This window comes from Pseudomonas sp. MF7453 (assembly GCF_016405455.1).
Lineage (GTDB): Bacteria > Pseudomonadota > Gammaproteobacteria > Pseudomonadales > Pseudomonadaceae > Aquipseudomonas > Aquipseudomonas paralactis.
Genome location: NZ_JAEKCN010000014.1, coordinates 1 through 230,686, shown reverse-complemented (window position 1 = coordinate 230,686; position 230,686 = coordinate 1). Strand labels below are relative to the sequence as shown.

At 60.4% G+C, this 230,686-nt stretch carries 190 protein-coding genes and 1 pseudogene (1 of these 191 cut by a window edge); 89 read left to right on the top strand and 102 right to left on the bottom strand.

The features are described from left to right. The 3 genes in view from JFT63_RS22135 to JFT63_RS22125 are tightly spaced (at most 38 nt apart) and all read left to right on the top strand, a layout consistent with a single transcriptional unit that may run on beyond the window. Window positions 1-933 carry the 3' portion of a thiamine pyrophosphate-dependent dehydrogenase E1 component subunit alpha gene (locus JFT63_RS22135; RefSeq protein WP_198844767.1) on the top strand. Its footprint begins 45 nt before the window's first position, so 933 of the gene's 978 nt are visible here — the last part of the coding sequence; its start codon lies beyond the left edge, outside the window; its stop codon occupies window positions 931-933. Between the two features lie 38 nt (window positions 934-971). Next, window positions 972-1,991 (top strand): alpha-ketoacid dehydrogenase subunit beta, encoded by a 1,020-nt coding sequence (locus tag JFT63_RS22130; protein WP_186563222.1) that lies wholly within the window; start codon window positions 972-974, stop codon window positions 1,989-1,991. After that, on the top strand, window positions 1,988-3,091 hold the full coding sequence (locus tag JFT63_RS22125; protein ID WP_198844766.1) for an acetoin dehydrogenase dihydrolipoyllysine-residue acetyltransferase subunit: 1,104 nt from the start codon (window positions 1,988-1,990) through the stop codon (window positions 3,089-3,091). The genes JFT63_RS22130 and JFT63_RS22125 overlap by 4 nt, the downstream gene beginning before the upstream one ends. An 84-nt stretch (window positions 3,092-3,175) precedes the next feature. Here JFT63_RS22125 and JFT63_RS22120 read toward each other — a convergent pair whose 3' ends face one another. Then, complete coding sequence (locus JFT63_RS22120; protein ID WP_198844765.1) at window positions 3,176-4,051, bottom strand: helix-turn-helix domain-containing protein; 876 nt, start codon at window positions 4,049-4,051, stop codon at window positions 3,176-3,178. 138 nt (window positions 4,052-4,189) lie between these two features. Here JFT63_RS22120 and JFT63_RS22115 point away from each other — a divergent pair, with 138 nt between their 5' ends. The 3 genes from JFT63_RS22115 to JFT63_RS22105 are packed head-to-tail and all read left to right on the top strand — an operon-like array spanning window position 4,190 to window position 7,950. After that, window positions 4,190-5,548 (top strand): glutamine synthetase family protein, encoded by a 1,359-nt coding sequence (locus tag JFT63_RS22115; RefSeq protein ID WP_198844764.1) that lies wholly within the window; start codon window positions 4,190-4,192, stop codon window positions 5,546-5,548. 24 nt (window positions 5,549-5,572) lie between these two features. Then, entirely contained in the window at window positions 5,573-6,661 is a 1,089-nt protein-coding gene (locus JFT63_RS22110) for a polyamine ABC transporter substrate-binding protein (RefSeq protein ID WP_057704702.1), read from the top strand. Then, a complete protein-coding gene (locus JFT63_RS22105) occupies window positions 6,658-7,950 on the top strand; it encodes an NAD(P)/FAD-dependent oxidoreductase (protein WP_198844763.1) in 1,293 nt (430 codons plus the stop codon). Before JFT63_RS22110 ends, JFT63_RS22105 begins: the two co-directional genes overlap by 4 nt. A 428-nt stretch (window positions 7,951-8,378) precedes the next feature. Here the strand turns inward: JFT63_RS22105 and JFT63_RS22100 are convergent, their stop codons facing one another. Continuing rightward, complete coding sequence (locus tag JFT63_RS22100) at window positions 8,379-9,275, bottom strand: LysR substrate-binding domain-containing protein (protein WP_057703620.1); 897 nt, start codon at window positions 9,273-9,275, stop codon at window positions 8,379-8,381. A gap of 113 nt (window positions 9,276-9,388) precedes the next feature. Here JFT63_RS22100 and JFT63_RS22095 point away from each other — a divergent pair, with 113 nt between their 5' ends. From JFT63_RS22095 to JFT63_RS22085, 3 genes are read left to right on the top strand one after another with little or no spacing between them, the layout of a single operon-like run. Continuing rightward, window positions 9,389-10,393, top strand: coding sequence for an aldo/keto reductase (locus tag JFT63_RS22095; protein WP_198844762.1), 1,005 nt, complete (start codon window positions 9,389-9,391; stop codon window positions 10,391-10,393). Between the two features lie 17 nt (window positions 10,394-10,410). Next, window positions 10,411-11,208: an SDR family NAD(P)-dependent oxidoreductase gene (locus JFT63_RS22090; protein WP_057703618.1), complete on the top strand. Its 798-nt coding sequence runs from the start codon at window positions 10,411-10,413 to the stop codon at window positions 11,206-11,208. Between the two features lie 25 nt (window positions 11,209-11,233). Next, entirely contained in the window at window positions 11,234-11,650 is a 417-nt protein-coding gene (locus JFT63_RS22085) for an SRPBCC family protein (protein ID WP_057703617.1), read from the top strand. 2 nt (window positions 11,651-11,652) lie between these two features. On the opposite strand, the gene JFT63_RS22080 is transcribed toward JFT63_RS22085, so the two are convergent. Next, a complete protein-coding gene (locus JFT63_RS22080; RefSeq protein ID WP_198844761.1) occupies window positions 11,653-12,159 on the bottom strand; it encodes an AAA family ATPase in 507 nt (168 codons plus the stop codon). Window positions 12,160-12,317: 158 nt separating this feature from the next. Between JFT63_RS22080 and dapF the strand changes: the two genes are divergently transcribed. Continuing rightward, on the top strand, window positions 12,318-13,121 hold the full coding sequence (dapF, locus tag JFT63_RS22075; RefSeq protein ID WP_198844760.1) for a diaminopimelate epimerase: 804 nt from the start codon (window positions 12,318-12,320) through the stop codon (window positions 13,119-13,121). Here dapF and JFT63_RS22070 read toward each other — a convergent pair. Then, on the bottom strand, window positions 13,118-14,254 hold the full coding sequence (locus tag JFT63_RS22070) for a PAS domain-containing sensor histidine kinase (protein ID WP_186560117.1): 1,137 nt from the start codon (window positions 14,252-14,254) through the stop codon (window positions 13,118-13,120). The two genes, dapF and JFT63_RS22070, sit on opposite strands and share 4 nt — an antisense overlap. Continuing rightward, entirely contained in the window at window positions 14,244-15,059 is an 816-nt protein-coding gene (locus tag JFT63_RS22065; protein ID WP_057703613.1) for an alpha/beta fold hydrolase, read from the bottom strand. Before JFT63_RS22065 ends, JFT63_RS22070 begins: the two co-directional genes overlap by 11 nt. Before the next feature lie 131 nt (window positions 15,060-15,190). On the opposite strand from JFT63_RS22065, the gene JFT63_RS22060 reads away from it, so the two are divergent. Next, window positions 15,191-16,384, top strand: a complete 1,194-nt coding sequence (locus JFT63_RS22060) for a TPM domain-containing protein (RefSeq protein ID WP_198844759.1) — start codon at window positions 15,191-15,193, stop codon at window positions 16,382-16,384. 20 nt (window positions 16,385-16,404) lie between these two features. Here JFT63_RS22060 and JFT63_RS22055 read toward each other — a convergent pair whose 3' ends face one another. After that, window positions 16,405-16,914, bottom strand: coding sequence for a GNAT family N-acetyltransferase (locus tag JFT63_RS22055; protein ID WP_198844758.1), 510 nt, complete (start codon window positions 16,912-16,914; stop codon window positions 16,405-16,407). Between the two features lie 250 nt (window positions 16,915-17,164). Continuing rightward, on the bottom strand, window positions 17,165-18,580 hold the full coding sequence (locus JFT63_RS22050) for a purine-cytosine permease family protein (protein WP_057703610.1): 1,416 nt from the start codon (window positions 18,578-18,580) through the stop codon (window positions 17,165-17,167). A gap of 250 nt (window positions 18,581-18,830) precedes the next feature. On the opposite strand from JFT63_RS22050, the gene JFT63_RS22045 reads away from it, so the two are divergent. Then, window positions 18,831-19,742 (top strand): LysR substrate-binding domain-containing protein, encoded by a 912-nt coding sequence (locus JFT63_RS22045; RefSeq protein WP_003190675.1) that lies wholly within the window; start codon window positions 18,831-18,833, stop codon window positions 19,740-19,742. Between the two features lie 131 nt (window positions 19,743-19,873). Here JFT63_RS22045 and argE read toward each other — a convergent pair whose 3' ends face one another. The 5 genes from argE to JFT63_RS22020 form a co-directional block, all read right to left on the bottom strand. Beyond that, complete coding sequence (argE, locus tag JFT63_RS22040; RefSeq protein WP_198844757.1) at window positions 19,874-21,019, bottom strand: acetylornithine deacetylase; 1,146 nt, start codon at window positions 21,017-21,019, stop codon at window positions 19,874-19,876. After that, window positions 21,016-21,693: a DUF1028 domain-containing protein gene (locus tag JFT63_RS22035; RefSeq protein ID WP_057703608.1), complete on the bottom strand. Its 678-nt coding sequence runs from the start codon at window positions 21,691-21,693 to the stop codon at window positions 21,016-21,018. The genes argE and JFT63_RS22035 overlap by 4 nt, the downstream gene beginning before the upstream one ends. A gap of 11 nt (window positions 21,694-21,704) precedes the next feature. Then, entirely contained in the window at window positions 21,705-22,115 is a 411-nt protein-coding gene (locus JFT63_RS22030) for a RidA family protein (RefSeq protein WP_057703607.1), read from the bottom strand. Window positions 22,116-22,139: 24 nt separating this feature from the next. Continuing rightward, entirely contained in the window at window positions 22,140-23,471 is a 1,332-nt protein-coding gene (locus JFT63_RS22025) for a flavin-containing monooxygenase (RefSeq protein WP_420875851.1), read from the bottom strand. 594 nt (window positions 23,472-24,065) lie between these two features. Further along, window positions 24,066-24,668 carry a LuxR C-terminal-related transcriptional regulator gene (locus JFT63_RS22020; protein ID WP_186560111.1) on the bottom strand — a complete coding sequence of 201 codons (603 nt, stop codon included), beginning with the start codon at window positions 24,666-24,668 and terminating at the stop codon, window positions 24,066-24,068. 97 nt (window positions 24,669-24,765) lie between these two features. Here JFT63_RS22020 and JFT63_RS22015 point away from each other — a divergent pair, with 97 nt between their 5' ends. Next, on the top strand, window positions 24,766-26,379 hold the full coding sequence (locus tag JFT63_RS22015) for an ATP-binding response regulator (protein WP_198844756.1): 1,614 nt from the start codon (window positions 24,766-24,768) through the stop codon (window positions 26,377-26,379). On the opposite strand, the gene JFT63_RS22010 is transcribed toward JFT63_RS22015, so the two are convergent. Further along, the gene (locus JFT63_RS22010; protein WP_032880773.1) at window positions 26,369-26,704 is read right to left on the bottom strand and encodes a hypothetical protein; all 336 of its coding nucleotides are present in this window, start codon (window positions 26,702-26,704) and stop codon (window positions 26,369-26,371) included. The two genes, JFT63_RS22015 and JFT63_RS22010, sit on opposite strands and share 11 nt — an antisense overlap. Window positions 26,705-26,879: 175 nt before the next feature. Between JFT63_RS22010 and JFT63_RS22005 the strand changes: the two genes are divergently transcribed. Beyond that, window positions 26,880-27,359: a GNAT family N-acetyltransferase gene (locus JFT63_RS22005; RefSeq protein ID WP_198844755.1), complete on the top strand. Its 480-nt coding sequence runs from the start codon at window positions 26,880-26,882 to the stop codon at window positions 27,357-27,359. 584 nt (window positions 27,360-27,943) lie between these two features. Here the strand turns inward: JFT63_RS22005 and JFT63_RS22000 are convergent. Both JFT63_RS22000 and JFT63_RS21995 read right to left on the bottom strand, forming a co-directional pair. Next, window positions 27,944-28,426: a copper chaperone PCu(A)C gene (locus tag JFT63_RS22000; RefSeq protein ID WP_198844754.1), complete on the bottom strand. Its 483-nt coding sequence runs from the start codon at window positions 28,424-28,426 to the stop codon at window positions 27,944-27,946. Beyond that, on the bottom strand, window positions 28,426-29,034 hold the full coding sequence (locus tag JFT63_RS21995; RefSeq protein ID WP_057703600.1) for an SCO family protein: 609 nt from the start codon (window positions 29,032-29,034) through the stop codon (window positions 28,426-28,428). Before JFT63_RS21995 ends, JFT63_RS22000 begins: the two co-directional genes overlap by 1 nt. A gap of 180 nt (window positions 29,035-29,214) precedes the next feature. Here JFT63_RS21995 and JFT63_RS21990 point away from each other — a divergent pair, with 180 nt between their 5' ends. The 4 genes from JFT63_RS21990 to JFT63_RS21975 all read left to right on the top strand — a co-directional run bounded on the left by JFT63_RS21990 (window position 29,215) and on the right by JFT63_RS21975 (window position 33,922). Further along, window positions 29,215-29,598 (top strand): DUF2946 domain-containing protein, encoded by a 384-nt coding sequence (locus JFT63_RS21990; protein ID WP_198844753.1) that lies wholly within the window; start codon window positions 29,215-29,217, stop codon window positions 29,596-29,598. Between the two features lie 62 nt (window positions 29,599-29,660). Then, complete coding sequence (locus JFT63_RS21985; RefSeq protein WP_057703598.1) at window positions 29,661-30,206, top strand: putative natural product biosynthesis protein; 546 nt, start codon at window positions 29,661-29,663, stop codon at window positions 30,204-30,206. A 151-nt stretch (window positions 30,207-30,357) separates the two neighbouring features. Continuing rightward, window positions 30,358-30,909: a cytochrome b gene (locus JFT63_RS21980; RefSeq protein WP_198844752.1), complete on the top strand. Its 552-nt coding sequence runs from the start codon at window positions 30,358-30,360 to the stop codon at window positions 30,907-30,909. A gap of 115 nt (window positions 30,910-31,024) precedes the next feature. Further along, window positions 31,025-33,922: an RHS repeat-associated core domain-containing protein gene (locus tag JFT63_RS21975; RefSeq protein WP_198844751.1), complete on the top strand. Its 2,898-nt coding sequence runs from the start codon at window positions 31,025-31,027 to the stop codon at window positions 33,920-33,922. 62 nt (window positions 33,923-33,984) lie between these two features. Here JFT63_RS21975 and JFT63_RS21970 read toward each other — a convergent pair whose 3' ends face one another. The 4 genes from JFT63_RS21970 to JFT63_RS21955 form a co-directional block, all read right to left on the bottom strand. Then, window positions 33,985-38,385 (bottom strand): SpvB/TcaC N-terminal domain-containing protein, encoded by a 4,401-nt coding sequence (locus JFT63_RS21970; protein ID WP_198844750.1) that lies wholly within the window; start codon window positions 38,383-38,385, stop codon window positions 33,985-33,987. After that, entirely contained in the window at window positions 38,382-43,097 is a 4,716-nt protein-coding gene (locus tag JFT63_RS21965) for a neuraminidase-like domain-containing protein (RefSeq protein ID WP_198844749.1), read from the bottom strand. The genes JFT63_RS21970 and JFT63_RS21965 overlap by 4 nt, the downstream gene beginning before the upstream one ends. 34 nt (window positions 43,098-43,131) lie before the next feature. After that, window positions 43,132-45,741 (bottom strand): Tc toxin subunit A, encoded by a 2,610-nt coding sequence (locus tag JFT63_RS21960; RefSeq protein WP_198844748.1) that lies wholly within the window; start codon window positions 45,739-45,741, stop codon window positions 43,132-43,134. Between the two features lie 177 nt (window positions 45,742-45,918). Next, window positions 45,919-46,395: a hemerythrin domain-containing protein gene (locus tag JFT63_RS21955; protein WP_198844747.1), complete on the bottom strand. Its 477-nt coding sequence runs from the start codon at window positions 46,393-46,395 to the stop codon at window positions 45,919-45,921. Window positions 46,396-46,672: 277 nt separating this feature from the next. Between JFT63_RS21955 and JFT63_RS21950 the strand changes: the two genes are divergently transcribed. Next, on the top strand, window positions 46,673-46,879 hold the full coding sequence (locus JFT63_RS21950) for a hypothetical protein (protein WP_005788888.1): 207 nt from the start codon (window positions 46,673-46,675) through the stop codon (window positions 46,877-46,879). Between the two features lie 61 nt (window positions 46,880-46,940). Here the strand turns inward: JFT63_RS21950 and JFT63_RS21945 are convergent, their stop codons facing one another. Continuing rightward, a complete protein-coding gene (locus tag JFT63_RS21945; RefSeq protein ID WP_057703591.1) occupies window positions 46,941-47,501 on the bottom strand; it encodes a type 1 glutamine amidotransferase domain-containing protein in 561 nt (186 codons plus the stop codon). Window positions 47,502-47,528: 27 nt separating this feature from the next. Continuing rightward, on the bottom strand, window positions 47,529-48,032 hold the full coding sequence (locus JFT63_RS21940) for a DUF4142 domain-containing protein (protein ID WP_057703590.1): 504 nt from the start codon (window positions 48,030-48,032) through the stop codon (window positions 47,529-47,531). Between the two features lie 636 nt (window positions 48,033-48,668). Here JFT63_RS21940 and acpP point away from each other — a divergent pair. Then, window positions 48,669-48,908, top strand: a complete 240-nt coding sequence (acpP, locus tag JFT63_RS21935; RefSeq protein WP_198844746.1) for an acyl carrier protein — start codon at window positions 48,669-48,671, stop codon at window positions 48,906-48,908. An 8-nt stretch (window positions 48,909-48,916) separates the two neighbouring features. Here acpP and JFT63_RS21930 read toward each other — a convergent pair whose 3' ends face one another. Then, the gene (locus tag JFT63_RS21930) at window positions 48,917-49,699 is read right to left on the bottom strand and encodes a DeoR/GlpR family DNA-binding transcription regulator (RefSeq protein ID WP_198844745.1); all 783 of its coding nucleotides are present in this window, start codon (window positions 49,697-49,699) and stop codon (window positions 48,917-48,919) included. A 120-nt stretch (window positions 49,700-49,819) separates the two neighbouring features. Between JFT63_RS21930 and JFT63_RS21925 the strand changes: the two genes are divergently transcribed. After that, window positions 49,820-50,980: an alpha-hydroxy acid oxidase gene (locus JFT63_RS21925; RefSeq protein ID WP_057703586.1), complete on the top strand. Its 1,161-nt coding sequence runs from the start codon at window positions 49,820-49,822 to the stop codon at window positions 50,978-50,980. 191 nt (window positions 50,981-51,171) lie between these two features. On the opposite strand, the gene JFT63_RS21920 is transcribed toward JFT63_RS21925, so the two are convergent. Next, on the bottom strand, window positions 51,172-52,098 hold the full coding sequence (locus JFT63_RS21920) for an alpha/beta hydrolase (RefSeq protein WP_057703585.1): 927 nt from the start codon (window positions 52,096-52,098) through the stop codon (window positions 51,172-51,174). A gap of 205 nt (window positions 52,099-52,303) precedes the next feature. On the opposite strand from JFT63_RS21920, the gene JFT63_RS21915 reads away from it, so the two are divergent. Then, complete coding sequence (locus JFT63_RS21915) at window positions 52,304-52,891, top strand: NUDIX domain-containing protein (RefSeq protein WP_198844744.1); 588 nt, start codon at window positions 52,304-52,306, stop codon at window positions 52,889-52,891. A gap of 70 nt (window positions 52,892-52,961) precedes the next feature. Here JFT63_RS21915 and JFT63_RS21910 read toward each other — a convergent pair whose 3' ends face one another. Both JFT63_RS21910 and JFT63_RS21905 read right to left on the bottom strand, forming a co-directional pair. Continuing rightward, complete coding sequence (locus tag JFT63_RS21910) at window positions 52,962-53,276, bottom strand: SCP2 sterol-binding domain-containing protein (RefSeq protein WP_057703583.1); 315 nt, start codon at window positions 53,274-53,276, stop codon at window positions 52,962-52,964. 55 nt (window positions 53,277-53,331) lie between these two features. Beyond that, the gene (locus JFT63_RS21905) at window positions 53,332-54,042 is read right to left on the bottom strand and encodes a histidine phosphatase family protein (RefSeq protein WP_198844743.1); all 711 of its coding nucleotides are present in this window, start codon (window positions 54,040-54,042) and stop codon (window positions 53,332-53,334) included. A 193-nt stretch (window positions 54,043-54,235) separates the two neighbouring features. Here JFT63_RS21905 and sohB point away from each other — a divergent pair, with 193 nt between their 5' ends. After that, window positions 54,236-55,261, top strand: coding sequence for a protease SohB (gene sohB / locus JFT63_RS21900; protein WP_057703581.1), 1,026 nt, complete (start codon window positions 54,236-54,238; stop codon window positions 55,259-55,261). A gap of 158 nt (window positions 55,262-55,419) precedes the next feature. Here the strand turns inward: sohB and dhaL are convergent, their stop codons facing one another. From dhaL to JFT63_RS21865, 7 genes are all read right to left on the bottom strand, one after another. After that, entirely contained in the window at window positions 55,420-56,064 is a 645-nt protein-coding gene (dhaL, locus tag JFT63_RS21895) for a dihydroxyacetone kinase subunit DhaL (protein WP_057703580.1), read from the bottom strand. 3 nt (window positions 56,065-56,067) lie between these two features. Then, window positions 56,068-57,069 carry a dihydroxyacetone kinase subunit DhaK gene (locus JFT63_RS21890; RefSeq protein WP_198844742.1) on the bottom strand — a complete coding sequence of 334 codons (1,002 nt, stop codon included), beginning with the start codon at window positions 57,067-57,069 and terminating at the stop codon, window positions 56,068-56,070. 157 nt (window positions 57,070-57,226) lie between these two features. Further along, window positions 57,227-58,342, bottom strand: coding sequence for an MDR/zinc-dependent alcohol dehydrogenase-like family protein (locus tag JFT63_RS21885; RefSeq protein ID WP_032876099.1), 1,116 nt, complete (start codon window positions 58,340-58,342; stop codon window positions 57,227-57,229). 27 nt (window positions 58,343-58,369) lie between these two features. Further along, on the bottom strand, window positions 58,370-59,125 hold the full coding sequence (locus JFT63_RS21880; RefSeq protein WP_198844741.1) for a GolD/DthD family dehydrogenase: 756 nt from the start codon (window positions 59,123-59,125) through the stop codon (window positions 58,370-58,372). A 153-nt stretch (window positions 59,126-59,278) separates the two neighbouring features. Further along, window positions 59,279-60,286, bottom strand: a complete 1,008-nt coding sequence (locus JFT63_RS21875; RefSeq protein ID WP_057703577.1) for a substrate-binding domain-containing protein — start codon at window positions 60,284-60,286, stop codon at window positions 59,279-59,281. Window positions 60,287-60,320: 34 nt separating this feature from the next. Further along, on the bottom strand, window positions 60,321-61,298 hold the full coding sequence (locus tag JFT63_RS21870; RefSeq protein WP_057703576.1) for an ABC transporter permease: 978 nt from the start codon (window positions 61,296-61,298) through the stop codon (window positions 60,321-60,323). Continuing rightward, on the bottom strand, window positions 61,295-62,782 hold the full coding sequence (locus JFT63_RS21865) for a sugar ABC transporter ATP-binding protein (protein WP_186560090.1): 1,488 nt from the start codon (window positions 62,780-62,782) through the stop codon (window positions 61,295-61,297). Before JFT63_RS21865 ends, JFT63_RS21870 begins: the two co-directional genes overlap by 4 nt. A gap of 283 nt (window positions 62,783-63,065) precedes the next feature. On the opposite strand from JFT63_RS21865, the gene rpiB reads away from it, so the two are divergent. The 3 genes from rpiB to JFT63_RS21850 all read left to right on the top strand — a co-directional run bounded on the left by rpiB (window position 63,066) and on the right by JFT63_RS21850 (window position 66,534). Further along, complete coding sequence (gene rpiB, locus JFT63_RS21860) at window positions 63,066-63,527, top strand: ribose 5-phosphate isomerase B (RefSeq protein WP_186560088.1); 462 nt, start codon at window positions 63,066-63,068, stop codon at window positions 63,525-63,527. 63 nt (window positions 63,528-63,590) lie between these two features. Continuing rightward, the gene (locus JFT63_RS21855) at window positions 63,591-64,571 is read left to right on the top strand and encodes a sugar-binding transcriptional regulator (RefSeq protein WP_057703573.1); all 981 of its coding nucleotides are present in this window, start codon (window positions 63,591-63,593) and stop codon (window positions 64,569-64,571) included. A gap of 394 nt (window positions 64,572-64,965) precedes the next feature. Then, entirely contained in the window at window positions 64,966-66,534 is a 1,569-nt protein-coding gene (locus JFT63_RS21850; protein WP_198844740.1) for a TerC family protein, read from the top strand. Window positions 66,535-66,559: 25 nt separating this feature from the next. On the opposite strand, the pseudogene JFT63_RS21845 reads toward JFT63_RS21850, so the two are convergent. Then, window positions 66,560-66,844 (bottom strand): annotated as a pseudogene (locus JFT63_RS21845) (thioredoxin family protein); the annotation flags it as partial. A gap of 348 nt (window positions 66,845-67,192) precedes the next feature. On the opposite strand from JFT63_RS21845, the gene JFT63_RS21840 reads away from it, so the two are divergent. The 4 genes from JFT63_RS21840 (at window position 67,193) to JFT63_RS21825 (ending at window position 70,722) form a co-directional block, all read left to right on the top strand. Continuing rightward, complete coding sequence (locus JFT63_RS21840; RefSeq protein ID WP_057703571.1) at window positions 67,193-67,582, top strand: RidA family protein; 390 nt, start codon at window positions 67,193-67,195, stop codon at window positions 67,580-67,582. A gap of 107 nt (window positions 67,583-67,689) precedes the next feature. Beyond that, entirely contained in the window at window positions 67,690-68,454 is a 765-nt protein-coding gene (locus tag JFT63_RS21835) for an IclR family transcriptional regulator (protein ID WP_198844739.1), read from the top strand. A gap of 9 nt (window positions 68,455-68,463) precedes the next feature. Further along, entirely contained in the window at window positions 68,464-69,672 is a 1,209-nt protein-coding gene (locus tag JFT63_RS21830; protein ID WP_198844738.1) for an amino acid deaminase, read from the top strand. 144 nt (window positions 69,673-69,816) lie between these two features. Continuing rightward, the gene (locus JFT63_RS21825) at window positions 69,817-70,722 is read left to right on the top strand and encodes a sugar kinase (RefSeq protein ID WP_198844737.1); all 906 of its coding nucleotides are present in this window, start codon (window positions 69,817-69,819) and stop codon (window positions 70,720-70,722) included. Between the two features lie 110 nt (window positions 70,723-70,832). On the opposite strand, the gene JFT63_RS21820 is transcribed toward JFT63_RS21825, so the two are convergent. The 12 genes from JFT63_RS21820 to JFT63_RS21765 form a co-directional block, all read right to left on the bottom strand. Then, window positions 70,833-71,108: a peptidylprolyl isomerase gene (locus JFT63_RS21820; protein ID WP_003174397.1), complete on the bottom strand. Its 276-nt coding sequence runs from the start codon at window positions 71,106-71,108 to the stop codon at window positions 70,833-70,835. A gap of 43 nt (window positions 71,109-71,151) precedes the next feature. Continuing rightward, window positions 71,152-73,689, bottom strand: a complete 2,538-nt coding sequence (locus JFT63_RS21815) for a PAS domain-containing hybrid sensor histidine kinase/response regulator (RefSeq protein WP_198844736.1) — start codon at window positions 73,687-73,689, stop codon at window positions 71,152-71,154. 156 nt (window positions 73,690-73,845) lie between these two features. Then, entirely contained in the window at window positions 73,846-75,801 is a 1,956-nt protein-coding gene (locus JFT63_RS21810) for an acetoacetate--CoA ligase (protein ID WP_198844735.1), read from the bottom strand. Between the two features lie 161 nt (window positions 75,802-75,962). Beyond that, the gene (locus JFT63_RS21805) at window positions 75,963-76,736 is read right to left on the bottom strand and encodes a 3-hydroxybutyrate dehydrogenase (protein WP_198844734.1); all 774 of its coding nucleotides are present in this window, start codon (window positions 76,734-76,736) and stop codon (window positions 75,963-75,965) included. Window positions 76,737-76,743: 7 nt separating this feature from the next. Continuing rightward, window positions 76,744-78,135, bottom strand: a complete 1,392-nt coding sequence (locus tag JFT63_RS21800; RefSeq protein ID WP_198707743.1) for a GntP family permease — start codon at window positions 78,133-78,135, stop codon at window positions 76,744-76,746. A gap of 294 nt (window positions 78,136-78,429) precedes the next feature. Beyond that, on the bottom strand, window positions 78,430-79,821 hold the full coding sequence (locus JFT63_RS21795) for a sigma-54 interaction domain-containing protein (protein WP_198844733.1): 1,392 nt from the start codon (window positions 79,819-79,821) through the stop codon (window positions 78,430-78,432). Between the two features lie 107 nt (window positions 79,822-79,928). Continuing rightward, on the bottom strand, window positions 79,929-81,500 hold the full coding sequence (locus JFT63_RS21790; protein ID WP_198844732.1) for an ABC transporter ATP-binding protein: 1,572 nt from the start codon (window positions 81,498-81,500) through the stop codon (window positions 79,929-79,931). A 10-nt stretch (window positions 81,501-81,510) separates the two neighbouring features. Further along, complete coding sequence (locus tag JFT63_RS21785; protein ID WP_198844731.1) at window positions 81,511-82,533, bottom strand: ABC transporter permease; 1,023 nt, start codon at window positions 82,531-82,533, stop codon at window positions 81,511-81,513. Next, entirely contained in the window at window positions 82,533-83,591 is a 1,059-nt protein-coding gene (locus JFT63_RS21780; protein WP_198844730.1) for a microcin C ABC transporter permease YejB, read from the bottom strand. Before JFT63_RS21780 ends, JFT63_RS21785 begins: the two co-directional genes overlap by 1 nt. Next, complete coding sequence (locus tag JFT63_RS21775; RefSeq protein WP_057703561.1) at window positions 83,591-85,450, bottom strand: extracellular solute-binding protein; 1,860 nt, start codon at window positions 85,448-85,450, stop codon at window positions 83,591-83,593. The genes JFT63_RS21780 and JFT63_RS21775 overlap by 1 nt, the downstream gene beginning before the upstream one ends. A 130-nt stretch (window positions 85,451-85,580) precedes the next feature. After that, window positions 85,581-85,862, bottom strand: coding sequence for a peptidylprolyl isomerase (locus JFT63_RS21770; protein ID WP_003174386.1), 282 nt, complete (start codon window positions 85,860-85,862; stop codon window positions 85,581-85,583). Window positions 85,863-85,969: 107 nt separating this feature from the next. Further along, a complete protein-coding gene (locus JFT63_RS21765; protein ID WP_057703560.1) occupies window positions 85,970-86,464 on the bottom strand; it encodes a DUF1543 domain-containing protein in 495 nt (164 codons plus the stop codon). A gap of 106 nt (window positions 86,465-86,570) precedes the next feature. Here JFT63_RS21765 and JFT63_RS21760 point away from each other — a divergent pair, with 106 nt between their 5' ends. Beyond that, the gene (locus JFT63_RS21760) at window positions 86,571-87,392 is read left to right on the top strand and encodes an aldo/keto reductase (RefSeq protein WP_198844729.1); all 822 of its coding nucleotides are present in this window, start codon (window positions 86,571-86,573) and stop codon (window positions 87,390-87,392) included. 53 nt (window positions 87,393-87,445) lie between these two features. On the opposite strand, the gene JFT63_RS21755 is transcribed toward JFT63_RS21760, so the two are convergent. Continuing rightward, window positions 87,446-87,961 (bottom strand): Hcp family type VI secretion system effector, encoded by a 516-nt coding sequence (locus tag JFT63_RS21755; RefSeq protein ID WP_057703558.1) that lies wholly within the window; start codon window positions 87,959-87,961, stop codon window positions 87,446-87,448. Between the two features lie 483 nt (window positions 87,962-88,444). Between JFT63_RS21755 and tssA the strand changes: the two genes are divergently transcribed. From tssA to JFT63_RS21680, 15 genes are read left to right on the top strand one after another with little or no spacing between them, the layout of a single operon-like run. Then, the gene (gene tssA / locus JFT63_RS21750) at window positions 88,445-89,998 is read left to right on the top strand and encodes a type VI secretion system protein TssA (protein WP_198844728.1); all 1,554 of its coding nucleotides are present in this window, start codon (window positions 88,445-88,447) and stop codon (window positions 89,996-89,998) included. 28 nt (window positions 89,999-90,026) lie between these two features. After that, window positions 90,027-90,524 (top strand): type VI secretion system contractile sheath small subunit, encoded by a 498-nt coding sequence (gene tssB, locus JFT63_RS21745; protein ID WP_057703556.1) that lies wholly within the window; start codon window positions 90,027-90,029, stop codon window positions 90,522-90,524. Between the two features lie 28 nt (window positions 90,525-90,552). Beyond that, window positions 90,553-92,031, top strand: a complete 1,479-nt coding sequence (gene tssC, locus JFT63_RS21740; RefSeq protein ID WP_198844727.1) for a type VI secretion system contractile sheath large subunit — start codon at window positions 90,553-90,555, stop codon at window positions 92,029-92,031. A 14-nt stretch (window positions 92,032-92,045) separates the two neighbouring features. Continuing rightward, entirely contained in the window at window positions 92,046-92,447 is a 402-nt protein-coding gene (gene tssE, locus JFT63_RS21735) for a type VI secretion system baseplate subunit TssE (protein ID WP_198844726.1), read from the top strand. Further along, entirely contained in the window at window positions 92,437-94,224 is a 1,788-nt protein-coding gene (tssF, locus tag JFT63_RS21730) for a type VI secretion system baseplate subunit TssF (RefSeq protein WP_198844725.1), read from the top strand. Before tssE ends, tssF begins: the two co-directional genes overlap by 11 nt. Then, entirely contained in the window at window positions 94,188-95,201 is a 1,014-nt protein-coding gene (gene tssG, locus JFT63_RS21725; RefSeq protein WP_198844724.1) for a type VI secretion system baseplate subunit TssG, read from the top strand. The genes tssF and tssG overlap by 37 nt, the downstream gene beginning before the upstream one ends. Window positions 95,202-95,206: 5 nt before the next feature. Further along, complete coding sequence (locus tag JFT63_RS21720) at window positions 95,207-96,736, top strand: sigma-54 interaction domain-containing protein (RefSeq protein WP_198844723.1); 1,530 nt, start codon at window positions 95,207-95,209, stop codon at window positions 96,734-96,736. A 35-nt stretch (window positions 96,737-96,771) separates the two neighbouring features. Further along, window positions 96,772-96,903, top strand: a complete 132-nt coding sequence (locus JFT63_RS21715) for a hypothetical protein (protein WP_057703551.1) — start codon at window positions 96,772-96,774, stop codon at window positions 96,901-96,903. A gap of 11 nt (window positions 96,904-96,914) precedes the next feature. After that, window positions 96,915-98,111 carry a type VI secretion system-associated FHA domain protein TagH gene (tagH, locus tag JFT63_RS21710; RefSeq protein WP_198844722.1) on the top strand — a complete coding sequence of 399 codons (1,197 nt, stop codon included), beginning with the start codon at window positions 96,915-96,917 and terminating at the stop codon, window positions 98,109-98,111. A 5-nt stretch (window positions 98,112-98,116) separates the two neighbouring features. Next, window positions 98,117-98,602, top strand: coding sequence for a type VI secretion system lipoprotein TssJ (tssJ, locus tag JFT63_RS21705; protein WP_198844721.1), 486 nt, complete (start codon window positions 98,117-98,119; stop codon window positions 98,600-98,602). Between the two features lies 1 nt (window position 98,603). Then, a complete protein-coding gene (tssK, locus tag JFT63_RS21700; protein ID WP_198844720.1) occupies window positions 98,604-99,932 on the top strand; it encodes a type VI secretion system baseplate subunit TssK in 1,329 nt (442 codons plus the stop codon). Window positions 99,933-99,937: 5 nt separating this feature from the next. After that, window positions 99,938-100,798 carry a type IVB secretion system protein IcmH/DotU gene (gene icmH, locus JFT63_RS21695; protein ID WP_198844719.1) on the top strand — a complete coding sequence of 287 codons (861 nt, stop codon included), beginning with the start codon at window positions 99,938-99,940 and terminating at the stop codon, window positions 100,796-100,798. Window positions 100,799-100,814: 16 nt separating this feature from the next. After that, window positions 100,815-104,183, top strand: coding sequence for a type VI secretion system membrane subunit TssM (tssM, locus tag JFT63_RS21690; RefSeq protein WP_198844718.1), 3,369 nt, complete (start codon window positions 100,815-100,817; stop codon window positions 104,181-104,183). Next, window positions 104,180-104,911: a PP2C family protein-serine/threonine phosphatase gene (locus JFT63_RS21685; protein WP_082629657.1), complete on the top strand. Its 732-nt coding sequence runs from the start codon at window positions 104,180-104,182 to the stop codon at window positions 104,909-104,911. The genes tssM and JFT63_RS21685 overlap by 4 nt, the downstream gene beginning before the upstream one ends. Next, window positions 104,908-105,750, top strand: coding sequence for a serine/threonine-protein kinase (locus JFT63_RS21680; protein WP_198844717.1), 843 nt, complete (start codon window positions 104,908-104,910; stop codon window positions 105,748-105,750). The genes JFT63_RS21685 and JFT63_RS21680 overlap by 4 nt, the downstream gene beginning before the upstream one ends. 8 nt (window positions 105,751-105,758) lie before the next feature. Here the strand turns inward: JFT63_RS21680 and JFT63_RS21675 are convergent, their stop codons facing one another. Further along, on the bottom strand, window positions 105,759-106,088 hold the full coding sequence (locus tag JFT63_RS21675; protein WP_057703636.1) for a DUF6388 family protein: 330 nt from the start codon (window positions 106,086-106,088) through the stop codon (window positions 105,759-105,761). Between the two features lie 10 nt (window positions 106,089-106,098). Next, window positions 106,099-106,353 carry a hypothetical protein gene (locus tag JFT63_RS21670; RefSeq protein WP_232910529.1) on the bottom strand — a complete coding sequence of 85 codons (255 nt, stop codon included), beginning with the start codon at window positions 106,351-106,353 and terminating at the stop codon, window positions 106,099-106,101. 343 nt (window positions 106,354-106,696) lie between these two features. On the opposite strand from JFT63_RS21670, the gene JFT63_RS21665 reads away from it, so the two are divergent. Next, the gene (locus JFT63_RS21665; protein WP_057703542.1) at window positions 106,697-108,766 is read left to right on the top strand and encodes a PTS sugar transporter subunit IIC/EAL domain-containing protein; all 2,070 of its coding nucleotides are present in this window, start codon (window positions 106,697-106,699) and stop codon (window positions 108,764-108,766) included. Window positions 108,767-108,953: 187 nt separating this feature from the next. Here the strand turns inward: JFT63_RS21665 and JFT63_RS21660 are convergent, their stop codons facing one another. Genes JFT63_RS21660 through JFT63_RS21650 form a run of 3 tightly spaced genes read right to left on the bottom strand, consistent with a single transcriptional unit; the run spans window position 108,954 to window position 112,237 of the window. Beyond that, window positions 108,954-109,796 (bottom strand): metal-dependent hydrolase, encoded by an 843-nt coding sequence (locus JFT63_RS21660; protein ID WP_057703541.1) that lies wholly within the window; start codon window positions 109,794-109,796, stop codon window positions 108,954-108,956. Window positions 109,797-109,811: 15 nt separating this feature from the next. Further along, window positions 109,812-110,702, bottom strand: a complete 891-nt coding sequence (locus JFT63_RS21655; protein ID WP_198844716.1) for an SDR family NAD(P)-dependent oxidoreductase — start codon at window positions 110,700-110,702, stop codon at window positions 109,812-109,814. After that, entirely contained in the window at window positions 110,699-112,237 is a 1,539-nt protein-coding gene (locus tag JFT63_RS21650; protein ID WP_198844715.1) for a flavin-containing monooxygenase, read from the bottom strand. Before JFT63_RS21650 ends, JFT63_RS21655 begins: the two co-directional genes overlap by 4 nt. 290 nt (window positions 112,238-112,527) lie before the next feature. Here JFT63_RS21650 and JFT63_RS21645 point away from each other — a divergent pair, with 290 nt between their 5' ends. The 10 genes from JFT63_RS21645 to JFT63_RS21600 all read left to right on the top strand — a co-directional run bounded on the left by JFT63_RS21645 (window position 112,528) and on the right by JFT63_RS21600 (window position 126,158). Beyond that, window positions 112,528-113,526: an alpha/beta fold hydrolase gene (locus JFT63_RS21645; RefSeq protein ID WP_198844714.1), complete on the top strand. Its 999-nt coding sequence runs from the start codon at window positions 112,528-112,530 to the stop codon at window positions 113,524-113,526. Between the two features lie 307 nt (window positions 113,527-113,833). After that, on the top strand, window positions 113,834-115,114 hold the full coding sequence (locus JFT63_RS21640) for an alkane 1-monooxygenase (protein ID WP_057703538.1): 1,281 nt from the start codon (window positions 113,834-113,836) through the stop codon (window positions 115,112-115,114). Between the two features lie 125 nt (window positions 115,115-115,239). Further along, on the top strand, window positions 115,240-115,734 hold the full coding sequence (gene praA, locus JFT63_RS21635; protein ID WP_198844713.1) for an alkane oxidation protein activator PraA: 495 nt from the start codon (window positions 115,240-115,242) through the stop codon (window positions 115,732-115,734). A gap of 134 nt (window positions 115,735-115,868) precedes the next feature. Next, window positions 115,869-116,363 carry an alkane oxidation protein activator PraB gene (praB, locus tag JFT63_RS21630; RefSeq protein ID WP_057703536.1) on the top strand — a complete coding sequence of 165 codons (495 nt, stop codon included), beginning with the start codon at window positions 115,869-115,871 and terminating at the stop codon, window positions 116,361-116,363. Between the two features lie 132 nt (window positions 116,364-116,495). Further along, the gene (locus JFT63_RS21625) at window positions 116,496-117,944 is read left to right on the top strand and encodes an outer membrane protein transport protein (RefSeq protein WP_057703535.1); all 1,449 of its coding nucleotides are present in this window, start codon (window positions 116,496-116,498) and stop codon (window positions 117,942-117,944) included. 263 nt (window positions 117,945-118,207) lie between these two features. Next, the gene (locus tag JFT63_RS21620) at window positions 118,208-120,733 is read left to right on the top strand and encodes an acyl-CoA dehydrogenase (protein WP_198844712.1); all 2,526 of its coding nucleotides are present in this window, start codon (window positions 118,208-118,210) and stop codon (window positions 120,731-120,733) included. Window positions 120,734-120,890: 157 nt separating this feature from the next. Next, the gene (locus JFT63_RS21615; RefSeq protein ID WP_198844711.1) at window positions 120,891-122,234 is read left to right on the top strand and encodes a 3-oxoacyl-ACP reductase; all 1,344 of its coding nucleotides are present in this window, start codon (window positions 120,891-120,893) and stop codon (window positions 122,232-122,234) included. 4 nt (window positions 122,235-122,238) lie between these two features. Further along, complete coding sequence (locus JFT63_RS21610) at window positions 122,239-123,126, top strand: MaoC/PaaZ C-terminal domain-containing protein (RefSeq protein ID WP_198844710.1); 888 nt, start codon at window positions 122,239-122,241, stop codon at window positions 123,124-123,126. Then, complete coding sequence (locus tag JFT63_RS21605; RefSeq protein ID WP_198844709.1) at window positions 123,126-124,424, top strand: acetyl-CoA C-acetyltransferase; 1,299 nt, start codon at window positions 123,126-123,128, stop codon at window positions 124,422-124,424. The genes JFT63_RS21610 and JFT63_RS21605 overlap by 1 nt, the downstream gene beginning before the upstream one ends. A 30-nt stretch (window positions 124,425-124,454) precedes the next feature. Continuing rightward, the gene (locus JFT63_RS21600) at window positions 124,455-126,158 is read left to right on the top strand and encodes an AMP-binding protein (protein ID WP_198844708.1); all 1,704 of its coding nucleotides are present in this window, start codon (window positions 124,455-124,457) and stop codon (window positions 126,156-126,158) included. 26 nt (window positions 126,159-126,184) lie between these two features. On the opposite strand, the gene JFT63_RS29905 is transcribed toward JFT63_RS21600, so the two are convergent. Further along, on the bottom strand, window positions 126,185-128,119 hold the full coding sequence (locus tag JFT63_RS29905) for a M10 family metallopeptidase C-terminal domain-containing protein (protein WP_198844707.1): 1,935 nt from the start codon (window positions 128,117-128,119) through the stop codon (window positions 126,185-126,187). Window positions 128,120-128,486: 367 nt separating this feature from the next. Further along, the gene (locus tag JFT63_RS21590; RefSeq protein ID WP_057703528.1) at window positions 128,487-129,602 is read right to left on the bottom strand and encodes a Gfo/Idh/MocA family protein; all 1,116 of its coding nucleotides are present in this window, start codon (window positions 129,600-129,602) and stop codon (window positions 128,487-128,489) included. A 298-nt stretch (window positions 129,603-129,900) separates the two neighbouring features. Between JFT63_RS21590 and JFT63_RS21585 the strand changes: the two genes are divergently transcribed. Continuing rightward, window positions 129,901-130,941: a WD40/YVTN/BNR-like repeat-containing protein gene (locus tag JFT63_RS21585; RefSeq protein ID WP_198844776.1), complete on the top strand. Its 1,041-nt coding sequence runs from the start codon at window positions 129,901-129,903 to the stop codon at window positions 130,939-130,941. A 16-nt stretch (window positions 130,942-130,957) separates the two neighbouring features. Beyond that, entirely contained in the window at window positions 130,958-133,333 is a 2,376-nt protein-coding gene (locus JFT63_RS21580) for an efflux RND transporter permease subunit (protein ID WP_057703526.1), read from the top strand. Window positions 133,334-133,392: 59 nt separating this feature from the next. Here the strand turns inward: JFT63_RS21580 and JFT63_RS21575 are convergent, their stop codons facing one another. Further along, a complete protein-coding gene (locus JFT63_RS21575) occupies window positions 133,393-138,327 on the bottom strand; it encodes a dermonecrotic toxin domain-containing protein (RefSeq protein ID WP_233102371.1) in 4,935 nt (1,644 codons plus the stop codon). Window positions 138,328-138,569: 242 nt separating this feature from the next. Here JFT63_RS21575 and JFT63_RS21570 point away from each other — a divergent pair, with 242 nt between their 5' ends. The 3 genes from JFT63_RS21570 to JFT63_RS21560 all read left to right on the top strand — a co-directional run bounded on the left by JFT63_RS21570 (window position 138,570) and on the right by JFT63_RS21560 (window position 140,358). Next, window positions 138,570-138,860, top strand: a complete 291-nt coding sequence (locus tag JFT63_RS21570; RefSeq protein WP_057703525.1) for a DUF5629 family protein — start codon at window positions 138,570-138,572, stop codon at window positions 138,858-138,860. Then, entirely contained in the window at window positions 138,847-140,022 is a 1,176-nt protein-coding gene (locus JFT63_RS21565) for a lactonase family protein (RefSeq protein ID WP_198844706.1), read from the top strand. Before JFT63_RS21570 ends, JFT63_RS21565 begins: the two co-directional genes overlap by 14 nt. 156 nt (window positions 140,023-140,178) lie before the next feature. Beyond that, window positions 140,179-140,358, top strand: coding sequence for a hypothetical protein (locus JFT63_RS21560; protein ID WP_186560020.1), 180 nt, complete (start codon window positions 140,179-140,181; stop codon window positions 140,356-140,358). A 591-nt stretch (window positions 140,359-140,949) separates the two neighbouring features. Here JFT63_RS21560 and JFT63_RS21555 read toward each other — a convergent pair. The 4 genes from JFT63_RS21555 to JFT63_RS21540 all read right to left on the bottom strand — a co-directional run bounded on the left by JFT63_RS21555 (window position 140,950) and on the right by JFT63_RS21540 (window position 146,882). Then, a complete protein-coding gene (locus JFT63_RS21555; RefSeq protein WP_198844705.1) occupies window positions 140,950-141,543 on the bottom strand; it encodes a glutathione S-transferase in 594 nt (197 codons plus the stop codon). Then, a complete protein-coding gene (locus JFT63_RS21550) occupies window positions 141,540-145,178 on the bottom strand; it encodes an AAA family ATPase (protein WP_198844704.1) in 3,639 nt (1,212 codons plus the stop codon). The genes JFT63_RS21555 and JFT63_RS21550 overlap by 4 nt, the downstream gene beginning before the upstream one ends. Next, window positions 145,175-146,416, bottom strand: coding sequence for an exonuclease SbcCD subunit D C-terminal domain-containing protein (locus JFT63_RS21545; protein ID WP_057703520.1), 1,242 nt, complete (start codon window positions 146,414-146,416; stop codon window positions 145,175-145,177). Before JFT63_RS21545 ends, JFT63_RS21550 begins: the two co-directional genes overlap by 4 nt. 214 nt (window positions 146,417-146,630) lie before the next feature. Beyond that, entirely contained in the window at window positions 146,631-146,882 is a 252-nt protein-coding gene (locus JFT63_RS21540) for a DUF6124 family protein (protein WP_057703519.1), read from the bottom strand. Between the two features lie 408 nt (window positions 146,883-147,290). Here JFT63_RS21540 and JFT63_RS21535 point away from each other — a divergent pair, with 408 nt between their 5' ends. Then, window positions 147,291-147,761, top strand: a complete 471-nt coding sequence (locus JFT63_RS21535) for a hypothetical protein (RefSeq protein WP_198844703.1) — start codon at window positions 147,291-147,293, stop codon at window positions 147,759-147,761. Between the two features lie 711 nt (window positions 147,762-148,472). Here the strand turns inward: JFT63_RS21535 and JFT63_RS21530 are convergent. The 8 genes from JFT63_RS21530 to JFT63_RS21495 form a co-directional block, all read right to left on the bottom strand. Continuing rightward, window positions 148,473-150,113, bottom strand: a complete 1,641-nt coding sequence (locus JFT63_RS21530; protein WP_186560491.1) for a BatD family protein — start codon at window positions 150,111-150,113, stop codon at window positions 148,473-148,475. Beyond that, entirely contained in the window at window positions 150,110-151,849 is a 1,740-nt protein-coding gene (locus tag JFT63_RS21525) for a tetratricopeptide repeat protein (protein WP_198844702.1), read from the bottom strand. The genes JFT63_RS21530 and JFT63_RS21525 overlap by 4 nt, the downstream gene beginning before the upstream one ends. After that, window positions 151,846-152,934: a vWA domain-containing protein gene (locus JFT63_RS21520; RefSeq protein ID WP_057703516.1), complete on the bottom strand. Its 1,089-nt coding sequence runs from the start codon at window positions 152,932-152,934 to the stop codon at window positions 151,846-151,848. Before JFT63_RS21520 ends, JFT63_RS21525 begins: the two co-directional genes overlap by 4 nt. Beyond that, window positions 152,927-153,421 (bottom strand): DUF4381 domain-containing protein, encoded by a 495-nt coding sequence (locus JFT63_RS21515; RefSeq protein ID WP_057703515.1) that lies wholly within the window; start codon window positions 153,419-153,421, stop codon window positions 152,927-152,929. The genes JFT63_RS21520 and JFT63_RS21515 overlap by 8 nt, the downstream gene beginning before the upstream one ends. Next, on the bottom strand, window positions 153,418-154,350 hold the full coding sequence (locus JFT63_RS21510; protein WP_005787858.1) for a DUF58 domain-containing protein: 933 nt from the start codon (window positions 154,348-154,350) through the stop codon (window positions 153,418-153,420). Before JFT63_RS21510 ends, JFT63_RS21515 begins: the two co-directional genes overlap by 4 nt. Before the next feature lie 5 nt (window positions 154,351-154,355). Next, window positions 154,356-155,315 (bottom strand): AAA family ATPase, encoded by a 960-nt coding sequence (locus JFT63_RS21505; RefSeq protein ID WP_005787860.1) that lies wholly within the window; start codon window positions 155,313-155,315, stop codon window positions 154,356-154,358. Window positions 155,316-155,677: 362 nt separating this feature from the next. Beyond that, the gene (locus JFT63_RS21500) at window positions 155,678-156,028 is read right to left on the bottom strand and encodes a hypothetical protein (protein ID WP_198844701.1); all 351 of its coding nucleotides are present in this window, start codon (window positions 156,026-156,028) and stop codon (window positions 155,678-155,680) included. Between the two features lie 122 nt (window positions 156,029-156,150). Continuing rightward, window positions 156,151-157,938 carry a dermonecrotic toxin domain-containing protein gene (locus tag JFT63_RS21495; protein WP_198844700.1) on the bottom strand — a complete coding sequence of 596 codons (1,788 nt, stop codon included), beginning with the start codon at window positions 157,936-157,938 and terminating at the stop codon, window positions 156,151-156,153. Window positions 157,939-158,416: 478 nt separating this feature from the next. Between JFT63_RS21495 and JFT63_RS21490 the strand changes: the two genes are divergently transcribed. Then, window positions 158,417-163,285 carry an NAD-glutamate dehydrogenase gene (locus tag JFT63_RS21490; protein ID WP_057703511.1) on the top strand — a complete coding sequence of 1,623 codons (4,869 nt, stop codon included), beginning with the start codon at window positions 158,417-158,419 and terminating at the stop codon, window positions 163,283-163,285. A gap of 63 nt (window positions 163,286-163,348) precedes the next feature. Here JFT63_RS21490 and JFT63_RS21485 read toward each other — a convergent pair whose 3' ends face one another. From JFT63_RS21485 to JFT63_RS21470, 4 genes are all read right to left on the bottom strand, one after another. Further along, window positions 163,349-164,338, bottom strand: coding sequence for a tetratricopeptide repeat protein (locus tag JFT63_RS21485; RefSeq protein WP_198844699.1), 990 nt, complete (start codon window positions 164,336-164,338; stop codon window positions 163,349-163,351). 131 nt (window positions 164,339-164,469) lie between these two features. After that, a complete protein-coding gene (locus JFT63_RS21480) occupies window positions 164,470-165,153 on the bottom strand; it encodes a GntR family transcriptional regulator (protein WP_198708372.1) in 684 nt (227 codons plus the stop codon). 17 nt (window positions 165,154-165,170) lie between these two features. Then, window positions 165,171-165,872, bottom strand: a complete 702-nt coding sequence (locus JFT63_RS21475; RefSeq protein WP_057703508.1) for a FadR/GntR family transcriptional regulator — start codon at window positions 165,870-165,872, stop codon at window positions 165,171-165,173. A 158-nt stretch (window positions 165,873-166,030) separates the two neighbouring features. After that, window positions 166,031-167,356, bottom strand: a complete 1,326-nt coding sequence (locus tag JFT63_RS21470; RefSeq protein ID WP_177327440.1) for a C4-dicarboxylate transporter DctA — start codon at window positions 167,354-167,356, stop codon at window positions 166,031-166,033. Window positions 167,357-167,572: 216 nt separating this feature from the next. On the opposite strand from JFT63_RS21470, the gene JFT63_RS21465 reads away from it, so the two are divergent. After that, window positions 167,573-168,202, top strand: coding sequence for a DNA-3-methyladenine glycosylase I (locus tag JFT63_RS21465; RefSeq protein ID WP_186560505.1), 630 nt, complete (start codon window positions 167,573-167,575; stop codon window positions 168,200-168,202). Between the two features lie 66 nt (window positions 168,203-168,268). Here JFT63_RS21465 and JFT63_RS21460 read toward each other — a convergent pair whose 3' ends face one another. From JFT63_RS21460 to JFT63_RS21430, 7 genes are all read right to left on the bottom strand, one after another. Further along, window positions 168,269-168,670 (bottom strand): cupin domain-containing protein, encoded by a 402-nt coding sequence (locus JFT63_RS21460; protein ID WP_186560507.1) that lies wholly within the window; start codon window positions 168,668-168,670, stop codon window positions 168,269-168,271. Between the two features lie 84 nt (window positions 168,671-168,754). Beyond that, complete coding sequence (pdxR, locus tag JFT63_RS21455) at window positions 168,755-170,188, bottom strand: MocR-like pyridoxine biosynthesis transcription factor PdxR (protein WP_198844698.1); 1,434 nt, start codon at window positions 170,186-170,188, stop codon at window positions 168,755-168,757. A 70-nt stretch (window positions 170,189-170,258) separates the two neighbouring features. Next, window positions 170,259-171,026, bottom strand: a complete 768-nt coding sequence (locus JFT63_RS21450; RefSeq protein WP_198844697.1) for an SDR family oxidoreductase — start codon at window positions 171,024-171,026, stop codon at window positions 170,259-170,261. Between the two features lie 21 nt (window positions 171,027-171,047). Next, complete coding sequence (locus JFT63_RS21445; protein WP_186560515.1) at window positions 171,048-172,115, bottom strand: phosphotransferase family protein; 1,068 nt, start codon at window positions 172,113-172,115, stop codon at window positions 171,048-171,050. Between the two features lie 129 nt (window positions 172,116-172,244). After that, window positions 172,245-173,198, bottom strand: coding sequence for a 2-hydroxyacid dehydrogenase (locus JFT63_RS21440; RefSeq protein WP_057975747.1), 954 nt, complete (start codon window positions 173,196-173,198; stop codon window positions 172,245-172,247). Between the two features lie 144 nt (window positions 173,199-173,342). After that, complete coding sequence (locus JFT63_RS21435) at window positions 173,343-173,777, bottom strand: hypothetical protein (RefSeq protein WP_054921314.1); 435 nt, start codon at window positions 173,775-173,777, stop codon at window positions 173,343-173,345. 53 nt (window positions 173,778-173,830) lie between these two features. After that, window positions 173,831-174,331: a DUF4822 domain-containing protein gene (locus JFT63_RS21430; RefSeq protein WP_198844696.1), complete on the bottom strand. Its 501-nt coding sequence runs from the start codon at window positions 174,329-174,331 to the stop codon at window positions 173,831-173,833. Between the two features lie 551 nt (window positions 174,332-174,882). Here JFT63_RS21430 and JFT63_RS21425 point away from each other — a divergent pair. Further along, window positions 174,883-176,160, top strand: a complete 1,278-nt coding sequence (locus JFT63_RS21425; protein ID WP_057703501.1) for a serine/threonine transporter — start codon at window positions 174,883-174,885, stop codon at window positions 176,158-176,160. A 218-nt stretch (window positions 176,161-176,378) separates the two neighbouring features. Here the strand turns inward: JFT63_RS21425 and acnB are convergent, their stop codons facing one another. Further along, window positions 176,379-178,988: a bifunctional aconitate hydratase 2/2-methylisocitrate dehydratase gene (gene acnB, locus JFT63_RS21420; protein ID WP_005787883.1), complete on the bottom strand. Its 2,610-nt coding sequence runs from the start codon at window positions 178,986-178,988 to the stop codon at window positions 176,379-176,381. Window positions 178,989-179,384: 396 nt separating this feature from the next. Between acnB and JFT63_RS21415 the strand changes: the two genes are divergently transcribed. Beyond that, the gene (locus JFT63_RS21415) at window positions 179,385-179,855 is read left to right on the top strand and encodes a DUF1289 domain-containing protein (RefSeq protein WP_186560519.1); all 471 of its coding nucleotides are present in this window, start codon (window positions 179,385-179,387) and stop codon (window positions 179,853-179,855) included. Between the two features lie 129 nt (window positions 179,856-179,984). Here the strand turns inward: JFT63_RS21415 and JFT63_RS21410 are convergent, their stop codons facing one another. Further along, window positions 179,985-180,848: a universal stress protein gene (locus JFT63_RS21410; protein ID WP_057703499.1), complete on the bottom strand. Its 864-nt coding sequence runs from the start codon at window positions 180,846-180,848 to the stop codon at window positions 179,985-179,987. Window positions 180,849-180,995: 147 nt separating this feature from the next. On the opposite strand from JFT63_RS21410, the gene JFT63_RS21405 reads away from it, so the two are divergent. Next, entirely contained in the window at window positions 180,996-181,598 is a 603-nt protein-coding gene (locus JFT63_RS21405) for a tRNA-(ms[2]io[6]A)-hydroxylase (RefSeq protein ID WP_005787889.1), read from the top strand. On the opposite strand, the gene JFT63_RS21400 is transcribed toward JFT63_RS21405, so the two are convergent. Further along, window positions 181,554-182,753, bottom strand: a complete 1,200-nt coding sequence (locus JFT63_RS21400; protein ID WP_198844695.1) for an MFS transporter — start codon at window positions 182,751-182,753, stop codon at window positions 181,554-181,556. The genes JFT63_RS21405 and JFT63_RS21400 overlap by 45 nt on opposite strands. A gap of 157 nt (window positions 182,754-182,910) precedes the next feature. On the opposite strand from JFT63_RS21400, the gene JFT63_RS21395 reads away from it, so the two are divergent. Beyond that, complete coding sequence (locus JFT63_RS21395; RefSeq protein WP_198708363.1) at window positions 182,911-183,618, top strand: response regulator; 708 nt, start codon at window positions 182,911-182,913, stop codon at window positions 183,616-183,618. Further along, window positions 183,619-184,896: an ATP-binding protein gene (locus JFT63_RS21390; protein WP_198844694.1), complete on the top strand. Its 1,278-nt coding sequence runs from the start codon at window positions 183,619-183,621 to the stop codon at window positions 184,894-184,896. 204 nt (window positions 184,897-185,100) lie between these two features. Here the strand turns inward: JFT63_RS21390 and JFT63_RS21385 are convergent, their stop codons facing one another. From JFT63_RS21385 to JFT63_RS21375, 3 genes are all read right to left on the bottom strand, one after another. Further along, complete coding sequence (locus tag JFT63_RS21385; protein ID WP_198844693.1) at window positions 185,101-185,892, bottom strand: MipA/OmpV family protein; 792 nt, start codon at window positions 185,890-185,892, stop codon at window positions 185,101-185,103. Between the two features lie 16 nt (window positions 185,893-185,908). Further along, entirely contained in the window at window positions 185,909-187,732 is a 1,824-nt protein-coding gene (locus JFT63_RS21380; RefSeq protein ID WP_198844692.1) for a serine hydrolase domain-containing protein, read from the bottom strand. A gap of 209 nt (window positions 187,733-187,941) precedes the next feature. After that, complete coding sequence (locus tag JFT63_RS21375) at window positions 187,942-188,823, bottom strand: LysR family transcriptional regulator (protein WP_186560533.1); 882 nt, start codon at window positions 188,821-188,823, stop codon at window positions 187,942-187,944. Between the two features lie 245 nt (window positions 188,824-189,068). Between JFT63_RS21375 and JFT63_RS21370 the strand changes: the two genes are divergently transcribed. The 8 genes from JFT63_RS21370 (at window position 189,069) to dctM (ending at window position 197,651) form a co-directional block, all read left to right on the top strand. Then, on the top strand, window positions 189,069-189,887 hold the full coding sequence (locus JFT63_RS21370; RefSeq protein WP_198844691.1) for an FAS1-like dehydratase domain-containing protein: 819 nt from the start codon (window positions 189,069-189,071) through the stop codon (window positions 189,885-189,887). Window positions 189,888-189,915: 28 nt separating this feature from the next. Next, window positions 189,916-191,079: an acyl-CoA dehydrogenase family protein gene (locus JFT63_RS21365; RefSeq protein ID WP_198844690.1), complete on the top strand. Its 1,164-nt coding sequence runs from the start codon at window positions 189,916-189,918 to the stop codon at window positions 191,077-191,079. 10 nt (window positions 191,080-191,089) lie between these two features. Further along, entirely contained in the window at window positions 191,090-192,439 is a 1,350-nt protein-coding gene (locus JFT63_RS21360) for an MmgE/PrpD family protein (protein ID WP_198844689.1), read from the top strand. Window positions 192,440-192,449: 10 nt separating this feature from the next. Then, window positions 192,450-193,643 carry a CaiB/BaiF CoA transferase family protein gene (locus JFT63_RS21355; RefSeq protein ID WP_198844688.1) on the top strand — a complete coding sequence of 398 codons (1,194 nt, stop codon included), beginning with the start codon at window positions 192,450-192,452 and terminating at the stop codon, window positions 193,641-193,643. 15 nt (window positions 193,644-193,658) lie between these two features. After that, the gene (locus tag JFT63_RS21350) at window positions 193,659-194,474 is read left to right on the top strand and encodes an HpcH/HpaI aldolase/citrate lyase family protein (RefSeq protein WP_198844687.1); all 816 of its coding nucleotides are present in this window, start codon (window positions 193,659-193,661) and stop codon (window positions 194,472-194,474) included. A 146-nt stretch (window positions 194,475-194,620) separates the two neighbouring features. Then, window positions 194,621-195,604, top strand: coding sequence for a TRAP transporter substrate-binding protein (locus JFT63_RS21345; protein ID WP_198844686.1), 984 nt, complete (start codon window positions 194,621-194,623; stop codon window positions 195,602-195,604). A gap of 134 nt (window positions 195,605-195,738) precedes the next feature. Continuing rightward, the gene (locus JFT63_RS21340) at window positions 195,739-196,371 is read left to right on the top strand and encodes a TRAP transporter small permease (RefSeq protein WP_198844685.1); all 633 of its coding nucleotides are present in this window, start codon (window positions 195,739-195,741) and stop codon (window positions 196,369-196,371) included. After that, window positions 196,371-197,651 carry a C4-dicarboxylate TRAP transporter large permease protein DctM gene (gene dctM / locus JFT63_RS21335; protein ID WP_057703485.1) on the top strand — a complete coding sequence of 427 codons (1,281 nt, stop codon included), beginning with the start codon at window positions 196,371-196,373 and terminating at the stop codon, window positions 197,649-197,651. The genes JFT63_RS21340 and dctM overlap by 1 nt, the downstream gene beginning before the upstream one ends. A 62-nt stretch (window positions 197,652-197,713) precedes the next feature. Here dctM and ampC read toward each other — a convergent pair whose 3' ends face one another. After that, window positions 197,714-198,853, bottom strand: a complete 1,140-nt coding sequence (gene ampC / locus JFT63_RS21330; protein ID WP_198844684.1) for a class C beta-lactamase — start codon at window positions 198,851-198,853, stop codon at window positions 197,714-197,716. A gap of 131 nt (window positions 198,854-198,984) precedes the next feature. Here ampC and JFT63_RS21325 point away from each other — a divergent pair, with 131 nt between their 5' ends. Next, the gene (locus JFT63_RS21325; RefSeq protein ID WP_198844683.1) at window positions 198,985-199,857 is read left to right on the top strand and encodes a LysR family transcriptional regulator; all 873 of its coding nucleotides are present in this window, start codon (window positions 198,985-198,987) and stop codon (window positions 199,855-199,857) included. Window positions 199,858-199,996: 139 nt separating this feature from the next. Here the strand turns inward: JFT63_RS21325 and yghX are convergent, their stop codons facing one another. From yghX to JFT63_RS21310, 3 genes are read right to left on the bottom strand one after another with little or no spacing between them, the layout of a single operon-like run. After that, window positions 199,997-200,884, bottom strand: a complete 888-nt coding sequence (gene yghX, locus JFT63_RS21320; RefSeq protein WP_057703483.1) for a YghX family hydrolase — start codon at window positions 200,882-200,884, stop codon at window positions 199,997-199,999. A gap of 44 nt (window positions 200,885-200,928) precedes the next feature. After that, window positions 200,929-201,423, bottom strand: a complete 495-nt coding sequence (locus JFT63_RS21315; RefSeq protein ID WP_057703482.1) for a PaaI family thioesterase — start codon at window positions 201,421-201,423, stop codon at window positions 200,929-200,931. Window positions 201,424-201,474: 51 nt separating this feature from the next. Continuing rightward, the gene (locus tag JFT63_RS21310) at window positions 201,475-202,365 is read right to left on the bottom strand and encodes a DMT family transporter (protein ID WP_198844682.1); all 891 of its coding nucleotides are present in this window, start codon (window positions 202,363-202,365) and stop codon (window positions 201,475-201,477) included. A gap of 87 nt (window positions 202,366-202,452) precedes the next feature. Here JFT63_RS21310 and JFT63_RS21305 point away from each other — a divergent pair, with 87 nt between their 5' ends. Continuing rightward, window positions 202,453-203,778 carry an aminotransferase-like domain-containing protein gene (locus JFT63_RS21305; RefSeq protein WP_198844681.1) on the top strand — a complete coding sequence of 442 codons (1,326 nt, stop codon included), beginning with the start codon at window positions 202,453-202,455 and terminating at the stop codon, window positions 203,776-203,778. Between the two features lie 7 nt (window positions 203,779-203,785). Here the strand turns inward: JFT63_RS21305 and JFT63_RS21300 are convergent, their stop codons facing one another. Together JFT63_RS21300 and JFT63_RS21295 are read right to left on the bottom strand one after the other, a co-directional pair. Continuing rightward, on the bottom strand, window positions 203,786-204,211 hold the full coding sequence (locus JFT63_RS21300) for a nuclear transport factor 2 family protein (RefSeq protein ID WP_057703479.1): 426 nt from the start codon (window positions 204,209-204,211) through the stop codon (window positions 203,786-203,788). Between the two features lie 260 nt (window positions 204,212-204,471). Next, window positions 204,472-206,181, bottom strand: a complete 1,710-nt coding sequence (locus tag JFT63_RS21295; RefSeq protein ID WP_057703478.1) for an amidase — start codon at window positions 206,179-206,181, stop codon at window positions 204,472-204,474. 111 nt (window positions 206,182-206,292) lie between these two features. Here JFT63_RS21295 and JFT63_RS21290 point away from each other — a divergent pair, with 111 nt between their 5' ends. Further along, complete coding sequence (locus tag JFT63_RS21290) at window positions 206,293-206,601, top strand: DUF2834 domain-containing protein (RefSeq protein ID WP_057703477.1); 309 nt, start codon at window positions 206,293-206,295, stop codon at window positions 206,599-206,601. Window positions 206,602-206,662: 61 nt separating this feature from the next. Here JFT63_RS21290 and JFT63_RS21285 read toward each other — a convergent pair whose 3' ends face one another. Continuing rightward, window positions 206,663-207,874, bottom strand: a complete 1,212-nt coding sequence (locus tag JFT63_RS21285; RefSeq protein ID WP_005787935.1) for an MFS transporter — start codon at window positions 207,872-207,874, stop codon at window positions 206,663-206,665. Window positions 207,875-207,970: 96 nt separating this feature from the next. Between JFT63_RS21285 and JFT63_RS21280 the strand changes: the two genes are divergently transcribed. Further along, window positions 207,971-208,792 (top strand): AraC family transcriptional regulator, encoded by an 822-nt coding sequence (locus tag JFT63_RS21280; RefSeq protein ID WP_198844774.1) that lies wholly within the window; start codon window positions 207,971-207,973, stop codon window positions 208,790-208,792. On the opposite strand, the gene JFT63_RS21275 is transcribed toward JFT63_RS21280, so the two are convergent. Continuing rightward, the gene (locus JFT63_RS21275; RefSeq protein ID WP_198844680.1) at window positions 208,785-209,972 is read right to left on the bottom strand and encodes an MFS transporter; all 1,188 of its coding nucleotides are present in this window, start codon (window positions 209,970-209,972) and stop codon (window positions 208,785-208,787) included. The genes JFT63_RS21280 and JFT63_RS21275 overlap by 8 nt on opposite strands. A gap of 169 nt (window positions 209,973-210,141) precedes the next feature. Here JFT63_RS21275 and JFT63_RS21270 point away from each other — a divergent pair, with 169 nt between their 5' ends. Continuing rightward, complete coding sequence (locus JFT63_RS21270; RefSeq protein ID WP_057703474.1) at window positions 210,142-211,062, top strand: AraC family transcriptional regulator; 921 nt, start codon at window positions 210,142-210,144, stop codon at window positions 211,060-211,062. Here JFT63_RS21270 and JFT63_RS21265 read toward each other — a convergent pair. Continuing rightward, window positions 211,040-211,543 carry a GAF domain-containing protein gene (locus JFT63_RS21265; protein WP_057703473.1) on the bottom strand — a complete coding sequence of 168 codons (504 nt, stop codon included), beginning with the start codon at window positions 211,541-211,543 and terminating at the stop codon, window positions 211,040-211,042. The two genes, JFT63_RS21270 and JFT63_RS21265, sit on opposite strands and share 23 nt — an antisense overlap. Window positions 211,544-211,594: 51 nt before the next feature. Continuing rightward, window positions 211,595-213,097 (bottom strand): glycine betaine/L-proline transporter ProP, encoded by a 1,503-nt coding sequence (gene proP / locus JFT63_RS21260; RefSeq protein WP_057703472.1) that lies wholly within the window; start codon window positions 213,095-213,097, stop codon window positions 211,595-211,597. A gap of 449 nt (window positions 213,098-213,546) precedes the next feature. Here proP and JFT63_RS21255 point away from each other — a divergent pair, with 449 nt between their 5' ends. After that, a complete protein-coding gene (locus tag JFT63_RS21255) occupies window positions 213,547-214,077 on the top strand; it encodes a GNAT family N-acetyltransferase (RefSeq protein ID WP_198844773.1) in 531 nt (176 codons plus the stop codon). A gap of 144 nt (window positions 214,078-214,221) precedes the next feature. Beyond that, entirely contained in the window at window positions 214,222-215,625 is a 1,404-nt protein-coding gene (locus JFT63_RS21250) for an MFS transporter (protein WP_198844679.1), read from the top strand. 79 nt (window positions 215,626-215,704) lie between these two features. Here the strand turns inward: JFT63_RS21250 and JFT63_RS21245 are convergent, their stop codons facing one another. Continuing rightward, entirely contained in the window at window positions 215,705-216,700 is a 996-nt protein-coding gene (locus JFT63_RS21245; protein ID WP_198844678.1) for a DMT family transporter, read from the bottom strand. Between the two features lie 92 nt (window positions 216,701-216,792). On the opposite strand from JFT63_RS21245, the gene JFT63_RS21240 reads away from it, so the two are divergent. After that, entirely contained in the window at window positions 216,793-217,701 is a 909-nt protein-coding gene (locus JFT63_RS21240) for a LysR substrate-binding domain-containing protein (RefSeq protein WP_057703468.1), read from the top strand. 30 nt (window positions 217,702-217,731) lie between these two features. On the opposite strand, the gene JFT63_RS21235 is transcribed toward JFT63_RS21240, so the two are convergent. Together JFT63_RS21235 and JFT63_RS21230 are read right to left on the bottom strand one after the other, a co-directional pair. Continuing rightward, complete coding sequence (locus tag JFT63_RS21235; RefSeq protein ID WP_198844677.1) at window positions 217,732-219,024, bottom strand: PQQ-dependent sugar dehydrogenase; 1,293 nt, start codon at window positions 219,022-219,024, stop codon at window positions 217,732-217,734. After that, complete coding sequence (locus JFT63_RS21230; RefSeq protein WP_186560572.1) at window positions 219,021-219,446, bottom strand: DUF2231 domain-containing protein; 426 nt, start codon at window positions 219,444-219,446, stop codon at window positions 219,021-219,023. Before JFT63_RS21230 ends, JFT63_RS21235 begins: the two co-directional genes overlap by 4 nt. 195 nt (window positions 219,447-219,641) lie before the next feature. Between JFT63_RS21230 and JFT63_RS21225 the strand changes: the two genes are divergently transcribed. After that, on the top strand, window positions 219,642-220,415 hold the full coding sequence (locus tag JFT63_RS21225; protein WP_198844676.1) for a nucleotidyltransferase domain-containing protein: 774 nt from the start codon (window positions 219,642-219,644) through the stop codon (window positions 220,413-220,415). A 36-nt stretch (window positions 220,416-220,451) separates the two neighbouring features. Here the strand turns inward: JFT63_RS21225 and JFT63_RS21220 are convergent, their stop codons facing one another. Both JFT63_RS21220 and JFT63_RS21215 read right to left on the bottom strand, forming a co-directional pair. Beyond that, complete coding sequence (locus JFT63_RS21220) at window positions 220,452-221,888, bottom strand: hypothetical protein (RefSeq protein ID WP_198844675.1); 1,437 nt, start codon at window positions 221,886-221,888, stop codon at window positions 220,452-220,454. 295 nt (window positions 221,889-222,183) lie between these two features. Next, complete coding sequence (locus tag JFT63_RS21215) at window positions 222,184-222,744, bottom strand: cysteine hydrolase family protein (protein ID WP_186560578.1); 561 nt, start codon at window positions 222,742-222,744, stop codon at window positions 222,184-222,186. Window positions 222,745-222,908: 164 nt separating this feature from the next. Between JFT63_RS21215 and JFT63_RS21210 the strand changes: the two genes are divergently transcribed. After that, the gene (locus JFT63_RS21210) at window positions 222,909-225,107 is read left to right on the top strand and encodes an OsmC domain/YcaO domain-containing protein (RefSeq protein WP_198844674.1); all 2,199 of its coding nucleotides are present in this window, start codon (window positions 222,909-222,911) and stop codon (window positions 225,105-225,107) included. A gap of 137 nt (window positions 225,108-225,244) precedes the next feature. Here the strand turns inward: JFT63_RS21210 and JFT63_RS21205 are convergent, their stop codons facing one another. The 4 genes from JFT63_RS21205 to JFT63_RS21190 all read right to left on the bottom strand — a co-directional run bounded on the left by JFT63_RS21205 (window position 225,245) and on the right by JFT63_RS21190 (window position 229,848). After that, window positions 225,245-226,411, bottom strand: a complete 1,167-nt coding sequence (locus JFT63_RS21205) for a cystathionine gamma-synthase (RefSeq protein ID WP_057703461.1) — start codon at window positions 226,409-226,411, stop codon at window positions 225,245-225,247. Then, window positions 226,408-227,784: a pyridoxal-phosphate dependent enzyme gene (locus tag JFT63_RS21200; protein ID WP_186560584.1), complete on the bottom strand. Its 1,377-nt coding sequence runs from the start codon at window positions 227,782-227,784 to the stop codon at window positions 226,408-226,410. Before JFT63_RS21200 ends, JFT63_RS21205 begins: the two co-directional genes overlap by 4 nt. Window positions 227,785-228,110: 326 nt before the next feature. Next, on the bottom strand, window positions 228,111-228,593 hold the full coding sequence (locus JFT63_RS21195; protein ID WP_057703459.1) for a VOC family protein: 483 nt from the start codon (window positions 228,591-228,593) through the stop codon (window positions 228,111-228,113). 70 nt (window positions 228,594-228,663) lie between these two features. Next, a complete protein-coding gene (locus JFT63_RS21190; protein WP_198844673.1) occupies window positions 228,664-229,848 on the bottom strand; it encodes an MFS transporter in 1,185 nt (394 codons plus the stop codon). Window positions 229,849-229,942: 94 nt separating this feature from the next. Here JFT63_RS21190 and JFT63_RS21185 point away from each other — a divergent pair. Continuing rightward, the coding region (locus JFT63_RS21185) for a LysR substrate-binding domain-containing protein (protein ID WP_198844672.1) at window positions 229,943-230,686 on the top strand (744 nt) is incomplete at its 3' end.

Genomic DNA, 230,686 nt, shown 5'->3' with positions numbered 1-230,686 from the left:
GTGATGCGCACCATCCGCGATTTCGAAGAACGCCTGCATGTGGAGTTCGCTACCGGCGAGATCCCCGGTTTCGTTCACCTGTATGCCGGTCAGGAAGCCTGCGCCGCCGGCGTCATGGCGCACCTCAATGACGATGATTGCATCGCGTCCAACCACCGTGGTCACGGCCACTGCATCGCCAAGGGCGTCGACGTGTTCGGCATGATGGCCGAAATCTATGGCAAGAAAACCGGCGTGTGCGGCGGCAAGGGCGGCTCCATGCACATCGCCGACCAGGAGAAAGGGATGCTCGGCGCCAATGGCATTGTCGGGGCCGGCGCACCATTGGCTGCGGGTGCGGCGCTGGCTGCCAAGCTCAAGGGGAGCCAGGGCGTGGCAGTGGCGTTTTTTGGCGACGGTGGCTCCAATGAAGGTGCCGTGTTTGAAGCGATGAACCTGGCGTCGATCATGCAGCTGCCATGTTTGTTTGTCGCCGAAAACAACGGTTATGCCGAGGCCACTGGCGCCGGTTGGTCGGTGGCATGCAAAGACATCGTCGAGCGCGCCGCCGGGTTTGGTATGCCGGGGGTGATCGTCGACGGCAATGATTTTTTCGCTGTGCATGAAGCGCTCGGCGTTGCTGTGGAGCGGGCGCGCCAAGGCGACGGGCCGACACTGGTCGAGGTCAAGCTGAGCCGTTTCTACGGGCACTTCGAGGGCGATGCGCAAACCTATCGCGGCGCTGACGAAGTGAAAAACCTGCGTGAAAACGCCGATTGCCTGGCCTTGTTCCGTCAGCGCTGCCATGCCGAAGGCTGGCTGGATGCAGCGCAGTTCGAGCGCATCGACGGTGAAGTGGCGCAATTGATCGAAGACGCCGTACGCCTGGCCAAAACCGACCCCAAGCCCCAGGCCGCCGACCTGCTAAGCGACGTTTACGTGGCTTATCGCTGATCACCAACTTTATAAAAACAAGATGTGGAGAGAATCTAATGGCTCGTAAAATCAGCTACCAGCAGGCGATCAATGAAGCCTTGGCCCAGGAGATGGGCCGTGACCAGAGCGTATTTATCATCGGTCAGGATGTGGCCGGTGGCACCGGTTCCCCCGGTGAGCAGGACGCATGGGGCGGTGTGCTCGGCGTGACCAAGGGCTTGCACCCGCAATTTCCCGGACGCGTGCTGGACGCGCCGTTGTCTGAGGTCGGCTACGTGGGCATGGCGGTGGGCGCCGCTACCCGTGGCATGCGCCCAGTGTGCGAATTGATGTTCGTCGACTTCATCGGCTGCTGCCTGGACCAACTGCTCAACCAGGCTGCCAAGTTCCGCTATATGTTCGGTGGCAAAACCACTACACCGCTGGTGATCCGTGCCATGTACGGCGCCGGTTTGCGGGCGGCTGCCCAGCATTCGCAAATGCTCACCTCCATGTGGACGCATATCCCCGGCCTCAAGGTGGTATGCCCGGCCACGCCCTACGATGCCAAGGGCATGTTGATCCAGGCGATCCGCGACAATGACCCGGTAATTTTCCTTGAGCACAAAATGCTCTACGGCTTGCAGGGCGACGTGCCGCAAGAGCTGTACACGGTCCCGTTTGGCGAAGCCAACTTTGTGCGGGAGGGCACGGATGTGACGCTGGTGACCTACGGGCGCATGCTGCATATCGCGCTGGAAGCCGCGGCCAACCTGGCGCGTCAAGGCATTGATTGTGAAGTGCTGGACCTGCGCACTACCAGCCCGCTGGATGAAGACAGCATCCTTGAGAGTGTCGAAAAAACCGGGCGCCTGGTGGTGATCGACGAATCCAACCCGCGCTGCTCGGTCGCCACCGACATCAGTGCCCTGGTGGCCCAGCGGGGGTTCGCTTTCCTGCGCGCCCCCATCGAGATGGTCACCGCGCCGCACACCCCGGTGCCGTTTTCCGATGCGCTGGAAGACCTGTACATCCCCAACGCCGCGAAGATCGAGGCGGCCGTGATGAAGATCGCCGACAAGAGGACCGCCGCATGATTCATACCCTGACCATGCCCAAATGGGGCCTGTCGATGACCGAGGGCCGCATCGATGTCTGGCTCAAACAACCCGGCGACCGAGTGGAGAAGGGCGAAGAAGTACTGGACGTGGAGACCGACAAGATCTCCAGCAGTGTCGAGGCACCTTTTAGCGGCGTGCTGCGTCGGGTGCTGGCGCTCAGCGATGAAACCCTGCCGGTGGGCGCTCTACTGGGGATAGTGGTGGAGGGCGAGGCGACAGAGGCTGAAATCGATAGCGTGATCGAACGCTTCAACGCCGGGTTTGTTTCCAGCGCCGCCGAGGCCGAAGAGGCGGGCCCCAGCGCACACAAAGTCGAGGTGGGCGGGCGCTTGCTGCGTTATCTGGACATGGGCGAGGGCGGCATGCCGCTGGTGTTGGTGCACGGCTTCGGGGGCGATCTGAACAACTGGCTGTTCAATCAACCGGCCCTGGCCGCCGAACGCCGGGTGATTGCCCTGGACCTGCCGGGGCACGGGGAGTCGGGCAAGTCTCTGCAAACGGGGGACGCCGCGGAGCTCAGTCGCGCCGTACTGGCATTGCTCGACCACCTGGCGCTCGACCGTGTGCATTTGGCCGGCCACTCCATGGGTGGGCTGGTGACCCTCACCGTCGCCAGCCTGGCGCCTGCACGTATCGCCTCCATCACCTTGATCGCCAGCGCGGGTCTGGGTGCGGATATCAACGGCGATTACCTGCGAGGTTTTGTCGAAGCCAACAACCGTAACGCGCTCAAGCCGCCATTGACTCAACTGTTCAGTAACCCTGCGCTGGTGACGCGGCAGATGCTGGAGGACATGCTCAAATTCAAGCGCCTGGAAGGGGTGGATCAAACGTTGCGCCAGCTCAATCAGAAGCTGTTCGATGGCGGGCGACAAATGCTGGATCTTCGCAATGAGGTGGGCCGCCAGCCGAGCCTGGTGATCTGGGGCAGCGACGATGCGATCATCCCGGCAAGTCACGCCCAAGGGCTACAGGCTCAGGTGCATGTACTGCCGGGGCAGGGGCATATGGTGCAACTGGAGGCTGCGGAGCAGGTCAATCAATTGATCTCGACCTTTCTGAAAGCGCAGCCCTGATTGACCTACAAGGGTGGGGGGGACGGTTTTGCCTGTTCCTCCCACAAGGTCAAGCGCTTTTTTTCAGCTGCAGCGTCTCAGGGTTTAGCTGGGCAGCTCTTGAAAAAGCGCCCGATAGCTGTTTGAAAACCGCCCCAAATGCCAGAACGACCAATTCATCGCGACCTCGGCTACTGTAGCCCCCATTGAGTTGAGCAACTCTCGTCGCGCCCCATTCAAGCGGCGCAACCGCAACCACTGCGCCGGGCTTATTCCGGTGTAGGTCTTGAAGCCCTGCTGCAATTGGCGCAACGGCACACCCGCAATCTGCGCCAGTTCCAACAGGTTGGCAGTTTCATCCGGAGCATCCGCCGCCCATTCGCCGATGCGCGCCATCAACCGGCGTTCTTCTGCGCGCTTTTGCAACGAGCTGCCGTCCAGGCACACGCAGGCGTTGTCGAGAATGAACAGGCAATCGTAGAGCAACTGCTGGGTGAGCGCATCGCGGCTGATGGGGTCGGTCAGTGCCGACAGGCGCGTTAGGGTGCCGCTCAGCCAGCGGGTGAACAGCGCATTTTGCCGACAGGTCAGCGGTGCCATGAACAAGCCTTCGAGTTTGGCTATATCCAGGCCCTGACGCTGGACGAACTGCGGGCCGAACACCACGGCTACTTCGCGGTAGTTTACCGGGGTGATCCAGGTGTTGCGGCTTTCGCCATTGAGCAGGTACAGCGCGTTGTCACTGGCGTCGAAACAGAACGCCAGGGCGCCGGCAGGTGCGTTGAAATGCTGCTCCACGCGGGTGTTCATGCACTCTTCATACACCTGCACGCCTTGCAGATCGAGGTAGCGCACGCGCCCGGCGAAATGCCCGGGGGACATCTGCTGGTAATGCTGCACCCAACCGGGTGTGGCACTGCATTGGGCGGTCACATCGCCGGTGGCGAAGGCCTGTACGCGCAAAGCGTTTGCCTGTGTCATGGGGGATCCGTGCGCACTCTATTGGTGCGTTGTACTGCGTGCAAAGTGGATAGATGCCGTTTCAAGGCTGGCCCAAGATAGACCTCAATGCGCTGGGAGTACAACCCGGCGTCGCATCCCACCCAAGACGAGGTCCTTATGAACGCCCCCTTCGATCAGCTCTCCACCTGGCTGAAAGAACACAAGATTACCGAAGTCGAATGCGTGATCAGTGACTTGACTGGCATCGCACGCGGCAAGATTGCACCCACCAACAAGTTCCTGCATGAGCGAGGCATGCGCCTGCCGGAAAGTGTGTTGCTGCAAACGGTAACCGGGGACTTTGTCGACGACGATATCTATTACGACCTGCTGGACCCGGCCGATATCGACATGATCTGCCGCCCGGTCGCCAACGCCACCTACGTGGTGCCCTGGGCCATCGAACCCACCGCCATCGTGATCCACGACACCTTCGACAAACAGGGCAACCCGATTGAACTGTCACCGCGCAATGTGTTGAAGAAAGTCCTGCAGCTCTACACCGACCAAGGCTGGCAGCCAATTGTCGCGCCGGAAATGGAGTTCTACCTGACCCAGCGCTGCGAAGACCCGGACCTGCCGTTGAAAACTCCCATCGGCCGCTCGGGCCGTGCCGAAACCGGGCGCCAGTCGTTTTCCATCGATGCCGCCAACGAATTCGACCCGCTGTTCGAAGACGTCTACGACTGGTGCGAAGCCCAGGGTCTGGACCTCGATACGCTGATCCACGAAGACGGCCCCGCGCAGATGGAAATCAACTTCCGTCATGGTGACGCCCTGGACCTGGCCGACCAGATCACCGTGTTCAAGCGCACCCTGCGTGAGGCCGCGCTCAAGCACAACGTGGCCGCCACCTTCATGGCCAAGCCGGTGGCCGACGAGCCCGGCAGCGCCATGCACCTGCACCAGAGCGTGGTCGAAATCGCCACCGGCAAACCGGTGTTCGTCGATGCCGACGGCAACATGAGCGCGTTATTCCTGCATCACATCGGCGGTCTGCAGAAGTACATCCCCAAGCTGCTGCCGATGTTTGCCCCCAACGTGAACTCGTTTCGGCGTTTTTTGCCGGACACCTCGGCGCCGGTCAACGTCGAATGGGGCGAAGAAAACCGCACTGTCGGCCTGCGCGTACCCACGTCCAGCCCCGAGGCGATGCGCGTGGAAAACCGCTTGCCGGGTGCCGATGCCAATCCGTACCTGGCGATTGCTGCCAGCTTGTTGTGTGGCTACCTGGGCATGATCGAGTACATCGAACCCAGTGCGCCGGTGGAAGGCCGTGCCTATGAGCGCCGCAATCTGCGCCTGCCGTTCACCCTCGAGGATGCCCTGGCACGCATGGAAGACTGCGACACGGTCAAGCAGTACCTGGGCGAAAAATTCGTGCGCGGCTACGTGGCGGTCAAGCGCGCCGAGCACGAGAATTTCAAGCGGGTGATCAGTTCCTGGGAGCGTGAGTTCCTGCTGTTGAGCGTCTAAAACAACGATAAAAGGGGTGACGATATGCGTCTTGTGAACAAGCTTTTCCCGTTGGCGCTGGCGGCGGCGTTCAGTGCCAGCGGCCAGGCGGCGTCGACGGTGAGCGTCTACAACTGGACCGACTACATCGGTGAAACCACCTTGGCGGACTTCCAGGCCAGGACCGGGATCAAAGTGGTGTACGACGTGTTCGACTCCAACGAAACCCTGGAGGGCAAGTTGCTGGCCGGGCGCACCGGCTATGACGTGGTGGTGCCGTCCAACCATTTCCTGGCGCGGCAAGTGAAGGCCGGTGCGTTCCTCACGCTGGACCGCGCGCAACTGCCCAACTTCAAGAACCTTGATCCCCGGCTGCTCAAGCTGCTGGAGCAGAACGACCCGGATAACGCGCACTCGGTGCCGTACCTGTGGGGCACTAACGGCATCGGCTACAACGTCGACAAGGTCAAGCAGGTGCTGGGTATTGAGCGCATCGATTCATGGGCGGTGCTGTTCGAGCCGGACAACCTCAAAAAGCTCCACGAATGCGGCGTGGCCTTCCTCGATTCGCCGGATGAGTTGTTCCCGGCGATGCTCAACTACATGGGCAAGGACCCGCGCAGCGAGAACGCCGAGGACTACAAACAGGCCGAAGCCAAGCTGCTGACGCTGCGGCCGTACATCACCTATTTCCATTCCTCCAAGTACATTTCGGACCTGGCCAACGGCAATATTTGCGTGGCCTTCGGTTATTCCGGCGACGTGTTCCAGGCCGCCAATCGCGCCGAGGAAGCCAAGAATGGAGTGAACATTGCTTATTCGATTCCCAAGGAAGGTTCCAACCTGTGGTTCGACCTGCTGGCGATTCCTGCCGACGCCAGCAACCCCAAAGAGGCCCACGCGTTTATCAACTACCTGCTCGAACCCGAAGTGATCGCCAAGGTCAGCGCCTCGGTGGGCTACGCCAACGCCAACCCGGCGGCCAAACCGTTCATGGCCCCGGAGCTGGTGAACAACCCTGAGGTTTACCCGCCCCAGGAAGTCCTCGACAAGCTCTATATTTCCACCACGCCCACACCGGCGACCATGCGTGTAATGACCCGCGCCTGGAGCAAAGTGAAGTCCAACCGATGATTCAGTCCAATCAACATGCGCAGTCTTATTACCGCGCGACAGCCAATGCCATGCCGCAACGGCCGGCACTCAATGCGGACCTGAGCGCCGATGTGTGTGTGATCGGCGGCGGGTTTACCGGGGTCAACACGGCCATTGAACTGGCCCAGCGCGGTCTCTCGGTGATTCTGCTGGAGGCTCGTCGCATTGGTTGGGGCGCCAGTGGGCGTAACGGTGGGCAATTGATTCGGGGTATCGGTCATGATGTTTCCGGGTTTGCCAAATACGTGGGCGAGGAGGGCGTGCGCTATCTGGCGCGCGCCGGTATCGACTCGGTGGCGTTGGTGGGCGAGCGCATCGGCGAACATGGGATTGATTGCGACCTGCGCTGGGGTTTCTGTGAACTGGCCAACACGGCGGCGCAATTCGCGGCGTTCAAGGATGAGCAGGCGCAACTGGCAGCCATGGGCTATACCCCTGAAACCCGCCTGGTGGGCGCGCAGGACATGGCCCAGGTCGTGGGTTCGACGGTGTACGCCGGTGGGCTGGTCGATATGGGCTCCGGGCATCTGCACCCCCTCAACCTGGTGCTCGGTGAGGCACAGGTGGCCGAAGCGCTCGGCGTGCGGATCTTTGAGCAGACCGAGGTGCTGGAACTGATCCATGGCGAAACCGTGCAAGTGCGCTGCGCCGGCGGCACGGTACGCGCCGCCCAGTTGGTGCTGGCGTGCAATGCGCACCTGGAAGACCTGGAGCCGCGCCTGGGCGGCAAGGTGCTGCCGGCGGGCAGCTACATCATCGCCACCGAGCCACTGCCTGAACCAGTAGCCCAGCAGTTGATCCCACAGAACCTGGCGCTGTGCGACCAGAAAGTCGGGCTGGATTACTACCGGCTGACTGCCGACCGGCGCCTGTTGTTCGGCGGTGCCTGCCACTACTCGGGGCGCGACCCCCAGGACATCGCCGCGTACATGCGCCCGAAAATGCTCAAGGTGTTCCCGCAACTGGCCGACACCGCCATCGAGTTCCAGTGGGGCGGCAAGATTGGCATCACCGCCAACCGCTTTCCCCAGGTCGGGCGGCTCAAGCAGTACCCCAATGTGTTCTATGCCCAGGGCTATTCCGGTCACGGCTTGAACGTGACGCATTGGTGCGCACGGCTGCTGGCCGAAGGGTTACATGCGGGTGCAAGCCAGGGCCTGGATATTTTCAGCCAGGTGCCGCACATGACCTTTCCCGGTGGCAAGGCGCTGCGTTCGCCACTGCTGGCGTTGGGAATGTTGTGGTATCGCTTGCGCGAAGCACTCTGAGAACCAATGTGTGCGGGCTTGCCCGCGAAGACGTCGGTTCACCAACATTGATGGCGACTGAACCACCGCTATCGCAGGCAAGCCAGCTCCCACACTGGTTCTGCGTTGTCCACAAAATCATCACCCGGCATAGGTCCCCTGTGGGAGCGGGCTTGCCCGCGAAGACGTCGGTTCACCAACATTGATGGTGACTGAACCACCGCTATCGCAGGCAAGCCAGCTCCTACACTGGTTCTGCGTTGCCCACAAAGTCATCACCCGGCATAGGTCCCCTGTGTGCGGGCTTGCCCGCGAAGACGTCGGTTCACCAACATTGATGGTGACTGAACCACCGCTATCGCAGGCAAGCCAGCCACACTGGTTCTGCGTTGTCCACAAAATCATCACCCGGCATAGGTCCCCTGTGGGAGCGGGTTGCAGGGCGTCAGTCAGATAGCCTCAGGTTCGGTCAGCACTTTGCGAAAGGTTTCCACCAACGGCCGCAAATTAACGCGGTGCCAGGCCGCCCACAACGGTGTGGTGTAGGTCAGCCACGGCAACTCTCGCAACACCACCCCAGGCGGGGCATTGCGGCTCAGGCCTTTCTGCACCATCGCAACCCCAAGCCCCGACGCCACCAGGCCCAGTGCGGTAAAGGGTTCGCCGGCTTCCATTGGAATCTGCGGGGTGAAACCGGCACGGATGCAGGCTGCAATAAAGTCATCGGCCGGGTGGGCGCCAGGTTTGCGTTGCACGCCGATCCATTGCTGGTCGGCCAAGTGTTCGGGCAGCACTTCGCGTTGCCGGACCAGCGGATGCTGTTCGGGCAGGGCCAGCAGCATCGGGTCGTCGAGCACCTGCAAGGCGGTCAGGTCCGGGTCGTCGGCAGCGGGAGGTTCGCTCACCAGAGCGATATCCAGACTGCGTTGGCGCAGGCCCTCCAACTGTTCGAGGGAAGGCTGGTTATACAACTTGATATGCACCGTGGGCCGGTCGTCGCGCAGTATGCGCAAGGCATTGGGCAGCACACCGGCGTGCATGGCGTTTTCGATATAGCCAATGCACAAGCCGCCTTCTTCCCCGCGGCCCAGGCGCTTGCCCAGGGATTCCAGGCGGTTGGCGTGGGTCAGCAGCGCCTTGGTTTCGGCCAGAAAGGTCTGGCCGTCCCGGGTCAGGCGGATGCGCTGCTGGCTACGTTCGAACAAGGTCAGGCCCAGGCGCTCCTCAAGCTGGGCGATCTGCCGGCTCAGGGGCGACTGGGAAATGTGCAGGCGCTCGGCGGCGCGGCCGACGTGTTCTTCTTCGGCCACCACTTCAAAGTAGCGCAGTTGGCGTAGATCAATCATATAAGACCTGCGAGGACTCAAGTTGGTCGCAGTATGTCTTGGACGGTCTGATCGGCGCAATCTAGGATCTGCTCAACGGTCACAGCGACCTTGAACCGATTGAGGCTCCCACCATGAGTTTGAAAGACACATTGCCCGGCGTACTGGGCTTTGGCACCGCGCCCTTGGGCAATATGTTCCGCGCCATAGCCGAAGACGAAGCCCAGGCCACCGTCGAAGCCGCCTGGAACCAGGGCGTGCGTTACTTCGACACCGTGCCGTTCTACGGCTCGGGCCTGTCGGAAATCCGCCTGGGCCAGGCCCTGTCCCACCACAACCGTGATGACTACGTGCTCAGCACCAAGGTTGGCCGGGTGATTCTGGATGAAGTCGAAGCCAGCCCCCGCGACCTCGGCGAAAAAAGCGGCGTGTTCGAACACGGCCGCCCCAACAAGTTGCTCAATGACTACAGCGCCGACGCTACCCTGCGCTCCATTGAAGACAGCCTCAAGCGCCTGCAAACCGATCGCCTCGACATTGTGTGGATTCACGATATCGCCCAGGATTTTTACGGCGACCAATGGTTGGACTACTTCAACCAGGCCCGCACCGGCGCCTTCAAAGTGTTGACCCGCTTGAGCGAAGAGGGCGTGATCAAAGCCTGGGGGCTGGGCGTCAATCGCGTCGAGCCGTGCGAGCTGACCCTGGACCTGGCCGAAGCCCGGCCTGACGGTTTCCTCCTGGCCGGTCGCTACACCTTGCTGGACCACGAGCGCGCCCTGCAACGCCTGATGGACGCCGCCGCAGCCCAGCACGTCGAGATCGTTGTCGGCGGCCCGTATAGCTCCGGCATCCTTGCGGGCGGTGCACATTTTGAATACCAGCCAGCCAGCCCGGCGATCCTGCGCAAGGTCGAGCAGATCAAGACGATTGCCCAGGCATTTGGCGTCAGCGTGAAAGCCGCGGCGTTGCAGTTTTCCCTGGCGCACCCGGCAGTGGCGGCGGTGATTCCCGGTGCCAGTCGTCCGGGGCGGATTGCCGAAGACGTTGCGGCGTTGTCAGAACAGATTCCAGCAGCCTTCTGGCAAGCGTTGCGCGAGGCCCGATTGATTTCGGACCGCGCGCCGTTGCCTCTCTAACCCCAAGGAGCTTGAGCATGAAAATCGATGTGAGCGGCAAAGTAGCCATCGTCAGCGGCAGCACCGCCGGTATCGGCCTGGGCATCAGCCAGGCCCTGGCGCAATCGGGTGCCACAGTGGTGGTGATCGGGCGCGACGCGGGCAAGGTTGACCACGCCCTGGCCAGCATTCGCCAAGCGGTTCCGGCCGCCGAGTTGCGTGGGGTGGTGGCCGACCTTGGCACCCTGGAGGGCGCCGAGGCACTGTTCGCCGCTGAACCGCGCGCCGACATCCTGGTCAACAACCTGGGCATCTTCAATGATGTGGATTTCTTCGACGCGCCAGACAGTGAGTGGACACGCTTCTATGAAGTCAATGTGATCAGCGGCGTGCGCCTGGCACGGCACTATGTACCGGATATGGTCGAGCAGGGCTGGGGACGGGTGATCTTTGTATCCTCGGAGTCCGGGGTGGCGACGCCGGCCGACATGATCAATTATGGCGTGACCAAAAGCGCCAATCTGGCGGTCTCCCACGGCCTGGCCAAGCGCCTGGCAGGCACCGGGGTGACGGTGAATGCGATCCTGCCGGGGCCGACGTTTACCGACGGCCTGGAACACATGCTCAAGGACGCCACGGCCCAGTCCGGGCGCAGTGCGCGGGACGAAGCCGATGTGTTTGTGCGCAACGCGCGGCCCACCTCGATTATCCAGCGCGCCGCAAATGTGGATGAAGTGGCGAATCTGGTGGCGTACATTGCTTCACCGTTGTCGTCTGCCACTACCGGCGCCGCCTTGCGCGTAGACGGCGGCGTTGTCGACAGCATGGCGATCTGATTTTTCCCTGATTGGAGTATTTATCGTGGCAACAGCGTCTTCAGTAATTGAAATCCCGGCCTCGGCCGACCAGGTCTGGCAACTGATCGGCGGCTTCAACAGCCTGCCCGACTGGCTGCCGTTTATCGCCAAGAGCGAGCCGAGCGAAGGTGGCCGCGTGCGTCACCTGACAAGCGCTGACGGCGGCCAGATAGTCGAGCGTTTGCAGAGCTTCGACAACGTGGCGCGTACCTACAGCTACACCATTGAAACATCACCGTTTCCGGTGAGTGCTTATCTGGCGACCTTGCAGGTTGAAGCGTTGACTGAATCGTCGGCCAAAGTCACCTGGTCCGGCGTGTTCACTCCGGCAGCGGGCACCACGGATGCGGCGGCGGAGGCGTTATTTGCCGGCGTCTACGGCGGTGGCCTGGAGGCGTTGCGCGGCAACTTCCCCCACTAAACCTATGGCGTTGGGGGGAATTGGGCCAGGATCGCTGCAACTGACTCAGCAGGCGTCATCTGCGCCGTATCCAGCCTGAACGGCGGCTCATCCCAGCGTTCATACTCGTGCACCAGCACCGACTGCCAGGTCGGCGGCGCCAGCCCGGGAATATCGCCCACGCGGCTTTCCACACGGCGCCGATGCTCGTGCTGATCAGCACACACCACCTGGATATTGATCAGTTCAACCTTCGCTGACGTCGCCACGGCTTGCCAGGCCTGGCGGCTCTCGCTGACCGGGTTCACGCAATCGGCGATAACCCGTTGCCCCAGACGCAGATTGCTCAGCGCCAGTGCATTAGCCACGCTGTAGCCGCTGGCGCCCACATCGTCGGCCAATACCGCGGCATCGCGCAGCGCCTGTTCGATCACATCAATACGCAGGTAAACCGCGCCGGTCTGTCGCGCCAGTTCCCTGGCAACCGTGGTCTTGCCGCTGCCGGGCAAACCACTGAATACAAAAAGCATGAACATCAATCCCTTGTAGGAGCGAGCGTGCTCGCGAAAAACGTCAACGCTAACGCGAACTTCCAGATAAAACTTGTCGTCTTCACTATTTTCGCGAGCAAGCTCGCTCCTACAGTGTTATTAGAACGGCTTCACTTCGACAACAGGACCAGCGGCCCATGACCTTGCCATTCGTGAAGATGCACGCCCATGGCGATGACTTCATCATCATTGACCGCCGTGGCCAGGACAACCCCATTACTGCACAGGTTGTCGCCCGCCTGGGTAAACGCCGCTCGGGCATCGGGTTCAATCAGTTGGCGGTGGTGCTCGACTGTGAAGACGCTGCCGCGCGTATCGAGTTCTGGAATTGCGACGGCACGCCCCTGGCAACCTGCGGCAGCGCGACTCGCGGGGTGGCCGACCGCCTGATGCACGAGGCCGGCATCGACACCGTCGTGTTGCGCACCGATCGCGGTTTGCTGACGTGCGCACGTGTCGACGGGCAGCGGGTGTCGGTGGACATGGGCGCGCCGTCGCTGGGCTGGGCGGCGGTGCCGCTGGCCGAGGCGGTGGATACCCTCGTGCTTCCCATGGACGGTAACCCGGCGGCCTGCAGCATGGGCAACCCGCACTGCACGTTTTTTGTGGACGACATCGCGGCTATCGATGTTGCAGCGATGGGCCCGGCGCTTGAAACCCATCCGCTGTTCCCGGCCAGAACCAATGTGCACTTTGTGCAGGTGTTGAGCCGTGGCCGTATCCGCCTGCGCATCTGGGAGCGTGGCGGCGCCGTGCCGTTGGGTTCCGGTTCGTGTTGCTGCGGCGCGGTGGTCAATGGGATTCGGCGCGGGTTGCTTGATGACAGCGTGGAGGTCGAATGCGACGGCGGCGCGGTTACGGTGCAGTGGGACGGGCAGGGCGCAGTGATCCTCACCGGCCGTGTCGAGCCGATTATGCAGGGCACCGCGTACCTGTCCTAGAAGGTTACGGTAAACGTAGTACCGGCGATTGCACAGGACGTCACTGCCACATCGCCGCCATGCACCTTGGCCAGCTCGCGCACGATATACAGGCCCAGGCCGACGCTGCGTACGTCGCTGCCCTGGTCGGTGCCACGGGTCATGGGTTCGAACAATCCGGCCAGCAGCGTTTCGGGAATCGCCACGCCATGGTTATGCACCGCGACCGCGCAGGCGTTTTCGCCCAGGCGCGAGGTGATGGTGATTGGTTGCAGCAGGTCGCCATAAGCCACGCTGTTGGCAACCAGGTTACCGATCATCTGCTGCACTCGGTCGCCATCCAGGCACGCCCCGCCGCTGCCTTCGGCCTGGTGCACCAGCGTGGCTCTGGGGAAGGCCACCCGCAGTTCATCCACCGCATGTTGAATAACGCTGTGCAAATCCAGCGGCACCGCTTTGATGGTGATGCCCTGGCCGACCCGCGCCTGGGTGAAGTCCAGCAGGTCGGCGATCATGCGATGAGCGCGTTCGGATGACTGGCCGATATGCCCCAGCAGTTGGCGCTCCTTGGCCGTGCGCTCGCCGCGCTGAAGAAAGTCTGAAGCCATGCGGATGGCGGTAAGAGGGTTTTTCAAGTCATGACTGACAATCGCCACCATCTGTTCGGCGAACAACGCCCGGCGCTGGGCAACCGCATAGGCTGCGCTGAGTTCGGCCTGGGCCTGTTGCAATGCGACCTCGGTGGCGGTTTTTTCCTGGAGCAGCGCCTCGGCCAACTTGCGTGAATTGAGCAGCTCGCGCTCGTATTTGTCGCGGTCGGTGGTGCCGAACAGCGCCAGGTCATACACCACGCCGCCTTGCTGCTGGCGCCGGTTGGCATTGAGCAATACGGTGACTTTGTGCCCGGCGCTGTGGCGAATGTCGAGCTTCACCTCCGTCACACTGCCGTGCATGCGTAGCATCGGCGCCAGGTGGGTCTGGTAGAAAATCCGCCCGCCCATGGTCAGCAGGTCCTGAAAGCGCCGCCCTTGCAACTCGGCGGCGCTGAACCCGAGCCAGTCGCTCAAGCGCGGGTTGACGTGCAGGATCGTGCCGTCTTCCTGGGTGACGGCCAGGGCGCAGGCGGCGCTGTCGAACAGCGAGTCAGCGGGCATCGGCAGGCGCCCATGGGGCGAGGAACCGGTCCATCGCCGCAGCGCACGCCTGGGGTGCGCTCATATGCGGGCAATGGCCGACATTGTCCACCAGGCAATAGGTGCTGTTTTGCAGCACGCGGTGCAGGTATTCCCCCACGGCTACGGGGGCGATCAGGTCGTCGGTTGATTGCAGAATCAATACCGGTGTGGTCAGGCCCAGTACATCCTGGCGGTTATCCGAGAGGAAGGTCACGCGGGCAAATTGCTTGGCGATGTCTGGCTCGGTGCGGCAGAAACTCTCGGTCAGTTCGGTACTCAGTGCCGGTTGGTCCGGCGCGCCCATGATCACCGGGGCCATGGCGCTCGACCAGCCCAGGTAGTTGCTGTCGAGGGTATCGAGCAGGTCGTCGATATCGTCGCGCTTGAAGCCGCCGACATAATCGTCAGTGTCGATATAGCGCGGCGAAGGGCCGATCATCACGTGGGCGGCAATGCGCCCAGGGGCACAGCGATCGGCGAGGGTGCCGATCATCGCGCTGACGGAGTGGCCGACCAGGATCACCGGGCCTTGGGCGTAGGCGTCGATAATCTCGTTGAGGTCGCGGGCGTAGCCGTCCAGGGCCTGGTATTTGGCTTTGTCGAACGCACCGAGGTCCGACAGGCCCGCACCGACCAGGTCGTACAACACCACGCGAAAGCGCTGGCTGAAGTGCGGCGCCAACTGATTCCACATTGCTTGATTGCAACCAAAGCCATGGGAAAACACCAGTGTCGAAGGACCGTCGCCCATCACATTCACGTTGTTGCGGTTGCGCAGATCCATGGCGTTCTCGTAGCTGGCGTATTGCTATGCAGGTAAGGCTGCAGTTTAGATAGTCGCGCACCTGGGGTCACGCGTTATACGTCGATAAGGTAAAGTCGGCAGCTTATGGAAGAAACCTCGGGTAACAAAACATGATAGGGAATTTGCGTCAAACGGTCTCGGGTTTGCTGACGCTGATGCTCCTCGGCGTGCTGAGCATCGCCCAGGCGGACACGTCACCGATCGGGGTCGCCCTCGACCAGCGGGTGATTGACCTCACCAACACCCTCGACGCGACCACCACCCAGCGCCTGAAAAACCAGCTTGGCGACCTTGAAGCGCGCAAAGGCGCGCAAGTCGCTGTATTGCTGGTGCCCACCACCGGCGGCGCCGCTATCGAAGACTATGCCAACCAACTGTTTCGCGCCTGGAAGCTGGGGCGCAAGGACGTCAACGACGGCATCCTGCTGGTAGTGGCCAAGGCTGACCGCACAGTACGCATCGAGGTGGGCTACGGCCTGGAAGGCATCGTCACTGACCTGTTGGCCCATCGCATTATTGAAGAACAGATCACCCCGGCGTTTCGCCAGGGTGATTTTGCCGGCGGTGTACAACACGGCGTGGACGCCCTGGCCGTGCTGGTAGACGGCGGTGACCTGCCGCAACTGGCGGGAGCCAGCATAAACCCCCAGTTCTTCGCTTTGCTGGCAGCGCTTATCCTGGGCGGCTTGGGCGGGGTGGCGATGGCTGCCGGCAAGCTGCATTGGCGCAAGGCGTTGATCGTCGTCGTGGCGGCCACGCTGTTGCTGACGCTGCTGGCGGGCGGTCGAGAGTGGCCGATGTTTGTGTTTGTCATGCCGCTGACCCTGTTGATAGGCGGCGCGATATTCGGCGCGCTGTGGCAGGTGCGTACGCTGTTTTACTGCGTGCTCGGCCTGCTGGCTTACGTCTTCGGGTTGGTGATGGCAAACCAGTACGTGGCTGTCAGTTTCACCGATTGGTTGTTGTGGCCGTTGGGCGTTCTGGTGGTGCTGGGGTTGTACCTGGTGCTACTGCTGATCATGCGGGAGACCTGGCGCACCAGCCGTGCAGGTTTTATTGTGCGGCTGCTGGCGGCAGTGGTCGTGTATGGGGTGGCGGGGTGCTTGATTGACGGCGGCCGCGACGGTTGGCTGCTGGCGTTTCCTATCGCGTCGTTTGTCGCGCTGATTATCTTTGGCAAGGTTGGCGAGGGTTCCGGATCTGGCTCGGGCGGTGGCTCCGGTTCAAGTTCCAGCAGTTCCAGCAGCAGTTCGTCCGGTGGTGGTGGTTCCAGTGGCGGTGGTGGGGCTTCCGGCAGTTGGTAAGGATGTTGAAGGTGCCAGCACTAGTGCGATGACGCGCCCTCTAAACACATCACCATTTCATGCCATGCCATCCCGCCGTGATCCGACGGCGAAGGACGCACGTAGGTGTAGCCCATACGGGTGTACAACGGCACATGCTGTTGCTTGCACATCAGGTGAATCGTCTGCTTGCCGAGCGTTTCCATGCGCTGCACGAACGCAGTCATCAGGTGTTTTGCATAGCCTTTGCCTTGATGCGCCGGGTCGACCACCACCGACATGATCACCCCATTCGGCGCCTCGGCGTCGTGGCCTACCAACTCCTTGAATGCCTCGTCCGACATCACCACATTGTGGGCGCAGCCGGAATTGATGAAGCCCACCACTTCGCCATCTTCCTCCAGGATCAAAAAGCCCTGGGGATATTGCGCGATACGCGTGGCGATCTTTTCCAGGGTGGCGGCTTCGTCGCCTTCGTAGGCGCTGGTTTCGATGTCGAAGCAGCGCTGGGCGTCGGTGGGCAGAGCGTTGCGCAAGGTGAGGGCGGGCATGGGCGGTTCCTGGAGCGATGAGCGAAAGGCAATATCATAAAGAAACATCGGGCTTGTGGCACCGAAAAGCCTTAACGATAACGCGTGTATCCTGAGTAATCGCGGCGGTTATGGGTTTCTCGCGAGCAAGCTCGCTCCTACACACTATGATGATCAAGTTCGATGTTCCTCGGGCCCTCTAGAAACCAGAAAACCCGCCAGGGCGGGTTTTGTCACTGCTCACATCAGATCAGGCAACCAAGAGGATGTATCAGACCCCACCCACCAACTTGCCCCCGTCCATCCGGCGCTTGTACGCACTGTCCCGACTCGCCAGCCAGAAGTACAACGGCGAGGTCACCACCAGCCCCACCACCCACGACAGGTCGGCGCCGTTGATGTGTTCGGAAATCGGCCCCACGTACAGCGGCGTGTTCATAAAGGGAATCTGCACCGCGATGCCCACCGCGTAAGCCAGCAGCGCCTGGGGGTTGTATTTGCCATAGATGCCGCCGTCGACGCGGAAGATCGAAGCGATGTCGTATTTGCCTTTATGAATCGCATAAAAGTCGATCAGGTTGATCGCCGTCCAAGGCACCAGCACTACCAGCAACACCAGCACCATGTCGACGAAGTGGCCGATAAAGTCCTTGGAGGCAAACACCGCCGCAATCGAACAGGCAGCCAGTACGATGATGGAGATCACCGCACGGCTTTTCGCGGTCGGGATCCAGCGGTAGGCGAAGGTCTGTACCAGGGTGATGATCGACAGCACCGCGCCGTAGAGGTTGAGTGCGTTGTGGCTGATCACGCTGAGCAAAAACAGCACCAGCATCAATGGGCCGATGGCGCCGGTGGCGAGTTTGACTGCGTCCATGGTGTCCATGCCCACCGGGGTAGCGAGTACGGCGACGGCGCCGAAGATGAAGGCCAGGCTCGAACCCAGGGCCGAGCCCAGGTAGGTGGTCCAGAAGGTTGACGCAACGGGCACGTCGGCCGGCAGGTAACGGGAGTAATCCGACACGTAGGGCGCAAAGGCGATCTGCCACAGCGCGGCCAGGGATACAGTGGCCAGCCATCCGGAAATGTTGAAGCTGCCGCGGGTTAAAAAGTCGGTGGTCTGCACATGCGTAAAGATGTAGCCGAAGCCCAGCACGATGCCGGCGCCCAGCACCCAGGTGCCGATACGGTTGAGTACGTGGATAAAGCGGTAACCGATGATGCCGATGATCCCGGAGCCGATGGCGCCAATGACGATGCCCACCGGAACCGGCACCGCATCCACCACACCATGCAGGGATTTACCCGCCAGCACGATGTTGGAGGCGAAGAAGCCGATGTACATCACCCCGGCAATCACCACCACCAGCAATGCACCGAGGGAGCCGAACTGGGCACGGCTCTGGATCATCTGCGGGATGCCCATCTGCGGGCCCTGAGCTGAGTGCAAGGCCATCAATACACCGCCGACCAGGTGGCCAACAAGGATGGCGACAATGCCCCACACCAGGTTCAGGTGGAACAGCTGCACACCCAGCGCGCCGGTGACGATCGGCAACGGCGCAATGTTGCCGCCGAACCACAGGGTGAACAGGTCTCTTACCTTTCCATGGCGATCCTCCGGGGGCACGTATCCAATCGTGTGTTTCTCGATAAGCGGGGCGCTGGATGTTGCAGTGGTAACCATGACGAGCTCCAAGGCAAGGTGAGTACGTGGACGTACTTCGCTGTGCGACGCATGGGCGCCGCTTTGTTGTTGGAGTGATCATCTGCAATGGGGGAAGGGAGGTAAATTAGTAAGTTTGTTGCTATAGACCTTAAAAAAAATATCTCGCCGGGTTTTTTGCTCCGGTATGTTGCATGGGTTCCAATGGCTTGAAAAACGGGTGTTTGTACGCACCTGTTTGGGGCGAAAACCCACGTTTATGGAGGTGCAGATGGCTGCCTATAACTTGCGCCAGCTCAGATATTTTGTAACCACGGCTGAATGCGGCAGCGTCGCCGAGGCGTCGCGCAAGCTGTATATCGCTCAGCCGTCGGTCTCCACGGCGATCAAGCAGTTGGAAGACAGCTTTGGTGTGCAGCTGTTTATCCGCCATCACGCCCAGGGCGTTTCACTCACACCCAGCGGCGCGCGGTTTTATCGCAAGGCCCTGGAGCTGTTGCGGGTGGCCCACGAATTTGAGCAAAACGCGCTGGCGGACAACGATGTGGTGGCCGGGCAGATCGACATCGGCTGCTTTGAAACCGTGGCGCCGTTGTACCTGCCGCGTTTGATCGCCGGCTTCAAGGCGCGTTGGCCGGGGGTGGAGATCCGCATTCGCGATGGTGAGCAGCAGGAGCTGGTGCAGGCGCTGACGGCGGGCAGTATCGATGTGGCGATGCTGTTTGAGCACGACCTGGGCGGCACCATAGAGACCACGCCGTTGATGCCGCCACAGCAGCCTTATGCATTACTGCCCGCCGATCACCGCTTTGCACAGCAGGCCAAGGTATCCCTGGCCGACCTGGTGCTGGAGCCGATGATTTTGCTGGATGTGCTGCCGAGCCGGACCTACTTTGTGAGTATCTTTGAAGAGCGCGGGCTGACGCCGAATATTGTGTTCAGCTCGCCGTCCATCGAGATGGTACGGGGCATGGTGGGGCGCGGGTTTGGGTTCTCGATTCTGGTGACCAAACCGTTCAGTGAGTACACCTATGATGGGCAGAAAGTGGTGTGTATTCCGTTGGCGGAAACGGTGACGGGGTCGGGGTTGTCGGCGGTGTGGCTACGGCGGGCGCCGCTCACCAAACCGGTGCAGTTGTTTGTCGACTACTGCCGCGAAGAGCTCGCCCGTTTGCTCGGCTGAATATTGTAGGAGCGAGCTTGCTCGCGAAAAACTCACAGACGCCGCGTTTATCCAGGAAGTACGCGTTATCGTTGACGTTTTTCGCGAGCAAGCTCGCTCCTACAGAGGACGATGACCGTGTAACGGCGTCTTCAGGTTGTGATAAAGCCTAACAACCGCTGCAACATGGCATCACAGCCATCAAGCTGCTCCAGGCTCACAAACTCATCCGGCTTATGCCCCTGGTCCATGCTGCCTGGCCCGCATACCACGGTGGGAATACCCACGCCATCGAACAGCCCGCCCTCGGTACCAAACGCAACGGTGCCGAACTCTCGCGAGCCGGAAAATGCCGCAATCAACTGCGCCGCCTGGCTGCCTTCATCGGTGACCAACCCCGGGTAGGCGGATAGCTCGGTGAACCGAATCGCACTTTTTTTGCTCACCGCCTGCATCTTCGGCAGTACCTGCTGCATCGCATAGGCTTGCAACGCTTCAGCCACCTCACCCGGGTCCATGGCGGGCAGGGCGCGCACTTCAAAATCGAACCGGCAGTCAGCGGGCACAATGTTCAATGCCTTGCCGCCGCTGATCACCCCGGTTTGCACGGTACTGAACGGCGGGTCGAACCGTGGGTCCTGGTGCGAGCGCAGGCGTTGGCCTATACGGCCCAGCTCACCTATCAACTCGGCGGCGTGCTCAATCGCATTCACCCCCGAGGGCGCATACGCCGAGTGGCACGCATGGCCCTGCACATCGCAGCGCATGGCCAACTTACCCTTGTGGCCCAGCACGGGTTTGAGTTCGGTTGGCTCGCCAATGATGCACAGCATGGGTTTTACCGGGCGTTGTTCCAGCACGGCGAGCAGCGAGCGCACACCCAGGCAACCGACTTCTTCGTCATAGGACAGGGCGATATGCACCGGCAGGCGCAACGGTGCCTTGATCAGCTCGGGCACCAACGCCAGCACGCAGGCGATATACCCCTTCATATCGGCAGTACCGCGGCCGAACAGCTTGCCCTCGCGCTCGGTCAGCGTGAATGGCGGCAACGTCCAGGGTTGCCCGTCCACCGGTACTACATCGGTATGCCCCGACAGCACGATACCGGGCACTTCCACCGGGCCGACGCTGGCAAACAGGTTGGCCTTGCTGCGTTCTGCGTTGTAGATCAACTCACTGGCCACGCCAAATCCGGCCAGGTAATCGCGCACAAACTCGATCAACTGCAAGTTGGATTCACGGCTGGTGGTATCAAAACCCACCAGGCTTTCCAGCAGTTCGCGGGCGCGGCTCATCGATCGTCTCCGGCCACGCCGTAACCGGGTGAACGGTCGGGGGCGAGAGCGCGGTCAATATAATCCTGCACTTGCGGACGGTAGGCATCCCAGAGTTTTTGCAGTTGGCCAAGAGGGGCCTCATCGGCCCAGTCCACGCGCAAATTGATGATCGGCCAGGTCAATTCGCCCACCACCACCAACGCGGCCGAATGCACTGGGCCGGCTTCACCACCAGCGGCAATTGCGGCGTGCATGGCCGCCAGCAGCCGGTCTGCCAGTTGGCCTTCGCCCTGTTCGAACGCCGTCACCATCGCCGTGATCACTTCGCGGTCGGCAAGCATATTGCCTGCTGCCACGCATTGCTCACCCGAGACGGCGTGATGGGTACCCAGGGTTTGGCTACCGCTGAAGTGCACGCTGCGGCCCAGGTGATCAATCGCCGTCAGTTGCCGGTATTGGCTGTAGCCATTGCGGGTGAGGGCTTTATCGATGGCCTCGGCTGGCGCCAGGCCCTGTTCCAGCAGGTCGAGTACGTCCGGGCCCAGGGCCGGCAACGTGATGTTTTGGGTCGACACCGCGCCTACGCCGGGGCGCAGCCACGGGCAGCGGGCACCCACGGCGATGCTCGATGAGCTGATGGCGATACCCAACTGGCCGGTTTCCGCGCAACGGCCGACGATTGAAAAGGTCATGGCTGGGCTCCTTACTCCGGGATAACCGCGATCACGTCAATTTCCATCAGCCATTGTGGCTGGCCCAGGGCGCAAACCACCAACCCGGTGGAGATCGGGAACACGCCCTTGAGCCATTTTCCGACTTCCTGGTACACCGGCTCGCGGTAGCGTGGGTCGATCAAATAGGTGGTGGTCTTGACGATATGGCTGAGGTCGCTGCCGGCTTCTTCAAGCAGTTGCTTGACGTTTTTCATCGCCTGTTCGGCCTGGGCGCGTGCATCGCCAAGGCCCACCAGGTTGCCGTCGAAATCAGTGCCCACCTGGCCGCGCACATACACCGTGTTGCCGGCGCGCACGGCCTGGCAAAGGTCGTTGTCCAGGCTTTGGTTGGGGTAGGTTTGCTTGGTGTTGAACATGCGGATGCGAGTGTGAGTAGGCATCAAAAAAACTCCAGAAATAAGTGATCAGGCGCTGACAGAGGTGTTGTGAACCACGGGTGCGGCTTCGCGGTATTCGAGGTACTGACGCTGGATGGCGATGTGGTCGGCCACGTATTTGGCGTCGTGCCAAACCCCCCAGATAAACGACGAGCCACGCCGCGATTGCCACGGCAAACCGAGGAAGTAAATGCCCGCTTCACTGGACACGCCGCGTTGGTGCCTGGGTTTACCGGCAGCATCGAAGGCGTCCACCTGCAACCAGCTGTAGTCCACGGCAAACCCGGTGGCCCAGATGATCGAAGTGATGCCGGCCTCGGCCAGATCCAACTGCAGGATCGGGTTGCGTATGCACTCTGCATCCGGGAATACGCGGCGCGCTTGGGGCTCAGGCGGCAAGTCGAGACCGTTGCGTTCGATATAGGCATCGGCCGCGTCCAGCAGCGCCAGATAGTTCTCATCACCGCGCGCCAGGTTCTCCACCAGGTTGGCCTGGAAAGTCGCCACGTTGCCGTCAAACGCCTGGGTCAGGCCAACCAGGGTCATGCCTTGCTGGGCCAGTTCACGGAAATCGATGGTCTTGCCGCCGTGGGCGCCGCTGACCGCGATGGTCACGTGTTCGCGACCGGGTTTCATGGCCGCCTGGTCCCATTCACCCAACACTCCGAGCCACCAGCAGAAATCGCGGTTGCGATAAGCGCGGGGCGGACGGTCATGGGCACCAACCGACAGGTACACCTGGCGGCCGGAACGCTGCAGTTCATCGGCAATCTGCACCCCCGAAGAACCGGCACCCACCACCAGTACAGCGCCTGCCGGTAGTTGCCCGGGGTTGCGATAGTCGGCGGAGTGGATTTGGTGCAGTTCGGTATCTTTGGGGGCGATCGCTGGTATCACCGGCTTCTGAAACGGCCCGGTGGCCGCCACTACACGGTGGGCTTCGATCACGCCCTCGCTGGTGTGCACGGTGAAACCGGGGCGGCCGATGTTACGGACCACTGAAGTGACCTCCACACCGGTGCGGATCGGCGCATTGAACTTGCGCGCATAGGTTTCAAAGTAATCGGCTACGCGCTCTTTGGGCGCGAAGCCATCGGCGGGCACGTCATCGAATTCCAGGCCGGGAAAGCGGTCATGCCAGGCCGGGCCGTTGGCGACCAACGAGTCCCAGCGCCCGGTGCGCCAGCGCTCGGCGATACGGCTGCGCTCCAGCACCAGGTGCGGCACGCCTTGCTTGCTCAAGTGCTCGCTCATGGCGACACCGGCTTGTCCCGCTCCCACTACCAGTGTGTCTGTTTTTGTTATTGCTTGAGTCATGTGTCTGTCCTTGCGTAATGCAGTTGGATTCAGCTTGGGCATGACGTCAAGTTAGGGGGCGGGCGGGTATTAATAAAATATTATTAAGCTGGGAAGTGAGCATAAATATCGGATGCAGGGCGGGGGGCTGACGGAGGCGGATCGGTCAAATGTGGGAGGGTGCTACGAGATCGAAATGTGGGAGGGGGCTTGCCCCCGATGGCGGCCTTAGGGCCGGCCAGGATGCTGGATCAGACCGGGTACATATCCGTTATTTGGGTAACGGCTGCTATGGGTTCCGCCCTTACGGCGGGTCACTTTCGAAAAGCGCGAAAGTAACCAAAGCGCTCTTGCCCCACCACTCGGCACCTCGCTTAGGCTCGGTGTGCCCGTAATCCGCCATGGATTTGGGGGGCCGCCGCCACGCGCCATCCATGGCGCGGGGCGGCTAAACCGGCATCCCTGCCGGTTTACCCCCCAAATCCCTGGCGAATTCCGGCCAGCGTGGTTTGACGGGGCGCTTAAGATCAAGATCAAAAGCAGATCAAGAGCAGATCAAGAGCGGCTCGCTTCGCATCGTGGTTACCGTAGGGGGTTGCGCACTGTAGTTGTGCAGGTGCCTATGGCTATCGGGGGCAAGCACCTTTGCATTTGGGCCTAGAACTCTCCGGAATATTTTACTGCTGCCGCAGCCCGCGACGGCACGTTCAAGCTGCGCAACAACGACGACACATGGATACGCACCGTAAACGGCGAGATATCCAGGGCCTTGGCGATTTCCTTGTTGGTCTTGCCCTGGGCAATCAGGCGCAGCACTTCCTGCTGGCGGGTGGTGAGGGTGTGGGTTTCCAGCGGCAGCAGGCCCGACGGCGCGAATTTGACCAGCACTTCGCCGTTGCGGATCGCCAGCAGCGCCTGGCCGATATCGTCGGGAGCAATGTTCTTGCCGATAAAACCATCGATGCCCAGCGCCATGACCTGTTCGATCAGCGCGGGGTCGTCGACCATCGACACCACGATCAATGTGGTGCGCCGCAGTTGCTGGCGCAGTTCGGCCAACTGGCTGATGCAGGTCAGGCCGGGGAAGCGCAGGTCGAGGATCAGGGTGTCGATGTCACCTGCCTCGCGCAGCAGCGCGTTCACCGTGGCCAGGTCACCGGCCTCTTGCACCTGGGCGTCGGGCAGCAGGCGCTGTACGGTGCGTACCATACCTTCGCGAAACATCGGATGGTCGTCGGCGATGATGATCCGGCCAGTCATGCTGAGCTCCTTCCTGGGGCAGGGTTGTGTCGAGGCATGCTACTTTACCAGCGGGCCAAGGGCCCTTTTTCAAAGATGATATGTCAAGGATATGACTATGAGTCCCGAGACCAACTCCGAACTTGATCAGGCTAACCTGCGCATCGTGGTGGCCACCATCGCCATTGTGTATATCAGCCTACTGGGTTTCCTGCCCGGGCACTCGCTGGACACCTACCTGCCAGTGATCCTGTATATCTTCGTGTTCCTGTTGGCCTCCATCGTGTTGCGCCAGGTGATCGCACGCTGGCCCGGGCATTACCCTGCGCGGCGCATCTTCGGCATGCTCCACGACTACACCGGCACTTCGTTCGGCCTGGTGGTCGGGGGGGACGCGGCGTTGCCGTTGTACGCGGTGATGGTCTGGGTGAACCTGGGCAACGGCATGCGCTACGGCTCGCGCTACCTGGCGATTGCCACGGGGCTGGCGTTGCTGGCGCTGCTGATCGTGTACCAGCTTACGCCGCTGTGGCAGGCGCAACCGTTTATGGTGCTGATGCTGATGATCACCAGCACCGTGATCCCGGTGTACGCCCATATTCTCCTGGAGCGCACGCGCAAGGCTTCGGAACAAGCCATCGCCGCCAACCTGGAAAAATCCCGTTTTCTCGCCCAGGCCAGCCACGACCTGCGCCAGCCAATCCATTCCATTGGCCTGTTCACCGCCTGCCTGCGTGAAGCGCGGCTGGGGGATGATGAGCGGCGGCTGGTGGACAATATCGATCGCTCGCTGCTCAACGTGTCGCAATTGTTCCGTTCGATCCTCGACCTCTACACCCTCGACAACGGTCGCCTGCTGCCCAAATACCAGGTGATCCACCTGGGCGACTTTCTCGCCGACCTGGTGCGCCAGAACGCCGAGGCTGCACGCTGGGCCGGCGTCGAGCTGCGCTTGCGCCCCTGCGCTCACTGGGTACAGGTGGACCCGGGCATGTTGGCAACCATGGTGCAAAACCTGCTCTCCAATTGCTTCAAGTACGGCGGGCAGCGGCCAGTGCTGATCGGCGTACGCAGGCGCGAAAACGGTTTGGTCATAGCGGTGCATGACCAGGGGCGAGGGATTGCACAGGAGCATCTGTCAAAGGTCTTCGAAGAGTTCTATCGCGTGCGCCAATTGCGTGACAAGGACGTCGAAGGCGTGGGCCTCGGGCTGTCCATCGTCAAGCGCCTGGGGCAATTGATGGGGATGCAGGTGAGCCTGCGCTCGCGGCTGGGCCATGGCACCTCGGTGAGCCTGCACGGCCTGGCCCTGGCCACCGCGCCGCGTCAACCGGCGCTGCGCGACGATGTGCGCCAGGCCGGTCTGCTCACCGGTTTGAAAGTGTGCCTGGTGGAGGATGATCACAACGTGCTGCTCGCCACCCAGGCGCTGCTGGAGCGATGGGGGTGCCAGGTGCAGGCTGAGTCGAGTGGGAAGGGGCTGGTCAGCGACTGCGATATCATCGTCGCCGACTACGACCTGGGCAATCACGCCACCGGCATTGAATGCATCGACCAGTTACGCCAGCAGCGCGGTTGGGCGGTGCCGGCGCTGATCCTCACCGGTCACGACGTGGAGAAAATCCAGGCCGCGTTGCACGACCGTCAGATCGCCATCCTGTCCAAACCGGTGCGTCCTGCCGAACTGCGCGGCAGATTGCGCGACCTCAGCCAGGAAAAAATTACTGCATGAACGGTGTCAGCCCGTTGCCACGTGCGCCTTTTGGCTGGCAGTAGGCGGCGGGTTTCATCAGTCCAAAACTGGCGATCGCAAATGCACCGCCGCTGGCCCCGCTTGGCACGGAGCAGTTGTATTCGCCGGAGGCAGTGTTGGCTACATAGTAAGTGGTCATGGAGTCGCTGCGCACATTGGAGATACGTTTTACCGGCTCGCCCAGGTTAGTTTCCGACAGCTTCTTGAGGTGATCTTCAGTGGGCTTGATATTGCTGCAACCGGCCACGCCGATGATCAAGGCGCCGAGCAGGGCAAGGCGAGTAACGGGGGAGTGGAGTTTCATGGTGCTTCTTCCTTGGGGTTGTTTTGGTTTTTCCAGCGCGCAACGAACCCGCACGCAATGAATGCGCGGTATTGAAGGAGCGTTGGAAGTGCCGAGGAATATAGCGTCGCAGGCCGGCAGGGTCGATTAGCACAAATGGGCTAATGGCAATTTGAAGTCATGGAAGGAACAGCCAGTGTTGGAGATAAAACGAGCTACGCCAGACGACGCCGACAGAGCGTTCGAGATTCGCCGTGAGGCCATTCGCGGTCAGTGCGTCGGCGCCTACAGCGCCGAGCAAATGGCGCTCTGGACCCGCGGTTGCGCAAGTGATGGCTACAACGTGCTGATGGAAAAACCGTTCTACCTGGGCTGGGTGGACGGTGAAGCTGTTGCTACCGGTATGCTCGACCCGGATCACCATGAAGTCGGGGCATTGTTCGTACGGCCTGCGTTCACAGGGCGCGGCTACGGCAAGGCGATGCTTGCCCATGTGGAGGCTATCGCACGGCAGATGGCGATTGAACAGGTGGTGCTGGATGCCACTTTGAATGCGGTGAGTTTCTACCGCTCGTGTGGCTATGTGGGGGATGAGCAGGCGGTGTATCGCTCACCCTCGGGGTTGATGCTGGCGTGTGTGCCGATGGTGAAGCGGCTGCGGGTCATACCGGCGTGAATGCTGCGCGCAATTGCTCAATGACCTGCGCAACGCCGGGGCCCTGAATCGGTGGCGAGGGAGCTTCAACGTGGGAGGGGCAAGCCTGATGCCTGTAGGCGCGAGCTTGCTCGCGAAAACCCCATAGGGACCGCGTTTATTTAGAAAGCTCGCGTTATCGTTGACGTTTTTCGCGAGCAAGCTCGCTTCTACCTGGCCACCGTAACCACGATGCGAAGCGAGCCGCTCTTGCTCTTGCTCTGCTTTTGATCTGCTTTTGATCTTAAGCGCCCCGTCAAACCACGCTGGCCGGAATTCGACAGGGATTTGGGGGTAAACCGGCAGGGATGCCGGTTTAGCCGCCCCGCGCCATGGATGGCGCGTGGCGGCGGCCCCCCAAATCACTGGCGGATTACGGGCACACCGAGCCTAAGCGAGGTGCCGAGTGGTGGGGCAAGAGCCTTTTGGTTACTTTTGGGCTCTTTTCAAAAGTGACCCGCTGTAAGAGCGGAACCCATAGCAGCCGTTACCTAAATAACGGATATGTACTCGGTCAAAGTCCAACATCCTGGCCCCCTCCCACAGCACCACCCGCAACAAGGCAATCAATGCATCTTGCTATGGTCCATCTTGCTGTGATCCATACCATCCAGGCCCCGGGCGTTAGCCTTCACCTCAACGGTCTGCTTTTCACCCTTGGCATCCTGCACCGTAAGCGTCAGCGGCACCTGGTCGCCTTCCTTGATCTGGCCGGTCAGGCCCATCAGCATGACGTGATAACCGTTGGGGTCGAGCTTGACGGCTTTACCTGCCGGCAGAGCCAACGAATCCACCGGGCCCATGCGCATCACATCGTCCTTCATGCTCATTTCATGGATCTGCACGTCTTTGGCCACCGGCGATGCCACGCTGAGCAATTGGCTGTCGCTGTCGGCGGTGACGGTCATGAAGGCACCGCTGGACGGCTGCCCCGGTACGGAGGCGCGCACCCAGGCGTCGGTCACTTGCACCTGGGCGCTGGCGTGAGCAGCGAGGCCGAGCAAGGTAAGGCCCAAGGCAAAGCGTTTCAGGTAGTGAGCGGTAGTCATTAGCAGACCTCCATGACGGTGAGCAGGTCTTCTGCGCACTCTTGAGCGGTAAGGGATGCCTGCAAGCCAAGGCGCAGGTTGCCACGGGTGTCGAACACGAAACTGGTGGCGGTGTGGGACAGGGTGTAAGTGTCGCCGGCGGGGATCTTTTCATAAAAGATCCCGAATTCCTTGGCGGCCACGGCGATTTCTTCCGGGGTGCCGTAGAGGGCTTCGAAGCTGGGGTCGAAAGCCTTGACGTACTTGTCGAGAATCTCGGGGGTGTCGCGCTCCGGGTCCAGGGTAATGAACACCACCTGCATGATCTTGCCATCGCGGCCCATCAGCTTCTTGGCCTGGGCGGCGCGTGCCAGGGCGGTCGGGCAGACCGCCGGGCATTGGGTGAAGCCGAAGAACACCACGGGCATCAGGCCGCGGTACGAGCTCAGAGTGACGGTTTCGCCAGCGGTGTTCTTGAGCTTGAAGGTACGGCCCATGATCTTGTCACTGAGGTCCTTGCCGTACTTGAAGTTCAGCCTGGGGCTGTAGTCACAGCCGCCCAGCAGGCTGCCCAGGCCCAACAGGCCCATGCCGGTCAGCACTTTGCGGCGGGTGAATAACGTACTCATCAACTGTGCATCCTGTGAAACGCCTGCTGGGCTGTGAAGCGGCCGATCAGGCTTGGAAAAGGAGTAACGAGAAGGGTGCAGAGTCTATCAACCCTGGCCACCCCGCGTAATCTGCGACGTTCTGCCACAGGGGCGCGCCGTACTTCATCCTTTTGCGGCTTCGGTGGTAGAGTCGCCGCCATGAAATTGCACCACTGTGACCGTTCGCTGATCGCCTGGGCCCTGTACTTCTGCGTGCTGATGAACCTGTTCGCCTGCGGTTTGGGGCACGGCCAGATGATGGGCCAGCAACTCAATGGTATTGGCGGGCTGTTCTGTTCGGTGGAAGGTGGCCAGTTGCCAATTTCCGACAAAGGGTTGGCTGACCCGAGTTCCAGCAACATCTCGAACTACTTTGCCTGCCCGGTCTGCAACGCTATTACCGTCGCTATCGTATTCCTGATCGGCCTGGCCTGGCTGCTTGGCCTCGGGCAAACCCTACGCCCGGGCCATGAGCGGCGCAACAAGGCACCGCCGCGTTATTCCTGGCCCTCGGCCAACCCCCGCGCTTCCCCTGCATCCTGACGTAAGCCTTGGGCCTCCTGAGACCAGGGGGCATTGTGTCGTCACGATAATGGGTGCGATCCATGAATCATCTATTGCCTGCAGGCGCCAGCCGCCTGGTCAGCAAGGCGTCCCGCCGCCTGCACGGGGAGCCGGCGCTGCCGGATTACCCAAGTAATGCCCGCTGTTTTGTGCACCTGGATGCACGCCTGTTACCCCATTGGCACACCTTGTTCGATATTTGCCCGGCATTGCTCAAGCTTGACCCGCCGGAGGGGCTGAACCTGTTTCGCAGCTTTATGACCTGGGCCTATCGGCATCGGCCGCCGCTGGATTGGACCTATCATCTGAACGTGTGCCGCTGGCTGCTGGGCTCGACGTACCGTGCGCAAATCGATGACGAGCCGATAGAAGCCTTCATGGCTGCGGCGGCAGCGTGCTGGGTCACGACCGATCAAAGCCAGGCCCAGGGCGTGGTGCTGGCCTGGCAAGACGTACGGGTTTTCGATTGGAAGGGCGCGCCGTTGGCTGATATCGAACGCCAGGTGCTGCCTGCCCCGGCAGGGGATTTTGCCTGGTGCCCGTTAACCTGCCAGGCCGGCTTCAGCGGCTGGCAAGCGCTGCCTTGAGGTACTGGTCAACCGGTGACGTGAGGCGACGTAAAAACCGCGAATTTTTTGTAGGACGAAACTGTTTTTTTGTACTGCCGATCGGAACGGTATTTTTTTACCTGCAAGAGTGCGATGTTCACGTTCGACGCCAAAAAAACAAGAGGCTGCGATGAAGAAGATGTTCGAGACAACCCCTTTGCCCAGTGATCGCTACGATGCTGTCAGTCGGACGCTGCATTGGTTGATGGCCCTGGTTTTCATCTGGATCTATTGCACGGCGGTGGCTCACTACCTGGCTTCCGATTCTACGTTGGATAAACTGCTGTGGCCCTATCACAAGCCCACCGGGTTGTTATTGCTGGTGCTGCTGATACTGCGGGCCAGCTGGAATCTGTTGCACCGGCACAAACGTCCCCCCAGCGTGAACCGCTGGTCATCGATCGGGCATGGCGCGCTCTATGTACTGATGTTGCTGATCCCCGTGATCGGCTTGCTGCGCCAGTACGGCTCAGGTCGCGAATTCCTGGCGTTTGGCCTGACGATCATGGAGGGCCTGGAGGGCGAAAAGGTGCAGTGGATGATTGATCTGGGCCGCGACTTCCATAGCGAACTGGGATGGACGATGCTGATGTTGATTGTCGGGCATGTCGGTGCGGTATTCATGCATTCGCGGCGAGGCGAGCCTCAGGTATTGCGGCGCATGTTCAGTCGTCGAGCTTGAAGCGCTGACGATAGATTCGGAATGCCCGCACGCTTCACAGTGCGGTGCGCCGCCATGCGGCCTTTGAGCGGATGACTAGGCTTGGTGAACCATTGGTTTTCAGGTTTATCCGCTTATGTCTTCCTTGCACCACAACACCCCGTCACTGACGGTTTTCGACCCGCGAGGGTTGACTGTGCGCAGCGTGGCTTACCACCGCAATACCCCCCAACAACCGCCCCGGGCGTTTGTCACGCGCCATGTCTTCAACGCCCAGGGTTTCCTGCAGCAGCAATGGGACCCCAGGCTGTTTGACCTGCACGGCGCCGACCCCGCTGTGCTGCCTAATCTGTCCCACCGCCACAGCCTGACCGGCCAATCCCTGAGTAGCCAAAGCGTGGATGCCGGTAACCAGGTCAGGTTGCTTGGCAGCGCTGGCCAGGTCGTGCAGCAATGGGACAGTCGGGGCGCACGGCAGCGGTTCGAGTACGACCCGTTGCTGCGCCCCGTGGCAGTGTTTGAGCGTGCCCTCGACGAAGCGGCGGAGCGCTGCGTGGAGCGCATGAGCTACGCTGGCATGACGTCCCTGGAGGCGGCGCGCAATCGCTGTGGCCGCTTGATTCGCCATGATGATCCGGCCGGTACGCTGTTCTTCGAGCATTACGATGTGCAGGGCGGCGTCACAATGCAAATCCGGCGTTTGCGCGCCCACTACAGCGCTCCCGACTGGCCGCTGGCAGTGAACGAACGCGACGCACAATTGCAGGCCGAAGCCTTCACGACCACTTGGCGCCACGACGTGCTGGGCCAGGTGCTGGAGCAAGGCGATGCGCGTGGCAACCGCCAGCACTGCCGTTACGGCGTAGACGGCTTGCTGACCCACAGTGAGATCGTGTTCAAGAGCGGAGCGCGCAAGTCACTGGTGGACCAGCGCACGTTCAACGCTGCGGCCCAACTGCTGACCGAACACGCGGGAAATGGCGTCGTCAGCGTCGCCGAGTACTCCGATACCGATGGACGTCTGACGCGTTTGAGCGCCCACCTCAAGGCCAAACCGGATACCCCCCTGCAAGACCTCTCGTACCGCTACGACCGCGTCGGCAATGTAGTGCGCATCCATGACGCGGCGCAGCCCACCCGCTGGTCGAGTAATGTTCAGGTGGACGCGGTGAGCACGTTCGAATACGACAGCCTGTCTCGATTGATCAAGGCCACCGGCCGGGAAAATGCGCGTAATACCGGCTCATCCGCATTGCCGGGTAGGGTCACGTTCGCAGCCACCGACGACAACCTCTGGCGCAACTACACCCGACACTATGCCTACGATCCGGCCGGCAACCTCACGCAGATGCGCCATGTGCCTTCCTCCGGCAGCGGCTTCACCCAGCATATGCGCGTGGGCGAACAGAGTAACCACAGTGTGATCGAGGCGCAGGGGCTGACGGCGCCGGGCCTGGGCAACGGCTTTGATCAGGCCGGCAATCTCCAGGCGCTGGCGGCCGGGCAGGCGCTGACCTGGAATGTGCGTAACCAGTTGGTGCGCGTGGCACAGGTGGTGCGGGACAACGGCGAGCATGACGACGAGGTTTATCTGTACGACGGCGCCGGTCAGCGGGTCATCAAGCGCAGGGTGATCCATGCCAGGGCGCAAGCGCACAGCCATGAAGTGCTTTATCTGCCGGGGCTGGAATTGCATCGCCATGGCACCTCGGGCGAATGGTTGGATGTTCTGATTGCCCAGGCCGGGCGTAATGCGGTCAGAGGGTTGTGCTGGCAGCAGGGACGTCCCGAGGGCATTGTGGATGAGCAATTGCGTTTCAGTCTTTGCGATCATTCGGGCAGCAGTACGCTGGAGTTGGACGAACACGCCGGGCTGCTCAGCCAGGAGAGCTACTACCCCTTCGGTGCAACGGCATGGTGGGCTGCAAAAAATGCGGTTGAAGCCAGCTACAAGTCCGTGCGTTATTCAGGCAAGGAACGCGATGCCACCGGCTTGTATTACTACGGTTTCAGGTACTACGCGCCATGGCTGTTGCGCTGGGTCAGCGCAGACCCGGCCGGGGATGTGGACGGGTTGAACCTCTATGCGATGGTGGGTAACAACCCTATTGGCTACGTGGACGACGATGGCTTGCAGCGCAGTCCTCTTGTTGGCATCGTCGGTATCATTATCCTGATGGCGCTGGCTGCACAGGCAATGGGGTTGGATGCCGTTCAGAGTGCACAGTTGGTCATCGGGGGGATGACGGCGGTGGTTGTCGGTATAACGTTGTTGGTTCGTCAGCATGTCAGAGCAGACCGGGATTGGGAGGAGGAGCGCAGAGCCACTTATCGAAAGCTCGCTTTGAAGGGTGCACGCGAGCTGCTGCAAGGGGGGCGCGCCACAGAGGATGAAGTCGCTGCCTTGGAGGAATTTCTGTATCAGTTTCGGGTAAACCAATCAGACACTGCGAATTTTTCGTACGGGTTGACGGTTGACAAGCACGGGGGACTCTACGCATACGTCGGCCCCGGAGAGGGCATGGACAAGGCTTCGGAGGCTGCCAAAACACACGGCAATCCCGCCCCGGAGCTTAGGAGGTTGGGGTTTGAAGGCATGAGGATACGCGCTCCGCTGCGAGAGGCAGGTGTTGGCCCACTGCCGGCGGGGCTGACCCACACCGAGGTACAGCCGCTGACCAGGGCTGCCGGCACGCGGCGCACAAGCTCCGCGACGGAGGCAACCATTGCAGAGCCTGCCAGCCCTGAGCCCTCATCCGGGCTGGCACCTGAGCTCGCCATTGACGAGACTTCCATATTGAATGAGCTGCGAGGACCCGGAGGGGGAATTATCAGAACCGTGATCAATCGGCTGAAGGACCGAACCCTGGATTTTCACACCGGCCATGCGATGAGGGGCGGGCAAAATATTCGCAGTTTTGATTTGCCGGGCTATCGCGGGCAGCGCGGTCGCGGTGCCTATCGGCTATTGGTCCAGCATGTGAGCGGCCTCAACTATCGTGCGGTCAGGGTGATGAACCCGCACCGTCGTTAAGGCGCGGTGCCTATGCCAAAGAGCGCGGGCCCTGCCAGGGCCCGGCTTGTTCAGGGCAGCCGTCAGGCCGGCGGGTGTGTATCGTTCTCGTCCTCACTCACGCTGTACCACGCCCGGTACGTCTGGCGACGGGTGTCGCCATTGGCATTGAGCGTGCGCACGAGGCGCCCCAGCGCATCATGGAAGTGGCGCTCGCTGGGCCGCGAGGCGTTGAACGCCGCGTCGTTTATATACCCGGGACGGTCTACGAAGTAAGGCCGCCAAGTCTGCGTCACCTGGCCCCGATTGTCGTATTCGACCCGGCCACTGATCCGCCAGCGGCTGCTGGCGTCCAGGGGCTCGGCGTCTGCGCTCAGCGTCCCGGCCGCGCCAACGTGAAAGGCCGGCCCTGGTTGGGCCTGCTCCTGGGTTTGCCGCACACGACCGAAACCGTCGCTGAAGGCGAGGGCGATGTGGATCTGCCGGTCGTCCTCTGCCGGCGTTGCCTGCCAACGGTCGGCGTGCAACACCACGGCGTGTACAGGGACTCGCGTGGCGGCCTTGATCAGGGCCTTGAGGGTTTGATGGTGGGGTAGCGTGTCGGCCAGGCTATTGAGTCGTATCAACGCTGAGCCGCGAATATGCCCGCTGGGCAGCAGGTAGCCGCTATGCACCCATTGCGCCTGGATGTTGGCAGGTGCAACGCGCCCCATCCAACTGAACACGTCGTAGAAACACGCCATGTGGGCGTGCAGCAAGGCCGTCTGCGGATCGGCCAGCGCCTCTGTCGGGCCGTTTTCAGGGGGGCGGAAGAAGGATTGCCGGGTGTCGTCGCCAACCGTTTTTCCTTGCTCCTCACCCTTGAGGCCGGCCGCGATCAACTGACCGTGGGCATCAGTCACCATTAGCGGCAAACCCAGCCGGTAATCATACTGCGCTTGCGTCAAGCAGCCGTCCGCTGACTGCACTTTGATCAGGTATAGCCAATAGGCATCGTATTCACTCTGCGTGACCCCGTGGCTCATGCTTGCCTGGTAGCGGCGAGGCCGGTAAAACGCCTCGGGCTGCCCATAGCGGGTGTAGCCCTGGCCAATCGACCACAGCGTCAGCCCCTCATCCTGCCCCGGGTTGGTCGACAGAAACGCCTGCATACGGCGATAGTGCTGTTCGGTCAGCGTTGCGGTTATTGTGCGATCCGGATACACACTCAGCGTCTGTTCATCGAGTTCGGCCACCTCAACATAAGCGGGTAACGCCTGGAAACTCGCGGTTCCCGGCGGCAACGGCGTGGTGTGCGCGGCCAGGCAATAGTGCTGCGTTGACAGCCCAGCCAGTTGACGTGACGCATTCTGGCCCAAGGGGTTGGACGGGTGCTCGGCGATGAAGTGTTCATAGCCGATTTTTTCACTCGCCAGCGCCGACCTGGACAGCACCAGCACGTTGCTTCGCTGCTGATAAGGCAGCTGCAGACGCCAGCGCTGCGGCGCGTCCAGATGAATGAAGTGAGCGCGGCTTTCGTTGATGTAGTAAGCCTGTTGCGCGGGGTCGTGCGCATCACGCCACCACTGCTGCTCATGGGGCAGGCCCGGCGCAGCCGTCGAGTCCGCCGTTTGGCGGCGGGCATAATCGACCACGACGCTGTGCACGTTGCTGGCGTATGGGTCCCAGCGCAGGTTGAGGGTATGACGGCAGCGCGGATCATCCTTCTGGCGTTCGTACGAGCAGACCATGGCCTCCAGCATCAATGGCACAAGCACCGCAGGTTCGCCGGTGTTGCGTGAGGCGCTCACTTGACGCACGAGGTAGCGTTGCTGCTGCACAGAATATGGCACTGCGCTCTGCGGTTCGTCATCGGCGGCGTAGAGCTCCTCACGCAGCAAGGCGCCGGCCAGCGCACGCTGCATTTCACGCTGAGTCGCCGCATTGGGATTGGCGATCAGCGTGTCCAGATCGCGCCCTGCCTCCAGGCGGCCCAACAGGCTCGGGCCCAGCGCGGGTGCGTGAGGGTCGCCCGCGTAGAACGCTTCTTGAGAGGGTGAAAGTGTGTTGAACCAGCGCTTGGTCAGTACACCTTTGGCTGTTTTTGCGGTCGGCGAGTGGTCGTTTTCCAGCACCAGGCCAAAGCCGAGGAACTGTCGTTCAACAGCGTCGTAGCAGGCTTCCCGGTAGCCAAAGTACTGGCTGGACCGATTGCCGCTGACCTGATCCTTTTGTCGCCGGCTTTTGACCAGTGGGATCGGGAACGCAAGGTTGCTGCCCGCCAGCTTGCCCTGCTTTTGCCCGTGGAGTTTTTCGTCGAGCCATTCCTGGGCGCTGCTGTGGTAACTCAGCTGGGTGGCCGCTCCCATATTGTTGAGCGTTGCCGTCAACAAATAAGGTTTTCGGCGAACAAAGTCGAAGCGCCAATGCCGGGGTTTGAGGTGCGGCACGCTAAGAATCAGGCTGGAACAGCCCAGACCTTGAAGGTCGGCGAAACTGACCTGACACGTCGCGTCATGGCGCACGCCTTCCGGCCAGGGCAATGTCACAGGCGGCATCAGCCCGCCGCCGGTGCGGTTGATGAATATCAGCAGTTGTTCCGGCTTCAGGTAAATCAGGTCCACCGCGCCTGAACCGTCGAGGTCGGCCAAGCGGATATTGGCGGCGTCGAAGCTGGCGTAGTCAAACGGCAACGCCGCAAACACAAACCCTTTGCCGAAGCGTCCGCGGCCCAGGTTTGGCCAGCATCTGATTTCGTTATGACGAATACGCACCAAGTGCTGTTGACCGCTGCCCAACGGGTCGCAGAAGGCGACCAGTTCGGTCGGTGTATGGCTGAGTGTGGGCAGACCCTCGTCGGTATGTTCGTGAGGCACTTGGAGGCCGGCGCCATACCCTTCGCTTTGGCGTTGGGCATACAGACGCACGCTGCGATTGCCGATCAACACAAGGTCCAGGCGGCCGCTGCCCATCAGGTCAGCGAGTTGCCCGTGGGGATGGAAAAACTCCTGGGGCAGCGCCGCGAACGGCGTAAAACTTGACCATTGTCGCTGGGTATCGAGCGTGAAAAAGCCACTCAGGCCCGGCTGGGCCACCACCCATTCGAGCTGCCCGTCACCATTGAGGTCCGCCAGGGCCTGACGGGTGGCCTGGGCAGTGTCGGCGACGGGAATGCGTGGCAGTGCCTGCCATGGCCCGTAGGTCACCGCATTGAGGCCGGACGCACGCGGTGCCCTGAGCGGTTCGCGGTAATACCAGTTTTTGTCGGTACGGTGCAGGATGCCCGGCAGACCGTCGTTGTACAGGTCCACCAGTTGATAATGCTGACCATCGTTGACACCCGCCATGCCATCGAACGGCTGGTAGCGGGCGGGCTCCAGTACCGGCTTGAAGGGGCTGTAGGCCAGTTCCAGAGGGGGCCAGGCGCTTGCTGTTCCCTGAGCGTCATACGCCTGGTTGTGCAAGGCATTCAGGCAATTGCCGGCGGCGTGACGGTCGGTGTATTCGAGCAACAGTCGCCGGGTCAGTACCGGGTTGGCGCCCATGCTCGGCTCGCCCGGGAAGTAATGAAACATCAGTATCTGTCGGCAAAGCCGCTGGGTGCCAAGTTCAAAACCGTAGGCGTAATTGCAGAACGGGTCGCTGCGCGACAGCCACGGCTGTTGCTCGGCGTAGGTCGGCACCTGGCTCAGTTCGGTGTGACGTTCGCCGTAGTCCAGCAGCAGCTCGAAATGCCATTGGTTCTCGGCGAGCACATCGGTGTTCCATAGCGCCAAATGTTCGCGGTGCCGCAGGTTGCCGTAGCACACCCTGGCCAGGTAACGCTGCGCACTGTAATCCCTGGCAGTTGGCGCGTGCTGGTCTTCGGGCTTGTAGTGGTAATAAATCTGCTCTCCCAGGGGGTTGAGGCTTTCCTGCAACAGCCATTGGGCCACATGGCGGCTGTCTTGCGGGTCGGCGCAGCGAGCGAGCAGGGTTTTGCCGAACAGATGCACACAGCCGTCCGCACCCTGCACCAGCCAGAATCCGGCAGTATCGCTGGCGGATGTCCAATGTTCGATTCGATCGAATCGGCCCTCGACGATGGGTACATAGCGCACCACCCGATGCGCTTCACTCAGGGGCAGGCCGTTGTATTGGGCGCAGGCGGTGACATGAATCTCGCCGTGGGCGTCGCGCTCGGGAATCAGCTCAACACCTTGGGGGCTGACGAAGCGGTCACCTTCGCCGTAGGCCGGGATACCCTTGCGCGTATCGCGGCTGATCGCGCCCGCCGACAGCGCCCAGCCGAGCCCGAACGGGCCATTGCCTTGTGAGCTGCGATACCCCAGGCTCAACGCAGGGTCGAAACCGCGTCCGGGCGAAATGGGCAAAGGCACGTCCAGGCTGGCCTCGCCCCGTGAGCCGACAGGCCCCCAGCTGACGCCAGGACCCTGGATGGCACCGCCGCCCTTGGGCAGGGCCGGGATTGCCGGCTCCAAAAAATCGGACGACTGCATGCTCATCGCAGGCCTCCACTGTGCCTGGCGGTGTAACGCAGGTGCACGATGATGTCGGTCAAGGATTCGAGCAGGGCTCGTTGTCGCGTATGGTTGGGAAAACTCAGTTGCCAGGTGGAAATGGCGCCGGTGTATTCGAACGGCAGGTAACGTTCGTCACCGTCGAAGTTCAAGGTGAACAGGCCGCTGTCGTTGAGCCCGTTGGACAGGGCAATTTCCTGCCGGGCGCGCCAGTCTTTCTTGGGGGCAACCTCGGGTTTATCAGACGTGGGCACAAGGTGCGTGGTATTGCCAGTCTGGGTCAGAAGGGCCTTGATGTCTTCGTAGGGACCCAGGGTGGCAGGCAGGGAGACACTGACGTTTTTGATCCTGCGCAGGTAGTGGCCAGGGTAATCGTCGTCGAACAGCTTGCGGGTCAGTTCGAAGCTCAGCGTACCGTTACTCAGCAGCTCGGCTTTAAGCGTTGCCCAGGGTTTATCGCCTGTGGCTGAAGCGTCCTGGTCGTGGAGCTGACGCAACGACACGGTTTTGGTGATCTCCAGCAGGCGTTCGTTCTGAGTGGCGTAGGCACTGCTCATCTTCAGCACATTCAGCTTGAGGGCTTCGCCGGCGCTGAGACCACGGTATTGGCGCGCCCAGAGCCCGGTTTGGATGAAGTGCTTGTCCCACTCTGCGCGCTCTTCCTGCCAGCACGCCTCGGCGGCCAGGCACAGGGACAGGGTGGCGTCATACGCCTGGTAGTAGAACGTCGAAAGCTGGCCGTTGAGCCATTGATACAGCTGGGCGTTGGTAAAGCGTTTACCCAGCAGGTCATACAGGGTTCGCGCCTGGGTGAACGCAGTTTGGGCCAGGCGCAATTGCAGGCGGGTATGTTGTTCTTGCTCGGTGTAGGCCAGCAGTTGTGCATCGACCTGGGCCAGTTCCAGGCGCGCCTGCTCCAGCGCATTGCCCCACTCGGCGGCGCGGCGGGCGAACAGGTCGGTGCGGTCGAGGTGGGCGGCGTTGGCGCGCTTTTCGTTGGCCATGCCTTGGGACATGGCTTGCAGCGCATGAAAGGCACCTTCGTAACGCACGCCGCCATTGGAGGTGCCGAAAATATTCGGTATCAGCATCGCCAGGCCCGCGCCGGCCTGGGCAACTGCGGCTGCCGTTTCCCAGTGTGCGCTGTCCTGATACGCCTGGGTGGCCTGGGCTTCTGCCGGGCTGATGCCGACCTTGAGTTGCTGCTCGAAGAACGCGACCCGGGCCTCGACGATGCGCCGCCCGGCCAGCAGGGCATCCCTGTTTCTGCTATCGAACTGCACGGCCTGGGCTTGTTGCTCGACGGCTAACCTGGCCAGGTCCCAGGCCTGTTGTTGCTGGGATTCTACAGAGTGAGCCTGCTCCTTGCGCTCCAACAGTGACAGCAAGGTCGCTCCCAACTGGATCAGGTTATCGACGGCCTGCAAGGCGTGGGCCAGTACGACCTTGAAGCGATAGTGCCCGGCTTGTGCAGTACGCAGCGATGTTTGCACGCTGGTGGCGACGGTGACTTGCTGATAGGTGGCCAGCAGCGCCTGGGGCGTCAATGTGGCGGCGTAGAGCGGCAGGCTCATGGGCTTGCCGGTCAGGTCAAGGTGATGGCGAAGGTTGTACAGGCGCGCATCGACCTTGTCCCAGCGCGTCAGCAGGTCCGGGCTCAGGGATCGGCACAGCCGTGCTGTGCCGGCAGGCAGTGGCGTTGTTCCAAGTGCCGAGGGGCTTTGCAGCTGGTCCAGGGTGGTGGTCACCCAGGGATCGACAGCGTTGAACGGTGGGCGTGGCCCCAGTAATCCTTTGGCGCGGATGTACCACAGCTTGGCTTCGGCCAGGCTGTCGCGGCTCATTTGCCGGTAGGCCGCATCACCGCGATTAAGCAGGATATCGACATACAACAGGTAAAGCGCCTGGCGAAAATGCACGGGGCTGCTTTTGGCCAGTCGATGAGCACAAAGCAAGGTCTGGCTGGGTTGGAGTGTGGTGTCGGCCAACAGCATTGGCTGACGCCAATGGGCGGACTGGCGTGCGGGATCGAACAGAAAGCGTATCCAGACTTCGGCGTCGGCATATTGCTGTTCCAGGTTCAAGCGGTGCGCCAACAACCAGGGCAGGTAAAGAAACAGCTCCCAGTAATACGCACCATGGGCCCCCTGGAAGTCCAGCAGGCTGTGATCCTTTTCGCCCGCCAGCGGTGGTTCACGCCAGGCGTCCATGGGCAAGGAGAACACGTGGTGCACATCGACCCCCGCGGTTTTGGTCAGCAGGCCCGCGACACAGGTGTTGGTACGAATGGGCGCACGCTTGTGCGCAGGCGTAACGCCGTGCTCGATGGCGCTGGCGTTGAAATCGATGAACTCCGCCGTCCCATAGGGTGCCGATGTGAGCCGACGAATACGCGGGGCCAGCGGGATGACAGGAGGACGGCTCGGAGGGGCGAGCGTGAATGTGGCGGTTTTCAGCGCATAGCCCAGAATGGTGGGCGAGGGATAGCGCACATCGCTGTCCAGTATCAACACGCCGTGGATAAGGGTTAATGAGGCCGAGGGAGGGTTGCCGGGGTCCTCGCCATAAGGCCTCATCGTCTGCGGCGAGAACTCGATCGGCACGTCAAAAAAATGCTTTATGGACAGTTCGGTGAAGGCATCGCGCAGGTTACGGCGCGAGTGTTCGGCGTGCCCGACCAGCACGGTATTGCTCCTGTTGAGGGTTTCCGGAAAACCAGCATTGGCTTGTTTCATATACATCAGTACGGGCCTGTACAGACGTTGTATTTGATAGAGAGTGGCAGCGCCCACGAACAAGTCGTGCTGATGGTCCGGTATTGAGTCGCGATTTTTATAGAATGTCAGCGAAACCAGGTAAGTCGATTCCGGCGCGTTGGAAAAATACTCAAAGGCCTCGCGTGAAATGTATTTCCCGTCCAGGTCCAGGGTGACTGAATCCGGGTTGGTGCTGTCATTTTTTTTCGGGGGTAGGGCAAGGATGAACGGTTTATTGCTTTCATCGCGAATAAAGTCAACCTGTTCGACTCCGGTTTTCTGGCACTTGAGGCTCAGCTCGATTTGCACGGAGTGCAAGTCAACGAGTACGGCGCTCTTGAGATGGATCTGTGAGGTGGCGATCAACTTCACCGTGTCATTTGCCGGGGGCACGCCGTCTGTACTCAGGGTCAGGGTAAACGTGACCAACTCTTTGTCGTAGTGGAAGAGCAGGGTGCGATGCGGTTCAAAGCCTTCTGCGAGCCGGGTCGTCACCTCCAGTATGGAGGTCGTGGTGTTGAACTTGATATCGGCGCTCGTCAGCGCACGGATCTTGTTCTGGTGGCCTGCATAATTCCAGCCGCCGGCAGTGCTGTGCGGCGCGTCATGGGTTAAGCCCTCCACATTTACATGAGCGGTTTTTGTGGCCCTGAACTGAAACCTTTCGTGGTTGTGGTGTGCAAACATGGCCAGGTAGCGCCCCGCCAGTTCCAGGTCGGACTCATTGAGCCACATGCGCGTCTTGCGCGTGCTGCCGATGCTCTCAAGCCAATGGGTGTTGAAGTATTCGTCCACACGAATGGCTTGGTAAAAATTTCGATGGCTGCCGTTGTTCTGCGCGGGTGCTCGCGCGTTCGGATGGGCGATGAGGCCCAGAAACAGCGACGGTGCGTGGGCGTTATTGTCGACAACGGCAATCGTGTGGGTGGCACTCATCAAGTCCTCTGAACTCAACTCGTCGAGGTCTTTGGCGATGCTGTATTCCTGGATGCACAGTTGCGGCGTGCTCCAGCTGTCATCGAGCTTTTTGAACGAGAAGTACAGCCGAAACTGCAGGTAGGTAGTTTTTACCCGGGTATCCAGGCGCTGCTGGTATTCCTTGTCGGACTCAACGTCGCCGCGTCCAAACGGTGTGATGTCTTTGGTGGAGGACGTCGGATTGATGCACTGGGCCCACACCAGGAAAAGACGGCCATTGAACACCACTGGGCGAATCGTCTGTTCGGGAACATTGTCGTCGATGGACAGGTGGATTTTTTCCCATCCCGACCAGGCCGTTGGGTTGGGAGCGTCGTCCTCGGCCGAGCGCTCAGACATCGCCAGCGTGCGCCAGTAATAGGTGTTTTCAGAGCTGGATTTGCCAACGAAGTAATAGGTACTGCTGGCGAAGCTGTCCTTGTCGCCATCGATATAGCCATTGAGGGTTCTGATATTGGCGAGCTCTTCGAAGCGATTGAGGTAACCGTGGACAGCCTTCAAGAGCGATGCCGGCTCGGTCCGGAACTGGTTCAACTCGTCTTCCAGCTGCCTGAAACTGTCGCTCTTGTCGTGGCGCAGGGTGGGACTCAGGTAACTGGCCGGGTAGTGGCGAAGTTGCTGGTTGGCACGCCACAGCGAGTAGGTCAGCAAGGTGTCTCGCCATTCGGTCTGCTGGGCAGCGCTCATCCCCGTTTGCTCATAACCGGGTTCGAGGCCCAGGTATATCGCGTTGATGTATTGCTGAAGGCTGGCAATCGCGCTGGCAATACGGGTGGTGGGCACCGCGTGGCTGACCTGGGGGTCGAGCAGCCAGTAGGTGTAGACATCGTCGACGCGCTTTAAGGTGTAGGTCGGTTGCAGTGTCTGCACGACGGGGTCTTCGGGCAGTACGGTGTGCATGTAGAACGCCAGCATCGCGTCGCGCAGCTGTTCGTTGAGGTGTTGGGTGATGGGGGCAGACATGGTCATTCCTTGATCCGGTCGAAACAAAGCGGTGTTATGGGGCGGTAGTGATCAATGCCGAACCGAGGTGTCGCCAGTCCTCGTTCATCAACGTGGCGTGCAGGTCGGTTGCCTTGAGCAGGGTTTTGGCGCAGAGCCCGGTGTCCCTGACGGCTTGGTGGCAACGCAGGATCCAGTCCAGGTCGGCCAGGGTGTTTACCTGTTTGTTCGGCAGATGGGCGGCCAGATGCTCAATCTCGCCGACCTCCCACTTGAGCAGGGCGGCCAGTCGTGTGGTGGCAGAGGTGTCGACGCCGGCCGGAGAGGGTGTGTGGGCGCGTTGCAGATAATCGAGCACGCTGTCCTGGGCCAGCCCATAGGTGTCGAGGCAGTGGGCAAAGCGCTGCAGCAGGTACAGCGTGTTCAATGTCAGCTTGAGCAGCGAGCCTTGCGTCTGCTCCTGGCTCAACCAGTGCGGGTGGAGCAAAAAGGTGTACAGGGTCTGGCGGCTCACCGCCAGCTCCAATAACCCTTCGGCGTCCGGCAACAGCAGCAGCAGATGTTTGACCAGGTCCAGGTGGGATTGCGCAGTGGCCGTACGCGCAATCTGGCGGGCGGCGAGCCTGCGCGATTGCAGGTGCAGTGCCGGATCGCCAGGCACATTCGACGGGGTGCCGAACAGCGCATCGATTTTGTCCTTCAAGGGCTGCAGCTGCCGATAGAACTCGCCCAGCTTCTTGGTTATTGCGTGTTTGGCAACGGCGTGCTGGGTCGCGTTGCGGTCCGGGTCCAGGCTCAGGGTTCGAGCTTCAATGAGTTGCACCAGTGTCCTGGGCAGTTCCGTGGGGGCTGACGGCTTGAGCTGGGGGTGGCTGTGCAGCAGGCCCTGAACAATGAGGGCATGCCAGGGAATGGGCGCGGACCTGGTGTCAGGCTCGGGCTGGGGCAGCGTAAGGTCGGCGATGTCTTCTGGCGCCAGCAGTCCCTGTCGGGTCAATTGCACCAGGTCATCGAGCTGGTTGAGGTACGCCTGGATCTGGGCCGGCTGTATGTCCGGCTCCAGGACTAATCGGCGGCGAAGCTGGTCAACCGATTGGCGTGTGTCCTTGAGCCAACCGACCAGCCAATCCATTTGCATCAGCACATCGAGCATGTCTGGCGGTGCGTTGACGCCGGAGCGGCGCAGTGAGGGGTTGACCAGTTGGACCGTGTAATCCGTCCCGCCGAGCAGTGCCGCCACGTGATGACTGTCGAGCACCGAGAGCCCGAACAACCGTGCGATACGGGCCTGGCGATACAGGGCGCTATAGAACGTCAGCGTCGGGCAAGGCGAAGGCAGGTATCGACGCGCCTGGCCGATCACCCAATGCAAGGCGTCGGGGGTGTCCCCAAGGTTCAGACCCGCACACAGCCGATGTCGAATGTTGTCCGGCAGCGCTTCATGCAGCGCCAAATTCGGCACATCCACCCGCAGTGTCTCGCCTGGCATTGAAGCGTGGTTGAACACCTGGTCATACAGCGACAGGCGATTGCCCGACGCCCACACAGGGAGTTCATCCAGCATCGCCGCGAACCCTTCAAGTGGCAGGCCGTAACGCCGCTCCAGGTAGCGGTAGACACCCAGCGCCCGCAGGGTATTGTCGTTACAGGGCTGATGCAGATCAGCGTCCTGCTCACGCCGCACCACGCTGATCAACAGTGCGTCCAGCGCCTCAAACGGCAGTTGCGTCCAGCGTTGCAGGCGAATCATTCGGTGCAGGCGCTGGTAGCGGTTCCATGAGGTGTTTTGCAGTTCGGCGTTCGCTATCGACAGCGGTTGCTGCGTCTGGGCATTCTCGGTTATCGGGCCGTTCACGTAGGCTGCCCGTTCATGGATCTGTCGCCGGGCGGATCGCCTTGGCAGTGCGGCGGCAGATACATTGCCCGAGAGCACCGGCAGGTCCTTGCCGCAGGCCAGTAATGCCTGGGCCTGGTCGTGAGTCAGTTCGGTTTGGTGCAGCCAGTGGGGTATCTCCCTGAGCGACTCCTCCTGGAGGCCGTAGTGCCGCGCGAAAAATTCAGTGGCGTGCAAGTTACCCGAGCCATCCAGAAAGGGTTCCGTCAACAAGTTTTGCTGTGCAGGGCTCAAGCCGCACAGCAATCGCTGTGCTTCATAGGCTGGGTGCCTGATCACGCCGTAGGCGTTCTGAGCACGTTGGGTAGTGGGCAGCTTCAGACTGATGCGATAACTGAGTTCCCCCAGTTGCGGCTTACCTGCGGACAAGCTGAGCCAGCATTGCCGATGGGCTCGTTCAAACGGCAGGGCGAATGGAAAGCGTTGAAGGCCGAGCACCGTATCAAGCGAGCGTCCACGGTTTTCACCCGCAGTCGTTGTAAGGTATGTGTCGATCTGGTGGGCAAGGGTTTCATTAATGATCGACAGTTGGGGGATCACAGCCGTCAGGCTGCGTTCATCGATGGGCAATGCCTTGAGCTCAGGTCGCCGCTGGTCCAGGGTGACTTTGCCGGTCTGGCCGTTTGCGCTGTTTTCAAGCGTCTGGGCAAATACATACAGCGCCTTTAAGTAGGCGACGGGGGAATCGATGGCAGCCATGGAGGAAGCCGAGCAAAGCAGCTCCCAGTCTTCCTTGAAGAGCCTGGTGTAGGTGGGCGAATGCGTGTCCATTGTGGTGAATCTCCTGAAAGCCCAGTGCCAATGCCATGGGCAATGGCACGCTAGCATGGGCCTGCAGGCCGGCTCGGTCGGCCGGGTCGCCGAGTAGGCGAGGAGAAATCACTGGTGAAGCTCGATAGCGCGACAGACCCCGTGGGGCTGTCGCTTGAGCTTTGATTGGCGGGTCTGTCAGGCTGCGAGGGGTTTGTTGGTCGAGGCTTTTTTGTAGGCCGCTTTCATTGCCTCCATTTCGGTCCCCAGTTCTTCAAGTGTGGCCTTGCCCAGCAGTTTTTTCGCCTGGGGAAACATCTCCGATTCCTCTTCTTCGATGTGGTGCTCAAGCAATTCCTTAAGCACTTTCACACGTCCGGAAAACTCGGTGGAGGAGGGCTCGGTCTGCTTCAGGTCGGGCAGCACCAGCGCGTCGACGGTGCGGTGCTCTTCCTTGGCCTCGTGATACATGACCTCCTGTTCCTTGCCGCCGGCTTTCCTGAAAGCGGGATACAGGATTTCTTCTTCAAGCTGGGTGTGCAGGGTGATTTCCATCTCGAGCTTGGCGAGCAACTCGGTGCGCTTTTTAACCCCGCGCTCGGTGGATTCGCTCAGTTGGGTCAGCAGGGTCTTGACGCGTTCATGGTCGGCTTTTAGCAGATCGATGGCATTCATGTGCAACCTCACGGGTAGTGGTCGGGCATGTCGAAACGCACGCCTCGTAGTGAGAGATTTGCATCAGCCATACCAACTTTCATTGAGGTTAAATCACTATTTAAATCAAATAGATAGGCGTTTATTTAGGCGTGGTTGTCGTGCAGCTTGCATGGTCTGGTCCTTTGGGGATTGCACAACGCACGCCTGCCGGCGGCTCGTAAGCCTTGCCTGAAAATTCTAATGGAACCCTTGAGCGATCTGCTTGACCTAACCTTTAGACCTCAGGAGGTGAATCATGCAAATAGAATATATCTGGATCATATTGGCAGTGATTCTGCTGCTGTTGGAACTGTGGGCGATCAATATCGTCCTGCGCAGTACCGGTGGCTGGGAGACCAAGGGACTGTGGGTGGTGGTGCTGGTTTTTGTGCCGCTGTTGGGGTTGATCGCATGGGCGATGTTCGGGCCCAAGCGCGAGATGGCAGAGCATCGCAAGAGCTGAGTCGGTGAGCCCTATAAAAACAGGCGCCCCATGGGCGCCTGTTGTCATTCGTTAGTGAGGATCAGCCCGCCACAGCCTTGGCAATCGCCTCATTGAATGCGGGCAAATCGTCCGGTGTACGCGAGGTGATCAAGGTCCAGCCATTGGCTTTGCATTCCTTGACCTCGGCATCCACCACGCCGGCAGCGCCAGCGTTTTCCAGGTCTATGCGCACGCTTTTGTACGAGGTCAGGGTTTTACCCTTGACCACGCCGGCGTCGATCAGCGTCCACGGCCCGTGGCAGATCGCGGCAATGGTCTTGCCTGCCTGAGCGAACTCGTTGATCAAGCGCAACGCCGCGGCGTCCTGGCGCAAGGTGTCGGCATTCACCGTCCCGCCCGGGATGACCAGTGCATCAAAGTTACCGCCGACCACATCAGACAATTGCACATCGGACTCTACAGTCCCGTCCTTTTCTGTATCGCCGACAAAGGTCTGGGTGGTGCCGCCCTTGCTGGAGGCGTGCGTCACGGTCGCGCCGTAGCCACGCAGGGTTTCCAGGGGTTTGAGCAGCTCGTCGCGCTCGATTCCGGTGTTGGACGTGATAACGAGGATTTTCTTGCCTGTGAGTTGCGAACTCATATTCAGATGCCTCCTGTGTCAGGTTAATTACTTGGCGTATTTGCTTTGCAGTTCCTTGGCCATTTTCAAATGAGCCTCAAGGGTCGGCAGCGTCTTGGCAGCGAAAGCTTTCAGCTCGGCGTTGTCCGAAGAGGCCGCTTCTTTCTTGAACAGTTCGACGGTTTTTTCATGGGCGGCCACCTGGTTGTTGGCGTAGGCCTTGTCGAACGACTCATCGCGCATTTCCAGAATCGCTTTCTTCGCCTTGTCGGTCAGGGCGGCGTCATCCGGCACCTCGATATCAAGTTTTTTTGCCAGAGTCATGAGCTCGTTATTGGCTTTGGTATGGTCGGTCACCATGTGCTGCGCGAAGGTTTTGATGTCTGCCGAGCTGCTTTTTTCCAGCGCCAGCTTGCCGGCTTCCACCTCGGTAATGCCGCCCTCGGCGGCGTTGTCGACAAAGTCGTTGGACGTGGCTGCCATCGCAGTAGACATCGAGCCGGCAACCAGTGCGAAGGTCAGGCCCATTTGTTTCATCAGTCGAGTGGTCATGGTGTCTCTCCTCAGGAAATGGCGTGATGCCGTACCCAAGAGTTGAGCGGGGTGCCGAGCAAAAGGTTTAATTTTTTTTGCGCGCGATTGCCCGACGGTCAGGTGTGGCAATTTCCTTGAACCCATTCAAATTCAGCGTGTTCTGCTGCATAAGGCCGCCACTGTTTGGAGGCCCTTACAAGGGGCATTGAGCATGGCCCATTCCATCAGCGCGGCGCATTCAGGCACCCATCGCCGCCCAGGCGTACAAGGTGATCGTTGAGGAGGAGGGGCGTGATGCGGCGCAGGTGTTGTTTTGATGCCGACCCTGTACGAGGGCCGTGCCGGTTGGAGCCTGGGCGAGGAGCCGAGTGGTGGTACTTTTGGGTTCATTTCAAAGTAACCGGCCGTTGGGCAGAACTCTGTATTTGGCCTGAACGGAAGGTTTCCAGGCATCAAACGATTCAGCGGATAAACACCGATTGCTTATTGCTTATTGCTTATTGCTTATTGCTTATCGATCTAGCCGACTGCCAATTCTGACAGTAGCAGCGTTTTTACCTGTGCGTATATTCAAAGGCGTTTATAAGCCTGCTTCAAACGGCTTTAAACCGGTAAAAAAGTGGTTTCGATAACGTTGAGCAAGGGTATGCAAAAATGAGTGATATAGAGCAACGCGTCAGAAAAATAGCGAGTGAGCAGGTAGGGATTGATGTGGCCCAGCTTAGAAACGAAGCATCTTTGATGGACGATCTGGGTGCTAGCTCTTTGGATGCGGTTGAATTCGTAATGGCTTTGGAGGACGAGTTTGGGCTCGAAATTCCCGACGAGGTAAGCGAAAAAATAACCACGGTCCAGGATGCAATCAATCTCATGATGAATATGACTAATCGCTGATGCTGCAATCAAATCTCCACCCGCAGCACTTCCACGCCTGATTGCTCATATGCCTCCACCTCCGGCGCATCCCACTCGGTAATCAGCGTATGAATACGACTGCACGGCGCCACCACAAACGGTTCCACCGCACCGAGTTTGTCTGAGGTTGTCACCGCCACCACCTGGGACGCGCTGTCGATCAAGGCTTGCTTGACCGCCACCTCGGCGAAGTGCAGCGAGGTAATGCCCACTTGGGGATGCAGTGCGCAGACGCCGGTAAACAGCAGGTCGGCCTTGATGCTCTGGATCAGGCGCAGCGCTTCATGGCCGCCGGTTGAAAGGGTGGCGGGATTGAGTTGGCCGCCAGCCAGGATCACCTTTACATGCGGATGGTCCGCCAGGGCGATGGCAATCATCGGCGACGGGGTGACCACGGTCAGGTGAATGGTGTGCGGCAATGACTGAGCGATTTGCAAGGTGGTGGAGCCGGAATCGAACAGCACGATCTGGCCATCTTCAACCCGCTCCGCCGCCAGACGTGCAAGGTGGCGTTTGACCTCGGTAGTCTCGCCGACACGGGTAAAGAAGTCCTTGCCGGTGTCCCTGGGCCGGGGCAGGGCGCCGCCGTGCACGCGCTGCAATAAACCCGCGGCGGCGAGTTCGCCGAGGTCGCGGCGAATGGTGTCCTGGGACACGGCGAAATGCTCGACCAGCTCCGAGGCGGTGACCCTGCCGTCGCGTTCAAGCAGCAACAGGATCTTTTGTTTACGCAGAGAGGGCAGGTCGATGGCTTGATGGGCGTTGTGCATGTTTGTGCGCTTTATTGCGGGTTTATGCGAGATTAATCACCGGCTGCGATAAACGCAACGGCTGGTTGCCTGGGCGATGGCCGGTTACTCTCTGTGTTCAGTTCAGGGAGAGGTGACCCGATGTCGTTGATCACAACCATCGAAGACTTACGCAAGCTGGCGCAAAAGCGTGTGCCCCGGATGTTCTACGACTACGCCGATTCCGGCTCCTGGACTGAGAGCACCTACCGCGCCAATGAAAGCGATTTTGCGCGCATCAAGTTCCGCCAGCGCGTGGCGCGCAATATCGATGAGCGTTCGATCCGCGCCAGCATGATTGGCCAGGACATGGCCATGCCCGTGGCCCTGGCACCTACCGGCCTGGCCGGTATGCAACATGCCGATGGCGAAATCCTGACCGCCCGCGCTGCGGCGGCGTTCGGCCTGCGCTACACCTTGTCGACCATGAGTATTTGCTCGCTGGAAGACATTGCCGAGCATGTCGGTCAGCCCTTTTGGTTCCAGCTTTATGTGATGCGCGACCGTGGGTTTATCGAGCAACTGATCGAACGCGCCAAGGCTGCCGGGGTGGATGCGCTGGTGCTGACACTGGACCTACAGATCCTGGGGCAACGCCACAAAGACTTGATCAATGGCTTGTCGGCGCCGCCCAAACTGACCCTGCCCAATCTCCTCAACATGATGACCAAGCCGCGCTGGGTCATGGGTATGCTCGGCACCCAGCGGCGTGGCTTCGGCAATATCGTCGGGCACGTGAAGGGCGTGGCCGATATGAGTTCGCTGTCATCCTGGACGGCCCAGCAATTTGACCCGCGCCTGAGTTGGGACGATGTGGAGTGGATCAAGAAGTGCTGGGGCGGCAAGTTGATCATCAAGGGCATCCTCGATGTGGAGGATGCGCGGCTGGCGGCCGACTCCGGCGCGGATGCGTTAGTGGTGAGCAACCACGGTGGTCGGCAACTCGATGGCGCGCCGTCGAGTATCAGCCAGTTGCCGGCCATTGTTGAAGCCGTGGGCAACCGCATTGAAGTGTGGCTCGACGGCGGCATTCGTTCCGGCCAGGACGTGCTCAAGGCCATGGCGCTGGGCGCCAGGGGCACCATGATCGGTCGCCCGCACTTGTATGGCCTGGGGGCGATGGGCGAGGCGGGTGTGACCAAGGCGCTCGATATCATCGCCCGTGAGTTGGACGTGTCGATGGCGTTGTGTGGCTATAACGATATACGCGATGTGAATCGCGAAATTTTGCTGCCTGGCACCTTTCCTGAAAGTGCTGCCTGAGCAAAAAAACGTAAAAATATAAAAAGAGTTGTCCACGAAAACCGTGGGTATCTCTGTGGATAACTTTGCGAAGGCCCGGCAGCGTTGGCGATTTGAGCGAAGATCATTATTTGATCAACTTCAGTTTCGGGCCAGCATGGGCAGGGTTTGCGCTTGACAGCCAAGCGCGAACCCAGTGCCGAAATGTATGTTTATGACGCGTTGTCGCGCCCTGTGGAGTGTGTCACTACGCGGGCGGGCATCTTCGTGCGCATGAGGTTTTCCAGCGCCTTGCCATAGCTGCGACCGGCCAGGCTCATGCTGTTGTTATGGCTGGCACCGGGCACCAATAACAAATGCTTGGGTTGCTGGGCGGCTTCAAATAATTGCTGGCTGAAGCGCGGTGGAACATAGCGGTCATCGAGGCCGTGGACCACCAGCAAGGGCATGTGGATGTCGGCAATCTTGTCGATGGAGTCGAACTTCTGCGACAGCAGCCAGCGCACCGGCAACGAGGTGTTGGCAACGGCCGTGGCCACATCCGCCAAAGAGGTGAACGTGGATTCGATCACCAGCCCGCGTACCGGCAGTGGCACTTGCTTGCCCAGCTCAGCGGCGAGATCGATAGCGACTGCACCTCCCAGTGAGTGCCCATAGATCAGACGCTTGCCCGGGTCTGGCTGCAGGATCTGGAAGCGTTCCCAGGCGATGCGTGCGTCTTCGTTGACCGTGGTCTCGGATGGCAAGTCGCCCTGGCTTTGGCCAAAGCCGCGATAGTCGATGGCCAGCACCGAGAAGCCCAGTGCGTGCAATTGCTCGATGCGAAACAGCTGGCCCGTGAGGTTCCAGCGCACCCCGTGCAGGTAGAGGATGGCCGGTGCGTCTTTGTTCGCGGCCGGGTACCACCAGCCATGAATGTTCTGCCCCGACTTGAAACTGGCGGGCTTGAGTTCGAACTCCTGCACGGCCTTGGGCAGGCCGGTGTACCAGCTGGCCGTCCCCGGTTCGATGCGAAACACCAGTTCGCGTTCCTTGTGTTGCAGCACAGCGCAGCCGACCGGCAGGCCGATGACCAACGCGGCCATGCACAGCAAGGGCAGCCAGCGCAGGCCCAGGCGGGTGATAAAACGGGATAGCATGAAGGCTCCAGGACAAAGGCGAAGCACGGGTTTTACCAGAAGGCTCGCGAGCGCAGGTATTAATACGACGATCGTGAAAGGTGAAAGTGTTACAGCATTGAACAACACGGGTGTGAGTTGCTAGGGTGGGCAGCTTCACAGCAGAGCAAACCCTGTAGTTTGCGCAGGTAAAACCGCTCTCTGCTCCACCTGCATAGGCCCATCCATGAACAGCAGCCCCGTGCGCATCACCGCCGAAGAAACCCTTTCGGACAACTGGTACCTGTTGAAGAAATACAGCTTCGACCTGCGCCGTCGCGACGGCAGCTGGCAAGCCCAGACGCGTGAGGTCTACGACCGGGGCAACGGCGCAACGATCCTCTTGTACAACCGCGAGCACCGCACGGTGCTGCTGATTCGCCAGTTCCGTATGCCGACGTTCGTCAACGATTACTCCGGCTACCTGATCGAAGCGGCGGCCGGCTTGCTCGACAACGCCAGCCCCGAAGAGCGCATACGCCTGGAAGCCGAAGAAGAGACCGGCTACCGCGTGGGCCACGTGGAAAAAATCTACGCGGCGTTCATGAGCCCGGGCTCGGTAACCGAGCGAATTCACTTTTTTATCGGCGAGTATCAGCCGGGGGATCGTGTAGGGGCGGGCGGCGGGCTGGAAGAAGAAGGCGAGGACATCGAGGTATTGGAGCTGGGGTTCGAGCAGGCACTGGCGATGGTGCAGAGCGGCGACATCGTGGATGGCAAAACCATTATGTTATTGCAGCATTTGGAGCTGCGGATGTTGAGAGACGGTTGGTGACCGGGCCGAACGTACAGGCAAAAAAATCCCGCCTGTGAAGGCGGGATAGTTTGAGCGCAGTTACCCCGAATCAGGAAGGGAACAGTTCGCTTAATTTCATCGCCAGCATCATGTCGCCTTCGGTGCGCAATTTGCCGCCCATGAATGCTTGCATGCCGTCGGTGGAACCGTCGACGATGCCTTCCAGAGTCTCGCTGTCCATCACCAGGGTGACCTGAGCGTCAGGGTTTTCACCTTCTTTGAGTTCGCAGGTCTTGTCCTTGACCACCAGCGAAAAATTCTTGGTGTCGTCGATACGGAAACCGAACACCAGGTCCAGGCCTTCGGCAGCGCCTGGGTTGAATTTGGCTTTCATTGCTTCTACAGCTTTGGCTACGTCAGTCATGGTTTCGATCCTTTATGGTGAGTCCAGTGACCTTGGGGTCACGGTTGGCCGCAGCTCATCGGAAAGTGATGAGCTGCGGCGCCTTCAACAGTTGCAGGTGGGCATGACTGTTGAAGGAAGCCAGTGCCACCTCGCGACCGCGGAATTTCAGCTGGTTGAGCGAGGTGTTTACAATTTGCCAGTTCATTTCAAACGCCTGCGCGGCAGGCATTCGGGTAATCAGGTGAAGCAGGGCGGTGATGGTGCCGCCGGACGTGAACACTGCGATTTTGTCGGCGCTCCGGGCGGCGTCAAGGATGCGCTGCAGGCCACCCTGGACCCGCTCGACAAACCCCAGCCAACTTTCCAGCCCCGGTGGGTCATAGGTGCCGGCCAGCCAGCGCTCGATGATCAGAGCGAAGATGCGCTGGAACTCGCTGCGGTTCTGCGGGCCATTGCGCAGGATATGCATGGCATCGGGCTCGCTGCCGAGTAAATCAGGCAGCAGGCCGCGAATGATGGCTTCGCCGTCGAATTCATTAAAGGCGCTGTCGGTTTCCAGCATCGGCACCGGCAGGCCCAGGGCGCTGTATTGATCGAACGTAGCGGTAGCGGTGTGCTGCTGGCGACGCAGGTCGCCGGCAATGCAGCGATCGAACACGAGGCCCAGGTCTGCCAGATGGCGACCGAGCACTTGCGCCTGTTCCACACCGACGGGCGACAGGACGTCATAGTCGTCTGCACCGAAGGAGGCTTGGCCATGTCGAATCAGATAGATGCTGCCCACGTCCGTTTTCCCGGTACGTTGAAAGTCTGGCGAGGTTATGAGGATGCCTGCGAGCTGTCAATGAAAAAACATACGCTTGTTTTAAAAGCCCGTTGGAGCCCACCTGCTGGCGGTTTGATCACTGGCTCCAACGCAGTGGCGTCGGTATGCTGGGGCCATCCGCGCCTGGCGCAGTGCATTCTTAAGGAGACATATGGATTTTTTGGCCGAATACGCGAGCTTTTTGGCGAAGACCGTCACCCTGGTGGTCGCTATTCTGGTGGTATTGATCAGCTTCGCAGCGCTGCGCAGCAAGGGTCGTCGTAAAGCCGCCGGCCAATTACAGGTCAGCAAGCTGAACGATTTCTACAAGGGCCTGCGCGAGCGCCTGGAGTCGAGCCTGCTCGACAAGGACCAGCTCAAGGCGCTGCGCAAGTCTGAAAGCAAAGCCGAAAAGAAGAAAGACAAGAAGAAGCCCGAGGTCAAACCACGGGTGTTTGTGCTGGATTTCAATGGCGACATCAAGGCGTCGGCCACCGAAAGCCTGCGCCACGAAATCACTGCACTGCTGAGCCTGGCCACCCCCAAGGATGAAGTGGTGCTGCGCCTGGAAAGCGGCGGCGGCATGGTGCACAGCTATGGCCTCGCTTCGTCGCAACTGGCGCGTATTCGCCAGGCCGGCGTGCCGTTGACCGTGTGCATCGACAAAGTGGCGGCCAGCGGTGGCTACATGATGGCGTGCATCGGCGAGAAGATTATCAGTGCACCCTTCGCCATACTCGGCTCCATTGGCGTGGTGGCGCAGTTGCCCAACGTCAACCGCCTGCTGAAAAAGCACGACATCGACTTCGAAGTGCTGACCGCCGGTGAATACAAGCGCACCCTTACGGTGTTTGGCGAAAATACCGAGAAAGGCCGGGAGAAATTCCAGGAAGATCTGGATATCACCCACCAGTTGTTCAAGAACTTCGTCTCGCGCTACCGCCCACAGCTGGCGATTGACGAGGTGGCGACCGGTGAAGTGTGGCTGGGTGTTGCCGCCCTCGACAAACAGCTGGTCGATGAGCTGCAAACCAGCGACGAATACCTGGCCACCAAGGCCAAGACCGCCGAAGTGTTCCACTTGCACTATGCCGAGCGTAAGAGCCTGCAAGAGCGCGTGGGCCTGGCGGCCAGTGGTTCGGTGGACCGGGTGCTGTTGACCTGGTGGAGCCGGTTGACCCAGCAGCGGTTCTGGTAAGCCGCCACTGAAAACACGGGTGAACCAGGTGTGAAGCACCTTCTGTAGGAGCGAGCTTGCTCGCGAAAAATGTCAACGATAACGCGTGTTTCCTGAATAAACGTGGCGTTTGTGAGTTTTTCGCGAGCAAGCTCGCTCCTACAGGGCCCTGGGCAAGATCAGACCAGGCGAGGCTGAATAGAGTCCGCCAACTGCGTAAGGATCAGGCAGCACGACACCGCTCCGGCATCCAGCACCCCGAGTGAACGCTCACCCAAACGACTGGCCCGGCCAATCTTGGCCACCAGGTCCTTGGTCGAATCCCGCCCTTGAGAAGCGGCGCTTTTCATCGCATCGAGTGCATCGTTGAACGAAGCCCCAGACCCATGAGCCCGTTCAAACGCCTCCACCGCCGGAATCAACGTATCCATCAAGCACTTGTCGCCCACACCGGCTTCGGTGATGTCCTGCAACGAGGTCAAGCCCCCGCGCAGCAGCTGGGCGAAGGTGGCGGCGTCAATCTTCTCGCTGCTGCGCACTTGATCGGCCATGCCGATAAACAGGCTGCCATATAACGGCCCCATGGAGCCGCCGATGCCTTCCATCAGGCTCAGGGTCAATTCGTCCAGCGCCTCGGCCAGGGTCAATTGGCGCCCTTCGATGGTACGACCACAATGGGCGAAACCCTTGGCCATGTTGATGCCGTGGTCACCATCGCCAATGGCGCCGTCGACTTCGCTGAGGTATTCACGGTTGGCCACGATCACGCTGACCAGGTCGGCGACGATGGCGCTGCCGTCATGGGTGGAAAAGTGCTGGCTCATGGTTCACTCCGCCTGTGTCATGCCGATGGAACGGCAGGGTTGGTCGATCAGGGTTTTGAGTTCGGCATCGAGGCCGAGCAGGGTCAGGGTCACGCCCATCATTTCCAGGGAGGTGAAGTAGTTGCCGACGTAGCAACGGTGAATTTTCAAGCCCTTGGCCTTGAGTTGTTTTTCCACCTCGGCATAGAAAATATACAGCTCCATGACGGGTGTAGCGCCAAGGCCCGAGACCAGCACCACTACACTGTCGTCCTGGCTGAAATCGCGGTCGGCCAGGATTGGCGCCAGCATCCGCTCGGCCATGGCGGCGGCCGGTTCAATCGGGATGACTTCGATGCCCGGCTCGCCATGATGGCCGATGCCCAATTCCATTTGGCCGTCGGGGATCTGGAAGTTCGGCTTGCCCACGGCGGCGATGGTGCAGGGCGTAAGGCCGATGCCGATTGAGCGGCACTGATCGACGGTTTTCTGCGCGACACGTATGACCCCGTCCAAATCGTAATGCTGGGCGGCGGCGGCACCGCCGATCTTCCACATGAAGATTTCCCCGGCCACGCCGCGACGCTTGGCGATATCGGCCTTGGGCGCGGACGCCACGTCGTCGTTGGCGACCACCGTGCGGATGCGCATATCTTTGCTGGCGGCCATCTTCATCGCCAGCTTGACGTTCATATTGTCGCCCGCGTAGTTGCCATACAGGCAGGCGACGCCTGCGCCATGGTCGGCGGCGCGGAAGGCGTCGAAAAAACTCTTGGCAGTGGGTGAGGAAAAAATCTCACCGACGGCGACGGCATCCACCAGGCCCGGGCCGACGTACCCGAGGAACGCCGGTTCATGCCCGGAGCCGCCCCCGGTGACGATGCCGACCCGGCCCTGGCCGGAGGGCCGAGCCTTGACGATGACCCGTGTGTTGGTTTCGTACTGACGCAGTTCAGGGTGCGCGACCAGGATGCCGCGCAGCATGTCTTCGACCACTTGGTCGGGATCGTTGATGACTCGATTCATAACGCGGGTTCCTGTGTTCTTGTTGTAAGGGGCGGCACTATTCCCCTGTGGGAGCTGGCTTGCCTGCGATGGCGGTGTGTCAGTTGGCGCATTTTTATCTGGTGCACCGTCATCGCAGGCAAGCCAGCTCCCACAGGGTTGTGTGTTGTCGCTGCAATCAGGGTTCGAGCACAACCTTCAGCGATTTATCGCCGCGTTCCATCACTGCAAACGCCTCCTTGAAGTCCGCCAGCGCAAACTTGTGGGTCACCACATCGCGCATGTCGATCTTGCGGTTGCCGATAAAGTCGATGGCCCTGGGGTACATATACGGCCCCAGGTGCGAGCCGAGAATATCCAGTTCCTTGCGGTCGCCGATGATCGACCAATCCACCGTGGCCTCGTCATTGAATACGCTGAACTCGACGAAGCGCCCCAGCTTGCGCAGCATCGCCAACCCCTGGTTCACCGCCTTGTGATGCCCGGTGGCTTCGATATAGATGTCGCAGCCGTAGCCGTCGGTAATCTCGCGGATTTTCGCCAGCACATCGACCTCGGCGGGGTTCCAGACTTCGTCGGCGCCCATGCGCAGGGCGAGGGCGGCGCGTTCGGGTTTCATGTCCAGCACAATAAGCTTTTTCGGGTTGCGCAAGCGCACCGCGCCGATGATGCCCAGGCCCAGGGTGCCGGCGCCGGCGACCACCACGATGTCGTCATGGTCGACGTTGGCGCGCTCCGCTGCGTGCAGCGAGCAGGCCAATGGCTCGATCAGGATCGCTTCGTCGGGGGCGATGGATTCCGGCACTTTGTGAATGATGCCTTCCTTGGTAAAGATCATGTACTGAGCCATGGCGCCCTGCACATTGTTCTGGAAGCCATACAGGTCGTGCTTCTGGCACATCCAGTACTGGCCATGGTTGCAGAAGCGGCAACCCCAGCACGGTACGATCTGTTCGGAAATCACCCGGTCGCCGACCGCCACGCCGCGCTTTTCCGCACCCGGGCCGAGGGCGACCACACGGCAAACGAACTCATGCCCCGGGATCATCGGCGGCTTCACGTAACGCGGTTGCTCGGCGTCGCCCCAGAACGATGGTGCGCCGCGATAGGTCTTGATATCGCCCATGCAAATGCCGCACAGCTCGACCTTGGTCAGAATCTCGTCGGGGCCTGGGGTGGGTACGTCAACGGTTTCCAGGCGGTAGTCTTCCGGCCCATGGCAGACCACGGCCTGCATGGTTTTGGGGATGCTCGGGGCGAGCTGTTCGGGTGTGCGTTCGGTGACGGTGGACATGACAAGACCTCACGACATAAAGATGAATTACTGAATGCTGTAGCCGCCATCGATCACCATGTTGGCGCCGGTGATCATCTGCGCGGCATCACTGAGCAGGTACAACGCCAGCCCGGCGATTTCTTCCGGTTGGGCAAAGCGCCCCGCCGGGATCTGCAATTTGGCCCGTTCACCCACTTCACCGGCCCAGGCTTTTTTGCCCAGGGCGGTTTCGACAATGGTGGGGGAGATGGCGTTGACGTTGATCTGCGGCGCCCATTCCATGGCCAATACCTTGGTCATGCCGACAATCGCCGCCTTGCTGGCGCAGTAGGCGACGTGACGGTCCAGGCCAATCACGGCAGCCTGGGACGCCAGGTTGACGATGCGCCCGCTGCCCTGGGCGATCATGTGCCTGGCGCAGGCCTGCGCCATGAAAAAACTGGCCTTGAGGTTGATGTCCAGGGTGGTGTCCCAGGCGCTTTCGCTGACGTCGACGGCCTTGTCCAGCAGCACGACGCCTGCGCTGTTGATCAGGTAATCCAGGCGTTGGAAGTGTGCGAAAACCTTGTCGACGGTCGGTTGTATCTGGTCGATCTTCCCGAGGTCGACGGCAATGCCCAGGTGCCCGGCACCCAGGCTGGCGGCCACCTCGACCACGGCCGGGTCACGGTCAAGCAGCGCCACCCTTGCGCCGCGTTCCGCCAGCAAAGTGGCGCAGGCCAGGCCGATGCCGGCGGCGCCACCGGTGATCACCGCGCAACGGCCGCTGAGGTCGAAGGCTTGGTTCCAGAAACCAGACATGAGTAACTCCCGTTACAGATCAAAAGGTAGAACGCGGTCCAATGTGGGAGCTGGCTTGCCTGCGATTGCATCGACCCGGTCTACCTGATGCACCGAGGTGCCCGCATCGCAGGCAAGCCAGCTCCCACAGTTGACTGTGTTTCAAGCCACTGACTACTTGCCGCCGCTGACTTGCTTGTACAGCGCGTCCGCATTGGCATTGGTCACCGGCACCCACGGCAGGATGTAGTTCCTGGCCGTGCCGTCAGCCCATTTCACGTCCTTGGCGTAGCGCTCCCAGATCACCGATTGCGGCTTGTAGTCCTCGCCGGCCAGGGCGCGCAGGGCCACGTCCAGTGCGCCCTGGGATTGGGCCTGGGCGTCCTGGAGGAAGGTGGTGACTTCGTCTTTTTTCGCCGCCTGGATCGCATCCGGCATCCCGTCGATGGAGGTCACGGGCACCTCTTTGGAGGTCAGTCCGTGGGACTTCAGAGCCTGCACGGCACCCAGGGCCATATCATCGTTCTGGGCGATCACGCCGTTGATGCCCTTGGGGTGGGCGTTGAGCCAGTCTTCGGTGAGGGTCATGGCCTGGGCGCGGTCCCAGTTGGCGGTTTTCTTCTCGATGATCTTGATGTCGGGGTGTTTACCCAGCACTTCCAGCTCGCCTTTTTCCCGGTCGATCTGCGCCGACTGGCCAATCGGGCCCTGGATGATCACCACGTTGCCCTTGCCGTTGAGCTTGTCGACCATGGCCTGAGCCTGCAGGCGGCCGCCTTCGACGTCGTCGTTCCCCACATACGGCACGCTGGCATCGGCTACTTTCGTATTGGAGGCGATGACCACCACGTCGTTGCTCATGGCCGCCTTGACAGTGCCGACACCGGCCTTGGTATCGATCGGTACAAACAGAATCGCGTCGTAGTGTTGGGTCACCATGTTTTCGATCTGGTTGTTCTGGGTCAGAGCGTCGTAGTTGCCGTCGAATACGGTTAACTGCACGGTGCCATCCTTGACCGCCGGATGTTCCTTGAGCTCGCGCACCCAGTTCTGCATGAACTGGCCCTTGAGGCCGTAGACGGCGGCGCCGATCTTGTAGGTCTTGCCGTCGGCCGCCATGGCGATACTGCTGGCGAGCAGGGAGAGGGCCGCCGCGGCGGCCAGGGTAGTACCCAGTTTCATAAGTCGAACTCCAGTTATTGTTATCGGTCGTTCTTCAGCGTTTTTTCTTGCGCCACACGTCGATCAGTACTGCGAACACGATGATCAGGCCCTTGGCGACCTGCTGGTAATAGGAGGACACGCCGAGCAGGTTCAGGCCGTTGTTGATCACGCCGATCAGCAGCGCCCCGAACAAGGTGCCGACAATGCTGCCGGTACCGCCCGACAGGCTGGTGCCGCCGATCACCACCGCGGCAATCGCGTCCAGCTCATAGGAAACCCCGGCCTGGGGCAGGGCAGAGGTGGTCCGTGCCGACAACACCACGCCGGCCAATCCGGCGAGCAGGCCCGACACCACGTACACCGAAAACATCACCTTGCGCACGCCGATGCCGGAGGTGCGTGCGCTTTTTTCATTGCCGCCCACGGCGTACACATAGCGGCCGTAGGTGGTGTAGCGCAGCACCATCCAGAAGATCAGCGCGACCACGGCGAAGATGATGATCGGCACGCCAACCGGGCCGACCTTGCCGATACCCAGCGCCAGGTAGGCGTCGGGCAGGTCGGTGATCGGGCTGCCGTCATTGAGGATAAAGGTCATGCCGCGCGCGATGCTGAGCATACCCAGGGTGGCCACGAACGGCGGGATCGACAGGTTGGCGACCATAAAGCCGTTGACCACGCCGAGCATCGCCCCGGCAAACATTCCGGCGCTGACTGCCGCCAACAGGCCATAGCCCTGGGTGGCGACCATCGCGCTGCACAAACCGGCAAAGGCCAGGATCGAACCCACCGACAAGTCGATGCCCTTGGTCAGAATCACATACGTCATGCCCACGGCGAGGATGCCGTTGATGGAGGTCTGGCGCAGGATGTCCATCCAGTTGCGCCAGGTCATGAAGTATTCGCTGGAAAACGCCATCACCACGCACAGCACAATAAACACCAGCGGCAGGCCGAAGCGGTCCAGGGACAGGCGCAAGCGATTGCGTGGCGGGGTGGTGACAGGGGCGGCAAGGGTTTTGGCATTCATGAGGCAAGACTCAACAAGGCTTCCTGGGAAAGGGCGGTGTCGGTGCTGATGGTTACCAGTCGTCCGCCCTTGAATACGGCGATGCGATCGCTCAGGTGCAGCAGTTCCGGGGCTTCGGACGACACCACGATGGCGGCGCCACCGGCCCGCACGAACTGGTCGAGCAGGTGGTAGATCTCCTGCTTGGCGCCTTCGTCGATACCGCGGGTGGGCTCATCGCAGAGCAGGCACACCGGCTCGGTGGACAGGCATTTGGCGAGCACGACTTTTTGTTGGTTGCCGCCGCTCATGGACGCCACCGGCAGGTCCAGGGAGCTGGTTTTGATCTGCAGGCGCTTGACCATGTCTTCGGCCAGTTGGGTTTCTTTGCGTGCATTGATCAGCGACCAGCTCGACAGGCGCTTGTAGGCCGACAGCGCAATGTTCGACAGGATGCTGCCGGTCAGCACCAGGCCACTGTCCTTGCGGTCTTCGGTGACCAGTGACATGCCGGCGTGGATGGTGGCCTTGGGCAGCCCGACAGGCATGGGTTTGCCTTGCAGGGTGACGCTGCCGGAATCGGCCACGGTCAGGCCGTAGATGCAGTTGAGAAACTCACTGCGCCCCGAGCCCATCAGCCCATAAATGCCGAGGATCTCCCCGCGGCGCAATTGCAGGCTGATGTCGTGGAACTCGCCGTTGCGGCTCAGGTTGTCGACTTGCAGGCAGGTGTCGGCGGCACATTCGCGGCCAACCTTGTGGTCAATGCGCGTCAGCTCCTGGCCGACAATGCCGCGCACCAGATGGTCACGGTCGATATCGGCCATGCGCCCGCTTTCCACGAAGGCGCCATCGCGGAAGATGCTGTAGTCATCGGCGATTTGCGCCAGTTCGCTCAAGCGATGGGACACGTACACGATGCCGGCGCCCCGTGCCGTAAGGCGGCGTATGGCCTTGAACAGGGTTTCTGCTTCGCGCTCGCCGATGGCTGAGGTCGGCTCGTCCATGATCATCACCTGGCAGTCATGGCTGAACGCCTTGGCGATTTCCACCAGTTGAATCTGCGCCACGCTCAAGCGGTGCATGGGGCTGGTGGCGTCGACCTCGAACTCCAGGCTTTCGAGCAGCTCGCGGGTGCGGCGGTTCAGGGCCTTGCTGTCGACGATGCAACCGGCGCGGCGCGGTTCGCGGCCCAGCCAGATGTTCTCGGCGACGGTCATGTAGGGGATGGGTTCGAGCTCTTGGGTGATCATCGCGATCCCGGCCGCCAGGGCTTCACTGGGGCGGTTGAACTGCACCGGCGTACCGTTGAGCAGAATGCTGCCGGCGTCACGTTGGGTGATGCCCATCAGGATGCTCAGGAAGGTCGACTTGCCGGCGCCATTGCCGCCGCACAGGGCGTGGACGCTGCCGCCGCGCAAGGAAAGGCGCCCGTCACGCAAAGCCGGCACCCCGGCATAAGCCTTGGCGACATGTTCAGCCTGGAGCAGTAATGGCGTGGCCATCGGCGTGTCCTCGTGCTGTGAATTCTTATTAGGTCGCACAGTCATGTTTCGCTGTGAGCATATGTGTATCAAATGAAATTCTGATCAGTCAATCTCTTTCACTTAAAAGCTTTAATTCTCATCTTTGGAGGCGATATCGGCTCATTAGGCCGCTATGAACGAAAGGTCTGTTAAATCGCGCTTGACAGATGAGGTGGAATGACCAAGAAATGACTGAGCGAAATCTCACTGAATGATCATATGATCAGTCTTAATCAGGATCAGGGCAGCGGAGCCAGACGCCATGAACACACCCTTTCCGGTGGCTATCGGATGCGATGAAGCGGGTTTTGAGCTTAAAGAGCTGTTGAAGCGGCATATCGAGACGCTGGGTTATCCGGTGACCGACTTCGGCACCCATTCCACCGCGCCGGTGCTCTACCCGGACATCGCGCTGGCCGTGTCCAACGCCATCAGCGCAGGGCAGCAGCGTCTCGGTGTGCTGGTATGTGGCACCGGCATCGGCATGGCCATTTCGGCGAACAAGGTGCTGGGTATCCGTGCGGCCCAGGCCCATGACACTTACTCGGCGGAGCGGGCGCGCAAGAGCAACGATGCGCAGATCCTGTCCATCGGTGCGCGGGTGATCGGCGCGGAGCTGGCCAAGAGCATTGTCACGGCGTTCCTGGCCTCGGAGTTTGAGGCGGCGCGTTCCGGGGCCAAGGTGGAGCGCATCAATGCAATCGAGCGCGATGGGCATCAGTAGTGGACGGCACGGGGCAAGAGTCGGGAGAATGTGCCTTTGACGCCGAAACGGAAGCCCGTCCCCATGAGTGACAGTACCCAGCGCATGGCCAGTGATATCGATCAAATGACCGAAGTGGCGATGCTCTATTACCTTGAGAACGTCACTCAGGAAGCCATTGCCAAACGCTTCGATCTGTCGCGGGCCAAAGTCAGCCGCCTGCTCAAGCGTGCGCGGGACGAGGGTATTGTCGAGGTTCGCGTGTTGCAGCACCCGGCGATGAACAACGAACTGGAACGCGCGCTGGTGGAGCGCTTCAAGCTCGACCGCGCCTTGATCGCCGTTGACCACAGCGATCCCGACACCCAGCGCTCGGCGGTCGCCAGCCTGGTCGCCAACTACCTGAACAAAACCCTGGGCGACGGCATGATCGTCGCCGTGGGCATGGGCCGTAACGTCGGCGCGGTGGCCGATAATGTGTTCCTGCCGGTGACGCGCAACTGCACGTTTGTGTGTGCCATCGGTGGTTCGCTCAAGGCCGGCGAGTACATGAACCCCGACCATATCTGCCGGCGCCTGGCCCTGCGCTTTGGCGGCGAGAGTGAAAGCCTGTACGCCCCGGCACTGGTGGCCAACCCTGAGCTGCGTGGTGTGTTGATCAATAACGACACGGTGCGCTCCACCCTCGACCGCGCGCGACGTGCCGACATCGCGCTGATCGGCATTGGCGACATGAGCGAAAACAGCAATATGGTACGCATGGGCTGGTTCTCGCCCCAGGAAATCGCCCAGGCGCGGTTGTCCGGTACGGTGGGCGACATGATGGGCTACGACTTTATCGACATACACGGCCAGCCGGCGGTCAACGCCATCCAGGGGCGCGTGATCGGGCTGACGGTGCAGGAGCTGTTTCGCATTCCGGATGTGGTGGCGATCGCCAGTGAAAACACCAAGGCGGCGGCGACGCTGGGGGCGTTGCGGTCGGGGGTGATCAATACACTGGCGACCACCGTCACCAACGCCCACACCATCCTGGCGCTGGACGATGCCACTCGTAAACCCTGATGAATCGTCTATCTGCCAGGCGGGCAGGCTTTCTGTGGGAGCTGGCTTGCCTGCGATGCAATCACCTCGGTATGCCTGAAACACCAAGGTGCCTGCATCGCAGGCAAGCCAGCTCCCACAAGTATCGCTGTGCTTCTGATAGGGATTTACAGGTTTTGTAATAGTTTTGCGTTGTGGGAAATTTGTATTTCGAATGTAGGATTCAAGTCCTTTTGTCATTTCAGGACTTGCATGAACACCCTCTCGGAGCCTCCCAGTCGTCTTTCCCCAAGACAACCGCTGTCGCTGTTCCCCCTGAAGCACCCCGTATTCCGACTGCTAACCTTGTCCCGGTCTTATGACCGCACCTTGCCGTGCCCGGCGTTCTGAAACCTTGAATACAGAGACTCAATAAATGGAATGGTTAGCGGATCCTACGGCCTGGCTGGGCCTGGCGACTTTGATTGTGCTGGAACTGGTGCTGGGTATCGACAACCTGGTGTTTATCGCGATCCTGGCGGACAAGCTCCCGCCGGAGCAGCGCGACCGTGCGCGGTTGATTGGTTTGTCCCTGGCCCTGCTGATGCGCCTGGGCCTGTTGGCGAGTATTTCCTGGTTGGTGACCCTTACCCAGCCGTTGTTCGAAGTGTTCGACAAGAGCTTTTCCGGTCGTGACCTGATCATGTTGTTCGGTGGTGTGTTCCTGTTGTTCAAGGCCACCATGGAATTGCACGAACGCCTGGAAGGCCATGTGGCCCAGCACAAGGGCAATGTCGCCTACGCGATGTTCTGGCCGATCGTGGCGCAGATTGTGGTGCTTGATGCGGTGTTCTCCCTGGATGCGGTGATCACCGCCGTGGGCATGGTGGACGAACTGGCGGTGATGATGATCGCCGTGATCGTGTCCATTGGTTTGATGATCGTGGCGAGCAAGCCGTTGACCCGTTTCGTCAATGCGCACCCGACCGTGATCATGCTGTGCCTGGGCTTCTTGATGATGATCGGTTTTGCCCTGACCGCCGAAGGCTTGGGCTTCCATATTCCCAAGGGTTACCTGTACGCGGCCATTGGCTTCTCGATCCTGATCGAGGTGTTCAACCAGATTGCCCGCTCGCGTCGCAAAAAATCAGCGCAAGGTGTGCTGCCGGTGCGTGAGCGTACCGCCCATGCAGTGATGCGCTTATTGGGTGGCCGCAGCCTGGCGGTGGAAGAGGTGGGTGAGGAGGTCGCCGACCTGCTGGGCGAATCGGATACTGCGCAGGGCCCGCTGTTTGATCGACGTGAGCGAGTGATGATCAGCGGCGTGCTGCAACTGGCCGAGCGACCGATTCGTACCCTGATGACCCCTCGGGCCCAGGTGGACTGCATCGACCTGGCGGACGATCCCGACACGATCCGCCTGAAGCTGATGCATTCGTCCTACTCGCGCTTGCCGCTGATCCGCAACGGTGCGGTGGATGAGCCCTTGGGCTTTGTACACAAGAAAGAACTGCTCAAGGAGTACCTGGCCGGTAACGAGCCGAACCTGGAGCACCTGGCGCGCCGGGAGATCAACCTGCTGGAGAGTTTTTCGATCCTCAATGCCCTGGAGCAGATGCGCCAGGAGTCCACCCATATTGCCTTCGTGATCAACGAATTCGGGGATTTCATGGGGGTGTTGACCATGACGGACATTCTGGAATCCATCGCCGGTGAATTGCCCGATGCCAGTGAAATCGAAGGCCCGGACATTATCGAGCAGGGCGATGGTTTTCGTGCCAACGGCGCCTTGAATCTCAATCTGGTGCGTCAACGCACGGGCTTCAAGGCTGCGGCGACCGAGGATTATCAAACCCTGGCGGGGTTGGTGATGAGCCTGCTCGACCGCCTGCCAGTGGTAGGGGATTGTCTGGAGCATGAGGGCTGGCGTTTGACGGTGGCTGAAGTGGAGGAGCGTCGAGTGACGCAAGTGCAGTTGCGCCCTTGTTCAGGTCATAACGGCTGAAGATCTCCTTCACGCACTGCGCTTGTTCTTCAAGGGGGCCAAAGCCTTTGAGTTTTTCTACCAGAGACCCTTTTAGGTAGATCAGCAGCGTCGGGGTGCCTGTTACGTCAGGGTGCCTCGGCGTATGGGCGCAGTCGAGCACCACGCTGACTATCCAGGGATGCTTCCAGGCTGCCTGTTCGAATAACGTTCCCGCTTGCGCGCAGGCGGGGCAGTGTTCGGAGACAAATAGAACGAACACTGGGCGCGGTGTGTTCAGTAGGCGTTCAAACGCCTTGGCGCTTGGAATGCTCCAAGTGGCGATTCCCATAATGAATTCCCTCCAGGCCGTATCGGTTTCTGCCAACGCTAAGCGCGAGGCTTACCCGCGTCTACTGTCAACCTTCACAGGTCGCTGCGGTCTGCATGGGGGCGCAGTAACACCTGTGTGGAGTGTTGCGCAGCAAGCCCCAAGCCGACGGAGCAACGCCGTTTACCGCGTCGATAACCCTCTCGCTGATCCCTAAAGAGTTTCCCGGCAGCATATTTTTCATCCCCTGGGTGTGGCACACTTTCTGCGAGCTATTCCGCTGTTACAAACCAAATTCCGCTATAGCGGAATCTGTGGTCATTGAAGTGGAATTTTAAGCGCGGTCGTTTTTTATAAGGAGCAACGTGTATGAGCATTACTCGTTACGGTACCGGCAGCACCGCAGGTGGCGGCCAGCCACGCCCGTTCGCACGCGCGGTGGAGGCTGATGGCTGGCTGTATGTGTCGGGCCAGGTGCCGGCGGTGGATGGCGAAATCATCAGCGGCGGCATCATTGAGCAAACCCGTCAGACCATGCGCAACGTAGTGGCGATCCTTGAAGAAGCCGGCTACGAGCTCAAGGACGTGGTACGCGTCGGCGTGTGGCTGGAAGACCCGCGGGATTTCTGGAGTTTCAACAAGGTGTTCGGCGAATACTTCAGCCCGGAACACGCCCCGGCGCGTGCCTGTGTACAGGCCAATATGATGGTTGATTGCAAGGTCGAGATCGATTGCGTGGCTTACAAGAAAAAGGGCTGAATCCCCCACTCTAAAGACCACAGCAAGTCAACTGTGGGAGGGGGCAAGCCCCCTCCCACAGGAGATCTCTGCCAGACCCTGGAATTTTGACGGGACCCGCCACTGCCATGACCGAAGACACCATCAAACGCCGCGCCAAAGGCCTGGACCGTGCGTTCGATATTCTCGATTTTCTCAAGGAAATCGGCCAACCCCTGCGCCCGAATGATATTGCCAGTGGCATTGGCAGCCCCAAATCCACGGTCTACGAGCTGGTGGCGTCGTTGCTGGAACGGCGCATCCTGGAGACTGTAGGCAAGGACGGCCACGTGTACCTGGGTCGGCAGCTGTATTTCCTCGGCCAGGCACACTTGCGTCACTTCGACCTGACCCGCGAGGCCGACCACGTCCTGCAGGACATTGTCAGCCAAACCCACGAAACCGCGCAGATGTGCCTGCTCAACGGGCGCAAGTACACGGTGGCGCTGATGCGCGAAGGCCAGCGGCATTTCCGCATTTCTTCGGATATCGGTGAAAACGCGCCGATCCCGTGGACCGCTTCCGGGCGTTTGTTGCTGGGGCATTTGAGTGACCAGCAGATCATCGAGTTGATCGACCCCGACGATTTCATCCTGCCGGATGGCCTGCGCCTGCCGCTGGACACCTTCCTGGCGCAGATTCGCCAGGCCAGTATTGATGGGTTCTTTTCCTTCGACAGTGTCGCCGACACCTTCACCCATTGCTTTGCCGCCCCGGTGCGGGACGCTCAGGGCACTTGTATTGCGACCCTGTGCATCGTTGCCCCCCGGGCCGATGCGAGTAAAAACTACCAAGACTATCGCCGGGTACTGATCGACAGCGCCAACAGCCTGGCCCGGCGCATCAACGAATAGGAGTTTTCCATGTCTGCCCTCAATGCCGTTGAAAAAGGTGCCGCCGCCGTCGGTGCTCATTTGGTTCGCGATGTCAGCCTGCCGGCCCTGGTGCTGCACCGTGATGCCCTGGAACATAACATCCGCTGGATGCAGGACTTTGTCCGCAGCAGCGGCGCCGAGCTGGCGCCCCATGGCAAGACCAGCATGATGCCCGCGCTGTTCGAGCGTCAGATCGCTGCCGGTGCCTGGGGCATCACCCTGGCCAACGCGGTGCAAACCCGCGCCGCCTACGCCGGTGGCGTGCGCCGTGTGCTGATGGCCAACCAATTGGTGGGTGCGCCGAACATGGCGCTGATCGCCGACCTGCTGGCCGATCAGGATTTCGATTTCCATTGCATGGTCGATCACCCGGACAACGTCGCGGACCTGGGCCTGTTCTTCGCCGCGCGCGGCCTGCGCCTGAACGTGATGATCGAGTACGGCGTGGTCGGCGGCCGGTGTGGCTGTCGCAGCGAGCAAGAGGTGCGCGAGCTGGCCCAGGCGATCAAGGCCCAGCCGGCATTGGCGCTGACCGGTATCGAAGGGTACGAAGGGGTGATCCACGGCGAGCACGCCATCAGCGGTATCCGCGACTTCGCTGCCAGCCTGGTGCGCCTGGCGGTAGACCTGCAAGACAGCGGCCTGTTCGACCTGCCCAAGCCGATCATCACCGCGTCGGGCTCGGCCTGGTACGACCTGATCGCTGAATCGTTCGAGGCGCAGAACGCCGCCGGGCGTTTCCTCAGTGTGTTGCGCCCGGGCAGCTACGTGGCCCACGACCATGGCATCTACAAAGATGCGCAATGCTGTGTACTCGACCGACGCAGCGACCTCAACGAGGGCCTGCGCCCGGCCATGGAAGTCTGGGCGCACGTGCAGTCGCTGCCGGAGCCGGGTTTTGCGGTAGTTGCCCTGGGCAAGCGCGACGTGGCCTACGACGCCGGTTTGCCGGTGCCGCTCAAGCGCTACAAGGCCGGAATTGTCCCGGTGCACGCTGATGATGTGAGCGCCTGCAAGGTGACGGCGGTAATGGACCAACATGCGTTCATGACCGTAGCGCCGGGCGTTGAATTGCGTATTGGTGACATCATTTCGTTTGGCACGTCCCATCCTTGCCTGACGTTTGATAAATGGCAGGTGGGGTGCCTGGTGGATGAGCAGTTGCAGGTGGTTGAGTCTCTGCGTACCTGCTTCTAGACCGCGTCGCGGCTATCGCAGCGATGCGGCGACCCGACAAGCCAGCTCCCACATTCGACTGCATTCCTCCAGTTGGAATAGGGTCAAGTGTGGGAGCCGGGCTTGCCCGCGATGGGGCCCTCCAGCACACCTGAGAACTCTGCCATGAACACCCACCCCCACATCGCCCTCATCGGCGAATGCATGATCGAACTGCAACACCGCGCCGACGGCAGCCTGCACCAGAGCTTCGGCGGTGACACCCTGAACACCGCGGTGTACCTGCGCCGTGAGCTGGGCGAGTGCGCCAGCGTCGACTACGTCACCGCCCTGGGTGATGACAGCTTCAGCGACGCCATGTGCCAGCAATGGCAAGCCGAGGGCCTCGGCCTGGGCAGGGTCCAGCGCCTGCCTGGACGCTTGCCTGGCTTGTACTGCATCCAGACCGACGCCAAGGGCGAGCGCAAGTTTCTCTACTGGCGCAACGAAGCGGCTGTGCGCGATTGCTTCACCACGCCTGCGGCCGAGCCGATCCTGGCAGCGTTGCCGGACTATGACGTGGTGTATTTCAGCGGCATCACCCTGGCGGTGCTGGGCGAGGTCGGGCGCGAGCGCTTGCTGGACACCCTGGTCGAAACCCGCCGCCGGGGTGGCAAGGTGGTGTTCGATAACAACTACCGGCCACGGCTGTGGGCCGATGTGCAAACGGCCCGCGAGGCGTATCGCCGGGTGTTGGCCGAGGTGGATATGGCCTTGCTCACCGAGGATGACGAACGCGCGTTGTTTGGCTATGAGAATAGCGAGCAGGTGTTTGCGGCGTACCCGTCGATTGCAGAAGTGGTGCTCAAGCGGGGAGCGGACGCCTGCGTGATTCGTTGCGCGGGGGAGCGCTTTGCGGTGCCGGCGTTGAAGGTGGAAAAGGTGGTGGACACTACGGCGGCGGGAGATTCGTTCAGTGCGGCGTATTTGGCCTGCCGGCTCAAGGGTGGTTCGCCGCAAGAAGCTGCCTTGGCGGGGCATCGGCTGGCGAGCCGGGTGATTCAGCTGCCGGGGGCGCTGATACCGAGGTGAATGGCCGCCTGCGGCGGATCGCGGGCAAGCCCGGCTCCCACATTTGAGTGGGTGTATACCGCTAAATGTGGGAGCTGGCTTGCCTGCGATAGCGGACTGAAGCCATACACTCAATCCCGGTAAAACACCTGCACCAGGTGATAGCCAAACTTGCTCTTGATCGGCCCGTGCACCACCTTCACCGGCTTCTTGAAGATCACCGCATCAATCGCCCCCACCATCTGCCCGGGCCGTACTTCACCCAGGTCGCCGCCACGCTTGCCCGACGGGCAGGTGGAGTACTTCTTGGCCAGCACGTCAAAGGCTTCGCCCTTGGCAATGCGCTGCTTGAGTTGTTCGGCTTCTTCGCTGGTTTTCACCAGGATATGACGGGCTTGGGCTTTCATTGATCTCTACCAGGTGTACGACGGCGCGCGATTATGCCTGAACTCAGGCCTCGACGCCGATCATGCTGCGGATTTTGGTGGCCAGCAGGTCGATGGAAAACGGCTTGGCGACCATGTCCATGCCGTCTTCCAGAAAGCCCTGGCGCTCAGCGGCTTTCTCGGCATAACCGGTCATGAACAACACCCGTAGGCCAGGGCGATGCTGGCGGGCGATTTCAGCCAGTTGCCGGCCGTTCATGCCCGGCAGGCCGACGTCGGTCACCAGCAAATCCACGCGCAAATCCGACTCCAGCAGCGGCAGCGCGGCACGCGCATCCGCCGCCTGGTGCGCGGTATAGCCCAGTTCATCAAGCACATTGACCACCAACATGCGCACCGCCGGGTCGTCCTCGACCACCACCACCGCTTCACCGGCCAGGGCCACCGGGGCTTCGGCCAGGCTGACGGGTAGGTCGCGTTCCAGTGCGGTGCCATACAGGCGCGGCAAGTACAGGCGCACGCAGGTGCCCTGGCCCGGTTCGCTCTGGATGGTCACGTGACCACCGGACTGCTGGGCAAAGCCGTAAATCATCGACAACCCAAGGCCAGTGCCTTGGCCGATGGGCTTGGTGGTGAAAAACGGGTCGAACGCCTTGGCGAGGATTTTGGGTGCCATGCCGCTGCCGTTGTCGCTTACGCCGAGCATCACGTAGTCGCCTGCCTTGACCGGCTCCAGGGTAGTGATGTCGGTGCCGTCCAGGTAGCTGTTGGCGGTTTCGATCAGCAACTCGCCGCCGTCGGGCATGGCATCGCGGGCGTTGATCACCAGGTTGAGCAGGGCGTTTTCCAATTGGCTGGCGTCGGTGTTGACCGGCCAGATGTCTTTGCCCAGTTGCACCTTGAGCGTGATATGCGCACCCTTGGTGCGCCGGAACAGATCTTCCAGGGACGCCACCAACTGGTTGGGATCGGTGGGGCGGCGGTCCAGCGACTGGCGCCGCGAAAACGCCAACAGGCGATGGGTCAGGGCGGCGGCGCGATGGGCCGAGGACACGGCAGCGTCGGCAAAACGGCCAATGTCCTCGCTGCGCCCGGCGGCAATGTAGCGCTGCATCAGGTCCAGGCTGCCGATGATGCCGGTGAGCATGTTGTTGAAGTCATGGGCGATGCCGCCGGTGAGCTGGCCTACCGCCTCCATCTTCTGCGCATGGCGCAGGGCGTCTTCGGCCCGCTCGCGCTCGAACATCTCGTTTTGCAGGCGCTGGTTGGCCTCGGCCAGCGCCTGGGTGCGCTGGGCTACACGCTCTTCGAGGTTCTCGTTGAGATGGCGCAGGGCTTCTTCGGTGAGTTTGCGTTCGGTCTCGTCGATCACAAAAATGTAGAAGCCATTCACCGAACCGTCATTGCTGAAGCGCGGCAGGTATTTCATCAACGCGTGGCGCGGGCGGCCGTCGCGATGGGGCGTGAGGGTCATGAAGCTGCACGCCTTGCCCTTCAGGGCCGCTTCGATCTTGTCGATACGCCCGGCATATACCTCGTCGCCGAGCACTTCGCGGATGGTCTTGCCGTACAGCTCCTGAGGCGTCTTGCCGTACCAGTCGAGGTAGGCGCTGTTGTTCAGGCGAAAGCGCTGTTCATGGTCCACGTAGCCGATCAGCACCGGCATGGCGTTGATGATCAGTTGCAGCTCGGTCTGGCTCTGGCGCAGTGCCTGTTCGGTGTGCTTGCGCTCGGTGAGGTCCAGCGCGGCACCGAGAAAGCGTGCGGGTCGGCCTTGTTGGTCCTTGTAGCAGCGGCCACGGGCGAACACCCACCGCACCTGGCCGTCGGCTTGCAGCAGGCGGTACTCCTCGGCGTATTCGGTGCCGAACGTGATGCAATGCTTGATGCTGCGCGTGACCATGCCACGGTCTTCGGGATGCACGCCGAGCAGATAGGCGCTGATGGGCAGCAGGCCGGCGTCACTCGGGTCGACACCGTGCAGGTAGGCGAAATGTGCATCGGCGATAAAGTGGTCTTCACCGATGTCCCAATCCCAGGTGCCCACGGCATCGGTCGCTGCCAGTGCCAGTTGCAGGCGCTGCTCGGTGTTGTGCTGGGCCTTGAGGCTCGCTTCGGAACGCTGCTGCAGTTCCAGGGTTTTGCTGCGCCGTTCATTCGTTTCGATGGCGGTGACCAGGATGCCTGCCACCTGGCCGCTTTCGTCGCGCACCGGGCTGTAGGTCAGGTCGAGCCAGATTTCGGTGTCGCGACATTCGCGTTGCAAGACAAAACGCTGCTCGCTGAAGGTGCGCACCTGGCCACCGAGCACCGCGTCGTATACCGGCGCAGCGAAGCTTTGCAGCTCCGGCCAGGTCTGGTGCGCAGGCTGGCCCAGCGCGCCGGGATGCTTGTTGCCCACCAGTTGGGCAAAACCATCGTTATACAGTTGTATGAGTTGCGGACCCCACAGCAGCACCATCGGCATCGGCGAATGCACGACGATATCGACGGCGGTACGCAGGCTCTGCGGCCACTCACTGGCCTCACCGAGGGGGCTTTGCGCCCAGTCCAGCCGCTTGATCAATGCAGCGGCTTCGCTACCGGTGGATGTTCCATTCATGAAAAAAAGCCCTGAACACGACGCTTTGAAAAATGACCACACCCATTGCCCCAAGGAATATCGGCCCAAGGAGCATCAATGGATGACTACCCCGGAAAAATAGCACGCCTTGACGGTTTTTCTTCAAAACAGCCGCTCAGCGCTGAAACCTTTCATCTAAAAATCCAGTTCAGGGCGTCGGCGAAACTGCTCCAGTGCTTCGGGATTGGCCAGGGCATCGGTGTTCTTTACCGGCTCCCCATGTACCACGTTGCGCACCGCCAACTCCACGATCTTGCCGCTGATGGTGCGAGGGATGTCCGTGACAGCGAGGATCTTGGCCGGTACGTGGCGCGGCGTAGTGTTGGCACGGATCACCTGGCGGATCTGCTGTTGCAGCGCCTCATCCAGCTCGACGCCGTCATTGAGGCGCACAAACAGCACCACACGCACATCGTTTTGCCAGCGTTGGCCGATGGCGAGGCTTTCCAGCACCTGCGGGACTTTTTCCACCTGGCGGTAAATCTCGGCGGTGCCGATGCGTACGCCGCCAGGGTTGAGCACCGCGTCTGAGCGCCCATGAATCAACAGGCTGCCATTGGCCCGCTGCTCGGCGTAGTCGCCCTGGGCCCATACGCCGGGGAACTGGCTGAAATAGGAGGCGCGCAGCTTGTGCTGGTGCGGGTCGTTCCACAGCCCAATGGGCATGGCCGGAAAGTGCCGGGTGCAGACCAGCTCGCCTTTTTCCCCGATCAGCGGCCGGCCCTGGTCGTCCCACACCTCAATGGCCATGGCCAGGCTCTTGCACTGCATCTCGCCGCGCCGCACCGGCAGCACGGGGTTGCCGATCACGAAGCAGGAGACAATATCGGTGCCGCCGGACATTGACGACAGGCACAGCTCGCGCTTGATCTCGCGGTACACATAGTCGTAACTCTGGGGTGACAGCGGCGAACCGGTGGAAATCAGGCCCTTGAGGCTGCTCAGGTCGTGGCTCAGGCGTGGTTGCAGCCCGGCTTTCTCCAGGGTGGCGAGGAACTTGGGGCTGGTGCCGAACACGCTGATTCTTTCTGCATCGATCAGGTCGATCAAACGCTCGGGGCCGGGGTGAAACGGTGAGCCGTCATACAGCACCGCCGTGGCACCGATCGCCAGCACTGACACCAGCCAGTTCCACATCATCCAGCCGCAGGTGGTGTAGTAGAACAGGCAGTCCTCGCGGCTCAGGTCGGCGTGCAGGCCGTGCTCCTTGAGGTGCGTGAGCAGCACGCCGCCGGTGCCATGGATGATGCATTTGGGGATGCCGGTAGTGCCGCTGGAGTAGAGGATATACAGCGGATGATCGAACGGCACAGCGACAAATTCAGGCTCACCGCCGGCCTGGTAGAAGTCGTCCCACAGCGTGACCTGCGCCTGGCTGAGGTAATCGCCAACCTGCGCCTGAGGCCGGGCGTAGGGCACGATGATCAGCTGTTGCAGGGAGGGCAGGCGCGCGAGGATTTCATTGAGCTTGGCGCTCTGGTCGATGTTTTTGCCTGCATAGCGGTAGCCGGCGCAGGTGATCAGCACCTTGGGTTCGATCTGGCCGAACCGATCGATCACGCCCTGGGTGCCGAAATCCGGCGAGGAGCACGACCAAATCGCGCCGAGGCTGGTAGTGGCAAGCATACCCACCAGGGTTTGCCAGGTGTTGGGCATGCACGCGGCCACCCGGTCACCCATGCCAACCCCGGCCGCCCGCAAGCTTTTTTGCAGGCCGGCAACGTGCTCCGCCAGTTGCGCATAGCTCAATTGTTCACGTTGGCCGTCTTCGCTGACAGCCACCACCGCAGGATGATTGTCGCGGCGGCGCAACAGGTGTTCGGCAAAGTTCAGGGTGGCGCCGGGAAACCATTGGGCGCTGGGCATCTCGATGTCTTCGATCAGTGTGACGCTGGACGGGCTGCGAAACTGCACGTCGAAGAACGCCACAATCGCCTGCCAGAAGTCCGGGCGCTGGTCGATGCTCCATTGGTGCAGGGCAGGGTAGTCGTGGAGGTGCAGGCCGTGGCGTTGGTTGATGAAGCGGCGGAACTGGTCCATCCGTGTGTTGGCGATGCGTTCGGGCGAGGGTTGCCAGAGGATGTCGGACATAGCGAAATCTCTTGTTCTAGTATCGGTCTTCCAAACAATAGCGTTCCAATGTGGGAGGGGGCTTGCTCCCGATAGCGGTGGTTCAGTTACAAATGTCTACCCTGACACACTACTATCGGGAGCAAGCCCCCTCCCACATTTTGATCTCCGGTGTCTGGGGGTTATTGGGCCAGCCAGCCACCGTCGATATTCCATGCCGCACCGCGCACCTGGGCGCCAGCTTCGCTGCACAAAAACAGCACCAGCTCACCCAGCTGCGACGGCGTCACAAACTCCAGGGACGGCTGCTTTTCAGCCAGCAAATCCTGCTGCGCCTGTTGCGGGTCGATCCCACTGGCCACGCGATCATCAATCTGCTTCTGCACCAGCGGCGTCAGCACCCAGCCCGGACAGATGGCGTTGCAGGTTACGTTGCTGGTGGCGGTTTCCAGGCCCACCACTTTGGTCAGGCCGATCACCCCATGCTTGGCCGCCACATACGCCGCCTTGCCCACTGAGCCGACTTGCCCATGCACCGAGGCGATATTGACGATACGCCCCCAGCCCTTGGCTTTCATGCCCGGCAAGCTCAAACGGGTGCTGTGGAACACCGAGGACAGGTTGATGGAGATAATCGAATCCCAGCGCTCCACCGGGAAGTCTTCCACCGCGGCCACATGCTGGATGCCGGCATTGTTGACCAGAATATCCACGCCACCGAACTCGCGCTCGGCGTAGGCGAGCATGTCGGCGATCTGCGCCGGGTCGCTGACATCCGCCGGGTGATGCCCGACCTTGCCGCCAAACGCCTGCACTTGGGCGATCACCGCGCTGGCATCGCCAAAGCCATTGAGAATCAGGTTGGCGCCGGCCTTGGCCAGGCTCAGGGCTATCCCCAAGCCGATGCCGCTGGTGGAGCCGGTGACCAGGGCGGTCTTGCCATTCAACGTCGTCATGAAAACCTCACACAATGCCAGTGGCATAGAAAGTACCGATCACCACGAACACCGCGAGGGTCTTGATAATCGTGATGCCGAAGATGTCCTTGTAGGCTTCGCGGTGGGTCAGCCCGGTAACCGCCAGCAGCGTGATCACCGCGCCGTTGTGGGGCAGGGTGTCCATGCCGCCGCTGGCCATGGCCGCGACCCGGTGCAGCACTTCAAGGGGGATATTGGCCGCATGGGCCGCTGAAATAAAGCTCTCGGACATGGCCGCCAGGGCGATGCTCATGCCGCCGGACGCCGAGCCGGTGATACCTGCCAGCAGGGTCACGGTAATCGCTTCGTTGACCAGCGGGTTGGGGATGCCCTTGAGCCAGTCCGCCAGCACCAGAAAGCCTGGCAGCGAGGCGATTACTGCGCCAAAGCCGTATTCCGAGGCGGTGTTCATTGCCGCCAGCAGCGCACCGCTGACCGCACTTTTACTGCCTTCGGCCAGCTTGCTTTTGATCGCGGAGAAGCCGAACACCAGTACCACGATAATCCCCACCAGCAACGCCGCCTGCACCGCCCAGATTGCGGTGAGCTTGGCGATTTCGGTGGTCACCGGCGTGCTCATGCCTGGCAGGCTGAGGCTGTGGGTCTTGCCGTACCACTGCGGGATCCAGTGGGTGAACAGCAGGTTCATGACCCCCACCAGGATCAGCGGCGACAGCGCGAGCCACGGGTTGGGCAGGCTGAGATTTTCGGCGGTTTCCGGCTCGTTACGCAGCTCGGTGCCATAACCTTCACCGGCGCGCTGGGCTTTGTTGCGCTGGCGCGCGAGGTAGAGCATACCGGCGCAAAACACGAAGATCGTGCCGATCAGCCCCAGCCACGGCGCCGCCCAGGCGGTGGTGTTGAAGAAGGTACTGGGGATGATGTTCTGGATCTGCGGCGTGCCGGGCAGGGCGTCCATGGTGAACGAGAACGCGCCGAGGGCGATCGTCGCCGGGATCAGGCGCTTGGGGATATTGCTCTGGCGGAACATCTCGGCGGCAAACGGGTACACCGCAAACACCACCACGAACAGCGACACGCCACCGTAGGTGAGCAGGGCGCAGACCAGCACGATCACCAGCATCGCCTGGCGCGTGCCGAGCAAGCGGATCGCAGCCGCCACGATTGAGCGCGAAAACCCCGACAGCTCAATGAGCTTGCCGAACACCGCGCCGAGCAGGAACACCGGGAAATACAGCTTGATAAAACCGACCATCTTTTCCATGAACACCCCGGTAAAGGCAGGCGCGACGGCGGAGGGGTCGGTGAGCAGCACTGCGCCGAGGGCGGCGATGGGTGCAAACAGGATAACGCTATAGCCACGGTAGGCGGCCAGCATCAGCAGCGCGAGCGCGGCCAGGGCAATGATCACACTCATGGTGTGTCTCCATCGGATTGTTATTGTTGTGGGGTGAGGCTGTGGGAGGAAGCTATAGCGAGATATGTGCCATATTTATAACTTGTTGATATGTATGGATTTATTTTGGATTTAGAGTGATTTTCGAGACGACAGTCTCAATATGGAGACGAATGGAGATCCTTGTGGGAGCTTTCTGGCCTGCGATAGCGGTGGTTCAGCTGGCTTGTAGGGCACTGTTAGACGGCTATCGCAGGCAAGCCAGCTCCCACATAAGAATGTCTTGATATTGGGAATGGCGTCTCTTTTTAGAGACTAAGTGAGTCCAAGCGCCAGCATTTTTTTATACAACGTCGACCGCCCAAGCCCCAACCGCTTGGCCGCCTCGACAACATTTCCGTCACTGGCCTTAAGCGCCCCCGCAATCACCTGCCGATCAAACCGCTCCCGCGCCGCCGCAAAGGTTTCACCCTCGACCGCCGCCACCGCGCCTCGTTGTACCGGGCTGAACGTGCCAATCGCTGCGCGAAGGTCGCTGGCATTGAGCATCAGGTCATCACTCAACAGCGCCGCCCGCTCCAGCACATTGCGCAGTTCGCGGATATTCCCCGGCCAGGCATGTTGGGCCAGCAACGCCAGGGCATCGCGATCAAGTTCGTGCTGGCTGCGCAACTCCTCAAGGATCGCCTCGCTCAACGCCGGAATATCCTCAAGCCGTTCACGCAGCGGCGGTACCTGGATCGGCAGTACGTTGAGGCGGTAATACAAATCCGCACGAAACTCGCCACGCTTGATCGCCGCCTCCAGGTCCATGGACGTCGCGGCAATCACCCGTACATCGCTGTGCAGCATCTCGTTGGAGCCCACCGGTTCGAATTCCTTTTCCTGCAACACCCGCAGCAATTTGCTTTGCAGTGGCAGCGGCATGTCGCCAATTTCGTCGAGAAACAGCGTGCCGCCCTGGGCGATCTGGAACTTGCCGGGGCGGCCCTTGCGGTCGGCGCCGGTAAACGCACCGGGCGCGGTGCCGAAGAACTCGGCTTCGAGCAGGTCATGGGGAATCGCCGCGCTATTGATGCTCACAAAGGCTTTGTGCGCCCGCGGTGACGCACCATGGATGGCCTGGGCCAGCAGCTCTTTGCCCGTGCCGGTTTCCCCCAGCAGCAACACCGGCGACTCGGCACTCGCACTGCGCCGCGCCCGGCGCTTGACCTCAAGGCTGGCGGCGCTGGTGCCGATAAAGTGCGCGAAGTTGTATTTGCTTTGCCGCGAACGCAGCAGCGAGCGCGTGGAGGCCAGCTCTTGCTGCATGCTCAGGTAACGCTCGATCAGCGGCGACAGGTTGCGCAGCTCGTCGAACAGCGCAAACCCAATCGCGCCGATCACCGACCCGGCATCATCGTGGATCGGCAGGCGCATCACCACCAGCGGGCCCTTGGGGGTGTCCTGGATATCCAGCAGAATCGGCCGGTCATCGCGCACCACCTGACGCAACAGGCTGTTGGAAATCACCTGCTCGCAAGGCTGGCCGATGGCCTGGTCGGCGCTCTTGAGGCCAAAACGCTTGGCGTAACGCTCGTTCATCCACACGATGTTCGCGTCGCGATCGACGATGACCGTGCCTTCACTGGACTGCTCGATGATCTCGAACAACGATTGAATGGCCAGGCCGCGAACCTGTTGGTAGTCCTTGAGGCTGGTACTCATGGAAACAAAATCCTGTAGGAGCGAGCTTGCTCGCGAAGGTCGTCAACGATAATGCGGTGCATCCGGGAAAACGGCGGTATTTAAGTTTTTCGCGAGCAAGCTCGCTCCTACAAGGGGATGTGTGCTGCGGCCAGCAGTTCTTTGGTGTAGGGGTGTTGGGGCGATTCGAATACGTCATGGCTGGCGCCACACTCCACCACCTTGCCATCCTTGACCACGATCATGTCATGGGCCATGGCACGCACCACGGCCAGGTCATGGCTGATAAACAGGTAGGTCAGGCCGTATTTGTCCTGCAGTTCACGCAGCAATGCCACCACTTGTTTCTGCACCGTACGATCCAGGGCCGAGGTCGGCTCGTCGAGCAGCATTAACGCCGGTTTGAGCACCAGGGCGCGGGCGATGGCGATGCGTTGGCGCTGGCCACCGGAAAACTCATGGGGGTAGCGATGTCGGCTGGCCGGGTCGAGGCCCACGTCCTTGAGCACCTGGATCACCTGGGCATCGCGATCGGCCAGGCTGCATGGCGCATGCACTTCCAGGCCCTCGCTGATGATTTGCTGCACCGACATGCGCGGGCTGAGGCTGCCATAGGGGTCCTGGAACACCACCTGCATCTGCTTGCGCCACGGGCGCATCTGCTGATGGTTGAGCGGGTCGAGGGCCTCGCCCTGAAAGCGAATGCTGCCGGTGGAGTCGAGCAGGCGCAGGATTGCCTGGCCCAGGGTCGACTTGCCCGAGCCGGATTCGCCGACAATCCCCAGGGTCTTGCCGCGTTGCACGCTGAGGCTGATGCCGTCGACCGCACGCAGGTAGGTCTTGGCTCGGAATAACCCGCCCCCGAGCGGAAACTGCACACTCAGGTCATTGACCTCCAATACCGTCTCGCGGGGCTCGCTGCACAACACGTCGCCCGATGGCTCGGCGTCCAGCAGCAAGCGGCTGTAAGGGTGCTGCGGGGCCGTGAACAAGGTTTGGCAGTCAGCCTGCTCGACAATTTCCCCGGCGCGCATCACGCAAACCCGCTGGGCGATACTGCGCACCAGGTTAAGGTCATGGCTGATCAGCAGCAGCGACATGCCCAGGCGTTGCTGCAAGGACTTGAGCAGCAGCAGGATCTTGCGCTGCACGGTCACGTCCAGCGCGGTGGTGGGTTCGTCGGCAATCAGCAGCTCCGGTTCGCAGGCCAGGGCCATGGCGATCATCACTCGCTGGCGCTGGCCGCCGGACAGCTGGTGCGGGTAGGCCTTGAGCCGTTCCTGGGGTTTCTGGATGCCCACCAGGTCGAGCAGTTCGAGAATGCGCGCCTGCGCTTGCCTGCCGCCCAGCCCCTTGTGCAGCAGCAGGGTTTCGCCGATCTGCTTTTCAATGGTGTGCAATGGGTTCAGGGACGTCATCGGCTCCTGAAAGATCATCGCAATGCGGTTGCCGCGCAGTTTTTGCAGGGTGACCGGCGCCGCGCCGATCAATTCCTGGCCGCGATACTTGATCGAGCCCGTGGTTTCGGTACCGGCCTGGGGCAGCAATTGCAGGATTGAGTGGGCGGTTACCGACTTGCCCGAGCCCGACTCACCCACCAGCGCCAGGCACTCGCCGGGGCGCACGTCCAGGCTCAGGTTGCGCACCACGGTCTGGCCGCTGAACGCGACGCACAGGTCGCGGATTTCGATCAGGTTCATAGGCAATTACTCATGAGCGAGGGTCGAAGGCGTCACGCAACGCCTCGCCGATAAACACCAGCAACGACAGGATCAGCGCCAAGGTGAAAAACGCGGTCAGGCCCAGCCAGGGGGCTTGCAGGTTCTGCTTGCCCTGGGCGATCAGCTCACCCAGAGATGCGCTCCCGGCCGGCATACCGAAGCCGAGGAAATCCAGAGCGCTCAAGGTGGATATCGCCCCGGTCAAGATAAACGGCAAATAGCTCAGCGTTGCGGTCATGGCATTGGGCAGGATATGCCGACCAATGATCTTGGCGTCGCCCAGGCCCAGAGCGCGTGCGGCCTTGACGTATTCCAGATTGCGCCCGCGCAGGAACTCGGCGCGCACCACATCCACCAGCGCCAGCCAGGAAAACAGCGCCATGATCCCCAGCAACCACCAGAAATTCGGCTCCACAAACCCCGACAGGATAATCAGCAGGTACAGCACCGGCAGGCCGGACCACACCTCCAGAATGCGCTGCCCGAGCAAGTCCACCCAGCCGCCGTAGTAACCCTGCAACGCACCGGCGGCAATGCCGATGGCGGCGCTGATGGCGGTCAAGGCCAGAGCAAACAGGATCGACACCCGGGCCCCGAAGATCACCCGCGCCAACACATCGCGGGACTGATCATCGGTGCCCAGCCAGTTCACAGTCGACGGCGGGCTCGGGGCAGGGCGGGTCAGCTCATAATTGGGGGTGTCGTCGCTGAAAGGAATCGGCGGGAACAACATCCAGCCGCCGTCCTGCTTGATCAGCTTTTGCACATAGTCACTGCGATAGTCGGCCTGGAACGGCAACTGCCCGCCGAACTGCTGTTCGGTGTAGCGCTTGAACACCGGAAAATACAGCTCGTTCTTGAAGCTGAGCACCAAGGGTTTGTCATTGGCGATCAACTCGCCGCCCAGGGTCAGGATAAACAGGCCGATAAACAACCACAGCGACCACCAGCCACGGCGGTTTTTCTTGAAGCGCTCGAAACGCCGACGCGCCACGGGTGACAAGTTGAGCATCAGGCGTTCCTCGCAGCAAAGTCGATACGCGGGTCCACCAGGGTGTAGCAGAGGTCACCGATGAGTTTTATCAGAAGGCCGAACAGGGTGAAGATAAACAGCGAGCCGAATACCACCGGGTAGTCACGGGACACTGCGGCCTCGTAGCTCATGCGGCCCAGGCCATCGAGGGAGAAGATCACCTCGATCAGCAATGAGCCGGCAAAAAACACACTGATAAACGCCTGGGGAATCCCCGAGATCACCAACAACATGGCATTGCGAAACACATGGCCGTAAAGCACCCGGCGTTCGCTCAGGCCCTTGGCGCGGGCGGTGACCACGTACTGGCGGGTAATCTCATTGAGGAACGAGTTCTTGGTAAGGATGGTCAAGGTGGCAAACCCGCCGATCACCAGCGCCGTCACCGGCAAAACCAGGTGCCAGAAATAGTCGGCCACCTTGCCCACGGTGCTCAGTTCGGCAAAGTTTTCCGACACCAGCCCGCGCACCGGGAACCAGTTCAGCGAGGTACCGCCGGCGAACACCACAATCAGGAACATCGCAAACAGGAACGCCGGCATCGCATAACCAATCACAATGGCCGTGCTGCTCCACATGTCAAAGCTGCTGCCATGGCACACGGCCTTGCGTATCCCCAGGGGGATCGACACCAGGTAGGTGATCAGCGTCGCCCACAGGCCAAGGGAAATGGTGACCGGCATTTTTTCGAGGATCAGGTCGGTCACTGTCGCACCGCGAAAGAAACTGTTGCCAAAATCCAGCTGGGCGTAGTTCTTGAGCATCAGCCACAGGCGTTCCGGTGCGGATTTATCGAAGCCGTATTGTTTTTCGATGTCCTTGATCAGCTTCGGGTCCAGGCCACGACTGGCCCGCGAGCCGCTGATGCCTTCGCCGGAGGCGCCGGCTACACCACCGCCGCCGATGCCTTGCAGATGGGCGATCGCCTGTTCCACCGGCCCGCCGGGCGCGGCCTGTACGATCACGAAGTTCACCAACAGGATGATCACCAGCGTCGGGATGATCAGCAGCAGGCGCCGTACGATATAGGCAAACATCAGTGGGCCTCTCCGCGTTTTTTCAACTCAGCCTGCATTTGTTCGTTCGTCAGCGGTGTGGGGCTGATTTCCCACCAGGTCTCCAGGGCCTCATCGTTCTTCGCCTCAATGGCCGGGCGCCCGAAACGGTTCCACCACGCGGCGGAGGTGCCCGGTGGGTAATAGTTGGGGATCCACAGGTAATTCCATTGCAGCACACGGTCCAGGGCGTGGGCGTAGGTAAGCATCTGCGCCTGGGTGTCGGCCTTTACCAAACCGTTGATCAGCGTATCGACGGCCGGGTCCTTGAGTGCGATGTAGTTGTTGGCGCCTGGATCGAACGCGGCGGCGGAGCCAAAGTAGTTGTACAGCTCCATGCCGGGCGAGGTGGTGACCGGGAAACCGGTAACGATCATGTCGTAGTCACGGGCCATCAGGCGGTTCACGTACTGCGAAGAGTCGATGCGGCGGATATTGAGGGTGATGCCGATCTGTGCCAGGTTGCGTTTGTAGGGCAATAACAGGCGCTCAAGCCCGTTCTGGACATTGAGGAAGGTGAACTCCAGTGGCTCGCCCTGGGCGTTGACGAGCTTGTCACCCAAAGGTTTCCAGCCGGCGTCCTCCAGCAGCGCCAGGGCTTGCAGTTGTTTATCTCGGATCATGCCGCTGCCGTCGGTGACCGGGGCCTTGAACACCTGGGTAAACACTTCATCCGGGATTTGCCCGCGCAACGGCTCCAGGATCGCCAGTTCTTCCTGGGTCGGCAATTGGCTGGCCGCCAGCGGGCTGTTGGAAAAATAGCTTTGCTGGCGGATGTAGAGATTGCGCATCATCTGCCGGTTGGCCCATTCGAAATCCCACAGCATCGCCAGGGCCTGGCGCACGCGGCGATCCTTGAAAATCGGCTTCTGCACGTTAAACACATAGCCCTGGGCCGGTTGCGGCATCTCTTTGGCCAGGTGCGCGCGCTGCAGGCGGCCATCGTCCAGGGCCGGGCCGTTGTAGCCGATGGAATAGCCGGTGGCGGAGAATTCACGGTTGAAGTCGTAGGCGCCTCCACGCAGTACCTGGCGTGCCACTTCGGTATCGCCGAAATATTCCAGACTCAGGTGATCAAAGTTGTACAGGCCACGGCTGACCGGCAAATCCTTGCCCCACCAATTCGGGTCGCGGGTAAAGGTGATGGTGCTGCCGGCGTCGATCTTGCTGACTTTGTACGGGCCGCTGCCCAGCGGGGCTTCGTAGCCGCCGCCGTTGGCAAAGTCGCGGGTCTTCCACCAGTGCTCCGGGAACACCGGCAAGGTGGCGATATCCAGGGGCAGGGTGCGGTTTTCGTTGCTGGAGAAGTCGAAGCGCACCTGGCGTTCGCCTTCGACTTCGACGTGCTTGACGTCGGCAAACAAGGTGCGAAAGCGCAGGCTGCCTTGGGTCATCAGCAAATCGAAGCTGTAGCGCACGTCTTCGGCCGTAATCGGGGCGCCGTCGGCGAAACGCGCCTTGGGATTGAGGTAGAAACGCAGCGACAGGCCGTCGTCGGCGCGCTCCATCTTTTCTGCCACCAGGCCATAAACGGTGTAGGGCTCATCCAGCGAACGCAGCGCCAGGGGCGCATACACCCAGCCGTCGACCTGGGACACGCCGATACCTTTGTCGATATACGGCAGCACATGATCAAACCGCCCGACCTCCAGCGCCGAACGTCGTAGGCTGCCGCCCTTGGGCGCGTTGGGGTTGGCATAGTCGAAGTGGCTGAAACCGGCGGCGTACTTGGCGGGCTCGCCGTAAACCGTCAGGTAGGTTTGCGGGGCCGCGATCGCCGCAGTGCTGGCCATCAGCAGGGCCAGGGTGGAGCAGAGCAGAGATGAAAAAGCCAATCGCATTATCAGCCTTGAACGCCGGATTAAAAAGAATAGGGATTTGTACGCTAACGGCCTGGGCATCGCCAGTCATCACATGCACAACGGCCCGCCAAAGGGCGGGCCGTTGTTTATCGCGATAGCGCCGATTGAATCAATCCTGGCGGCTGGTGACTTCCAGCAGGTGATAACCGAACTGGGTTTTCACCGGGCCTTGTACGGTATTGACCGGAGCGCTGAATACGACGGTGTCGAATTCCTTGACCATTTGGCCTGGGCCGAACGAACCCAGGTCACCGCCCTGGCGGCTGGATGGGCAGGAGGAATTGGCTTTGGCGACTTCTGCGAAATCAGCGCCGCCTTCGATTTGGGCCTTGAGTTCGTTGCACTTGTCTTCAGTGGAAACGAGGATGTGACGGGCGGTGGCTTTGGCCATGGGGAGTAACTCCTTGAGTAAAAAAACGGTGAGCCTACCGGATTCAGGCGGTTATTTCCTGGCAAAGTTCCGCTGCTGTTCAGTCGCGCCTTTTTCAGCGTGGCGGTTCAAGGCAGTACGATGTAGTCGTTGCGCTGCACGATCGGTTGGTGCGGCCCCTGTACCAGGTGGATATAACGGCCGTCCACCAGATCGATCGGCAGGCAGTCGTCAATATCCAGTACGCCGTCGGTGTGCGCCTGGGACCAGTGGCGCAGCATCTGCTGCTTGCCCTGGCTCATGGCCTGCTGTTTATTGTGAGCCACTACCAACAGGTAGTGATGGGCTTCACCGAAGCTGTTGGCTTCATAGCCGCCGAGGTTGATGAAGTACAGGCGGGGCGAGTCGCCATGGGGCGTCAGATGGCTCAGTTCAACCTTCCAGCCGTCGACGCCATCGACCGCCATCCATGAGTCGATGTGCACGCCCTTGGGGCTGCCAAACCAGGCGTCGCGTAATTGCGGGTAGCTGGCCTGCAAGGTGTCCGCCACGGCGAACACCACGTCGTGTACTTCAATTTTTGCCCGTGGGTGTTTACCCCCAAGCATGACCACAAACAGCATTACCGGTAATTCCTGGCGGCTGGCGAAAGGGCAACCATACTGCGATTGAACCCTTTTGTCCGCTCAATGCCCCATTGTTAATCAGCACAGTCACCAGGAGGTTGTCATGCGTACCATTGATCTGGCAGGCGTTCCCGTCCCTGTTATCGGCCAGGGGACCTGGCGCATGGGCGAAGACCCGAGCCGGCGCCGCGCCGAAGTTGCGGCGCTGCAACTGGGGATCGACGAGGGCTTGACGCTCATCGATACCGCCGAGATGTATGGCGACGGCGGTGCCGAAGAGGTGGTCGGCGAGGCCATTCACGGCAAGCGCGACCAGGTGTTTCTGGTCAGCAAAATCTACCCGCATAACGCCAGCCAAAAAGGCGTGCCCCGCGCCTGCGAAGCCAGCCTTCAGCGCCTTGGCACTGATTATATTGATTTGTACCTGTTGCACTGGCGCGGCCAGTACCCACTTGAAGAAACCGTCGAAGCGTTCGAGCGTCTGCGCGAGGCCGGAAAAATCGGGCGCTGGGGTGTTTCCAACTTTGATGTGGCAGACCTGCAGGAACTCGCATCCCCTGCATGTGCGACCAACCAGGTGCTCTACAACATTGAGGAGCGCGGGATCGAATTCGACCTGTTGCCATGGTGGCAACAGCATCATTTGCCACTGATGGCTTATTGTCCCATTGCCCAGGGCGGTGAGTTGCTATCGAGCCCGACCCTCAAGCAGATCGCCCGTCGCCATGAGGTCACACCGGCCCAGGTATCGCTGGCGTGGGTGCTGCGCCAGGAGGGTGTTATTGCCATTCCCAAGGCGGTCACACCCGAACACATCCGGCTCAACGCCGCTGCTGCGAAGCTGGTATTGGATGACCATGACCTGGACGCCATCGATCGCGTGTTCGGCGCGCCCAAGCGTAAGCATCCACTGGCGATGGTGTAATCGGCGGGCGGGAGCAGCACCTTCCTTGGCAGCTGTTCCCGCCTCAGCCGTGATTAGCCGGCCACTGGGCTGCGCCAGTCGTCCGAGCCGGAAGTACCGGCCACTTCATGAGTCCAGATGATCTTGCGATAGGTGAAATGTACATCCTCCATATGGGTGAAGTGGGCGTTGTCAGGGTCTTGGCAGTTGGGCATGCGTGACTGGATATCCACGATGGTCGCGCCCTCCAGTTCAATGGTGAAGTAATGCTCCTGAGTCCCCGCAGACGAGGTGCGCAGCCATTCGAGGCGACAGGAGACTTCTTCACCGCTGGTCAGGGCGCTGAACAGCAACGGTGACGACTTATCGAACACTTTGCTGATCATCAATGGCTTGTGCACGCGTTGACCTGTGGGCTGGCCCGATTGCGGATCGCGAGGAATGATCACTTGGTGGGCAAACGCCTGGACCAATATCTGATCCTCATGACCTTCCTGATAAATATTGCCTACCGAGTCCTGAGTAAATGTGCCTGCCGTGATCAAACCTTGTTTGACACCGGTGATGGAGAGGTACGCGGGTGTTGGCATGATTGGTTTCCTTGCCGGGTTGAGTAGGTGTTGCCGAACAGCGAAATGGCTGAACGGGTAAGTGCCTATAACCTTTAACAAGAAGCGTGCCTGAAAGTGTGAAGCCCAATGAAATAAGGGTGGGCGAGGTTTGATGAGTTGCGTAACGGGTTTGTATTAAGAGTTTTGGGCTGTTTTTGGTTATAAAGATTGCGCATGGATGCGCACTTAGTTGCTCATATGTTTCTGCGGTGAAGAATGCGGCTGGTCGAGCTGATAGAGTTGTTATTGCTTGAATGTGTGCGCAAATAGCTGCGCACGCCAAGCATATAGCGGCTTGTAGGATGTTTCTTAAGTTTCGGTCCGTCGCTTGCTGATTGCTTTATGCATGACTAAGGTTCTTGTGTCTCGATATGTTTTAACGGAATTTAATGGCTCTCTGATACGTACTTAAATGGCGTTAAGTTTGCCTGTGTTGCCTTGGATGGTTGTGTGCGGCCGAAAATGATTTATTCAAAAAAACCTTACGCCTATTATTTGGAAGTTGCACGAGCCGCTTGTTCGTCAGGCAGTTTCGTGGGCGTTGATATGCGCTTTTCCAATGAGTTCGAAGCGCTGGAAGGCGAGCTTGGCAAAGCGCAGTCGGTTCATGGCAATGGACTGCCGGATTGGCAGCGGGTCAGCGAAATCAGCGAATGCCTGCTGCGTGAGCACTCCAAGGATTTGCGTGTCGCCTGCTGGTTGACCTGGGCCTTGTATCAGCGTGATTCATTGGCTGGGTTGCTGGGCGGCCTCGGTGTGCTGCGTGAACTCTGCGAGCACCATTGGGCAGACGTGTACCCGGGCAAACTGCGTACCCGCGTTGCCGCGTTTGGCTGGTTGGTGACGCGCCTTGAGCAAGCGTTTGCCAAAAAAATCTCGCTCACCGATCAACAGCCTTTATGTCAGGCGCTGCTGGAACACCTCGAACATCTGGAGCAGCTATGGGCCCAGCATCTTGAAAGTGAGGCTCCCGTGCTGCTGCCGATTCGACGGCAATTGGCGCAGCGCCTGGCCGAGGCCGCGCCAGGGGCGGCAGAGGCTGATGTAGCCATGGCGGCTATTGCCGACGTCAGGCAAGCGGCGCCGCAGCCGCCCACCCCCGAGCAATCGGTCAACAGCGAGAAAGAGGCGCACAAATTACTGCGCTCATTACAGGAACAGGCCCGGCCTTTATGCGCCTGGTGGTTGCGCCAGAACGCCACCGACCTGCGGGCTTTGCGCCTGGGCCGAACCCTTGCGTGGCTGATGCTCGTCAACTACCCCGACGCCAACAGCGAGCGCGTAACCGCGCTGCGCCCGTTGGCCGTCGACAAGCTCAAGCGCTATCAGGAGCGCATGAGCCAAGGCCATTACGCCGATGTGCTGTTCGAACTGGAAGTCAGTCTGGCCGGTGCGTTGTTCTGGTTCGATGGTTTGCGCATGGCCTGGGAGTGTCTGGACGCCTTGCACGCGGACTTGGCCATGAGCGAACTGGAAATACATTTTGCGCTGCTGCTGCAACGCCTGCCCAACCTGACTGAGTACCGGTTCGACGACGGCAGCCCCTTTGCCGACCCTGCAACAGCCGAATGGATTGCGCTGCACGTGATGCGCCACCTGCGTAAGCCAGAGCCCGGCAACATCGTGCCCGACCTGACGAGCCAACCCTGGGATGCCGCGTTGGAGGCAGTAATGCCCTGCCTGCGCAAGGACGGGCTCAAAGCCGCAGTGGGGGTGATCAAGCAAGGCTTGCAGGCAGCGTGCAGTGATCGCTGCCGCTTTCATTGGCGCCTGGCACTGGCGAGGCTGTGCATGGCGGCCGGCAAGCACGAGTTGGCCAGGATCCAGCTGGAGCAACTCGATCTGCAATTACAGCGTACGGGTCTGGAAAGCTGGGAGCCGAAGCTGGTCCTGCAAGTCGGTCAGCTTCTGTACCGCTGCTACGACCTGTTACCGCAAAGCCAATCCATACGCGACTGCAAGGATGCCGTGCATCGCCGGTTGTGCCATTTCGATCTGGAAGCAGTACTTCAATAGCGCCTCACCCAATAAAAGGAAAAGCACCATGGCCAAAGACGGTTCGGTAGCCCCCAAGGAACGTATCAATATCACCTTCAAACCCGCGGTCGGCGGTGCCCAGGAAGAAGTCGAACTGCCGTTGAAGCTGCTGGTGCTGGGGGACTTCTCCCAACGTGTGGACCTGCGCAAGCTTGAAGATCGCAAGCCCATCGGTATCGACAAACACACCCTCGACGAGGTGTTGGCCAAGCAAGCAGTGAGCCTGACGCTGAGCGTACCCAATCGTCTTCAGGATCAAGCCGACGCGCAAGAACTGGCGATCCAGGTCCGCATCAACGCGATGAAAGACTTCAACCCCGCGAATCTGGTCGAGCAAATCCCGGAGTTGCAAAAGCTGATGGCCCTGCGTGAAGCGCTGGTGGCGCTCAAGGGCCCATTGGGCAACACCCCAAGTTTTCGCAAGGCTATCGAGCAGGCATTGACCCATGGTGATTCCCGCGCACGAGTCCTGGCCGAACTGGGGCTGCCCAGCCCTGATGCCTGACATTTTTCAGTAAAAGGACACTGACACCATGACCACGATTCAACACGAGCTGCAATCGGTAGAAGCGATCCAAACCTGCAGCATCCTCGACAGCATTACCGCCCAGACGCTGCTGAGCGCCGACGACGAGGCTTACGGCATCGCCAAGCGCGGCGTATCGGCGTTTATTGCGGAGCTGCTCAAGCCACATAACCGTGACGAACCGGTAAAGAAGCGCCTGGTCGACCGGATGATCGCGCAAATCGATATCAGGCTCAGCCAGCAAATGGATGAGATCCTGCACCATCCGGACTTCCAGGCACTGGAAGCTTCCTGGCGAGGGTTGCAGTTGCTGGTCGAGCGCACCAACTTTCGCGAGAACATCAAGATAGAGCTGTTGAATGTCTCGCGCGAGGACCTGCTGGATGATTTCGAGGACTCCTCGGAAATCACTCAGTCCGGGCTCTACAAGCATGTCTACAGCGCTGAATACGGTCAATTCGGTGGGCAGCCGGTGGGGGCGATCATTGCCAATTATTTTCTCTCGCCCAGCGCTCCCGATGTAAAGCTGATGCAATACGCCTCCAGCGTCGCGAGCATGGCTCATGCACCCTTTATTGCTGCGGCGGGGCCGAGTTTCTTTGGTTTGGAAAGCTTCACCGGGCTGCCCGACCTGAAGGATCTGCGGGATCACTTCGACGGGCCGCAGTTTGCCAAATGGCAAAGCTTTCGCCAGAGCGAAGACGCGCGTTACATTGGCCTTACCGTCCCGCGGTTTCTGTTGCGCACCCCGTATGATCCCCTTGAGTGCCCAGTCAAGACCTTTGCGTATCAGGAAAACGTGGTTAACAGCCACGAGCATTACCTGTGGGGCAATACCGCCTATGCCTTTGCCACACGCCTGACAGACAGCTTCGCTCGCTTTCGCTGGTGCCCGAATATCATCGGTCCGCAAAGCGGCGGGGCTGTCGAAGACCTCCCACTGCATCACTTCCAGAGCATGGGCGAGATTGAAACCAAGATCCCTACCGAAGTGCTGGTATCGGATCGGCGCGAATACGAGCTGGCGCAAGAAGGTTTCATCGCCTTGACCATGCGCAAGGGCAGCGATAACGCGGCATTCTTTTCCGCCAGTTCCGTGCAAAAGCCCAAATCCTTTGGCATCAGTGAAGAAGGCCGGGCGGCAGAACTCAATTACCGCCTGGGCACTCAATTGCCCTACATGATGGTGGTCAACCGTCTGGCGCATTACCTCAAGGTGCTGCAACGCGAACAGTTGGGCGCCTGGAAAGAGCGCACGGACCTAGAGCAGGAGCTCAACAAGTGGGTTCGCCAATATGTAGCGGACCAGGAAAACCCCAGCGCCGAAGTGCGTGGACGGCGCCCGCTGCGTGCCGCGCGCATCGTCGTGAGCGATGTCGAGGGCGAGCCCGGCTGGTACCGCGTCAACCTGACGGTGCGCCCGCATTTCAAGTACATGGGGGCAGACTTCACCTTGTCCCTGGTTGGCAAGCTCGATAAAGAATGAGCAGAGGCCAGGGCATGGTTCATCACAACAGCCTTTTCGAACGTCTTGAATGCGGTGTGTCGACGCCAGGATGTCCCTTGGCGTCCATCGCCGCACATCTGGGAAAAATGCTCAGCACACGCGCGGGCAGTGTCCAGACACTGGCTGATTATGGTTTGCCTGATCTCAACGATATGCGACTGAGCCTGCATGAGTCCTTGACCCAGTCGCGGCTGCACATCGAGCGTTTTATCCAGGCTTACGAACCGCGACTGGCGAATGTTCATGTAAGGCTGCTGCCCGATGTGGGTGGGTCTCTGGCTCTGGCATTTGTCATTGAAGCTGAGCGAGTGATCGACGGCGGCCTGCAACCGGTCGTGTTTCAGGCACGTCTTGCGCACGCCGGGCGGGTTGAGGTTTTCGTCCATGACGTTTAACCGCTACTTTCAAAGTGAACTCAGCGCCCTGCGCCAACAAGGGCGGCGCTTTTCCGAGCGCAATCCAGCCCTGGCGCCATTTCTTGCGGAGGCCGGCCAGGACCCGGATGTTGAGCGTTTACTCGAAGGGTTTGCATTTCTGACCGCTCGCCTGCGCCAGAAGCTGGATGACGAACTACCGGAACTGACGCATTCGTTGATGCACTTGTTATGGCCTCATTACATGCGTCCAACACCGGCCTTCAGCATCCTGCAATTTGACCCTTTAAAACGTGCCGGCCCCAACGTCCGAGTGGCTCGGGACACCGCCGTGGAAAGCGCCCCCATCAAGGGTGAGCGTTGCCGGTTCCGCACATGCTATGCCACCGACATCATGCCCCTGCAACTCAGTGGTCTGGAATACCGCTGTCAGGGCGAAGGGGCCTGGCTGGATTTGCACCTGGCCATGAGTACCGACGGTAACTTCAGTGAGTTGGCATTTGAATCGCTGAGGCTGCACCTGGCTGGCGATCACTACATCAGCCAAGGCCTGTACCTCAGCCTGTTGCGCCATGTCGACGGTATCTGCCTGTCGCTGCTGGATCACGAGGGCATACCGGTGAGAAACCGCGACGGACAACCTGTGACGTTGCGCCTCAGTGCCGCTCAGGTTCAGCCGGTGGGTTTTTCCCCGGAGCAGGCACTGATTCCTTATCCGCAGAATACCTTTGACGGTTATCGGCACCTGCAGGAGTACTTCGCCTTCCCCGAGAAATACCTGTTTGTCGACGTCGAAGGCCTGAATGTGCTGCACACGCTGCCTGACGAGCTGCTCCGGCAGGCGCATGGCATGGTGATGCGTTTCGAACTTCACACCCAGGGCCGTGAACCCCAGCGTCCAACCCTGGATAACGTGAAGCTGTATTGCACGCCCATCGTCAACCTGTTCAAACAGGATGCGATCCCCATTCGTCTGGATGGTAAGCAGGATGAGTACCTGCTGGTACCCGGGGAATATACGCCGGGCAATGCCAGTGTGTTTTCCGTGGACCAGGTCACCGGGTGGCGCCCCGGCGGGTTGGGCTATCAGGCCTATGTGCCGTTCGAGTCGTTTGAACATGACTGCGATCCCGAGGCTTGGGCGGCCCCCCCCAGTTACAGCATTCGCCAGCGTTCCTCGGTACAGCATGGCGGGCTTGATACCTGGATGGGATTGCCCAGCCGCCACGAACAAGGTCAGGAAACCCTGTCGGTCGAATTGACCTGTACCAATTGCAACCTGCCGCGCCAGCTTCGTGCAGGCGACATCAGCCTGCCCGGTGAACAGACTCCGGAGGCATTGGGGTTTCGCAATATCACCACACCCACTGCGAGCTTTGCGCCGCCACTGGACCAGGATTTTTTGTGGAAGCTCATCAGCAATATGTCGGTCAACTATCTGTCGTTGACCGATATCAATGCCTTGAAAGTCATACTCCAAACCTACGATTTGCCGCGCCATCACGACCGACAGGCGCTGAAGGTCAGTCAGAAAAGGTTGAGTGCTTTGCGCTCCATTCGCCATGAGGGAGTAGATCGTCTGCATCGCGGGCTGCCTGTTCGAGGCTTGCGGGTCGAGCTGACGGTTGATACCCAAGGCTTTGTCGGTCAGGGCGATCTGTTTGTATTCGCCTCTGTTCTCAATCAGTTCTTTACGCTCTATGCCAGCCTCAATTCGTATCACGAGTTGCGGGTCATCAGCACACAAGGAGACGTGTACCTATGGCCATCCCGGATGGGACAGCAACCGCTGTTTTGACTCAACTTTGCCGTGTGATTCGTGAGTACACGCTATTTCAGGCGATTGTGCAGGTCATCGAACGGCTGCGCGAGGCCCATCCGCTGCTGGATGACGATGCGCTGTATGACCAACTGGAGTTCCAGGCCAACCCCGGTTTCGGGTTTGCCGCGCACGATATCGACCGTGTGGAGTTTTTTAATGAGCACGGGGCCTTGCGCGCTCGCTTGCGTCTTAACGTATTGGGGTTATTCGGTGCCGGTTCGCCGCTGCCTGCGTTTTACGCTGAGCAAGCCTTTGCCGAGCGTTCGGGGGGCAACCCGACTCGTGACTTCCTTGATCTATTCCATCACCGCCTGCAGCGCCTGATGTTGCCGATCTGGCGCAAATACCGTTATCGGGCGTGTTTCCGCGCAGGTGCAAACGACAGGTTTTCCGAGCAGATGTTTGCGTTGATGGGCCTGGGCGACGGTGCAATTCGCAGTGCTTCGCAGCTTGATTGCAAGCGCCTGCTGCCTTACCTGGGCCTGCTCAGTTTGCGAGTGCACTCGGCTGCGCTGATCGAGGCTGTCCTGCGTTACTACTTCAAGCACGACGCGGTGTTTATCGAGCAATGGGTGGAGCGCACGGTCGAGGTCAGCCGGTTGGAGTGCAACCATCTTGGGCGCGCCAATAGCGCCCTTGGCCAGGACCTCGTCCTTGGGCATCGCATCGCTGACCGCAGCGGCAAGTTCAGGGTGCATGTGCTGGCGCTGTGTTGGCAGCGTTTGCATGATTTTCTGCCTATCGCACAAGCGTATCAGCGGCTGTGCGCGCTGGTGCGGCTGACCCTGCGCGACCCTCTGGACTACGACCTGTGTCTGACGTTGGCGCCGGGCGAGGTCAGGCCGTTGCACATTGGCGAAAACACGCTTTGCCGCCTGGGCTGGACCACCTGGCTGGAACATGAACGGGCCGACGGCGTGGTCACACTTGCCGGCCATTTTCACAGGGGTTAATGATCATGACGAATAGGGATCTGCAAGGCGATCTGTGCGATCCGCTGGCATACGCCAATGCGCTGTCTGCCTGCTTTGCACGCCTGGCATTGGACCGTGATGAGCACCGGTTGCCTGACGCGCTCGTTGCCGGTGTGGCGCGACTGAGCCAATGCGAACTCAGCCAGTTTTACCTGCTCAATGAAATGACCGGTCGGCTTGAACTGATTGCTCAGCATTGGTCCGAGGGGGCGTCGATGGCCGTGGCAGCAGATTCCGATCTGCACCACCCACCACTGTTGAGTCACACCTTGACCCAAGGTGTTGTCCTGAGCCTGGACGATCTGCAGAGCAGCTGTCATGACGTTCATTTCCTGCCCGTCTCGGTGAAGCCCTGGCGTGCGCTGTTGAGCGTGCCGTTATTCAATCGTGGTGAGCGGGTTGCCGGTGTGCTGCTGTGCGCTCGGCAAAGGCCCGCTCAGTTGCAAGGCTACGCAACCTCTCTGGCGCAGTTGGGCAGCTTCGCCATGAACCAACTGCTGGTGCTGCGCAGTATGCAGCCCAACGTTGATGCAAGGCTCAGGTGCAACAAGCCGTTGACCAGGGAGTATGGGTTGATTGGCTCCAGTGCGGCGATGGGGCAGACGTGCCAGTTGATCCGTAAAGTCCTGCATACCCCGTACACCGTGCTGCTGTGTGGCGAGACCGGTACCGGCAAGGAAGTGGTGGCTCGCGCCATTCATGCTGCCGGTCCGCGCCGGGACAAGGCCTTCGTGGTACAGAACTGCGCAGCGTTCCCTGAAGGGCTGCTTGAGAGCGAGCTTTTCGGTTACCGCAAAGGTGCGTTCACGGGGGCTGAGCGCAATCATGCGGGGCTGTTTGATGCCGCGCACGGCGGTACGTTGCTGCTGGATGAAATCGGCGATATGCCGCTGGCATTGCAAGCCAAATTGCTGCGGGTTTTGCAGGAGGGCGAGGTCAGGCCGCTGGGTGCCAGTGCGGCGCATAAGGTCGACGTGCGGATCATTGCGGCGACTCATCGCGACCTCGCTGCGATGGTCGCCGAGGGGCGCTTTCGCGAAGACCTCTATTACCGGCTCGTGCAGTTCCCGATCACGTTACCGGCCCTGCGTGAGCGAGACGGCGATGTGCTGCAACTGGCGCGCTATTTCACGCAAGAGGCGTGCGCGGCGCTGCAGAGGTCGCCCGTGGGTTGGTCCACTCTGGCCCTTGATCAACTGTCCGGCCACGCCTTTCCGGGCAACGTACGCGAGCTTAAATGCATGGTTGAGCGTGCCGTGCTGTTGTGTGACGCCGGCGTGATCCTGCCGGAACACCTGGCGCTGCCACCGACTGCGGCGCCGACCGCGAACAACGATGTGACGCTGCGCCAGCGCATGGAACGAGTAGAGCGCGTGTTCCTGCTCGATTGCTTGCACAAGAACCATGGCAATCGCACCCGTACCGCGCGGGAGCTAGGGGTTGCCCGACGCACGCTGCTTTACCGCCTTGCACGTTTGAACATCCCCGTCGGCGATGCCAGGGAGAAATGCTGAATGGTGCACTTGATTTTTACTGTGGGAGAAACCTGATGCCTGACCGTCCATGGCACGCCGTGTTGCTTGTGTTGTGTTTGCTGGGTGGCTGTAACGCCAACTACGTGTTCGATGATGCCGAGTACCGTCCTTTGGGTGACCCGCAGGCAATTATTCGTGGCCAATGAGCAGAAGGATCATGACGATGCAGCTTGTGTTTGAGGTCTGTACGGTCGATAGCGCCAACGCCGAACCCTCGGCCCGCAAAGTATTTGACGCAGTGGGCGGCGTGATCGGCCGCGGCCCCGGATGTGACTGGGTGATACCCGACCCCAGTCGCGTGCTCTCCAGTCACCATGGATTGGTCGGTTACCGTGAGGGCCGCTATTTCCTGACCGATATCAGTCGCAACGGTATTGGCGTGGCAGGCAGTGCTGAACGCCTGCGCAAGGGGCAGGCGAGACTGATCAATGATGGTGATGTATTCGAACTTGGTGCGTTGGTGCTCCGTGCGCGGTTGTTGCAACCTGCGCGCCATTCAGGCGAGCTGCGTGCCAGTGCGGCAGTACCGATTCCCGATGATGCCTTCCTGTCCCTGGACCCTCTGCATGGGCTGGATCTGGATCACCGGAAACTGGCCACCTCGGATGACCTGGAAGCACTGAACGAGGCCGTTGATGAGCAAGGGGGCTGGGCAGAGCATCACGGGACCGAGCGGGAGCATGTGACATGCCCGCGCCGGGCAGAACCCGAGGTAGAGGTGGCTGCGGTGCCCGCCAGTGCAATGGCACCATCGACTGATGGAGTGTTCTGGTCACAGTTCGCGGCGGCCTTGGGCATGGAGCTCGACACGCTCGCCCCATCGGCCAGGGAGGCGCTGGCGATCAGGGTGGCGGGCTTGTTTCGCTTGACGGTCCAGGGGCTGCAACAAGCCCTGCGCACGCGTGAAGCGCTGTATCAGGAATGGGGGAAGGCGTCGCTCGACCGTCAGGGCGCGGCCCGGAACCCCTTGAAAATGTTCAGCGACACCGATACGGCGTTATCCGCACTGCTGGATACAGGGGCTCTGGGGCAAATGCCCGCAGCGCGGGCCATTGGTCAGGCTCATCGGGAACTGCAGGTGCATCAGTTCGCGCTGTTGGCTGCCTGTCGAAGCACCATGAATAACCTGCACGCGGCCTTCGAGCCGAACCGCTTGGTCGGGTGCTTTGAGTCTCAGGGCAAGCCGCGACGATTTTTCACCGATGGTGCGCGTTGGCGTGCGTACCAGCGTCACTACCAGCGTTTGGTGGCGCAAGGGCCGTTGACCGATCACTCGTTGACCGACGATTTCGCCAAAGCCTATGAAGAACAGGCGCGCCTGATCTCCTCTTTGCACATTGATTTTTCAGGATGATAGTCATGTATCGAGCCACCCGCGCTTTGGTGTTGCTTTCGCTTGGTTTCCTGGTGGGTTGCAGCGCCGTATCGCCTTTTTCCACGCTGACCAAGCTGGACGTGGTATTGACCGCGAGCGAGCACGTCAACCCTGACCTGCACGGCCGCCCCTCGCCGGTGGTGGTGCAGTTGATTGAATTGCGCCATGGCGTAGCTTTCGAACATGCCGACTTCTTCAGCCTGTATGACAAGGCGCAGCAATTGTTGCCAAAAGACTGGGTAAGCAGTGAAGAAGTCGAACTGCGCCCAGGTGACCGCCTGGCGCTCAAACTCCGTATCGGTCCCGACAGTCGTTTTGTCGGGGTGTTGGCGGCTTACCGAGACTTGCCGCACGTCCAATGGCGGCTGCTGATACCCGTGACCATGCACCAGCGCACCCGAGCCGATCTGGTGTTGGACAAGGACGGCATACGCGTTGCCGACCCGCTCGCTGTGATGGAGGTGCGCTGAGATGCCTGTTCATAAAGTGATCTGGCAGGAAGGCATGTTGCTGCGCCCACAACACTTGCAGCACAACGACCGCTATTACCAACAGCAACTCAACCAGACGCGCCTGTTGGGCAGTGATGCCTGGGGCTTCCTCACGCTGCAATTGAATGAGCAATACCTCAAGCTGGGCAAGCTGGTGGTCACCCAGGCCAGTGGCGTCTTGCCGGACGGCAGCTGGTTCGATTTGAGTGGCGCTATGGAACCGCTGGTATTGCAGGTACCCACTGATGCGGGCAGGCAGGCAATTTACCTGGCACTGCCCCTGGCCAGCGGCAATCACCTTGAAGTGCGCCAGCCTGAACAGAGCGATGTTCTGGCGCGTTACCTGCGATGCGAAGTGGAAGTGGGGGACTCCAACCTGGGTGTGGATGCGCGTTGCCGAATCAGCTGCGCACGTCCCGACTTACGCCTTGTGCTGGGCGAGCAACCAAGTGATCAGGGCTTCGTCAAGCTCAAGGTTGCCCAAGTGCTGGACGTCACCGCTGAAGGGGGCGTGAGCCTGGATGCCGCGTTCATCCCGACCTTCATTTTTGTGCCGGAGCATGGGTACGTAGCGTCGTGCCTTAACGAGGTGGTGGGTTTGCTTGCCAGCCGTGGCGATGCCATCGCGGCGCGCATTCGTGGCGAGAGCACGGCTGCAAGCACGCAACTCGGTGATTTCCTGATGCTGCAAGTGATCAATCGTACCGAACTTGCGCTGCGGCATTGCCTGAGCCAGGCCCAGGTCCGGCCCGAAGCCTTGTTCCGCCTGTTGGTATCGATGCTCGGTGAGTTATCAACGTTTGCCTGTGACAGTAAACGCGCGCAGCTGGACGTGCATTATCAGCACAGCGACCAGGGTGCCAGTTTTCGCGGGTTGATGGAGCGCGTACGCGTCGTCTTGTCGGTGGTGCTTGAGCAACATGCGATCGAATTGACATTGCAGCCACGCCAGTATGGCGTCCTGGTATGCCCGGTCAGCGAATTGAAACTACTCGGCACGGCTACGTTCATCCTGGCAGCTACCGCGCAGTGTGAAACAGAGGAACTGCGCCAGCGCCTGCCGGCACACCTGAAAGTCGGGCCGGTAGAGCGCATACGTGAGTTGGTCAACCTGCACTTGGCCGGTATCAAGGTCAAGCCCCTGCCGGTGGCGCCGCGCCAGATTCCGTTTCATGCCGGCAAGACCTATTTCATCCTCGACATGAGTGCCCGTGAGATCGCGCAATTGCAGCAGTCGGGTGGTTTCGCGTTCCACGTAGGCGGTGACTTCACCGGGCTTGAACTCAACTTTTGGGCCATCAGGAATTGAATGCCATGGACAGTGAGTACACACAGGATGAAAGAACCGTCCTGCTCGACCGTGAGAGTCATGGGCCTGCACAGGGGCCCTTGACCGACTTCCCGTCGCCGCCACGCTATGAGCAGTTGGAGGACCGCATGATCTATGCCGGCCGTATGCTCGATGCGTCGAGTTTCAAGGCCGGGCTCAACCCTGTGGTGGCCGCGGCTTGGGCGGTATTGGCCGAAATCGTGGCGCTCAGGGTCTGCTCTGGTCGCGAAGACCTGGGCACGCTCAACGACCGATTGTCATTGGCGGTGGCTCAATTTGAAACCCGCGCCTTGCAGAGCGGTGTTGAAAGCAGCCAGGTCATGTCGGCGCGCTATGTGTTGTGCAGTGTGATCGATGAGGCGGTCGTTACTACGGCGTGGGGGGCACAGAGCGAATGGTCGAAGGTGAGCCTGTTGAGTCGCTTCCATAACGAAACCTTTGGGGGCGAAAAGGTTTTCCAACTGCTGGAGCGGCTGTCACGTGACCCGGTGAAGCACCTGGCGATGCTGGAGCTGCTTTACCTGTGCCTATCCCTGGGGTTCGAGGGCAAATACCGAGTGATGGAGCGGGGCATGTCGCAACTTGAGGCCGTTCGCGATGCCTTGTATCGCCAGATTCGGCATGTGCGCGGGCAGCCGTCGTCGGTGCCACCAGTGCCTGCATTGCACGGGGCCAGTCGGCGCCCGCGATTGTGCGTCGTTCCCGTTACCGGGTTGGTCGTCTTCACCCTGGTTTGCTTGCTGGCAATGTACACAGGATTTGCCTGGGTGCTGAGCAAGGAGCGCGCGAAGGCGTTGCAACCGCTTCAATTTTCGGCGTCGGATTTGATCCGCACGTCCTTGTAAACGCAGGGAGCAAAGAATGAGCGCATTCTTCAAGGGTGTGGGCGCCGTGCTGGGCCGGTTTTGGGTTTGGAGCCTGTTGCTGGCGCTTTTATGTGCGGCAGCGGTGTGGTTCTGGGGGCCGCTGCTGGCGGTGGATGATCAGCGCATCTGGCAGAGCGCGACGGCTCGTCTGGTTACCATTTGCGTCGTATTTCTGCTCTGGGGGCTGGTGATGGCCCAGGCCAGCGGTGGCCGTGCCGCCAGGCGCCCACAGTCTGAGCGCCAGGCCCGCCAGCAGCCGTCGAAAGCGGTGGAGAACGAGCAACGCTGCGTGCGCGCACGGTTCAAGGATGCGGTTCATCTACTGAAAACATCCAGCCGTTATGGAGAGCGCAGTGCGCAGTGGCGCCATGAGTTGCCCTGGTACCTGTTGATGGGTGAGTCGGGCAGTGGCAAGACCCAGCTGTTGGCGGCAGCCGGCTTGCAGTTAACGCCTGATCACGCGGACAGGCGAGCGACGAACAACAGCGCTCATTGCCAGTGGTATTTCGCCGACGAAGGCGTACTCATCGACACTCCGGGGCGCTATCTGACCCAGCCTGACAGTGCAGTGGATGCCGCAGGTTGGGCCACCCTGCTCAATCTCCTCAGGTGGCGGCGCCGGGTGCGCCCGCTCAACGGCGTGGTGGTGGCGCTGTCGGTAGACACGTTGCTCAACACCAGCGAATACGACCTGGATCATCATGCCCGTCGTGTGCACTCGCGCTTGCAGGAGATTCAACAAACGTTACATGTGGATGTGCCGATTTATCTTGTGTTGACCCAGGCCGATCGATTGCCCGGATTCGCTGAGTTCTTTGATTCACCTCATGGGGAAAGTGCCGACGGCTTGCTGGGCCAGCCACTGACCGTCGGCAGCGGCATACCTGAAATTACCCAGGTTCATGAGGCCGTAGAGGGACTATTGCAGCGTTTGAACGGTGAGCTGATTACGCGCTTACACCACGAGGGCAGCGTTGAACGTCGTGGTCAGATCCTGGAGTTTCCCCAGCAGGCGGCACGCATCGGTGAGCGCGTGAGCCTGTTCGCTGAAATGGCCTTTTCTGCTCATCGTTACCAACCCATCAATGGTTTGCGCGGGTTCTTCCTGACCTGTGCCGATGACAGGCATGTACGTTTTGTAAGGGGCCTGTTCAGTCAGGTGATCTTTGCCGAAGCCGGCCTTGCGAGCCTGCAAGCCCAGGAGCAGCGGCGCATCCGTCAGCGCCAGGGGCTGCAAGCGATGACAGTCGCGTTGGTTCTTGGCGGCGTCGGCGGCCTGTGGATGCACAGCTATAACGTCAACCATCAACGCCTGGTCCAACTGGCGGCATTGGTCGCCCACGCGACGCCGTCGGTAGTGGCTGCTAGCGATGAAAGCCCGGCGTTGCTGGCGCTGCTGGACGCGCGCCTGGCGGCCAGCCGGGTGTTTCCGGCGGCGCAGGATGTGCGCCTGGTCGAGCGCCTCGGCCTGTATCAGGGCGAACTGAGTCGTCCCTGGGTAGACCAGGCTTATGAGCAGGCGCTGCAACAGCAACTGCTGGTCTGGATAACCGCGCAGCTTGAGGAACAGGTAGACGCCAGCCTGGGAGACCGCGAGCGGTTATTGGATAACCTGCGTGCGTATTTGATGCTCAATCTGCGCGAGCGTCGTGACGCCGCCTGGCTGGCACAGCATGTGACAGGCCTTTGGTCGGTGCGTTTTGCCGGGGATATGCCCACGCAGAAGCGTCTGGGTGAACACTTGGCGCGGCTGATGCAACTGCCGTTTGGCACACCGCTTAACGACGAGCGAGTGGCCCGAGCCCGCGAAGTGCTGAGGGGGGAATCGTTGGCCGACGGCGTGTATCGGGTACTGCGCGAACAAGCGCGCAACCTGGAACCGCTGCGTCTGGCCGAGGGGAAGGTATTTGCCACGATCGATCCGCCCGTGCCCGGTTTCTATACAAAAAGGTATGTGCAGTACTTTGAGGCGCAGGGCCCGAGGCTGGTCAATGCCATTGCTCAGGATAATTGGGTGCTGGGGCAGGGCACTGACCTGGGGCCGCAGGATTTGCGGCGGTTGATGGCAGAGCTGCAGCAACGCTATTTCAGTGAGTATGCCGACGCCTGGAGCGACGTACTCGGCCGTGTCAGGCTGCAACAGACCGACAGTCTGCGCCAGGATGCCGACCAGCTCATGAACCTGACCTCGGCACAGTCCCCCTTGATTCGGCTCTTGCAGCAACTGCGTGAAAACACTCGTTTGCTGCCAGGCCATGAGCTGCTGGATAAGGTGTCCGGGCAGTCGGGAGAGCTGGCCGGGGTGGCCAAAGTGATGCTGGCGGAGGGGCAGTCGGTTTTTGCCGATGCGCCGCGACAGGCATTGCAGCAGCGGTTTGAACCCTTGCATCAGTTGCTCGATGAGCAGCACAACCCCGGCGCAGAGTTGACCCAGGCGTTGCGTTTGCTCGGTGAGCTGCACCTGCAACTCACGGCATTGAACCGGGACAGCGCGCCAGAGCAGGCGGCCTTCCTGCGTGCCAGGCAGCGTATGGAGGGGCAGCAGGATGTACTGGGCAACTTGCGTGATGCTGCTGCGCGTCTGCCGCTACCGCTTGCCGGTTGGTTCGAGGGCGTGGCCGACGACAGTTGGCGGCATTTGCTGGAGCAGGCCTATGTGCATGTCAACCAACGGTATCAGAGCGATGTACATAGCCTTTATGCCAAGGCCCTGCGTCGACGTTATCCATTCAATGCCCATGCAAGCAGTGATGTTGCGCTTCACGATTTTCAGGAGTTCTTCAAGCCGCAGGGGGTGATGGCGCGTTTTTATGAGGGCTATCTTCGGCCTTTCATCAGCGTCGATGGCAGCCGCTACAGGTTGCGTGGGCTCGATGGCCAGAGCTTGCCGGTTTCGCGTTCGCTGCTGGACCAATTGGCGAAAACCCAGGTAATCCGTCGCGGCTTTTTCAGCGAGGATTCGGGGGAGTTGTCTGTGCGATTTACTTTGGCGCCCTACAGCCTGGATCAATCGGTCAGCCGAGCCGTGCTGCGGTTTGGCGACCAGCAGTTGGAATATCGGCACGGTCCGATCACGCCCGTGGCGTTTCATTGGCCCACCGAGGCAGAGAATGGGCGCAGCAGTCTTGTGCTGGACAGGGGCACGGAGCAGCGGCCGTTGGGCATTGAGAAAAACGCCGGGGCCTGGTCGCTGTTCCGGTTTTTCGATCTGCTGCAGAAAGAACCCGCAAACGCTGCAAACAGGCAGATTATCAAGGCAGACCTCGCCGGCCTGCGTGCCAATTACCTGCTGACCAGCCAGCGCACGCCAGGCCCGTTTGATATCGACACATGGCGCACCTTCCGATTACCGGAGCAACTGTGAGCCAGGCCGGCGCCCATTGGCGCAGTGCCGGGCGCACCCAGCGAGGGCAGGCGCGACTGCGTAATGAAGATGCCTTTCTGGACAACCCGCATGGCGGTTGCTGGGCTGTGGCGGACGGAATGGGCGGCTATCGGTATGGAGATGTCGCCAGTCGTTGGGTGGTCAGCGACCTGGCTTCAGTGACGGCTCATGGCAACCTCGATCAGCGCATCAATGCCGTTCGGGAAAGTTTGCAAGGTGTTAACCAGCGATTGAGGCAAGCCTGGACAGCGCCCGGCGCAAATGATGGCGCGACGATGGGCAGTACCGTGGTTGCCTTGCTGCTGGAGAGCGGTCGGGCAGCGTGTGTCTGGGCCGGAGACAGTCGCTGCTATCTATGGCGCGGCCAGAACCTCTACCAGTTGTCCAGAGATCATTCGCTGCTGCGGCGCCTGATGGACGAGCGTCATCTCAGCGTGGCGCAAGCCCAGGCGCATCCCGACGCCAGGGCCTTGACCCGGGCCGTTGGCGCGCGCTCGCGTTTGGAGCTTGAGGTATTGGAGCTCAGTACCCGCCCAGGGGATGTATTTCTGTTGTGCAGCGATGGCTTGTATCAGACCCTCAGCCATGTCGAGCTGGGGCGAGCACTGAGCAGGCGAACGCCCCTGCAGGCGGTGGAGCAATTATTCGCCGCAGCGTTGCGCAGGCCGGTGCGAGATGACCTGACCGCGGTGGTGGTGCAGCCGTGAACCTGGCGGTCGCACCATCACGTCTGCTGGCCGGGCGTTATCACCTTGAGCACGTTCTGGGCAGTGGCGGCATGGGGGTGGTGTACCGTGCGCGCGATCTGTTGCATGAACAATTGGGCGAGCCCTGCTCCAGGGTGGCACTTAAGGTGCTGGGCGAGTCGATTTCCCAGTGCCCCGACGCGCATGTGCTGTTGTACGGCGAGTTTGCGTTGGCCCGCAGCCTGCGGCACGAACGTGTGGTCCGGATGTTTTCATTTGAGGTCGACACCCACAGCAAGATTGCATTCTTCACCATGGAGCTGCTGCCAGGGGTGACCCTCGATCGGCTGCTGCTGGAGTGCCCCTATGGTTTGCCCTGGCAAGAACTGCAACCCATCGCCCTGCAGTTGCTGGAGGCTTTGGCCTACATCCACCAGAAGGACGTCCTGCACGGCGATGTGAAACCTGCCAACGTCATGGTGGGAGAGGAGGGCATACGTTTATTCGATTTTGGCCTGGGGCATACTCAGGCTCAGGAGGCGATGGGCTTGCCGAGTGTCAGCCGCACTCGCTTCAATGCCTGGACACCCGCCTATGCGGCCCCGGAATTGCTGGAAGGCGGTGCGCTGAGTGGCGCTGCGGACGTATATGGGCTGGCCTGCATTGTGTACGAGCTGGCCAGTGGCCGGCGCATCGGCCCACGCACCGCCACCGAGCGGCTGGCCCGGCCCGCGCAACTACCCAGGCACTGTTGGCCGGCATTGCGTTCGGCGTTAGCGATAGATCCGCAGTGTCGAACCATAACAATGGCCGAATTGCGCGAAGTGATGGCCAGCAGCCGGCCACGCTGGTGCCTGTAGCGTAAAGGTCAGACCGCCAGGCCATGCAGCTGGCAGTACTGCGCCCAGTCCATGCCGGCCATTTGAGCGACTTCTTTATGCACTTCGCGGCGCTGGGCCTCAAAGGCTTCGGTGGAGTCGGCCGTCAGTTTGAGGGTCAGTTCCCAGGCGAACAGCTGTTGCTGCTCCGCGTGGGCTTCGAACGCTTCGTGCAAGCGCTCGGCGCGATATTGCGCCAGGGTTTCCCCTCTGGCCTGGGCGGCCAATGGGTTGAGACTGTCCAGCTCGGCGGCGATGTGCGGCTGATCGCGCAAAAACCTGTCCAAAGCAAGTTGGTAAGTATCGCTGGGTGCTGACAAGGACATACCCTTAGTGCGAGGGACGGGACTCGGCATCGGCAGAGTGCGCATGCAAGTGAAGGCGCGCACGTTTGCGGGCTCTGCGCCGCATCCAGTTCTGCAAGGGCGCCAGCAAGAAGAACATCAGGTAAGCGACCAGCACCAATGCCAGGTCGACCCAGGTTTCAGCGACAGGCCCGGTGAACAGCTCAATGACATTCTTGATCACAAACAGCAGCACCACACTGCACAACCACAGCAGGATGGTGACAAATAGGGGACGCATGTTGCTCGACCGCTTGTCTTGCATAGTGAAGCTCTCTCCTTTGTACCTGTTGTCGTTCCAGGCTTGATTCCCCGAATGCGCACCTGCTGATTGGCAGGTTGTAACATCCTTTAACATGCAGACGGGCGCGGATGATACCGACTCAGATAGGCTTAGGGGTTGCTTCAAGTCAGAAAGTTCGATAATTCGGTAGGGAATTAGTGTGGCTATCTGGCATCTGGTCGCAAAAAGCGCGGCACGGGCTGGCAAAAGTCTTTCGCACCTGCTCTCAGGACGTGTAGCGTTAGCGTGTGTTTCCGGCCCTGACTTCCAGGGGCAATAGGTGACGGGCAGAGGATGGCTCATGGCGCAAACGCTGTTCAAACTGTTCCTTACCCGGCGCCTGGCGGTCCTGGCCAGCACCGAGTCGTTGCGTGCGATTCGTGAGGGATTGTTATGGATACTGCCATGTCTGTTGGTATCCGCCGGTTTTCTGATCCTGTCCGAATGCGCCCAGGCGCTGGGGTTTGACCCCCAGGTAGTAGGGTTCCTGGCAGGCTTGCACAACCAGATAAGCTCGGTGATTCCGTTGCTGGTGGCGGCCTCCATCGGTTACATGTTGGCGATCCAACATCGTCTGCCACAGCTGCCGGTCGCCTTCCTGTGCCTGGCCCATGTGGTGGTTGCCACCTTCGTGTTGCGCGACTATCCCCGCGCTTCGGCCACCTTCCTGCTGTTTATCGCCATCGCTTCGCCGTTGATCAATGTGCCTGCCATTGCCTGGCTGCACCGCTTTCGCTGGACGCGCCTGGTCAATGAAGACCTGGTGGGGCATAACCTCAAGGGCACCATCAATATGGTGATCCCTGGGGCGATCACCGCGTTGTTGCTGGTGGTGGTCCTGTCGTTGCTGCTGCTGATCCCTTACGTGGCGCAATTGCAGGGCCCCCAGGTGCTCGATGCGTTGCAATCGCCCTACAGCACTGGATTGTTCGTGACGCTGATGAACTCGCTGCTGTGGTTCTTCGGCATTCACGGCGTCTATGCCATGCAGCCGCTGTTTAACGTACTGGACCAGGCCGTGGTGCTTAACGGTGCGGCGGTGGCGGCGGGGCAGCCGGTCCAGTATTTGCTCAATAACGGCCTGCTCGGCAGTTTTGCGTTTATCGGCGGATCGGGCGCGACCTTGTGCCTGCTGCTGGCGATCCTGGTGTTTTCCCGCAGCCACTCCATGCGATTGCTGGCGATCGCCAGCTTGCCGTTGTCGTTATTCAACGTCAGCGAGGTGCTGTTGTTTGGCTTGCCGATCATCCTCAACCCGCGTTTGTTTATACCGTTTCTACTGGTGCCGGCGTTCAACGCGATGGTGGCCTTGACGGCGGTGCAATTGGGCTGGGTCTCGCCGGCGGTGGCCAGCGTGCCGTTTACCGCGCCGGTGTTGCTTAATGCCTACCTCAGCACCCATGGCGACCTGGCGGCTGTGGCCCTGCAAGTGCTGCTGTTGGGCGTGGGCACGCTGGTGTATGCGCCTTACGTGCGGGCCATTCACCGTCAGTCCATCGACGGTGGCACGGTTTACCTCAAGTCTCTGGACATGACCTTTCGCGGCCTCGAAGAAAAAGGCCGTCTGCTGGAGTTCGATCCGGTAATGGCCTCCCATCGGACCCTGGCGCGACAGGCGGTTGAATTGAGCCGGATCCAGCAGATCAGCGATTACGAGTTCTACCTTGAATTCCAACCCCAGGTCTCCACCCGCACCGGCTTGTGCACCGGCTGCGAGGCGCTGATGCGCGCCCGGGACAGCCAGGGCACGGTGCATTCACCCTGGGAGTTCCTGCAATGGCTGGCGCAAGCCAGGCTGATGCCGGATGTGGATGTGTGGGTGGCGTCCCAGGCCGTGCGTCAGTATCAGAAGTGGCGCAAGACCGGTTTTGAACTGCCCATGACCATCAATATTTCCAGTACCACCTTGAAGGACGCCGCCTATGGGGATCGGCTGGTGGAAATTCTTGCCCAGGCCGATGGCCGAGTGTCGGTGGAAATCACTGAAGATGCGTTGGTCAGCGATATCCCCGCCACCCGCCAAACCATTCATAAACTGCAGGCCATTGGGGTAAAAGTGTATCTCGATGATTTTGGCACCGGGTTTTCGGGGTTGAGTTACCTGCATCAGTTTCCCGTGGACTTCATCAAGATCGACCGCAGTTTTGTGGTGGCCCAGCGCGACCCCAAGGGCGCCCAGGTGCTGACCGGCATGTTGCGCTTTTGTGAGGCGTTGAACCTGGGTGTGGTGGTGGAGGGGGTGGAGACTGCCGAGCAGTTGGCGTTTTTGAGTACGGGGCCTGAGTTGATTATCCAGGGGTGGTATTTCAGTAAGGCATTGCCGGGGGATCAGTTGCCGCGCTTTGTGCGTGAGCGGGCGGCGTTGGTTTGATCCGACGGTGTGCCTGTCCGTATCCGGTGCGTGTTTACCTGGCGCGCTGAGATCAAAATGTAGGAGCGAGCTTGTTCGCGAAAAACCTCAACGATAATGCGTATTTCCTGAATAAGCGCGGCGCCTATGGTTTTTTCGCGAGCAAGCTCGCTCCTACAAAAGCCTTGACTGACGGGCATTCGGGCTCCTAGGCCGACTCATAGCCGCGCCGCGTGCGCTCGATCTCTTCAATCAAGCCATCGATGCCCGCCAGGCGTGCGCGGTTGTCATGTTCCCAGGGATGAAACCCCGGTTTGAAATAATGCAGCCATGGTCTGAACATCCGCGGGAACACGCCCTTGGGCCCGTACAAATACTTGAGCATACGCCACAGCCCCTTCAACGTGCCGCCCGAGGTGCGGTCGGCAATCAGCAGGCGCACGTGGAAGTCCAGCACCACCAGCCAGAACATGACGGTGGTGGTCAGCATGGTGCCCGTGCGCAGCAGGTAGCGTGCGGGGCCGGGTTTGATCACCTGGTTCCAGACATCAAAGGCGACGGCTTTATGTTCGGTTTCTTCCAGGGCGTGCCAGTACCACATCTGCTGGTAACCCTTGAGTGAATCACCAAAGCGCGAGGGGTCGCTCAGCAGGATTTCCGCCAGCATCGCGGTGTAGTGTTCAAGGGCGATGGTCACCGCCAGGTTGAACGACGGCGGCAGGTGTTTCTTCTGCAAGTCGAGGAAGAACTTCAGGCGTCGGTCGAGGGTGTGCGCCGGCAAGCCTGCCGCTTGCAGCAGGTCGTTATAGGCCACATGTTCGCGACTGTGCATGGCTTCCTGGCCTATGAAGCCCTGGATTTCCTTTTTCAGTTCAGGATCATCGATCTGCCCGCGGTAGTGGCGCACGCTGTCCATGAAAAACAGCTCGCCCTGGGGAAACAGCAGCGACAGGGCATTGAAAAAATGGCTGATAACCGGCCCTTGTTCATGCCAGTTCTTGATGCGCTCGGCAGGCAAGGCAAAACGGATATCGCGACGGATCGGCAACATAGTGCGTCCTCCTGTTCAGAGACGGGACTGGTCATTGGTTTCAAAGACCTGTGTGCGCGGCTTGGGCGCCATGCGTTTGCTGGCAAACACCACCAGCGCCTGATAGGCCGAAGGCAGGCAGCGGGCGAGCAGGTCAAGAAAATAGGCGTCGCGGCCGATCAGCACGCGGCGCTTGTTTTTGCGTACACCTTGCAGGATCACTTTGGCGGCCTGGTCGGCGTCGGTAATGAACAGCTTTTCGAAATCGGCGCGGGCCTGCTGTTCGCTGTGAATGAGGAAGCCGGTCATGTTCGCGTCGATACGGCTGCTGCGACAGATATCGGTACGAATGCCACCGGGGTGCACACAGGTGGCCGATACGCCGCAGCGTTGCAGGTCGAGTTCCTGGCGCAGCGCCTCGGTGAAGCCGCGCACGGCAAACTTGGTGGCGTTGTAACCGCTCATGCCGGGTTGGGCGAACAGACCGAACACGCTGGACGTATTGACTATATGCCCTTCGCCGCTGGCCTTCAGATACGGCAGGAACGCCTTGGTGCCATGCACGACGCCCCAGAAGTTGATACCGACAATCCATTCCAGGTCGGCGTAGTCCACGCCTTCGACGGTACTCGACAGCGCTACTCCGGCGTTGTTGAACACCAGATTGACCTGCCCATGTTCTGCCGCACAGCGTGCAGCCCACTCTTGCATGGCCTGGCGGTCAGAGACGTCCAGCACCTGCGTGGTGACGGTGACGGGCGACAAGGACGATGTACGGATCAGTTCCAGGGTCTGTTCCAATCCCTGGCTGTTCTTGTCGGCCAAGGCCAGGTGGCAGCCGTCGCGTGCCAAGGCCAACGCCAATGCGCGGCCCATGCCGGAGGCAGCACCGGTGATCGCCGCAACGCGGCCGTTGAATGACTTCATGACAGGCTACCTTCTGTGGCGCAGTGGGGCGCTGGTACGGGACGTGGCAGGCCGGGCGTCGGCAGCGGGCTGGCGACGTAGTCCTTGAGCGCAAAGTGCCGGGTGATCTGTTTGAAACGCCAGGTCGAACCGGGCCACAGCGTGGTGTTCTTGCCGGTGCGTGGGTCCAGGTACCAGCTCTGGCAGCCACCTGTGTTCCAGATGGTGCGCTTGAGTTTGTCCTGCAACTGGCGGTTGTAGGCGTGCTCCACGGCAGGTTTGACCTCGACCGTGGCAATGCGCTGGCGCTGCATGTGTTTCAGGGCATCGAGGATGTAGGTGACCTGAGCTTCGATCATCAGGATCATCGAGTTATGCCCCAGGCCGGTGTTGGGTCCGACGATCAGAAACAGGTTGGGATAACCCGGGACGGTGGTGCCTTTGTAGGCATGGGCGCCGTCGCCCCAGGCGTCCATCAGGTCGATGCCGGCGCGGCCGATGATGCAGTCGCGCGGCAAGGGGTCGCTGGCCTGGAAGCCGGTGCCGAAGATCAGGCAGTCAGCGGGATGCTTGATGCCGTCGGCGGTGATCACACCGTCAGCTTCGATGCGCAGTACCCGGTCGGTGACCACCTCTACATTGCTGCGCGACAGCGCCGGATAGTAGTCATTGGAAATCAGCACGCGCTTGCAGCCGATGGTGTAGTCCGGCGTCAGCGTTTTGCGCAGGGAAGGGCGGGCCACTTGTTTGTGCAGGTGACGCAGGGCGATTTTCTGCACCATCTTCATCAGGCGTGGGTGCAAGGCAAAACCCACCACCCGGCCTTCCAGTGCCCAATAAAACGCGCCGCGCACCAGCTTTTGGGTGAACGGCACGTGTTTGAACAGCCAGCGCTCAAGCGTTGAAATCGACCGGTCCGGTTTGGGCATGATCCAGGGCGGCGTACGCTGGAACAGGTCCAGGTGCGCCACCTGTGGCGCGATCTGCGGCACGAACTGAATGGCACTGGCGCCGGTGCCGATCACGGCCACGCGCTTGCCTTTCAACGAGTAGTCATGGTCCCACTGCTGGGAGTGAAAGCGCTTGCCCTTGAAGCTGTCCAGCCCCGGAATATCCGGCAGCGCCGGGCGTGACAACCCGCCCATGCCCGATACCAGCACCCGTGCGCTGACTTTGCGGCCATTGCTGAAACTCAGGTGCCAGCGCTGCTGTTGCTCATCAAATACCGCACGTTGCAGGGCCATGCCGAAACGCAGGTAGGGCGCCAGCTCAAAACGTGTGGCGCAGTGTTCCAGATAGGCGCGGATCTCAGGTTGTGTCGCGAACTGTCGCGACCAGTCCGGGTTGGGCGCAAAGGAAAATGAATACACATGGGACTGCACGTCACAGGCGCAACCCGGGTAGTGGTTATCGCGCCAGGTACCGCCGAGGGTCTGGGCCTGTTCGGCGATGAAGAAGTCGGTGAGCCCGGCCTCCTTGAGCTTGATCGCCATACACAGGCCAGCGAACCCCGAGCCAATGATGGCAATGTCAATTGAATCACTGTGGGCAGTCATGGGCGTGCCTCATAGATAGAAAGCGGGTGGGCATCGGATGTGCTCCTTTTTTTGTTTTGTCTTTTAGATAGAACACCATTGCAAAGGAAAATTGAATTAATTATTTTAAAAAAGATTTTAAATAATCTACCTGAAAATTTCGCCTACGCTAGGACCCTGTTGCGCATTTGCGATTTGTCCGACGGACGAGCGTTCTATGCATGAAGTCCAGGTCCAGGGTGTGGACGATGGCTGAGGCCCTGATCAATTCCGGTCGGGTCGCCAGCAGCAGGGAAGCAGAGGACCGAGCTATGTCTGTTGAATGGGTTGTCGCTGCGGGAGTGCTGGCGGGCGCCAGCGCGGTGTTATGGGGCTTGAGTGCCTGGATGACGCGGCGCATTGAAGCGTGCGTTCCGATCGACGGGCGTTTCGTCGAGGTGGATGGTGAGCGCTTTCATTATGTCGAAGAGGGCAAAGGCCCGCCGCTGGTGATGATCCATGGGCTGATGGGCAGCAGTCGTAACCTCACGTATGCCTTGTCCGGCCAGTTGCGTGAGCATTTTCGCGTGATCACCGTCGATCGGCCGGGGTCTGGCTATTCCAGTCGACGCAGCGGCACTGCAGCAGACCTGCCGGCCCAGGCCCGGCAAATCGCGGCTTTTATCAACACGCTCGACCTGGATAAGCCGTTGGTGCTGGGGCATTCCCTGGGTGGCGCGATTGCTTTGGCGCTGGCGCTTGACCATCCCCATGCAGTGTCCGGATTAGTGCTGGTGGCACCCTTGACCCATCCGCAACGCATGTTGCCGCTGGTGTTCCTGTCGTTGGCGGTGCGCCCCGCCTGGCTGCGGCGCTGGATGGCCCACACCCTGACGATGCCCGTGGGCCTGCTGAGCAAAAACGCGGTGGTCAAAGGCGTCTTCGCCCCCGATGCCGCACCGCCGGACTTCGCCACCCGCGGCGGCGGGCTGCTGGGCATGCGGCCAAGCAATTTCTATGCAGCGTCCACCGAGATCAACCAGGTTAACGAGCACCTGCCCGACATGGTCAGGCGTTACTCACAGCTGACCTTGCCCATCGGGCTGATCTATGGCGCCCACGACAAGGTGCTCGACTTTCAGAAACATGGCCAGGCCCTGGCGAGCAAGGTGCCAGGGCTGAAAATGCAAGTGGTCGAAGGCCGCGGGCATATGTTGCCGATCACCGCAACAGAGCGCGTGGCGGCGCTGGTGATGCAGGTCTCCAAGCGCGTTCGGCCCGGGGCAGACATCAGATTACTGCACCCACCCAAGGCCTTCGCGAGTCGATAGGGGGGCAGCCGATTCGCGGTTCAAAGGCGTTGATGCCTGTCCTGGACACCTGACCACACGGCTGAAAAGAGACTGCTCGGTCACAGTAAAAAGGGCTGGAGAAACTAGTTGACGACCTAACGATTCCGCGCTATTTATTTAAAAAAATTATTTCAATGTGTAATTTGAAATTATTTTTGAAATGCCTAAGAGCGAATAAAATAATGAAAAAAACGCCTTTTATCGCATGGTTGATTTCTCGGGGCAGTCAGTGCTCCGTAACCCTGTTTGCTGCTCCACTACACACCGACTGTGTACGGAGGCTGCCATGAATCAGACCCTGGCCGCCCCGCACGTCTGGACCGACGGCAAACGCCACCTGTGGTGGCTCGGCATCATGCCACTGGCAACCCCCTTGCTCTCCGGCGCCCTGGCAATCGGCACCGGCGTGCAGCAATTGTGGTGGGTGGGCGTGCTGGTGATCTTCGGCCTGATCCCGTTGATCGACGGCCTGCTCGGCGAAGACGTCAGCAACCCGCCCGAATCTGCGGTCAGCAACCTCGAATCCCAACGCTACTATCGCTGGATCGTCTACACCGGCGTGCTGTTTGTGATTTCTTCAGTGATCATCACCGGCTGGCTGGCCGCTGGCGGCATCGACTGGATCATCAGTGGCGGCCTGCTGAACGCTACGGCGACGCTTGAACCGTCGAGCTGGCTGGCCAAAGCTGCTGCGTTCGTCACCGCACGCACTGAACTGCATGGTCCCATCAGCGTATTCACTTACCTGGGCATGGCAATGTCCACCGGCGCCGCCACCGGCATCGCGATCAACACCGCCCATGAGTTGGGGCACAAACCCAAGCCTCTTGAGGTGTTCCTGGCCAAGGTCACCCTGGCGCCGACGTTCTACGGGCACTTCTATACCGAACATAATCGCGGCCATCACGTACGGGTCGCCACTCCGGAAGATCCTGCCAGCTCGCGGCTGGGGGAGAGTTTCTGGGCATTCCTGCCGCGTTCGGTGTGGTTCAGTGCCGTGTCGGCCTGGAACCTGGAGCGCGAACGCCTGCGCAAACTCGGTTTGCCGGCCTTGCACTGGAAGAACGCCGTGCTCAGCGCCTGGATGTACAGCGTGGTGTTGTGGGGCGCGATGATTGCCTGGTTGGGCGCAGCGGTGATTCCATTCCTGATCATCCAGGGCATCTACGGGTTCTCGTTGCTGGAAGTGGTGAACTATGTCGAGCATTACGGCCTCAAGCGTCAGAAGTTGCCCAATGGCCGTTACGAACGCTGCTCGCCGCGCCATTCATGGAACAGTAACCGCATTGTTACCAATATCTTCCTGTTCCAACTTCAGCGGCATTCCGATCACCATGCCAACCCTACGCGCAGTTATCAGTCATTGCGCCACTTCGATGAGTCACCGCAACTTCCATATGGTTACGCGAGCATGATTGTCTGGGCTTACGTGCCTTACTTGTGGCGACGCCGTATGGACCATCGGGTGCTCAATCATTATGCCGGGGATATCACGCTGACCAATCTTCAACCGTCACAGCGTTTGAAGTATCTGGAGAAGTACAGCAACAGCGCCAAGCCGTTTTGAGATGAAGTAAGCAGTACGGGCGTATTCGGGATCTGTGTATCGCGCAGTTTCTTATCGCCCGAACTATCAGGTGCAAGAACGTGGTTTGACCCTACAAAAATAATTTCAAGGGAAGGACGTACACCATGCAAAGTTCTGCCAAGTTCACCGCCCACATCCTGCTGGCCGCGATGGGCCTGATTGTCTATCACCAGGCCCAGGCTGCCCGTATTGAACCTGCCGGCAGTGCCTTCACTGCCCAAGGGCCCATCAGCTTTTCCAAAGGCAAGCTGATCAGTGCCGACTGCACCATCAAGGTGGCCGGCAAGGTCGCGGCCGATGGCGCGTCGGTGAACGTCGATAAAGTTGAATTCGACGGTGGCCTCAAATGCAGTCGCGTCGAAGCGATCAACTTGCCCTGGGTGCTGGTCGCCAAAGATACAAAGAGCGGCTCGATGTCGAAGATCAGTGTCGATGTGCATGCCATCGGCCTGGGCGGCAAGTGCGGCCCCTCAACCGCAGACGGTACATGGGATAACGCCACCGGCAAGTTGGAAGCGGCCAATGTTGCCATTGGCGAGGACTGCAAGATCAATACGGTGTCGATCAAGATGCCGCCCAACTTCAAAGTGGTCGAATAAACCGTTCCAACTGTTGCAGCGGTAAATGCATTGAAATTTGGCTGGAAAGGGAAGTTCTGCAGTTTCACCGTGACCTCTCGATCATGGCCATTACCCCTGGCGAAATGAATCGCCATAACATGTGAGGAAAAACAATGAAAAGCTTGAAAACTCTCGTGTCGCTCTCTGCCTTGGCTGTTTGCATGGGTGCTGCATCCATGGCCAATGCCTATAGCATCAGTCCAGTGAACTCGAGCTTCACCGCACCAGGCACCATTTCAGTGAAGTCGCCATCTTCGTTCCAGGCCACCGTTAACTGCGGCGCGACCTTTACCGGGAACGTCAATGCTAGCGGCGTAGCGCAAATTACCGGCGTGTCTGTGACTGGCGGCGGCCTGTGCGCCTTGCCAAAGATCAGCGGCTTGCCATGGGTATTGAGCGCAACCGGCCCGGCCGCTGGGTCGGTCACCAACGTCGGCTACAACATCGCCGCTTCGGTTCTGTATCCGGCCTCCAACTGTGGCCCTTCGACCATTGCGGTGGGCTACAGCGGCGGTGTATTGACGGCGACCAACCAAACCCTCAGCGGTAACTGCACCGTCGTGAGCTTGAGCGTCACCCCAAGCCCTACATTCACCATCGTGCCTTGATGGCGGGTTGAAGTGCGGGGTTGATCACCTGCTCAAGGACTGGCGCCTGAACCAGGCGCCAGTTCACCAATGGCCTGGCAGCAAGACAAACCGGCAAAGCCGGCTCAGAGAGATAATAATAAGGAGTGGGGCATGAATAATAAGAAACAACAGGTGTTGCTGGGGCTGGCACTGATAGGAGGTGCGATAGTCACCGCGCCTGTGCAGGCCGGCGGTTTTTCTACCCCTACCTACGGTGCGCCAGGTTGGGGTCGGGCCTTTGCCGGTGGTTCGTTATTCAAGAACGACCCTAGCTCGGCCTATAACAACCCGGCCGCCATGGCGTTTGTCGAACATAACGTCGCGCAGTTCACGGTCGACTATGCGCGTATCAAGATCAAGTACAAGGGTAATGCCTCGGATTATGCCGGCAACCCGATTTCCAGTACGCCGTTGGACGAGAATGGTTTTCCCGACGGCGCAGCGACCACTGTCAATAACAACGACGGTGGCCAGGGTGGCTTCACCGCCTGGCTGCCGACTGGCTTCATGGTGATGCCGCTTGGCGACCGGTTCGCCTTCGGTTTGAGCCAGGTTGTACCCCAGGGTATGCGCTCCACCTGGGATGAAGATTCCAAAGTGCGCGATTTTGCCGTCGATACCAAAATCGAAACCGTCGGGTTGACGGGCTCCTTGTCGTTCAAAGTCAACGACCAGTTTTCTATCGGTGGCGGCATGATTGTGCAGCACAGCAAGGGTTTCGTCAGCCAGAACGTCGACCTGTTGTCTGCGGCGGCGGTGTCTGATTCCGAACTGGGCGGCATCAATTTCCCATCCGATGTGGGGCACGCGTTGATGCGCGTCAAAGTCGACAATATCTCGACTGGCTGGTTTGCCGGCGTCGTGTGGAAGCCCACTGAACACGACACCTTGGGCTTGAATTACCACGCCAAGATCAAAAACAAGATGACCGGTAAATACAACCTGTATGCCGATCAATTTTCCTACAACCTCATGACCCAACCCAGCCCATTCGGTGGCAACGGTACGCTGGTCAACACAGCCTATCCTGGCCTGAATCTGGCCCCGGACGGCGCCCATGCCAGTGTCCAACTGGATATTCCCGCCACAGCCGGCCTGGACTGGGTACATCAGTTCAATGATCGCTTGACCCTGGGGGCGAGCGTGACATGGACCGAATGGTCATCGTTCAAGGACCTGACGCTCGACTCCGGCGACATGCGCATTGTCTCCATTCCCTACAACTACAAGAACACCTGGATGTACTCCCTCGGCGGTGATTACCGTGCGACCGATGAGCTGACCTTGCGTGCAGGCGTTGCCATTGACCAGACACCGACACGCAACTCCACCCGCGATCCACGGATCCCGGACGGCGACCGTACGTTTCTCTCCCTGGGGGCGGGTTACGACGTTAAAGCCGTCAAGGGGCTGAGCCTGGACGTGGCCTATTCCCACCAGTTCGTGCAGAAGGTCAACCTCAAGACCAAGAACGTTGATCGCCTGGGGGGTGCGAGCCTGGATGGCAAGGCCGAGTCTTCCGGGGATGTGGTGAGTTTGTCGGCGACCTACGCGTTCTAGCGCTACATGCACAGCGGACGGAGGAGGGCAGCAAGCTCATCTTGCTGCTGTCCCCCAGGGCTCTTCCCTGACGGGCTGTAATTTTTCTCGGCATTCCTTTAACAGGCTGATTCGGTCAGCCGTTTTTTTGCTCCATGATTAAATAAAAATTTCAAAACATAATTTGAATTTAGTCTTTCAGGTTTGTAGTGTGGCTTTACGCCGTCGTGCAGTTCGACTTGCCGGTGCTCTGGCCACACCCCGAATCAAGTAGAGGTATCCCTATGCTTATCTGGTTATTGGTGGGTTTCGCAGCAGCGATTGCCCTGGCGTATCGACAAGCCGCCGCCACGCTGTGGCTGGGCGCTGGCCTGGTTTGGCTGGCAGCGGGTTACCTGTTCAGCATCGTGGCAGGCCTGGGCACTGCCGTCGCGGCAGTACTGGTGGTGGGGCCGGCCTTGGTACTGGCGATCAAACCCCTGCGCCGTACGCTGTTGACCAGCAAGGCCCTGGGCCTGTTTCGTACAATCATGCCGGCGATGTCCGACACAGAGCGTGCGGCCATCGAGTCCGGAACCGTGTGGTGGGATGCCGAGTTGTTCAGCGGCAAGCCCAACTGGCAGCGCCTGCTGCAAGCCGCGCCGGCCAGCTTGAGTGCAGAGGAGCAGGCCTTTCTCGACAATGAAGTCGAAACCCTGTGCGACATTGCCAACGATTGGGAAACCACCCAGGTCTGGCAAGACATGTCCCCTGAAGGCTGGCAGTACACCAAAGACGCTGGCTTTCTCGGCATGATCATTCCCAAGCAGTACGGGGGCAAAGGCTTCTCCCACTACGCCCACTCCCAAGTGGTGATGAAGTTGTCGACCCGCTGCTCGGCGGCAGCGATTTCGGTGATGGTCCCCAACTCTCTGGGCCCGGCCGAATTGCTGCTGCATTACGGCACCGACGCGCAACGCAATTACTACCTGCCGCGCCTGGCGCGTGGCGAAGACATCCCGTGTTTTGCCTTGACCAGCCCGTATGCCGGCTCCGATGCAGGCGCGATCCCGGACTTGGGCATCGTCTGCAAGGGGCTGCACGAAGGTGAAGAAGTGCTGGGTTTCAAAGTGACCTGGGACAAGCGTTACATCACCCTCGGCCCGATTGCCACGGTACTGGGCCTGGCGTTTCGCGCCGAAGATCCCGACGGTTTGCTTGGCGCGGCCGGTTCCCTGGGGATTACCTGTGCGTTGATTCCGACGTCCCATCCTGGGGTGAACAGCGGTCGTCGTCACTGGCCGCTGAATGCGGTGTTCCAGAACGGGCCTACCACCGGCAAGGATGTATTCATTCCGTTGGAGTGGGTGATTGGAGGCCGTGAACAAATCGGCAACGGCTGGCGTATGTTGATGGAATGCCTGGCCGCGGGACGGGCGATCTCTTTGCCATCGGCCAATGTCGGGCTGGGCAAGGTTGCCGTGCGCGGCACCACGGCCTACGCGGCTATGCGCAAGCAGTTCGGCCTGCCAATCGGCAAGTTCGAAGGGGTGCAGGCGCCGTTGGCGCGCATGGCCGGGCACCTGTATGCCTGCGATGCGGTGCGCAAGGTGTCGGTAGCGTCCCTGGATGCCGGCGAGAAACCGTCGGTGATTTCAGCGATTGCCAAATACCACGTCACCGAGCGCGCACGGATCATCGTCAACGATGGCATGGACATCGTCGCCGGCAAGGGCATCTGCATGGGGCCCAATAACTTCCTCGCCCGTGCCTACCAGCAAAGCCCTATCGCCATTACGGTGGAGGGCGCAAACATCATGACCCGTTGTCTGATCATCTTTGGCCAGGGCCTGATTCGTTGCCATCCTTATGTGTTCCGCGAAATGGAAGCGGCGCGCAACCCCGATCGGCGCAAGGCGCTGGAAGACTTCGACAGCGCAATGTTCGGCCATGTGAGTTTTGTACTGGCCAACACCGTCCGCGCAGCGGTGCATTCCCTGACCGGCGGGCGCCTGATTGCCACTCCGGCCAAGACCGATCCGGCGCTGGCGTCCTACTACCGTCAGGCCAATCGGCTGTCGGTAGTACTGGCGTTGATCTCCGACGTTTCCATGGGCGTGCTCGGGGGGGCTCTCAAGCGCAAGGAAAGTATCACCGGGCGTTTGGGGGATATTCTGTCGCAGCTGTACATTTTGTCCTGTGTGCTCAAGCGTTTCGAGGACGACGGCCGTCCCCAGGCGGACTTGCCACTGGTGCATTGGGCTGCACAGGACGCACTGTTGCGCGCCCATGAAGCCCTGGCGGAAGTGCTCGACAACTACCCCTCGAAACCGGCGGCTGCGGTGGTGCGCGCCTTGAGTTTTCCGTTTGGCATTCCCTTGCACAAACCGTCGGATCGACTGTTGGCGCAGGTGGCCGATGTGGTGCAAACCCCTGGGGAAACCCGCGATCGCTTGCTGGCCAACTCTTACATCCCGCGCCCGGAAATCGACAAGCTGGCCTATGGCGAACTGGGCTTTCGTTTACTGCCCCAAGTGGAGTCGATCGAGGCTCGGCTCAAACCCGCCATCAAGCAAGGTTTGCTTGGCCCGCTGCCGATTTCTGCGACGGCCTTCACCGATTGGCGCGTCAAGGCGCGGGCGCTGGACTTGATCAGCGATGACGAGGACGCCTTGCTGGGGCGCTATGTGGAATACGCCGATCACGGTATCCAGGTGGATGACTTCCCCCAGGACTTTGGTTTGCTGGAGGCGTTGCAGCAGCGCAAGCAGGCGCTCGAACCGGCCGCCAAACGGCGCAGCAGCCAAAACGAAAACGCCCCGGTCAACTAACAGAAACAGTGACCAGATGTAGGAGCGAGCTTGCTCGCGAAAAACGTCAACGATAACGCGGGTTTCCTGAATGAACGTGGCACCTGTGAGTTTTTCGCGAGCAAGCTTGCTCCTACAGGCGTCAGGACCAGGATTCGTGTTGTGAGTGGAACCCTCTATGAGTGACAACTACCTTTCATTCGTCAATTCCCCCTGGGGTCGTCGCCTGGCCCAGGCTGTTGGCTTGCCGCAACCCTTGCTGCTGCAACGTCATCGCAGCGGCCAGGCCGGGTTGGCCAACCCGGTGATCATCGCCGGGGCAGGGCGCCTGTCGGCGTCGGTGCAGCGTATCTTCAGCGCCACCGACACCGTCGCCGCCACTGCGGCGAGCCTCAAGGCGCCGTCTACGGTCAAGGTGCAAGGCGCAGTGTTCGATGCCAGCGGTGTGGTCGACCTGCAACAGTTGGACGAGCTCTACCTGTTCTTCCACGCCAATGCCAAACGCCTCGGCCAACATGGCCGAGTGGTGGTACTCGGCACTGCGCCGGAACACTGCCAGGACTTGCCCCAGGCCATCGCTCAACGCGCGCTGGAGGGCTTGGTGCGCTCGCTGGCCAAGGAGCTGCGTCGGGCGATCACCGTGCAATTGCTGTACGTAGCGCCGGGTGCCGAGGAGGCATTGGACAGCAGCCTGCGCTTCTTCCTGTCACGCCGTTCGGCTTATGTCTCGGGGCAAGTGGTGCGCCTGGGAAAACCTGTGGAGGGCGACACCGCCGTCAACTGGGACAAACCCTTCGCCGGTCGCCGTGCCTTGGTCACAGGGGCTTCCCGAGGCATCGGCCTGGCCATCGCCCAGGTGCTGGCGCGTGACGGCGCCCATGTGGTGTGTGTGGACGTGCCCCAGGCCCAGCCAGCCTTGCAACAGGCCGCCGACAGCGTCGGTGGGTCGGCCTTGCCGCTGGACATCACTGCCGCCGACACCGCCGCGCTGCTGCAAGCCCATGTCAGCCAATACGGTGGCTTTGATGTGGTGGTGCACAACGCCGGGATCACCCGTGACAAGACCATCGCCAAGATGACCGAAGCCGCCTGGCGCAGTGTGATGGCGGTTAACCTCCAGGCGCCGCTGCAGCTCAGTGAAGCCTTGCTCGACAACCAGGGCGTTAACCCCGGCGGGCGTATCGTCTGCGTGTCGTCGATCTCCGGGATTGCCGGCAACCTGGGGCAAAGCAACTACGCCACCTCCAAGGCGGGCGTGATTGGCCTGGTGCAAGGTCTGGCGCCGCGTGCGGCTGAGCGGCAGGTCACTGTCAATGCAGTCGCGCCCGGGTTTATCGAAACCCGGATGACCGCGAAGATCCCCTTGATGATCCGCGAGGCGGGGCGGCGCATGAATTCGTTGTCCCAGGGTGGGCAGCCCATTGATGTGGCCGAGACCATCGCCTGGCTGGCTCATCCTGCCTCGAGCGGGGTGAATGGCCAGGTCGTGCGGGTGTGCGGCCAAAGCCTGTTGGGGGCCTGAAGCGATGGACTATGTGATCCGGATTATCGACCCGCCCCCGTCGCGCACGCAGTTGTTGCTTGACGGTGTACGCGCTATGCGCAAGCCCAGGCTCGACGGCGCGCCGCCGTTACCCTTGGCGCGCCTGGTGCGCTCTGCGGTGACGCTTGCCCCCGCGGATATTGCTGCGTACGCGCGGGCCTGTGGTTTTGGTGCCGAACAGGGTGTGCCGCTGTCCTACCCGCATGTATTGGCCTTCCCCTTACACCTGATGCTGCTGACCCGGCCGAGCTTCCCATACCCGGCCAGCGGCATGGTGCACCTGGCCAATCGTATTCGTCAGCACCAACGCCTGCACGAGGGCCAGGCGTTGCGCCTGGAGGTGTACTGCGAGCGCTGGGTCGCCCATCCGAAGGGACAGGCATTGAGCATCGCCACCCGTGCCTTCAGTGCGGGCGCGCTGGTGTGGGAAAGCGACAGCCTGTACCTGCGTCGTAACGTCAGCGATCCCGTGGGTGAGCTGTGGAATGACCCATTGCCATTGCAGGAAGAAGGTTTGTTGCGCACCCAACGCTGGGTGCTTCCCGCCGACCTGGGGCGACGCTTTGCCAGGGTTTCGGGGGATTTCAACCCGATTCACACCTCGGTTATCGGCGCCAGGCTCTTTGGTTTTCGCCGTGCCATCGCCCATGGCATGTGGACGCTGGGCCGTGCATTGGCAGCGCAACAGCCGCCCGGTGGTCTGGAGCAGGCGCAAGCGCATTGCGATTTCAAGTTACCGATTTTCCTGCCCGGCCAGGTCGCCCTGTGGAGTCACCCGGTGACCGGCCCACGCCGTGAGTTTGAAGTGCGCAATTTCGCTGGGGACAAACCCCATATGCGCGGGCTGTTCATTTGGAAAGAGAGCCAGTGATGAGTGACTACAGCTTCAACCCGGCCCCGGCCCGCCGCGTGGCGATTATCGGCGGCAACCGCATTCCGTTTGCCCGCTCCAACACGGTGTACGCCCATGACAGCAATCAGGACCTGCTGGTTGCCGCCCTCCAGGGCCTGGTCGACCGTTACAACCTGCATGGCCAGCGCCTGGGCGAGTTTGCCGCCGGGGCAGTGATCAAGCATTCGCGGGATTTCAACCTGGCCCGTGAAACGTTGTTGTCCACCACACTGTCGCCGCAAACCCCCGCCTATGATGTGCAACAGGCCTGCGGCACCGGGCTTGAGGCCGCGCTGCTGGTGGCGAATAAAATCGCCTTGGGTCAGATCGAAGCCGGTATTGCCGGCGGCGCCGACACCACCTCCGACGCGCCCATCGGGATCAATGAATCCTTGCGCCACACCTTGCTTGCGGCCAATCGCGCCAAGGGCATGGGCGACAAGCTCAAGCAACTTCTCAAGGTGCGCCCATCGATGCTGTTCAAGCCGCTGCTGCCGCGCAATGGCGAGCCGCGTACGGGGCTGTCCATGGGCGAGCACTGCGAAGAAATGGCCAAGCGCTGGCAGATCAAGCGCCTGGCCCAGGACGAGTTAACCCTTACCAGCCACCAACGACTGGACGGGGCCTATCAACGCGGTTTCTTCGACGACCTGATCAGCCCCCATCGCGGCCTGGCCCGCGACAATAACCTGCGTGCCGATATCAGCCTGGAGAAACTGGCGGGCCTGTCGCCGGTATTCGACCGCCAAAACGGCACGCTCACCGCCGGCAACTCCACGCCTTTGACCGATGGCGCCTCGGTGGTGCTGCTTGCCAGCGAAGAATGGGCCACTGCCAATGGCTGGCCGGTGCTGGCCTACTTGCGCACGGGCGAGACGGCGGCGGTGAGTTTTGTCGACGGCACCGAGGGCCTGCTGATGGCTCCAGCCTATGCCGTACCGCGCATGTTGCAACGAGAAGGCTTGAGTTTTGCCGACTTTGATTTGTTCGAGATCCACGAAGCATTTGCCGCCCAGGTGCTGTGCACCCTCAAGGCTTGGGAAGACCCCGAGTATTGCCGCGAACGGCTCGGCCTTGATGCCCCCCTGGGCACCATTGACCGCAGCAAGATGAACATCAACGGCGGCTCACTGGGCTGCGGCCATCCTTTTGCGGCCACCGGCGGTCGGCAGTTGGCGGCGCTGGCCAAGGCTATCCATGAACGCGGTGGCGGCCGCGGCCTGATCTCGATCTGTGCAGCGGGCGGGTTGGGCATTACCGCCATCGTCGAAAAGTAGCGCTTTTAAAACAACAATAAGGACACTGCCATGAACGCTATCAGCCTGGAACACACCGAACGCATTTGGTTGAACACTTACCTGCCCGGCGTTCCGGCGGACATCGATGCCGGGATCGAGGACTATCCGTCACTGCGCGAAGTGTTCCTGGAGCACCTGGAAAAATTCAGCGAGCGGGTCGCCTACGTCAGTATCGGTACCGAAATGACCTATGCCGACTGGCGGGTCCAGGGGATCGCCTTTGCTGCCTGGTTACAGGGCCAGGGTGTAAAGAAGGGCGACCGCGTGGCGCTGATGATGCCCAACTGCTTGCAATACCCGATCTGCCTGTTGGGCACGATCCTGGCCGGCGCCGTGGTGGTCAACGTCAACCCGTTGTACACCGCCCATGAACTCCGGCACCTGCTCAAGGACAGCGGCGCCGAAACCGTGGTGATCTTTGAAAACTTCGCCCACACCCTGGAAAAAGCCACGACCGGCAGCAGCGTCAAGCGGGTGGTAATAGCGGCTATCGGCGACTTGCTGGGCACCTTCAAGGGCGCGGCGATGAACTTCATCCTGCGCCGCGTGCAGAAGCAGGTGCCGGCGTTCAACCTGCCCGGCGCGCTGCGCTTTAACCAGGTGCTCAAACAGGGCAGGGGGTTGCACCACTTGCCGGTTGCGCTGGAGCACGACGAACTGGCCTTCCTGCAGTACACCGGCGGCACCACCGGCGACGCCAAGGGCGTGATGCTCAGTCATCGCAATATCATCGCAAACCTGCTGCAAGCCAAGGCCTGGGTCGGCGACCAACTGGATCAGCACAAACAGGAAACCAACGTAACCCTGCTGCCGCTCTACCACATCTTTTCGCTGACCGTGAATTGCCTGATGTTCATGTGCCTGGGCGGGCGCAATATCCTCATCGCCAACCCGCGGGACGTGAAGCGGGTGCAGATGATCCTGCGCAAGGAGCGCTTCAACGGGATTGCCGGGGTCAATACGCTGTTTAACGGCTTGCTGGAGAACAAGGAGTTCTGCTCGCGGGATTTTTCCGACCTGCGCCTGGTGATTGCCGGCGGTATGGCCACCCACACCGCGGTGGCCAAGCGCTGGAAGGAAGTGACCGGGTTGCCGATTATCGAAGGCTACGGGCTGACCGAGTGTTCGCCGGTGGTGAGCATCAGCCCTATCGATATTTCGCGTATGCGCGAGATGGAATTTACCGGCAGCATCGGTGTGCCGTTGCCGTCGACCTGGGTGCGTTTCATGCGCGAAGACGGCGAGCTGGCTGACATTGGCGAGCAAGGCGAGCTGCAAGTACGCGGTCCGCAAGTGATGCAAGGCTACTGGAAGCGGCCCAGGGAAACCGCTGAGGTACTGGATGCCGACGGTTGGCTGTCCACCGGCGATATCGGGGTGATGGACGCGCGCGGCTATATCCGCCTGGTGGACCGCAAAAAGGACATGATCCTGGTCTCGGGTTTCAACGTGTACCCCAATGAAATCGAGGACGTGGTGGCGATGCATCCGGGTGTGGCTGAGGTGGCAGCCATTGGCGTTGAGGACGCGGTGAGTGGGGAGAAGGTCAAGATCATCGTGGTGCGCAAGGATCCGGCCCTGACACAGGAGCAGATTCTTGCGCATTGCCGGGAATACCTGACGGGGTACAAGGTGCCCAGGTATGTTGAGTTTCGTACCACGGAACTGCCGAAAACCACGGTGGGCAAGGTGCTACGGCGCGCATTGCGCTGACTCGGTTCACCGGGGCTCGCCAATCGTCAGAGGTAACCACCTTCCGGGAAATTGAGACCAATGACATCCTCGCTGTGGATCGGTCGGATGCTTTTGATCAAAAAGTCAGTCTTGCCATTTCCCGTCAAATCGATACCGAGGAAGTACCTATTGGTGTTTGGGTTGAATGTCAGGATGGTATCGCCCGGTTGTCCGGTGTACTGACTGACGTAGTTGAGCTTGACCTGCGTGTTGTCGCTCAGGCTGCTCAAGTCGATCTTGTCCTGGCCTGTGGTGAAGTCCAGCAGCAAGTCGGCATTGTCGCGTCGGGAGTCGCTGGCGGCATGATAAGTGAAAGTGTTGAAGCCACCGTTTCCGGTCAGAATGTCGGCTCCGCCACCTCCAGTCAGGACGTTGTCCGCACTGTTTCCGGTAATACGATCGTTGCCTGTGCCGCCCTTGGTATTTTCGATAAGGGTTTTGGCGTTGATGTTCACGGTGTCAGTCAAACCACCCGCGCTGGAACCAGGCTTGTCGGTGGGAGGCGAAAGGCTGGGTTCGGGCGTGCCGGTTTTGGCGTTGATACCGTGGACAGTGTCAGCGCCTGCGCATTCGACGGGTGGAGGCGTAACCGGGGGTTGGGGTGTCTTGGGTGCCTGACCGGGAACCTTGGGAACTAAAGTGGGTGCAGGTTTTGATGCAGGTGGCACTCCTGGCTCGGCACCGGTCAAGATGTCTTCAGGTTTTATAGGCTTTTCACTCAGAATCACCAGCATGGAGTACGGGTCGCCCGTTACATTCAGGATCAGCCTGTGGCGCTTGATCTTCTCATCGTAGTCCAGCGTCAGTTCACCTTTGTGCCCCGTGTGCCGGCCAACCAACTTGGGTTTCTCGATGCCTGCATCTTTCAATAAATTTGATAGATCAATCTTGTCGACGCCACTGGTGAAGTCCGTGAGCGTATCCGGGTTTTGACCAGGTGAGTCGCTGACCCTGTTATACACAAATGTATCTGCGCCACCTCCACCTGTCAGCATGTCGCCGCCAGCGCCTCCGGTCATGCGGTTGTTGACGTGATTGCCGATTAACACATCGTGCCCGGAGCCGCCAACGGCATTTTCAATAACAACGGCCTTGGCGATTGATACATTACCCTTGCGGCCGCCTATGTCCGAGAGTTTTCCAGCGTTCAGGTTGATCTTTTGATTATTTTTGAAACCGGAAAAATCCAGGGTGTCTTCACCGCCGTTATCCCAGACACAAAAGAACGGCAAGTCGTTGGGAGAGGACAGGGAATAGTGGTCACGTTCTGTATTGGAGTTGAAGCCGTAGGTTGTATTACCCTTACGGGTTTCGTTGTTGGGTTTGTATATAAGATGAGCGCCGGCAATGTCATGCATCATCGGGGTCTGACTGTTATCCGAGACGAAGCCGTTCTGTTTGTTTGCGTGAGGGCGAAACAGGGTATAAGCGGTACTCATGGTGCTATAAGCGTCGCTGCTTTCGGGGAGCTTGAGGTCAGGATGCTCAAGTCCCAGGGCGTGGCCGATTTCGTGGACCATTGCTGCATGTAGGCCGGCGCCTTCATTCTCCCTGATTTCTACGCCCTGTTCTCTGAGAGCGCGAATACCGGGAGCACTTGGCAGCGTGGCTAGACCACCTGCACCTGGAGCGCCTTTAACTGACAGGTGAGTGTCAGCATTTTTGCCATTTTCGACAAACTTGATTTTTATAACATCTTCCCAGGATTTAAGAGCCTGCTTGAATGCTCTTTTCTTGGCCTCGCTGAATTGAGTAAATGAATAGGAGGCGGTTATTTGTCCGTCACCATTTTCATCTTTTATTTTTCTGTGGCTGTGGGTGAGGCTTTTTGCAACCTTGTTAGCGGTTTCGGAAGCTGGTGAATCATCGATGGGTGAGCTAGGGGAATCCCCTGGCAGATGAAGCAGTCGTGAAGGTGGGTAGTTTTGAATGGTTGACATGATTGTGCCTTTGAGCGTGAGTTTAAGTCAGGGCCTGGTTATGCATTTAAATTAAGTTGAAGGCGGAAGATAACTTATATTTTTTTTGGGGCTGGCTCTAGGTGTGGGGTGTTTCGACTTGTAATTGTATTGGCAGGTAAGTGTGAACTTGTTAATGGCGTAGCAATAGTCGTCGGAAAGATTACTTTGCGGGGAGGGCAGCGGGATGTTTTAACTGAGGCTGGCAGTTAGTTTGATAGAGTTGATATTGGTTAAGTGGGTTGTTTCGCTTTTTTCAGCAAGACGAGTGTGTACGAAGAGTTTGCAACAATGAGTGACGTCGCCTCGTAGGCGAGGCGACATGATTGATTATTTAGACGGTGGTTGATTAGAGGGCGCAGACCTCAACCCAGCGCTCTTCAAGGGCTGCCACCCGAATCGCTGTCGCCAGGCGCTCTACCTCCCAGGCGGCCTCGAAGTCGGTGCCATCCGCGCCTTGCCCCGCCAGGGCCATGATCAACTCTTGTACTTCCAGCGTCTTCAGTTCGTTGTAGCCCAACTGATGCCCCGCCGCCGGGCTGAACGCCGCATAGCCGGGCAGGGCAGGGCCTGCCAACACGCGTTGAAAACCGTCCTGCCCGACGCGGTGCAGGCGCAGTTCATTCAAGCGCTCCTGATCGAACGCCAAGGTGCCTTTGGTCCCGCTTATCTCAAAGCTCAGGTGATTTTTGTAGCCGTGCTTGAGCCAACTGCTGCTCACCGTGCCACGTGCACCGTTGGCGAAACGCAGCAGGGCGTGCACCTGGTCATCCACGGCGATGGATTTCAACTCGTTGCTGCCTTGGGTGGCAGGACGTTGGGCGTGAACCGTCTGGGTATCGGCGCACACACTGACCACATCGCCCACCAGGTAACGTGCCATCGACAGCAAATGGCTGCCCAGGTCGGCCAGGGCACCGCCGGCGTGTCCGACTTCGCAGCGCCACGACCACGGCGAGAGCGGGTCGGCCATGAAGTCTTCGCTGAACTCGCCCTGAAAACTGATGATCTGGCCCAGCTCGCCCCGAGCCAGCATCTGTCGCGCCAACACGATCATCGGGTTGTGCTGGTAGTTGTAGCCCACTCGCGTCACCACCCCGGCGCTGCTGGCTGCGCGGCGCATGGCGTCGGCTTGCTCCAGGCTCACGGCCAGGGGTTTCTCGCAATACACCGCTTTGCCCGCCGCAATCGCGGCCATGGCCATGGGATAGTGCAGGTGGTTGGGGGTGGTGATCGCCACAACGTCAACCTTCGGGTCGTCGATCAGTGCCTGCCAATCGCCATGGGCCTGGGCAAACCCCCAGGCTGTGGCGCAGCGCTGGGCGCGTTCGGTGTCGGCATCGGCCAGCGCGGCCAGGTTTAGCTGTACCGGCAGTTCGAACACCGCCCGTGCGTTATTGAACGCCAACGCATGGGCGCGGCCCATGAAGCCTGTGCCGATCAAGCCGATTCCGAGTTCACGCATCGCCGTGGTCCTTTGGATTATTGTTTTCAGGAATGGCATTAATGGAATAAAAATTCACAAATATCAATAGATGGAATAAAAATTCATTCATCACTTGCGTTGATAGAGCCTTATTCAGCCGTAGCCAAACCCCATCAGTTAACAAAAGATAACGTAGCGCCGATTGTCAGACGATTCCAAAGCCCGATAGGATGGCCCTTGCTGGTTCCAGGCGCTCTAGGTTGCAGGTTTCAAGGTCCTGGAAGATAAGCCGACCTAACAATAATAAATGGGAGAAAGGTCTATGAGTGAGCCTGTCATGGGTTGGGATGTTTGCCGCCCACGCGCCGCACGCAGGGTTGCGTTGCTGGCCACAGCGCTCTCGCTGCTTGCCGGTGCCGTGATGTCCACGCCCGTGCTGGCCGCCAGCGATACCCCCGCCGCCGCGGTATTTGCGATTGAATCCCCCAAGGCCGCCAAAGGTTTGATGATCGATGTGGCGCACGCCGGCAAACGCCTGGTGGTGGTCGGTGATCGTGGGCATATCCTGTATTCCGATGACCAGGGCAACACCTGGGCCCAAGCCAAAGTCCCCACCCGCCAACTGCTCACGGCGGTGTTTTTCGTTGATGACAAACAGGGCTGGGCCGTCGGCCATGATGCGCAAATCCTTGCCAGCTCCGACGGCGGCGCCACCTGGACCCAGCAATATCAGGACCTCAAGCGCGAAGCGCCGTTGCTCGATGTGTGGTTCAACGATGCCAGGCACGGCCTGGCCGTTGGCGCCTACGGCGCGTTGATTGAAACCACCGACGGCGGCAGCACCTGGGCCGACGTCAGCGACCGCCTCGATAACGAAGATCAACTCCACCTCAACGCCATCGCCTCTATCAAAGACGCCGGCCTGTTTATTGTCGGTGAACAGGGCAGCATGTTCCGCTCCAGCGACGACGGCCAAACCTGGGAAAAGCTCGAAGGCCCCTACGAGGGCTCGTTGTTTGGGGTGATCGGCACCGCGCAGCCGCAGACCCTGCTGGCTTATGGCTTGCGCGGCAACCTGTACCGCTCCACGGATTTCGGCAGCACCTGGGAACAGGTTGAACTCAATGCCGCACGCGGTGCGCTGGAGTTCGGCCTGTCGGGTGCCACGTTGCTCAATGATGGCGCCATCGTCGTGGTCGGCAACGGTGGCAGCGTGGTGGTCAGTCACGACGACGGCCAGACGTTCAGCGTGTTCAATCGCCCGGACCGGGTTTCACTCTCGGCAGTCACGGCCGCAGGCAATGGCAACTTGATTCTGGTGGGGCAGGGTGGCGTTCGTGTCGCTACGCCCGCCGGCGCCGAACTCGTAAAACAATAAGAAGGGCGGGGAACGCATGAGCAGTCATCACAACGATAAAGCGACCTTTCTTGAGCGCCTGATCTTTAACAATCGCCCGGCGGTGATCGTCATCTGCCTGCTGGTGAGCATTTTCCTGTTCTGGCAGGCGACGTTGATTCGCCCGTCCACCAGCTTTGAAAAGATGATCCCCCTCAAGCACCCCTTCATTGAAAAGATGATGGAGCACCGCAACGACCTGGCCAACCTGGGCAACACCGTGCGCATTTCGGTGGAGGCCAGGGACGGGGATATTTTCACCAAGGACTACATGGAGACCCTGCGCCAGATCAACGACGAGGTGTTCTACATCTCCGGTGTTGATCGTTCGGGCCTCAAGTCGCTGTGGAGCCCCAGCGTGCGCTGGACCGAGGTGACCGAAGAAGGCTTTGCCGGGGGTGAAGTGATCCCGCAAAGCTACAACGGCTCACCGCAAAGCCTCGATCAGCTGCGCAACAACGTGCTCAAGTCCGGCCAGGTCGGGCGTTTGGTGGCTAACGATTTCAAGTCGAGTATTGTTGATATCCCGCTGCTGGAGTCCTACCCGGACCCGCAGGATCAGGGCAAGCTGTTGGCCCTGGACTACCAGAAGTTTTCCCACGAGCTTGAAGACAAGATCCGCAACAAGTTCGAGGCGCAGAACCCTAACGTAAAAATCCACATTGTCGGTTTCGCCAAGAAAGTCGGGGACCTGATCGACGGCCTGATCATGGTGGTGCTGTTCTTCGGCGTAGCCTTTGGCATCACCCTGGTCCTGTTGTTGTGGTTCACCAACTGCCTGCGCAGCACCATCGCTGTGCTGAGCACCACATTGGTGGCGGTGGTCTGGCAGTTGGGCCTGATGCACGCCGCCGGTTTCGGGCTGGATCCCTACTCGATGCTGGTGCCATTTCTGATCTTCGCCATCGGTATTTCCCACGGCGTACAGAAGATCAACGGTATTGCCCTGCAATCGGGCGAGGCCGATAACGCACTCACAGCAGCACGCCGCACCTTCCGGCAACTGTTCTTGCCTGGGATGATCGCGATTCTGGCCGATGCGGTCGGCTTTATTACCCTGCTGATCATTGATATCGGCGTGATCCGTGAACTGGCCATCGGTGCGTCGATCGGCGTGGCGGTGATCGTGTTCACCAACCTGATCCTGCTGCCGGTGGCAATTTCCTACGTTGGCATCAGCAAGCGCGCCATCGCCAAAAGCAAGAAAGACGCGAACCGCGAACATGCGTTCTGGCGCCTGCTGGCCAAATTCGCCAGCCCGAAAGTCGCGCCGGTCTCGATCTTCCTGGCCTTGATCGCCTTTGGTGGCGGCCTCTGGTACAGCCAGAACCTGAAGATCGGCGACCTCGACCAAGGCGCACCGGAACTGCGCCCGGACTCGCGCTACAACAAAGACAACAATTTCATCATCAGCAACTATTCCACCAGCTCCGACGTGTTGGTGGTGATGGTCAAGACCCGCGCCGAAGGTTGCTCACGGTATGAGGCCATGGCCCCTATCGACCAGTTGATGTGGAAGATGCAGAACACCGAAGGCGTGCAGTCGGCGATCTCGCTGGTGACCGTGTCCAAGCAAATGATCAAGGGCATGAACGAGGGCAACCTGAAATGGGAAACCCTGTCGCGCAACCCCGACGTATTGAACAACTCCATCGCCCGTGCCGACGGCCTGTACAACAACAATTGCTCGCTGGCGCCGGTACTGGTGTTCCTCAACGACCATAAAGCCGAAACCCTCGACCGTGCGGTGCACGCCGTGCAGGAATTCGCCAGGGAAAACAACAAGGAAGGCCTGGAGTTCATCCTCGCCGCCGGTAATGCCGGGATCGAAGCGGCCACCAACGAGGTGATCAAGGAGTCGGAACTGATCATCCTGATCCTGGTGTACCTGTGTGTGGCGACCATGTGCATGATCACCTTCCGCTCATGGGCGGCGACTCTGTGCATCGTGCTGCCGCTGGTGCTGACCTCGGTGCTGGGTAACGCGCTGATGGCGTTCATGGGCATTGGCGTCAAGGTCGCGACCTTGCCGGTGGTAGCTCTGGGGGTGGGGATCGGCGTGGACTACGGCATCTACATCTACAGCCGCCTGGAAAGTTTCCTGCGTGCAGGCTTGCCGCTGCAAGAGGCGTACTACCAGACATTGAAGTCCACCGGTAAAGCCGTGCTGTTCACCGGCCTGTGCCTGGCCATCGGTGTATGTACCTGGATCTTCTCGGCCATCAAGTTCCAGGCCGATATGGGCCTGATGCTGACCTTTATGCTGCTGTGGAACATGTTCGGCGCGCTGTGGCTGCTGCCGGCGCTGGCGCGGTTCCTGATCAAGCCCGAGAAGCTCGCGGGGCAGAAGGGCAATTCGTTGTTTGCCCACTGAGTCCGATTCAAATGTCCACTCCTGTATGAGCGAGCAAGCTCGCTCATACAGCGCCAGGGCTATAACTTCAAGAACAGTTTCTGGTCCAGTGGGGGCTTGATCCGGGTGCGCAGGATCCGGTCGATGGAGGTGTCGTTCTGGCCGGCCTGGCCCACCAGGTCCTTTTGCGTCAGGTAACGCTGCGCAGGAATCTTCAGGTGCGCAGCGCTGTAGGCCTCAACGGGTGAGCCGGCGCTTGGGTAGTGGAAGTGCGCATACCACAGGTCCTTGAGGCCGTTCTTATCGCGTATCGCGTATTCAGTGAGGAAGTCGCCCCCTTTGAGTGGTTTGTCGCGCTTGACCAAGCCGATGTCCACGCGGTTGTGGGTCCACAGGTAGTCGATGTTTTCCGGGCGCGGCGCCTGGACCAGGTAGCCATCACAGCGATGGGCAATGGCTTGCTCGCGCATGTCCGTCGCGGCTTCCTGCCATTGTTCCACCAGGGCGGCGGTGTCGCTGTCTGCGCTGTGGTTGGCCAGGGCCTGGTTTGCCACTTGCTCAAGGCGCTCCGCCTGGGCCTCAAGCATGTCGCTCCAATCCTGGGGGCTGACGGACTCTCGCTGTGTCGGATCAGCGAGTTTCTTTTTCTGGAATTGAATCGAGCGTTCAATGGATGCCCGCTCCTCCATCAGCTTGCTGGCAGTGCTGATATAGGCCGATAACGGTTTTGGCGAGGGCGCCGGAGTCGGTGTGACCGATTCGGGCTTGACCACCTGCACCCATTCACCTTCGGTCTGGTGCCAACTGTAGGTTTTCAATGCCTGGCCGTTCTGGGGGTCAAGTACATCAATGATCGGCACTGTCTGCCCCGGCTGGGTGTCGCGCAGCGTCCCGATCAAAGTCTGCTTGTCACGCGTCTTGAACACCCGCTTGTTGGGAGACTTGCGTGCCCGATCCTGCCGGGGGCGCACTGTCGGGGGCAGGTGTTGTTCTTCACGAATCAGGTCGGCCAGCTCGGCCTGGGCCTGGCTGATCACGTCTTGCAGGCATTTAATGAAATACTCGCCGTAAAGTGGCCGGACGCCCTCAGGCCTGATTTCCTGGAGTGCCTGGGTGTTGCTCAGTTCGCTCTGGTATCTATCGATCAAGTTGCTGAGCACTGCGATACGTTCGTCGGCGGTGTAGCCCTCATGCTGTTGCAACTCGATATGGGCCAGGGACACCGTATTGAGCTCGGCACGATTGAAGCGATCAAGAAAGAAGTCTTTCTCGGGGGAGTGGGTGTTGACCGTGCGATCGATACTCAGCTCGCGCAGTGTGCTCAGGTGCTCCAACCGGGTTGTCAGCACCAGATTGGCCGGTGGCTGTCGGGTGCTCTTGATAAAGAGCTCGGCCTGTTTCTTATTCACGGGCGAGTCGTTTTTCCATTCATCCAGCAACGCTTCATAGGAGGTTGCAGCCTTGATCAAACGACCGAGGTGATCCAGGCGCTGGCTCATGGTTTCGACCATTTCGGCGTAGGCGCCAGGCTGATTGGCGCGCACTCTTTCTGTTAGCTTGGACAGTGGCTCACCCGAGCAAGCGTGGGTAAACTCACCGGCGTCGTAAAGATGGTCAACGTAGAGCGAACGCAGGATTTCGGCGATGGCCTTGTACTCCTCGCCACGTACTTCCTTGAAGGTCTCAAGATCAGCTGCCGGGTTGTCACTGTGTAGTGCCTGCAGTGCGTTTTTTCGGCCTGTGATGATCGGGTCGGCGAATCGTTGAAAGTTATCCAGGCTAATGCGCAGCAATGCTGTCAGGCTGCGGTTAAAACGCAGCTCCTTCTGGTAGCGGTCGGCGAAGTCAGCGCCACGTGCGCCACTATTGACCAGGCCCCAAAGAGTACTGAGGGTTTTGTCCGATTTTTTCAGATTCTCTTGCGTCTGCTGGAGCCGCTCTTTGGCGTCCTCCATCAGCACCCCCATAGGCAGCACTTTTTGTCGTTCAACCTTGAATCTTTCGAGCATCGCCTTGCTCTGGTTGAGGTTGTGGTCGAGGGTGGCTTGTATCCGATCGCTGACGGGCATGCCGCCCTTGAGCTTAGGGCCAATATTGAACTGCCAGCGCCCCTGGCCGTCACGACTCAGCGGCGGGCCGGGGCGTGCTTTGTTTTGCTCATCGATGACAAAAGCGCCGTCCAGATCCCAAGCGACCCGGTACCAGTGGTTATCGATACGGGCATGCAGTTTTTCATCAATAAGGTAGAGACCCTCGGTCATGCCCTGCTGAATCGGTGCGACCTCGCCGATGGGGGCGGCCACACTGAAGGTGGCGATATAAGCGCGCTGGGCGGGGCTTAGTCCGTGCAGGCTGGAAAAGGCAAAGTCGAACGGCTGGTGGCTGTCGAGCAATCCGCCGGGCGCGGGCGGTTCTTGTTCTATCAGCACTTGTGTGGGAGCTGGTGTTTGGGCCCCACGCCGCAGCGGATTTGAGACTTCTGCACGCTGCATAAAGGGCGTTTTGCCCACCGGGTGTTCGGCTGGTGTGCCGGGCGTGGTATGGCTCAAGAGCGTGGCGACGTTGACCAGCAAGTCCACCATGGCTTGTGTGGGGTCGCCACCGGTCGACTCACTGGCCTGCTGGATATCGTTCTCCATACTGGCCAGTTGCAGCAGCCAGCCGGCCATGGCTCCTGGCCCGCGCAACACGGGGAGCAGGGTATTGAACAGCAACCAGCCCAATTCCTTGTGCAACGCCCAGCGGCTCTGCGCATCCGAGGTGGACTGCCCGTGGGCAAGGGATACCAGGCTTTGGGCATTACTGTTGTACAGGTGTTGCATCAGGTTGCCGTCGAGCAGGTCTTTGCTCAGTGTGCGGGCCGCAGGATAGTCGTCGATCGCCAACGTAGTCGGTGCGGGTGTTTGTGGCGCGTCGAATTCATTGAACACGCTGTAGTGGGCGACGTGGGGTGTCTTGAGTCCACCGTTGCCGTAGACCGCACGGGCTTTGTCGTCTGGCAGCCAGGCCAGGATGCTTTGTTGCAACGAGCCCGGCGCCTGGATGGCGGCCAACAGCGCGTCGCGGCTGGCGAACTCCTGAAGCGTTGGCGCGAGCATCGGCCGATAGAGCAGGTGCGGGCCGCAGACGGGGTCCTGGGGCTCGATCAGGAACATATTGGCCACCACATCCGGTGTGGCGCCGGGCTTGCGCAGCAATGCCAGGGGCCGCACCGTGATCTCCTGGTTATCGACCGTGCGCGGGCCGGTGCCAGGGCGGCTGATGGCCTCGACAAAACGACAGCCTTGCGCGGTGATCCCGGCTTCGCCCTTGAGCTTGAGCTCCAGGGCTTGCATGTTCAGTTGCAATGGCACCTGCTCGGCGAACAGTGTGGCGCATTCACGTGCGGGCGGCGTGTCACTGAGCAGGCGCTGTTTGAGCAGAGCAGGGTAATGCTCGCCAATGTCGACGTTGTTGATCAGGTCCTTGAGCATCTGCGGCATCAGAGGGTCGGTCACCGGCTGCCCACGCAGGCGGACCTCCATGGTCCCTTTGGGCAGGCCTGCAAGGTTAGCCAAGGCCATGTCCACCAGGCTCATCCTGATCGGTTCGATGTAGCCACCGGCGAGGGTACCCACTGCGACTTTGAAAGTGACTTCCAGGTCGTTCGCGGTATAGCCCTTGGATGCCAGTTGGGCGTTGAGTTGCTGCTCGGCGTAGGTGCGGATATCGGGGATGTCGCTGAGGAAACTGCGCCCTTGATGACGTGCCACGCTGCTGGCGAGAGCGAGGGTGTCGCGCTGGTAGGCAAAACGCTCGGCAATGCTGGCATTTCCCAGCCATCCGGGCAGCTTGCGCTTCATCTGTTGCAAGCGTTCCGGCGTCGTGGTCGTCTGGCTAGTGAAGATGGCAGCTGTATCGGTCGCCTCGGAAAACAGCTGCTCCAGGTTTTCCACCGGGGTGCTGGCTGGCAGCCGTATGGCCTGAAGGTTCTGCAACTGGCGGTTGAGGATCACGGCTGCCTGGGTATCAAAGATGTTGCCGTCTGGTTCGATGCGCTTCCAGGTCAAGTGGTCAAAGCTCAGTTGCCCTGCGAGCCGGTCCGACAGGGCCGAGGCGAAATCCTCTAGAGAAACGTAAGGCGTCACCACGCCTGCTGGCGTTACATGCAGCACCAGGTTTTGGCCGTTCACCTGGCGCGTGATCAACAGGTCAGGACTTAACAGCGTGGAGGAGGTTTGCGCCTGTTTCACTGTGGTCTGCACGATGAATACCTGCGCGGCGTCAGTACCATTGACCCGACGGCGTTCGTCCGTGTCGGGGTAGCGTGCGACTTGGTCGAGGGTTTCGCGTTGCAGGTTATTGAGGCCCGGCTGCTGGAGGCCACCGACGCGTAGCCTGTCGTTGAGGGTGTCGCTGAGCCATTGCCAGCGACTGGTGGAAGCGAAGGCATCCTGGCCCCAATACTGGCTAATGGCTGCGGTGTAGGCGCCAGGGAGAGCAGAGCGCAGGGCGCGGATGGCCAGTTCGACGGTGCGCATGTCCAGGGTGGTCAGGTTGCCGCCGGCGTCGACCACACGCAGGGGGTTAGCGGAGTCGGATTCGACCCATTGGCTCTTGGCGGTGATGCCCAGATCGGCGCCGGTTGCCAGGTGTTTGAGGGCCAGGTCCAGTAGCGGAGTTAATGCATATTGCTCCGAATCAGCAGGTAGGCGGGTCGCCAGGGAGGTGTTGGCACTCTTGAAGTCCAGCGTGGGGTAGCGGTGCTTGAGGGCGCTATCCAGCATGGTCGCGACCACCGAACGCACGGTCGGGCGGCTGGCGAATGGGTTGGCAACCACCTCGGTGGGCGTCTGGGCTGGTGGCGTTGCTTCAAGCCTGCTCTGTATGGCGCTGGGTATGCGTACCGGTGCCGAGCGCTCGGTTCTGGAAGGGATGGGCGACGGTGGGGTGGGTACGGGTTCATGACGCGGCGTCACGGCTTCAGTTGGCAATATGGCAGTGAACACGCGTGGGTTGTTTCTGATCGATTGCATGGGAGCAATTCCTTTGCTTGGATGGAAAACGCGCAAGAAAAATATCGCACTGGCATCCAGGCGAAATCGGTAATACGTGAGAGGCTGTTGCCGTATCGCGCCAGACCTTTATGCGAGCCTCAAGATCCGTGGCGTTGGTCTGTGTGTTTCGATGTATTTGTAACTGCGGCGGGCGGGAAAACAGCACCGGGTTCGCTGCCCTGCGCTATCATCGATAGCTTTCCCGTAGATGATTGACTGCCATGACTGCCCAGACCCTGACCACCGTCCTTGCTACCAGCGACATGCTTGAAATCGACGGCCTGCACGCCTTCGATTTTGAGCTCAATGACGAGAAGTTGCTGATCACCGCCATGGACGGTCGCGCAGAAAAACGCTGGGCGTTCAGCCTGGCCCAGGTGCAGGCCGCGACTTTTGACGAAACCCTGCAAAGCTGGACCCTTACCGGTGAATCGGGCGAGCATCGTCTGATCTGCATGAGCGCTTTCACCGGCAACAATAACGATGAGGATGAAGCCGATGATGATGCGTAAATTCTGGCCCTTGCTAATGGCGGGCAGCGTCGGTGCCATGTCGGTGCAGGCTGCACCGGCTGACACCCATGAACTGCTGGTGGGCAGCTACACTGCCGGTACCAGCGAAGGCATCTACCGCCTGCAATTCGACAGCCGTACCGGCCAGTTCAGCGGCAAGCCGGTGCTGGCGGCCAAGACGGCCAACCCATCGTGGTTGACGGTTTCCAAAGACCAGAAGTACCTGTTTGTGGTCAACGAGAACGGTCCAGGCCAGAAAGACCCGGTGGGTCGTGTCAGCAGTTACAGCATCGACCCGCACAATCATCAGCTCTCCCTGATCAACCAGGTGCAGAGCCTGGGCAACGAGCCAACCCATTCCAGCGTCGCCGCCGATGGCCGCCATCTGTTCGTCGCCAATTATTCGGTACTGGAAGACCCGGGTGGCAGCCTGGCGATCTTGCCGGTAGACGGCGAGGGCAAGCTGTCGGCCCCGGTGCAGTTGAGTGGGCATCCGGCCAGCCGCGTGAATCCTGAGCGCCAAGCGTCCAACCACGTGCATTCTGTGGTGTCGTCGCCGGATGGCAAGTACGTGTATGTGCAGGACCTGGGCGCTGACAAAGTATTTGTCTACCAGTACGACCCCAAGGCCAATCACGAACTGCCGCTGACGCCCGCCAATCCGGCCTCGGTGCAGCTGCCGCCCGGCAGCGGCCCGCGTCATTTGCTGTTCAGCGCCGACGGCAAGCACGCCTGGCTGACCACCGAGATGAGCGCCCAGGTCGCGGTGTTCGATTACAACGATGGCAAGCTGACGCAAACTCAGTTGCTGGACTATGCCGCCGGCCAACCGGTGTCCGACAAGGCGGGTGCGGCGCTGCATGTTTCAAGCGATGGCAAGTTCCTCTACGTGAGCAACCGCGGCACGGCCAATCAGTTGCTGGTGTTCAGCATCGATCCGGCCACCGCGCACCTCAAGGAAATCCAGCGTCGCTCGGTCGAAGGTGACCACCCGCGCGAGTTCAGCCTCGATCCGAGCGGCAAGTTCCTGCTGATCGCCAACCAGAAAAGCAACGAAATCGTGGTGGTAGAACGCGACCCCAAGACCGGTCTGCTGGGTAAAACTGTGCAGCAATTACCGATCGATGCCCCCAGCGACCTCAAGTTTCTGGTGCGTCAATAAGCCACAGGCCCCGCAATGCGGGGCCTGAGCCTTTGTATTAATTGCATTGATAGCAGCTACTGTTTCAAAGCATTTCTAAGGTCAAACCCTCGGGCGTAAGTTTGATTCCAAGGCCTCCACCGGCCACTCAATCAAACGAACACAAGGGTTACCGCCATGAACTTGAATCTCTTCTCCATCATCGCCGCTTCCGCTGTTTCCGCCACCGTAGCACTGCCCGCCGCTGCCAGCGTGGAAGTCACCGGCAAAAAATCCAGCGTCACCGCCTACACCCAGAAATACCTGCAACAGAGTGCCAATTTCTATGCAGCTCTGGATCACAAATCCCAGGGTTGAAGAAGACTAAACTGTGGGAGGAGGCTTGCCCCGATAAGCATGGGTATCTACACAACTTTTGTAGCCACTGCCAACCGTAACCACGATGCGAAGCGAGCCGCTCTTGATCTGCTCTTGATCTGCTCTTGATCTTAAGCGCCCCGTCAAACCACGCTGGCCGGAATTCGCCATGGATTTGGGGGGTAAACCGGCAGGGATGCCGGTTTAGCCGCCCCGCGCCATGGATGGCGCGTGGCGGCGGCCCCCCAAATCCATGGCGGATTACGGGCACACCGAGCCTAAGCGAGGTGCCGAGTGGTGGGGCAAGAGCCTTTTGGTTACTTTTGGGCTCTTTTCAAAAGTGACCCGCTGTAAAAGCGGAACCAATATCAGCCGCTACCCAAATAACGGATATGCACTCGATCAAAGTCCAGCATCCTGGTCGGCCCTGAGGCCGCCATCGGGGGCAAGCCCCCTCCCACAGGTCCGGCCGTCGCACCAAAGAGTTGTGTAGATACCTATGCCCCGATGAGGAAGTGTCAGTAAGCACACCTGTGACTGACCCACCTACATCAGCAGCAAGCCCCCCCCCCACAATTAGTCGAACAAGACTCAGGCTTTTGCCATCACCGCAATAAACAGCGGTGACTCCAGAAACCGTTGAAGCCACGCCTGCAACCGATAATACGGCGTCCCCGCAAACCATTCGCGATCCACATGGGCGAATTGGCGCACGAACGGTACCAGTGCCGCATCTGCCAGGCTCAGGTGATCGGCCAGCAAATACTCCCGCTCTGCCAGCAAGGCCTCCAGCTTGCGCAAGAACACCTCACCCTCGGCCCGGTAAGCCTCCATTGGTTGCTCGGGGAAGCGCTCGGGGTACTTGTATCGATTCAAATGATGTTTGAACACCTGATCATTCTCGGTAATCAGCGCATACACCGTCGGGTCACCTTGCAGCAACCAATCCTCGGGATCGTGCTGCGTCAGGGCCCACTGCATGATTTCAAGGCTTTGCTCGATCACACGGCCTTCGACGCTCAACACCGGCACCGTGCCCTTGGGCGACAGCACCAGCATTTCTGCCGGTTTGGCCTTGAGGCTCACTTCGACAATCTGCACCGGCACGCCTGAATAGCGCAGTGCCAACCGCGCCCGCATCGCATAGGGGCAGCGCCGGAACGAATACAGCAGCGCCTGGCTCACTTGACCTCCAGGGTGCTCAGGCCATTGCCCTGGCGCTTGACCTGGATTTGCACCGGGATGCGTTCGTGCATTTCCTGCACGTGAGAGATCACGGCCACCTTGCGGCCCTGGGCCTGCAAACCATCCAAAGCGTCCATGGCCAATTGCAGGGATTCGGGATCGAGGCTGCCGAAACCTTCGTCGATAAACAGCGACTCGATCTTCAAGGTGCTGGACGCCATGGACGCCAGCCCCAACGCCAGCGCCAACGACACCAGGAAGGTTTCGCCGCCGGACAGGGAATGCACCGAGCGCAATTCGTCACCCATTTCCGTGTCCATCACCAACAGCCCGAGCATACTGCCGCCGCGTTTTAGCCGGTAGCGGCGCACCAGTTGGCGCAACTGCACGTTGGCATGGTGCACCAGCAAATCGAGGTTGTAGGCCTGGGCGATCTTGCGGAAGGTGTCGCCGGTGGCCGAGCCGATCAGTGCATTCAAGCGTGCCCAGCGCTGCCATTCTTCATAGGCCTTGGCGATCTGTTCGGCCAGGGCCTGGTTGGCGTCCTGGCGGCGTTGATCTTCGGTTTGACGGGCGCGCAGTTCGGCGCAGTGTTTCTCGCCTTCGGCCAGTTGCTGATTGAGCGCCGCCAGGCTGTGGTCCAGTTGATCGGCGTCCAGATTACCGTTGTGCAAGGCCTGATGTTCGGCCAGGCGCTGTTCGCGCTCTTGCAGCAGCACCTTGGCTTGCTCGACAGCTTTTTCGCTGCTGTTCAGGTCCTGGCGTAGCTGCGCGACCTGGCCTTCATCAAAGGCCAGTAGACGTGACAGGCCCTGGTTATCCAGGTCGGGGTGCAGGGCGCGCCATTCGTTGATGCGTGTTTCAAGCGCTTGTTGTTCTGCTTGCAGTGCGTGCTGACGGTCCTGCTGGGCCTTGAGGTCAGCAGCCAGCTGGACCAGGGCCGTGTGCACGGTGTGCAGTTCCTGGTTGGCGTCGGTCTCGTTTTGGCGTGACTGCGCGACGGCCTGCTCCAGCTGCTGCTGCCAGTGTTCGGCGCTGGGGTGGTCACCCAGCAAGGCGCTGAGTTTTTCTTGAACAACCTGCTGTTGCTTAGCTAATTCGCTGGCTTGCAGCGTGAGCGCGTCAAGCTGCTGCTGGCGATGTTGCTGGTGGGTCTGCTGTTTCTCGATGGCCTGCTGGCGCTCCTGCTGCTCGGCCAGTTCATCACGCTGATGGCCCAACTGCTCAAGGCGCTGGCTGACCTGCTGGTCGAGTTGCATGAAGGTCGCCGCAGGCGCACTGCGCAAGCCCTCCAGGGTTTGCGCTGGCAACAAGTTGGCGAAAGTGGCGAGTTCTGCGTCGAGGCGTTCGCGGTCCTTGGCCAATTCCCGTTGCTGATCCACCAGCAATTGTCGAGCTTGCTGGCTGGCCTCCTGGGCGGCTTGCAACTGCTGCTGAAGGCGCCCGGCGTTTTGTTGCAGGTTGAGCAGGGCGCTCTGGCGTTGTTCGTCCTGAGTGAGGCTCTGGGTCAGTTGGGCCAATTGCTGGGCCAGCCAACCGCTGCGTTTGGCGGCGTCCTGGTTGAACAACGAGGCGGACAGCGAATGGGCCTCCAGGCTTTGTGCCAGGCCCTGTTGCTGTATCGCCAGCTGTTCCTGTTGGCGCAGGAACTCCTTTTGTTCTGCGATCAGGCCACCGACTTCACCGCGCAGTTCGTTGAGTTTTTCCTTGAGCTCGTCGACCGCCTTCTGCGCCGTGGCTTCTTCGTTTTCGTCGTGGCGACCCAGGCTGTGCAGCAGAGCTTCGGGCTGGTGATACGGATGCTCGTGACTGCCGCACACCGGGCAGGGTTGGTCGTCCTGCAGTTGCTCGCGTAACTCTTCGACGCTGGCACTGCGGGCGAGGCGTTGACGCTCCAGCAGTTGCTTGGTCACCGTCAGGGTTTGCTCGGCCACGCTGAGTTCGGCCTTGGTTTGCAGGCCGCTCTGGTTCAGTTGCTCGCGGCGTTGCGCGGCGTCGGCGAGTTTTTGCGTCAGCGCACCCGTCTGTTGATCCAGTTGCTGCTGGCTGTCCCACAAGCGGGCCAGGTCTTCGAAGGCTCGCTGTTGCTTGCGATTGTCTTGCAGCAGGCTGGCCAGTAACTGAATTTGCTCGGCCACCGCATGGGGTTCGGCACCGGCCTCCTGGTAGAGCAGGTCCAGGGCTTCGCGCTGTTGGGTGAACTGTTCGGCGGCGGTGCTGGCACGCTGTTCAAGTTGCGGCAGCTCGGCCTCGCCCTTGTTGAGACGATTGCCGATCAGCATCAGTTGTTGCAGGCGGTCGCGGTAGGCGTTCCAGGCTTCGCTCAGCGGGGCAAGGGCGGCGCTGTGCTCAAGCTCGGTGGCCAGGCGGTGCAGGCGTTCGGCGGCTTGAGTTTGTGTGTCTTGCAGACCCTTGAGCAGAGCCTGGCCTTCGTCGCAGGCACTTTGCTGTTGCTTTTTCTCTTCGCTGCGCTTGGCCAGCTCCCGGGTCACGTGGGCGAGGGTGTTCTGTTCTTCAACGGCCTGGCGCAGCAGAGGCGCCGCGTCGGCCTGGTTTTTCAGGGCCTCGGCCAGCGCCGCCTGGGCGGCCACTTGCTGTTGTTGCGCCTGGTCCTGGCGGGTATGCAGGGCGACTTGCTGCTCCAGATGTTGCTGAATCTGCGCGGCGATTGGTGTCAACAGCGTGCCGAGTTCTGCCTGGCGCAAGAAATGATGGCGTTGCGGTGCCAATTGCTCCAGGCGACTCAAGTCCTGGCGTTGCGGGCCTTGGCTGTCCCAGTGCTGCTGGGCGTGCTGCAATTGTTCCACGGCGCTGAGCTGGCGCTCTTGCCATTCACGCAACTCTTTAAGCCAGGTGTGCTGCAACTCCAACTGCTTGAGCTGGGCCTGCTGAGTCTTGAGTCGCTGCTGGGCCTCGGCCAACTGTTGATCAAGTTCGGCGCGTGCTTCAGGGGCCAGAGGCACTACGCCGGTGGCCTGGTCTTGCAGCTGTTTGTGGGCGTCTCTGGCGTCCTTGGCCTTGTCGAATGCACGTCGACCCAGTTGGGTGTACAGCGCAGTATCGGTGAGCTTTTCCAGCAGTTCGCTGCGCTCATTGTCATTGGCCTTGAGGAAGGCGCTGAACTCGCTTTGCGCCAACAGGACGGCACGGGTGAACTGCTCGAAGTTCAGACCCAGGGCCAATTCGAGTTGGGTCTTGTATTCGGTTTTCTGGCTGGCCAGCAGTTGGTCGCTGTCCAGGTCGATCAGGCTTTGTCGGCTGTTCTGCAACTTGCCGCTGGCCTTGTCGCGGGCGCGGTTGGCTTCCCAGCGCGCACGGTAACGACGGCCACTGACGCCGACGAAGTCCACCTCGGCATAACCGCCGCCGGTGCCACGCCGAATCAGCGTGCGCGGGTCGCCGATGGAGATATCCGTGTCGGCATCCGGCATCTTGGCCTGGCCGGTATCACCCAGGCGCGGCACGGCGCCAAACAGCGCCAGGCACAGCGCATCGAGCAGGGTACTTTTACCCGCGCCGGTCGGCCCGGTAATGGCGAACAAACCTGCACTGGCCAGCGGCTCGGCGGTAAAGTCGATTTCGAACGGGCCGCCCAGGGAGGCGAGGTTTTTCAGGCGGATAGCGAGGATCTTCATGGCTGTTCGCCCTCCTGTTGCACTTCCTGGAGCAGCACGGCGAAATCCTTCAGGGTTTGCTCATCCACTTCGCTGCCATAGCTGTCCTGCCAGGCGCGGCTGAACAATTCCTGGGGCGTGAGCTGGTCGAGTTCGATCAAGCGCTCATCGTCGCCTTCGCTGTTGCCGCGCTGGCCGGCGTATTCGGCGGCGATGCGCACCAGGCGCACGGCCTTGCCTTGCAGGGCGGTTTCGATCTGTTGGCGCAGGTCCGGTTGCGGCTCGTCGAGGCGCACGCGAACTTCCAGCCAGGGGTGGCGCTGGGTTTCGGCGAGCAGGTCGATGTCGGGCAGCTCACCGAGTTGCTTGAGGATATCGGCCAGGGGCGCGGCATCCAGGCGTTGCAGATTGACGGAGCGGGGAATCAGGATCGGTTCGCAGCCCACCAGCCTTTCGCCCTGGAACGTCACGTCGAGAATCTGGTGCTTGTAGCCGATCTCGGAAAACGACAGCGGAATCGGCGAGCCGCTGTAGCGAATACGCTCTTCGCCATTGACCTGTTGCGGCTTGTGCAAATGGCCGAGGGCAACATAGCCGACGGTTTTATCGAACAGGCTGGCCGGCAGCGCCTCGGCATTGCCGATGATCAGGCTGCGCTCGGAGTCTTCCGATACCGACCCACCGGCCATGTGCGCATGGCTGATGGCGATCAGCGCCTGGCCCTTTTTGCGTTTGGCATTGGCTGCCGCGATCAGCCATTCGTGCACCTGGCCGATACCACGCAAGTAATCATCGCCCAAGTGCGCACCGGTGACTTCCGCCGGGCGTAGAAAAGGCAACGCCAGGCACCAGGCGGCAATCTTGCCTTTGGCATCCGGCAAGGGGATCAGCAGGCGCTCGGCATCCAACTGGCCATCATCGAGCCACAGCACCCGGCCCAGGGCATGGGTGCGCAGGCGGCGCATCAACGGCGCGGGCAGCTCGATACGCGAGCCGGAGTCATGGTTGCCGGCGATCATCACAATCGTCAGCGCCGGGTTTTGTTCGTGGGCGCTGATGATGAAGTCATACAGGCGCTCCTGGGCCTTGAGCGGCGGATTGACCGTGTCGAAGATATCGCCGGCGATCAACAGTGCATCCGGGCGCTGGGCTTTAAGTTGGCCCAGCAGCCATTCCAGGAAACAGGCGTGTTCGAAGTCGCGTTCCTGGCCGTGGAGGTTTTGGCCCAGGTGCCAGTCGGAGGTGTGGAACAGACGCAAGGCGAACTCCGTGGAGAAGATGAAAAAGAGGGGAGTTTACCTGTAAAAGTGCGCGTGGACTTATGGGCGACGCGATCAACGGAGTATGAGCTAGCCCTGATGGCTGATTGTAGGAGCGAGCTTGTTCGCGAAAAACGTCAACGATAACGCGTGTTTTTTGAATAAACGCGGCGCCTGCGAGTTTTTCGCGAGCAAGCTCGCTCCTACACAGGGGTTATGGGGCGTTAGTGGGGTTGGGTTGCAGGCAATCCAGCGCACGGTCGGCGAGGGTGCGGGCCATGTCGATCAGGTGAGCGGTGGAACAGGCCATGTCGCGTTGGGCGCCTTTGAGTCCCTCGGCGGTTTCGGTGGCGGTAGTGGCGGCGCAACGCAGCAGCGAGGAGATGCTGGCGATGGCGTCTTCGAAACTCAGGTCTTCGTGGGCGACGAAAATGGGAAAGGGTGGGTCGGGGACGATTTTGCTCATGGGTATAGCTCCTACTCAGTTGGGGCGCCGTCCTATGCCGTTTCCACACGACAAATTAGGTGGCAGCCATACGCGGGGTGGAAACCGGGGAGTAGGACCCAGTCAGACCGAAGTCTGCCCGCGCACAGCCGCCATTGAGCGTTTGCACACGATCATGACGCCTACTCATTCCAGGTTTCCACACCCGATCGCTGATATGCAGCGACGAAGCGAAGGCTAGCCAGTGGGTTGAGCAGGCGCAAGGCCAAAGGATTGTCTAGGAAACGTCCTGCAAATTAAAGGGATATGGATTGCTGGCCTTTAACAATGCATGTCGAACGGACTGTGATGAATGGAACGGCAGGTTGAGTGACGACCACCCAGAAGGTGGATTTTTCAATCAATCCCTGAATGAATCAGAGGCCCACCATGTCATTTTCAGTAAACCCACCTTCCACTAGCGCTTTCACCGCTTTACCCAAGCAACCGGATGCTGACAGTCGCTCAAACCAAGCTAGCCATCGTCAGGCACGAAGCACCGAAACCCAGGCCAGCGCCACAGACCCGCGCCCGTACGCAAGCGTGACTGACCGACAACTAATAGGGCTGATCCGCGACCACTTCCGCGAGTACGCCGCAGGGGCGACAGACAGCTATGTGAACTTCAATGAGTTGAAAGAAGCCGCTGGCCTGATAGCCACCGACAGGACATTTTCACCAGAGGCACACCACGCGGCCAAGGAGTTACTCACACGGCCAAAATTGCTACGCAAGCTGGATATCGGCATCAACTTCTTCGGTGGTCCCGGCAAGGAGGACGGCCGGTTCGATATGGATAACCTGAACTATCTGTACAAATTCCCCCATCGTGAATGGAAGGTTCCGCGTCGTAATCACTAAGTGCAGGCGGGCGGCCGTGCAGGCGATGCGGATCAACAGTGTGTGGCTTGCCTGCGATGGCGGAGTATCAACCAGCACATCTGCCGACTGTTACACCGCCATCGCGGCATAGGTACCTACACAATTTTGGTACGGCGCTGAACCTGTGGCGAGGGAGCTTGCTCCCGTGACGGCCTGACAGCCTACGCTTATCTACCTGACGCACCGCAGTCCAAATGTGGGAGCTGGCTTGCCTGTGAAGACGGCCTGACAGTCAACACAGTTGGACCGGGTACATATCCGTTATTTAGGTAACGGCCACTTAGGGTTCCGCCCTGACGGCGGGTCACTTTGGAAAAGAGCCGGAATGCCGGCCCAGCCCAAAGTAACCAAAGGGCTCTTGCCCCACCACTCGGCACCTCGCTTAGGCTCGGTGTGCCCGTAATCCGCCAGTGATTTGGGGGGCCGCCGCCACGCGCCATCCATGGCGCGGGGCGGCTAAACCGGCATCCCTGCCGGTTTACCCCCCAAATCCCTGTCGAATTCCGGCCAGCGTGGTTTAACGGGGCGCCTGAGATCAAAAGCAGATCAAGAGCAGATCAAGAGCGGCTCGCTTCGCATCGTGGTTACCGTTGGGTGCTGCTACAACAACCTACAAAATTGTGTCCATACCTATGGCCATCGCGGGCAAGCCCGCTCCCACAGGGGTTTGTGGTGTTGGTTAAGGCTGGGTTACTTGGGGTAGAGCGGCGGCAAACTGGTGGTATCGGTGGCCGGGTCTTGCTCGCGTTCGGCCACGGGGATCGCCTTGATCGCGCGCCACAGGTCATCCCCCAACCAGTACTGGCCGCTTTCGCTGTACAGCGCGCCATTCAAGCCGTCCAGGGCATCTGACAGCGGCACAAACCGTGCGGCCATGTCGGCCAGGGTTTCGGGTTGTTGTCGCGCCCAGGCGTCGAGGGCCTGGCGGGTAGCATGAGGGTCGTTGGCCTGGGTGGCGCGCTTGAGGTCGTCGAGCAGGGTGCGTGGGCTGGGGCCGGTTTGGGCGGCGCGTTGTACCGCTGGCTGCCGGCGTGCGCGCCACCACAGGCCGAAGCCCAGCAGCGTGGTACAGGCCAACAGCAATGTGCTCAGTTGCCATAGCCACAGGCGCTCATCGTCGGGTGCGGTGATGATGGTCGGCGTGGCGGGGGTGTCTACCACGAGGCTGGGATTGACCGCCACTTGCACAGTACGCGCCGGCAGGCTGGTGCGTTCCAGATGATCTTCGTGGGTGTTCCACCACACCACTTCCACCGGCGGCAGTTCCAGCTCTCCGGCGCGGGTAGGCACCAGGGCTTCGCGGTCTTCACGACTGCCGATCAGGCCGCGGTCGTTGGTTTGATTGGCCAGTACCGGTTGATCGGGATAGCGGCGCAGGCCGTTGACTTCGGGGCTGGGCAACGCCGGCAACTGCGCGCTGGACAGGCCTTCGGCCTGAACGGTGAGGCTGCGGGTCAGGGAGTCGCCGACTTGTACGTGGTCCGGCGTGGGGTTCCAGCCTTCGCTCAGGGTCAGGCTGCGCGCCGGCAGCCAGGGAGCGTCGGCGGGGTAGAGGTCCGGCTTGGGTTTGATCGTCAACGGCAGGGCCGCGGAGCTGACGTGGATCATCTTGCCCGGCTTGGTGCCCTGCAGTGTGTTTTCCTGAGGGGGGCGCGACTCCACCAGGGTGGCGCTGAAGGTCTGCGCCGGAATCACCACCGTGCCGCTGTGCTGCGGGTAGAGGGCGTAGCGGGTCTCGATCACCCCATGGCGGATGCTGTTGATGACCTTCTCATAGGTGCGCGACTCGCCCAGTTGCTCGACGCGCGCATCAGGGATCTGCAAGGGCGTGAGGCTGCTGTCGTCATACAGCGACACCGAGTGGTACACGCGCACGGTCAACAGTGCCTGGGCCTGGACGTACACGGCGGTCTGGTCGAGGTTGGCCTCGATAAATACCGGGGCCAGCTCGGTGCTGGTGTTCTGGCTGGCGGTCTCGACCACTTGCAGGGTGATCGGCTGTGTCTTGAGTGCGCCCACTTGCAACGGCGGGATGACCACGCTGCCGTTTTCCTTGGGCAGCAGGGTGATAATCCAGCGGGTGGTGGCGTGGTTATCGCCGCCCAGGGTGGTGAGTTGGTTGATCTGACGGGTGCCGCTGACTTCGAACTGTGCATCCAGGGGCGACAGGTCCGGCTTGCCGAACTGGGTAACATCGCTGGACTCCACCGTCAGTTCCACCGTTTCCCCGGAATTGAGGCGGTTGCGGTCTACGCTGGCGACCAGGTTCGCCGCCTGGGCGTGGCCTGCCGACAACGCGAGCAGGAGCAAAAGGGTGGTGCGGCGGCTCATCGAGTCGTGTCCTGATGTTGTTGCTGTTCGTACCAGAATTTGCGCCGCAGCAGCTCGCCGGGGTTGTCCGGGATCTCTTGCAGCCATTGCTCCAGCGCCTGTCGGCGCTCGCCTTCAAGGCGCGTGTCGACAGGGCGCAGGGGCGGCGTGGTGGTGTGCTCGTCGCCCAGTTCGCTGCCCGGCACTTCATTGCCGCCTGGCTGTGGCGTGGCGCCGGCCTGAGCCTCATCGTTGCCGGCTTCGCCCTGGCCCTGGGGCGATTGCTCGCCACTCTGGCCCGTTTGCCCGTTGGCACCCGGTTGCGCAGTTTGGCCGGGTTGTGGGCTTTCGTCATCTTCGTTTTTTGCAGGCGTGGCCGGCTCAGGCTCGGCTTGCTCTTGCATCAGGGTTTCAATCAGCGCCTTGTTTTTCAGCGCTGGCTGCAAATCGGGTTGAGCTTCCAGGGCTTGCTCGTAGGCGTCGATCGCGGCTTCGAGTTCACCGGCTTTGGCCAGGGCATTGCCTCGATTGTAGTGGGAATAGGCGTCGTTGCCCTGGGCAAAACGTTTGATCGCCTCGGCGTAATTGCCCGCTTCGTACAGCGCTACCCCTTGCCATTGTGGGTCCTGAAAGTGTTCGGCGGCTTCGGCCGGGCGCTTGTGCTTGAGCAGGTATTGGCCTTGCTGGTCGGGGCGCAGCCACAGGTCCTGAAGGCCAAAGGCGTAGCTCGGTTGAGGCGCGCCCAACAGCAGCAATGGCAGGCAGAACAGCCAGCCGCGACGCCCGGCACAAGCGGCCAGCAATAATAGCGGCAACAGCAGCCAGTAACCCTGGTCGGCCCAGGTATCCAGGTGCAGCACCTGGCCGTCGTTGCGCAGGGCTTGTACGCTGTCGAGCATACCGAGCTGGCGCAGATCCTTGTCATCCAGGCGCGCCGCACGGTAGCGGCCGCCCATTTCACTGGCGAAGGCCTTGAGCGTCGGGCTGTCGAGGCGCGGCACCAGGATCGCGCCCTGGTCGTCCTTGAGGAACTCGCCGTTTTCCTGGGTCACCGGTGTGCCTTCGCGGCTGCCAAGGCCGAGGATCGACAAGGGCGGTGCCTGGGCACTTTGCAATTGCAGACGGATGCCCTGGCGTTCCTGTTTCGACAGCGACGAGCCGATCAGCAGCAGGCGGCCCTGGCCGAGACCGCCTTGCTTTAGCAGGCCCAGGGCTTTTTCCACGGCCAGATCGGCGCGATGGCCGGGTTCGGGCATGATCGAGGGGCGCAGGGCCTCCAGCAGGTTGCGGCTGGTGGCCAGGTCGTCCGACAGCGGCACCAGCGTATGAGCGCTGCCGGCATAAACGACGATGGCGGTTTGCGCATCGGTGCGAGCCTGCAGCAAGTCATACAGCTTGCGCCGCGCCTGTTCCAGGCGGTTGGGCGGGCTGTCGGTGGCGAGCATTTCCGGGGTCAGCTCCAGCAGCACCACCAACGGGTCGGATGGTTTCTGGCTGGACTGTTCAACCCGTTGCCAACTGGGCCCCAGCAATGCCAGCACAGCCAGCAGCCAGGCAATGCCCAATACCACCCACGGCGCTTTGCTCTCGCGGCCGTTGCCGCCACTGAGCAGCACCGCATGGAAGGCCGGTGGCAGGATCATCTGCCAGCGGCCGGCACGTTTTTGTCGGTGCCACAATTGCCACAGCAACCAGCCGAGCAGCGGCAACAACAACAGCCACCAAGGCCGGAACCAGTGCGGCCACAAGGCGATCATCGACGCCTCCGCAAGCGCAGGCGCTGAAGGCGCTGGCGCCATTCAGGGTGTTGTTGCAGGAAGATCCCTTTGCTCGACAGCTTGTTGAACGCGCGTTGCAAGGCGTTGTTGGGCCAGCGTTCCTGGATCACCAGCAACAGGCTCAGGATCAGCGCCAGTGCCAGAGGGCCGCTGTACAACGCCTGGGCCGGGCGAGCCTGGGTCGGTTGCTGCTCAACGGGCTCAAGGGTGTCGAGGGTCTCTTTGATGTTCAGCAGTTCTTCACCATCGCGGGCGCGGAAATACTGCCCCCCGGTGGCCTCGGCCAGAGCCTTGAGTGCCGGCTCGTCGAGGTCCAGGCTCGGATTTACGCCGAGAATGCCCAGGGAACCGGTTTGCTCAGGGTCGGCGCCGATACCGATGGGGTAGATTTTCACCCCTTCTTCGGCGGCCAGGCGCGCAGCGGTGAGCGGGTCGATCTGCCCGGCATTGTTGGCGCCGTCGGTGACCAGAATCAGCACGCGGCTCTGCGCCGGACGCTGGCGCAGGCGTTTCAACGCCAGTCCAATGGCATCGCCGATGGCGGTGTTCTTGCCGGCAATGCCGATACGCGCTTCATCCAGCCAGGTGCGTACGGTGCGCCGATCAAAGGTCAGCGGTGCCTGCAGGTAGGCTTGGGTACCAAACAGGATCAAGCCCACGCGGTCACCTTGACGTTCTTCAAGAAAGTCCCCGAGCAGGTGTTTGACCAGGGCCAGACGACTCACGTCTTCGTCTTGCCAGTGCATGTCGGGGAAATCCATGGAGCCGGACACGTCCACCGCCACCAGCAAATCCCGGCCACTGGCCGCAATCGGCAAGGGTTCGCCCAGCCATTGCGGGCGCGCAGCGGCAGTCAGCAGCAACAGCCACAACACCACGAAGGGCGCCTGCTGACGCCAGCCGGGCAGGTTGGCCCGGGCGCGGCGGCGGGCCAGGCTTTCGAGGTCACTGAGGTAGCTGACTTTCAACGCGGGCTCGCCGCTGTCGGCTACCGGCAGGATCAAGCGCATCAACCAGGGCAATGGCAACAAGGCGAAGATCCACGGCCAGGCGAACTCAAACATGTTTGCGGATCCAGGTGTCGACAGCTTGAGTCAGGCCGGCGATGGCTTTGTCGTCGAGTTTGCATTCGGGCTTGTAGGCGCCTTCCACCAGCACCATCCAGCGGGTCAGGCCGGCAGCCGGGCAGCGGTTGTCGAGGAAGGCCAGCCATTTGCGGCCGTTGAGGGTATGGCTCTGGCTGTACGGGTAGTCGTTACGGCACAGGCGCTTGAGCAGGCCGTTGAGTTGTTGCAGCCAGGCGCCGGCGGGTGCGCCGTCGTAGGGCTTGGGCATCAAGGCCAGTTCGGCCAGGGCGGCGATGCGCAGCGGGTCCAGTGGTTGTTCTGCGCGGGCCACGGGGCGGCGCACCGGCAGGAAGCGGCGAAGCCTCCACAGGCCCCAGCCGAGCAGCGGGATCACCAGCAGCAACAGCCACCAGCCGGGAGCAGGGGGCCAGAAGCCGATGGCTGGGGGGGCGATCAACGGTTGCAGTTGGTCCAGGCTGCTCATTGTTTTTTAACCGGCCGTTGCGGGTTGAGGTACTCGCGCAGTTGCTCAACCATTTCACTCTGGGTGCTCAGGGGCATCAACAACACCCGCAGCTTCTGCGCCAGCCGTTCCCAGCGGGCGATGCGCGCTTCGGCCTGGGCTTTGTAGGCCTGGCGCAAATCAATGTTAAGGGTATCCAGCTCCAGCTGTGCGCCGCGCTCTGCGAAGCGCAGTAACCCGGCGGCGGGCAGGGCGTGATCGAGCGGGTCGGAAATGGGCAACAGCAACAGGTCGCAATGTCGCGACAGCAGGCTCAGCTGTTGCTCGGCGCTGTCAGTCAGCGCTCGTTCATCGCAAATCACAATCCCCAGGCTGCCCGGGCGTAACACTTCACGGCCACGGCGCAAGGCCATGCCCAGAGCGTCGGCTTCGGGGCGGCTTTCAGTGTTCAAGCTTTGATTGACCCGCACCAGGCGGTTAAGCAGCTGCAACAGGCTTTGTTTGCTGCGCCGGGGCTTGATTTCGTAGTGCTCGCTGTCGCCGAACACCAGCCCGCCGACCCGGTCGTTATGCCCCAGCGCCGCCCAGCCGATCAGGCTGGCGGCTTGTGCGGCCAGCACCGACTTGAACATCTGCCCCGAGCCAAAGAACAACCGGCAGCTTTGCTCCACCATGATAAAGATCGGCCGTTCGCGTTCTTCGTGGAACAACTTGGTGTGCGGCTCCTGGGTGCGCGCCGTCACGCGCCAGTCAATGGTGCGCACGTCGTCGCCGGCCTGGTAGACCCGCACCTGATCGAAGTCCACACCGCGCCCGCGCAGCTTGGAGTGGTGCAGACCGATCAACGGGCTGCGCTGGCCGGGCGTGGAAAACAGCTGCACTTCGCGCACGTGGTGACGCATCTCAATCAATTCACTGAGGGTTACGCGTATGCCATCGCTTGCGTTCATCGGCTTCAAGCGACGGCAACAACGTCAAGAATGCGTTGTACCACGCGGTCCTGGTCTATCCCGGCCGCTTCGGCTTCGAACGACAGGATGATGCGGTGGCGCAGCACGTCGAACAAGACTGCCTGGATATCTTCCGGGCTGACAAAATCGCGACCGGCCAACCAGGCATGGGCCCGGGCACAACGGTCCAGGGCGATGGAGCCACGGGGGCTGGCGCCGTAGGCGATCCACTCGGCCATTTCCGGGTCGAATTTGGACGGGGTGCGCGTGGCCATGACCAATTGCACCAGGTATTCCTCTACCGCATCGGCCATGTACAAACCCAGGATTTCCTTGCGGGCGGCAAAGATCGCCTGTTGGCTGACGCGCCGCTCGGGTTTGGTTTCGCCATTGAGCGCTTCGCCGCGCGCCTGTTGCAGGATGCGCCGTTCAACGGCGGCGTCCGGGAAGCCGATCTTGACGTGCATGAGGAAGCGGTCTAGCTGAGCTTCGGGCAGCGGGTAGGTGCCTTCCTGTTCGATGGGGTTCTGCGTGGCCATCACCAGAAACAGCGGCGACAGCTCGTAAGTGCTGCGGCCCACGCTGACCTGGCGCTCAGCCATCGCTTCAAGCAAGGCCGACTGGACCTTGGCCGGGGCGCGGTTGATTTCGTCGGCGAGCACCAGGTTGTGAAAGATCGGCCCCTGCTGGAACACGAAGCTGCCGGTTTCCGGGCGATAGATTTCGGTGCCGGTGATGTCGGCGGGCAGCAGGTCAGGGGTGAACTGGATACGATGGAACTGCGCTTCGATGCCTTCGGCCAACTCCTTGATCGCTTTGGTCTTGGCCAGCCCCGGCGCACCTTCGACCAGCATATGGCCGTCGGCGAGCAGGGCGATCAGCAGGCGATCGATGAGTTTTTCCTGGCCGAGAATCTGCGTAGAAAGAAAGGTTCGCAGCGCAAGCAGCGCTTCACGATGTTCCATCGATGACGGTTCCTGGAAAGATGAGCCTGAGGGTCGAGCGCGAGCGTCAGGCTTGGGAGGCTTACTTTAATGCATCGAAGGGGGTGGCGACTAACGGCGTCACGTGTATTTTCAGAAAAACTTGTAGGGTTTTGGTGTGGGAATACGGTCAGTGTGGGAGGGGCAAGCCCTGATGCCAGTCAGTTAAGGCTTTTGTAGGAGCGAGCTTGCTCGCGAAAAACTCATAGGCGCCACGTTCATTCAGGAAGCACGCGTTATCGTTGAGGTTTTTCGCGAGCAAGCTCGCTCCTACAGAGGGCGATGTACGCTTAACTGACTGGCATTAGGGCTTGCCCCCTCCCACATTTGAACCAGGGTGCAGCTTAAATCCGGATGAACGTGCCAGTGCCTGCGAGGATGATCTGCAAGGTTTCCTCCACTTCGGCCAGGTCGGATGCGGCCGTGGCGTGGGTGATCTCCAGGTGATCCTTGCCACCCAATGCATCGGCATCACCCGCTGCAAGTTCGACCAGCAAGGTAGTGGCACTCAAGGTCACTTTCAGCCCATCCAGCGTCGACGGTTCGTAATCCCAGGTCAGTTCCACTTCTTCTTCATCCGGGTAACGGCTCAACATGAACATTTCGCCGTTCTTGCCGTGGCAGCACAGCATGGCCATGTTGTCTTCTTCGTTGTCGCAGGGCGTGGCCATCAGTGCATCGGTGTTCAACTTCATGACAAAACCTATGGTAATACGAGGGGGTGTGGCCGCAATCTTGCCATTATGCCGTTTTTTACGGTCGGGTACAGATGACGCTAATGCAGCCATGCAGGGCGCCACCTATGATAAACGCAGGGTTAAGTGGGCGGATTAATCTGCGGAACGATCTTGGGCAGAATCTTCCCCTCTATAGGCGGCTTTACCACGGGGGCAAGCACTCTTGAGCCCGCTTCTTTGCTCGCTATCTGCAGCGCATTGAAAGCGCCAAAAGTAATGCGGTCAACTGCACCCGGCCGTCCCTTTCGGTAATCATCAATACCCAAACCGATTTCTGTGGCGGCGATGCCGAGATCAAATAGCAAGACTGCGATACCAATCTCCGGCACCGCCAGCGCTACCGGGGCAAGTATCACCAAGGACTTGCTGGCGCTCTTTAATTCGGCGAGCACGTTCTTTTTCTTCCAGTCATCATTGCTGACATAGGTCGAATCAGTGTTGTTATAGGTATATTGCTCCACACGGGCCTGCATGCTTTTGAACGGGTCTGCTTCGATGGGTTTTCCGCCGAAAGGCCTATCCTCCAACCAGTTAGTGTGATGTTTTGCATGTTGCCCGGTTTTTTCAAGGTGCACGTCAATTCCAGCCTCCCATACGCTGTCTGCGCGGTCGCCCAGCTTGAAATATTCGACGAACTGTTTGCGTTTTGTTTCGTCCGTCATTTGTTCGGTCAACCACTTGCGCATCAGGGTAGGGTTGTCGAACTCATGGATGGGAGATGAATTGCCTGTCATGTAGAGCAGGGTTTTTTGGGTGGTTTTATCGATGGCATAAAAAATGCCCGACGCCACCCGCCCTTCAAACGTAAGTTCTTTTAGTTCCAGATTGGGATCGTGGGTATAGGCCGCTTGGAAGTCTTTGGCCGTCAATGAGTCAAGTGGCTTTTGCGCACGGATGCCCGCCAGCCGCATCGCCAGGTCACGGCCCTCTGGGCTTAGGGTATTTTCCTTGAATTGTTTATGCGCGGCAGTCACAAAAGACATCTTGGACAACGTGCTGTACTTGTCTCGGTATTCGTTCCAGAAGTTATTTAGCTCAGCTTTATGTGTTTTGCTGAAACTGGTATCCCATACGTAGGCACGGAATGATTTTGGCGTGATGGGGGCTTGGTTGGACGCGTCGTAGCGTTGGTTTGCAGGGGGGTCGAAGTAAATCCCTTCGTACTGTTGGGTTTTCAGTGCAGTTGGGCTGTTTTGGTAGCCATGGCGGCCAGAGCTGCGGTGATACCCGATCGTCAGGTGATCCACGATCTCAATGGGCGGGGGGGACTGTTGATGTTGATTGAAAGAGACCTTGGGCAGTTTGTCATGGCCAGGGGTGTCTTGAATATTTTTGATAGCAGCATCCGTCAAGGATATTTTGCTGATAATTCGGCCGGGGTAGGGCGGTGTGTGACCCCTCACGTTGTAGACGAATGTCATCAGGTACGTTTTATCCGGGTCGATATCCAGCCCATGATGTTCTTTATAGTGAGCTTTTATCTGATTCCGGGTGCTCTCTCTCATTTCGGGTGTAGCAACGTAGTTCATCGTTGAATAATCTTTTATTCCGGCGTTGAGCTGAACTGATCGGTCATGCGCCAAAAAGACTTTAAGGTGTGCGGGGATATGGGCATCCTTCCACGCGTCGGATTTACCAAAGCTGGACGCTTTCCACTTTTGGTATTGGGCCGCCCCACGAGGGTTGTCGAGCCCGTCAGGCGTTGCAGAGGGTGCAACGCCTGACGGGCCAGCGTTTGATTCGGGGTGGGCAGGGTCATCAATCGCTGGAGCCTTCGGTGGGGCGATGGGAGCAGTGGGGCCGTCGACCGGCACATACGCCGAAGCATTTATGTGCTTATAAGAGATATTCGCAATTACGTTGTTCATACTCAAAGCTCACCTCAACTAACGAGTGGGCCGTCCTTGGGGTGTTGTTCAATCAACGCGATGTGCATCGACTAACAACTGATTGGTCAAACCCGGCGACTTGAATCCATTTTAAGATTCTATGAATTCGGTTGATAAAACCTATTGGCGCGCTTGCCGAGCCTGGGAAAGCGAGCTGCTTCAGGTTTGCCTGCGCTTGACCGAATATGTCGCCGTGCGGAAAGCAGCGGTCTTACTACACTCGTTAAGCTGCGCAACGGATGTGCCCCGCGCCAGGCGCCTGACCTGCCCGTCGTACCGTCACCCGGCACGGTGTGCATCCAATGGACGTTGAATGTGACCTGACTGTCTTGTCCAGCTTCACCCACCTGTCGCTCTGATTCGTTTATCGTGACCCACGAACAGAGCTGACGGTCTCCCCGCAAGGGGATAACACGCGACGCTTCCATCAATAACAAGCCCAAGCGGAGTACCACAGATGGCGTTCTTCACCGCAGCCAGCAAGGCCGACTTCCAGCACCAACTGCAAGCGGCACTGGCGCAGCACATCAGTGAACAGGCACTGCCACAAGTGGCGCTGTTCGCTGAGCAATTCTTCGGCATCATTTCTCTGGACGAACTGACCCAGCGTCGCCTTTCCGACCTGGCCGGTTGCACCCTGTCTGCCTGGCGCCTGCTTGAGCGCTTTGATCACACCCAACCGCAGGTGCGGGTCTACAACCCTGATTACGAACGTCATGGCTGGCAATCGACCCACACCGCGGTCGAAGTGTTGCACCATGACCTGCCATTTCTGGTCGACTCGGTACGCACCGAGCTGAACCGCCGTGGCTACAGCATCCACACCCTGCAAACCACCGTGCTCAGCGTGCGCCGTGGCAGCAAGGGCGAATTGCTGGAAATCCTGCCCAAGGGCACCCAGGGCGAAGGCATTCTTCAAGAATCGCTGATGTACCTTGAGATTGACCGCTGCGCCAACGCCGCCGAACTGAACGTGCTGAGCAAAGAGCTTGAGCAGGTGCTGGGCGAAGTGCGCGTGGCTGTGGCTGATTTCGAACCGATGAAAGCCAAGGTCCAGGACCTGCTGGCCGGTATCGACGCCAGCGCGTTCGCCATCGACGGCGAAGAAAAAGCCGAGATCAAGAACTTCCTGGAATGGCTGGTGGGCAACCACTTCACCTTCCTGGGCTATGAAGAGTTTGTGGTACGTGACGAGGCGGACGGCGGTCATATCGAATATGACGCCAGCTCTTTCCTCGGTCTGACCAAGCTGTTGCGCGCCGGCCTCACCGCCGAGGACCTGCGCATCGAAGACTACGCTGTAGCCTACCTGCGCGAGCCGACCGTGCTGTCGTTCGCCAAGGCCGCACACCCAAGCCGCGTGCACCGCCCAGCGTATCCGGACTATGTGTCGATCCGCGAGATCAGCGCCGACGGCAAGGTCATCAAGGAACACCGCTTCATGGGCCTCTACACCTCCTCGGTGTACGGCGAAAGCGTGCGAGTGATCCCGTACATTCGTCGCAAGGTCGCGGAAATCGAGCGTCGCTCGGGGTTCCAGGCCAAGGCGCATTTGGGCAAGGAACTGGCCCAGGTGGTTGAAGTGCTGCCCCGCGACGACCTGTTCCAGACCCCGGTCGACGAATTGTTCAGCACCGTCATGTCGATTGTGCAGATCCAGGAGCGCAACAAGATCCGCGTGTTCCTGCGCAAAGACCCGTACGGTCGTTTCTGCTACTGCCTGGCCTACGTGCCGCGTGACATCTACTCCACCGAAGTGCGCCAGAAGATCCAGCAGGTGCTGATGGATCGCCTCAAGGCTTCGGACTGCGAGTTCTGGACCTTCTTCTCCGAGTCCGTCCTTGCCCGTGTGCAACTGATTCTGCGGGTAGACCCGAAGAACCGCCTGGACATCGACCCGCTGCAACTGGAAAAAGAAGTGGTGCAAGCCTGCCGCAGCTGGCAGGACGACTACGCCAGCCTGGTCGTGGAAAGCTTCGGCGAAGCCCAGGGCACCAACGTGCTGGCCGACTTCCCCAAAGGCTTCCCGGCCGGCTATCGCGAGCGTTTTGCCGCGCATTCGGCCGTGGTCGACATGCAGCACCTCAACAGCCTCACCGAAGCCAACCCGCTGGTGATGAGCTTCTATCAGCCGCTGGGCCAGGTCTCCGGTCAGCGCGAGCTGCATTGCAAGCTCTACCATGCGGATACTCCGCTGGCGCTGTCCGACGTACTGCCGATCCTGGAAAATCTCGGCCTGCGCGTGCTGGGCGAGTTCCCGTATCGCCTGCGCCATGCCAATGGCCGTGAGTTCTGGATCCATGATTTTGCGTTCATCGCCGCCGAAGGCGTGAACCTGGATATCCAGCAGCTCAACGACACCCTGCAGGACGCCTTCGTGCACATCGTGCATGGCGACGCCGAGAACGACGCGTTCAACCGCCTGGTGCTGACCGCCGGCCTGCCATGGCGCGACGTTGCGCTGCTGCGTGCCTACGCCCGTTACCTCAAGCAGATCCGCCTGGGCTTCGACCTGGGTTACATCGCCAGCACCCTGAACAACCACACCGACATCGCCCGCGAGTTGACTCGGTTGTTCAAGACCCGCTTTTATCTCGCGCGCAAGCTCACCGCCGACGACCTGGAAGACAAGCAGCAGCGCCTGGAGCAAGCGATCCTCACCGCCCTGGACGATGTTCAGGTGCTCAACGAAGACCGCATCCTGCGTCGCTACCTTGACCTGATCAAGGCCACCCTGCGTACCAACTTCTACCAGACCGACGCCAACGGCCAGAACAAGTCGTACTTCAGCTTCAAGTTCAACCCGCACGCGATTCCCGAACTGCCCAAGCCAGTGCCGAAGTTTGAAATTTTCGTGTATTCGCCACGGGTTGAAGGCGTGCACCTGCGCTTCGGCAATGTCGCTCGCGGCGGCCTGCGCTGGTCCGACCGTGAAGAAGACTTCCGTACCGAAGTGCTCGGCCTGGTAAAAGCCCAGCAAGTTAAGAACTCGGTGATCGTGCCGGTGGGCGCCAAGGGTGGCTTCTTGCCGCGGCGCCTGCCATTGGGCGGCAGCCGTGACGAGATCGCGGCCGAGGGCATCGCTTGCTACCGCATCTTTATTTCCGGCCTGTTGGACATTACCGACAACCTTAAGGATGGCGCCCTGGTGCCTCCGGCCAACGTCGTGCGCCATGACGACGATGACCCCTACCTGGTGGTGGCGGCGGACAAAGGCACTGCGACCTTCTCCGACATCGCCAACGGCATCGCCATCGATTACGGCTTCTGGCTGGGTGACGCGTTCGCTTCCGGCGGTTCTGCCGGTTACGACCACAAGAAAATGGGCATCACCGCCAAGGGCGCGTGGGTAGGTGTGCAGCGTCACTTCCGTGAGCGCGGCATCAATGTGCAAGAAGACAGCATCACCGTAGTGGGCGTCGGCGATATGGCCGGTGACGTGTTCGGTAATGGTTTGCTGATGTCCGACAAGCTGCAACTGGTCGCGGCCTTCAACCACCTGCACATCTTCATCGACCCGAACCCGAACCCGGCCACCAGCTTCGTCGAGCGCCAGCGCATGTTCGAGCTGCCGCGTTCGTCCTGGACCGACTACGACACCAGCATCATGTCTGAAGGCGGCGGTATCTTCTCGCGTAGCGCCAAGAGCATCGCCATCTCGCCACAGATGAAAGAGCGCTTCGACATCCAGGCCGACAAGCTGACCCCGACCGAACTGCTCAACGCCTTGCTCAAGGCGCCGGTGGATCTGTTGTGGAACGGCGGTATCGGTACGTACGTCAAGGCCAGCACCGAAAGCCATGCCGACGTGGGCGACAAGGCCAACGACGCGCTGCGCGTGAACGGCAACGAACTGCGCTGCAAGGTGGTGGGCGAGGGCGGTAACCTGGGCATGACCCAACTGGGCCGTGTGGAGTTTGGCCTCAATGGCGGCGGTTCCAACACCGACTTCATCGACAACGCCGGCGGCGTGGACTGCTCCGACCACGAAGTGAACATCAAGATCCTGCTCAACGAAGTGGTGCAGGCCGGTGACATGACCGACAAGCAACGCAACCAGTTGCTGGCGAGCATGACCGACGAAGTCGGCCACCTGGTGTTGGGCAACAACTACAAGCAGACCCAGGCCCTGTCCCTGGCCGCACGCAAGGCTTACGAGCGTGCTGCCGAGTACAAGCGTCTGATGAGCGACCTGGAAGGCCGTGGCAAGCTGGACCGCGCCATCGAGTACCTGCCGACCGAAGAACAGCTCACCGAGCGCGCTTCCACCGGCAAGGGCCTGACCCGTCCGGAGCTGTCGGTGCTGATCTCGTACAGCAAGATCGACCTCAAGGAAGCGCTGCTCAAATCTCAGGTGCCGGATGACGAGTACCTGACCCGTGACATGGAGACCGCGTTCCCGCCGAGTTTGGTGGCCAAGTTCTCCGAAGCCATGCGTCGCCACCGTCTCAAGCGCGAGATTGTCAGCACCCAGATCGCCAACGACCTGGTCAACCACATGGGTATCACCTTCGTGCAGCGACTCAAAGAGTCGACCGGCATGAGCCCGGCGAACGTCGCCGGTGCCTATGTGATCGTGCGTGATATCTTCCACCTCCCGCACTGGTTCCGTCAGATCGAAGCCCTGGACCACCAGGTGTCGGCCGACGTGCAACTGGAGCTGATGGACGAACTGATGCGCCTGGGCCGTCGTGCTACGCGCTGGTTCCTGCGCAGCCGTCGCAACGAACAGGACGCCGGGCGTGACACTGCGCACTTCGGTCCGCATCTGGCGGCGTTGGGTCTCAAGCTTGACGAACTGCTGGAAGGTCCGACCCGTGAAGGCTGGCAGAACCGTTACCAGGCCTACACCCAGGCCGGCGTACCGGAGTTGTTGGCACGCATGGTTGCAGGTACTACCCACCTGTACACCTTGCTGCCGATCATCGAAGCCGCCGACGTGACCGGGCACGACGCCGCCGAAGTGGCCAAGGCCTACTTCGCCGTCGGCAGCGCCCTGGACCTGCCGTGGTACCTGCAGCAGATCAGCGACCTGCCGGTGGCCAACAACTGGCAGGCCCAGGCCCGCGAAGCCTTCCGCGATGACGTGGACTGGCAGCAACGTGCGATTACCATCTCGGTACTGCAAATGGCTGACGCGCCACAAGACATGGAAGCCCGTGTGGCCCTGTGGCTTGAGCAGCACCAGGACATGGCTGATCGCTGGCGTGCCATGATGGTGGAAATTCGTGCCGCGGTCGGCACGGACTACGCCATGTATGCGGTGGCCAACCGGGAGTTGCTGGACCTGGCGTTGAGCGGTCAGTCGGTGTTGCAGCCGGCTTGATCAAGCGCTGACAAAAAAGCCCCCGTATCGTCAGATACGGGGGCTTTTTAATTGGAGCAGGTCTCAATCAGGCAGGCCTACAAGGACCATCGGCTCAAGGACGCTGAATAGCTTCGGTGTGGTTTCCTGAAGATCCGCCAGGATCGCTTGATAGTCCTGGGTGTCTGACATCTGATGCATCAATGCCCAATAGTCCGCTTCAATATTTGGCAGTGCCATCGCGTCAGCGGTTTCTATCAGCACCAGTCTCAGTAATGCACAGGCTTTGGGCAGGTTCCTTTCAAGCCCGTACGTGCGGTGGGTTTTGGCTTTGTCTTGAGACAGGCCCGCCAGCGCATAGCCATACTCAAGCAGCCCGTCCAGTTGGCCCATCTCGGCCAATTGAATGATGCGTTTCTGCTTTTGCTCGGTACTCACCGTTCCGTCTTCGGCAAAGGCCAATTCATACACCGCCGCGCGATGCCCGCCGTCGGCCGAGCGTTGGATCAACTGCGCAACCGTTGCCTCGCGTTGCAGGGTGTTGGCAATCAGTGCTGGCCTTTTACGGTAAGCCTGAGCAAGTTCAAACAGCGCCTCAGGCGCGCCCGTGGCAGCGGCGCGGTTCAGCCATTCGATGTCCTGGGTCATCAAGTACAGGTAGATCATTGCACGGGGGGCATTGTTATTTGCTGCTTGGGTTGCCAGCTCTTTGGCCTTGGCCAGTGAGTGAACGTCACCCAACCTCATCAAGGCAGGTATGTGGTCCTGGGCGGCAGCCAGCGACAGCCATTGCCGGGTGGCGGAGGTCGGACGGCGTCCCCCCCCGTCCAGCACAGACTGGCACGTGGCCATGGTGTATTGCGCGTCTACGTCGCCAGCGGCGCCAGCGATGGTCAGGTGGAACCTGGCCTTTTTGTATCTGCGCAAGCTGAATAGCGAGAACCCGGTGTCTTTGGCTGCTTCGGTTAATTCGGCAAGGGTCGAGTTCAAGTGGGCCGGTATTGTCCCGGCCTCGTCATGCAGCTGTGTGATCAGCGAGAACAGAGGGGGCAGCACTTGGGATTCGGTGGACATATCTCATACCTGTATTAAGCACTGGATTGTGCGTTACACAGGTTATGAAGAGCGCCTGGAGCCCAGGCGTTAATTACTTAGCGCGCTGCGGTTTGGCAAACAGTGAAAAGCTTTTGATCTGTTCTTCAGGATCAATGGTGCATGAGCAACTTGCTTTCAAGGTGGTCCAGGTGCCGGGTCATCAAGGCCACAGCGGCGTTGCTGTCACGCTGCTCCACAGCGTCCACAATCGCCCTGTGCTCCTGCCACGCGCAGTAAGTGCAGGCTTGCGTTTCGTATTGGGCAATGACCAGCGAGGTCAATGGCACCAGGCTGTTAAGAAACTGCGCCAATGGGCCGTTCCCTGCGATGGCGGCCAGCTGCAAATGGAACTCTCCAGACAACCGAATCGCCGGCCCGCGCTGGTCGCGTTCGATGCAGTCACGCTCGCGGGCGATCAAGTCCCGTAGCTGGCGTACCTGTACCGACGTGGCTTGGGCGCACGCCAATTGCACCACCGTCATTTCGGTCATGCGCCGGGCTTCGAGAATCTGCCGGGTCTGCTGGGCATCCGGCGCAGCCACCTGGGCGCGTTGGTTGGGGCGCAGGATGATCACTTGTTGATGGGACAACTTGGCCAGAACGCGGCGGATCACACTGCGGCTCACGCCAAAGCTTTCCCCCAGGCTTTCTTCGGTGAAGCGGCTGGCGGGGGCGATACGCTGCTCAAGGATCGCGTCGAACAGGCGTGGGTAGATGTCATCGACCGAAAGCTTCTTGCCCGACACCAGACGCAGGCAGGGCAGGGGGTCGCGTTGCAGGGCTTGGACGTTCATGGCCGGTCTCCAATTATTCAACTGCCCAGATGGTCATCCGGGATGTTCAAGCGAATGCCCATGCGCAGGCCTTCCTGCAGGATGTGCCGACGCATTTCGGCACTGGCCAGGGCGCTGTTCTTGTTGCGGATGGCGCGTACCACGGCCTCGTTTTCGTGCAGGCGTTCGGCCAAGTGCTCTGGGGAATTGCGCAACACCTGGGCGCTTTGCTTGAGTGCCGTGCTGGTTTGTTGCACCACGTTCTGGAAGATCGGGTTGGACGTCAGGGCAAACAGTTCTTCGTGAAAGTCGATGTAGGCGTTCATGCCCGCCTCGGCGTCACCGGCATCCAGAGCTTCGCGCATGTCCATCAGGGTCAGGCGCAGTTGGCCGATCTCCTTGCTGCTGATGGATTGGGCGACGAGGCCCACGATGAAGGGTTCAAGGGTGTAGCGCAGCTGCAGAATGTCTTCGAGGCTGGCGTCGGCCACGGCGTCGCTCGACTGCGGCTCGCTGACACTGGTTTCCAGCACCACCACACCCTTGCCGGGCATGGAACGCACCAGGCCAAGGGTTTCCAGCACGATTACCGCTTCGCGCAGGCTCGGGCGGCTGATGCCCAGTTGCTCGGCCAGTTCACGCTGGCCGGGCAACATTTCGCCACGCCGCCACTGGCCGCGTGCGAGGGCGGCACGCAGTTTTTCTACCACTGAATTGACGACGGTTGAAGTGCTGATCACGTCGATGGCTCCTTGATGTTGCTCATACAGTATTCAGTCTGGCAAAGGGCCAATGTGGGAGCTGGCTTGTCTGCGATGACTGAGTGTCAGGCACTACATTTGACGCTGACTCACCGCTATCGCAGGCAAGCCAGCTCCCACATTGGATGGGTGTTGTCCTAGAACTCCTGATGCGCCGGCAGCACCGGTTTCTTGGCCTGGAAGGCATAGCCTTGCTGACCGTCCAGCACCTTGTTGGCACGCTGGATATCAATGTCTTTTTCCCAGCGCGCAATCGCCACGGTAGCCACGCAGTTGCCGATCAGGTTGGTCAGCGCCCGACCGATGCCCATGAACCAGTCCACCGCCAGCACCAACACCAGGCCCACCACCGGAATCGCAGGGATTGCCGTGAGTGTCGCCGCCAGAATCACCAATGCCGAGCCCGGAATGCCATGGGCGCCTTTGGAGGTGATCAACGATACCAGCAGGATGGTCAGCAAGTCGGTCATCGACAGCGGTGTACCGGTGGCGTTAGCGATAAACACGATGGCCAGGGTCAGGTAGATCGAGAAACCGTCGAGGTTGAACGAGTACCCGGTGGGGATCACCAAACCCACGGTGGAACTGCCAATGCCCAGATGTTCCAGCTTACGCATGATCTGCGGCAGCACGGCGTCGGATGAAGCGGTGCCCATCACGATCAGCAGCTCCTCGCGCAGGTACTTGAGCAGCGGCAGCATCCGCAGGCCGGACAAGCGCATCACCAGCCCCAGGATCAGCGCGACAAAGGCAAAGCACGTCAGGTAGAACAGCCCGACCAGGCTGCCCAGGTGTTGCAGCGAGTCCAGGCCGTAGGTGCTGGTGGTGAACGCGATGGCACCGAATACGCCAATCGGCGCCAGGCGCACGATCATGCCCATGATGCGGAAGATCACATGGCTCAATTCGTTGATCAGCCGCGAGATGCCGCTGGCCGCTTCGCCCACCAGGTTCAACGCGCTGCCGAACAGTACCGAGAACAGTAACACCTGGAGCACGTTGTTATCGGCAAATGCACCGATCACCGAGTTGGGAATCAGGTCCATCAGGAACTGGCTGGTGCCCTTGATGTGCTGGCCCTTGTCGGCCAGCTCATTCAAACCGGCCGAAGAGAGTTGCTCAAGGTGAATGTTGGCGCCGCTGCCGATGCCGGTGCTGAAGGCCATGATCAGGCCGAGCACCAGGGCAACGGTGGTCAGCACTTCAAAGTAGATCACCGACTTGAGGCCGATACGCCCGACCTTCTTCAAATCACCGGCGCCCGAAATACCGCTGACCACCACGCAGAATACGATCAGACCGATCAGCATTTTGATCAGCTTGATAAAGCCGTCACCCAGGGGTTTGAGTTGTGAGGAGAATTCGGGAAGGGCCAGGCCGCAGGCGATGCCGAGCATCAGGCCAATCACGACTTGCAGGAAAATCGAACGCGAGCACCATCTGAGCATGGGAGGGATCTCTATTCGGTGCCCTGGTGGTTCCAGGGCTTAATTGTTGTGGTCTTACCGGTAAGTCCAGTGCCGGGCCAGTCTACGCTCGGTTTTTTTCAAACCACAAGTAAATATTCACCGGCTGGCAGGTCCCGGTCTGACCAGTTGGTCGGTCAGTGCGGTGCTTGAGCGGTTGACGGGGTTTAAAATTTTTTGCGTATCATCGGCCCTCGGCACATGAGGTGATCGATGGACCAACCAGGACTGACAACCGACCCCACAGGGTGTACCCATTGCAGTTGGCGCAACGCCGCCCCGGAATATCTTCATTACCACGACCACGAATGGGGCGTGCCGGTGGCGGATGACGTGCAGTTGTACGAGAAAATCTGCCTGGAGGGCTTCCAGGCCGGGATGGCGTGGATCACGATCTTGCGCAAGCGTGAACATTTTCGTCAGGCGTTCCACGGGTTTGATTTTCGCAAGGTCGCGCAATATGGCCAGGCGGATATCGAGCGGTTGATGACGGATCCGGGGATTGTGCGTAACCGCGCCAAGATCGTCTCCACCATCAACAACGCGCGCCGGGCCTGTGAAATGGTGGAAGAAACCGGCTCGCTGGCACGTTGGTTATGGGCATTCGAACCCGGCGAAGCCGAACGCCCGGCCGTGGTGGACATCGCCTACTGGTCCGGTAATCCGACCTCACCGGCTTCGATGCGCTTGTCCAAGGCCCTGAAGAAACGCGGCTGGACCTTCGTCGGCCCGACCACGATGTATGCGTTGATGCAGGCGATGGGGATGGTCAATGATCATCTGGAGGGTTGCGAGTGCCGGCTGCGCATTGAACACCAGCGCGACCTATTCAAACGTCCCTGACCAGACACGGTTAAAACTGTGGGAGCAGGCAAGCCAGCTCCCACATGGGTTTTGTGGTGTTGCTGATTATTTGGGAAGCGGGGTGAGTACCTCAGCCTTGTCATCCATCACCATCACCACCAGCAACTTGGCCGGCTGGGTCTGGCTGGCATTGCTTGACTCAAAATGCCGCGAGCCGGCCGGTTCATAGAACGATTCCCCGGCGTGGTAGGTGATCGCCTTCTCATCGTTGACCCGCGAAGTGACCGCGCCTTGCAGTACATAAGCCACAGCAGTGCCGGTGTGGCTATGGGGCACGGTGGCCTGGCCGGGGGCGTAGTCCACGGTGAGCATGAGGGTTTTCTTGCCGGGTACGTTGGTCAAGGCGTGCTCCTGCAGCACCTTGAGCGTTTCCTGGTTGTACACCGGGTCGTGGGCAATTGCGCTGAGGGAGGTGAGCATCAGCGTGGTGGCGAGCAATCGTTTCATGATCAGGATTCCAGGTAATTCAAGACTCCTTCACCCTACGCCGCAGCGCGCACGCCCCCAATGACCAATACGCCGGAAAATCCCTTAGCCAATCTGCCGAAGAATATCGCGCACCTTGTCCAGCGCCGGGTCGATGTCCAGGGTTTCGATGGCGCCGAAGCCGAAAATCAACCCCGAGCGCAATGGCACATCGTGGAAGAATACGTCCAGGGGGTACAACCCTACCTCGACCTGACGCGCCTGTTCTATCAGCAAGGGGATATTCAACGCCACCTTGCACAATGCCGCCAGGTGGAAGCCGGCCACCGTCGGAACCGCCTCGAACCACGGTGAAAGATCGCCCGCCAAACGTTGCAGTATTCGTTCGCGACGCCCCGCGTAGATGCTGTGGCAACGGCGAATATGCTTGAGCAGGTAACCTTCGCTGATGAACTTGGCCAACGCCCACTGCGGCAGGGTAGAGCTGTGCTGGTCGGTCAATTGCTTGGCCTTGAGCACCGCGCCATAGATCGCTGGCGGCAGCACCGCGTAGCCCAGACGTAACTCGGGCAACAAGGTTTTGGAGAAGGTGCCGACGTAGGTCACCACGCCCCGGGTATCCAGGCTTTGCAGGGAGTCGGTGGGGCGCCCTTCGTAGCGAAATTCGCTGTCGTAGTCGTCTTCGATGATGATCGCACCCAGCTCGATGGCGCGGTCCAGCAGAGCCTCGCGGCGCGTCTGACTCATCGGCATACCGAGGGGAAACTGGTGGGACGGGGTGACGTAGATCAGACGGGTACCATCGGGGATCTGGTCGACCTGGATGCCCTGTTCATCGACGGCAACGCCGGCGACGCTGGCGCCCATTGCTACGAACATTTGGCGTGCGGGGCTGTAGCCTGGGTCTTCCATCGCGACCCTGCTGCCCGGTTCCAGCACCACGCGGGCAATCAGGTCCAGCGCCTGCTGCGCGCCGTTGGTGACCACGATATCGCTGGCGCGGCATTTGACACCCCGGGAAAACGCGATATGCCCGGCGATGGCCTCGCGCAATGCCGGTAACCCTTCCGGTTGGCTGTAGAAACCACTGTTCTGGGCGATACGGCGCAGCGCATCCTGGGTGCAACGTCGCCACTCGTCCTGGGGGAATTGGTTGCGCGCAGTCGCGCCGCCGATAAATTCGTAGCGCAAAATGCCCTCGCGGGAAGGGTGGCCCATGGGCGAAGGGAGTGCCGCCCATTTGCCCAGATTGGCGGCGCAGGCCAGGTCGGTGGCGGTTTGCACGCGGTCGGGCTGTGGCGCCCAGGCGTTGACGAACGTGCCCCGGCCAATCCTGCCAACCAGCAGGCCTTCATACGTCAAGGTGGAATAGGTGTCGGAGACGGTTTTACGTGATACGCCCAGTTGCTCGGCAAGCAATCGGCTGGGTGGCAACTGCGTGCCGGCGGCAAGTCGCCCGGTGGCGATGGCTTCGCGCAGTTGCTGATAAAGCTGGGCAGCCAGGTCCTTGCGGCCATTGATGACGAGGTGCAGTTCCATGTTTCATCCTGGAGACAGATCGATCTGCGTCAAGGTTACGCGCAAATCGATCTGAAGAAACCAGGCCGTGTCAGGACAGGAAGCCGCCGTCCACATTCAACGACACACCGGTGGTGTAGCTCGACGCATCACTGGCCAGATACAACACCGCGCCGGCCATTTCGCTGGGGGCGGCCACGCGCTTGAGGGGGATTTGTGCCAGGGCCACTTTCAGGATCGAATCGTTCTTGACCAGCGCCGAGGCGAACTTGGTATCGGTCAGACCCGGCAGCAGCGCGTTGCAACGGATGCCGAACGCTGCGCATTCCTTGGCGAACACCTTGGTCATGTTGATCACGGCCGCCTTGGTGACCGAATAGATGCCCTGGAACACGCCCGGCGAAATGCCGTTGATCGACGCCACGTTGATGATGCTGCCACCGCCGTTCTCGCGCATCAGCTTGCCGGCTTCCACCGACATGAAGAAGTAACCGCGGATATTCACGTCGACCGTCTTCTGGAATGCGCCGAGGTCGGTGTCCAGTACGTTGCAAAACTGTGGGTTGGTTGCGGCGTTGTTAACCAGAATATCCAGGCGGCCGAACTGCTCGCGGATCCCGGCAAATACCTGGGTAATCTGCTCCATTTCACCAATATGGCAGGCAATCGCCGTGGCCTTGCCGCCGTCGGCGATGATGGCATCGGCGACATGCTGGCAACCTTCCAGCTTGCGGCTGGAGACGATCACGTGGGCGCCTTGCTGGGCCAGCAGCTTGGCAATGGCCTCGCCGATACCACGGCTGGCGCCGGAAACGAAAGCGATCTTGCCATCAAGGTCGAACAGGTTGGTCTTGGACATGAGGGTTCCTTGTAGGGGTAATCAGAGCGCTGATTTGCCGATGACATTCAGGCTCATCTGCTCCAGCAACTTGTTCATGTGGATGAACTGCGCGAAGCGTTTGTCCTGGGTCTGGCCGTGGAAGAAACGGTAGTAAATCTGCTGCACGATGCCGGCCAGGCGGAACAGGCCGTAGGTGTAGTAGAAATCGTAATTGTCGATCGCCAGGCCCGAGCGCTCGGCGTAATAGTCGACAAACTGACGGCGGGTGAGCATGCCGGGGGCGTTGCTCGGCTGGCGGCGCATCAGTTGCACCGGCGCAGGGTCCGCAGCTTCGATCCAGTAGGCGAGGGTGTTGCCCAGGTCCATCAGCGGGTCGCCCAGGGTGGTCAGTTCCCAGTCCAGTACACCGATGATCTGCATCGGGTTGTGCGGGTCGAGGATCACGTTGTCGAAGCGGTAGTCGTTATGCACGATGCTGGATGTGGGCGAGTCGGCGGGCATTTTGTCGTTAAGCCAGGCGCGCACCGCTTCCCATTTTGGCGCATCAGGGGTCAGGGCCTTTTCGTAGCGCTCGCTCCAGCCGCGAATCTGCCGCGCCACGTAGCCTTCAGGCTTGCCCAGGTCGGCCAGGCCGCAGGCGCTGTAGTCGACCTGATGCAGTTCGACGAACTTGTCGATAAAGCTTTTGCACAATGCTTGAGTCCTGGCCGCGTCCAGGCCCAGTTCTGGCGGCAGGTCTGAGCGCAGGATAATGCCGTTGACCCGTTCCATCACATAGAACTCGGCGCCAATCACCGATTCATCGGTGCAATGCACGTACGCCTTGGGGCAATACGGAAAACCATCTTTGAGCTGGTTGAGAATCCGGTATTCACGGCCCATGTCGTGGGCGGACTTGGCCTTGTGGCCAAACGGTGGGCGACGCAGCACGAATTCCTGGCCTGGATATTCGAGCAGGTAGGTCAGGTTCGATGCTCCGCCGGGAAACTGGCTGATCGCAGGCGTGCCGCTCAAGCCCGGAATGTGGGCCTTGAGGTAGGGATCGATCAGGCTGGCATCAAGTTCTTCGCCGGGGCGAATCTGGGTCGATTGGTCGTTCAGCGCCATGCTTATCCCTTCTGCTTATTCTAAAGGCCTTGGACTATTTCCTAATCTAATGCGCACCGCCGCCCAGCGACAAGGTCGGGGCGGCTTAATAGGTTAGCGTGTTGAAGGGTGATCAGCGTGCCTGATTGGTCATTTTGCGGGCGCTGGCAGCGCGACCGGCGTGAGCACCGGACGACCGGCGAAGTATTCGACCAGGTTGTCGGCCACGCGCTGCACCGTGTCATGGGCCGCTTCCGGGGACAGGCCGGCCACGTGGGACGTCAGCACGGTATTGCTCAGGCGCTTGAGGGCATCGGGCACTGCAGGCTCATCGTCAAACACGTCCAGCGCGGCACCGCCGATGCGGCGCTGCTCCAGCGCGGCGACCAGGTCGGCGGTCACCACTACGCTGCCGCGGCCGATGTTGACCAGAAAGCCGTGCGGCCCCAGGGCGTCCAGGGCGTGACGGTCGATCAGGTGACGGGTGCTGGCACCGCCGGGCGTAGCCAGCACCAGGAAATCCGAGGTACGCGCCAGCTCGACAGCCGTCGCACAGTAGGTGTAATCCACGTCATCGCGGGGTTGGCGGTTGTGATAACTCACCTCCATGCCGAACCCCAGGGCAGCGCGCCGGGCAATCTCCATCCCCACCGCACCCAGCCCGAGAATCCCCAGGTGTTTACCGCTCAGGGAAGGGCGCATCACTTTCGGCCATTCTCCACGCCGCACCGCTGCATCCGTCTGGGGAACGCCACGCACCAGCGACAGCAGCAGCGCCATGGCATGGTCGGCCACTGACGGCGCATTTACCCCTGCACCGTTGGTCACCACGATCCCACGATTGCTCGCGGCCTGCAGGTCCACGTGTTCGTAGCCGGCACCGATCACGCAGATGATTTCCAACAACGGCAGTGCCGCGATTTCATCGGCGTACAACCCCAGCGGGCCACGGGTCAGCACGGCCTTGATCTGCCCACCGTGCAACTTGATCGCCTGAGCGCGTTCGGCGGGCGTCGGCGCCAGAATCACATGAAAGTCATTGCTCTCGATGATTTGCAGGTACTCGTTGATGGTTTCAACCAGGACCAGAACGGTGGTGGGCATGGGGCAGCTCTCCGGTGAGTTCGATGCTCGGAGTATGCTGCATTTTTGTTGCGCGAAATGCCGAGGGCCCGAGAAAGCGCCACTGATTTTGCGAAAGGTGCCAGCGTCTCGGCGAGCGGGAGACGCTGTTTGCACGCGGGCGAATTATTTAGCGGGTGCGGGCTTGCGTACCTTGCTCTGTTCGGCCGCTACGATGTCCATGTAGTCGTAGGTAGGAAAGAACTCTGTCCTGAAGGGCCCCCATGCAGAGCGTTCGATGGCGAGATTGACCTCCCGCAGGCGCGAGGCGGGGAAGCGTAGAACGATGACGTGGCCGATCCCCATGGCGATGGTCCAACTGACGATCTCTACCCCTTCAGGAGGGAATACTTTAAAGAGTTCCTGTTCGGTGAGTTTTGTTCTTATTTCGTTCAAGTTGCGAGATTGGTCATGTTTGAGGAAAACGGTCAGCAGCACCGCATTGTCAGCGCTGATGGCGACAGGTTTTCCTGATGTGGAAGCCTGCGCATGAAGGCCGCCTGAAACAAGGGTAGAGAACAATAAAACAGACGCCAATAATGGCTTTAATAGCGTTTTCATTGAGTGAGGCCTTTTATGAGTATTGTCGCTACTCGTGGGGTGAGTGTTGAGGGTTAGTGGGTGGGGGTGGTTTTTACTGATCCGGTATAGGGCGCATGAACCACATGTATTCGAACAAGAGGGTTGGCGTCGATCATGTCGCGCGGCACTTCACGAGAGTAAGTGAATTCCTGATTGTTCAACGTCTCAAGTTTTCTGACGATGGTTCTCGTTGCACCTTTATCGGGTATCAGGATATGGTTTTTCTTGTCCCCTGTTACCATGAAGTAACCGCCGCCGCCGTTGTCATATTTTGATAGCCCGGTATCGGTGTAGAAAAATTCGTAGCGATTACGCTCAGGGTCCCACGCTGATATTCCAACGACACCTGGGTACTTGTCCTTTACATCGATCTCTGGGGCGCCCTCTATATAAACTTTTGTCGTCAGCCAGCGGGGGGATGTGCCCAGGGCACTTGCGTCGGAGTTTTCTACTGTCGGTTGTGCTTGGCTGGTCAATGGGCTGAGCATTCCGGTGGCAAGTATCAGGGAGAAAATAAGGTTGTGTTTTTTCATCAAGTCGCTCCTGGCGAGTGAGGTTTTTAATTCTGCTGTCGTGGGTTTAGAGGACTTTGTTTTTTGAGCTGAGCTGGAATATAGACGTGATAGGAGGGGCTCTCAATGCTTGGGAAAACCCTTGCAACAAAACCCGCAATAATTAGAGTTTCAGTCCAGATGCGCTGATTAACTGTCTGTAAGAACTTTCTTATATGTGGGGGTGCGTAACTTTAATTGATGTTGGGTTTCTGTCAGCGGCTTGCCACTGGAGAACTTTGAATGACTGGATTTGTTTAAACACAGCTTCGCCGGCCTTGCGTGATCGACCCTCCCAATGCCACGCCGGCAGGGAGGCTCGTGAGGTGGGTAAAGGCGGTGCGCATCTGGCGTTGAATCAACTGAGCTGCCCATGGACCGCCTTCCAGGCTTTGCACTGCATTGCCGTTCCTCAGCTAAGTCTTTGCTTATTCACAAGAATCCCGGACAATCGCGCCCCTGTTAAGGTCAGGGCGCTGCCTGTCAGGTTTTTCTGACTCGTCCTGGCCGTGTGAATGCGGAGATCCGACCGGATGAATGATCAGGCCAATAGCGTCGACGAACGCTATGCAACGACACCTGCAACGCTCACAAGCTGGAGCCGCCAGGACACCACCTGGATGCTCGGGCTGTTCGGTACCGCCATTGGCGCCGGTACTTTGTTTCTGCCGATCAACGCGGGCCTGGGGGGCTTCTGGCCGCTGGTGATCCTGGCGTTGCTGGCCTTCCCGATGACGTTCTTTGCCCACCGTGGGCTGACCCGTTTCGTGCTGTCCGGCCGTGAAGGTTCCGACATCACCGACGTGGTTGAAGAGCATTTCGGTATCAAGGCAGGTGCATTGATCACCTTGCTGTATTTCTTCGCGATCTTCCCGATCCTGCTGATCTACAGCGTGGCGCTGACCAACACCGTCAGCAGCTTCATGGAGCACCAACTGCACATCATGCCGCCGCCTCGCGCGATCCTGGCGTTTGTGCTGATCCTCGGTCTGCTGGCCGTGGTGCGCTGCGGCGAACAAGCGATCGTCAAGGCCATGAGCCTGATGGTGTATCCGTTTATCGTTGCCTTGCTGTTCCTGGCTGTGTACCTGGTGCCGCATTGGAATGGTGGCATTCTCAGCACTGCCAGTGAGGTGCCGGCACCGTCGGCGTTGCTCAATACGCTGTGGCTGGCGATTCCGGTCATGGTGTTCTCGTTCAACCATTCGCCGATCATCTCGGCCTTTGCGGTTGACCAGAAGCGCCAGTACGGCGCACACGCCGAGGAGCGCAGCTCGCAGATCCTGTCCCGCGCGCACCTGCTGATGGTGGCGATGGTGCTGTTCTTCGTGTTCAGTTGCGTGCTGACCCTGTCGCCGGCGCAGTTGGCCGAAGCCAAAGCGCAGAATCTGTCGATCCTGTCGTACCTGGCGAATCACTTCGACAACCCGACCATCGCCTTTGCCGCGCCGTTGATTGCGTTCGTGGCGATTGCCAAGTCGTTCCTGGGCCACTACATCGGCGCCAGCGAAGGCCTCAAGGGCTTGGTGGTCAAGACCGGTCGCCGCCCGGCACCCAAGACCCTGGACCGCATGACCGCCGCTTTCATGCTGGTGGTGTGCTGGATCGTGGCCACGCTTAACCCGAGCATCCTTGGCATGATCGAGACCCTGGGCGGGCCGGTGATCGCGTCGATCCTGTTCCTGATGCCGATGTATGCCATTCGCAAAGTGCCGGCCATGGCCAAGTACCGTGGGCAGGCGTCGAATGTGTTTGTGACTGCAGTTGGCTTGGTTGCCATTACGGCGTTGGTGTATTCGCTGGTTGCTTGAGCCCTGATGCGGTCTGTCTGACTGCACAGCTCTAAAAGTGTGGGAGCTGGCTTGCCTGCGATAGCTATCTGTCAGTCATTACATTCATGACTGATACACCGCTATCGCAGGCAAGCCAGCTCCCACATTTGTTTTGTGGTGCGGCAGATGCCGTATTCCAGGCATAAAAAAACGCCGCGTACCTTGCGATACGCGGCGTTCTTCACATCAACACACCGTTAAGCTTGAATCACCGGGATGTTGGCGCTTGCTGCGATCTTGCGGAACTCGGCGATCTGGTCGAAGTTCAGGTAGCGGTAGACGTCACTGGCCATGGTGTCCAGTTTCGCTGCGTAGCCCATGTACTCTTCTACAGTCGGCAGGCGACCCAGAGTGGAGGCGACTGCCGCCAGCTCAGCCGATGCCAGGTAGACGTTTGCACCATCACCCAGGCGGTTCGGGAAGTTACGGGTCGAAGTCGAGACGACGGTGGAGTTCGGTTCTACACGTGCCTGGTTACCCATGCACAGCGAGCAGCCCGGCATTTCCATGCGCGCCCCAGCCTTGCCGTAGATGCCGTAGTAGCCTTCTTCGGTCAACTGGTGAGCGTCCATCTTGGTCGGCGGCGACAGCCACAGACGCGTTGGCAGCTGGCCCTTGACCTGCTCCAGCAGCTTACCGGCAGCGCGGAAGTGACCGATGTTGGTCATGCACGAACCGATGAACACTTCGTCGATCTTCTCACCGGCAACGCTGGACAACAGACGGGCATCGTCCGGGTCGTTAGGGGCGCAGAGGATCGGCTCGTTGATTTCCGACAGATCGATTTCGATGATTTCGGCGTATTCGGCGTCGGCATCGGCTTCCATCAGTTCCGGGTTGGCAACCCAGGCTTCCATCGCTTGGGCGCGACGTTCCAGAGTACGTGCATCGCCGTAGCCTTCGCCGATCATCCAGCGCAGCAGGGTGATGTTGGAGTTCAGGTACTCGGTGACGGACTCTTTGGACAGCTTGATGGTGCAACCGGCAGCCGAACGTTCAGCCGAGGCGTCGGACAGCTCGAAAGCCTGTTCCAGCGTCAGGTCGTTCAGACCTTCGATTTCCAGGATGCGACCGGAGAAGGCGTTTTTCTTGCCTTTCTTCTCTACGGTCAGCAGGCCAGCCTGGATCGCGTAGTAAGGAATGGCATGAACCAGGTCACGCAGGGTGATGCCAGGTTTCATCTTGCCTTTGAAGCGCACCAGAATCGATTCCGGCATGTCCAGTGGCATTACGCCAGTGGCTGCGGCGAACGCGACCAGACCGGAACCGGCCGGGAACGAGATGCCCATCGGGAAACGAGTGTGGGAGTCACCGCCGGTACCGACGGTGTCCGGCAGCAGCATACGGTTCAGCCAGCTGTGGATGATGCCGTCGCCCGGACGCAGCGATACACCGCCACGGGTCATGATGAAGTCAGGCAGGGTATGGTGGGTGGTCACGTCGATCGGCTTGGGGTAAGCCGCGGTGTGGCAGAAGGACTGCATCACCAGATCGGTCGAGAAGCCCAGGCACGCCAGGTCCTTGAGTTCATCGCGGGTCATTGGACCGGTGGTGTCCTGGGAACCCACAGTGGTCATCTTCGGCTCACAGTAGGTGCCTGGACGAACGCCTTTGCCTTCCGGCAGGCCGCACGCCTTGCCGACCATTTTCTGCGCCAGGGTGAAGCCCTTGCCGGTGTCGACAGGCGCTTCAGGCAGCTTGAACAGGTCGGTAGGGCCCAGGCCCAGCTCGGCACGGGCCTTGTCGGTCAGGCCACGGCCGATGATCAACGGGATACGGCCGCCGGCGCGAACTTCGTCCAACAGCACCGGAGTCTTCATTTCGAAGGTGGTCAGGACTTCGTCGGTGCCGTGTTTGCAGACTTTGCCAGCATGAGGGTACAGGTCGATCACGTCGCCCATGTTCATGTTGGTGACGTCGAATTCGATTGGCAGTGCGCCAGCATCTTCCATGGTGTTGTAGAAGATCGGAGCGATTTTGCTGCCGAAGCAGAAACCACCGGCACGCTTGTTCGGCACGTAAGGCACGTCGTCGCCGAAGAACCACAGGACCGAGTTGGTTGCCGATTTACGCGACGAACCGGTACCGACCACGTCACCGACGTAGGCGATCGGGAAGCCTTGGCCGCGCATTTCTTCGATCTGCTTCATCGGGCCGGTCTTGCCTTGCTCGTCCGGCACGATGCCTTCGCGAGCCATTTTCAGCATGGCCAGGGCGTGCAGCGGGATGTCGGGGCGGGACCAGGCGTCAGGCGCCGGCGACAGGTCGTCGGTGTTGGTTTCGCCGGTGACCTTGAAGACGCGCAGGCTGATCTTGTCGGCCAGGGTAGGGCGGTTGCGGAACCACTCGCCATCAGCCCAGGACTGAATCACGCCTTTGGCGTGTTCGTTGCCGTTGCGGGCTTTTTCGGCGACGTCGTGGAACGCATCGAACATCAGCAGGGTGTGCTTGAGCTGGGCGGCCGCGACGGGCGCCAGGGTGGCGTCGTCCAGCAGCTCGACCAACGTCACGATGTTGTAGCCGCCTTGCATGGTGCCGAGCAGTTCAACAGCGCGTTTCTTGTCGATCAGGGGGGAAGTGGCTTCGCCCTTGGCCAGGGCAGACAGGAAACCGGCCTTGACGTAGGCAGCTTCGTCAACGCCTGGTGGAATGCGGTTGGTGATCAGGTCAACGAGGAATTCTTCTTCGCCAGCCGGAGGATTTTTCAGCAGCTCGACCAGGCCTGCGGTTTGTTCGGCGTTAAGCGGCTGGGGAACGATACCCAGTGCTGCACGCTCTTCGATATGTTTGCGGTAGGCTTCAAGCACAGTTATTACCCTCATCAGTGGTCCCACGGGACGCTCATCCAGAAATGAACGGCACGCATGCGCTCAGGGGCTTTTTGGGCCGCAAAGCCAGCGCTGCCGACATTCCTTTACAGAAGCTGCTTTCAAAGTTTTACGCCTGCAGAACGGAGCTGATGAGGGTTGGCGCGGGCTCTGACCTACCGGGTCGAAACCACGCCAACACCGTTCTGAAGGAACGACTGTGCTCGTGACGCTTTGAAAACAGCTTCCAGCGGATTATTGGCGCCTTACAAGGCCGGGTGATTCTACGGCAAAAAAAATCTAAAGGTAAGTTGCCTGGCCAAGTTTGCTGGGTGATCAACCTTAGACAAAGGGCTAACATGGCGCACTGTTTCGCTGACTTGCGTGTTGTTGCCCATGTCCAACCAAACCATCAAGACCCCCTGCGTCGGCCTGTGCTCTACGGTCTACGGCGATCTCGTGTGTCGCGGCTGCAAGCGTTTCCACCACGAAGTGATCCAGTGGAATGGCTATAACGAGGAAGAAAAACGCGCAGTCTGGCTCCGGCTCGAACAACTGCTGGTGCAAGTCATGGCCGGCAAAGTGGAGGTTTTCGACCCCAAAACCCTGCGCAGCCAGTTGGAGCAACGCAAGATTCGCTTCGTGCCGCACCAGTCCGAATACTGCTGGGCTTATCAGTTGATCGCACGCGGGGCACGGGTGATCAACAACCTTGAGGCGTACGGCATGGTGCTGTTGCCGGAGTTTCGCGACTGGGCGCTGCCTGAACTGCGCGATGCCATTGATCGCGAGTTCTTTATCTTGTCCGAGGCGCATTACCAGCGCTATATCGCGCCTGGGTTCTTGAAAGATGCGCTGGGTAACTGACTGACTAGCTCAATGTGGGAGCTGGCTTGCCTGCGATAGCGGTGTATCAGGAGCAAGTGCGCCAACTGACCCACCGCAATCGCAGGCAAGCCAGCTCCCACATTTGATCTTCATTGCCTGAAGGCGGCGTCAGGGCTTGGTAGCCAGCTCTTCCAGATGGTCCATGAGCGTCTGCGGCTTGAGCACCAGCACGTCGCCTTCCACGGCGTCCAGCACCACCTCCGCCGTATTACCGATCAGCGCCCCGGAAATTCCGGTGCGGGCCACGGTGCCGATGATGGTCACCGCTGCCTGCAACTGATGGGCCATATGGGGAATCAGCACGTCGGCCGGACCTTCCTTGATATGCAGGTGCCTGTCATCCACATCGAACTCGTCCTGGAACGCCTTGCATTGCTCGCGATAGCGCGCCTCGATGGTTTCCTTGAGCTGGAAGGTCGGGTCGGCCGCCGACAGCATCGGCGACGGATGGGCGCTGATCACATGCAGTTGCGCCTTGGCCAGGCTGGCGATGTCAAAGCCGTGGTCGATGATCGCGTTGTGCAGTGAGCGGTGTTCGCTGTCGGTATTGCCCACATCGATGGCCGCCAGAATCACTCCCCCAGCCCATGGCGTAGCGGTCTTGACCAACAGCACCGGCGTGGGGCAATAGCGCAGCAGCTTCCAGTCCGCCGGCGTCAGCAGGGCTTTTTTCAGCGGGCTGTCGGGGTAATGCTGCTTGATCACCAGGCCGCAGCCTTCGGCTTGCTGCACCTCGATAATGGTCTCGTGCAGGCTGTCGTTCCACGCCTGCTCGGTGGTGACGCTGTAGCCGTCTTCCTGCAGGCCGGATTTGAGCAGGCTCAGCAACGCCGAATGCTCATGCTTCTTGTCGCACACCAGCAAATGCAGATGCGCGCCGGTCACCCCGGCAATCAGCTTGGCACGCTTGAGGGCCAGGCTTTCCGAGTGCTCGGGCTCGATGACCACCAGGATGCTGCGGATGGCTTGCATGATCGGGATCTCTAGGAAGGGGCTTGCAACAACTATAGTTGCTGCCCGCCAGACGTCATGTTGATGCACATCAAGGCCGGTGGCTGGTGGTCTGCGGCGGGGTCGGTATAATCGGCGCCCTTTTGTGATCCTTTGCCCGTGAGCCTGATGAACCTGCCCGAAATCCATGAATTCCTCGGCTGCCGCACCCCCGACGCCTGGGTCCAGGCCGCCCTGGCCGATCAGGACACCCTGCTGATCGACCACAAGAACTGCGAATTCAAAGCCGCCAGCACCGCCCTGAGCCTGATGGCCAAGTACCACGGCCATGTTGACCTGATCAATATGATGTCGCGCCTGGCCCGCGAAGAACTGGTGCACCACGAGCAAGTCATGCGCCTGATGAAAAAGCGCAAGGTCGAACTGCGCCAACTGCACGCGGGCCGCTATGCCTCGGGTTTGCGCAAGGTGGTGCGCAGCCACGAGCCGGTCAAGCTGGTGGACACTCTGGTGGTCGGCGCTTTTATCGAAGCACGCAGCTGCGAGCGTTTCGAGGCATTGGTGCCGCATTTGGACGAAGAGCTCGGCAAGTTCTACTTCGGTTTGCTCAAAAGCGAAGCGCGGCACTTCCAGGGTTACTTGAAGCTGGCCTACCAGTACGGTGACGCCAAGGACATCGCCCAAGTCATCGAACGAGTGCGTGCCGCCGAGCAGGAGCTGATTGAATCACCGGACATCGAGTTTCGCTTTCACAGTGGCGTGCCAGCCTGAGGCCACCGCCACGCCGATCAAGGCGGTGATCGCGGCCAGCAGCAGGATCACCGTTTGCGTGCCCAACGGCGCTGCCAGCATGGCAATCATCAGGCCCGCCAACGGCTGGGGCAAATTGTTGAGCAAGGTGATCACGCCCACCGTTTTGCCGAAATCCTGTACCGGGATCACTTGTTGACGGGTGCTGCGCAGGTACACGTTGAACATCTTGTCAAAGCCCGTCACCAGCAGGAAGCCCACGGCATACGCCCACACACCGGGGCTGACGGCGGTGATCAGCGCGCCGACTGCAATCATCGAATACGACAGCCCACCCATTACTTTCAACGACAGTGATGAGCGTGCCAGGTAAAACAGAATCCCGATGGTGACCAGCGCGCCGGCGGCTTGCAGGAGGGCGTAGGCATCCTTGTCGGCGGCGTATTGGCCGGTAACCATGGCGGCCGAGGTGGCCAGTGTGACCCCAACCATCAGGTTCACGCCGACTGCCAGAATAATGATGCGTTTGAGTTCCACCCGGTTGCGGATATGGCCAAACGCAATGCGCAGCGGTTGCAGCCAGATACCCGGGTGTTGCCCATGGCTTTGCAGGCTCACCGTGGTGGTGCGCTGCCAGAACAGCATCGCCAGGTCGGCGAGAATAAACAGTGCGGCGATGGCCAGTACCACCCAGGGCCATGCCCACACCTGCAGCATCAACGCCGCCAGCAACGGCCCGAGCACCAGGCCGCTCTGGTCGGCAATCTGCGAATAGGACAAGGTCTTGGCGTAGGTGTAATGCTGGAAGATATGCGGCATCACCACCTCCCGCGCCATGATGCCCTGGGTGGTCAATACCCCGCACAACGCGGACAGCATCACCAGCCAATGGATCCCGTCGAACAGCCCGTACAGTGCCACCGCCGCCACGCAGGCCAGTGCGCGATACATCTGACTGATATGCAGGATGCGCACGGGCGAAAACCTGTCGCACAACGCTCCGCACACCGGAAATGCCAGATAGCGCGGCAGCGATTCGACAAAAAACGCCAGGCCCGCCCACGACACACTTTGGGTGGTCTGGAACACGATCAGCGGCACGATGAACAACAGGATCTGGTCGGCCAGCCGCGAGAAGAACAGCGAAACGAAGAACGCCAGGTAATCCTTGCGCATACAACTCCCTGTGAATGGCGTTAAAGATTGCAGGCTATTTGTTAAAAACTCTTAAAAGCATGAAGCTTCATCGGCTCGTACTGGCCAGCTGCTTCTGTGCGCCTGCTTGCCACCTATAATGCGCGCACTTCAATCTGCGTTTCTACACTGAGAACTTATGGAAAACCTGGGTCTGGGCAAGGTCCTGCTCGTTGAGGACGATGAAAAGCTGGCAGGGCTGATTGCGCAGTTTCTGTCGCAACATGGTTTTGAGGTGCGTGTCGTGCACCGGGGCGATGAAGCTTTGGCGGCGTTCCTGGACTTCAAGCCCAGAATTGTCGTGCTCGATTTGATGCTGCCGGGCCAGAGCGGGCTGCATGTCTGCCGCGAAATTCGCAATGTGTCGGACACGCCCATCGTGATCCTGACGGCCAAGGAAGACGACCTGGACCATATCCTGGGCCTTGAGTCCGGCGCTGACGATTATGTGATCAAGCCGATCAAGCCGCCGGTGCTGCTCGCACGTCTGCGTGCCTTGCAACGCCGCCAGGTGCCCGAGCCTGTGGCGCGTGGAGCCCTGGAGTTCGGCCGCTTGTCGATTGATCGCAGCTGCCGGGTCGTCAGCCTGGGCGGTCAGACCATCGATCTGACGACCATGGAGTTTGAGTTGTTGTGGTTACTGGCCAGCAGCTCGGGCAAGATCCTCTCGCGTGATGACATCCTCAACCGTATGCGTGGCATTGCCTTTGATGGCCTCAATCGCAGCGTCGACGTTTACATCAGCAAATTGCGCGGCAAGCTCAACGACAACCCTCGCGAGCCGGTGTGCATCAAAACCATCTGGGGCAAGGGTTACCTGTTCAATCCGTTCGCGTGGGAGGTTTAGATGCTGCGCTTGTATCTGCGCCTGTATGTGATCCTCGCGCTCGGCCTGGCCGGCTCGATCTGGCTGGTCAACTATGGCCTGGACGCGTACATGCCCGAGTCCAACGAGACCTATAACCGTGAAGCCCTGCGTGGCCCGGCGTGGGCTCTGGTGGAACAACTGCGACCGGTACAGGGAGAGGCGCGCCAGGCGCGTCTGGATGAACTGCAACCGCACTATGGTTTGCGCTTGAAACTGGTGCAGCGCGACGACCAGCACTTGAGCGAGCGCGAACAGCAACTCCTGGCCGGTGGTCAGGTGGTGGTGCGTGAGGACTTTATGAAGTTCCTGTCACCGATCGACGCCGGCCCGCAATTACTTGAGATCCAGCTGCCGGAAGAACCCAAGTGGCTGTACCTGTGGGCCTATGGCTTTCTCGGCGTGAGCCTGGCCATCGTTCTGTACTTCTGGGTGCGTCCGCACTGGCGTGACCTGGAGCACATCCGCCTGGCGGCGCAGCGTTTTGGTGACAATGATTTGGGTTCACGCATCCTGTTGCCGCGGCGCTCCACCGTGCGCGAACTGGCGGGGCACTTCAACCAGATGGCCGAGCGCATCGAGAGCCTGATCGCCAACCAGCGCGAACTGACCAATGCTGTGTCTCACGAATTGCGCACGCCAATTGCGCGCTTGTCGTTTGAGCTTGACCAACTGCGCCAGCAGGTCGATCCCCGCCAAAGCAGTGAGTTGATTGCCGATATGTACGCCGACCTCGGCGAGCTGGAGGAAATGGTTTCCGAACTGCTGACTTACGCCAGCCTGGAGCGCGGCGCCACCCAGGTCACCCGCGAGAACATCGAAGCCCACAGCTGGCTCGACAGCGTGATCGGCAGCGTGGCCCTGGAGGCCGAAGCGCAAGGGGTGCAGTTATCGTTACGTACCTGTGAGGTCGACGTGATCCGCATCGAGCCACGGTTTATGGCGCGGGCGGTGATCAACCTGCTGCGCAAAGCGATTCGGTACGCAGACCGGCGCGTGGAAGTGTCGCTGGTTAAATTCGGCAATGGCTACGAAGTGCGGGTCAATGATGATGGCCCAGGCGTGCCGCTGGAGGGCCGCACCAAGATCTTCGAACCTTTCCTGCGCCTCGACGCCAGCCGCGACCGCCGCACCGGCGGGTTTGGCCTGGGCCTGGCATTGGTCAAGCGCGTCAGCCAATGGCATGGCGGGCAGGTGGAAGTGCTGGATTCGGAGTGGGGCGGGGCGTCGTTTCGGATGACCTGGGCGTATGCCGAGTAACACTTCTGAACGTTGTGGAGATCAAATGTGGGAGGGGGCAACAAGCGTACATTGCCCTCTGTAGGAGCGAGCTTGCTCGCGAAAAACGTCAACGATAAAGCGTGCTTCCTGAATGAACGCGGCGCCTGTGAGTCTTTCGCGAGCAAGCTCGCTCCTACAGACTGGCAACCCCCTCCCACATTTTGATTGGGTTACCAACTTGAATCAGAACGTGTATTCCACCATCCCCATCACCGACGTCTGCAAGCGTCGCTCCACAATCGGGCTTTTGCCTGCTTTATCCGCCAGGTACTGCACATCCAGCAAGGTCGAGAACTGCGTGTGTTCGTTGATCGGCACGCTCCACGAAAGGTTCATACCATTGCTGATATTGCCTGCACTTGCCTGGTATTCCTTGAAGCGGCTGCGGGTGGCCTGGCCTTTGGTCACGCCGTACCAGGTTTGCAGGTAGTTCCGGTCACCGAAGTGGCTGTTGATGGCGGCATCGACGGAGCCGTAACGACCTTCATAGAGATTGGTACCCAGGCTCAACTCCAGGTGGGTAAAAGCCTTGCCGGTTTCCTTGTGTTTATCTTCTTCAAGCGCATGTTCCAGGGTGGCGCCGATGATCACACCGCCGAGGTTGTAGGCGGCATTCACCCCCAGTTGCGCACGTGACTTGATCTCGCCCATGCCTTTGAGGCGTTTGGAGCCGGCATGCATGCTTTCGTTTTTATCCTTGCGCGAATCGCTTGCGCCAACGTAGGCGCTGAAGCTCAAGGCATTGCCTTCGTAACCCCAGCCCAGGCCCGTATCAGTGTCGAGGAAGATGCCCCAGGGGCTGATGATTTTGCCGCCGAGCACAGGCGCCGTCATACGCTCGTCGCTGCCACTGTAGCGGGGTGCGTTGGCCATGCCGGCCTTGAGGCTGTACTGCCAGTCTTCGGCAAGCGCCGTATCGGCGGCGGCGAGCAGGCACAGCGAGGTTAATGACAGGCACAGATTTTTTGCGTGCATCAGGTGTTTCTCCTGGTTAGAAATTCAAGGGCGTGTGGGGTGATTGGGTGCGTTTGAAGGAGTAACCCGAAGCGCTCAGCCCGTTGACCTGGCGGCTGACGGTGTCGCCCAGGCCGTAGCCGGTGCCGGCCAGTACCGCGTGGGCGTTGTCCACGGGCAGCAGGATGTAGTCGGTCAGCGGCTCGTTGTGCAGTTGGCCGCGAATCACCAGGAAGCCGTCTTCCAGGCGCACGCTGACGCCGCTCAACGGTGCGTCGGGTTCATGGCTGTTGAGCACCTGGTAGGTGCCGATGGTGTCGGCCCACGTCGTAGACAAGGTTGGCGGCTCGATGCGCTCGCCGATGGCAATGCGTTGGCCGTGGCTGCGCGCCGTGAGTATCTGCCGGCCCTGTACCGTCACCACATCAAGCTGGATGCGACCCAGGTCACCCAGGTCCTTGAGCCACAAGCCCAGGACCTTTTTCTGCGCGCGCAGCCAGCCGTCGTCATCGCGCAGCAGGTCGAAGCTGTAGCCGGCCAGTTCGCCAGCCAAGCGCTCACGGTCATCCTTGATACGAAATACGCCCCAAGCGGTCGCGTAGAACCCGGCCAGGCGCTTGCGATCGACGGCTGCCGGTACGTGGCGCAGTTTCAGACCGTGGCTGGGGGCCTGGCAGTCGTCGGCGCAGACGCGCTCGCCGGTTTGTGCCTCAAGCATCAGGCGCAGGCTGTCGGTGGACAACGACACCACCATCTCTTCGGCATTGCTGTCGTTGGCCATAATGATCACGGCCAGTTGCTGGTCCGGCAGCAGGGTCAACTGGGCGGCGAAATCATCACCGCCGCCGCTGTGCTGATAAGTGCGCACACCGGCGGCGATCGGTTCGTCGCCACAGGGCGCCAGAAACCAGCCCAGGCCCATCTGGCAGTCAAAATCCAGGGCGTTGCCTGTGTTTTGCTGGGTGAACATTTGGTCTATTGAAGCGCTGTCCAGCAAGCGGCTGCCCTTGTAAGTACCTTGGGCAAACAGCATCTGCACGTAGTGGCTCAGATCCCTGGGGCTGGCCCATAAGCCACCGGCGGCAAGGTCGCGTACCTGGGCGTCGGTGCTGGCGTTGCCGTCTTCATAACCCCGGGCGCGAAAGCTCAATTGCGCGCTGGTGCCGAGGAAACTGGACTGGTTCATGTGCAAGGGGGCCAGCAGGCTGCTTTGAAGCTGGGCTTCGAAGCTTTTGCCGCTGCTGCGCTCGATGGCGGCGCCCACCAGGGAATAGCCGAGGTTGGAATAAGCCACCTGAAAGCCGGGCGGGCTGCTCAGCCATACGCCGGACACGCGCATTGGCATCTGCCCCATGGCATAGGTGCTATGCAGGTCACGCAGGTGCTCACTGGGCAAGCCGGACTGATGGCTGAGCAAACGTCGCAAGGTGATGGCACGATCTGCCTCGGCCTGGTCGTCATGAAAGCGCGAGCGCACGTAGAATTCGCGCAGGGTTTGCTGGATGGGTGCATCCAGTGTCAGGCGCTGTTGCTCCACCAACTGCAGCGCCGCCGTGGCGGTGATCAACTTGGAGATACCGCCGGCACGAAACGCCGTGTTGGGCGTAACCGGCACGCCCTGGGCCTTGTCGGCCAGGCCAAAGCCACGGGCCCAGATCAACTCCTGGCCATTGACCAGCGCAATCGACAAACCCGCCACATTTTCCCGGGCCATCTCCCGGGGTATGCGGGTTTGCAGGTAACGGATGATCGCGCCGTAATCGCCTTTTTGAATCGACGGCGGGGCAGGTGGTTGCGAGTGGCAACCGATACTGCTCAGCAGGCAACCCAATAGCGGGATACCGCGCAATCTGCGAAACATGGAGAGCACCCCAGTGGTGGTTTGGATGCTCGAATGCTAGGGCTGTGGGGGCCAACAATCTTTGAGTGCTTTGTCGGGAAACTGTCAAAGACTGTTAACGGAAAACGGTAGGAGCGAGCTTGCTCGCGAAAAACTCCCAGGCGCCGCGTTTATCCAGAAAACACGCGTTATCGTTGACGTTTTTCGCGAGCGAGCTCGCTCCTACAAGATCACGGCATCAACGTGGCGATCAGGGCGCGAATGGTCCCTGGCAGCGCCTCCAACTCGCGCACCAGAATACTGCGCTCGCGAATCGCCCAGGGCTCGTCCAGCTTCACCGTTACCAACTGCATGGTGCGGCTATGGCGCTGGGCGGCGGACTCGGGAATGATGCCGATGCCCACACCGGCCTCGACCATCCTGCAGATCGCCTCGAAGCTCGACACCTGGATGCGCAGCGACAATTGCTTGCCCAGCCGCTCGACGTGTTCACGCAGGAAACTCAGCAGCGTGCTGCCTTCATGCAAGCCGATATGCTGGTAGGCGAGCGTTTGCTCCAGTGTCACTGACGGTTGCGCTGCCAGCGGATGACCCACCGGCACCATCAACACCAGTTCGTCTGTGCTGAAATGCAGCACCTGCAAGCCCGCCGCTTCCACTGGGCCGGCAATAATGCCCATGTCGCTGGTGCCATCGAGTACGCCGCGCACGATGTCCCGGGACAACCGCTCCTGCAGGTCGACGGTCACGCCTGGGCGCTGGGACAAAAAGCCCGCCAGTACTTCCGGCAAGAACTCGGTGACTGCGGTGGTGTTGGCGAAGATGCGGATATGCCCGGCTGAATCCACGCCGTATTGGGTGAACTCGCTTTTCAGGTAATCCACCTGACGCATGATCAACCGCGCATGGTGCAACAGGCGCTCGCCTGCGGGGGTGATCTCTACGCCACGGCTGTCGCGGTACAACAGACGCGTATCAAGCTGGCCTTCCAGGGCCTTGATCCGCGCACTGGCGGCAGCCGGTGACAGGAAGGCGCGCTTGGCACCCTGGGTGAGGCTGGGGGATTCGGCGATGTGGATAAACAGGCGCAGGTCGGCGAGATCGAAGTGCATGCAAAACTCCAGGCTTGTGATCACCCGTGGCGAGGGAACTTGTTCCCGCTGGACTGCGAAGCAGGCCTGTTTTTTGGGGCCGCTTCGCGCCCCCACGGGAGCAAGCTCCCTCGCCACAAGAGGTACGCATAGGAATGGTGCGTTCAGCTTAACCGAACGCTGGTTTATTGAAATGCAAATTCTCAGAACGGGCGGGCCCTTGCATGATCCCTGGCAGACACCCACTGCCCGAGGAATTGCACCCGATGAGCGCCACCGATTGGATCGGCCGAAGCGAGACCGCCCACGACCACCTCAGCCATAACCTGCTCAAACGCATCGCCGCCACGTTCGGTGAAGCAGTGCCCGCCGACGGTGAAGCCGTACCTGCGCTGTGGCAATGGTGTTTTTTCCAGGATCCGTTGCCGGAGTCGGCCCTGGGCGGCGATGGTCATCCGGCCCGCGGCGGGTTCTTGCCACCGGCCGATAACCGCAATCGCATGTGGGCCGGTGGGCGTATCGAGTTTCTGCACCCGCTGCGTGCCGGTGAATCGGCCACCCGTGTGTCGACCATCACTCAGGTTGAACAAAAGACCGGTCGCACCGGTTCGCTGCTGTTTGTCACGGTGCGCCACGACTATTCCCAGGCCGGGCGCCTGGCGATTCGCGAGGAGCAGGACATCGTCTACCGCGAACCCACGCCGCCCAAGCCCGGCAGCGGCGATGCCCTGGTCCGGGGCGAATGGACAGAAGCGGTCGAACCGACCCCCACTCTGCTGTTCCGCTACAGCGCCGTGACCTTCAACGGCCATCGCATTCATTACGACTATCCCTATGTCACCGGCACTGAAGGTTACAGCGGCCTGGTGGTGCATGGCCCGCTGATCGCCACCTTGAGCCTGCGTGCGTTTTGCCGGGCACACCCTGAAGCCACGCCGCGCCGCTTCATCTATCGCGGCGTGCGCCCATTGATTGCACCGCAGCCCTTTGAAGTCGGCGGGCGCATCAGCGCAACCGGCGTGGCCGAACTCTGGGCCGGCAACGCTGAAGGTCTGGCGCAGACCGCCCAGGTGCATTTCGAATAACCCAAGAACAACAGGCGGAGAGCCGTGCATGAACCCCAATGACAACGAAGAACTCAATGCCATCCGCGACGGCGTGCGCGCCTTGTGCGCCGAGTTCGATGCCGCTTACTGGCGCAAGATCGATGAAGAAAAGGGCTTCCCCGAAGCCTTCGTCAAGGCCCTGACCGATGCCGGCTGGCTGTCGGCAATGATCCCCGAAGAGTATGGCGGTTCCGGCCTTGGCCTGGCCGAAGCCTCGGTGATTCTGGAGGAGGTCAACCGTTGCGGCGGTAACTCCGGCACCGTGCATGGCCAGATGTACAACATGTTCACCTTGTTGCGTCACGGCAGCGAAGCGCAAAAGCGCTTCTACCTGCCCAGGCTGGCCAGCGGTGAACTGCGCCTGCAATCAATGGGCGTCACCGAGCCCACCACGGGCACTGACACCACCAGGATCAAGACCACCGCGATCAAGCACGGCGACAAGTACGTGGTCAACGGCCAGAAAGTCTGGATTTCGCGGGTGCAGCATTCCGACCTGATGATCTTGCTGGCGCGCACCACACCCCTGGCCGAAGTGAAGAAAAAGTCCGAAGGCATGTCGATCTTCCTGGTGGACCTGCGCGAGGCCATCGGCAATGGCCTGACCGTGCAGCCCATCGCCAATATGGTCAATCATGAGACCAATGAACTGTTCTTCGACAACCTGGAACTGCCGGCCGACAGCCTGATTGGCGAAGAGGGCAAGGGCTTCAAATACATCCTCGATGGCCTCAATGCCGAGCGCACCCTGATCGCCGCCGAGTGCATCGGCGACGGCCGCTGGTTTATCGAAAAGGCCAGCGCCTACGCCCGCGACCGCGTGGTGTTTGGCCGGCCCATCGGGCAGAACCAGGGCGTGCAATTCCCGATTGCCCAAGCGCATATCGAGATCGAAGCGGCCGACCTGATGCGCTGGCGTGCCTGTGAGGAATACGACAGCGGCAAGAACGCCGGGGCCAGCGCCAACATGGCCAAGTACCTGGCGGCCAAGGCGTCGTGGGAAGCGGCCAACGCCTGCCTGCAAACCCACGGCGGGTTTGGTTTTGCCTGCGAATACGACGTGGAGCGCAAATTCCGCGAGACGCGCTTGTACCAGGTGGCGCCGATCTCCACCAACCTGATCCTGTCCTACGTGGCCGAGCATCTGCTCGAACTGCCACGCAGCTTCTGAGGGCCCGGCCATGCGTCATACCCAAACCCTGTGCCAATTCCTCGCTGACCTGACTTACCCGCAGGTGCCCGAACACGTACTGGATCGCATCGAAGAGCTGTATCTGGATTGGCTCGCCTCGGCGCTGGCCAGTCAGGGCGCACACCCGATTCCATTGTTTGAGCGCTACGCGCAGAAGATGGGGCCAAGCAGCGGCCCGGCTCAGGTGATCGTCAGCGGCGCCAGCAGCAGCGCGTATTTTGCAGCACTGGTCAACGCGGCATCCTCGCACCTGGTGGAGCAGGATGACTTGCACAACAGTTCGGTGCTGCACCCGGCCACGGTGGTGTTTCCCGCCGCGCTGGCGGCCGCCCAGGACCTGGGCAAATCCGGTCGTGATTTGTTGCTGGCGGCGGTGGCCGGTTATGAAGCCGGGATTCGCATCGGTGAGTTCATGGGTCGCTCGCACTACCGCATCTTCCACACCACGGCCATCGTCGGCACTCTGGCGGCGGCGGTTGCAGTGGGCAAACTGCTCGACTTCAACCAGGAACAGTTCATTAACCTGCTCGGCAGTGCCGGCACGCAAGCGGCGGGGCTGTGGGAGTTCTTGCGCGATGCCGCCGACTCCAAGCAATTGCACACCGCCAAAGCCGCAGCGGATGGCTTGCTGGCGGCTTACCTGACGGCCGATGGATTGACCGGTGCGCGCAATATCCTGGAAGGCGACCAAGGCTTGGCGGCGGGCATGTCCAGTGATTCGCAGCCGAGCAAGTTATCTGCTGACTTGGGCAGCCGCTGGGCGCTGGTGGAAACCTCGTTCAAGTTCCACGCCTCTTGCCGCCACACCCATCCCGCTGCGGATGCGCTGCTGGAGGTGATGCAGCGGGAAGGCTTGAACGCGGCACAGATTTGCCAAGTGCAAACCCGCGTGCACCAGGGCGCCATCGATGTGCTTGGCCGGGTGACGGTGCCGGCCACGGTGCACCACGCCAAATTCTCCATGGGCACTGTGCTTGGCCTGATCGCTGTGCATGGCAAAGCCGGGTTGCCTGAATTCCATGAGCTGGCGTTGACCGACCCTGCGGTCGCGGCGTTTCGCGACAAGGTCAGCATGACCCTCGATCCCGAAGTTGACAGCGCCTATCCGCAGCGCTGGCTGGGCCGCGTCATCGTCACCACGACTGACGGGCGCACGCTGCACGGCGCCATCGACGAGCCCAAGGGCGACCCGGGCAACACTCTGAGTCGCGCCGAGCTGGCGGACAAGTTCCAGCGCCTGGCTCACTTCAGCGGCGCCCGTACTCCCGCCCAGGCCAGTGGCCTGATCGAGCAGGTGTGGAACCTGCGTAACACCGCGTCCATGGCCCATTGGCTTTGAGGGATTTGTGATGAGTAATCAACGACCGCTGGACGGTATTACGGTTGTCAGCCTGGAACATGCGATTGCCGCGCCATTCTGTACCCGCCAATTGGCCGATCTCGGTGCCCGCGTGATCAAGGTCGAGCGCCCCGGTGCCGGTGACTTTGCCCGTGGCTATGATGAGCGCGTGCGCGGCCTGGCATCGCATTTCGTCTGGACCAACCGCTCCAAGGAAAGCCTGACCCTGGACCTTAAGCAGGACGAGGCGGGCGCCATTCTGGATGCGCTTTTGGCCGATGCCGATGTGCTGGTGCAAAACCTTGCACCCGGTGCGGCGGCGCGTATTGGCTTGTCGTTCGAGGCGCTGCACGCGCGTTTTCCACGCCTGATCGTCTGCGATATTTCCGGCTATGGCGAAGGTGGGCCCTACGAGAAAAAGAAAGCCTATGACCTCCTGATCCAGAGCGAAGGCGGGTTCCTGTCGGTGACCGGTGGCCCGGGTGATGAGCAGATGGCCAAGGCCGGTTGCTCCATCGCGGATATCTCTGCGGGCATGTACGCCTACAGCGGCATTCTTTCGGCGTTGCTGCTGCGTGGCACAACCGGCAAGGGCAGCCGTATCGATGTGAGTATGTTGGAAAGCCTGGTGGAGTGGATGGGCTACCCGATGTATTACGCCTTCGACGGCGCGCCGCCGCCCCCGCGAGCAGGCGCTGCCCATTCGACGATTTACCCCTACGGGCCGTTTCCCACCGGTGATGGCGGCACGGTGATGCTCGGGTTGCAGAATGAGCGTGAATGGGCGGCGTTCTGCGACAAGGTGTTGCTCACCCCCGCGCTGGCGACCGACGAGCGTTTCAGCGCCAACTTCAAGCGTTCGGCCAACCGCGAGGCGCTGCGTCAGATCATCGTGGACAGCTTTGCGCGGTTGGACGCCGAGGCAGTGATCCAGCGCCTGGAGGACGCGCAGATCGCCAGCGCGCGGGTCAACGATATGCAAGGCGTGTGGGACCACCCCCAACTCAAGGCCCGCGACAGTTGGCGTGAAGTCGACAGCCCGGCCGGGCCGTTGCCGTCGCTGTTGCCACCTGCACGTAACGCCGCGTTTACCCCGCGAATGGACGGTGTGCCGACGCTGGGGCAACACAGCCAGGGCATCCTCGACCAGCTGGGTTATAGCGGTGAAGCCATCGACAGCCTGCGTGCGCGCGGCGTTATCTGATCAGGAAAATGTGCGATGCCAAAGCCTTTAGTTCGTTCTGCCTTGTTTGTACCGGGCAGCCGCCCGGATCGGTTTGCCAAAGCCCTGGCCAGCGGCGCCGACGCAGTGATTGTGGATTTTGAAGACGCCGTGGAAGAGCCGCTCAAGCGCCAGGCCCGGGATAACCTGGGTGTGTTTTTGCGGGCCCATCCCGAGGCCCAGATGTGGGTGCGGATCAACGCGCCGGACCATGCCGAACATTTTGAAGATGTGGCGTTTTGCAAGGCGCATGCAAATGTGGCGGGCGTGTTGTTACCCAAGGTTGAGAGCGCGGCCCAGGTGGCCGTGGTGGCCGCCACCGGCAAACGGATCTGGCCGATCATCGAAAGCGCCCGCGGCTTGTTAGCGGTGGCGCAAATTGCCCATGCGCCGCTAGTGGAGCGCTTGTCGTTCGGTGGCTTGGACCTGGCACTGGACCTCAACCTGAGCAGCCACTCCCGCGCCGCTGAATTTGCCCTCGATCAGGCACGCCTGGCGCTGATCGTGCATTCGCGCGCCGCTGGATTAGTGCCTCCGCTGGACGGTGTGCATCCAGCCATCGACGATCCCGAGGGCCTGCGCCGTTCGATCCGTCACGCCTACGAAATGGGCTTTGCCGGGGTGTTGTGCATCCATCCCAAACAGGTCGCGGTGATTCACCAGGCGCTGGCGCCCAGCGCTGAAGACCTGGCCTGGGCCAAGCGCGTAGTAGCGGCTGGTACCCATGGGGCAGGGGCCTATCAGGTTGATGGGCAGATGGTGGATGCGCCGGTGTTGCTGCGGGCACAAAGACTGCTGGCCGACCAACGCTAACTGACAAAACCGAATCTCAATTGTGGGAGCGTCTACAAGTTTTGCGTTCGGCCAGGGCGAACGCAGGTATCTAAAATTCGATATTCTCAACACGCAGCACATCAGGCACCTTGCCTTACAACACAACAATAAGAAGGTGATTTCCCATGCTCAAGCTCTCTCGGGCGCTGCTGTGCGCCGCCACCTTGTTCGCCGTGGGCCTGGCCCAGGCGGCTGACCCGATTGTGATCAAGTTCGCCCACGTGGTGGCCGAGAACACGCCCAAAGGCCAAGGCGCGCTGCTGTTCAAGAAGCTCGCTGAAGAACGCTTGCCCGGCAAGGTCAAGGTCGAGGTGTACCCCAACTCTTCGCTGTTCGGCGATGGCAAGGAAATGGAAGCGTTGCTGTTGGGCGACGTGCAGATGCTGGCGCCATCTCTTGCCAAGTTCGAGCAGTACACCAAGCAGGTGCAGATCTACGACCTGCCGTTCCTGTTCAACGACCTGGCGGCCGTCGACCGTTTCCAGGCCGCCCAGGGCAAGCAACTGCTGAGCGCGATGCAGGACAAAAACATTCTCGGCCTGGCCTATTGGCACAACGGCCTCAAGCAACTCTCCGCCAACAAGGCCCTGCACGAACCCAAGGACACCCGTGGCCTGAAGTTTCGCGTGCAAGCCTCCAGCGTGCTGGAAGAGCAGTTCAAGGCGATCCGCGCCAACCCGCGCAAGATGAGCTTCGCCGAGGTTTACCAGGGCTTGCAGACCGGCACCGTGAATGGCACCGAGAACACCTGGTCGAACTATGAAAGCCAGAAGGTCAACGAGGTGCAGAAGTACTTCACCGAGTCCAACCATGGCCTGATCGACTATATGGTGATCACCAACGCCAAGTTCTGGAACGGCCTGCCACCGGATGTGCGCAGCACGCTGGAGCAGATCATGGCCGACGTCACCGTCGAGGTGAACAAGCAGGCCGAAGCGCTGAACCAATCGGCCAAGCAGAAGATCGTCGACGCCAAGACCAGCGAGATCATCGAACTGACCCCCGAGCAACGCACGCTCTGGCGCGAAGCCATGCGCCCGGTGTGGCAAAAGTTCGAAGGCGAGATTGGGGCTGACCTGATCAAGGCAGCGGATGCCTCCAACCAGTAATCCTGTTCACTCCTCTGTAGGAGCGAGCTCGCTCGCGAAAAACGCATAGGCAACGCGTTTATCCAGGATACCAGCGTTATCGTTGACGTCCTTCGCAAGCAAGCTCGCTCCTACACAGTTCGCGAGGTTTTGCCATGCAAACGCTAAGGCGCGTCTGGGAGCATCTGGAGGAAGGCTTTATTGCTTTCCTGCTGGCCGCCATGACCCTGGTGACATTCGTCTACGTCATGCTCAACAACGTCTACACCCTGTTCTTTGCCCTGGCCGACAAGTGGGCCTTGAGCAGCGACTTCTTCAATGCGGCAGGCGACGCCACCATGACCTGGGCCCAGGACATGACCTGGAGCGTGGCGCTGACCAAGGCCATGTTCGGCTGGTTGATTTTCTTCGGCATTTCCTACGGTGTACGCACCGCCGGGCACCTGGGCGTAGACGCGCTGGTCAGGCTGACCACACGCCCGATACAACGCCTGCTCGGAATGCTCGCCTGCCTGTGCTGCCTGGCCTATGCGGGGCTGTTCATGGTTGCCAGCTACAAGTGGGTAAGTGCGGTGATGACCGCGCATATCGGCGCTGAAGACCTTGATCAGTTCGGTATCGATGTCGGTGACATCGTGGTGATCGTGCCCATCGGCTTTGCCCTGGTGTTGATCCGCTACCTGGAAATTTTCTACCGCATCTTTACCCACCGTCAGGTCGGGTTGGGATTGGCCGACGAGGCCGGGGAAGCCAGCAAGTTGGCCGGCAGCCATGAGGAGCGTCACTGATGGCCGTGCTCTGTCTGTTTCTGCTGTTGTTCGTGTTCATGTTCCTTGGCGTGCCGATTGCGATTTCCCTCGGGCTGTCCGGCGCGGTATCGATCCTGATGTTCAGCCAGGACTCGGTCAGCTCTCTGGCGATCAAGTTGTTTGAAACCAGCGACGCCTACACCTTTCTGGCGATTCCGTTCTTCCTGTTGTCCGGCGCCTTTATGACCACCGGCGGCGTGGCTCAGCGGCTGATCGACTTTGCCAATGCCTGTGTCGGGCATATCCGTGGTGGCCTGGCGATTGCGGCGGTGCTGGCCTGTATGTTGTTTGCCGCGCTGTCGGGCTCGTCACCGGCCACGGTGGCGGCGGTGGGCTCGATTGCCGTAGCGGGGATGGTGCGTTCCGGTTATCCCAAGGAGTTTGGTGCAGGCATTATTTGCAACGCCGGTACGCTGGGCATTTTGATCCCGCCCTCGATTGTAATGGTGGTGTACTCGGCGGCGACCGAAACCTCGGTGGGCAAGCTGTTCATGGCCGGGGTCATTCCGGGGTTGCTGCTGGGCCTGATGCTGATGATCGCGATCTACATCGTCGCGCGCATCAAGAAACTGCCCGCCCAGCCCAGGGCAACCTTTGGCGAGTGGCTCAGTTGCGCACGCCGAGCGTTCTGGGGCTTGTTGCTGTTGGTGATCATCCTCGGCGGCATCTACAGCGGCATGTTCACCCCGACTGAAGCCGCGGCGGTGGCGGCGGTGTACTCGGCGTTTGTCGCGCTGTTCGTCTACAAGGATATGAAGCTGCGCGATTGCCCCAAGGTGCTGCTGGAGTCGGGGCGCTTGTCGATCATGCTGATGTTTATCATCGCCAACGCCATGCTGTTTGCCCATGTGCTGACCACCGAACAGATCCCCCAGGAAATCACCGCGTGGGTGATCTCGGAAGGGCTGACGCCGATTGGTTTTCTGATCATGGTCAACGTGGTGTTGCTGATTGCCGGCAGCTTTATGGAGCCTTCGGCCATTGTGCTGATCCTGGCACCGATCTTCTTCCCGATTGCAATGAAGCTGGGGATTGACCCGATTCACCTGGGGATTGTGATGGTGGTGAACATGGAAATCGGCCTGGTACACCCGCCGGTGGGGCTGAACCTGTTCGTCACCTCGGCGGTAACCGGGCTGACACTGGGGCAAACCATACGCGCGGCGATGCCGTGGCTGATGATTTTGCTGGTGTTCCTGATCATGGTGACTTACTTGCCGTTCATTTCCCTCGCGCTGCCGCAGTGGCTGGGGATGTAAAACGCGGATAAAAAATGTGGGAGGGGCTTGCTCCCTCCCACATTTGTTGATTTTCCCCGGCCTTATTGGTCCATCGCACTCAAGATCGCATGGGCCACTTTCACCCGCTCGGCATTCGGGTAGTTCTTGTTGGCCAGAATGACCACGCCCATGTCCTTGCTCGGCACATACGCCACATACGCACCAAAGCCACCGGTAGAGCCGGTTTTGTTGTACAGCACGTTGGCCGGCTGTGCCTGGGGCGGGTTCAGCCAGGTCACCTTGTGCGGCTCCATGGCCATCGGTGTGGAGTTGCCATCGATCAAGGCTTGCAGGGTGATGGGGTAGGGGTAGCGTTCCCAGCCCAGGCCCTGGGTCATGCCGTTCACGGTGTAGTAGCCGGCGTGGGTGGCGGCGATAGCCTGTTGCACGGGCTGTTCCAGGGTTTGCGGGTGCATGTTCGCGATGACGTAGCGGGCGAGGTCCTGGCTGGTGGTTTTGAGCCCGTAGGCTTCACTGTCCAGGGCGCCGGGGCTGACGTGCACAGGTTTTTGCTGCTTGTCGTACCCTTGGGCATATTGGCTGGCTTTGTCGGTACGCACGCTGACATAGGTGTTGGTCAAGCCCAGCTTGGGCAGCAGGGTCTTCTCCATCGCAACGTTGAATGGTTGGCCCAGGCTTTGCGCGGTCAGGTAGCCAAACAGGCCGATGCTGGGGTTGGAGTACAAGCGTTGTTCACCCGCAGCGTAAGTGGGCTTCCAGTGCTGGAAGTAACCGAGCATGGTCGTGGTACTGTCGGACGCCTGCGGAAATTGCAGCGGCAGGCCGCCGGCGGTATAGGTCGCCAGTTGCAGCAGGCTGATGCGATCGAACGCGCTGCCGGCCAGGGACGGCAAGTACAGGCTGGCCTTGTCCGACAGCTTGAGCTTGCCGATAGCCTGGGCATAACCACCCAGGGTGGCGGTGAAGGTTTTGCTCACCGAACCGATTTCGAACAGCGTGTTTTGGCTGACCGCCGCCTGGGTATCCTTGTCGGCTACGCCGTAGTTAAAGTATTGCACCTTGCCCTGGTTGATCACGGCGACCGAAAGGCCGGGGATGTCTTGCTGTTGCATCAAGGGCTTGACGTTGCTGTCCACGACCTGGCGCATGTCGGTGGCGGCCATGCAACTGCCGGACAAGAGCAGCAACGCTGAAACCAGGTACTTGGGCTGATAGTTCATGGTGAATCGCTTCCATGTAAAGGTGGCAATAATGGGCAGAGCCTGCGCAGGCGTGGCAAATCTAGGTGGATTTTGTATCCGGGGCAAACGATGATATCTCGCACCAGCCATTAGAAAAATTAGGGTATCCCTTGTTGCGTTCCCATCTGCCTCTCAATGCTCTGCGCGCTTTTGAAGCCTCGGCGCGCCATTTGAGTTTTACCCGCGCGGCTATCGAGTTATGCGTGACCCAAGCCGCAGTCAGCCATCAGGTCAAAAGCCTCGAAGCGCAACTCAATGTCACGCTGTTCAAGCGCCTGCCACGTGGCCTGATGCTCACTCGCGAAGGCGAAACCCTGTTGCCGGTGTTGCGCGAAGCCTTCGACCGCATTGCCCACACCCTGGGCCAGTTCGAGGGCGGGCATTACCGCGAGGTGCTGACCGTAGGCGCGGTCGGCACCTTCGCCGTGGGCTGGCTGTTGCCACGGTTGGCGGATTTTCACAGCCGCTATCCGTTTATTGATTTGCGCCTGTCCACCCATAACAACCGCGTGGATGTCGCCGCCGAGGGCCTGGATTACGCCATTCGGTTTGGCGCCGGTGCATGGCACGGTACCGAGGCCTGCCCATTGCTGGAAGCACCGCTGACAGTGTTGTGCGTGCCGCAGATCGCCGAGCAATTGCACAGCCCGGCGGATCTGTTGAAGCACACTTTGTTGCGTTCTTACCGCGCCGATGAGTGGAGTCTGTGGTTTCAGGCGGCTGGGCTGCCGGAAGACACTCGGATGCCGCGCAGCATCGTATTCGACTCATCGCTGGCGATGATGGAAGCCGCCCTGCAAGGCAGCGGTGTGGCCCTGGCGCCAGCATTGATGTTTTCGCGCCAGTTGGAAAACGATGTGGTTCGCCAGCCATTCGCCGTGGGGATCACGACCGGCAGTTATTGGTTGACCCGTTTGCAGTCGCGCAATGAGACGCCCGCGATGTTGGCGTTCAAAGGGTGGTTGCAGAGCTGCATTGGATAAGAATGTGCAAAGAGCAAGCCCCTGTTGTCCTGTAGGAGCGAGCTTGCTCGCGAAAGATTCCCGGGCTGCGCGTTTATTCAGGAAGCACGCGTTATCGTTGACGTTCTTCGCGAGCAAGCTCGCTCCTACATAGGTGTGACTAGGCCAGATATTTGCGGAACCAGCCCAGGGTGCGCTCCCACGCCAGGTTGGCCGCTGCCTCGTCATAGCGAGGCGTCGAATCATTGTGAAAGCCGTGGTTGGCGCCTTTGTAGATGTAAGCTTCATACTTCGTGCCCGCAGCTTTCAACGCCTGTTCATACGCGGGCCAACCCTCATTGATCCGCGTATCCAGCTCACCGAAATGCAGCATGATCGGCGCCTTGATGCGGGGCACGTCCTTGGCCTCGGGTTGGCGCCCGTAGAATGACACCGCCGCCCCCAGTTCCGGGTAGGCCACCGCTGCCGCATTGGTCACGCCGCCGCCATAACAGAAACCGGTGATACCGACCTTGCCGGTTGTGCTGTCGTGATGCATCAGCCATTCGATGGCGGCGAAAAAGTCGTTCATCAGTTTGGTCGGGTCGACGGTCTGTTGAAGCGCCACGCCTTTTTCATCGTTGCCGGGGTAGCCGCCCACAGAGGTCAGGCCATCGGGTGCCAGGGCAATGAAGCCGGCTTTGGCCAGGCGCCGGGCCACGTCTTCGATATACGGGTTGAGGCCACGGTTTTCATGCACCACCACCACGGCGGGCAGTTTTGCCGCAGCCTTGGACGGGCGCACCAGGTAGCCGCGCACTGTGCCGTTGCCCTTGGGCGAAGGGTAGGTGATGTAGTCGGCAACGATATCCGGGTCGGTGAATTTCACCTGCTCAGCCAACGCGTAGTTGGGGCTCAGGGCCGCCAGCAGCGCCGAAGCGGTGAGGCCGCCTAACGTGAACAGTGCGGCACGGTCGAGAAACTCGCGACGGTTGATCTTGCCATGGGCGTAGCCGTCGTAGAGTTCCAGCAGTTCGGGGGCGAAGTCCTTGGCGGTAAGACGGGGCATAGGTGCAGTCCTCGATCAGCGGTTGCAGTCACTGTAGACCAGGTTCACGCCTCGCGGCCATGGGCGGCCGCGGCCAATTGCCCGGTGTCGACGCGCACGAACACCGAGTCGCCGATGGCCGTGAGCACGTCACCGGCATATACCTCGCAGACCACACGGCTTTTGCGCCCGATGTCGCCTTCGACCCGTGCGCGCAGGGTCAGCGGAACGCCCATGGGCGTGGGTTTGATGAATTTGATCCCCAGGTTGCCGGTGACGCAGTCGATGCGCGGCAGGCTGCCGGGTTCGCGCTGTTCGGCGCGGTAGTGGTAGGCCATGGCGGTCCAGTTGGAATGGCAATCCACCAGCATGGCGATCAGGCCGCCGTAGACCAGGTCTGGCCAGCCGCTGTATTGGGCTTCGGGTTGATGCTCGGCGACCACGTGTACGCCATCTTCGGCCCAGCGGCTTTTGATGTGCAGCCCATGGGGGTTGCTGCTGCCGCAGCCATAGCAGATGCCTTCTGGCGCGGTGATGTCTTGGAGAGAAGCGGTGGTCATGCAAAGTCCTTGTTATTGTTCAGGCGACTTCTCTGTTTAGCAGGCCACGCTTCAGCGAGCAAACTTCTTCGCCCCGGCCACGCAGCCGATCACCGCGACGGTCACCAGCACCATGCCCAGGCTGACCTGTTCATGCAGCAGGCCCGCGGCCAGCGCCAGGCCGAAGAAGGGTTGCAGCAACTGCAACTGACCAACCGCGGCAATGCCGCCCTGGGCCAGGCCGCGGTACCAGAACACAAAACCGATCAACATGCTGAACAGCGCCACGTACCCCAGGCTCAACCACGCCGGCAGGCTGATACCGCTGAAGGTCGAAGGCGCCAGCAACAGGCTCAGCGGCGCCACCACCGGCAGCGACACCACCAGCGCCCAGCAGATCACCTGCCAGCCACCCAGGCTGCGCGACAGTTTGGCGCCTTCGGCATAACCCAGGCCGCACACCAGCACCGCCAACAGCATCAGCAAGTCGCCCGCCGGGGCGGCGCTCAAGCCCTGGGCAATGGCATAACCCATCACCAGCAGGCTGCCAAGAATGGAAAACAACCAGAACACTGGCCTGGGGCGCTCGCCGCCACGCAGCACACCAAATACCGCCGTGGCCAGGGGCAGCAGGCCGATGAAGACGATGGAGTGGGCCGAGGTCACGTATTGCAGGGCCAGCGCTGTCAACAGCGGGAAGCCGATCACCACGCCCAGAGCGACGACCACCAAGGGGCCCCATTGCTGACGGCTGGGGCGTTTTTCCTTGAATAGCCACAACAGGCAGACCCCCAATACGGCGGCGAGGGTGGCGCGAATCATGGTCAGGAACACCGGGTCGAACTCCATGACCGCCAAGCGCGTGGCCGGCAGCGACCCGCTGAAAATCACCACGCCGATAAAACCGTTGATCCAACCCTGAGTGCTGAGATCCAGAGAGCCGAAGCGGGCGATACGTTCCATGAGGGTATGTCCGAAAGAGGGGTTGCGTGCGGCTCATCCTAGGGCTGAAGATTAGGACAATCAAAAAATTGTCATGGATACATCCCGATGCCCCGTGCGCGCTACAAATCGCTGGTTGATACCTTCGCCGAGGCCATTCGCAGTGGACGAATGCCTGCCGGCACGCGCTTGCCTACTCATCGCCAGTTGGCCGCTGAGCATGGCTTGGCACTGGTCACGGCGAGCCGGGTGTACAGCGAGTTGGAAGCCATGGGCCTGGTCAGTGGCGAGACCGGTCGCGGTACCTTCGTGCGCGAAATCACCTTGCCGCCGGGGCAGGGCAGCGGGCAGATGACGGTGGCGCCGGGCCTGCTCGACTTGAATTTCAACTACCCGTCCTTGCCTGGGCAGGCCGAGCTGTTGCGCACGGCGTTGCGCCAGTTGGCGTTGTCGGGCGATCTGGAGGCACTGCTGCGTTACCAGCCCCATGCAGGGCGTGTGCATGAGCGCGCCGCCATGGCCCGGCACTTGTTGAATCGAGGGCTCACGGTGGCCGCCGAGCAGGTACTGGTGGTCAGCGGCGCCCAGCACGGCTTGGCGGTGAGCCTGATGACGTTGCTCAAGCCTGGGGATGTGATCGCGGTGGATGCGCTGACTTATCCGGGCTTCAAGGCGCTGGCCGAAACCCTGCACCTGGAAATCGTCGCCATCCCGGTGACCACGGCCGGCCCGAACCTGGACCATCTGCATAGCCTGTGTCGCCAGCGCCCGGTACGTGCGGTATACAGCATGCCAACCCTGCATAACCCGCTGGGCTGGGTACTGAGCCGGGAGCAGCGCGAGCGTTTGGTGGCGATTGCCCGGCAGCACAACCTGATGATCGTCGAGGATGGCGCCTATGCGTTTCTCGCCGAAGATGCACCTGCGCCGTTGGCGGCACTGGCCCCGGAGCGCACGGTGTATGTGGGTGGGCTGTCCAAGAATGTCGCCGCCGGTTTGCGCATAGGGTTTATCGCGGCGCCTTCAGCTTGGGTGAGCAGGTTGGAACGTACGATCATGGCCACCACCTGGAGCGTGCCAGGCGTGATGAGTGCCATTGCAGTGGCCTGGCTCGAAGACGGTACGGTGGCGCAACTGGAAGCGCAAAAACGCGCGGATGCTCAAGCCCGCCAGGCATTGGCAGCCCAAGTGCTGACGGGCGTGCGGTATGTCAGCCATCCGTCATCGTATTTTCTGTGGCTGCCTTTGGCTGAAGAGGCTCGCGCCGATCAAGTCGCCATGACCTTGCAGCGCGAAGGCATTTGCGTGTCCACCGCCGAACCGTTCGCCGTCTCGGCCCAGGTGCCCCACGCACTGCGCTTGGCCCTGGGTTCGGTACCGATGGCGCAGTTGCGTGGGGCTCTGGAGACGATACGCAACGTGGTGGCGTGGTGAGCGGGCCTCAGTACTTGTAAGCCTGGCGCCCGATCAGCAACCACTTGCCGTGTTGCTTCTGCCAGACCTGGAAGTTGTCGATATCGGTTGGTGTGTCCACACCACTGTTCACCGCCAGGGCATGGAAGTGGTTGCGCACCAGGGCGGTATCGCCGTTAAGGGTGATGGTCTGGTTCTGCATTTCCAGGGTTTTGAAGGCGCTGGTGTGGGTCTCCAGGTCGGCAATAAATTGCGCCTTGTTCTGCACTTTGCCGCTGGAATGGCCGTAGGTGAGCGTGTCGGATGTCAACGCGTGAAGTTGCTTGACGTCCAGGTGCAGCATGGCCTGGGTCAGTTGGTCGACTGCCTGGGCTACGTCCTTTTCAGCGGGGGCGGCGGCGACATAGCCGGAAAACAGGCACAAGAAGCCGATCAGCACTTTGAGGTTGGGCATGGGTGTTCCTTGTTTTTGTTGGGTGGACACGACGAGGTATGTCGTCGTACAACCATGCAATAATTTGGGCGGGGAAGGAAAGTGAAATCTTGAAATGATTTGACGCGAGTCACGGTCAGCAGGACTTTTGTAGGAGCGAGCTTGCTCGCGAAAAACCCATAGACGCCGCGTTTATTCAGGAAACACGCGGTATCGTTGACGTTTTTCGCGAGCAAGCTCGCTCCTACAGAAGAGGGGAGACTTCCCCATTTGGACAGTGTTTATTCGCTGGGCAGCGGCGGTGTGCGTGGCGGGATCACGCGTTTGCTGCCGGTGGCTTCAAATGCGGCGGCAAAGCGCAGCAGTGCCGAATCATCATAGGCACGCCCGGCAAAGGTCAGCCCTACCGGCATACCGATATCGGCCATTACGCCCATCGGCACAGTGACGGTGGGTACGCCCAGGTGGCGAATCGCGAGGTTACCGTTGGCCACCCACACGCCGTTGCTCCAGGCGATGTCGGCAGACCCTTCGTTCACGTCGGCATCGGCCGGGCCTACATCGGCTACGGTTGGAAACAGCACGGCGTCGAGCCCAAGGTTATCCATCCAGTCTTCCAGGTCCAGGCGCCGGGTTTTTTCCAGACCGCGCAGGCCATCAGGAACGGTGCCGATCTGGTCCCACGGGGTGATGCCGCGTTGGGCCATGCGCACGTATTCATCCATGCCGGCGGCGAGGTCGTCTTCACGGTTGGGCAGGGTGCCGGGGTCGTGCGGGAAGATCTTCGGCCCGTCTACATCCGCCAGGCGGTTGAGCGCCGGATCGTTGTTGGCGCGCAGGAAGTCATCGAAAGCCCAGGCAGACAATTCCCACAGTTCGTCGTGGAGGAACTCCCTGGACACCAGGCCACGGGTAAACACCGTCGGTGCGCCGGGGCGGTCGCCTTCGCAGTTGGATACCAGTGGGAAATCCACCTCGATCACTTCGGCGCCGGCCGCTTCCAGGGCCTGGCGGGCGGCTTGCCAAAGCTCAATCACCGTGGCGCGGGTATTGATCCTTTGCCCGGTGGGCCCACCGATACCGGGCTTTTCGCTGGTGCCGGCCTCGGGATCGGCATTGATGTACATGCGCGGCACACCAAAGCGCTTGCCGGCCAGGCTTTCGCTGCTGACGGCCAGTGCCGCGTATGAAGCCGGGCGCACCGAGGTCACGCTGGGGATCGGCACCCAGGGTTGCAGGCGCCACAGGTCGCCGCGCTTGTCGGGGTCTTCGGCCACCACGACGTCGAGCACTTCAAGCAGGTCAGCCATGGTCCGCGCATACGGCACTACCACGTCCATGGTCGGGGTCAATGGCCAGTTGCCACGCACCGAAATCACCCCACGCGAAGGCGTGTAGGCGCACAAGCCATTATTGGAGGCCGGGCCGCGACCGCTCGACCAGGTTTCTTCAGCCAGGCCGAACGCCGCAAAGCTGGCGGCCGTGGCAGTGCCGGCGCCGTTGGAGGAACCCGATGCAAACGGCGCGGTGAGGTAGTCGGCGTTGTACGGGCTTTCGGCGCGGCCATACACGCCACGCTGCATACCGCCATTGGCCATCGGCGGCATGTTGGTCTTGCCCAGGCAAATCGCGCCTCCGGCGCGCAGTCGCTCAATGGTGAAAGCGTCACGCTGGGCGACCAGCCTGGCAAACGCGGGGCTGCCGGATGCGGCCGTCAGGCCCTTGACCAGGTAACTGTCCTTGGCCGTGTAGGGAATACCATCCAGCGGCCCCAGGGTCTGGCCCTTGGCGCGGCGGGCATCGGAGGCTTGGGCTTCTTTCAGGGCTTCGGGATTGCGCACCACCACGGCATTGAGCGCAGTGGTGGTGTGCGGGCCGTCGTAGGCATCAATCCGCGCCAGGTACGCCTGGACCAGTTCAACGGCCGTGGTCCGGCCGGCTTCAAGCGCAGCGCGCAATTGGGCAATGGAGACTTCAGTAACTTGCATCACGTTTTTTTCGCCGCCTTCACGTGGGGGTATGGCGGCAGTCTACGTACAGATATTTCACAAAACCAGCTAAGGTGACCGCGATGACCACCATTGCACTTCAAGGAAGAGACGATGCACAGACCCTATATCGCCCTGGCTGCCTTGTTGGGATTTACCCTCTACACCGTGGCAACGATGCTCACGGCCGAGCAATCGCTGTTGGCATTTGGACGCGAGCTGATGTCACGGCCTGATACCGCGCAGGTGGTGATTGATCTGTATTTGATGGCGGTGCTGGCGTGTGTGTGGATGTATCGGGATGCACGTGGGCGAGGGCGCTCCGTCGCGTCGTTGATCCCGTATTTCCTGTTGACGGCGGTGTTCGTGTCGGTAGGGCCGCTGCTGTATATCGTCGTTAATGGGTTTTCGCGACGCACCTGACGGTAGATGCCAATGTGGGAGGGAGCAAAAACCCTCCCACATTGTTCGGACGCGCTCGCTATCAAACGCCCTTGGTCGAAGGCAGCAGTATCGTCAAGATGCCCACCAACGGCAGGAACGAGCACAGTTTGTACACGTATTCGATCCCGTGGTTATCGGCAAGCAACCCCAGCAACGCCGCGCCAATCCCGCTGAAACCGAACATCAGGCCAAAGAATATCCCGGCGATCATGCCCACGTTGCCCGGCACCAGTTCCTGGGCAAACACCACGATGGCCGAGAACGCCGAGGCGATGATGAAACCGATGACCACGCTGAGTACAGCGGTCCAGAACAGGTCGACATAGGGCAGGGCGAGGGTAAACGGCGCGGCGCCGAGGATCGAGAACCAGATGACCTTCTTGCGGCCGATCTTGTCGCCGATCGGTCCCCCGGCGAAGGTGCCGACCGCCACTGCCCCAAGGAACAGGAACAGGTACATCTGGGAGCTGGCCACTGACAGCTGGAATTTTTCAATCAGGTAAAACGTGAAGTAGCTGGTCAGGCTGGTCATGTACCAGTATTTGGAAAACACCAGCACGGCCAATACCACCAGGGCGAAGGTCACGCGGCCTTTGGACAAGCCGTGGGTGGCCTGGCTGCCTTGCTTGAGCTTGAACAGGTTGAGGTGGTGACGGTACCAGCGGCTCAAGCCATACAGCACCAGGATCGCGAACACCGCAAACAGGCCGAACCAGGCGATATGGGTTTGGCCGTAGGGAATGATGATCGCTGCCGCCAGCAACGGGCCGAACGCGCTGCCGGTGTTGCCGCCGACCTGGAAGGTCGATTGCGCCAGGCCGTAGCGCCCTCCGGAGGCCAGGCGGGCGACCCGCGAGGTTTCCGGGTGGAAGGTCGACGAGCCGACACCCACCAGCCCCGCCGCGAGCAGAATCGCCGGGAAGTTGCCGACAAACGCCAGCATCAAAATACCGATCAAGGTGCACACCATGCCCGCCGGCAGCAGCCAGGGCTTGGGGTGGCGATCGGTGTGGTAGCCGATCCACGGTTGCAGCAGGGAGGCGGTCAACTGGAAGGTCAGGGTGATCAGGCCGACCTGGGTGAAGCTCAGGCCGTAATTGGCCTTGAGCATCGGGTAGATCGACGGCAGCACGGCCTGGATCAGGTCGTTGATCATATGCGCCAGGGCACAGGCGCCGAGGACGCGCATAACCAAAGGGCTTACCTGGGGCGTCGTGGTGGCAGCGGCGGGTGTCGCGGTGAGGCTCGACATGCGGGCATTCCATACAAGGCAGCGAACAGGGGCAGACGGTACTTTAGCGGTCAGCCATTTCTAATTGTTTCGAAAGCTATGCTAAATTCGATGAAAATGCCTGTCTCGCGAAATTCGGGCATAAACCATCGCAAAAAGGGCGAAACAATCAAATCCCTCGACAAATTTCTGCAGGAGATCGATGAAGGCGATTGGGCCGTCATCAGCTCGGCCACCGATTATCCGGAAAACTGGGTGATCCCGGAACACCGCCACAACAAGCATCAACTGCTCTATGCCATCGGCGGGGTGATGGTGGTGTATTCGGCGCTGAATCAATGGACGGTGCCCCCCAACCGTGGCTTCTGGATGCCGTGCGGGCAAGTGCATTCGCTGCGCTGCGTGGGCACGTTGAAGATGCGCAGCGTATTCGTGCGCCCGGACCGTTTCCCGAACCTGCCCGCCGAGCCGAAGACGGTGACGGTTTCGCCGTTGCTGAGTGAGCTGATCAAATCGTCGGTCAGCTTGAAGCCGCCGTATGCCGACGACTCACGCGATGCCAGGATCATGCACCTGATCCTCGACGAACTGGCGATCCTGCCGGACTTGCCCCTGTCCCTGCCGCAGCCCGCCGACCCGCGCCTGAGCCCGATTTGCCTGGCGCTGCAGGACGAACCGGGGGATGCCTCCACCGTCGCCGACTGGAGCGCACGCCTGGGGCTGGATCAAACCACGATCCAGCGCCTGTTTCGCAAGGAAACCGGCATGACCTTCGGCCAGTGGCGCCAGCAGGCACGGCTGCTATTGGCGCTGGAACGTATTGCGGTCGGGCAGAAGATTATCGATGTGGCGTTTGAACTGGGCTACGAAAGCCCCAGCGCCTTTACCAGCATGTTCAAGAAACAGTTTGGCAAGACGCCGAGTCATTTTTTCAGGTAGCACCGCTGATAACGCGAGTTTGCATAGCGCGGCGTGACGCGAGGTAGGCCAGCAACGTGGCGACCACCAACAAACCAGCACTGAGCTCAAAGGTGGCCTGGTAGCCGCTCAGGTCGAACGCCACGCCGCCCACGGTAGCGCCGGCAGCAATCGCCAATTGGATGATGGCCACCATCAATCCACCGCCCGCCTCGGCGTCATCGGGCAGCGTCTGCGCCAGCCACGTCCACCAGCCCACAGGTGCGGCGGTTGCCACCAGGCCCCAACTGCCGAGCAATAGCGTGGTCATCATCGGCGAGCTGCCCCATTGCACCAATGCAAGTGCGAGGCCTGCCATGATCAGCGGGATGGCAATCAGTGTCGGGTACAGGTTGTGCTTAAGGAAGCGATCAATCAAAAACGTACCGGCCAGGCCAGCCAGGCCAAGCACCAACAGCATCAACGACAATGTGGACACCTCAACCTGCGTGACGCTTTCCAGAAATGGGCGCAGATAGGTGAACAACATGAACTGGCCCATGAAGAACACGCTGACGGCGAGCATGCCCAAGGTCACCTTGGGGTTCTTCATCAGGCGCAAGGCATTGGCGGTTTTCGCTGCACCCTGGTTTTTCAGCGCGGGAAGGCTGATCAGCAGCCATACCAAAGCAACCACAGCCACCGGTACCACGCAGAAAAACGCACCGCGCCAGCCGATGATCCCGCCAAGAAAGCTGCCCAGCGGTGCGGCAATCACTGTCGCCAACGCGTTGCCGCCATTGACGATGGCCAGGGCACGAGGCACTTGCGCTTGTGGCACCAGGCGCATCGCCGTGGCCGCCGACAATGACCAGAAACCACCAATCGCCACGCCAATCAACGCTCGACCGAGCATGAACACCAGGTAATTGGGCGCTAACGCCACCACGGTGCCGGAGATAATCATCAGCAGCGTTAACGCCATCAAAAGACGCTTGCGATCCACCCGCGCAGCGATCGAAGCGATCACCAGGCTGGTGAGCAGGGCAAACACCCCGGACACGGAAATGCCCTGGCCGGCCTGACCTTCGGTGATGTGCAGATCGGCGGCCAGCGGTGTCAGCAGGCTGACGGGCATGAATTCAGAGGCGACCAGGGCGAACGCGGCGAGGGACATCGCCAGTACCGCGCCCCAACTGCTTTTGGTAGGTGTATCGGACATGGTGTAAACCCGTTAATGCGTCAATGGCCTGCGCATTTTCCGGATCAAACCCCAGGTTCCATAGTGCGATCCGCCGGATTACTTGCCTGATCCTCTGAGTCTGGCGGTATACCGAGGACTCCTGAGGCGCGTGGGAGTAAAGTTGCGCAAAGAGGCAAAAGAGTCCGTTATGAGCATTCATTCTTCATCCCTGCAAGCGCTCGCGCAGTCCATCGGGTCGCGCACTCCATCGACCGGCGACTACTCTTTGCCGATTCCCGGGCTGGGCTTCTATCGGCGAGAACAACCGGCCGCGCCCGTGGTGTGCATGATCGAACCGTGCATCGTGCTGGTGGTGCGGGGCCAGAAGCAATTGTGGGTCGGCGGTGAGGGTTACCCCTACGACAGCTCACGCTTTCTGGTGACGTCGCTGGATATTCCGGCCAATTCGCAGGTGCTGGTCGCCAGCCCCGAGCAACCGTGCCTGGGGCTGACGTTCAAACTCGACTTGCGCATGTTGGCCGAGCTGATTGCCCAGGGTGATCTGCCGCCGACCCGTGAGCGCGCCGTGTTGAAAGGCGTGGGCATCGGCACGGTCACCGACGGTTTGCTCAACGCATTCGCGCGCCTGGTCGCCTTGCTGGAGGAGCCCGAAGCAATACCGGTACTCGCGCCGTTGATCCAGCGCGAGATTCATTACCGGCTATTGAAAAGCGACCAGGCCGGCCGCTTGCGCCAGATCTGCTCGGTGGACGGGCAGGGTTATCGGATCGCCAAGGCCATCGATTGGCTGAAGTTGAATTTCGACGTAGCGCTACGCGTGGAGGAATTGGCAGCACGGGTGCAGATGAGCGCAGCGACTTTTCATCATCATTTCCGACAATTGACCGCAATGAGCCCGTTGCAGTATCAAAAATGGCTGCGCTTGAATGAGGCGCGGCGCTTGATGTTGAACGAGCACCAGGACGTGTCCAGCGCAGCGTTCAAAGTGGGCTATGAGAGCCCGTCACAGTTCAGTCGTGAGTACAGCCGTTTGTTTGGTGTGCCACCCAAGCGCGACATGGCCGCGCTGCGGGGCAGGGCAGGGGTTACTGATCCGGGGCCAGGTTAGCGTAGAAAATGCAGCCGATCAGCCGTGCAAACAGGCTCAGGGTTTCGGGCAGGTTGGGGTCATCGAACAGCATTGCCCGCGAGTCCAGCGCACACAGTGCGCCGAACAGGCGCCCATCGGGTAGAAAGATCGGTGCACCGGCATAGCTTTCGATGGCGTATTGCTTGACCACCGGGCGCGCCGCGAAACGGCCGTTCTGGCTGACTTGCGGAATGAACAACACCTGCGGGTCAATGCAAAACTCACTGCACAAGGTGGTTTCCAGGTCGAGTACATCGTCGACATGGATGCCCATTTGCAGCGGGTCGTAGGCCGAACACACCACCCATTCCTGGTCGGTGAACTTGGCGATGCCGGCAAACCTCATCCCGGTCAAACGCGTGACCAGCTTGAGAATGTTGGTGGTGGCTTCGATTTCTGCAATAGCGGCGCGTTCATCTGCGCTGAGTAGCGATTGTGCGGCGGTGACGCTTGTAGCCATGCTGAACACTCCAGTGGCGTGGTCGCTGCCAGCGACCACGCACAGTCAGGCCTAGTTAATCCGCGGATGTTGTTGCACCAGGTTTTCGCGCTTGGTTTGCAGCGCGGCAATCTCGGCGTCGATGTCTTCGATTTTCTGCTCGATATTGTCGTGATGCTCCTGCAGCAGCTCTTTGGCTTCTTCCATGTCGGAAGCTGCCGGGGCCGCGCCGCGCAGTGGCTTGTTGGCGGTTTCCTTCATGGTCAGGCCGGTGATCAGGCCAACCACTGCAAACACCATCAGGTAGTAGGCGGGCATGTACAGGTCGTTGGTGCTCTCTACCAGCCAGGCTACGGCGGTCGGCGTCACGCCAGCGATCAGCACCGAGACGTTGAAAGCACTGGCCAGTGCGCTGTAGCGCAGGTGGGTGGGGAACATGGCCGGCAAGGTCGAGGCCATCACGCCGATAAAGAAGTTCAGCACAATCGCCAGGATCAACAGGCCGCTGAAGATCAAGCCGGTCTTGCCGCTGGTGATCAGCATGAACGCCGGGATCGACAGGAACAGCAGGCCGATGCTGCCGGCGATGATGAACGGCTTGCGGCCGATCTTGTCGCTGACAAAGCCAATGAACGGCTGCACAAACAACATGCCGACCATGATCGCGATGATGATCAGCACGCCGCTGTTTTCGGCGTAATGCAGGTTGTGCGACAGGTAGCTGGGCATATAGGTGAGCAGCATGTAGTACGTCACGTTGGTGGCCGCGACGATCCCGATGCAGGTCAACAGGCTGCGCCAGTGCTTGGTGGCGATTTCCTTGAATGAGACTTTAGGGCCGTGGCTCAAGCCTTCGCGGTCGCCCTGTTCAAGCTTGTCGACGTGCTGCTGGAACGCTGGTGTCTCTTCCAGTGCATGGCGCAGGTACAGGCCGATAATGCCCAGGGGCAGGGCAAGGAAGAACGGCAGGCGCCAGCCCCAGGACTCGAATTCCGCTTCGCCGAGCACGGTAGAAATCAGTACCACCACACCGGCACCGAGGACGAAACCGGCGATCGAGCCGAAATCCAGCCAACTGCCGAGGAACCCGCGCTTGCGGTCCGGGGCGTACTCGGCGACGAAGATCGACGCGCCGGTGTACTCGCCGCCCACCGAGAAGCCTTGGGCCATTTTGCACAACAGCAGCAGGATCGGCGCCCAGATGCCAATGGAGGCATAGCCGGGAATCAAGCCAATGGCGAAGGTGCTCAGGGACATGATTACGATCGTGGCCGCCAGGACTTTTTGCCGCCCGTACTTATCGCCCAGCGCGCCGAAGAACAGGCCGCCCAATGGACGAATCAGGAAGGGCACGGAGAAGGTGGCCAGTGCAGCGATCATTTGTACGCTGGGGGACGCGTCGGGGAAGAACACCTTGCCCAGCACATAGGCGACAAAGCCGTAGACGCCAAAGTCGAACCATTCCATGGCATTGCCAAGGGCGGCAGCGGTGATCGCCTTGCGCATCTTGTTGTCGTCGACAATGGTGATGTCTTTCAAGCCGATGGGTTTGACGCGTTTTTTCCGTAGTTTCATGCGGGCCACTCTAAAGCTGAACGGGGAGGTGCCATCGCTACGATGGCACCGCTCTGTCAGTTCAGATACAAGTGGACACGAAATAATTCACCGCTTCGGCTATTTTTTCTCGCATTAGCGAAAATATCGTTGTGAGTGTCACTGCGGCGATGCGCAAATCCAGGTCTCAACCAAATTCAAATGTGGGAGGGGGCTTGCCCCCGATGGCGGCCTGATAGCCCTCGGGGTTTGGCTCTGTAGGAGCGAGCTTGCTCGCGAAAAATTTACCGGCGCCGCGTTCATTCAGGAAGCACGCTTTATCGTTGGCGTTTTTCGCGAGCAAGCTCGCTCCTACAGAGGGCAATGTACGCTTGGCCGACTGGCGTCTCCTGCCACATTGCTGAGCGCCGGTGGCGGCTTTGTTGACTAAACTGGGTTCGGTCATGCCGCAAAATCGGGACGTTATTTGTATGCCAAACCTCCACTCACGCCTTATCTACCGCCAACCGCGGCAGGCTGATGTCCAGCGGCTGTTCGCAATTTTCGGCGATCCGCAGACCAATTTATTCAACCCCGCCGGGCCCATGCCCGATCTTGCAGCGGCCCAACGCTTGTTGGCTCACTGGATGGAACAATGGGCGCTTAACGGCTACGGCTGGTGGGCAATTGCCCGCAGAGAGGCGCCTGAACGCATCATCGGGTTTGGCGGCATTGCACCGCTCAACTATCTGACAACACCGCGTATTAATCTGGGTTACCGATTTGCCGTCGAAGCCTGGGGGCAGGGCTACGCCACCGAGGTGGGCCGTGATGCATTGGCGCTGGCCTTTGTGAACCTCGGCTTGCCCGAGGTTTTCGGGCTTGTACGACCCGATCATGCCGCCTCGATCCGCGTGCTGGAGAAGATCGGCATGCAACCCTTTGGCGTGCTTGATGATGTACCTGGTCAGGCACCCAGCCTGGTGCTGCGGGTTTGTCATCCTACAACTGCTCGTGTCTGACGCTTTTTAAATTCGCATAATTCCTCGATAAACGGTGCTCGTTCAGATTGACACTGCAAGGACGTACCGATATAAAAGTCGCAGTTGTACGACGACATATGACGTTACATATGTCTTACCTAACAAAAATAAAAAAGTGATGCCATGAATCTGAACGAGCCCATCAGTGCCTATCGTGTCGGCCAGGCGGTCGGCAGCTATCGCTGGACGATCTGCGCGATGCTGTTTTTCGCGACCACGGTCAACTATCTCGACCGTCAGGTGCTGAGCCTGTTGGCGCCGCAGCTCTCGACGCAATTTGGCTGGAGTAACACCGATTACGCCAACATCGCCGCGGTATTCCAGTTTGTTTACGCAATTTCCATGCTGTTTGCCGGGCGCTTCGTCGACAAGATCGGCACCAAGGCCGCCTATGTGGTGGCGATCGGTATCTGGTCCACCGGGGCGATCATGCATGCGTTTTCGGTGCCGATGGGCCAGGGCGTTGCGGCGCTCAGCAGCGCGATTGGCCTGGCGGTGATTCCGGTGTCGATTGCCGGTTTCATGCTGTCGCGTGCGGTGTTGGCGATCGGCGAAGCGGGTAATTTCCCCATCGCCATCAAAGCCACCGCTGAATATTTCCCCAAGAAGGAACGCTCCCTGGCTACCGGCATCTTCAACTCCGGTGCCAACGTCGGCGCAATCCTGGCGCCGATCTGCGTGCCGTTGATCGCTGGCTTGTGGGGTTGGGAAGCAGCGTTCATGGTCATCGGCATGTTGGGTTTTGTGTGGGTGGCGGTCTGGGCCGCCGTGTACGAAAAACCGGAACAGCAAAAACGCCTGTCCGCCGAAGAACTGGCCTACATCCGCAGCGATCAAACCGTACAGCCTTTCACTCCTGCGCCCGCGCAGACCAGCGCAAAGAAAGTTTCCTGGTTCAAACTGCTGACCTACCGCCAGACGTGGGCGTTCGCGTTCGGCAAGTTCATGACTGACGGGGTGTGGTGGTTTTTCCTGTTTTGGCTGCCCACCTACCTGTCGGCGCAATACGGCATGAAAGGCGCCGATATCGTGATGCCGTTGGCAGTGCTGTACAGCATGACCATGGTCGGCAGCATCGGTGGCGGCTGGTTCCCCAGCTACTTCATGGCGCGCGGCGACGCACCCTATGACGGGCGCATGAAAGCCATGCTGGTGATTGCGCTGTTCCCGCTGGTGGTATTACTGGCACAGCCCCTGGGTTACCTGAGCTTCTGGGTGCCGGTGCTGTTGATCGGCGTGGGCGCCTCGGCGCACCAGGCGTGGTCGTGCAATATCTTCACCACCGTGTCCGATATGTTCCCGCAGAAAACCGTGGCTTCGGTGGTCGGCATTGGCGGCATGGCCGGGGGCCTGGGCGGCGTGGTCATGACCAAGATCGGCGGTTGGGTGTTCGACTACTACAAGTCCATCAACGACATCCACACCGGCTACATGATCATGTTCGCCATCTGCGCCCTGGCTTACCTGGTGGCCTGGAGCGTGATGAAGGCACTGGTGCCGCGTCACAAGGAAATTACGGATCTGTAGGGTCCGCTTCAGGCAACCGTAGAAACGCCATCAGCGCGGCAACGATGGCTTCTGGCGCATCTTCTGCAGCGCCAAGGCGTCACTTGCATGGGTCATGATTGAATCCCTCTGAAGCCTCGCGGGTTGTCATGGACTTTGCGCCCGCCAGGATGATACGAACCGCCATCACTACACCGATCAGCACCGCGGCCAGGCCCGCGGCTTCCATAGCCGTCGGCCAGCGCTGGTGAAACCACAGGCCGAGCAGGGTTGCAAACAGGGATTCCAGCGCAATCAACTGGCCGCTCAGAACCATGGGCAAGCGCCGCGTCGCAGCGTTCCACGCCCACGCACCGACGACGGTGGACATCACCGCGATCACCAGGCTCCAGGCATACAGCGGCCATGCCTGATGCAAGCCAGCACCAAGGATGGGCAACTGCAACAAGCCTAGCGCGTATATCCAGGGCAGCAGGCACAGCGCCGCAACGCCTGCGCCCACCAACATCAGGGCGGTCCACAGGCCGGTTGCGCCATCCGGCAGGCGTGCCAGCTGCGTCTGGTTGATCACGCTGAAGCCCAGCCACAAGGCCACCGCGCCCAAGGAGAAAAACAACCCGGCCAGCCAGGCGCCGGTGCCCAACGAGGGCTGATGGAGGCTGCTGATATTGGCCAGCAAAAGCCCCACAGTGAGGCAAGCCAACGGCGTCATCAACTGGCGCCAGTGCAGGGTTTTATGGCGGGCGTTGCCTATCAGCGCCAGCAGCACCGGGACCATCCCGACAAACGCTGGCGTCAACACCGGGCCACCGAATATCACACCGGCCGCAATGCACACGCCATAACCCACGCAACCCAATGCGCCCAGCAGCGCCGCGAACAGGCACTGGCCACGGCTGAGTGTCCGCAGTTGCGATCGGCACAGGATCATCCAGACGATGCCCAGCCCGCCGGCCATCAGAAAGCGCACAGCCATAAGATCGTAGAGGCTGTAAGCCCCGGTGACATAGGGCGCAATGAAGTTCAGCGCCCAGCCAAGGGTGGCGACCACCGCGCATATCACACCGACGAAAACAGAGGCTTGGGAAGTACTCATCAGTCTGGCCCATGAAGTAATGGATCCATGGTGCCCAGCCACGAGGCTGTGCTACAAACGAGTTCTCGGCCGTTGATGTATTACCTCAGATTATGAATCTACTTGGCAAAACCCTACCGCCACTCGCCAGCCTGTTGCCGTTTGAGGCCGCCGCGCGCCTGGAGAGTTTTTCCAGGGCGGCCGATGAGTTGCACATCACCCAAGCCGCTGTCAGCCGACAGATTCGCGGGCTGGAAGATAACCTGGGGGTGAAACTGTTTAGTCGGCGCAACCGCGCGGTATTCCTGACCCAAGAGGGGCGCGAGCTGGGGCGGGTGGTCAGCGCCGCGTTGCAAAGCATCAGTGATGGCGCGGCTCAACTGCGCGCGGCACCGCAACGCAATCGGGTGGTGCTGTTGTGCCAATTGTGCGAGGCGTTCTATTGGTTGATGCCGCGCCTGTCGACTTTCCACCAGCAATACCCGCAGGTTGAGATCCAGGTGGTGACCTGTACGCGGCCCATCACGCAGTTCGACGGCCACTTCGATGTGGCCCTGCAAAGTACCCGGCGCGCCAGTGGCGCCCACACGCTGATGTTTACCGCTTCTGATGAAGTGTTTCCGGTGTGCAGTCCCGCCTACCTGTGTCCGCAGCAGCCGTTATCGCTTGCCGAGTTACAGCCCTGCACCTTTTTGCACCATAGCTCTGAACCTCCGCACTTGATGGAGTGGGATGAGTGGCTGCAAGGGTTCGGGCGGGAGTTGGCCAAAGATGCACGCAGTGTCACCTTCGACAGCTACCCGCTGATGTTGCAGGCGGCGGTGGAAGGGCACGGTGTCGCCATGGGTTGGCGTCGCACGGCCAGCAGGTTGATTGAGAGTGGGGCGCTGGTGCGCCCATGTGCTGAAAGCGTGTTTTTGCCCGAGGCTATTTCGGTCTACAGGCAGCACGGTGCGGGCAGTCGGGAGGAAGTGGCTGCATTGCTGGCCTGGCTTGAAGCGCAATTGCACAAGGACGACTGACAGGGACGTCGCCGCCCCTGTCACACCCGCTTATTTATTTCGGGTGACGCGCCAAACGGTATTGGCCAGGTCGTCGGCAATGATCAGTGCGCCTTTGGGGTCTACCGTCACGCCCACCGGGCGCCCACGGGTTTTGCCATCGTCACCGCGAAAACCCGTGGCGAAGTCGATGGGCTCGCCCGCCGGCTTGCCGTTACTGAACGGTACGAAGATCACCTTGTAGCCCACCGGCGCATCACGGTTCCAGCTGCCGTGCTCGCCGACGAACGCACCCTCGGCAAATTGTTCACCCATGGCCGGGATGGAAAAATCCACCCCCAGTGCGGCCACGTGGGAACCCAGGCTGTAATCCGGCTTGATTGCCGAGGCCACCTTGGCCGGGTTCTGCGGTTGTGCGCGTGGGTCGACGTTCTGGCCCCAGTAGCTGTAGGGCCAGCCGTAGAAGGCACCTTCACGCACTGACGTCAGGTAGTCCGGCACCAGGTCGGGGCCGAGTTCATCGCGTTCGTTGACCACCGTCCACAGTTGCCCGGAGCCCGGTTGGATGGTCAACGCCGTCGGGTTGCGCAGGCCGGTGGCATAGGGTTTGTGCGCACCGGTGGCCGCGTCGATCTGCCAGACCATGGCGCGGTCAATCTCCACTTCCATGCCGCGCTCGGTGATATTGCTGTTGGAGCCGATGCCCACATACAGCTGGCGCCCGTCATCACTGATAGCCAACGACTTGGTCCAGTGGTGGTTGATCTGCGCCGGCAGGTCGGTGACTTTGACCGGCGGGGCGCTGGCCTTGGTCTGGCCGTCGGCGTAGTCAAAACGTACCAATGCGTCCTGGTTGGCCACATACAGTTTGCCGTCGGCGTAGGCCAGGCCGTAGGGGGCGTTGAGGTTGTCGGCGAAGATGGTCTTGAGTTCATAGGTGCCGTCACCGTCGGCATCGCGCAGCAGGGTAATGCGGTTGCCGCCTTTGACCTTGGTGTTGCCCTGGGCCTTGATCACACTGGCAATCACGTCCTTGGGCTTGAGCTTGGCCGCACTGCCGCCACGGCCTTCGGCCACGAGGATGTCGCCGTTGGGCAGCACCAGGGTCTGACGCGGGATGGCCAGGTCGGTGGCGATGGCGGTCACGCTGTAGCCTTCTGGCACCTTGGGCTTTTGCTCGCCCCACGGGGTGGGCTCGGCGATCTTCATGCTTGGCAGCAGGCTGCTTTGTTGTTCGGGCAGCTTGGGGTCGGGGCCGCGGGCCTGGGTCTTGTCACCTTCGGCGCCACAGGCACTCAGCAGCAGAGCTGCGCTGAGCACGGTCAATGTGTTGAGTGGTTTCATCGGGCAGCTCCTGAGCGCAGGTTGGTCAAGCCGATCCAGGTGGCGATGATCGCCAGGGCGGTGACGATGGCCGACAGCACCAGGCCGGCAGGCATCATGGCGTACGCGTCCTTGGCGTGTTGGAAGGCATTGATCAGCCCGAGCACCCAAGTGGCCAGCAACAGCAGGAAATACGCCACGGGGCGCCCGCCCTTGTGTTCGGCACGCACCAGGTTGACCAGCGCAAACAGCAGGGCAAAACCACAGAACACCAGCGCGCCGGCGATCAGCCAGGAGGCGAAGTTGGCCCATTGAATCTGATAACTCTGGCCGTAGGCGATATCACTGAGCAAGGCGCCGAGAAACAACGGCACGGTGCCGGCCAGCAAGGTCCCATGCAGCGGGCCAGGTCTGACGACGGGGTAGGTGGGTAGGGTAGTCATGGTGGTGGCGGCTCCTTATCGTTCTGCGCCCTGGAGTCAGGGCGCGCTGACTTCGCATAGGAAAGGAGCATGGCACTTGTAAGAAAGTTCACTGGGAGGGCGTGTCGAGATGTTTTGCCAACAGGATTATGTTGATGTGTTTACGACGGTTGCGACATGACGCATCCTCCCGCGCTCGACATTAGGAAATGCTTTATGCCCACCCTACAACCCGCGGGCATCGATGCCGACGGCTATATCCTCACCGTCACCGAAACCCCTATACAACCCGAGTTCCAACCGCTGCTGGCGGACATCTGCGCCACCCTGTCTCAGCCCGCGCTGGGGCTGCACGGAATTTACCTGTATGGCAGCATCGCTCGGGGCGAGGGCGAGGCCGGAGTTTCCGACCTTGACCTTTCACTGATACTGATCGAACCAGCGGATGCGCCCGCGCTTGAGCAATTGGAGTCGGCCAGACTCGCCTTGGAGCAACGGCATCCGAGCGTCACCAAGATCGACTTCGATATCGGCCATTGCGCCCAGGTGTTGGCGCCCGAAAACCGAAACAGCTGGGGCTTTTGGCTCAAACATCATTGCCGCTGTGTCTGGGGCGAAGACCTGTCACAGCACTTCAAAGCCTTTCGCCCGTCCCGGGCTATTGCGGTGGCGGTCAATGGTGATTTCGAGCAGGCGCTCACGGCGTATCTCGTGCGTATCGAACAGGCCAGCACTGAGCACACACGCCATCGTCTGCAGCGTGAAGCATCGCGGGCCTTGATCCGGGCTACCCACACTTTGCGTGCAGACAATGCGCAAATGTGGCCGCACACCCTGGAAGAGTACGTCGGGCTGTTTGTTCAGCATTACCCGAATATGCGTGTGCAAATCGCCTACTTCCTGTTTGAGGCACGCAACCCGAGCGCCGAGGGCGAGGCGTTTGCTACACGCCTTCGGGCGTTTTTGAGTTGGATGGTTTCGGCACAATGAGAGGAAGATCGTTTTCCAGTCTGTTGGTATCTTGCCCTAACGTAATCGCACAGGCTTTACCCCTGCAATCGGTGGAACGGTAGGGGCCATACTTGGCGTCAAGCACAAGCTACCCATGCGTACTCTCCAGCAACCGCATAGAGGGTCAGGTGTATTCACCGAAAACTTAAGTATGACGTTGCCGTGAGCATGGTCGTGGTTGTGACCATCCCAGCAGATCTGCCGATCCTGAGTCAGCACCGCAGTGCCATGCCAGCCAGCCGCTTGATAGGCATTGAGCGACGCTTGCGTGGGATGCCCGTATCCATTTCCTTTACCTACGGATAGAACCAATCTCATGGGGGTGTCCGGCTTGGGGCGAGGTACAGAGGTCACCGTTATCTTTGACCCGTGATGAGGCGCCACCATACCGGCTAATTCAAGTTGTTGGTTGCTTGTGAGGGAGGGGATGGATGGAAAGTCGGCGTCACCTGTCATGAGAATTGCTGGCCCTTGGCACTTGGGTTGGACAAATAGCGCTATTCCGGTGTTGTTCCTGTCAGCGGGAGTCTGCGTTGTGGGTTCACACGCTTCAAGCCAGCCTTCGGAGAACCGTATCTGCCTGCAGTTATCCGGCCACAGAAGCATGGCCGAAATGCCTGGCATAAGCTGCTTGTTTGTCAGCGCTTCATAAAAGCTCAAAGCTAGCGGGCTGACCTGATGTTCTGGTCGCTCGGGCGCGCGGGCAATCCAGAAGCGAGCCAGTGCCTCTCGGTTCCACTCGTGCCGAGTGGTCAAGCTTGTTGGGTTGTATTGGCTTCTGGCGATTGCGTATGACCAGTGATCCATATCCCAATGAGAGAGAATAACGGGTGCAACTCTGACGTCGTCACATGAGAATAAATTTGGCTGACGCCGTGGTCGCGTCCACGCATGAAAGTTGGGCGCCCATCCCAAATCAAAAAAGACCCGTGGGTGTGCGCACTCATCAATTATCGCGTTGCAGTTACCCTGTCCTACATCATATGCGGCGACAGAGAGTTGGCCGGCATGCTGCAACGAGACATCCAGTACACCGCTAATGAGTGTTTCAGGGGAGCGCGGCGCGCTCGTCAGCATGAAAGCGTCATGTTCCTCTTTGCTTAACTCCAGAGGTGTGATGTCGCAGATGTGCAGGACGACAGGCTCAGCGTTATCCCCAAACATCACGACTAGTGCTTCAACCGATTTTTCGCTGGCATGGGACGCTACGTTGAGCTGTACCCATCGGTTTTCAGACTCTTCTATCGCTGGAAATCGCTGCACCAAGGACATGAAAGGCAGGCGCAGGGTAAGCAGGCCACCGATTCGCTTGTGTCCATAATAGCCAGAGCGCGATATACGGGCACTGAAACAGTCAAAGGTTACCCAGCCGTCTCCATCCCCATCGCGCTCTATGTCGATAAGCGCTTTGAATGTCTTGCGCCTGCGTTTCATCTGATCATGTTCCTTCATGGCACTGTCGCTCCTCGTACTGGCTTGGCTGTATTGATTTGCGAGGGAATGTTACAGCAACCTTCAGCGTGAAGTGCCTGCACAACGAATACACCCAGGTTTCCAGCTGTCACAAAATCGCTGTGGCCTGCAAGCGGCCAACGCAGGGCAGGCCCTGCCTCTTCATTGGCTAGTTGCCCCACTATGGCCGCCACCTTCGCACCCTTGCCCGCCAGGTGGTAGGCCAGTGGAGCCCCGACAATGCCAGCGCCAATGACCACGATGCGCTCGCCTTAATGCATATTCACCCTCCTTGTCACTGAATTGCCAGAATTTCACTGGTCTGGCACACCCTCGCATAATCCATCGCGAGATTAGCGAGCGACAGCGCGTGTACATCTTCAGCAGCCCACAGCCGCCCCGACAAGTCGGCTTGATCGAAGGTAAAACAGGCGTCCGCCGCCACGATCACGTCGAACCCCAGATTGCCGGCCGAGCGTGCGGTGGATTCCACGGAATTGTTAGTGATGACCCCAACGATCACCAGCTGCTTGATCGCGCGCATGTGCAACCAGCGCTCCAGGCCCGTGGCAATAAATGCGTCCGGTACGTTTTTCTCCACCACATGCTCGTGGGTCAGCGGGTGCAGCGCGTCCTGAAACTCACAGCCTGGCTGGCCTGGCCGGAACACCGAAGCGCCAGAGCGGGAGATATGCCGCACATGGATGATCGGGCGTTGCGCCTGGCGCCAGGCATTAAGCAGATGTTGTATGCGCAGTTCGGCGTCTGGGTTGTTGCGGCGGCCAAGGGCAGGATCGGCCATGCCTTTTTGCATATCGATGATCAGCAATGCGGCGTTCGTCGCTATCGGTTCCATGGCCTGTCCTGGCAGTGGTGAACATTATCCAACTGGCGCAACGCGCTCCCACAGGGCGGACGTTACCACCGATCGGCAGCCCACACGCAAAACCCTGAGACTTCCCGGCGAAACGCTTCATAATGGCGGCCAATTTGTTTAGCTCGTTATTCTGGTGTGCCCGCATGGAAATTAAGGTCAACTTTCTCGACAACCTTCGGCTTGAAGCCAAGTTCGATGACTTCACGGTGATTGCCGATCAGCCCATCCGCTACAAGGGCGATGGGTCGGCACCGGGGCCATTCGATTACTTCCTGGCTTCGTCGGCGTTGTGTGCGGCGTACTTTGTGAAGTTGTACTGCCAGACGCGCAATATTCCCACCGAGAATATTCGCCTGTCGCAGAACAACATCGTCGATCCGGAAAATCGCTACAACCAGATTTTCAAGATCCAGGTCGAGCTGCCGGCCGACATCTCTGACAAGGACCGTCAGGGCATCCTGCGTTCCATCGACCGTTGCACTGTGAAGAAAGTGGTGCAGGCCGGGCCGGAGTTCGTGATTGAGCAGGTGGAAAATCTCGACGCCGACGCACAGGCGTTGTTGATGCCAAACACGACTTGCGAAGCGGGCACTTACATCGCCGGCAAGGACCTGCCGCTGGAGCAGACCATCGCCAACATGTCTTCGATCCTTGCCGGCCTGGGCATGAAGATTGAGATCGCCTCGTGGCGCAATATCGTGCCCAACGTCTGGTCGCTGCATGTCCGCGATGCGCATTCGCCGATGTGCTTCACCAACGGCAAGGGCGCGACGAAGGAGGGCGCACTGGCGTCGGCGCTGGGCGAGTTTATCGAGCGGCTCAACTGCAACTTCTTTTATAACGACCAGTTCTGGGGCGAAGAACTGGCCAATGCGCCGTTCGTGCATTACCCGGATGAGCGCTGGTTTCAGCCGGGCCCCGACGATAAGCTGCCGAGTGAAATCCTCGATGCCTACTGCCTGAAAGTTTACGACCGCGAGGGCGAGTTGCGCGGTTCGCACCTGTTCGACACCAACTCGGGCAATGAAGCCCGCGGCATTGTCTCGCTGCCGTTCGTGCGCCAGTCCGATGGCGAGGTGGTGTATTTTCCGTCCAACCTGATCGAGAACCTCTACCTGAGCAACGGTATGAGCGCCGGCAACACCCTGGCCGAAGCCCAGGTGCAGTGCCTGTCGGAGATTTTCGAGCGGGCGGTGAAGCGCGAAATCATCGAAGGTGAATTTGCCCTGCCGGACGTACCCGCTGACGTGTTGGCCAAATACCCTGGCATCCTCGCCGGTATTGAGGGCCTGGAGGCCCAGGGCTTCCCGGTACTGGTCAAGGATGCGTCCCTGGGCGGTGAGTTCCCGGTGATGTGCGTGACCTTGATGAACCCGCGCACCGGTGGCGTGTTTGCCTCGTTCGGCGCGCACCCGAGCCTGGAAGTGGCACTGGAGCGCAGCCTCACCGAACTGCTGCAGGGCCGCAGCTTCGAAGGCTTGAACGACCTGCCGCAGCCGACCTTCGAAGGCCAGGCGGTGACCGAGCCGAACAACTTCGTCGAGCACTTTATCGACTCCAGCGGCGTGGTGTCGTGGCGCTTCTTCAGCGCACAGTCGGATTACGAGTTCGTGGAATGGGACTTCTCCGGCCATGGCGAAGATTCCAACGCCCAGGAGGCCGCGACCCTGTTCGGCATCCTCGAAGGCATGGGCAAAGAGTCCTACATGGCGGTGTACGAACACCTGGGCGCCACGGCCTGTCGCATCCTGGTGCCGGACTATTCGGAAATCTACCCGGTGGACGACTTGATCTGGGACAACACCAACAAGGCGCTGTTCTTCCGTGAAAACATCCTCAACTTGCATCGCCTTGATGAGGACGAATTGCAAGCGTTGGTCGAGCGCCTGATTGAAAGCGAGCTGGACGACTACACCGACATCACCACCCTGATCGGCATCGAGTTCGACGACAACACCGCGTGGGGCCAGTTGACTATCCTGGAGCTCAAACTGCTGATCTTCCTGGCTTTGAAGCAGTATGAAGAAGCCAAGGAATGCGTGGAGATGTTCCTGCAGTACAACGACAACACCGTCGAGCGCGGCCTGTTTTACCAGGCGATGAATGCGGTGCTGGAGATGGAACTGGATGATGACCTGGAACTGGCAGACTACGAGGCTAATTTCCGACGCATGTTCGGCGATGAGCGCATGGACGCGGTGATCGGCTCGGTGGACGGCAGGGTGCGGTTCTACGGGTTGACGCCGACCAGCATGAAGCTGGAAGGGCTGGACCGGCATTTGCGCTTGATCGACAGCTACAAGAAGCTGCATGCGGCGCGGGCCAACGTCACCCAAGGCTGATACACGCCCCTTGTGGGACTGGGCTTGTGTGGGAGCTGGCTTGCCTGCGATAGCATCACTGCGGTGTAACAGACACACCGAGGTGTCTGCATCGCAGGCAAGCCAGCTCCCACATAAGGCCGTCCGGAAAAATTGAGTCAGATGTGGGCCAAGGCTTGCGCCAGATCTGCGCGCAGATCCTCCACATCCTCAACCCCCACCGACAATCGCACCAACCCATCACCAATCCCCAACTGCGCCCGCGTCGCCGCCGGGATGCTCGCATGGGTCATGATCGCCGGGTGTTCGATCAGGCTTTCGACGCCCCCGAGACTTTCAGCCAGGGCGAAGATTTTGACGTTTTCCAGGAAGCGTGTTGCACCGGCCAGGTCGCTGTTTAAATCCACCGAAATCATCCCGCCAAACCCGCGCATCTGCTGTTTCGCCAACTCATGCTGGGGGTGGGATTTCAAGCCTGGGTAGTGAACACGCGATACCTGCGGCTGTTGCTCCAGCCAGGTGGCCAGGTCCAGGGCATTGCTGCAATGACGCTCCATGCGCAGCGCCAGAGTCTTTACCCCGCGCAGGGTCAGGAAGGCATCGAAAGGCCCGGCGATGGCGCCCACGGAGTTTTGCAGGAAGCCCAGGCGTTCGGCCAGTTCAGGGTTGTCGCCGACGATGGCGATACCGCCGATCACATCGGAATGCCCGTTGAGGTACTTGGTGGTGGAGTGCACCACGATGTCAAAGCCCAGCTCCAGCGGGCGCTGGATCCAGGGGCTGGCGAAGGTGTTGTCGGCCACGCAGATAATCCCGCGGGCCCGGCAGATACGCGCGACGGCGCGCAGGTCGGTCAGGCTCAGCAGCGGGTTGCTCGGGGTTTCGACCCAGACCATGCGCGTGTCGTCCTGCAATGACGCTTCAAACGCCGACAAGTCGCTCAAGTCGACATAGCTGAAGCGGTGCCCGGCACTGCGCTGGCGCACCTTGTCGAACAGCCGGAAGGTACCGCCATACAGATCATTGCCCGAAACGATATGCGCGCCGGCATCGAGCAGTTCGAGCACAGTGGAAATCGCCGCCAGCCCCGAGGCAAATGCAAACGCTTGGCTGCCGCCTTCGAGGTCGGCCACGCAACGCTCCAGGGCAAAACGCGTGGGGTTGTGGGAGCGTCCGTAATCAAAGCCCTTGTGCACGCCGGGGCTGTCTTGCAGGTAGGTGGAGTTGGCGTAGATCGGCGGCATCAGCGCGCCCGTGGTCGGGTCGGGTGACTGCCCGGCGTGGATCACACGGGTGGCAAACGCGCTTTTATCGGGCTGACTCATGCAAGGGATCTCCGTAGGTGATTAAGCAGGTCGACGCGGGTGATCAGGCCGTGGAAGCCCGAGGCGTCGGCAATAATGGCGACCAGGCCGCGATCCAGTTCCGCCTGCAATTGGGCCAGGCTGGCGCTGGGAGGCAGGGTGTGCAACGTGTCGGTCATGGCGCTGGCGACGGTCATGGAAAAGTCCGCCGCGTCATGGTGCAGGCCCAGCAGAATATCCGATTCGTCGATCACGCCCGCCAATTGTTGACCGTCTACCAGCACCGGCAGTTGCGACACATCCGCCAGGCGCATGCGCTGGAACGCGGTGAGCAAGGTGTCGTCGGGGCTTACGCTGATTACGCGGCCGTCTTCGAAGCGGCGGGCGATCAGGTCGCGCAGGTCGCCGTAGTGCTTGTACTGCAACAGGCCGGCGTCGTTCATCCACTGGTCGTTATAGACCTTTGACAGATAACGCGTGCCGGTGTCGCACACAAAGGTCACCACGCGCTTGGGCTCGGTTTGCTCGCGGCAGTAGCGCAAGGCAGCGGCGAGCAGGGTGCCGGTGGACGAGCCGCCAAGAATGCCCTCGGCCTTGAGCAATTGGCGGGCGTGATCGAAGCTCTCTTCATCGCTGATGGAGTAGGCGTGGCGCACGCTGGACAGGTCGGCAATCGACGGGATGAAGTCTTCGCCGATGCCTTCCACGGCCCAGGAACCGGGCGTTTCCAGCTGGCGGCTGCGGCTGTATTCGGCCATCACCGAACCGACCGGGTCGGCCAGTACCATTGCCAGCTCTGGCTGCACACGCTTGAAAAAACGCGTCAAGCCGGTGAGGGTGCCGGCCGAGCCGACGCCGACCACAATCGCATCGACATCATGCTGGGTCTGCGCCCAGATCTCCGGCGCGGTGCTGGTTTCGTGGGCCAGCGGGTTAGCCGGGTTGTTGAACTGATCGGCGAAGAACGACCCCGGAATATCCTTGGCCAGCCGTGCCGCCACGTCCTGGTAATACTCCGGATGGCCCTTGCCCACATCAGAGCGGGTGATATGCACTTCGGCGCCCATGGCCTTCAGGTGCAGCACTTTTTCTGTGGACATCTTGTCGGGCACCACCAACACCACCCGATAACCCTTGGCCCGGCCTACCAGCGCCAGGCCCAGGCCGGTATTGCCGGCGGTGGCTTCAATGATGGTGCCGCCAGGCCGCAAGCGGCCATCGCGCTCGGCGGCGTCGATCATGGCCAGGCCGATGCGGTCCTTGATGGAGCCGCCAGGGTTTTGTGATTCAAGCTTTAGAAACAGTGTGCAAGGGCCGGTATCGAAGCGGCTGACCTTGACCAGCGGGGTGTTGCCGATCAGCTCAAGTACGGCAGGGCGGGATAGGGTGGGCATGTCGTCACCTGGTTACGGGATGGGCACAGGGTGGGGGGACAGCAAATCAAAGCAAGGCTTGAAACATAGGCCGCTATTGCCCGTGTCGCAACCGGACGTCCGTTGCATGAATTTTTTTGCCGCATGGGGGAGGGCGCGCAATCCAGGATTGCGCCGAAGATCAACGGAGGGGGCTGGCTTGTAGGATTGCCGACCTCTATGTGCCTGACGCCACGCGATCCAAATGTGGGAGCTGGCTTGCCTGCGATGGCGGTGGTGCTGTCGCCATCTATGTTGGCTGACCCACCGCCATCGCGGCCTCGCTAAGGCTCGAGCGCTCCCACAGTTCAGTTCCCGACGATGGCGGCTTCGATGGTAGCGATGTCAATCTTGGTCATGGTCATCATCGCCTCAAACGCACGCTTGGCCACTGCCGGATCTTTACTGGTGACCGCATCGACCAACACCCGTGGCGAAATCTGCCACGACAGCCCCCACTTGTCCTTGCACCAGCCGCAGGCGCTTGCTTGCCCGCCATTGTGGATGATGGCATGCCACAAACGGTCAGTTTCCTCCTGATCATCCGTGGACACCTGAAAGGAAAACGCTTCACTGTGCTTGAACATCGGGCCGCCATTGAGGCCGACGCAGGGGATACCCAGCACAGTGAATTCCACGGTCAGTTCATCGCCCTGTTTGCCCGCCGGGTAGTCGCCAGGCGCATAGTGCACGGCCTTCACTTCGCTGTTAGGGAAGGTGTTGGCATAGAAGGTCGCGGCCTCCAGCGCATCGCCGTTGTACCAGAGGCAGATCGTATTTTTGTTGTTCATCGCAAGGCTCCTCGGGTTGGAAGGTGCATGAAGTCTAGACGACAGGAATACCGCGCGGTGGTAAGGGCGCTCAGGCTTCTACAGCGTGCTGACGAGTGGCTGAGTCTGCACGGCGCGAGCGCCAGCCCAAACCCAGCACCATCATCAAGCCGAGCCCAGCCATGATTGCACCGGCCAGGGAAATAGCCGGGTAGCCCAGCCCGGCGTTGATCACCGCGCCCCCCAATGCCGCACCAATCGCATTGCCAAAATTGAACGCACCGATGTTCATCGCCGAAGCCAGGTTGGGCGCATCTTTAGCAGCCTCCATCACACGCATCTGCAGCGGCGGCACCAGGGCAAAACTCGCGGCGCCCCATAACAGGATCAACACGGCAGCAGGCAGCGGCCATTGCATCAGCACCGAGAAGGCCAGCAGCACGGCAATCAACACCACCAGCGAGGTGATTAAGGTGCGGTCCACCGAACGGTCGGCCGACTTGCCGCCCCACACGTTGCCGAGGGTCAGGCCGATACCGAACAGTACAAGCATCCCGGTGACGAAGTTGGTCGAGGCGTGGGTGACGTCGCGCAGAATCGGCGCGATGTACGTGAACACCGTAAACATCGCACTGGAGCCCACCACCGTCAGCGCCAACGCGGCCAGCACCGGGCCGCGACCCAACACGCGGATTTCCGCCATCAGGCTGCCACCTTTAGGCGCGGGTGCATTGGGCAACGCCCACCACAGCGCTGCCATCACCACCGCGCCGAGGCCGCTGATACCCCAGAACGCCGTGCGCCAACCGAAGTTCTCGCCAAACCAGGTGGCCAGCGGCACGCCGCCAATGGTCGCCAGGGTCAGCCCGAGAAACATCGCCGCGACCGCCCCGGCGCGTTTCTCTGGCGCTACCACACTGGCTGCCACAATCGAACCAATACCGAAAAACGCTCCATGGTTCAGCGACGTCACCAGCCTGGCGATCATCAACGTCTGGTAGTTGGTGGCCAGTGCCGACAACAAATTGCCCAGGGTAAAAATCGCCATCAGCCCGATCAGCAAATAACGACGCGGCACCCTCGCCGTGGCGAGGGTCATGATCGGCGCGCCGATCAGCACGCCCATGGCATAGGCACTCACCAACAGCCCGGCGGCGGGAATGGATACGCCAAGATCGGCGGCGATACCGGGCAACATGCCCATGGGTGCAAACTCCGTGACCCCGATGCCAAAGGCACCGATGGACAAGGCTACAAGGGGTGGATTGATACGCATGGCTGACTCCTCATCTGTGTGCCGAATGCTACAATCCAGCCTTTTCAAGCAGTAGCCCAAGCTTAGGAACTACAGCTTTGCGCAGGAGGCACAAATGGATATCGGTGGTCGGTCAGGGGAGATGGAAGTGTTTGCCATGGTCGCCGAGCACGGCAGCCTGTCGGGCGCGGCGCGAGCCCTGGGGCTGACGCCCTCGTCCATCAGCCGCATCATCACCCGCACCGAAAAGCGCATCGGCACCCGACTGCTGCTGCGTACCACCCGCGCCATCACCTTCACCGCCGAAGGCGAAGCCTACCTGCGCGGCGCCCGGCGCATCCTCGCAGACATGGCCGAAGTCGAAGACGCCATCACCGACCAGGGCACCCCGCGCGGCCGCCTGCGAGTCAGCGCCGCACTGGCCCATGGCCGCATGACCATCGTCCCGCTGATCGCCGCCTTCAGCGCCCGCTATCCGGCCATCGTCGTCGACCTGATGCTCGGTGATGAAGTCGTAGACATCCTCGGCGGCCAGGCTGACGTCGCCATCCGCTTCGGCCCCCTCGCCGACAGCCCCCTGACTGCCCGGCATATCGGCTCCACCGGGCAAGTTATCGTCGCCTCACCGGAGTACCTGGCAAAACATGGCACCCCGGTGATGCCGCAGGATCTACTCCAGCACAACTGCCTACGCTTCAACTTCCGCCGAGCGGCGCCGGATTGGCCGTTTCGGGTGGATGGGCGTGAGTTTTCGTTGAAGGTGGCGGGGACGATTGAGGGAAATAGTGGTGAGGCATTGGCGCAGTTGGCGAAGCTGGGGGCGGGGGTGGCGAGGATTGGCGCGTTTAGTGTGGTGGAG

Excerpts from the sequence above, each read along its gene's own strand:
- JFT63_RS22090 (WP_057703618.1), top strand. The coding sequence starts at position 10,411 with ATGAAAATCGATGTGAGCGGCAAAGTAGCCATCGTCAGCGGCAGCACC.
- JFT63_RS21285 (WP_005787935.1), bottom strand. The coding sequence starts at position 207,874 with ATGTCGAGCCTCACCGCGACACCCGCCGCTGCCACCACGACGCCCCAG.
- tagH (WP_198844722.1), top strand. The coding sequence starts at position 96,915 with ATGACGATGCAGCTTGTGTTTGAGGTCTGTACGGTCGATAGCGCCAAC.
- JFT63_RS21440 (WP_057975747.1), bottom strand. The coding sequence starts at position 173,198 with ATGCCCACCACCGTTCTGGTCCTGGTTGAAACCATCAACGAGTACCTG.
- JFT63_RS21890 (WP_198844742.1), bottom strand. The coding sequence starts at position 57,069 with ATGAATCGAGTCATCAACGATCCCGACCAAGTGGTCGAAGACATGCTG.
- JFT63_RS21200 (WP_186560584.1), bottom strand. The coding sequence starts at position 227,784 with ATGCCCACCCTATCCCGCCCTGCCGTACTTGAGCTGATCGGCAACACC.
- JFT63_RS21275 (WP_198844680.1), bottom strand. The coding sequence starts at position 209,972 with ATGTCCGATACACCTACCAAAAGCAGTTGGGGCGCGGTACTGGCGATG.
- JFT63_RS21190 (WP_198844673.1), bottom strand. The coding sequence starts at position 229,848 with ATGCGTATCAATCCACCCCTTGTAGCCTTGTCCATCGGTGCCTTTGGC.
- JFT63_RS21910 (WP_057703583.1), bottom strand. The coding sequence starts at position 53,276 with ATGACTGACGTAGCCAAAGCTGTAGAAGCAATGAAAGCCAAATTCAAC.
- praB (WP_057703536.1), top strand. The coding sequence starts at position 115,869 with ATGAAAAGCTTGAAAACTCTCGTGTCGCTCTCTGCCTTGGCTGTTTGC.
- JFT63_RS22050 (WP_057703610.1), bottom strand. The coding sequence starts at position 18,580 with ATGGTTACCACTGCAACATCCAGCGCCCCGCTTATCGAGAAACACACG.
- JFT63_RS21525 (WP_198844702.1), bottom strand. The coding sequence starts at position 151,849 with ATGATCGCCTTGTGGCCGCACTGGTTCCGGCCTTGGTGGCTGTTGTTG.
- proP (WP_057703472.1), bottom strand. The coding sequence starts at position 213,097 with ATGAAACTACGGAAAAAACGCGTCAAACCCATCGGCTTGAAAGACATC.
- JFT63_RS21870 (WP_057703576.1), bottom strand. The coding sequence starts at position 61,298 with ATGAATGCCAAAACCCTTGCCGCCCCTGTCACCACCCCGCCACGCAAT.
- JFT63_RS21975 (WP_198844751.1), top strand. The coding sequence starts at position 31,025 with ATGTCTTCCTTGCACCACAACACCCCGTCACTGACGGTTTTCGACCCG.
- rpiB (WP_186560088.1), top strand. The coding sequence starts at position 63,066 with ATGAACACACCCTTTCCGGTGGCTATCGGATGCGATGAAGCGGGTTTT.
- JFT63_RS21885 (WP_032876099.1), bottom strand. The coding sequence starts at position 58,342 with ATGTCCACCGTCACCGAACGCACACCCGAACAGCTCGCCCCGAGCATC.
- yghX (WP_057703483.1), bottom strand. The coding sequence starts at position 200,884 with ATGCCCCGTCTTACCGCCAAGGACTTCGCCCCCGAACTGCTGGAACTC.
- JFT63_RS21660 (WP_057703541.1), bottom strand. The coding sequence starts at position 109,796 with ATGTTGCCGATCCGTCGCGATATCCGTTTTGCCTTGCCTGCCGAGCGC.
- JFT63_RS21405 (WP_005787889.1), top strand. The coding sequence starts at position 180,996 with ATGAACCTGCCCGAAATCCATGAATTCCTCGGCTGCCGCACCCCCGAC.
- JFT63_RS21310 (WP_198844682.1), bottom strand. The coding sequence starts at position 202,365 with ATGGAACGTATCGCCCGCTTCGGCTCTCTGGATCTCAGCACTCAGGGT.
- pdxR (WP_198844698.1), bottom strand. The coding sequence starts at position 170,188 with ATGGAACTGCACCTCGTCATCAATGGCCGCAAGGACCTGGCTGCCCAG.
- JFT63_RS21425 (WP_057703501.1), top strand. The coding sequence starts at position 174,883 with ATGAATGATCAGGCCAATAGCGTCGACGAACGCTATGCAACGACACCT.
- JFT63_RS21960 (WP_198844748.1), bottom strand. The coding sequence starts at position 45,741 with ATGGACACGCATTCGCCCACCTACACCAGGCTCTTCAAGGAAGACTGG.
- JFT63_RS21650 (WP_198844715.1), bottom strand. The coding sequence starts at position 112,237 with ATGACTGCCCACAGTGATTCAATTGACATTGCCATCATTGGCTCGGGG.
- tssC (WP_198844727.1), top strand. The coding sequence starts at position 90,553 with ATGACCACGATTCAACACGAGCTGCAATCGGTAGAAGCGATCCAAACC.
- JFT63_RS21665 (WP_057703542.1), top strand. The coding sequence starts at position 106,697 with ATGGCGCAAACGCTGTTCAAACTGTTCCTTACCCGGCGCCTGGCGGTC.
- JFT63_RS21790 (WP_198844732.1), bottom strand. The coding sequence starts at position 81,500 with ATGAACCTGATCGAAATCCGCGACCTGTGCGTCGCGTTCAGCGGCCAG.
- JFT63_RS21780 (WP_198844730.1), bottom strand. The coding sequence starts at position 83,591 with ATGTTTGCCTATATCGTACGGCGCCTGCTGCTGATCATCCCGACGCTG.
- argE (WP_198844757.1), bottom strand. The coding sequence starts at position 21,019 with ATGAGCCGCGCCCGCGAACTGCTGGAAAGCCTGGTGGGTTTTGATACC.
- JFT63_RS21515 (WP_057703515.1), bottom strand. The coding sequence starts at position 153,421 with ATGAGCAGCCTGGACCAACTGCAACCGTTGATCGCCCCCCCAGCCATC.
- JFT63_RS21985 (WP_057703598.1), top strand. The coding sequence starts at position 29,661 with ATGAATCATCTATTGCCTGCAGGCGCCAGCCGCCTGGTCAGCAAGGCG.
- JFT63_RS21250 (WP_198844679.1), top strand. The coding sequence starts at position 214,222 with ATGAATCTGAACGAGCCCATCAGTGCCTATCGTGTCGGCCAGGCGGTC.
- JFT63_RS21715 (WP_057703551.1), top strand. The coding sequence starts at position 96,772 with ATGCCTGACCGTCCATGGCACGCCGTGTTGCTTGTGTTGTGTTTGCTG.
- JFT63_RS21505 (WP_005787860.1), bottom strand. The coding sequence starts at position 155,315 with ATGGAACATCGTGAAGCGCTGCTTGCGCTGCGAACCTTTCTTTCTACG.
- tssF (WP_198844725.1), top strand. The coding sequence starts at position 92,437 with ATGACGTTTAACCGCTACTTTCAAAGTGAACTCAGCGCCCTGCGCCAA.
- JFT63_RS21460 (WP_186560507.1), bottom strand. The coding sequence starts at position 168,670 with ATGAAACGATTGCTCGCCACCACGCTGATGCTCACCTCCCTCAGCGCA.
- JFT63_RS21580 (WP_057703526.1), top strand. The coding sequence starts at position 130,958 with ATGAGCAGTCATCACAACGATAAAGCGACCTTTCTTGAGCGCCTGATC.
- JFT63_RS21615 (WP_198844711.1), top strand. The coding sequence starts at position 120,891 with ATGAGTGACAACTACCTTTCATTCGTCAATTCCCCCTGGGGTCGTCGC.
- JFT63_RS21835 (WP_198844739.1), top strand. The coding sequence starts at position 67,690 with ATGACCGAAGACACCATCAAACGCCGCGCCAAAGGCCTGGACCGTGCG.
- JFT63_RS22095 (WP_198844762.1), top strand. The coding sequence starts at position 9,389 with ATGAGTTTGAAAGACACATTGCCCGGCGTACTGGGCTTTGGCACCGCG.
- JFT63_RS21755 (WP_057703558.1), bottom strand. The coding sequence starts at position 87,961 with ATGCCAACACCCGCGTACCTCTCCATCACCGGTGTCAAACAAGGTTTG.
- dapF (WP_198844760.1), top strand. The coding sequence starts at position 12,318 with ATGACCTTGCCATTCGTGAAGATGCACGCCCATGGCGATGACTTCATC.
- JFT63_RS21235 (WP_198844677.1), bottom strand. The coding sequence starts at position 219,024 with ATGAAACCACTCAACACATTGACCGTGCTCAGCGCAGCTCTGCTGCTG.
- tssB (WP_057703556.1), top strand. The coding sequence starts at position 90,027 with ATGGCCAAAGACGGTTCGGTAGCCCCCAAGGAACGTATCAATATCACC.
- JFT63_RS21560 (WP_186560020.1), top strand. The coding sequence starts at position 140,179 with ATGAACTTGAATCTCTTCTCCATCATCGCCGCTTCCGCTGTTTCCGCC.
- JFT63_RS21395 (WP_198708363.1), top strand. The coding sequence starts at position 182,911 with ATGGAAAACCTGGGTCTGGGCAAGGTCCTGCTCGTTGAGGACGATGAA.
- JFT63_RS21290 (WP_057703477.1), top strand. The coding sequence starts at position 206,293 with ATGCACAGACCCTATATCGCCCTGGCTGCCTTGTTGGGATTTACCCTC.
- JFT63_RS21880 (WP_198844741.1), bottom strand. The coding sequence starts at position 59,125 with ATGTCTGGTTTCTGGAACCAAGCCTTCGACCTCAGCGGCCGTTGCGCG.
- JFT63_RS21385 (WP_198844693.1), bottom strand. The coding sequence starts at position 185,892 with ATGCACGCAAAAAATCTGTGCCTGTCATTAACCTCGCTGTGCCTGCTC.
- dctM (WP_057703485.1), top strand. The coding sequence starts at position 196,371 with ATGGCCGTGCTCTGTCTGTTTCTGCTGTTGTTCGTGTTCATGTTCCTT.
- JFT63_RS21360 (WP_198844689.1), top strand. The coding sequence starts at position 191,090 with ATGCGTCATACCCAAACCCTGTGCCAATTCCTCGCTGACCTGACTTAC.
- JFT63_RS21510 (WP_005787858.1), bottom strand. The coding sequence starts at position 154,350 with ATGAACGCAAGCGATGGCATACGCGTAACCCTCAGTGAATTGATTGAG.
- JFT63_RS21970 (WP_198844750.1), bottom strand. The coding sequence starts at position 38,385 with ATGAGCATGCAGTCGTCCGATTTTTTGGAGCCGGCAATCCCGGCCCTG.
- JFT63_RS21605 (WP_198844709.1), top strand. The coding sequence starts at position 123,126 with ATGAGTGACTACAGCTTCAACCCGGCCCCGGCCCGCCGCGTGGCGATT.
- JFT63_RS21435 (WP_054921314.1), bottom strand. The coding sequence starts at position 173,777 with ATGAAAACGCTATTAAAGCCATTATTGGCGTCTGTTTTATTGTTCTCT.
- JFT63_RS21810 (WP_198844735.1), bottom strand. The coding sequence starts at position 75,801 with ATGTCCGACATCCTCTGGCAACCCTCGCCCGAACGCATCGCCAACACA.
- JFT63_RS22055 (WP_198844758.1), bottom strand. The coding sequence starts at position 16,914 with ATGCCCGCCCTCACCTTGCGCAACGCTCTGCCCACCGACGCCCAGCGC.
- JFT63_RS21365 (WP_198844690.1), top strand. The coding sequence starts at position 189,916 with ATGAACCCCAATGACAACGAAGAACTCAATGCCATCCGCGACGGCGTG.
- JFT63_RS21400 (WP_198844695.1), bottom strand. The coding sequence starts at position 182,753 with ATGCGCAAGGATTACCTGGCGTTCTTCGTTTCGCTGTTCTTCTCGCGG.
- JFT63_RS21805 (WP_198844734.1), bottom strand. The coding sequence starts at position 76,736 with ATGACGACGTTGAATGGCAAGACCGCCCTGGTCACCGGCTCCACCAGC.
- JFT63_RS21950 (WP_005788888.1), top strand. The coding sequence starts at position 46,673 with ATGCAAATAGAATATATCTGGATCATATTGGCAGTGATTCTGCTGCTG.
- JFT63_RS22105 (WP_198844763.1), top strand. The coding sequence starts at position 6,658 with ATGATTCAGTCCAATCAACATGCGCAGTCTTATTACCGCGCGACAGCC.
- JFT63_RS21500 (WP_198844701.1), bottom strand. The coding sequence starts at position 156,028 with ATGAAGTTGAACACCGATGCACTGATGGCCACGCCCTGCGACAACGAA.
- JFT63_RS21955 (WP_198844747.1), bottom strand. The coding sequence starts at position 46,395 with ATGAATGCCATCGATCTGCTAAAAGCCGACCATGAACGCGTCAAGACC.
- JFT63_RS21380 (WP_198844692.1), bottom strand. The coding sequence starts at position 187,732 with ATGTTTCGCAGATTGCGCGGTATCCCGCTATTGGGTTGCCTGCTGAGC.
- JFT63_RS22115 (WP_198844764.1), top strand. The coding sequence starts at position 4,190 with ATGAACGCCCCCTTCGATCAGCTCTCCACCTGGCTGAAAGAACACAAG.
- icmH (WP_198844719.1), top strand. The coding sequence starts at position 99,938 with ATGGACAGTGAGTACACACAGGATGAAAGAACCGTCCTGCTCGACCGT.
- JFT63_RS21995 (WP_057703600.1), bottom strand. The coding sequence starts at position 29,034 with ATGAGTACGTTATTCACCCGCCGCAAAGTGCTGACCGGCATGGGCCTG.
- JFT63_RS21800 (WP_198707743.1), bottom strand. The coding sequence starts at position 78,135 with ATGAGTGTGATCATTGCCCTGGCCGCGCTCGCGCTGCTGATGCTGGCC.
- JFT63_RS21540 (WP_057703519.1), bottom strand. The coding sequence starts at position 146,882 with ATGAGCAAAATCGTCCCCGACCCACCCTTTCCCATTTTCGTCGCCCAC.
- JFT63_RS21430 (WP_198844696.1), bottom strand. The coding sequence starts at position 174,331 with ATGAAAAAACACAACCTTATTTTCTCCCTGATACTTGCCACCGGAATG.
- JFT63_RS21820 (WP_003174397.1), bottom strand. The coding sequence starts at position 71,108 with ATGAAAGCCCAAGCCCGTCATATCCTGGTGAAAACCAGCGAAGAAGCC.
- praA (WP_198844713.1), top strand. The coding sequence starts at position 115,240 with ATGCAAAGTTCTGCCAAGTTCACCGCCCACATCCTGCTGGCCGCGATG.
- JFT63_RS21610 (WP_198844710.1), top strand. The coding sequence starts at position 122,239 with ATGGACTATGTGATCCGGATTATCGACCCGCCCCCGTCGCGCACGCAG.
- JFT63_RS22045 (WP_003190675.1), top strand. The coding sequence starts at position 18,831 with ATGGCTGCCTATAACTTGCGCCAGCTCAGATATTTTGTAACCACGGCT.
- JFT63_RS21855 (WP_057703573.1), top strand. The coding sequence starts at position 63,591 with ATGAGTGACAGTACCCAGCGCATGGCCAGTGATATCGATCAAATGACC.
- JFT63_RS21490 (WP_057703511.1), top strand. The coding sequence starts at position 158,417 with ATGGCGTTCTTCACCGCAGCCAGCAAGGCCGACTTCCAGCACCAACTG.
- JFT63_RS21265 (WP_057703473.1), bottom strand. The coding sequence starts at position 211,543 with ATGGCTACAAGCGTCACCGCCGCACAATCGCTACTCAGCGCAGATGAA.
- JFT63_RS21215 (WP_186560578.1), bottom strand. The coding sequence starts at position 222,744 with ATGGAACCGATAGCGACGAACGCCGCATTGCTGATCATCGATATGCAA.
- JFT63_RS21485 (WP_198844699.1), bottom strand. The coding sequence starts at position 164,338 with ATGTCCACCGAATCCCAAGTGCTGCCCCCTCTGTTCTCGCTGATCACA.
- JFT63_RS21520 (WP_057703516.1), bottom strand. The coding sequence starts at position 152,934 with ATGTTTGAGTTCGCCTGGCCGTGGATCTTCGCCTTGTTGCCATTGCCC.
- JFT63_RS21355 (WP_198844688.1), top strand. The coding sequence starts at position 192,450 with ATGAGTAATCAACGACCGCTGGACGGTATTACGGTTGTCAGCCTGGAA.
- JFT63_RS22030 (WP_057703607.1), bottom strand. The coding sequence starts at position 22,115 with ATGCCTACTCACACTCGCATCCGCATGTTCAACACCAAGCAAACCTAC.
- JFT63_RS21550 (WP_198844704.1), bottom strand. The coding sequence starts at position 145,178 with ATGAAGATCCTCGCTATCCGCCTGAAAAACCTCGCCTCCCTGGGCGGC.
- JFT63_RS22020 (WP_186560111.1), bottom strand. The coding sequence starts at position 24,668 with ATGACTGGCCGGATCATCATCGCCGACGACCATCCGATGTTTCGCGAA.
- JFT63_RS21620 (WP_198844712.1), top strand. The coding sequence starts at position 118,208 with ATGCTTATCTGGTTATTGGTGGGTTTCGCAGCAGCGATTGCCCTGGCG.
- JFT63_RS21965 (WP_198844749.1), bottom strand. The coding sequence starts at position 43,097 with ATGTCTGCCCCCATCACCCAACACCTCAACGAACAGCTGCGCGACGCG.
- JFT63_RS21245 (WP_198844678.1), bottom strand. The coding sequence starts at position 216,700 with ATGAGTACTTCCCAAGCCTCTGTTTTCGTCGGTGTGATATGCGCGGTG.
- JFT63_RS21230 (WP_186560572.1), bottom strand. The coding sequence starts at position 219,446 with ATGACTACCCTACCCACCTACCCCGTCGTCAGACCTGGCCCGCTGCAT.
- tssG (WP_198844724.1), top strand. The coding sequence starts at position 94,188 with ATGGCCATCCCGGATGGGACAGCAACCGCTGTTTTGACTCAACTTTGC.
- JFT63_RS21645 (WP_198844714.1), top strand. The coding sequence starts at position 112,528 with ATGTCTGTTGAATGGGTTGTCGCTGCGGGAGTGCTGGCGGGCGCCAGC.
- JFT63_RS21495 (WP_198844700.1), bottom strand. The coding sequence starts at position 157,938 with ATGAACAACGTAATTGCGAATATCTCTTATAAGCACATAAATGCTTCG.
- JFT63_RS21925 (WP_057703586.1), top strand. The coding sequence starts at position 49,820 with ATGTCGTTGATCACAACCATCGAAGACTTACGCAAGCTGGCGCAAAAG.
- JFT63_RS22120 (WP_198844765.1), bottom strand. The coding sequence starts at position 4,051 with ATGACACAGGCAAACGCTTTGCGCGTACAGGCCTTCGCCACCGGCGAT.
- sohB (WP_057703581.1), top strand. The coding sequence starts at position 54,236 with ATGGATTTTTTGGCCGAATACGCGAGCTTTTTGGCGAAGACCGTCACC.
- JFT63_RS22125 (WP_198844766.1), top strand. The coding sequence starts at position 1,988 with ATGATTCATACCCTGACCATGCCCAAATGGGGCCTGTCGATGACCGAG.
- JFT63_RS21795 (WP_198844733.1), bottom strand. The coding sequence starts at position 79,821 with ATGAGTACCAGCCTCAAGGACTACCAACAGGTTCGCGGCCTGGCCATT.
- tssA (WP_198844728.1), top strand. The coding sequence starts at position 88,445 with ATGATTTATTCAAAAAAACCTTACGCCTATTATTTGGAAGTTGCACGA.
- JFT63_RS22060 (WP_198844759.1), top strand. The coding sequence starts at position 15,191 with ATGATAGGGAATTTGCGTCAAACGGTCTCGGGTTTGCTGACGCTGATG.
- dhaL (WP_057703580.1), bottom strand. The coding sequence starts at position 56,064 with ATGAGCCAGCACTTTTCCACCCATGACGGCAGCGCCATCGTCGCCGAC.
- JFT63_RS22010 (WP_032880773.1), bottom strand. The coding sequence starts at position 26,704 with ATGAAACTCCACTCCCCCGTTACTCGCCTTGCCCTGCTCGGCGCCTTG.
- JFT63_RS21390 (WP_198844694.1), top strand. The coding sequence starts at position 183,619 with ATGCTGCGCTTGTATCTGCGCCTGTATGTGATCCTCGCGCTCGGCCTG.
- JFT63_RS21300 (WP_057703479.1), bottom strand. The coding sequence starts at position 204,211 with ATGCCCAACCTCAAAGTGCTGATCGGCTTCTTGTGCCTGTTTTCCGGC.
- JFT63_RS21345 (WP_198844686.1), top strand. The coding sequence starts at position 194,621 with ATGCTCAAGCTCTCTCGGGCGCTGCTGTGCGCCGCCACCTTGTTCGCC.
- JFT63_RS22130 (WP_186563222.1), top strand. The coding sequence starts at position 972 with ATGGCTCGTAAAATCAGCTACCAGCAGGCGATCAATGAAGCCTTGGCC.
- JFT63_RS21535 (WP_198844703.1), top strand. The coding sequence starts at position 147,291 with ATGTCATTTTCAGTAAACCCACCTTCCACTAGCGCTTTCACCGCTTTA.
- JFT63_RS21875 (WP_057703577.1), bottom strand. The coding sequence starts at position 60,286 with ATGAAACTGGGTACTACCCTGGCCGCCGCGGCGGCCCTCTCCCTGCTC.
- JFT63_RS21600 (WP_198844708.1), top strand. The coding sequence starts at position 124,455 with ATGAACGCTATCAGCCTGGAACACACCGAACGCATTTGGTTGAACACT.
- JFT63_RS21865 (WP_186560090.1), bottom strand. The coding sequence starts at position 62,782 with ATGGCCACGCCATTACTGCTCCAGGCTGAACATGTCGCCAAGGCTTAT.
- tssJ (WP_198844721.1), top strand. The coding sequence starts at position 98,117 with ATGTATCGAGCCACCCGCGCTTTGGTGTTGCTTTCGCTTGGTTTCCTG.
- JFT63_RS21920 (WP_057703585.1), bottom strand. The coding sequence starts at position 52,098 with ATGCTATCCCGTTTTATCACCCGCCTGGGCCTGCGCTGGCTGCCCTTG.
- JFT63_RS21830 (WP_198844738.1), top strand. The coding sequence starts at position 68,464 with ATGTCTGCCCTCAATGCCGTTGAAAAAGGTGCCGCCGCCGTCGGTGCT.
- JFT63_RS21775 (WP_057703561.1), bottom strand. The coding sequence starts at position 85,450 with ATGCGATTGGCTTTTTCATCTCTGCTCTGCTCCACCCTGGCCCTGCTG.
- JFT63_RS22080 (WP_198844761.1), bottom strand. The coding sequence starts at position 12,159 with ATGCTTTTTGTATTCAGTGGTTTGCCCGGCAGCGGCAAGACCACGGTT.
- JFT63_RS21655 (WP_198844716.1), bottom strand. The coding sequence starts at position 110,702 with ATGAAGTCATTCAACGGCCGCGTTGCGGCGATCACCGGTGCTGCCTCC.
- JFT63_RS21850 (WP_198844740.1), top strand. The coding sequence starts at position 64,966 with ATGGAATGGTTAGCGGATCCTACGGCCTGGCTGGGCCTGGCGACTTTG.
- JFT63_RS21915 (WP_198844744.1), top strand. The coding sequence starts at position 52,304 with ATGAACAGCAGCCCCGTGCGCATCACCGCCGAAGAAACCCTTTCGGAC.
- JFT63_RS22025 (WP_420875851.1), bottom strand. The coding sequence starts at position 23,471 with ATGCCCAAGCTGAATCCAACTGCATTACGCAAGGACAGACACATGACT.
- JFT63_RS21450 (WP_198844697.1), bottom strand. The coding sequence starts at position 171,026 with ATGTCCAAGACCAACCTGTTCGACCTTGATGGCAAGATCGCTTTCGTT.
- JFT63_RS21220 (WP_198844675.1), bottom strand. The coding sequence starts at position 221,888 with ATGAAGGAACATGATCAGATGAAACGCAGGCGCAAGACATTCAAAGCG.
- JFT63_RS21840 (WP_057703571.1), top strand. The coding sequence starts at position 67,193 with ATGAGCATTACTCGTTACGGTACCGGCAGCACCGCAGGTGGCGGCCAG.
- JFT63_RS21255 (WP_198844773.1), top strand. The coding sequence starts at position 213,547 with ATGCCAAACCTCCACTCACGCCTTATCTACCGCCAACCGCGGCAGGCT.
- JFT63_RS22070 (WP_186560117.1), bottom strand. The coding sequence starts at position 14,254 with ATGCCCGCTGACTCGCTGTTCGACAGCGCCGCCTGCGCCCTGGCCGTC.
- JFT63_RS21765 (WP_057703560.1), bottom strand. The coding sequence starts at position 86,464 with ATGCTGTTTGTGGTCATGCTTGGGGGTAAACACCCACGGGCAAAAATT.
- JFT63_RS22035 (WP_057703608.1), bottom strand. The coding sequence starts at position 21,693 with ATGACCTTTTCAATCGTCGGCCGTTGCGCGGAAACCGGCCAGTTGGGT.
- JFT63_RS21575 (WP_233102371.1), bottom strand. The coding sequence starts at position 138,327 with ATGCAATCGATCAGAAACAACCCACGCGTGTTCACTGCCATATTGCCA.
- JFT63_RS21465 (WP_186560505.1), top strand. The coding sequence starts at position 167,573 with ATGGACCAACCAGGACTGACAACCGACCCCACAGGGTGTACCCATTGC.
- JFT63_RS21350 (WP_198844687.1), top strand. The coding sequence starts at position 193,659 with ATGCCAAAGCCTTTAGTTCGTTCTGCCTTGTTTGTACCGGGCAGCCGC.
- tssM (WP_198844718.1), top strand. The coding sequence starts at position 100,815 with ATGAGCGCATTCTTCAAGGGTGTGGGCGCCGTGCTGGGCCGGTTTTGG.
- JFT63_RS21270 (WP_057703474.1), top strand. The coding sequence starts at position 210,142 with ATGAGCATTCATTCTTCATCCCTGCAAGCGCTCGCGCAGTCCATCGGG.
- JFT63_RS21785 (WP_198844731.1), bottom strand. The coding sequence starts at position 82,533 with ATGCTCAACTTGTCACCCGTGGCGCGTCGGCGTTTCGAGCGCTTCAAG.
- JFT63_RS21945 (WP_057703591.1), bottom strand. The coding sequence starts at position 47,501 with ATGAGTTCGCAACTCACAGGCAAGAAAATCCTCGTTATCACGTCCAAC.
- JFT63_RS21625 (WP_057703535.1), top strand. The coding sequence starts at position 116,496 with ATGAATAATAAGAAACAACAGGTGTTGCTGGGGCTGGCACTGATAGGA.
- JFT63_RS21585 (WP_198844776.1), top strand. The coding sequence starts at position 129,901 with ATGGGTTGGGATGTTTGCCGCCCACGCGCCGCACGCAGGGTTGCGTTG.
- JFT63_RS21565 (WP_198844706.1), top strand. The coding sequence starts at position 138,847 with ATGATGATGCGTAAATTCTGGCCCTTGCTAATGGCGGGCAGCGTCGGT.
- JFT63_RS21415 (WP_186560519.1), top strand. The coding sequence starts at position 179,385 with ATGTCCAACCAAACCATCAAGACCCCCTGCGTCGGCCTGTGCTCTACG.
- acpP (WP_198844746.1), top strand. The coding sequence starts at position 48,669 with ATGAGTGATATAGAGCAACGCGTCAGAAAAATAGCGAGTGAGCAGGTA.
- JFT63_RS21315 (WP_057703482.1), bottom strand. The coding sequence starts at position 201,423 with ATGACCACCGCTTCTCTCCAAGACATCACCGCGCCAGAAGGCATCTGC.
- JFT63_RS21640 (WP_057703538.1), top strand. The coding sequence starts at position 113,834 with ATGAATCAGACCCTGGCCGCCCCGCACGTCTGGACCGACGGCAAACGC.
- tssK (WP_198844720.1), top strand. The coding sequence starts at position 98,604 with ATGCCTGTTCATAAAGTGATCTGGCAGGAAGGCATGTTGCTGCGCCCA.
- JFT63_RS21815 (WP_198844736.1), bottom strand. The coding sequence starts at position 73,689 with ATGAATGGAACATCCACCGGTAGCGAAGCCGCTGCATTGATCAAGCGG.
- JFT63_RS21480 (WP_198708372.1), bottom strand. The coding sequence starts at position 165,153 with ATGAACGTCCAAGCCCTGCAACGCGACCCCCTGCCCTGCCTGCGTCTG.
- tssE (WP_198844726.1), top strand. The coding sequence starts at position 92,046 with ATGGTTCATCACAACAGCCTTTTCGAACGTCTTGAATGCGGTGTGTCG.
- JFT63_RS21375 (WP_186560533.1), bottom strand. The coding sequence starts at position 188,823 with ATGCACTTCGATCTCGCCGACCTGCGCCTGTTTATCCACATCGCCGAA.
- JFT63_RS21240 (WP_057703468.1), top strand. The coding sequence starts at position 216,793 with ATGAATCTACTTGGCAAAACCCTACCGCCACTCGCCAGCCTGTTGCCG.
- JFT63_RS21825 (WP_198844737.1), top strand. The coding sequence starts at position 69,817 with ATGAACACCCACCCCCACATCGCCCTCATCGGCGAATGCATGATCGAA.
- JFT63_RS21410 (WP_057703499.1), bottom strand. The coding sequence starts at position 180,848 with ATGCAAGCCATCCGCAGCATCCTGGTGGTCATCGAGCCCGAGCACTCG.
- JFT63_RS21210 (WP_198844674.1), top strand. The coding sequence starts at position 222,909 with ATGGAAATTAAGGTCAACTTTCTCGACAACCTTCGGCTTGAAGCCAAG.
- JFT63_RS21305 (WP_198844681.1), top strand. The coding sequence starts at position 202,453 with ATGCCCCGTGCGCGCTACAAATCGCTGGTTGATACCTTCGCCGAGGCC.
- JFT63_RS22000 (WP_198844754.1), bottom strand. The coding sequence starts at position 28,426 with ATGACTACCGCTCACTACCTGAAACGCTTTGCCTTGGGCCTTACCTTG.
- JFT63_RS22015 (WP_198844756.1), top strand. The coding sequence starts at position 24,766 with ATGAGTCCCGAGACCAACTCCGAACTTGATCAGGCTAACCTGCGCATC.
- JFT63_RS22110 (WP_057704702.1), top strand. The coding sequence starts at position 5,573 with ATGCGTCTTGTGAACAAGCTTTTCCCGTTGGCGCTGGCGGCGGCGTTC.
- JFT63_RS21930 (WP_198844745.1), bottom strand. The coding sequence starts at position 49,699 with ATGCACAACGCCCATCAAGCCATCGACCTGCCCTCTCTGCGTAAACAA.
- JFT63_RS21670 (WP_232910529.1), bottom strand. The coding sequence starts at position 106,353 with ATGCGTCCCCTATTTGTCACCATCCTGCTGTGGTTGTGCAGTGTGGTG.
- ampC (WP_198844684.1), bottom strand. The coding sequence starts at position 198,853 with ATGAACTATCAGCCCAAGTACCTGGTTTCAGCGTTGCTGCTCTTGTCC.
- JFT63_RS21530 (WP_186560491.1), bottom strand. The coding sequence starts at position 150,113 with ATGAGCCGCCGCACCACCCTTTTGCTCCTGCTCGCGTTGTCGGCAGGC.
- JFT63_RS21940 (WP_057703590.1), bottom strand. The coding sequence starts at position 48,032 with ATGACCACTCGACTGATGAAACAAATGGGCCTGACCTTCGCACTGGTT.
- JFT63_RS21980 (WP_198844752.1), top strand. The coding sequence starts at position 30,358 with ATGAAGAAGATGTTCGAGACAACCCCTTTGCCCAGTGATCGCTACGAT.
- JFT63_RS22100 (WP_057703620.1), bottom strand. The coding sequence starts at position 9,275 with ATGATTGATCTACGCCAACTGCGCTACTTTGAAGTGGTGGCCGAAGAA.
- JFT63_RS21590 (WP_057703528.1), bottom strand. The coding sequence starts at position 129,602 with ATGCGTGAACTCGGAATCGGCTTGATCGGCACAGGCTTCATGGGCCGC.
- JFT63_RS21195 (WP_057703459.1), bottom strand. The coding sequence starts at position 228,593 with ATGAACAACAAAAATACGATCTGCCTCTGGTACAACGGCGATGCGCTG.
- JFT63_RS22065 (WP_057703613.1), bottom strand. The coding sequence starts at position 15,059 with ATGGATCTGCGCAACCGCAACAACGTGAATGTGATGGGCGACGGTCCT.
- JFT63_RS21570 (WP_057703525.1), top strand. The coding sequence starts at position 138,570 with ATGACTGCCCAGACCCTGACCACCGTCCTTGCTACCAGCGACATGCTT.
- JFT63_RS21225 (WP_198844676.1), top strand. The coding sequence starts at position 219,642 with ATGCCCACCCTACAACCCGCGGGCATCGATGCCGACGGCTATATCCTC.
- JFT63_RS21340 (WP_198844685.1), top strand. The coding sequence starts at position 195,739 with ATGCAAACGCTAAGGCGCGTCTGGGAGCATCTGGAGGAAGGCTTTATT.
- JFT63_RS21280 (WP_198844774.1), top strand. The coding sequence starts at position 207,971 with ATGCCTGTCTCGCGAAATTCGGGCATAAACCATCGCAAAAAGGGCGAA.
- JFT63_RS21445 (WP_186560515.1), bottom strand. The coding sequence starts at position 172,115 with ATGGCGCTGAACGACCAATCGACCCAGATTCGCCCCGGCGAAGAACTT.
- JFT63_RS21370 (WP_198844691.1), top strand. The coding sequence starts at position 189,069 with ATGAGCGCCACCGATTGGATCGGCCGAAGCGAGACCGCCCACGACCAC.
- JFT63_RS21205 (WP_057703461.1), bottom strand. The coding sequence starts at position 226,411 with ATGAGTCAGCCCGATAAAAGCGCGTTTGCCACCCGTGTGATCCACGCC.
- JFT63_RS21990 (WP_198844753.1), top strand. The coding sequence starts at position 29,215 with ATGAAATTGCACCACTGTGACCGTTCGCTGATCGCCTGGGCCCTGTAC.
- JFT63_RS21770 (WP_003174386.1), bottom strand. The coding sequence starts at position 85,862 with ATGGCCAAAGCCACCGCCCGTCACATCCTCGTTTCCACTGAAGACAAG.
- JFT63_RS21720 (WP_198844723.1), top strand. The coding sequence starts at position 95,207 with ATGACGAATAGGGATCTGCAAGGCGATCTGTGCGATCCGCTGGCATAC.
- JFT63_RS29905 (WP_198844707.1), bottom strand. The coding sequence starts at position 128,119 with ATGTCAACCATTCAAAACTACCCACCTTCACGACTGCTTCATCTGCCA.
- JFT63_RS21760 (WP_198844729.1), top strand. The coding sequence starts at position 86,571 with ATGCGTACCATTGATCTGGCAGGCGTTCCCGTCCCTGTTATCGGCCAG.